Source organism: Bradyrhizobium mercantei (assembly GCF_001982635.1).
GTDB classification, from domain to species: Bacteria; Pseudomonadota; Alphaproteobacteria; order Rhizobiales; family Xanthobacteraceae; genus Bradyrhizobium; species Bradyrhizobium mercantei.
Genome location: NZ_MKFI01000006.1, coordinates 284889 through 515574, shown reverse-complemented (window position 1 = coordinate 515574; position 230686 = coordinate 284889). Strand labels below are relative to the sequence as shown.

General features: G+C 65.5%; 193 protein-coding genes, 1 tRNA gene, 1 other RNA gene and 1 riboswitch (2 of these 196 only partly in view). Of the genes, 78 read left to right on the top strand and 117 right to left on the bottom strand.

Going from position 1 to position 230686, the window contains the following annotated elements:
• The 9 genes from BI327_RS29065 to BI327_RS29020 all read right to left on the bottom strand — a co-directional run.
• Positions 1 to 177, bottom strand: the 5' end (the start) of a protein-coding gene (locus BI327_RS29065) for a S9 family peptidase (RefSeq protein WP_076864683.1). The gene continues 1929 nt to the left of window position 1, outside the view; only the first 177 of its 2106 coding nucleotides appear in the window; its start codon is at positions 175 to 177; its stop codon lies beyond the left edge, outside the window.
• 165 nt (positions 178 to 342) lie between these two features.
• Positions 343 to 2064 (bottom strand): ABC transporter permease, encoded by a 1722-nt coding sequence (locus BI327_RS29060; RefSeq protein WP_076864682.1) that lies wholly within the window; start codon positions 2062 to 2064, stop codon positions 343 to 345.
• Between the two features lie 136 nt (positions 2065 to 2200).
• Positions 2201 to 3265 carry a substrate-binding domain-containing protein gene (locus tag BI327_RS29055; RefSeq protein WP_076864681.1) on the bottom strand — a complete coding sequence of 355 codons (1065 nt, stop codon included), beginning with the start codon at positions 3263 to 3265 and terminating at the stop codon, positions 2201 to 2203.
• 22 nt (positions 3266 to 3287) lie between these two features.
• On the bottom strand, positions 3288 to 4340 hold the full coding sequence (locus BI327_RS29050) for an ABC transporter ATP-binding protein (RefSeq protein WP_245334977.1): 1053 nt from the start codon (positions 4338 to 4340) through the stop codon (positions 3288 to 3290).
• A gap of 295 nt (positions 4341 to 4635) precedes the next feature.
• Complete coding sequence (locus tag BI327_RS29045) at positions 4636 to 4971, bottom strand: GIY-YIG nuclease family protein (RefSeq protein WP_076864855.1); 336 nt, start codon at positions 4969 to 4971, stop codon at positions 4636 to 4638.
• 266 nt (positions 4972 to 5237) lie between these two features.
• A complete protein-coding gene (locus BI327_RS29040; protein WP_076864679.1) occupies positions 5238 to 6422 on the bottom strand; it encodes a pyridoxal-phosphate-dependent aminotransferase family protein in 1185 nt (394 codons plus the stop codon).
• Between the two features lie 131 nt (positions 6423 to 6553).
• Positions 6554 to 7324, bottom strand: a complete 771-nt coding sequence (locus tag BI327_RS29035; RefSeq protein WP_245334976.1) for an LssY C-terminal domain-containing protein — start codon at positions 7322 to 7324, stop codon at positions 6554 to 6556.
• 96 nt (positions 7325 to 7420) lie between these two features.
• Positions 7421 to 8146 (bottom strand): thermonuclease family protein, encoded by a 726-nt coding sequence (locus tag BI327_RS29030; protein ID WP_076864854.1) that lies wholly within the window; start codon positions 8144 to 8146, stop codon positions 7421 to 7423.
• A 344-nt stretch (positions 8147 to 8490) separates the two neighbouring features.
• The gene (locus tag BI327_RS29020; RefSeq protein WP_076864676.1) at positions 8491 to 10218 is read right to left on the bottom strand and encodes a hypothetical protein; all 1728 of its coding nucleotides are present in this window, start codon (positions 10216 to 10218) and stop codon (positions 8491 to 8493) included.
• 359 nt (positions 10219 to 10577) lie between these two features.
• On the opposite strand from BI327_RS29020, the gene BI327_RS29015 reads away from it, so the two are divergent.
• Positions 10578 to 11429 carry a caspase family protein gene (locus tag BI327_RS29015; RefSeq protein ID WP_076864675.1) on the top strand — a complete coding sequence of 284 codons (852 nt, stop codon included), beginning with the start codon at positions 10578 to 10580 and terminating at the stop codon, positions 11427 to 11429.
• A gap of 382 nt (positions 11430 to 11811) precedes the next feature.
• On the opposite strand, the gene BI327_RS29010 is transcribed toward BI327_RS29015, so the two are convergent.
• The 7 genes from BI327_RS29010 to BI327_RS28980 all read right to left on the bottom strand — a co-directional run bounded on the left by BI327_RS29010 (position 11812) and on the right by BI327_RS28980 (position 23516).
• A complete protein-coding gene (locus BI327_RS29010) occupies positions 11812 to 15339 on the bottom strand; it encodes an Ig-like domain repeat protein (protein WP_159450493.1) in 3528 nt (1175 codons plus the stop codon).
• A 307-nt stretch (positions 15340 to 15646) separates the two neighbouring features.
• Entirely contained in the window at positions 15647 to 16525 is an 879-nt protein-coding gene (locus BI327_RS29005) for an efflux RND transporter periplasmic adaptor subunit (RefSeq protein ID WP_076864853.1), read from the bottom strand.
• A gap of 7 nt (positions 16526 to 16532) precedes the next feature.
• Positions 16533 to 17429, bottom strand: coding sequence for an alpha/beta fold hydrolase (locus BI327_RS29000; RefSeq protein WP_159450492.1), 897 nt, complete (start codon positions 17427 to 17429; stop codon positions 16533 to 16535).
• 415 nt (positions 17430 to 17844) lie between these two features.
• Positions 17845 to 18099 carry a hypothetical protein gene (locus BI327_RS28995; RefSeq protein WP_394329891.1) on the bottom strand — a complete coding sequence of 85 codons (255 nt, stop codon included), beginning with the start codon at positions 18097 to 18099 and terminating at the stop codon, positions 17845 to 17847.
• 164 nt (positions 18100 to 18263) lie between these two features.
• Positions 18264 to 18473 (bottom strand): cold-shock protein, encoded by a 210-nt coding sequence (locus BI327_RS28990; protein WP_018269429.1) that lies wholly within the window; start codon positions 18471 to 18473, stop codon positions 18264 to 18266.
• A 231-nt stretch (positions 18474 to 18704) separates the two neighbouring features.
• Positions 18705 to 21140 (bottom strand): adenylate/guanylate cyclase domain-containing protein, encoded by a 2436-nt coding sequence (locus BI327_RS28985; protein WP_076864672.1) that lies wholly within the window; start codon positions 21138 to 21140, stop codon positions 18705 to 18707.
• Positions 21141 to 21458: 318 nt separating this feature from the next.
• On the bottom strand, positions 21459 to 23516 hold the full coding sequence (locus BI327_RS28980; protein WP_076864671.1) for an AsmA family protein: 2058 nt from the start codon (positions 23514 to 23516) through the stop codon (positions 21459 to 21461).
• A gap of 212 nt (positions 23517 to 23728) precedes the next feature.
• On the opposite strand from BI327_RS28980, the gene BI327_RS28975 reads away from it, so the two are divergent.
• On the top strand, positions 23729 to 24403 hold the full coding sequence (locus BI327_RS28975; RefSeq protein WP_076864670.1) for a Crp/Fnr family transcriptional regulator: 675 nt from the start codon (positions 23729 to 23731) through the stop codon (positions 24401 to 24403).
• A 416-nt stretch (positions 24404 to 24819) separates the two neighbouring features.
• Positions 24820 to 25455 (top strand): pyridoxamine 5'-phosphate oxidase family protein, encoded by a 636-nt coding sequence (locus BI327_RS28970; RefSeq protein WP_076864669.1) that lies wholly within the window; start codon positions 24820 to 24822, stop codon positions 25453 to 25455.
• 8 nt (positions 25456 to 25463) lie between these two features.
• Here the strand turns inward: BI327_RS28970 and BI327_RS28965 are convergent, their stop codons facing one another.
• From BI327_RS28965 to BI327_RS28945, 5 genes are all read right to left on the bottom strand, one after another.
• Complete coding sequence (locus BI327_RS28965; protein ID WP_076864668.1) at positions 25464 to 25871, bottom strand: nuclear transport factor 2 family protein; 408 nt, start codon at positions 25869 to 25871, stop codon at positions 25464 to 25466.
• Positions 25872 to 25960: 89 nt separating this feature from the next.
• A complete protein-coding gene (locus BI327_RS28960) occupies positions 25961 to 29113 on the bottom strand; it encodes an efflux RND transporter permease subunit (protein WP_076864667.1) in 3153 nt (1050 codons plus the stop codon).
• Positions 29114 to 29125: 12 nt separating this feature from the next.
• Complete coding sequence (locus tag BI327_RS28955; protein ID WP_076864666.1) at positions 29126 to 30043, bottom strand: efflux RND transporter periplasmic adaptor subunit; 918 nt, start codon at positions 30041 to 30043, stop codon at positions 29126 to 29128.
• A 260-nt stretch (positions 30044 to 30303) separates the two neighbouring features.
• On the bottom strand, positions 30304 to 30957 hold the full coding sequence (locus tag BI327_RS28950) for an OmpA family protein (protein ID WP_076864665.1): 654 nt from the start codon (positions 30955 to 30957) through the stop codon (positions 30304 to 30306).
• 134 nt (positions 30958 to 31091) lie between these two features.
• Positions 31092 to 32639, bottom strand: coding sequence for a caspase family protein (locus BI327_RS28945; RefSeq protein ID WP_076864664.1), 1548 nt, complete (start codon positions 32637 to 32639; stop codon positions 31092 to 31094).
• Positions 32640 to 33010: 371 nt separating this feature from the next.
• Here BI327_RS28945 and BI327_RS28940 point away from each other — a divergent pair, with 371 nt between their 5' ends.
• Together BI327_RS28940 and BI327_RS28935 are read left to right on the top strand one after the other, a co-directional pair.
• Positions 33011 to 33817, top strand: coding sequence for an N-acyl homoserine lactonase family protein (locus tag BI327_RS28940; protein ID WP_050631102.1), 807 nt, complete (start codon positions 33011 to 33013; stop codon positions 33815 to 33817).
• Positions 33775 to 34761, top strand: coding sequence for an NAD(P)-dependent oxidoreductase (locus BI327_RS28935; RefSeq protein ID WP_283807820.1), 987 nt, complete (start codon positions 33775 to 33777; stop codon positions 34759 to 34761). The genes BI327_RS28940 and BI327_RS28935 overlap by 43 nt, the downstream gene beginning before the upstream one ends.
• Before the next feature lie 299 nt (positions 34762 to 35060).
• Here BI327_RS28935 and BI327_RS28930 read toward each other — a convergent pair whose 3' ends face one another.
• Complete coding sequence (locus BI327_RS28930) at positions 35061 to 35621, bottom strand: MarR family winged helix-turn-helix transcriptional regulator (RefSeq protein ID WP_076864662.1); 561 nt, start codon at positions 35619 to 35621, stop codon at positions 35061 to 35063.
• Between the two features lie 165 nt (positions 35622 to 35786).
• Between BI327_RS28930 and BI327_RS28925 the strand changes: the two genes are divergently transcribed.
• The 5 genes from BI327_RS28925 to fahA all read left to right on the top strand — a co-directional run bounded on the left by BI327_RS28925 (position 35787) and on the right by fahA (position 41362).
• Positions 35787 to 37415 carry an FAD-dependent oxidoreductase gene (locus tag BI327_RS28925; RefSeq protein WP_076864661.1) on the top strand — a complete coding sequence of 543 codons (1629 nt, stop codon included), beginning with the start codon at positions 35787 to 35789 and terminating at the stop codon, positions 37413 to 37415.
• 9 nt (positions 37416 to 37424) lie between these two features.
• Positions 37425 to 37652, top strand: a complete 228-nt coding sequence (locus tag BI327_RS28920; RefSeq protein ID WP_050425419.1) for a DUF2783 domain-containing protein — start codon at positions 37425 to 37427, stop codon at positions 37650 to 37652.
• A gap of 28 nt (positions 37653 to 37680) precedes the next feature.
• A complete protein-coding gene (locus BI327_RS28915) occupies positions 37681 to 38634 on the top strand; it encodes an MBL fold metallo-hydrolase (RefSeq protein WP_074129956.1) in 954 nt (317 codons plus the stop codon).
• Between the two features lie 2 nt (positions 38635 to 38636).
• A complete protein-coding gene (hmgA, locus tag BI327_RS28910; protein WP_076864660.1) occupies positions 38637 to 39983 on the top strand; it encodes a homogentisate 1,2-dioxygenase in 1347 nt (448 codons plus the stop codon).
• 107 nt (positions 39984 to 40090) lie between these two features.
• Positions 40091 to 41362, top strand: coding sequence for a fumarylacetoacetase (gene fahA / locus BI327_RS28905; RefSeq protein ID WP_076864851.1), 1272 nt, complete (start codon positions 40091 to 40093; stop codon positions 41360 to 41362).
• Between the two features lie 137 nt (positions 41363 to 41499).
• On the opposite strand, the gene BI327_RS28900 is transcribed toward fahA, so the two are convergent.
• A complete protein-coding gene (locus BI327_RS28900) occupies positions 41500 to 41811 on the bottom strand; it encodes a DUF1272 domain-containing protein (RefSeq protein WP_076864659.1) in 312 nt (103 codons plus the stop codon).
• A 295-nt stretch (positions 41812 to 42106) separates the two neighbouring features.
• Positions 42107 to 42583: an Lrp/AsnC family transcriptional regulator gene (locus BI327_RS28895; protein WP_076864658.1), complete on the bottom strand. Its 477-nt coding sequence runs from the start codon at positions 42581 to 42583 to the stop codon at positions 42107 to 42109.
• Between the two features lie 123 nt (positions 42584 to 42706).
• Between BI327_RS28895 and hppD the strand changes: the two genes are divergently transcribed.
• Positions 42707 to 43825 carry a 4-hydroxyphenylpyruvate dioxygenase gene (gene hppD, locus BI327_RS28890; RefSeq protein WP_076864657.1) on the top strand — a complete coding sequence of 373 codons (1119 nt, stop codon included), beginning with the start codon at positions 42707 to 42709 and terminating at the stop codon, positions 43823 to 43825.
• Positions 43826 to 43955: 130 nt separating this feature from the next.
• Here the strand turns inward: hppD and BI327_RS28885 are convergent, their stop codons facing one another.
• The 4 genes from BI327_RS28885 to BI327_RS28870 form a co-directional block, all read right to left on the bottom strand.
• A complete protein-coding gene (locus BI327_RS28885; protein ID WP_076864656.1) occupies positions 43956 to 45071 on the bottom strand; it encodes a CaiB/BaiF CoA transferase family protein in 1116 nt (371 codons plus the stop codon).
• Positions 45072 to 45384: 313 nt separating this feature from the next.
• A complete protein-coding gene (locus tag BI327_RS28880) occupies positions 45385 to 46185 on the bottom strand; it encodes an FAD binding domain-containing protein (RefSeq protein WP_076864655.1) in 801 nt (266 codons plus the stop codon).
• A 13-nt stretch (positions 46186 to 46198) separates the two neighbouring features.
• Positions 46199 to 48538 (bottom strand): xanthine dehydrogenase family protein molybdopterin-binding subunit, encoded by a 2340-nt coding sequence (locus BI327_RS28875; protein ID WP_076864654.1) that lies wholly within the window; start codon positions 48536 to 48538, stop codon positions 46199 to 46201.
• 90 nt (positions 48539 to 48628) lie between these two features.
• Positions 48629 to 49114, bottom strand: a complete 486-nt coding sequence (locus tag BI327_RS28870) for a (2Fe-2S)-binding protein (RefSeq protein ID WP_076864653.1) — start codon at positions 49112 to 49114, stop codon at positions 48629 to 48631.
• A 403-nt stretch (positions 49115 to 49517) separates the two neighbouring features.
• Between BI327_RS28870 and BI327_RS28860 the strand changes: the two genes are divergently transcribed.
• The 4 genes from BI327_RS28860 (at position 49518) to BI327_RS28845 (ending at position 54012) form a co-directional block, all read left to right on the top strand.
• Complete coding sequence (locus BI327_RS28860; protein ID WP_076864652.1) at positions 49518 to 51233, top strand: PQQ-dependent methanol/ethanol family dehydrogenase; 1716 nt, start codon at positions 49518 to 49520, stop codon at positions 51231 to 51233.
• A 28-nt stretch (positions 51234 to 51261) separates the two neighbouring features.
• Positions 51262 to 52446, top strand: a complete 1185-nt coding sequence (locus tag BI327_RS28855; RefSeq protein ID WP_347337684.1) for a c-type cytochrome — start codon at positions 51262 to 51264, stop codon at positions 52444 to 52446.
• Between the two features lie 24 nt (positions 52447 to 52470).
• Positions 52471 to 53151, top strand: coding sequence for a response regulator (locus tag BI327_RS28850; protein WP_076864650.1), 681 nt, complete (start codon positions 52471 to 52473; stop codon positions 53149 to 53151).
• 120 nt (positions 53152 to 53271) lie between these two features.
• On the top strand, positions 53272 to 54012 hold the full coding sequence (locus BI327_RS28845; RefSeq protein WP_076864649.1) for a LuxR C-terminal-related transcriptional regulator: 741 nt from the start codon (positions 53272 to 53274) through the stop codon (positions 54010 to 54012).
• Here the strand turns inward: BI327_RS28845 and BI327_RS28840 are convergent.
• Positions 54007 to 55380 carry an ATP-binding response regulator gene (locus tag BI327_RS28840; protein WP_076864648.1) on the bottom strand — a complete coding sequence of 458 codons (1374 nt, stop codon included), beginning with the start codon at positions 55378 to 55380 and terminating at the stop codon, positions 54007 to 54009. The two genes, BI327_RS28845 and BI327_RS28840, sit on opposite strands and share 6 nt — an antisense overlap.
• Positions 55377 to 56549 carry an FIST N-terminal domain-containing protein gene (locus tag BI327_RS28835; RefSeq protein ID WP_076864647.1) on the bottom strand — a complete coding sequence of 391 codons (1173 nt, stop codon included), beginning with the start codon at positions 56547 to 56549 and terminating at the stop codon, positions 55377 to 55379. The genes BI327_RS28840 and BI327_RS28835 overlap by 4 nt, the downstream gene beginning before the upstream one ends.
• 465 nt (positions 56550 to 57014) lie before the next feature.
• Here BI327_RS28835 and BI327_RS28830 point away from each other — a divergent pair, with 465 nt between their 5' ends.
• The 5 genes from BI327_RS28830 to BI327_RS28810 all read left to right on the top strand — a co-directional run bounded on the left by BI327_RS28830 (position 57015) and on the right by BI327_RS28810 (position 63946).
• On the top strand, positions 57015 to 59048 hold the full coding sequence (locus BI327_RS28830) for a methyl-accepting chemotaxis protein (protein ID WP_076864646.1): 2034 nt from the start codon (positions 57015 to 57017) through the stop codon (positions 59046 to 59048).
• Between the two features lie 352 nt (positions 59049 to 59400).
• On the top strand, positions 59401 to 60843 hold the full coding sequence (locus BI327_RS28825) for an MFS transporter (RefSeq protein WP_089025632.1): 1443 nt from the start codon (positions 59401 to 59403) through the stop codon (positions 60841 to 60843).
• A 27-nt stretch (positions 60844 to 60870) separates the two neighbouring features.
• On the top strand, positions 60871 to 61677 hold the full coding sequence (otsB, locus tag BI327_RS28820; RefSeq protein WP_089025631.1) for a trehalose-phosphatase: 807 nt from the start codon (positions 60871 to 60873) through the stop codon (positions 61675 to 61677).
• A gap of 214 nt (positions 61678 to 61891) precedes the next feature.
• Entirely contained in the window at positions 61892 to 63343 is a 1452-nt protein-coding gene (locus tag BI327_RS28815; protein WP_076864643.1) for a trehalose-6-phosphate synthase, read from the top strand.
• A gap of 513 nt (positions 63344 to 63856) precedes the next feature.
• Positions 63857 to 63946 (top strand) — tRNA-Ser (locus tag BI327_RS28810).
• A gap of 178 nt (positions 63947 to 64124) precedes the next feature.
• Here the strand turns inward: BI327_RS28810 and BI327_RS28805 are convergent.
• The 4 genes from BI327_RS28805 to BI327_RS28790 form a co-directional block, all read right to left on the bottom strand.
• The gene (locus tag BI327_RS28805) at positions 64125 to 65801 is read right to left on the bottom strand and encodes an alkaline phosphatase family protein (RefSeq protein ID WP_083742248.1); all 1677 of its coding nucleotides are present in this window, start codon (positions 65799 to 65801) and stop codon (positions 64125 to 64127) included.
• A 238-nt stretch (positions 65802 to 66039) separates the two neighbouring features.
• The gene (locus tag BI327_RS28800; RefSeq protein ID WP_159450491.1) at positions 66040 to 66882 is read right to left on the bottom strand and encodes an alpha/beta fold hydrolase; all 843 of its coding nucleotides are present in this window, start codon (positions 66880 to 66882) and stop codon (positions 66040 to 66042) included.
• On the bottom strand, positions 66872 to 67270 hold the full coding sequence (locus tag BI327_RS28795; RefSeq protein ID WP_206685368.1) for a carboxymuconolactone decarboxylase family protein: 399 nt from the start codon (positions 67268 to 67270) through the stop codon (positions 66872 to 66874). Before BI327_RS28795 ends, BI327_RS28800 begins: the two co-directional genes overlap by 11 nt.
• A gap of 80 nt (positions 67271 to 67350) precedes the next feature.
• Positions 67351 to 68493, bottom strand: a complete 1143-nt coding sequence (locus BI327_RS28790; protein WP_076864640.1) for an FAD-dependent monooxygenase — start codon at positions 68491 to 68493, stop codon at positions 67351 to 67353.
• Positions 68494 to 68806: 313 nt separating this feature from the next.
• Here BI327_RS28790 and BI327_RS28785 point away from each other — a divergent pair, with 313 nt between their 5' ends.
• The 10 genes from BI327_RS28785 to BI327_RS28740 all read left to right on the top strand — a co-directional run bounded on the left by BI327_RS28785 (position 68807) and on the right by BI327_RS28740 (position 76896).
• Positions 68807 to 70123, top strand: a complete 1317-nt coding sequence (locus tag BI327_RS28785) for a dicarboxylate/amino acid:cation symporter (RefSeq protein WP_083742246.1) — start codon at positions 68807 to 68809, stop codon at positions 70121 to 70123.
• Between the two features lie 24 nt (positions 70124 to 70147).
• Positions 70148 to 71077, top strand: a complete 930-nt coding sequence (locus BI327_RS28780; protein WP_083742245.1) for a LysR substrate-binding domain-containing protein — start codon at positions 70148 to 70150, stop codon at positions 71075 to 71077.
• 46 nt (positions 71078 to 71123) lie between these two features.
• Complete coding sequence (locus tag BI327_RS28775; RefSeq protein ID WP_076864848.1) at positions 71124 to 72101, top strand: tripartite tricarboxylate transporter substrate-binding protein; 978 nt, start codon at positions 71124 to 71126, stop codon at positions 72099 to 72101.
• Between the two features lie 192 nt (positions 72102 to 72293).
• The gene (pstS, locus tag BI327_RS28770; protein WP_076864638.1) at positions 72294 to 73304 is read left to right on the top strand and encodes a phosphate ABC transporter substrate-binding protein PstS; all 1011 of its coding nucleotides are present in this window, start codon (positions 72294 to 72296) and stop codon (positions 73302 to 73304) included.
• 257 nt (positions 73305 to 73561) lie between these two features.
• Complete coding sequence (locus BI327_RS28765) at positions 73562 to 74278, top strand: TetR/AcrR family transcriptional regulator (RefSeq protein ID WP_245334967.1); 717 nt, start codon at positions 73562 to 73564, stop codon at positions 74276 to 74278.
• 80 nt (positions 74279 to 74358) lie between these two features.
• A complete protein-coding gene (locus BI327_RS28760) occupies positions 74359 to 74604 on the top strand; it encodes a hypothetical protein (protein WP_076864637.1) in 246 nt (81 codons plus the stop codon).
• Positions 74605 to 74773: 169 nt separating this feature from the next.
• A complete protein-coding gene (gene minC / locus BI327_RS28755) occupies positions 74774 to 75484 on the top strand; it encodes a septum site-determining protein MinC (RefSeq protein WP_076864636.1) in 711 nt (236 codons plus the stop codon).
• Positions 75485 to 75509: 25 nt separating this feature from the next.
• On the top strand, positions 75510 to 76325 hold the full coding sequence (gene minD, locus BI327_RS28750) for a septum site-determining protein MinD (RefSeq protein WP_076864635.1): 816 nt from the start codon (positions 75510 to 75512) through the stop codon (positions 76323 to 76325).
• The gene (minE, locus tag BI327_RS28745) at positions 76325 to 76603 is read left to right on the top strand and encodes a cell division topological specificity factor MinE (protein WP_026192121.1); all 279 of its coding nucleotides are present in this window, start codon (positions 76325 to 76327) and stop codon (positions 76601 to 76603) included. Before minD ends, minE begins: the two co-directional genes overlap by 1 nt.
• Positions 76600 to 76896: a hypothetical protein gene (locus BI327_RS28740; protein WP_076864634.1), complete on the top strand. Its 297-nt coding sequence runs from the start codon at positions 76600 to 76602 to the stop codon at positions 76894 to 76896. Before minE ends, BI327_RS28740 begins: the two co-directional genes overlap by 4 nt.
• A 156-nt stretch (positions 76897 to 77052) precedes the next feature.
• On the opposite strand, the gene BI327_RS28735 is transcribed toward BI327_RS28740, so the two are convergent.
• Positions 77053 to 77856, bottom strand: a complete 804-nt coding sequence (locus BI327_RS28735; RefSeq protein WP_076864633.1) for an NAD-dependent protein deacetylase — start codon at positions 77854 to 77856, stop codon at positions 77053 to 77055.
• 112 nt (positions 77857 to 77968) lie between these two features.
• On the opposite strand from BI327_RS28735, the gene BI327_RS28730 reads away from it, so the two are divergent.
• Positions 77969 to 78349 (top strand): c-type cytochrome, encoded by a 381-nt coding sequence (locus BI327_RS28730; protein WP_076864632.1) that lies wholly within the window; start codon positions 77969 to 77971, stop codon positions 78347 to 78349.
• A gap of 20 nt (positions 78350 to 78369) precedes the next feature.
• On the opposite strand, the gene BI327_RS28725 is transcribed toward BI327_RS28730, so the two are convergent.
• The 3 genes from BI327_RS28725 to BI327_RS28715 all read right to left on the bottom strand — a co-directional run bounded on the left by BI327_RS28725 (position 78370) and on the right by BI327_RS28715 (position 81754).
• On the bottom strand, positions 78370 to 79542 hold the full coding sequence (locus BI327_RS28725) for a LysM peptidoglycan-binding domain-containing protein (protein ID WP_076864631.1): 1173 nt from the start codon (positions 79540 to 79542) through the stop codon (positions 78370 to 78372).
• 140 nt (positions 79543 to 79682) lie between these two features.
• The gene (locus BI327_RS28720) at positions 79683 to 80357 is read right to left on the bottom strand and encodes a hypothetical protein (protein WP_076864630.1); all 675 of its coding nucleotides are present in this window, start codon (positions 80355 to 80357) and stop codon (positions 79683 to 79685) included.
• On the bottom strand, positions 80354 to 81754 hold the full coding sequence (locus tag BI327_RS28715; RefSeq protein ID WP_076864629.1) for a selenium-binding protein SBP56-related protein: 1401 nt from the start codon (positions 81752 to 81754) through the stop codon (positions 80354 to 80356). Before BI327_RS28715 ends, BI327_RS28720 begins: the two co-directional genes overlap by 4 nt.
• Before the next feature lie 333 nt (positions 81755 to 82087).
• On the opposite strand from BI327_RS28715, the gene BI327_RS28710 reads away from it, so the two are divergent.
• Positions 82088 to 83653 (top strand): serine hydrolase domain-containing protein, encoded by a 1566-nt coding sequence (locus BI327_RS28710; RefSeq protein WP_076864628.1) that lies wholly within the window; start codon positions 82088 to 82090, stop codon positions 83651 to 83653.
• Between the two features lie 63 nt (positions 83654 to 83716).
• On the opposite strand, the gene BI327_RS28705 is transcribed toward BI327_RS28710, so the two are convergent.
• Entirely contained in the window at positions 83717 to 84181 is a 465-nt protein-coding gene (locus tag BI327_RS28705) for an Lrp/AsnC family transcriptional regulator (RefSeq protein WP_076864627.1), read from the bottom strand.
• Positions 84182 to 84341: 160 nt separating this feature from the next.
• Here BI327_RS28705 and BI327_RS28700 point away from each other — a divergent pair, with 160 nt between their 5' ends.
• Both BI327_RS28700 and BI327_RS28695 read left to right on the top strand, forming a co-directional pair.
• Positions 84342 to 85355 (top strand): 1-aminocyclopropane-1-carboxylate deaminase, encoded by a 1014-nt coding sequence (locus tag BI327_RS28700; RefSeq protein WP_076864846.1) that lies wholly within the window; start codon positions 84342 to 84344, stop codon positions 85353 to 85355.
• A 330-nt stretch (positions 85356 to 85685) separates the two neighbouring features.
• Positions 85686 to 85931: a hypothetical protein gene (locus tag BI327_RS28695; protein ID WP_245334975.1), complete on the top strand. Its 246-nt coding sequence runs from the start codon at positions 85686 to 85688 to the stop codon at positions 85929 to 85931.
• 303 nt (positions 85932 to 86234) lie between these two features.
• Here the strand turns inward: BI327_RS28695 and BI327_RS28690 are convergent, their stop codons facing one another.
• The 4 genes from BI327_RS28690 to recQ form a co-directional block, all read right to left on the bottom strand.
• Positions 86235 to 87176, bottom strand: coding sequence for a metallophosphoesterase (locus tag BI327_RS28690; protein ID WP_076864626.1), 942 nt, complete (start codon positions 87174 to 87176; stop codon positions 86235 to 86237).
• Positions 87177 to 87258: 82 nt separating this feature from the next.
• Positions 87259 to 89007: a flavin-containing monooxygenase gene (locus BI327_RS28685; protein WP_076864625.1), complete on the bottom strand. Its 1749-nt coding sequence runs from the start codon at positions 89005 to 89007 to the stop codon at positions 87259 to 87261.
• A 160-nt stretch (positions 89008 to 89167) separates the two neighbouring features.
• A complete protein-coding gene (locus BI327_RS28680; RefSeq protein ID WP_076864624.1) occupies positions 89168 to 90391 on the bottom strand; it encodes an MFS transporter in 1224 nt (407 codons plus the stop codon).
• Positions 90392 to 90465: 74 nt separating this feature from the next.
• Positions 90466 to 92334, bottom strand: a complete 1869-nt coding sequence (gene recQ / locus BI327_RS28675) for a DNA helicase RecQ (RefSeq protein WP_076864623.1) — start codon at positions 92332 to 92334, stop codon at positions 90466 to 90468.
• 110 nt (positions 92335 to 92444) lie between these two features.
• Here recQ and BI327_RS28670 point away from each other — a divergent pair, with 110 nt between their 5' ends.
• The 3 genes from BI327_RS28670 to BI327_RS28660 are packed head-to-tail and all read left to right on the top strand — an operon-like array spanning position 92445 to position 96498.
• The gene (locus BI327_RS28670) at positions 92445 to 93788 is read left to right on the top strand and encodes a cytochrome c (RefSeq protein ID WP_076864622.1); all 1344 of its coding nucleotides are present in this window, start codon (positions 92445 to 92447) and stop codon (positions 93786 to 93788) included.
• Positions 93785 to 94276 (top strand): (2Fe-2S)-binding protein, encoded by a 492-nt coding sequence (locus BI327_RS28665; protein WP_076864621.1) that lies wholly within the window; start codon positions 93785 to 93787, stop codon positions 94274 to 94276. The genes BI327_RS28670 and BI327_RS28665 overlap by 4 nt, the downstream gene beginning before the upstream one ends.
• Positions 94273 to 96498 carry a xanthine dehydrogenase family protein molybdopterin-binding subunit gene (locus BI327_RS28660; RefSeq protein WP_076864620.1) on the top strand — a complete coding sequence of 742 codons (2226 nt, stop codon included), beginning with the start codon at positions 94273 to 94275 and terminating at the stop codon, positions 96496 to 96498. Before BI327_RS28665 ends, BI327_RS28660 begins: the two co-directional genes overlap by 4 nt.
• Positions 96499 to 96505: 7 nt before the next feature.
• Here BI327_RS28660 and BI327_RS28655 read toward each other — a convergent pair whose 3' ends face one another.
• A complete protein-coding gene (locus tag BI327_RS28655) occupies positions 96506 to 97726 on the bottom strand; it encodes a DUF2235 domain-containing protein (RefSeq protein ID WP_076864619.1) in 1221 nt (406 codons plus the stop codon).
• Positions 97727 to 98049: 323 nt separating this feature from the next.
• On the opposite strand from BI327_RS28655, the gene BI327_RS28650 reads away from it, so the two are divergent.
• Positions 98050 to 98577 carry a hypothetical protein gene (locus BI327_RS28650; RefSeq protein ID WP_245334965.1) on the top strand — a complete coding sequence of 176 codons (528 nt, stop codon included), beginning with the start codon at positions 98050 to 98052 and terminating at the stop codon, positions 98575 to 98577.
• A gap of 16 nt (positions 98578 to 98593) precedes the next feature.
• On the opposite strand, the gene BI327_RS28645 is transcribed toward BI327_RS28650, so the two are convergent.
• The 10 genes from BI327_RS28645 to BI327_RS28600 form a co-directional block, all read right to left on the bottom strand.
• Complete coding sequence (locus BI327_RS28645) at positions 98594 to 99970, bottom strand: vWA domain-containing protein (RefSeq protein ID WP_076864618.1); 1377 nt, start codon at positions 99968 to 99970, stop codon at positions 98594 to 98596.
• Positions 99971 to 100074: 104 nt separating this feature from the next.
• Positions 100075 to 101022, bottom strand: a complete 948-nt coding sequence (locus tag BI327_RS28640) for an AAA family ATPase (RefSeq protein ID WP_076864843.1) — start codon at positions 101020 to 101022, stop codon at positions 100075 to 100077.
• A 150-nt stretch (positions 101023 to 101172) separates the two neighbouring features.
• Complete coding sequence (locus BI327_RS28635) at positions 101173 to 101484, bottom strand: hypothetical protein (protein ID WP_076864617.1); 312 nt, start codon at positions 101482 to 101484, stop codon at positions 101173 to 101175.
• Positions 101485 to 101650: 166 nt separating this feature from the next.
• Positions 101651 to 102283: an HAD-IA family hydrolase gene (locus tag BI327_RS28630; RefSeq protein ID WP_076864616.1), complete on the bottom strand. Its 633-nt coding sequence runs from the start codon at positions 102281 to 102283 to the stop codon at positions 101651 to 101653.
• A gap of 155 nt (positions 102284 to 102438) precedes the next feature.
• Entirely contained in the window at positions 102439 to 103125 is a 687-nt protein-coding gene (locus BI327_RS28625) for a methyltransferase family protein (protein ID WP_076864615.1), read from the bottom strand.
• 101 nt (positions 103126 to 103226) lie between these two features.
• Positions 103227 to 103568: a hypothetical protein gene (locus tag BI327_RS28620; RefSeq protein WP_143271706.1), complete on the bottom strand. Its 342-nt coding sequence runs from the start codon at positions 103566 to 103568 to the stop codon at positions 103227 to 103229.
• A 36-nt stretch (positions 103569 to 103604) separates the two neighbouring features.
• Positions 103605 to 103784 carry a hypothetical protein gene (locus BI327_RS28615; RefSeq protein ID WP_076864613.1) on the bottom strand — a complete coding sequence of 60 codons (180 nt, stop codon included), beginning with the start codon at positions 103782 to 103784 and terminating at the stop codon, positions 103605 to 103607.
• Between the two features lie 56 nt (positions 103785 to 103840).
• Positions 103841 to 104035 carry a hypothetical protein gene (locus tag BI327_RS28610; protein ID WP_076864612.1) on the bottom strand — a complete coding sequence of 65 codons (195 nt, stop codon included), beginning with the start codon at positions 104033 to 104035 and terminating at the stop codon, positions 103841 to 103843.
• A gap of 175 nt (positions 104036 to 104210) precedes the next feature.
• Positions 104211 to 106664 carry a S8 family serine peptidase gene (locus BI327_RS28605; RefSeq protein ID WP_076864611.1) on the bottom strand — a complete coding sequence of 818 codons (2454 nt, stop codon included), beginning with the start codon at positions 106662 to 106664 and terminating at the stop codon, positions 104211 to 104213.
• Positions 106665 to 107007: 343 nt separating this feature from the next.
• Positions 107008 to 107682, bottom strand: coding sequence for a LuxR C-terminal-related transcriptional regulator (locus tag BI327_RS28600; protein ID WP_076864610.1), 675 nt, complete (start codon positions 107680 to 107682; stop codon positions 107008 to 107010).
• Positions 107683 to 108121: 439 nt separating this feature from the next.
• Here BI327_RS28600 and BI327_RS28595 point away from each other — a divergent pair, with 439 nt between their 5' ends.
• A complete protein-coding gene (locus BI327_RS28595; protein ID WP_076864609.1) occupies positions 108122 to 108883 on the top strand; it encodes a S1 family peptidase in 762 nt (253 codons plus the stop codon).
• Between the two features lie 100 nt (positions 108884 to 108983).
• On the opposite strand, the gene BI327_RS28590 is transcribed toward BI327_RS28595, so the two are convergent.
• From BI327_RS28590 to BI327_RS28580, 3 genes are all read right to left on the bottom strand, one after another.
• On the bottom strand, positions 108984 to 111206 hold the full coding sequence (locus BI327_RS28590) for an acetate--CoA ligase family protein (protein WP_076864608.1): 2223 nt from the start codon (positions 111204 to 111206) through the stop codon (positions 108984 to 108986).
• 166 nt (positions 111207 to 111372) lie between these two features.
• On the bottom strand, positions 111373 to 111942 hold the full coding sequence (locus BI327_RS28585) for a class GN sortase (protein WP_076864842.1): 570 nt from the start codon (positions 111940 to 111942) through the stop codon (positions 111373 to 111375).
• A 197-nt stretch (positions 111943 to 112139) separates the two neighbouring features.
• Positions 112140 to 114359, bottom strand: a complete 2220-nt coding sequence (locus BI327_RS28580; RefSeq protein WP_394329893.1) for a marine proteobacterial sortase target protein — start codon at positions 114357 to 114359, stop codon at positions 112140 to 112142.
• Between the two features lie 253 nt (positions 114360 to 114612).
• On the opposite strand from BI327_RS28580, the gene BI327_RS28575 reads away from it, so the two are divergent.
• Positions 114613 to 115377, top strand: a complete 765-nt coding sequence (locus tag BI327_RS28575) for a helix-turn-helix domain-containing protein (RefSeq protein WP_076864606.1) — start codon at positions 114613 to 114615, stop codon at positions 115375 to 115377.
• Between the two features lie 243 nt (positions 115378 to 115620).
• Here the strand turns inward: BI327_RS28575 and BI327_RS28570 are convergent, their stop codons facing one another.
• Together BI327_RS28570 and BI327_RS28565 are read right to left on the bottom strand one after the other, a co-directional pair.
• Complete coding sequence (locus BI327_RS28570; RefSeq protein ID WP_076864605.1) at positions 115621 to 116841, bottom strand: ABC transporter substrate-binding protein; 1221 nt, start codon at positions 116839 to 116841, stop codon at positions 115621 to 115623.
• A gap of 127 nt (positions 116842 to 116968) precedes the next feature.
• A complete protein-coding gene (locus BI327_RS28565) occupies positions 116969 to 118510 on the bottom strand; it encodes an acyl-CoA synthetase (protein ID WP_076864604.1) in 1542 nt (513 codons plus the stop codon).
• Positions 118511 to 118725: 215 nt separating this feature from the next.
• Between BI327_RS28565 and BI327_RS28560 the strand changes: the two genes are divergently transcribed.
• The 4 genes from BI327_RS28560 (at position 118726) to BI327_RS28545 (ending at position 122777) form a co-directional block, all read left to right on the top strand.
• On the top strand, positions 118726 to 119862 hold the full coding sequence (locus tag BI327_RS28560; protein WP_076864603.1) for an acyl-CoA dehydrogenase family protein: 1137 nt from the start codon (positions 118726 to 118728) through the stop codon (positions 119860 to 119862).
• A 151-nt stretch (positions 119863 to 120013) separates the two neighbouring features.
• Complete coding sequence (locus tag BI327_RS28555; RefSeq protein ID WP_076864841.1) at positions 120014 to 121180, top strand: acyl-CoA dehydrogenase family protein; 1167 nt, start codon at positions 120014 to 120016, stop codon at positions 121178 to 121180.
• Positions 121180 to 121836 (top strand): glutathione S-transferase family protein, encoded by a 657-nt coding sequence (locus BI327_RS28550; RefSeq protein ID WP_076864602.1) that lies wholly within the window; start codon positions 121180 to 121182, stop codon positions 121834 to 121836. Before BI327_RS28555 ends, BI327_RS28550 begins: the two co-directional genes overlap by 1 nt.
• 116 nt (positions 121837 to 121952) lie before the next feature.
• Positions 121953 to 122777, top strand: a complete 825-nt coding sequence (locus BI327_RS28545) for a helix-turn-helix domain-containing protein (RefSeq protein ID WP_076864601.1) — start codon at positions 121953 to 121955, stop codon at positions 122775 to 122777.
• A gap of 165 nt (positions 122778 to 122942) precedes the next feature.
• Here the strand turns inward: BI327_RS28545 and BI327_RS28540 are convergent, their stop codons facing one another.
• The gene (locus tag BI327_RS28540) at positions 122943 to 124166 is read right to left on the bottom strand and encodes an ABC transporter substrate-binding protein (RefSeq protein ID WP_076864600.1); all 1224 of its coding nucleotides are present in this window, start codon (positions 124164 to 124166) and stop codon (positions 122943 to 122945) included.
• Between the two features lie 213 nt (positions 124167 to 124379).
• On the opposite strand from BI327_RS28540, the gene BI327_RS28535 reads away from it, so the two are divergent.
• The 4 genes from BI327_RS28535 (at position 124380) to BI327_RS28520 (ending at position 130552) form a co-directional block, all read left to right on the top strand.
• A complete protein-coding gene (locus BI327_RS28535; RefSeq protein WP_076864599.1) occupies positions 124380 to 125246 on the top strand; it encodes a BKACE family enzyme in 867 nt (288 codons plus the stop codon).
• 115 nt (positions 125247 to 125361) lie between these two features.
• Positions 125362 to 126960: an AMP-binding protein gene (locus tag BI327_RS28530; RefSeq protein WP_076864598.1), complete on the top strand. Its 1599-nt coding sequence runs from the start codon at positions 125362 to 125364 to the stop codon at positions 126958 to 126960.
• Positions 126960 to 128576, top strand: coding sequence for an acyl-CoA carboxylase subunit beta (locus BI327_RS28525; RefSeq protein WP_076864597.1), 1617 nt, complete (start codon positions 126960 to 126962; stop codon positions 128574 to 128576). Before BI327_RS28530 ends, BI327_RS28525 begins: the two co-directional genes overlap by 1 nt.
• Positions 128573 to 130552 carry an acetyl/propionyl/methylcrotonyl-CoA carboxylase subunit alpha gene (locus BI327_RS28520; protein ID WP_076864596.1) on the top strand — a complete coding sequence of 660 codons (1980 nt, stop codon included), beginning with the start codon at positions 128573 to 128575 and terminating at the stop codon, positions 130550 to 130552. The genes BI327_RS28525 and BI327_RS28520 overlap by 4 nt, the downstream gene beginning before the upstream one ends.
• 171 nt (positions 130553 to 130723) lie before the next feature.
• Here BI327_RS28520 and BI327_RS28515 read toward each other — a convergent pair whose 3' ends face one another.
• From BI327_RS28515 to BI327_RS28475, 9 genes are all read right to left on the bottom strand, one after another.
• On the bottom strand, positions 130724 to 131716 hold the full coding sequence (locus BI327_RS28515; RefSeq protein WP_076864840.1) for an ABC transporter ATP-binding protein: 993 nt from the start codon (positions 131714 to 131716) through the stop codon (positions 130724 to 130726).
• Positions 131713 to 132726 (bottom strand): ABC transporter ATP-binding protein, encoded by a 1014-nt coding sequence (locus BI327_RS28510; RefSeq protein ID WP_076864595.1) that lies wholly within the window; start codon positions 132724 to 132726, stop codon positions 131713 to 131715. The genes BI327_RS28515 and BI327_RS28510 overlap by 4 nt, the downstream gene beginning before the upstream one ends.
• The gene (locus BI327_RS28505; protein WP_076864594.1) at positions 132726 to 133619 is read right to left on the bottom strand and encodes an ABC transporter permease; all 894 of its coding nucleotides are present in this window, start codon (positions 133617 to 133619) and stop codon (positions 132726 to 132728) included. The genes BI327_RS28510 and BI327_RS28505 overlap by 1 nt, the downstream gene beginning before the upstream one ends.
• Before the next feature lie 3 nt (positions 133620 to 133622).
• A complete protein-coding gene (locus BI327_RS28500; protein WP_076864593.1) occupies positions 133623 to 134570 on the bottom strand; it encodes an ABC transporter permease in 948 nt (315 codons plus the stop codon).
• Between the two features lie 85 nt (positions 134571 to 134655).
• Positions 134656 to 136251 (bottom strand): ABC transporter substrate-binding protein, encoded by a 1596-nt coding sequence (locus BI327_RS28495; protein WP_076864592.1) that lies wholly within the window; start codon positions 136249 to 136251, stop codon positions 134656 to 134658.
• Positions 136252 to 136694: 443 nt separating this feature from the next.
• Positions 136695 to 137582: a TauD/TfdA dioxygenase family protein gene (locus tag BI327_RS28490; protein WP_076864591.1), complete on the bottom strand. Its 888-nt coding sequence runs from the start codon at positions 137580 to 137582 to the stop codon at positions 136695 to 136697.
• Positions 137583 to 137661: 79 nt separating this feature from the next.
• Positions 137662 to 138360 (bottom strand): DUF2270 domain-containing protein, encoded by a 699-nt coding sequence (locus BI327_RS28485; RefSeq protein ID WP_394329890.1) that lies wholly within the window; start codon positions 138358 to 138360, stop codon positions 137662 to 137664.
• 93 nt (positions 138361 to 138453) lie between these two features.
• Positions 138454 to 140004 (bottom strand): AMP-binding protein, encoded by a 1551-nt coding sequence (locus BI327_RS28480; protein ID WP_076864589.1) that lies wholly within the window; start codon positions 140002 to 140004, stop codon positions 138454 to 138456.
• Between the two features lie 39 nt (positions 140005 to 140043).
• Positions 140044 to 141198: an iron-containing alcohol dehydrogenase gene (locus BI327_RS28475; protein WP_076864588.1), complete on the bottom strand. Its 1155-nt coding sequence runs from the start codon at positions 141196 to 141198 to the stop codon at positions 140044 to 140046.
• Positions 141199 to 142061: 863 nt separating this feature from the next.
• On the opposite strand from BI327_RS28475, the gene BI327_RS28470 reads away from it, so the two are divergent.
• A complete protein-coding gene (locus BI327_RS28470) occupies positions 142062 to 142418 on the top strand; it encodes a DUF6916 family protein (protein WP_245334964.1) in 357 nt (118 codons plus the stop codon).
• On the opposite strand, the gene BI327_RS28465 is transcribed toward BI327_RS28470, so the two are convergent.
• From BI327_RS28465 to BI327_RS28445, 5 genes are all read right to left on the bottom strand, one after another.
• Positions 142400 to 142957, bottom strand: coding sequence for a GNAT family N-acetyltransferase (locus BI327_RS28465; protein WP_245334963.1), 558 nt, complete (start codon positions 142955 to 142957; stop codon positions 142400 to 142402). The two genes, BI327_RS28470 and BI327_RS28465, sit on opposite strands and share 19 nt — an antisense overlap.
• Before the next feature lie 7 nt (positions 142958 to 142964).
• Complete coding sequence (locus BI327_RS28460) at positions 142965 to 143498, bottom strand: phage tail protein (protein WP_076864586.1); 534 nt, start codon at positions 143496 to 143498, stop codon at positions 142965 to 142967.
• A gap of 12 nt (positions 143499 to 143510) precedes the next feature.
• Entirely contained in the window at positions 143511 to 144035 is a 525-nt protein-coding gene (locus tag BI327_RS28455; RefSeq protein ID WP_076864585.1) for a phage tail protein, read from the bottom strand.
• Between the two features lie 12 nt (positions 144036 to 144047).
• On the bottom strand, positions 144048 to 144548 hold the full coding sequence (locus BI327_RS28450; RefSeq protein ID WP_076864584.1) for a phage tail protein: 501 nt from the start codon (positions 144546 to 144548) through the stop codon (positions 144048 to 144050).
• Positions 144549 to 144814: 266 nt separating this feature from the next.
• A complete protein-coding gene (locus tag BI327_RS28445; RefSeq protein WP_076864583.1) occupies positions 144815 to 152650 on the bottom strand; it encodes a cadherin domain-containing protein in 7836 nt (2611 codons plus the stop codon).
• An 800-nt stretch (positions 152651 to 153450) separates the two neighbouring features.
• On the opposite strand from BI327_RS28445, the gene BI327_RS28440 reads away from it, so the two are divergent.
• The 3 genes from BI327_RS28440 to BI327_RS28430 all read left to right on the top strand — a co-directional run bounded on the left by BI327_RS28440 (position 153451) and on the right by BI327_RS28430 (position 159404).
• Complete coding sequence (locus BI327_RS28440) at positions 153451 to 154740, top strand: efflux RND transporter periplasmic adaptor subunit (RefSeq protein ID WP_076864838.1); 1290 nt, start codon at positions 153451 to 153453, stop codon at positions 154738 to 154740.
• Positions 154737 to 157907, top strand: coding sequence for an efflux RND transporter permease subunit (locus BI327_RS28435; RefSeq protein WP_076864582.1), 3171 nt, complete (start codon positions 154737 to 154739; stop codon positions 157905 to 157907). Before BI327_RS28440 ends, BI327_RS28435 begins: the two co-directional genes overlap by 4 nt.
• A gap of 306 nt (positions 157908 to 158213) precedes the next feature.
• Entirely contained in the window at positions 158214 to 159404 is a 1191-nt protein-coding gene (locus BI327_RS28430) for an ABC transporter substrate-binding protein (protein WP_076864581.1), read from the top strand.
• A gap of 156 nt (positions 159405 to 159560) precedes the next feature.
• Here the strand turns inward: BI327_RS28430 and BI327_RS28425 are convergent, their stop codons facing one another.
• The 5 genes from BI327_RS28425 to BI327_RS28405 all read right to left on the bottom strand — a co-directional run bounded on the left by BI327_RS28425 (position 159561) and on the right by BI327_RS28405 (position 165042).
• A complete protein-coding gene (locus BI327_RS28425) occupies positions 159561 to 159950 on the bottom strand; it encodes an MAPEG family protein (protein ID WP_076864580.1) in 390 nt (129 codons plus the stop codon).
• Positions 159951 to 160058: 108 nt separating this feature from the next.
• The gene (locus tag BI327_RS28420) at positions 160059 to 161144 is read right to left on the bottom strand and encodes a lipocalin-like domain-containing protein (RefSeq protein ID WP_076864579.1); all 1086 of its coding nucleotides are present in this window, start codon (positions 161142 to 161144) and stop codon (positions 160059 to 160061) included.
• Positions 161134 to 163593 carry an ABC transporter permease gene (locus BI327_RS28415; RefSeq protein WP_076864578.1) on the bottom strand — a complete coding sequence of 820 codons (2460 nt, stop codon included), beginning with the start codon at positions 163591 to 163593 and terminating at the stop codon, positions 161134 to 161136. Before BI327_RS28415 ends, BI327_RS28420 begins: the two co-directional genes overlap by 11 nt.
• Positions 163590 to 164243: an ABC transporter ATP-binding protein gene (locus tag BI327_RS28410; RefSeq protein WP_076864577.1), complete on the bottom strand. Its 654-nt coding sequence runs from the start codon at positions 164241 to 164243 to the stop codon at positions 163590 to 163592. Before BI327_RS28410 ends, BI327_RS28415 begins: the two co-directional genes overlap by 4 nt.
• A gap of 40 nt (positions 164244 to 164283) precedes the next feature.
• Positions 164284 to 165042 carry a class I SAM-dependent methyltransferase gene (locus BI327_RS28405; protein WP_076864576.1) on the bottom strand — a complete coding sequence of 253 codons (759 nt, stop codon included), beginning with the start codon at positions 165040 to 165042 and terminating at the stop codon, positions 164284 to 164286.
• Positions 165043 to 165265: 223 nt separating this feature from the next.
• Between BI327_RS28405 and BI327_RS28400 the strand changes: the two genes are divergently transcribed.
• Positions 165266 to 166579, top strand: a complete 1314-nt coding sequence (locus BI327_RS28400; protein WP_076864575.1) for an MFS transporter — start codon at positions 165266 to 165268, stop codon at positions 166577 to 166579.
• A gap of 187 nt (positions 166580 to 166766) precedes the next feature.
• Here BI327_RS28400 and BI327_RS28395 read toward each other — a convergent pair whose 3' ends face one another.
• Positions 166767 to 168485: an N-acyl-D-amino-acid deacylase family protein gene (locus tag BI327_RS28395; RefSeq protein WP_076864574.1), complete on the bottom strand. Its 1719-nt coding sequence runs from the start codon at positions 168483 to 168485 to the stop codon at positions 166767 to 166769.
• Between the two features lie 158 nt (positions 168486 to 168643).
• Entirely contained in the window at positions 168644 to 170464 is a 1821-nt protein-coding gene (locus BI327_RS28390) for a chloride channel protein (RefSeq protein ID WP_076864573.1), read from the bottom strand.
• Between the two features lie 78 nt (positions 170465 to 170542).
• Here BI327_RS28390 and BI327_RS28385 point away from each other — a divergent pair, with 78 nt between their 5' ends.
• Together BI327_RS28385 and BI327_RS28380 are read left to right on the top strand one after the other, a co-directional pair.
• On the top strand, positions 170543 to 171019 hold the full coding sequence (locus BI327_RS28385) for a MarR family winged helix-turn-helix transcriptional regulator (RefSeq protein WP_076864572.1): 477 nt from the start codon (positions 170543 to 170545) through the stop codon (positions 171017 to 171019).
• A 210-nt stretch (positions 171020 to 171229) separates the two neighbouring features.
• Positions 171230 to 172798, top strand: coding sequence for a CYTH and CHAD domain-containing protein (locus BI327_RS28380; RefSeq protein ID WP_076864571.1), 1569 nt, complete (start codon positions 171230 to 171232; stop codon positions 172796 to 172798).
• A gap of 72 nt (positions 172799 to 172870) precedes the next feature.
• Here the strand turns inward: BI327_RS28380 and BI327_RS41925 are convergent, their stop codons facing one another.
• Both BI327_RS41925 and BI327_RS28375 read right to left on the bottom strand, forming a co-directional pair.
• A complete protein-coding gene (locus tag BI327_RS41925) occupies positions 172871 to 173059 on the bottom strand; it encodes a hypothetical protein (RefSeq protein WP_143271705.1) in 189 nt (62 codons plus the stop codon).
• Between the two features lie 142 nt (positions 173060 to 173201).
• Positions 173202 to 174434, bottom strand: coding sequence for an MFS transporter (locus BI327_RS28375; RefSeq protein ID WP_076864570.1), 1233 nt, complete (start codon positions 174432 to 174434; stop codon positions 173202 to 173204).
• 172 nt (positions 174435 to 174606) lie between these two features.
• Between BI327_RS28375 and BI327_RS28370 the strand changes: the two genes are divergently transcribed.
• Entirely contained in the window at positions 174607 to 175896 is a 1290-nt protein-coding gene (locus BI327_RS28370; protein ID WP_076864569.1) for a hypothetical protein, read from the top strand.
• 115 nt (positions 175897 to 176011) lie between these two features.
• Here BI327_RS28370 and BI327_RS42800 read toward each other — a convergent pair whose 3' ends face one another.
• Positions 176012 to 176182: a hypothetical protein gene (locus BI327_RS42800; RefSeq protein ID WP_089025610.1), complete on the bottom strand. Its 171-nt coding sequence runs from the start codon at positions 176180 to 176182 to the stop codon at positions 176012 to 176014.
• A gap of 164 nt (positions 176183 to 176346) precedes the next feature.
• Positions 176347 to 178545 carry a TonB-dependent receptor gene (locus tag BI327_RS28365; RefSeq protein ID WP_394329889.1) on the bottom strand — a complete coding sequence of 733 codons (2199 nt, stop codon included), beginning with the start codon at positions 178543 to 178545 and terminating at the stop codon, positions 176347 to 176349.
• 168 nt (positions 178546 to 178713) lie between these two features.
• A riboswitch (cobalamin riboswitch) is annotated at positions 178714 to 178911 on the bottom strand.
• Positions 178912 to 179023: 112 nt separating this feature from the next.
• Here BI327_RS28365 and BI327_RS28360 point away from each other — a divergent pair.
• Genes BI327_RS28360 through BI327_RS28350 form a run of 3 tightly spaced genes read left to right on the top strand, consistent with a single transcriptional unit; the run spans position 179024 to position 181667 of the window.
• Positions 179024 to 180067 (top strand): FecCD family ABC transporter permease, encoded by a 1044-nt coding sequence (locus tag BI327_RS28360; protein ID WP_076864567.1) that lies wholly within the window; start codon positions 179024 to 179026, stop codon positions 180065 to 180067.
• Entirely contained in the window at positions 180064 to 180837 is a 774-nt protein-coding gene (locus tag BI327_RS28355) for an ABC transporter ATP-binding protein (RefSeq protein WP_076864566.1), read from the top strand. Before BI327_RS28360 ends, BI327_RS28355 begins: the two co-directional genes overlap by 4 nt.
• A 2-nt stretch (positions 180838 to 180839) precedes the next feature.
• Entirely contained in the window at positions 180840 to 181667 is an 828-nt protein-coding gene (locus tag BI327_RS28350) for an ABC transporter substrate-binding protein (RefSeq protein ID WP_076864837.1), read from the top strand.
• Between the two features lie 187 nt (positions 181668 to 181854).
• Here the strand turns inward: BI327_RS28350 and BI327_RS28345 are convergent, their stop codons facing one another.
• From BI327_RS28345 to soxX, 9 genes are all read right to left on the bottom strand, one after another.
• Positions 181855 to 182895, bottom strand: coding sequence for an MBL fold metallo-hydrolase (locus BI327_RS28345; RefSeq protein WP_076864565.1), 1041 nt, complete (start codon positions 182893 to 182895; stop codon positions 181855 to 181857).
• Positions 182896 to 183200: 305 nt separating this feature from the next.
• Positions 183201 to 183644, bottom strand: a complete 444-nt coding sequence (locus BI327_RS28340) for a DsrE family protein (RefSeq protein ID WP_076864564.1) — start codon at positions 183642 to 183644, stop codon at positions 183201 to 183203.
• Positions 183645 to 183774: 130 nt separating this feature from the next.
• Positions 183775 to 184224, bottom strand: a complete 450-nt coding sequence (locus BI327_RS28335; RefSeq protein ID WP_083742244.1) for a DsrE family protein — start codon at positions 184222 to 184224, stop codon at positions 183775 to 183777.
• Positions 184221 to 185969: a thiosulfohydrolase SoxB gene (gene soxB / locus BI327_RS28330; RefSeq protein ID WP_076864562.1), complete on the bottom strand. Its 1749-nt coding sequence runs from the start codon at positions 185967 to 185969 to the stop codon at positions 184221 to 184223. Before soxB ends, BI327_RS28335 begins: the two co-directional genes overlap by 4 nt.
• A 34-nt stretch (positions 185970 to 186003) precedes the next feature.
• On the bottom strand, positions 186004 to 186318 hold the full coding sequence (locus BI327_RS28325) for a hypothetical protein (protein ID WP_076864561.1): 315 nt from the start codon (positions 186316 to 186318) through the stop codon (positions 186004 to 186006).
• Complete coding sequence (soxA, locus tag BI327_RS28320; RefSeq protein ID WP_076864560.1) at positions 186315 to 187172, bottom strand: sulfur oxidation c-type cytochrome SoxA; 858 nt, start codon at positions 187170 to 187172, stop codon at positions 186315 to 186317. Before soxA ends, BI327_RS28325 begins: the two co-directional genes overlap by 4 nt.
• Positions 187169 to 187480 carry a thiosulfate oxidation carrier complex protein SoxZ gene (gene soxZ / locus BI327_RS28315; protein ID WP_016848045.1) on the bottom strand — a complete coding sequence of 104 codons (312 nt, stop codon included), beginning with the start codon at positions 187478 to 187480 and terminating at the stop codon, positions 187169 to 187171. The genes soxA and soxZ overlap by 4 nt, the downstream gene beginning before the upstream one ends.
• A 27-nt stretch (positions 187481 to 187507) precedes the next feature.
• Positions 187508 to 188002, bottom strand: a complete 495-nt coding sequence (gene soxY / locus BI327_RS28310) for a thiosulfate oxidation carrier protein SoxY (protein ID WP_076864559.1) — start codon at positions 188000 to 188002, stop codon at positions 187508 to 187510.
• A gap of 31 nt (positions 188003 to 188033) precedes the next feature.
• Positions 188034 to 188324, bottom strand: a complete 291-nt coding sequence (gene soxX / locus BI327_RS28305) for a sulfur oxidation c-type cytochrome SoxX (protein WP_076864836.1) — start codon at positions 188322 to 188324, stop codon at positions 188034 to 188036.
• A gap of 264 nt (positions 188325 to 188588) precedes the next feature.
• On the opposite strand from soxX, the gene BI327_RS28300 reads away from it, so the two are divergent.
• Positions 188589 to 189263: a DUF938 domain-containing protein gene (locus BI327_RS28300; protein WP_076864558.1), complete on the top strand. Its 675-nt coding sequence runs from the start codon at positions 188589 to 188591 to the stop codon at positions 189261 to 189263.
• 6 nt (positions 189264 to 189269) lie between these two features.
• Here the strand turns inward: BI327_RS28300 and BI327_RS28295 are convergent, their stop codons facing one another.
• A complete protein-coding gene (locus tag BI327_RS28295; protein ID WP_076864557.1) occupies positions 189270 to 191339 on the bottom strand; it encodes a prolyl oligopeptidase family serine peptidase in 2070 nt (689 codons plus the stop codon).
• A 97-nt stretch (positions 191340 to 191436) separates the two neighbouring features.
• Entirely contained in the window at positions 191437 to 192309 is an 873-nt protein-coding gene (locus tag BI327_RS28290; RefSeq protein WP_083742243.1) for a protein-L-isoaspartate O-methyltransferase family protein, read from the bottom strand.
• Between the two features lie 78 nt (positions 192310 to 192387).
• Between BI327_RS28290 and BI327_RS28285 the strand changes: the two genes are divergently transcribed.
• The 3 genes from BI327_RS28285 to BI327_RS28275 all read left to right on the top strand — a co-directional run bounded on the left by BI327_RS28285 (position 192388) and on the right by BI327_RS28275 (position 195793).
• Positions 192388 to 192885, top strand: coding sequence for a type II toxin-antitoxin system HicB family antitoxin (locus tag BI327_RS28285; protein ID WP_076864555.1), 498 nt, complete (start codon positions 192388 to 192390; stop codon positions 192883 to 192885).
• A gap of 251 nt (positions 192886 to 193136) precedes the next feature.
• Positions 193137 to 194381 carry an MFS transporter gene (locus BI327_RS28280; RefSeq protein ID WP_076864554.1) on the top strand — a complete coding sequence of 415 codons (1245 nt, stop codon included), beginning with the start codon at positions 193137 to 193139 and terminating at the stop codon, positions 194379 to 194381.
• Positions 194382 to 194578: 197 nt separating this feature from the next.
• Positions 194579 to 195793: an MFS transporter gene (locus tag BI327_RS28275; protein ID WP_076864553.1), complete on the top strand. Its 1215-nt coding sequence runs from the start codon at positions 194579 to 194581 to the stop codon at positions 195791 to 195793.
• A 69-nt stretch (positions 195794 to 195862) separates the two neighbouring features.
• Here BI327_RS28275 and BI327_RS28270 read toward each other — a convergent pair whose 3' ends face one another.
• On the bottom strand, positions 195863 to 196300 hold the full coding sequence (locus BI327_RS28270; protein WP_076864552.1) for a helix-turn-helix domain-containing protein: 438 nt from the start codon (positions 196298 to 196300) through the stop codon (positions 195863 to 195865).
• A 98-nt stretch (positions 196301 to 196398) separates the two neighbouring features.
• Here BI327_RS28270 and BI327_RS28265 point away from each other — a divergent pair, with 98 nt between their 5' ends.
• On the top strand, positions 196399 to 197262 hold the full coding sequence (locus tag BI327_RS28265; protein WP_076864835.1) for a class I SAM-dependent methyltransferase: 864 nt from the start codon (positions 196399 to 196401) through the stop codon (positions 197260 to 197262).
• Positions 197255 to 197755, top strand: a complete 501-nt coding sequence (locus BI327_RS28260; protein ID WP_076864551.1) for a DUF2938 domain-containing protein — start codon at positions 197255 to 197257, stop codon at positions 197753 to 197755. Before BI327_RS28265 ends, BI327_RS28260 begins: the two co-directional genes overlap by 8 nt.
• A gap of 85 nt (positions 197756 to 197840) precedes the next feature.
• Here the strand turns inward: BI327_RS28260 and BI327_RS28255 are convergent, their stop codons facing one another.
• A complete protein-coding gene (locus BI327_RS28255; RefSeq protein WP_076864550.1) occupies positions 197841 to 198362 on the bottom strand; it encodes a VOC family protein in 522 nt (173 codons plus the stop codon).
• 135 nt (positions 198363 to 198497) lie between these two features.
• Positions 198498 to 199043 (bottom strand): carboxymuconolactone decarboxylase family protein, encoded by a 546-nt coding sequence (locus tag BI327_RS28250; protein WP_074130966.1) that lies wholly within the window; start codon positions 199041 to 199043, stop codon positions 198498 to 198500.
• Between the two features lie 168 nt (positions 199044 to 199211).
• Between BI327_RS28250 and BI327_RS28245 the strand changes: the two genes are divergently transcribed.
• Together BI327_RS28245 and BI327_RS28240 are read left to right on the top strand one after the other, a co-directional pair.
• Complete coding sequence (locus tag BI327_RS28245; RefSeq protein WP_076864549.1) at positions 199212 to 200396, top strand: acyl-CoA dehydrogenase family protein; 1185 nt, start codon at positions 199212 to 199214, stop codon at positions 200394 to 200396.
• A 176-nt stretch (positions 200397 to 200572) separates the two neighbouring features.
• On the top strand, positions 200573 to 201712 hold the full coding sequence (locus BI327_RS28240; protein WP_076864548.1) for an acyl-CoA dehydrogenase family protein: 1140 nt from the start codon (positions 200573 to 200575) through the stop codon (positions 201710 to 201712).
• A gap of 179 nt (positions 201713 to 201891) precedes the next feature.
• On the opposite strand, the gene BI327_RS28235 is transcribed toward BI327_RS28240, so the two are convergent.
• From BI327_RS28235 to BI327_RS28200, 9 genes are all read right to left on the bottom strand, one after another.
• A complete protein-coding gene (locus tag BI327_RS28235) occupies positions 201892 to 202929 on the bottom strand; it encodes an amino acid ABC transporter substrate-binding protein (RefSeq protein ID WP_076864547.1) in 1038 nt (345 codons plus the stop codon).
• Between the two features lie 66 nt (positions 202930 to 202995).
• The gene (locus BI327_RS28230) at positions 202996 to 203589 is read right to left on the bottom strand and encodes a L,D-transpeptidase (RefSeq protein ID WP_076864546.1); all 594 of its coding nucleotides are present in this window, start codon (positions 203587 to 203589) and stop codon (positions 202996 to 202998) included.
• Between the two features lie 170 nt (positions 203590 to 203759).
• Positions 203760 to 203888: a DUF2474 domain-containing protein gene (locus BI327_RS41365; RefSeq protein WP_089025609.1), complete on the bottom strand. Its 129-nt coding sequence runs from the start codon at positions 203886 to 203888 to the stop codon at positions 203760 to 203762.
• Positions 203888 to 204889 carry a cytochrome d ubiquinol oxidase subunit II gene (gene cydB, locus BI327_RS28225; protein WP_076864545.1) on the bottom strand — a complete coding sequence of 334 codons (1002 nt, stop codon included), beginning with the start codon at positions 204887 to 204889 and terminating at the stop codon, positions 203888 to 203890. The genes BI327_RS41365 and cydB overlap by 1 nt, the downstream gene beginning before the upstream one ends.
• Positions 204886 to 206295 (bottom strand): cytochrome ubiquinol oxidase subunit I, encoded by a 1410-nt coding sequence (locus BI327_RS28220; protein ID WP_076864544.1) that lies wholly within the window; start codon positions 206293 to 206295, stop codon positions 204886 to 204888. Before BI327_RS28220 ends, cydB begins: the two co-directional genes overlap by 4 nt.
• Before the next feature lie 118 nt (positions 206296 to 206413).
• Positions 206414 to 206992, bottom strand: a complete 579-nt coding sequence (locus tag BI327_RS28215; RefSeq protein ID WP_076864543.1) for a thioredoxin family protein — start codon at positions 206990 to 206992, stop codon at positions 206414 to 206416.
• 18 nt (positions 206993 to 207010) lie between these two features.
• Positions 207011 to 207706: a cytochrome c biogenesis CcdA family protein gene (locus tag BI327_RS28210; protein WP_076864542.1), complete on the bottom strand. Its 696-nt coding sequence runs from the start codon at positions 207704 to 207706 to the stop codon at positions 207011 to 207013.
• Between the two features lie 413 nt (positions 207707 to 208119).
• On the bottom strand, positions 208120 to 208731 hold the full coding sequence (locus BI327_RS28205; RefSeq protein ID WP_076864541.1) for a sigma-70 family RNA polymerase sigma factor: 612 nt from the start codon (positions 208729 to 208731) through the stop codon (positions 208120 to 208122).
• Between the two features lie 234 nt (positions 208732 to 208965).
• Positions 208966 to 210033 (bottom strand): acyltransferase family protein, encoded by a 1068-nt coding sequence (locus BI327_RS28200; protein WP_076864540.1) that lies wholly within the window; start codon positions 210031 to 210033, stop codon positions 208966 to 208968.
• A 205-nt stretch (positions 210034 to 210238) separates the two neighbouring features.
• Between BI327_RS28200 and hrpB the strand changes: the two genes are divergently transcribed.
• From hrpB to BI327_RS28180, 4 genes are all read left to right on the top strand, one after another.
• Entirely contained in the window at positions 210239 to 212707 is a 2469-nt protein-coding gene (gene hrpB / locus BI327_RS28195; RefSeq protein WP_076864539.1) for an ATP-dependent helicase HrpB, read from the top strand.
• A 276-nt stretch (positions 212708 to 212983) separates the two neighbouring features.
• Positions 212984 to 214450, top strand: a complete 1467-nt coding sequence (locus BI327_RS28190) for an NCS1 family nucleobase:cation symporter-1 (protein WP_089025608.1) — start codon at positions 212984 to 212986, stop codon at positions 214448 to 214450.
• 280 nt (positions 214451 to 214730) lie between these two features.
• The gene (locus BI327_RS28185; protein ID WP_089025607.1) at positions 214731 to 215243 is read left to right on the top strand and encodes a TIGR02281 family clan AA aspartic protease; all 513 of its coding nucleotides are present in this window, start codon (positions 214731 to 214733) and stop codon (positions 215241 to 215243) included.
• 153 nt (positions 215244 to 215396) lie between these two features.
• Positions 215397 to 216896 (top strand): phosphomannomutase/phosphoglucomutase, encoded by a 1500-nt coding sequence (locus BI327_RS28180; RefSeq protein ID WP_076864538.1) that lies wholly within the window; start codon positions 215397 to 215399, stop codon positions 216894 to 216896.
• Between the two features lie 157 nt (positions 216897 to 217053).
• Here the strand turns inward: BI327_RS28180 and BI327_RS28175 are convergent, their stop codons facing one another.
• From BI327_RS28175 to BI327_RS28150, 6 genes are all read right to left on the bottom strand, one after another.
• On the bottom strand, positions 217054 to 218520 hold the full coding sequence (locus BI327_RS28175) for a methyl-accepting chemotaxis protein (RefSeq protein ID WP_076864537.1): 1467 nt from the start codon (positions 218518 to 218520) through the stop codon (positions 217054 to 217056).
• A complete protein-coding gene (locus BI327_RS28170) occupies positions 218501 to 218812 on the bottom strand; it encodes a hypothetical protein (RefSeq protein WP_245334961.1) in 312 nt (103 codons plus the stop codon). Before BI327_RS28170 ends, BI327_RS28175 begins: the two co-directional genes overlap by 20 nt.
• Positions 218813 to 218972: 160 nt before the next feature.
• Complete coding sequence (locus BI327_RS28165) at positions 218973 to 219473, bottom strand: Lrp/AsnC family transcriptional regulator (protein ID WP_076864535.1); 501 nt, start codon at positions 219471 to 219473, stop codon at positions 218973 to 218975.
• Between the two features lie 76 nt (positions 219474 to 219549).
• Positions 219550 to 220497 (bottom strand): sugar kinase, encoded by a 948-nt coding sequence (locus BI327_RS28160; protein WP_076864534.1) that lies wholly within the window; start codon positions 220495 to 220497, stop codon positions 219550 to 219552.
• 79 nt (positions 220498 to 220576) lie between these two features.
• Positions 220577 to 221527 carry an NAD(+) diphosphatase gene (gene nudC, locus BI327_RS28155; protein WP_076864533.1) on the bottom strand — a complete coding sequence of 317 codons (951 nt, stop codon included), beginning with the start codon at positions 221525 to 221527 and terminating at the stop codon, positions 220577 to 220579.
• Positions 221528 to 221533: 6 nt separating this feature from the next.
• Positions 221534 to 221953 (bottom strand): HIT domain-containing protein, encoded by a 420-nt coding sequence (locus tag BI327_RS28150; protein ID WP_028335945.1) that lies wholly within the window; start codon positions 221951 to 221953, stop codon positions 221534 to 221536.
• A gap of 111 nt (positions 221954 to 222064) precedes the next feature.
• Between BI327_RS28150 and ffs the strand changes: the two genes are divergently transcribed.
• From ffs to BI327_RS28125, 5 genes are all read left to right on the top strand, one after another.
• An RNA gene (gene ffs, locus BI327_RS28145) (signal recognition particle sRNA small type) lies at positions 222065 to 222161 on the top strand.
• A 113-nt stretch (positions 222162 to 222274) separates the two neighbouring features.
• Positions 222275 to 224116: a DNA polymerase III subunit gamma/tau gene (locus BI327_RS28140; protein ID WP_076864532.1), complete on the top strand. Its 1842-nt coding sequence runs from the start codon at positions 222275 to 222277 to the stop codon at positions 224114 to 224116.
• 21 nt (positions 224117 to 224137) lie between these two features.
• Positions 224138 to 224458, top strand: a complete 321-nt coding sequence (locus tag BI327_RS28135; RefSeq protein WP_076864531.1) for a YbaB/EbfC family nucleoid-associated protein — start codon at positions 224138 to 224140, stop codon at positions 224456 to 224458.
• A gap of 1 nt (position 224459) precedes the next feature.
• Positions 224460 to 225065: a recombination mediator RecR gene (recR, locus tag BI327_RS28130; protein ID WP_076864530.1), complete on the top strand. Its 606-nt coding sequence runs from the start codon at positions 224460 to 224462 to the stop codon at positions 225063 to 225065.
• 146 nt (positions 225066 to 225211) lie between these two features.
• Positions 225212 to 225640 (top strand): hypothetical protein, encoded by a 429-nt coding sequence (locus BI327_RS28125; RefSeq protein WP_167386912.1) that lies wholly within the window; start codon positions 225212 to 225214, stop codon positions 225638 to 225640.
• Between the two features lie 265 nt (positions 225641 to 225905).
• On the opposite strand, the gene BI327_RS28120 is transcribed toward BI327_RS28125, so the two are convergent.
• From BI327_RS28120 to BI327_RS28110, 3 genes are all read right to left on the bottom strand, one after another.
• A complete protein-coding gene (locus tag BI327_RS28120; RefSeq protein WP_076864529.1) occupies positions 225906 to 227279 on the bottom strand; it encodes an AmpG family muropeptide MFS transporter in 1374 nt (457 codons plus the stop codon).
• A 227-nt stretch (positions 227280 to 227506) separates the two neighbouring features.
• Positions 227507 to 227812 carry a GIY-YIG nuclease family protein gene (locus BI327_RS28115; RefSeq protein ID WP_076864528.1) on the bottom strand — a complete coding sequence of 102 codons (306 nt, stop codon included), beginning with the start codon at positions 227810 to 227812 and terminating at the stop codon, positions 227507 to 227509.
• A gap of 94 nt (positions 227813 to 227906) precedes the next feature.
• Positions 227907 to 229115 carry a DNA recombination protein RmuC gene (locus BI327_RS28110; protein ID WP_076864527.1) on the bottom strand — a complete coding sequence of 403 codons (1209 nt, stop codon included), beginning with the start codon at positions 229113 to 229115 and terminating at the stop codon, positions 227907 to 227909.
• 170 nt (positions 229116 to 229285) lie between these two features.
• Here BI327_RS28110 and def point away from each other — a divergent pair, with 170 nt between their 5' ends.
• Both def and fmt read left to right on the top strand, forming a co-directional pair.
• Complete coding sequence (def, locus tag BI327_RS28105) at positions 229286 to 229813, top strand: peptide deformylase (RefSeq protein WP_076864526.1); 528 nt, start codon at positions 229286 to 229288, stop codon at positions 229811 to 229813.
• A 133-nt stretch (positions 229814 to 229946) separates the two neighbouring features.
• A protein-coding gene (gene fmt, locus BI327_RS28100) for a methionyl-tRNA formyltransferase (RefSeq protein WP_076864525.1) crosses the window boundary here: on the top strand, positions 229947 to 230686 show its 5' portion. 196 nt of this gene lie beyond the right edge of the window; only the first 740 of its 936 coding nucleotides appear in the window; its start codon is at positions 229947 to 229949; its stop codon lies beyond the right edge, outside the window.

Below are 230686 nucleotides of genomic sequence, written 5' to 3'. Positions count from 1 at the left end.
TTCGGCCTCGAGATAGCTCCGGATATCGGGATCGAGGATCGAGGGATCGCGCAGCACCTCCTGCCATTTCGGATCCTTGATCCACGCATAGTCGTCGGTCACCGTGATGCCGTGGGTGGTGAAGGAATGCGGCCGGCGCGGCGCAACGGGGGGCGTTGTCTTGGTGGATTGGGTCACACGATCCTCATGGTGCGGGGTTCCGCTTTATATCGGGATGAATGTGGCGATTGCCAGATGGCGCCGTGGTTTCCCCCGTCATTGCGAGGAGCGGAGCGACGAAGCAATCCATTCTATCCCCCGGCGGAGCAATGGATTGCTTCGCTGCGCTCGCAATGACGAGGCTTACCCGTTCCTCAACTTCGCGCCCGCATTGCCGCCGGACATCGGGATCTGGTTCACGGCCAGCACGACGGCGAAGGTGATCACCAGCATGGCGATGCCGAGCACCGCGATCGCGGCGAGGTCGCCGCCCTCGTTGAGATCGTAGATCAAGACCGACAGCACCTTGGTCTGCGAGGTGAACAGCACGATCGCCGCCGACAGTTCCCGCATCACGCCGATGAAGATGAAGCACCAGGTCGCGATCACGCCGGTGCGCAGCAAGGGTGCTGTGATCTGGCGCAGCGCCTGCAATCGCGTCGCGCCGAGAATGCGGCTCGCCTCCTCGAGCTCGGGATGGATGGTCGCGAACGCTGCCTGCAATTGCTGATAGGCCGAGGGCAGATTGATGGTGAGGAACGCCAGCAACAGGATCCACAACGTGCCGTAGAGCACGAAGGGCGGCCGCGTGTAGCTCAGGAACAGGCCGACGCCGAGCACGATGCCGGGAACGGCGACCGGCGCGGTGGCGAGGAAGCCGAGCACGCGATGACCCGCGATCACCTTGCGCGTCGTGACATAGGCGATGACGAGCGCGAGAATGGTGCCGATGGTTGCGGTCGCGGTGCCGAGGATCACGGTGTTCTTCAGCGCCAGTTGCGTCGACGACAGCTCGGTGAAGACGAAGACGATGTTGTGCAGCGTCGCCGTCGACGGCGTCACCAGCGTGGTTGCGTTGGGCGAGAACGCGGCGTTGAGCAGCGCCAGATAAGGCAGGAACACCGGGTTGAGCAGCACCAAAAGGCAGAAGCCGAGCGCAGCCCAGCGCCAGCCGCGCAACTCGACCCGGCGCGGCGCGCCATATTTGCCGCCGATCACCGAATAGCCGCGGCGGCCGAGCAGCGCCTTCTGGCCCTGCAGCAGCAGGATCGTCAGCACCAGCAGCGGCACCGCCGCTGCGGCCGCGAGCTCGAGCTTCGGCGGATACTGGAACAGGCTCCAGATCTTGGTCGTCATGGTGTGGAAGCCCGCCGGCAGCGCCAGGATCGCGGGCGAGCCGAACAGCGTCATCGCCTGCAGGAAGGCGATCAAGGCGCCTGCGACCAGTGCGGGCAGCGCGAGCGGAATCGTCACCCGCCGCGCCGTGGTCCAGGCGTTGCCGCCGAGGATGGCGGAGGCGTCCTCGAGCTCGCCCGGCATGGTGTCGAGCGCATTGGCCACCAGCACGAACACGAACGGAAACGTGTAGCAGGAGATCACGAAGATGATCCCGGTCATCGAATAGATGTTGAACAGCGCATCCGCATCATCACCCGCGAACAGCCGGTAGAGCTGGTTCAACAACCCCGAATTCGGCGCCGCCAGCAGTTCCCAGGCCACCGCGCCGAGGAACGGCGGCGTCACGAACGAGGCGGTCACCAGTGCGCGGATGGTCTGCCGGCCCGGCATGTCGGTGCGCGACACCAGCCAGCTGATCGGCGCCGCGACGATGCAGCAGATCAGCGCCGACGTGGTCGCGATGATCGCCGTCGTCAGCAGCGGATCGAGGAAATCGGGATTGCTGAACAGCGTGACGAAGTTTTGCAGCGTCGGATGGCGGCTTTTGTCGGTGAAGGCAAACACCGCAAGCCACGACAGCGGCAGCAGGATCAGCAGCACGAGCACGGCCGCGAACAGCCACAGCACGGGACGTGTCCAGTCGATGCGGGGTTTTGCGGTGGAGGAGGAGGTTGTGGTCGTTGTCATGTGCCGAACCTTCCTTCCTCATTCCGGGGCGCGCGTGGCGCGAGCCCGGAATCCATACTCACGATCGTGGTTATGGATTCCGGGCCTGCGCCAAGAGGAGCATTCCGGAATGACGATGGTTGAGAGGGTCGCATCCTCACACCCGAAACAGCCGCGCATAGCGCGTCTTGATCTCTTCGGTCATCGCCTCCACCCCCGCCGGATCCTCCTTCATCAGCTTGATGTCGGCGAGCTTGCGCCGGCCGGCCTTCGGCTGCACCTGGGCGTGCACCGAATATTGCCCGGTGAAGTCGACGAAGAACTGCTGGGTCTGGCGGGTGTGCAGCCAGGCCTGGAACAGCTTTGCGGCGTTCGGATGCGGAGCTGTGGCGAAGATGCCTGTGGGACCCGAGATCGTCGGCGTGCCCTCGGTCGGATAGACCGGTTCGACCGGCTGGCCGGCTTCCTTCAACAGCACGATGCCGTATTCATTGCCGTCGGCCATCACGGCGCGCTCGCCGAGCGAGAGCTTCTTCGGCGGATCGGTCGAGGACTGCACCTGCATCACGCGCTGCTTCGAAAGCTTCTCGAGATACGGCCAGCCGAGCTCGCGCACGATCTGGAACGTCGTGGTCATGATGGTGCCGCTATAGGCCGGATGGCCCTTCACCATCTTGCCCGCCCATTTCGGGTCGAGCAGGTCGGCAAAGCTCTTTGGCGCATCCTCCGCCTTCACCAGGTTGGTGTTGTAGGCGATCGACGACAGCCACAGCCGCGTGGTCACGGCCATGCCGTCCGGGTCGCGGTAATTGTCGGGGAAATATTTGGCGACGTCCTCGGGCACGAACGGCATCAGCCAGCCGCTCTTCTTCCAGGGAATGAAGTGCGAGGCATCGGCGCTGTTGACGACATCAGCGGCATGAATGTTGGAATCGAATTCCTGCGCCACGCGCTGGAACAGCCGTTCCGAGCCGGAGCGCTCGATCTGCACCGTGATGCCGGGATAGGCGGCCTCGAACGCCTTGCCGAGCTTTTCGCCGACCGGCAGGTCCATCGACGAATAGAACACCAGCTTGCCTTCCCTGGTCGCGGCCGCGACCAGGTCGGGCGTGATGGCGACCGGCGCGGGGGCCGCGGCGCGCGTCGGCGAAGCGAACACCGTGCCGACAGTAAGCGCCGCCGAGGCCTTCAGGACATCGCGTCTGGAAATCGTCGTCCGCATCGCGTCCCTCCGTTTCTTGTTGTTATCGGCTGAGTGCCCGGCAGTGTGCGGGCGGCAGGGTCAGCCAGACCTCGCGACCCTTCTCGACCGCGGTCTCGGTCGGCGTGGTGACGCGCAACGACGTGCCGTCTGATGTTTCCACCATGTAGTCGCGGTTCATGCCGAGATAGACCTGCCGGGTCACGATGGCTTTCAGCGTGTTCTGCGCCGTGGCGGGGGCTTCGGTCGAGAGCTGGATCTCGTGCTGGCGGATCGCGATCGGCGCGCTCTGGCCGGCCGCGAGTTTTGCGCCGACCACCGCGAGCGTCGCGCCGGCAAACTCCACGTGTTCCGCGTCGCGCGCGGTGCCCTTGATCACATTGGCGGCGCCGATGAAGCGCGCGACGAATTCGGATTCCGGCCGCGCATAGATGTCTTCGGGGCTGCCGAGCTGGTCGATCTTGCCGGCATTCATGACCGCGATCAGGTCGGCGGTCGTCATCGCCTCGGACTGGTCGTGGGTGACGTAGACGGTGGTGTAGCGATATTCGTCATGCAGGCGGCGGATCTCGAACCGCATCTCCTCGCGCAGATTGGCGTCGAGGTTGGACAGCGGCTCGTCGAGCAGCAGCGTCTCGGGGCCGACGATCAGCGCGCGGGCCAGCGCGACGCGCTGCTGCTGGCCGCCGGAGAGTTCGCCCGGATAGCGCTGCGCCAGCGGTTCCAGCTTGGTCGTCGCCAGGATCGCGGCGAGCTTCTTGGCGATGCTGTCGCGATCCATCTTGCGCAGGCGCAGGCCGTAGACGATGTTCTCGGCCACCGTCATATGCGGCCACAGCGCGTAGCTTTGGAAGATCATCGACATGTTGCGCTGCTCGGGCGGCAGCGTGCGCGCCCTCGACGACACCACGCGCTCGCCGACGCGGATCTCGCCGTCGGATGGCTCGAGGAAGCCTGCGATCAGCCGCAGCGTCGTGGTCTTGCCGCAGCCGGACGGCCCGAGCAGGCAGACCAGCTGGCCATGGTCGATCGTGAGCGAAACATCATCAACCGCGACAAACGATCCAAACCGCTTGACCAGGCCGCGCAACTCCACCGATGCCAAGCGATCCCTCCATTTTGTTGTTCGCAGGGATCAGGGCCCGGCTGTTGCCGGCAGTAAAGCGGAAAATGATGACGGCGAAAAGTGGACGCGCCTTCTCAAAAAGTCGTGGCTGGTCTTCGTTCCGCATCGCGCGGCCGTTGCCCGTCATCCTGAGGTGCGAGCCTTGCGGCGCAATTGCGCCGCTGGGCGAGCCTCGAAGGATGCACAGCCCGGCCATTTCTGAGTCCAGAGTGCTTGTGGCCACAGCAGGGCCGTCGATCCTTCGAGGCTCGCAAGAGCTCGCACCTCAGGATGACGGGGAGGGATCATCGACCGTGGGTCTAGCTCGTGGTGCGCCACCGCGACGACGCGCGAACCGGCTGACGGTTTCCCAGTCCGATTTGATGAGTGCTTCTTTCGTCGCCCGGCTCCAGCCCTTGATCTGCCGCTCGGCCGCGATGCCGTCAGTAATGCGATCGAAATACTCTGACCAGACGAGAACGACCGGTCGGCGATTATGAGTGTATCCTGGGAACGCACCCGCGTTGTGCTGCGCGATGCGCGGTGCAAGATCATCACCCGTCGCACTACCGACATAGAACGAGTCGTCGGCGCAGCGAAGCATGTAGATGTAAATGCCCATCGCGATTATTCCGCGCGTGCAACGCGGATCGATCATGAAGCAAACTTTGCCGCGGCCAATGGGCGAGTCTTCGCGGACGTTGAGTCATTCCGCGAACCCATGTCCCGTCATCCTGAGGTGCGAGCGGAGCGAGCCTCGAAGGATCGACGGCCCGGATATCTCCGCGCGTCCCCGTTGGCGCGCCGCAATAGTGTGGCCGTGCATCCTTCGAGGCTCGCAAGAGCTCGCACCTCAGGATGACGGGTTTCCCACCGCGGCCTAGCCCGTCACGCCTTCACGTTCTCGCCGAGCCACTGGATGGCGGCGTCGGCGCCGGCCTTGCCGTGCGGGATGTTCAGCGCGGTCAGCGCGACCTCGATGACGCCGAGCGTGCCGAGGATCATCGGCGCGTTGACGTGCCCCATATGCGCGATGCGGAATGCCTGGCCCTGCAGATCGCCGATGCCGGTGCCGAGCACCACGCCGCATTTCTCCTTGGCGTAGCGCTGGATCGCGGCGGGGTCGGCACCCATCGCGGTCACGGTCGTGACCGTGTTGGAGCGCTCGGCGGGCTCGGCGATGTTGAAGCCGAGCACCTGGCCCTCGCCCCACACCGCAACGGCGCGGCGCACCGCTTCGCCGAGCAGGCGATGCCGTTCGAAGGCGTTTTCCAGGCCTTCGGCGTGCAGCATGTTGATCGCCTCGCGCAGCGCGAACAGCAGATGCACCGGCGCGGTGCCGGCATATTTGCGGTAGTGCTCGCTTCCCTCGCGCTCGGTCCAATCCCAATACGGCGTGCGCAGATCGGCCTTCTTGTGCGCGTCCCAGGCGCGGTCGTTGGCGGCGACGAAGCCGAGGCCGGGCGGCGTCATCAGGCCCTTCTGCGAGCCGCTCATTGCGACGTCGACATACCATTTGTCCATTTCGAACGGCATGCAGCCGAGCGAGGCGACAGTGTCGACCATGAACAACGCAGGATGGCCGGCGGCCTTGATCGCTCTGCCGATCGCCTCGATGTCGTTATAGGCGCCCGATGCGGTGTCGACCTGCACGGCGAGGATCGCCTTGATGGTGTGGTCCTTGTCGCGGCGCAGCCGCTCCTCGACCTCGGCCGGACGGATCGCGCGGCGCCAGTCGCCCTTCAGCACCTCGACGTCGGCGCCCATTGCGGCCGCAGCCATGCCCCAGCCGATCGCGAAGCGCCCGCTCTCCAGCACCAGCACCTTGTCGCCGCGCGACAGCACGTTGGAGAGCGTCGCTTCCCAAGCGCCGTGGCCGTTGGAGATGTAGATGTAGGATTTGCCCTGGGTGGCGAACAGCTTTGACAGATCGCGCAGCAGGCTTTCGGTCAGTTCGACCATCTCGCTGGAGTAGATGTCGAGCGCCGGGCGGTGCATCGCCTGCAGCACCTGATCAGGCATCGTGGTGGGCCCGGGGATGGCCAGAAATTCCCGGCCCGCGCGAACGGTCATCGTCCTGTTCCTTTTGGATAAAGCGCGCAAATCATGCGTGTGAGGGGTCAAGCGATGAGGATATTCCATCGCAACCAGGATTGCGAGCCGGACGGAGCAATCCAGCGTTTCCAAAAGCGCGGGGCACTCCCCTATTTGCCGATCGCCTCGACGACCGCGTGCCAGATCTGGTCCTTGAATTCGGTCGCGGCGGGGCTTGGGATTTGCGCGACGGCGCCGTGGTTCTTGGCGCAGGCCTCGACCAGCCGCAGCACCCAGATTTCGCCGTCGGTGTAATAGAGATCGCCGCCGCCATTGCGGCCGTCGAAGGTCGGGCCGATGCCGGTGACCTGGTATTTCGCGGTGACCATGCCGGCGGATTCGAGGTCGGTGGCGAGCAGCGTGCGTTCGGCGTCGAGGTCGGGGGCGATATGATGCGTCACCGCGCCGGTGTAATGGCTGACGCCGACGCTGCGATCGAGCGTCGCGGCGCCAAGCCACACCGGGCGCTTCTCCTGGCCCTGGTCGAGCACCCGCCAGAACCGGACATGGTTGCGGCGATCCGCGCTCGATCCGACCGGACGCTCGAAGGCGAGGTCTTCGCGGCGGTCGAGATAGAACAGATTGCTGACCGGCGCATCCCTGTACGGACGATCGAGCAGCACGGAGCCGACGATCTCGATCGAGGATTTCAGCGTGACCGGATCGGCCGGATACCAGCCGGCCTCGTGCATCGCACAGACCACGTCCTTGGTGTCGCCGATCAGCCCGACATTCATGGGATCGCCGGGAATGCCCTGCGCGGTGCGGGTCACCATCGGCAGGTTGGCGAGGCCCTTCTGGTGCTCGTAATGGGTCCACAGCGCCGGCAGCACCAGATAGGCCGCGATCAGATAGACGGCCAGGACGAACAGCAGCAGCATCTGCGCTTGCCTGAGGCGGCTGCGCCGGCGCGCTGCGGGCGGGTTGGTCTCGAGATCGGTCACGGCACACGCTTTCGGATCAATGCGTCGCGCGCCTCAGCGCCGCGTCTCGCGGCAGCCGGCGGCCTCGGCTTCCTCGACCGAGCAGAACCAGCGCGTGCCCTTCGAGATCTTCATCTCGATCCGCGCATACCAGCGACTGGTCGGTTGGTGAAAGATGCATTCGCCGGAGCGGTTGACGTTGCCCTTGATGGTGCAATCGGGCGAAGGCGCCACCGGGCCTGAGGCGGACGCGAGCAGGATCGAGTGGGCACTCTCGGGCACCTTCACCGCGCCGAGCACGGCGGTCTTCTTGTTGCGCACGCGCCAGTCCCATGGCGCGATGAACGCGCCCTGCCACATCCCGGCTTTTGCCTCACGCGCGGCTTTTTCGTCCGCCTCGTAGTCGTGCGAGATGCGGGTGTAGGCCAGTGCCCAGCCGCTCGCGACCATCCACTTCTGGATGTCTTCGCCGTCGACCTCGCAGCGCGCAATGGTGCGGCCGCGGCGATCGACCGAGCGGGCGTGGCAGCTCCAGCTCTTGTTGCCGGCATGCTTGATCAACTCGTCGCGCGCGGCGACACCGCAGGTCCAGCGCTCACCCTTGGTATTGAGGCAGAGCTGGTCGGTCGACGGCGCGTCGATTCCGCCGAGCCGGATCTTGACGCTGCCGATCATCAGCTGGTCGCCGTCGCGGATCTTCGGCACGCCGGTGATGTCGGCGGCCATCGCCAGCGTCGGCAGCGACAGCAGCAGGCCAGCGGTGAGCAGCGTCTTGAACATCGGCATTCCCGGCCAGGTTCTTGTCGTTCGAAGGACTTGAGTCTCAGTGCCCAAGGATTGTGCGGGCAATTGGGCAACCGTGCCAGTGGTGTTGTGTTTCCGCCAGTTTCAACTTCGCGTCATCCCCCACAACGGCCATCCTCCCCTGGAGGGGGCGAGACGAGCGAAGCTCGCTCTGGGATCGGGTCGCATGAAGCGCAGCGCAATGCGAACCGAGGTGGGGTGAAAGTCTCTCCACGCAAGCAGGTGCCCGTGTTGAGAGATCACCCCACCCCGCATCGCATCTTGCTTCGCGCGATGCGATACGACCCTCCCCCTCCAGGGGAGGGTGGAGTGCTATGCGATTACACCGCTGCCATTCGTCGCTTCGCCAGCGCAAGCGCCATTAGCACGAACGCCGACGTCACCTCGGGGCCGCCGACCAAAATGCGCGTCGGCGTCTTCATCTTATTCCATTCATAGGCCTTGTAGGGGCCCTTGCGGCCGCCCTCGCCGAGCCCCTGCACGATGCAGTGCAGCGCCGGTGTGAAGCTCGCGACCTCGGCGCCGAGATGCGCCAGCGCCATCAGAGCCAGCGCGGCGTCGAACGGGTTCATCTCATGGGTGATCAACTCGGTCTGCACATAGCCGAGCACACGGGCGCGGATCAGCGCGAACACGTTGCCGGGATCGATCACGCGCTGCGCCGCCAGCGGCAGCGCGATGAAGGCGGCATAGCAGCGGCCGAAATAGGCCGAATAGAGCTCCGGCAGATAATAGATATGCGAGCGCGGATTCCTGAACGCGCCGCTTTCGACCAACCTCTTCTGGAAGGCGATGATGCGATGCACCGTCTCCAGCCGCTGCGGCGTCTCGATGATCTGCCAGCGGGCGAGGTTGCGGAACGAGACCTCGAGGATGTCGAGGTTCAGTGTCGGATCGAGGTCGTTGCCGTAGGGCCGCTCGCCTTCGAGATTGTCGATCCAGGTGACGACGCCGCCCTCATAGTCGATGTTGTCGTTCAGCGGCACGGTGACAACAGGCTCGTTGGCGCCCGCCCGCACCTGGTAGCCGCGGTAGAAATCCAAGAGCGGCTGCTTGAGGATCGGATCGTCGGAGCCGGCCTGCGTCGCGGCCGAGAACGAGCACGCCGTGGTGTCGCAGTCGGGCACGTAGATGCCGAAGCCCAGGTCCTGCTTGATCTGGGCGAAGAAGCGCGAGAAGCGCGGATGCCGGCCCGGCGCCAGCGCGGTGATCACCTTGACGTTGGAGCCGTCATGCGACGGCACTTCCTCGGCGCTGGTCTTGAGACAGAAGTCCACCATATCAGCGATCGCGCGCCGTGCGGCGCCTGCCTGATCCGGTGACGCCAGCCCGGTCTCGGCATAGCTGAGCAGCGCCTCGATGAAGAACGCGTCGTAATAGGCCGAGCGGTGGCGGATCTGCACCGGCTCCCACATCGGCTCGGCGATGCCGCGCCATGGCGGGTTGATCAGCGCGCGCGCGGGCGAATGCGCGATGAAGATCCGCGCCAGGCTGAAAAGAAGCGTCGAGTTCTTGTAGCCGCGGGCGTTCAGCCCGGTCAGCGCCATCAGCATCTCGCGCCCGCCCATGTCGGGGTCGCCGATCAAGTTGAACGCGGCATAGGTCGGGATGAAGCCGTTCTTGCCGAACGAGCCGAGCAGATGGGCGCCGGTCGTGCGGATCACGCGGTCGATCTCGGCCATCGCGGGCGGGCGGGCCGGCGCGGTCGCGGCCGGCGGGGCCGGGTGGCGCACGCCGATGCCGTCCATCAGGTCAGCCACCGGAGCGCCGATCGCGGCCCAGTCTGGGGCTTCGACGTCGCGCGCCTGGATCAGCGCCGCGCGCAGGCCGGCCAGGCGGTCGGGGTCGTTGAGCGCGGGCAGGCCGGTGCGGCGGAGCAGCGCGCGCAGCGGCGGATTGCCGAGCGCGGTCCGGTAGAACTTTCCGAGATGGGCATCGCCGCCGCGATAGGCCTGCAAAACAGGGTCACAGACGTCGTAAAGAGATGGGCCGTCCTTTTTGGCGCTCAGCGCCCGGCACACCGCGCCAGCGATCTCGTGAAGGCCCATGAATCCCTTTCTCACGGAACCGGTTAACGCCGCCACCCGACGGTGTTTCCTCCAGCTCCGCCCCAAACCCGCAAGCCTTTGGAAAGCTACATGAATCCGTATAAAACACAAATGTGACCGAGATCACGTAACGGGATCTTAACGGCGTCAATGGCCTGTGCCGGGCGGCAGCATGCAGCAAACCGGGTTGCCCCGGCGGGCCGTCCGGGTTAAGGGAGTGTTTGTTGCGGCGCCGCAAATTGAGATCAATTCAACGGCTCACACACCTCAACCCCATTAAACCTGACCGCTTCTGACGCGACTAACTGGCGCGATTTCGTTCGAGCGCCATCGGGATAGAGATTGGGACTAGGAACGTTATGAACCTTAGGCAGCTTCAGATTTCCCGTCGCACCATCGCCGTCTGCGTGGCGGTGGCCGGCACGGTGTCGCTGGCGATCGGTGCCCATGCCGCGCTCAACAAGCGCACGCTCGATGTCGCCAAGGGGAGCGACAAGGTCGCCCCCGCTGAGCTGACCGGCAGCATTCCGGCCGGCACTTCCCGTCTCGCGCTGATCATCGGCAACGGCCACTACCCGGACGCCGCCGCGCCGCTGGCCCAGCCGATCAACGATGCCCGCACTTTGTCGACCGCGCTGCGCCGCGAGGGCTTTGACGTCGACGTGGTCGAGGATGCGACCAAGGACGACATGTTCCGCGCCGTCGAGCGCATGAAGGCCAAGATCCGCCCCGACACCGTCGTGATGCTGTTCTTCGGCGGCTATGGCGTGCAGGTCGGTCGTGAAAGCTACATGATCCCGGTCGATGCCACGATCTGGAAGGAAGCCGACGTCAAGCGCACCGGCGTCAGCGTCGAGTCCGTGCTCGATGCGATGAAGGAGCGCGGCGCCAAGGCCAAGCTCGTGGTGCTCGACGCCTCGCGCCGCAATCCCTATGAGCGCCGCTTCCGCGCCTTCTCGCACGGCCTCGCGCCGATCAGCCCGCCGGAGAACACCATCGTGCTGAGCTCGGCGACGCCGGGCAAGGTCGCCGACGACAGCAAGGGTACGAACAGCGTCCTGGTCTCCGAGCTGCTCAACAACCTCAACGCCCAGGCCGGCGCCGAAACCGCCTTCAACAAGACCCGCGTCGCGATCTCCCGCGCGAGCGAAGGCGAACAGGTGCCGAGCGTGTCGTCGTCACTGCTGGAAGACATCAAGCTCGGCGGCTGAGGCCGGGCTGCGCGGGCTTAGGCCGCGCATTCATCCTATAATCTCGAGCACGCTGTGTGGAGAGAACCCCTCTCCCCAACCCTCCCCCGCAAGGGGGGAGGGAGCCTGTCGTGCGTGCTCACCTCACATTGCGCGGCGGCACCTGTCGTATTCAACATTGACTGCTTGCAGAGGTTGGTCGCACCCGCCGTGATGGAGCCACCGGCGGATGGGTTCCCTCCCCCCTTGCGGGGGAGGGTTAGGGAGAGGGGTGCCCCTTGCTCCGCCGCGAGACGCATCGCGTAGCGATGCTCGAAGGTGTTTCGCGTCCGCGCTCGCGCCCAGCGGCCGCATCGGATCACCCTCGCGCAGCAGCGCGCCGCATCCGCAACTCCAACGTCGCCTATTGCGCGCCGAACGGCACCGAGGCGCGCACCCGATAGGTCCACAGCGCGAACTGGCCGCCGATGCCGCCGCGCTCGGCGCCGAGCGCTACCTGCGCGCCATCACCAAACCGCGCCGCGATGCCCGCAGTGGCGCGCGCCGACCAGCCGTCGAGCACGAACTGTGTCGGCACCGCCGGCGCTGCGATCGGCGCAGCTGCGTTGTCCCGGTTGAAATAGTAGTCGCCGTAGAGCCCGGCATAGGGTGCGAATTCTGCGGTCGGTGACCACGCGATGGGATAGGCGACCTTGACGCCGCCGCTGGCGCGGCCGGTGGCGAAATCGCGCGCGGTCTGCAGCGTGCCGAGGCTGTCGGTATACGCGTTCTCGTGCTCCCACAGTGCATAGACCCGCGCCGATGGCTCGATCATGAAGCCGTAGGCACGGTAGTTGCCGGTCACGCCACCCGAAGCCAGCCAGCGCTCGCCGCCGAAATTGCCGGTCGCAGTGCCGGCGGAACCGTCATAGCCGATCCCGGAATAGGTCACGGCGGCATCGAAGCGGATATCGTGCGAGATCATCCAGCCGAGATAGCTGCCGATCGTCCAGCCGTCGCCCTTCAGCCGGCCCTGCAGCGCATCGGAGCGGAAGTCGAAATTCTCGTAACCGCCGAGCACGCCGAGCAGGAAGTTCGGCGTGATCTTCCTGCTGATGCCGGCGAGCACATTGACCTGATTGCCCCACAGCATGGTCTGGCCCGGCAGCACGCCCACGCCGCCGACACCGCTGGTGCCCCAGCGATCAAGCGTTGCACCATGCACTTCGGCCCAGGCGTACCAGTCGCGCGGCTCGACTTGGCGCGGCGCCTTCACCGCCTTGGTGGTGAGCGCGGCGAAAGCGTCGTCGATCCGCTGCGGAGAGTTGCGCGCATAGGCCTGCGCATTCGCGCCGCTGCCTTGCGCGATGCCCGTGCTGGTACCCGTGCCCGTCGGCTGCTCCGGCGCGGCTTCGGGATCGGCGGCGAAGTTGAAGCGGATGCCGGAAGCATTCGGCTGCGCGAAGCTGCCGCCATCAGAAAATGCTTCCGATATCGCCGAATTGACCGCGCCCGAGATCGCCTGCCCCGAATTCTGCGCCGCCACCGGCGCCGCCAGCACCTGCATGGCACGCAGTTTCAAGCTGTCGGCCGGCGTGTTGACGGCCTGGATCACCGGCGGCGCGGTGCTCGCCGCGAAGCTCGCACTGCCGCCATAGCTCGCGGTGATGGTGTGGCTGCCGAGTGTCAGCGCAGACGACGTGAAGGTGGCGACCCCCGCGCCCGAGAGCGCGATCGTGCCGAGCACGCTGCCGCCGTCCTTGAACGTCACGGTGCCGCCCGGGGTGCCGCCGGAACTGGTCGCCGTCGCGGTGAAGGTCACGGCCTGGCCGACCTGGCTCGGATTCTGCGACGAGGCCAGCGTCAGCGTGGTCGGATTGAGGTTGATGGTCTCGACGAGCGGCACTGTGCTCCGGCCGAACGCCGCGTCGCCGCTGTAGGACGCCATCACCGTGAAGCTGCCGGCGGCCGCGAAGCTGTGGTTCAGCGTCACAGTGCCCGCACCCAGCGTGCCGGTCGCGCTGGTGCCGTCACCGAAATTGAACGTCACCGTGCCGGTCGGCGTGCCGCCGCTGCCGTTGACCGTGGCGGTGAAGCCGATCGCTTGTCCGGCATTGCCCGGATTGGCCGAGGATGACAGCGTGATCGTGGTCGCGGTGACGCCGACCTGTTCACTCAAAGTGGCCGAGCTCGCGCCGAATGTGGTGTTGCCGCCATAGGAGGCGGTCACGGTGAAGCTGCCGGAGGCCGCAAAGCTGTGGCTCAGCGTCACCGTGCCTGCGGCCAGCGTGCCCGTCGCGGTGGTGCTGTCGCCGAAATTGAAGGTCACGGTACCGGTCGGCGTGCCGCCCGAGCCGCTGACATGGGCGGTGAAGCTGATCGCCTGCCCGACATTGCCGGGATTGGCCGAGGGCGTCAGTGTCGTCGTGGTCGCGGCGACGCTGATCCCCTCGGTGATCGTGGCCGAGCTTGCCGAGAAGCTCGGGTCGCCGCCGTAGGAGGCGGTTACGGTGAAGTTGCCGGCGGCCGCAAAAGTGTGGCTGGCGGTCGCTGTGCCGGCGGCCAGCGTCGCCGTCGTGCTGCTGCCGTCGCCGAAATTGAAGGTCACCGTGCCGGTCGGCGTGCCGCCCGAGCCGCTGACATGGGCGGTGAAGCTGATCGCCTGTCCGACATTGCCGGGATTGGCCGAGGGGGTCAGCGTCGTGGTCGATGCGGGCAGTGTCACCGTTTGCTGGACGTTGCCGCTCGTGCTCGCCTGGAAGCCGCTGGTTGCAGTGTAACTGGCCGTGGCCAGGAAGCTGCCGGCAGACGTGTAGGCGTGGTTGATCGTGGCGACGCCGCCCGACAACGTCGCCGTTCCGCTCCCGCCGTCGCCGAAATTGAAGGTCACCGTGCCGGTCGGCGTGCCGCCGGTGGACGCAGTCACGGTAGCGGTGAAGGTGACCGGCTGCCCGATCGTGCTCTGCGGGGTCGACGCCGTCAGCCCCGTGGTCGTCGCGGCCGGGTTGACCGTCTCGGTGCTGGAGCCCGCACTGCTCGCGGCGAAGCCCGTGGTGCCGCTATAGCTCACGTTGAGGGTGAAGACGCCGCTGGTCGTATAGACATGGTTGGCGGCCGCATGGCCGTTCGAGACGGTGACGTTGACGATGGTGCCGTCACCGAAATCGAACGCCACGGTGCCGCCGTTCGGGCTGTCAGCCATGCTAGTGACGTTGGCGCTCAAAGTGAAGGTCTGTCCGGCAAAGATGGGATCGGCTGAACGCGACGGAGTCACGCTTGTCGGCGCTTGCACCGATTGCGTGGTGGTCGCCGTGAACGGGTTGTAATTACTGTCGCCGTTGTAGGTACCGGTGATGGTGTAGGCGCCGCCCGTGGCATAGGTGTGGGTTCCGCTCGAGCTGAGGCTGACGGTCTGCGTGCTTCCGTCACCATAATCGAGCGTCATCGTGCCGGTGGGTTGCGGACCACCGGCGACCGGGGCGACGATGAAGGCGACGTTGACCGGTTGCGCCGGCGTGCTCGGATTGGGCACCTGGATGAAGGTGATCCCGCCGACGGTGCCCTTGGTAATGGTCACCGAGGCAGTGCCGCTGCTCGGGTTGGAGCCGACATCGCTAACGTAGGAGGCGGTGACCGTGTAGTTGCCGGCAGCGGAATACTGGTGAGTCGTGACCGCGGGCGCGCCGCTCGTCACCAGCTGGGAGCTGGTCGGGGAACCATCGCCGAAATCGAAGGTGATGGTTCCGGTCGCCGTCGAAACGCTATCGGTGGCCACAGCGGTGAACGCCACGGCCTCGCCGAGCGCGGCGGATTGGGCGGGTGGCGAGACCGTGGTCGTGCTGCTGGCGGCGAGGCCCGGCGAGACAACGCCGAGCAGCACGAGCGTCGCGAGCAGCATCGAGGCCGCCAGGGTGCGCAACGACCGCCCACACCATTGCCGCCAACCGGGCACCAGCGAACTCCTGGCCGCAAATCCGCAGGTGTCCGACCCCATTGGGGCACCCCGTGATCGGCAAATGCACTGTCAAAACAACGCGAAACCCACGTGTGAGGGACGAGGGCAGCCGCACCGCCCACGCCGCTCACATGCGGCAACCTGCCGCAGTCAGGACGCCGCGGCAAACGCTTTCGCACAGTAGCGCGCAGATTGCCGTCTAGCTGTGTTGCTACCGCCACAAGCGCCGCGCCGTGATGCACGGCGCGCGGGCGCACTCACCTTCCTTGTGGCGACGCGCCGTTTGGTCGTGGCGTGATTTGCGCTACTTCGCGTCGGCGCTGGCACCGACCGGCCGCACCGGATCGCCCTCGCGCAGCAGTGCGCCGGCGCGGGCGACGACGATGTCGCCTTCCTGGATGCCGTCGCGGATCTCGACCTGGCCGGCCGACATCAATCCGGTCTCCACCCGCCGCGTCTCGACGCGGCCGCCGCGCACCACCTGCACCACGGTGCCGGCGGTGGAATAGAGGATCGCGGTCAGCGGCACCGCGACGCCGCAGCTCTGCCCGGTCTTGATCTGGGCGCGCCCGCTCGAATTCACCAGCAGCCGCTTGTTGGCGCCGATGCCGATGAACACCTGGCCGAGCTGGCTGTTCGGCTCGACCGTCGGCGCGATCCGCCGCACCTTGCCGTCGAGGTCGCCGGCGCCGAGGATCGTCAGGCGCGCGGTCTGCTCGGTCTTCAGCTTGGCGATGTCGCGGGTCGGCACCATGCCGACCAGATCGTATTCGCTCTTGGTGATGATCGAGAACAGCGCGTCCTTGCCCGATGCCGGGCTGCCGACGATCGCTGCCGACGCCGAGATCGTGCCTGCCACCGGCGCGGTGACGTTGCTCACATTGCTGCCGTCGGTCAGCTTCGCCAGCACCTGCCCGGCGGTGACGGTGTCGCCGGGATCGGCCATCACCTCCGCCACCTTCAGGCCAAAGCGGTCGGGCCGGATCTGCTGCTCGTCGCGCGGCAGCACGATGCCCGAGACCTCGACGATATTGCCGAAGCAGTACTTCGAGGCCTTCAGCACTGTCACCGCCGCGCCCTTCGGCGCAGCGTCCGCCTCGCCCGCGGCGAACGCAGGAGAAGCCGCGAGCAGAAGTAGCGCGGAGGCGGCGAGCGCCGAGGCGTGCATGCGGGGCAAAATCATCGGCAAACTATTCCCAAAATGAGGGCCTCCTGAATACCAGATGCCGCCTGGCCGAGCCAGCCGGCTGCGCCGCCTCGGCCGCATCCGCATTGGCCGCCAGCTCCAGCTTGGCCAGTTCCTCGGCGCGCCAGATGTGCCGCAAGATCTCAGGATTGACGCGCTCGGCATGCGTCACCGGCAGCATGTGGCCGGCGGCCGGCAGATGCCGCAGCTCGGCGCCATCAATGATCGCGGCGAGCTTGGCGACAATGCGCTGCGTCACATAGGGCGACAGCCCGCCCGACATCACAAGCGTCGGCAACTTCAGCGCGCGGGCGGCGGCCGCGACGCCGTCGAGATCTAGCGCGGCGTTGAAATCATACGGCAGCTTGTCGGCCTGCTCGATCATCCGCAGCCGCCCGCTCGGCGAGAACTGCTCGCGCGGCCCGGAGCCGGCCCAGAACGCGGTGAACGCCTCGATCGCCTCCATCGCGGCGCCGTCGAAAATATCCTGCGATATCACCCGCGCGATCCGCGCGAAGCGCTCGTACAGCCGCGCGTCGGCAGGCGTGTCGCGCAGCAACGTCGGCAGCACCGGCTCGATCAGCGTCAAACTCCGAACGCGCGACGCATGGGCCGATGCAGTTGCGAGCCGAAACGCGATCGCTCCGCCATAGGAATGCCCGATCAGATGGATCGGCCCGGTGGCCTTGGCGAGCCAGGGCTCGAGCCGCGCAATCTCGCCATCCAGCGTCCGCGGCCAGTCGCGCCCGCAGGCCGCCACGCCATAGCCGGAAATATCCGGCGCCATGAAGGGAGTGCCGCCGAGCGCGGCCGCAAGCTTCGTCCATTGCCGTCCCGACCCCAGCGAGCAGTGCAACGCCACCACCGACGCCGCAGCCGGCGTTCCGTCCAATCCCGTCATCAAACCCATCCTGCGTGTTCTTGTTGTCGTGCAGGCGCGCGTTCGCACGCGCCCGTCATGACGCGAGCGAGGCGGGGGATGGGTTATTCCTCGGAGGGGTGCGGGAGGTCGTGATCGTGATTGCAGCGCCAATCAGATTCACTCGATGGTGATTTGGGGCTCGAATGAGTTCGCGGAAACGAAAGCGAGCGGCGCAGCAGCTGGAGTTTCGTGTTGCAAATGTGAATCAGAAACGCGGCCGCATATTCGCTGTCGTCCTGGCGGAGGCCAGGACCCATCACCCCGAATGGTGGTTGTGGCGCGAGGCTGGGGCCGCGATCCCGCTCATCACGGATAGCGGTGGTTATGGGTCCCGGCCTGCGCCGGGACGACGTGGGGAGGATGTCGCTTACTCTGCCGCGAGCGCGGCAGCCCGTCAGCGCACGATCCGCTTCACGCGGCGCGCGGGCTTTGGCTTGGCGGTCGTCGGTGTCTCCGCCTCCGTCGCGGCACCGGCATCGCGGGCTTCGCGGAGTGCGCGCAATCGTTCCATGTTCTGGCGCACGGCAATTGCCTCGCGCTCGACATCGGCCATTGCGCGCGCGCCCTCTTCGGCCGCAAGCCGCAGGCGTTCGGCGCGCGCCAGGCTTTCGGGGGTGGGAACGGGCGGCGTTCGGGTGGCCATGGTCATCCTTGCTTCAAATGCACCAAGGCCCGCTCAACCTGTTCAGATCGAGCGGGCCTGGCAGTCACTCCAGTACATCCGTGGAATGACGCCGCGGCATGGGTGCACTATCATCCGGAAAGCCTGAACCGGCTATCCTTTGGGACCAACGCGCAGCGTTGGTCCGCGACTTAGACGATCTGAAGGTTCTCGGCGCTGGTCTTGCCGCGCATCTTGTCGGTCTTCAGCTCGAACGAAACCTTCTGGCCCTCAGCGAGGCCCGACAAACCGGCGCGCTCGACCGCGCTGATGTGAACGAACACATCCTTGCTGCCATCGCTCGGCTCGATGAAACCAAAGCCCTTCTGGCCGTTGAACCACTTCACAGTACCTGTCGGCATTCTCTTCTCCAAAACGCGCCTATGCGCATGTGTTGCGCAGAATTGCGCACCATCGATTGAACTCACGATGTCTTTGGAGGAGGGCCGTTCTGACCATTCAACAAGGCACAACGGCTAATCGAATGCCGCAAATATACACACTTTCCGCGCGAATGCAAGGTTTTGCGGTAACGGGTTCCGCTCGCAGCCGCCGTCAGCCTCGCCTCGCAATGACGCGTGGAGCGAGCAGCGTCACTCCGCCGCCGCCTCCGCCGATGGCTCGCCCTTCCAGCTCAGGATCTCCGCGGCCAGGATCGGATGGTTGAATCCCTTCACCACGAGGTCGTCGATGGCGCGGCCTTCGACGCAAGCTTCGACCATGCCGTAGACGCGGCGGCTCACCACGATCTGGTTGGGCTTGGCCTCGCCGCACAGGCGGGAGGCGAGGTTGGTGACGCTGCCGATCGCGGCGTATTCAAGCCGCTGCTCGAAGCCGACCTGGCCGAGCGTGGCATAGCCGAGCGCGATGCCGATGCCGAAACCCAAACTATGCCCGCGATTGCGCCACTTCTCGGTCAGCGGGCCGACCGTGTCGCGCATCTCCACCGCCATCTTCACGGCGCGCGCGGTGTGGTCGGCGAGCTGGATCGGCGCGTTGAACAGGATCATCACGCCGTCGCCGGCATATTTGTCGAGCGTGCCTTCATATTTGAAGATCAGCTTGCCGAGCGCTGCGTGATATTCGCGCAGCACGTTCATCGCCTCCTCGGGCTCGGTCGCCTCGGTGAAGGCCGTAAAGCCGCGCAGATCGCAGAACACCACGGTGACCTCGCGGCGGTGGCTCTCGAGCAGGCCCTCGGGATTGTCCGACGAAGCGATCAGCTGCGCCACCTGCGGCGCCAGGAAGCGCTCGAGCTTGCGGATGCGCTCGATCTCGCCGAGCTGGGTCTCGACCCGCGCCTCCAGCGACTTGTTCCAGTCCTTCAGCGCCTCGGTCTGCTCGCGCAGCTTGTCGGCCTGCTCGCGCACGGTGCTGTTGGCCCGTTCCAGCGCGTGGCTCTTCTGGTCCACTTCGGTGAACAGCCGCGCATTGCGCATCGCCAGCACCGCCTGGTGCGCAAAGGTCTTCATCAAGCCGATCAGGCCCGCAGGGAAATCGCCGGCAACCTTGCGCAGCACCACCAGCGCGCCGAGCACGCCCTGCTGATCGACCAGCGGCACGATGAGCACCGAGTGGAAGCCGGCGCCGACCACGACATCGCGCAGGGGATGATCGGGCTGATCTGTAAGGTCGGGGAACGCCAGCGGCTCACCTTTCGCCGCGGCCTCGCCGAGCGGGCTGTGATCGGCGTCGATCGCGCGATGACCCCCGTCAGCCGCGCTCTTGATGCCGATCGATTGCGTCAGGTTGAAAGCGCGCTGCGCGGCGTCATAGCCATAGATCAGCACGGCGTCGGCATGGGTGATCTCGAGCGCGCGGGCGGCGACCGTCGGCAGCACGGCGTTGAGGTCGAGCGAGGACGCCACCGCGCGGCCGACCTCCTCCAGCACCTTCAGCTCGTTGATCGATTGCGCGAGGTCGCGGGTGCGCTCCTTCACCTTCCATTCGAGATCGGAGTAAGTCTCGGCCAGCTGCCCCGCCATGCTGTTGAACTGGCCGGCGAGCTCCTCAAGTTCGTCCGCGGTCTTCACCTCGATGCGATGGCCGAAGTCGCCGGCCCCTAGCCGCCGCGCGCCGGCGCGAAGGGCGGTGATCGGCACCAGCATCCGCCGTGCCAGGATCGTGCCGGCGATGATCGCGACCACGAGGCCGAGCGCGATCAACAGCGCGATGCGCACCAGCTGGTCGCGGATCGGCGACAGCGCCTGCGCGGTCGGCTGCTCATAGAACACGTGCCAGCCGAGGTTTGGTGCCGATGCCGCCGTGGTCAGCACTGCGTTGCCGTCGACATCCTTGCCGGACGCGACCGGCTTGCCGCTCGGCGACAGCACGGCCGCGACCTGCGGCAGCGCGGCGAGATCCTTGCCGATCTCCGGTCCCTTCGACGAGCTCGCCAGCACCCGGCCCTTGGCGTCGACGACATAGGCATAGGCGAGGCGGCCGACCTGGGAATCGCCGAAATAGTCGGTGAGGAAGCGCAGGTCGATCTCGGCCACGGTGACGCCGGCATTGAAGCCGGAATGCTGCTCGCCGATCGACATATAGGGCCGCTCGTCGCGGAAATACGCCGGCGCGTAGGCGGTGCCGCGGCTGACGGTCTCGATGAAGCGGAGGTCGCGGGAGAGGTCGGTGTTGGAGTTCACTGTGACGGTCTGGCGCGACAGCCGCAGCAACTCGCGGCCCTGGCCGTCGATCAGCGTGAGCTGGCTCACCGCCGGCACCTGGCCGAGCAGCTGGGCGTAGTCGGCGCGGCGCAGCTCGATGGTGTTGGAGGAGGCGCGGGTCACCCAGGAGATCTGGCGCTCGAGGTCGGAGATCGACTGCTCGATGCGCTTGGCGGTGGCGTCCGCCTTCTCGCTCATCGCGTCAGTGAGCGTGCTCTTGATGCCGCGATAGCTGATCCAGGTCTCGAGCGCGCCGTTGACCGCCAGCACGAACACGACAAGGCCGACCAGCGCGAGGACGTATTTGGCGAACAGGCCGCCGCGCAGGAACCAGTTCTTGCCCTTGTCCGTAGCCCCGTTCATTCAGCCTCGTCCGTCCCCTCCAATCCCGTCGGGTGCGCCGCATTATGTGCTGCTGTTTAGCACGGATCGGCAGGGCAAGGCTGGTCCCGCGGGCCGCATGGTTACCGCCGGATAGGAGGTTTTGAGTTGGAAGGGCGAACCGTCAGCGGAAGCGGAGTAAGCGGCACACTCTCTCCACGTCGTCCTGGCGAAAGCCAGGACCCATAACCACCGCCATCCCATGATGAGCGGGATCGCGGCCCCAGCGCGGCGCCATAGCCACCATTCGGGGTAATGGGTCCTGGCTTTCGCCAGGACGACAGCGAGTATGCGGAAATATCAGCGCTTGAACAGCTCGCGCAGCACGTCGTTCATCGCGGGGCTGTCGTGCTGCTCGGCGGTGTCGGCCGGCGGAGGAGCGGGTGGCGAGGCCTGGTCGGCGGCGGGCGGCGCGTTTGCCTCGGGCCTGGCGAGGCTGCGACTCGGGCGGGAGGCGTTGCCCTGGTTCAGGGTGGAGAGGCCCTGCTGCAGCAGGTTCCCGATGGTGTCGCCGAGCTGCCCGCCGAGCGGGTTGCTCTGGCCGGCCGCGCCCGGAGCCTGGCCGGTGCCGGGCTGCGGTGCGGTTCCACCGCCCTGCACGCCGTTGAGGAGATTGCTCAGTCCGTTGAGGCCCTGGCTCAGGCCATTCGCCCCGAACAGGCCCTTGCCCATCTCCTTGAGCTTGGCATAGGCGGCCTCGGGATTGTCGAGGATGCCCTGCATCTCGGGATAGATCCGCGGGGCCACCCAGGGACCCTCGAGCATCACGGGGATGCCGAGCCCGACCGGATTGCCGGCGCGGCCCTGGCCTTCGGTGGTCATCACGAGCTGCGGCTCGACGCGGAACCCGATCTGGCGGGTGTTGAGATCGATGGTGCCGACCCCGGTCATCTTCACCAGCGGCCCGATCAAATTGAGATCGGTGGTGACGGCCTGGCCCTTGTCGACCTTGAACGAGGCCGAGAGCTGGCTGAGATCAGTCGACAGCTCCTGGCTCTGCTGCCAGCCCGACAAGGTGCTGGTGGTGAGGTTGCGGATCATCTGCGCGACGTTGAGGCCGAGGATCTTGCCGTTCTGGAACACGACGAAGGCGGTGCCGCCGAGATTGCCGACGATGGCGCGCTCGCTGGTGCCCTGCGAGGTCAGCGCGATCTTCGCCTGCATCCTGCCGTCGAGCTTGTCGAACTCGGCGAGGCTCTTCAGCACCGGCAGCGCGCGCACGCCGGCGAGATCGAGCCGCAGCACGTAGGCTGGAGTGGCAGTCCGCGCGTCGATGGTGACGTCGGCATTGGCGGTGCCCTCATAGGCGCCGAGATTGGCGAGCTTGCCCTTCAGCACGCCGCTGTCGATGGACGCATCGATCGCAGCCTGCGCAAAGCCGCCGTCGCCGATCACGAGCTCCGCCGCCGAGATACGCGCCTGCGCATCGACATAGTTGAGCCCTTTGAGATCGATCGACGCGTTGCTCCAGCTGTTGGTGCCCAATGGCTGCGTGGTGTCGGGCTGTCCCGGCGTGGTCGCGATCGAGATGCGCTGGAAGTCGAGATCGAGCTTCACCAGCGGCTTGTTGCTGGCGAAGTCGACCGAGGCCCAGCCGGTGAAGCCGCCGTCACCGAGCGTGCCGGACACGCCGTTGAACATCATCACCGTGCCGTTCAAGCGCAGCTCGGCATTGGCCTTGATCGCGGCAGGCAACAGGCTGGGGGCATCGATGGTGAATTCGGCCGGCACGTTCTGACGTTCGAGGGATGCTTGCGGCGCGGTCGCACGGATTTCGAACTTCAGCGGCTTGTCGCCCGTTCGCGCGTCACCGGTGACGACGATCTTGCGGTCGTCGCCGACCGTCGCATCGACATTAAGCGCCTCGATCCGGTTCTCGACCCGGTCGCGCACATTGGCGAACACGATGGTGCCGCCGCTGACGCCGACATGCCGGATCGTGATGCCGCCATTGTCGGATGCGGACGACTTCGCCGGCGGATTGTGGTCGCGGGTGCGCTCACGCTGCAGCGGCAGATTGATCAGCGGCTTGACGATCACGAGGTCGGTGATATCGGGTCGGCCCGACCACAGGCTCGACAGCGTCATTTCGGCTTCGACGCTGCTGGCGGCAAAGCGGTTGTTGGCCTCGCGCTCCCGCGGATCCTGCAACACGACGTCACTGAGCGTCAGGTTGACCGTCGGCCACAGGCCAATCCTGGCGCCGCCATTGATGGTGAGCTTGTAGCCGGTCTCACGCTCGACCCGCTCGGTGATCGCGGATGTCAGGTAGGAGGACGGGATTCCAACCGCGGCCACCAGCGCGATGATCACGATCACGACAGCGATGGCGGCCCCGGCGAATTTCAGTGCTCTCATATCGTCGTTCCAGGCCGGGCAAGCAGGGTTCCACCGCGGAAAGACACGGTCGATCGCACGAGATTATCCCGCAAACGGGACCTCGCTCCAATGACCGGAAAAATAATCCGTTACCAGCATGAACTTATGTGACCTCTCACACACTCTTATGTGGGTGATTTTGCTAACCGGGCGTCAGGGGACCGCTCGGATGGATTTGGAAGGCAAATAAAATGAGCAAACAGGCCGAATTTGCGGTCATTCTGAAGATGAACCCGATGTTCGCCGATCTCGGTGCGGACGAGTTGCAGCGGCTTGCCGGCCTCTGCCACACCCAGCAACTCGCCAACGGCGAGGTGCTGTTCCAGAAAGGCGATCCCGGCGATGCCCTGTTTGGGGTCCGCCGCGGCCAGATGCGGATCGAAACCGGAGCCTCCGACGGCAGCCGGCTCACACTGAACTTCATGGGGCCTGGCGATCTGTTCGGCGAAGTCGCCGTGCTCGACGGTCAGGATCGCACCGCGGATGCCACTGCGGGCGAGCCGACCGAATTGTTCGTCTTGCGCCGGGAGGATTTCCTCGGCTTCCTCGAGCGCGAGCCGAAGGTCGCGGTCAGGCTGATTGCATTGCTGTGCCAGCGCATCCGCTGGCAGAGCGAGCGAATGGAAGAATCCGTGCTGCAGCCGTTGCCGGTGCGCCTCGCACGCCGGCTGTGCGCGCTGGCCGAGGATTTCGGTTCAGAGGTGCACATCTCGCAGGAACAGCTCGGCATCTTCGTCGGCGCCGCGCGCGAGAGCGTCAACCGGCAACTGCAGACCTGGCGCAAGGACGGCATCGTCGACCTGCAACGCGGGCGGATCATGTTGCACAATATGTCAAAGCTGACGGCGGTCGCGCGCAACGACTAGAGCGTTGTCGAGCGAAGTCGCGTCAAACGAGAAGCTGGATGATTGCCTGCAACGCGCGCGAGAAACCGATCCTCTCGCGCGCGTTTTTTGCGAATGTTGACGTACTCCTGCCTAAAAGACTTGCTTGCATGACGAGGCCGGTATCGCTTTCATCGGCCCGCCGGTCCTTGGGGTGACACCCAGCCTTGCTGGCCTCACGCCATCCACCTGCAAACCCCTGCGGTCTTTCCCGTTGACCGCAGGGGTTTTGCATTTCGCGTCTGCGCGACGCAAATCCGCCTGCCTCAATCGGCCCCGGAGCCGAGCTTGCGCTTGAATATCGCGGCGAAAGCGCCGGCGGATGCGCGCTTCTGCGGTCTGGACTATGCTGTTCCCGCACTCTACTTCGGTGCGGGAATGGAAACGGGAGGTTCCTCATGGACAACCAGGGCGCGGGCGGCAAGCCGCCGGTCAAATCGCAGGAGGATCTCCGCGGCCATTTCGGGCAAGTGAGCCCGCTTGCCGAGAAGAAGGTCCTCCACCATCTCGACAAGTTCTGCCGCGACTTCATTGCGCTGTCGCCGTTCCTGGTGATCGCCTCCAGCGACGGCAAGGGCCATGCCGACGCCAGTCCGCGCGGCGACGCGCCGGGCTTCGTTTCGGTGATCGACGACAAGACGCTGCTGATCCCGGACCGTCGCGGCAACAACCGCGTCGATACGTTCGGCAATATCATCGCCTCGCCCGGGATCGGGCTGATCTTCATGGTGCCCGGCATCAACGAGACGCTGCGCGTCAACGGGCGGGCCGAGATCTCGCAGGAGCCGGACCTTCTGACGCCGCTGACCGTGCAGAACGTCACGCCGATCATCGGCCTCAAGGTGCATGTCGACGAAACCTATTTCCATTGCGGCAAGGCGCTGATGCGCTCGAAGCTGTGGAATCCCGCCGCGCAGGTCGAGCGCCAGAGCTTTCCGACGCTCGGCCGGATCATCGCCGAGCAGACCGCCGCGGTGGAGGTCGAGGTCGCCGAGAAGGCGATGGAAGAGGCCTATCGCACGAGGCTCTACTGACTGGAGCGCTAGGGCGACGTTATGTGCTTCAAGAGCGCCGTATCGGCGAACTCGACGAGCTCGGCGATCTTGCCATTTTCGAACCTGAAGAGATCGAGCACATCCGTGGTGAAGGTGATCTTCTTCGGAATGAAGTAAACGGTGATGGTCGAATGCACGGCAGCCCGATCGCCGTCGACGAGAAAGCTCGTGATCTTGCGATCCATGAACTCGAAGGCCGTGATGAACTGCGCCAGCGCCTGCGTGATATTTGCATGCCCCTCAACGGCGCCCGTCAAATGAAGGGCCTTCTTGTCACCGACCAGTTCGAAGCTCGAATTGGGACCAAATGTGTCCATCAATGAATCAATGTCACCCTTGCCGCGAGCGGTGTAGGCCTGAGTGACCAAGCGCTGCATTGTTTCACGATCTGTCATAGGGAGCCCTCCTCTCCGTCTGAAAGTCCGGCACTCTACCACGCCGCGAGTGCGGTTGGCGCACAACTTTCAGCAGGGGGCTGCGGGGCTTACTCCGCGGCGGGCGAGATCATGCTGGGCGGGCCGCCCTGCCGCTTGGTCTCGTCGGTCTTGTTCTCGCTCGGGGTCAGCTCGTGGTCGGCATGCGAGACCACGAGCCGCTTGCCGAAGCGCCAGATCAGGTTGCCGATATCGTCCATCACCATGAACATCGCCGGCACGAACACCAGCGACAGCACGGTCGAGAAGATCAGGCCGCCGATCACCGCGAGCGCCATCGGCGAGCGGAATTCGCCGCCGGCGCCGAACGCCAGCGCTGACGGCATCATGCCGGCTGCCATCGCGATCGTGGTCATCACGATCGGACGGGCGCGCTTCATGCCGGCGTCGATCATCGCCTCCTCGCGCGCCTTGCCGTCGCGGATCGCCTCCACCGCGAACTCCACCAGCATGATGGCGTTCTTGGTGACGATGCCCATCAGCATCAGGATGCCGATCCACACCGGCGTGGTGAGCTGCTTGCCGGTCAGGAGCAGCGCGCCGATCGCGCCGCCGATCGAGAGCGGCAGCGAGAACAGGATGGTGATCGGCTGCAGGAAGGTGCCGAACAGCAGCACCAGCACGGCATAGACCATCATCAGGCCGGCGGTGATCGCGGTGGCGAAGCCGTCGGACAGCTCGGCGAGGCTCTCGGCGTCGCCGGACGGGCTGACCTTCACGCCCTTCGGCAGGCTCTTCATGACCGGCAGGTCGTAGATCAGCTTGGTGGCGTCGCCGAGCGCGGCATTGCCGACCAGGTCGGCGGCGACGGTGGCCTGCCGCTCGCGGTCGTAGCGGTTGATGCTGGTCGGGCCCTGGTCGAGCTGGATGTCGGCCACGACTGACAGCGGTACGCCGCCGCGCTCGCCGCGCTGGCCGAGCGGAACCCGCAGCTGCTGCAACATCTGCAGGTCGCTGCGCGCATTGTCCTCGAGCTGGACGCGGATCGGCACCTGGCGGTCGCCGGCGTCGAACTTGGCGAGCGCCGGGCCGACATCGCCGATGGTGGCGACGCGGATGGTCTGCGACAGGCTCTCGGTCGAGACGCCGAGCCGTGCCGCGAGCTCGGCGCGCGGACGGATGCGCAGCTCGGGCCGGTCGAGCGCGGTCTCCGAGATCACGTTGGCGATGATCGGGATCCGCTTCATCTGCGTCGCCAGCTCGCTGGCGACGTTGTTGACGATGTTGCTGTCGGTGCCGGTCACCACCAGCGAGATGGCACGCAGGCCGTTCTCGTCGAGGAACCAGAACCTGATGTCAGGGACGTTATCGAGGTCCTTGCCGATCGACAGTTCGAGCTCGCGCTGGGTGATCTTGCGGTCAGCCTTCGGCGTATAGTTGATGATCAGCGCGGCGCGGCGCACCTCCTGGATGCCCGGCGGCACGCGGCCGCCGTCGACGAACACGCTCTTCACCTCGGGCCGCTTGCGCAAGCGCGCCACGATCTCCTCGGTGACCTTCTCGGTGTAGGCGAGCTGCGAACCGGGCGGCAGCTCCATCGCGAGCAGCGAGCGCGCGGTATCCTGCGCGGGCAGGAAGCCCTGCGGCAGCAGCGTGATGCTCCAGATCGACGCGGCGAAGATCGCAAAGCCGATCAGCACGGTGATGAAATAGTGCTTCACCGACCAGGTGACGAGGCTGTGATAGGTGCGCAGGATGCGGCCGGGCGGCGGGTCGTCGTGGTCATGATGCTTGAGAAAATAGGCGGCCAGCATCGGCGTCACGAAGCGCGCGGCGAGCAGCGAGAAGAACACCTGCACCGATACGGTGATGCCGAACTGCTTGAAGAACTGTCCGGCGATCCCCGACATGAAGCTCGCGGGAGCAAAGATCGCGATGATGGTGAGCGAGATCGCGATCACCGCAAGGCCGATCTCGTCGGCGGCTTCGAGCGCCGCGCGATAGGGCGTCTTGCCCATCCGCATGTGGCGGACGATGTTCTCGATCTCGACGATGGCGTCGTCGACCAGGATGCCGGTCGACAGCGTGATGGCGAGGAAGGAGACCAGGTTGAGCGAGAAGCCGAGCAGGTCCATCGCCCAGAATGCCGGGAAGATCGACAGCGGCAACGAGACCGCCGCGATGATCGTGGCGCGCATGTCGCGCAGGAACAGCAGCACGATGATGACGGCGAGGATCGCGCCCTCGAACAGGGTCGAGATCGCGGCCTCGTAATTGCCCTTGGTGAATTCGACCGAGGTGTCGATCAGCTTGAGGTCGACGTCGGGGTAGGCGACCTTCAGGGCGTCGATCCGCTTCTGCACCGCGGCCGCGACCACGACGTCGCTGGCGCCCTTGGAGCGCTTGATGCCGAGCGCCACCACCGGCTCGCCGTTGAAGCGGGCGAAGGTGCGCCGGTCGGCGATGGTGTCGGTGACGGTGCCGAGATCGTCGAGCCGGATCTCGCCGCCGCCGAACAGCGGAATCATGGTTCCGGCAAGCTCGTTCAGCGTCTTGGCGCCGGCCAGCGTGCGGATCGCCTGGTCGTTCTTGCCGATCTCGGCGCGGCCGCCGGCGACATCGACATTGGTGCCGCGCAGGATCTGGCTGACATTGACCGCGGTGAGCCCTACCGCCTGCAGCTTGTCGGGATCGAGCGAGACCAGGATCTCGCGCTCGACGCCGCCGATGCGCTCGACCTGGGCGACGCCGCGCACGCCCTGCAATGCGCGCTTGACCACGTCGTCGACAAAATATGACAGCTGCTCCGGCGTCTTGCCGGGCGAGATCGCAGCATAAGTGACAATCGGCAGGCCGATCACGTCGACGCGCTGGATCAATGGCTCGGTGACGTTCTGCGGCAGGTTGGCGCGCACGCGCGTCACCGCGTCCTTGACGTCGTTGAGCGCGCGGTCGGTGTTGGTCTCCAGCGCGAACTGGATCGTGGTCACCGACAGGCCGTCGGTGATCGAGGACGAGATGTGGCGCACGCCCTCGACGCCGGAGACGCCGTCTTCGATCGTCTTGGTGACCTGCGATTCAAGTTCCGACGGCGCTGCGCCGAACTGCGAGACCGCGACCGAGATCACCGGAATGTCGGCGCTCGGCAGCCGGGTCACCGCGAGCTTGGTGAAGGAGACCCAGCCCAGCACGAGCAGGATGATGGAGAAGACGATCGAGGGAAGCGGGTTCCGGATCGACCATGCCGAGATGTTCAAAGCCATTGATGTGCCCGGTTACCGTGATCGCGTGCGATCGAGTTCGTCGGCGAACATGGTCTTGATCTGGTCGCCGTCATGCAGCGAGGTGCCAGCATCGGCCACGACGATTTCGCCGACGTCGAGGCCTTCAAGGATTTCGGTCGAGGTGTCGGAGGTCAGCCCGACGCGCACCTTGCGGGTCTCGACCGTGTTGCCCTTCACGACCTGCAAGGTCAGGCGGTCGATCGCGGTGCGCGGCACCGCGACGCCGCAGGAGCGCTTGGCGTCGATATTGGCGCGCGCGAACATGCCGACCTTCAGCGTCGGATTGTTGTTGATGGTGATGCGGACGTGCCCGAGCTGGGTGGTGCGGTCGATCTGCGGCGAGATCTGGCGCACCTTGCCGACCATGTCGGGCGCATCGTCGCGGCTGATCCGCACATTGGCGCCGGGATTGAGCTTCAGGAGCTGGAAGCCCGGCACCTCGGCGTCGAGCTCGATCTCGTTGCCGATCGAGATCTTGAACATCGGAGGCGCCTGCGGCGAGGCCGGCGCGCCGGGCGCGGTGCGTACCTCGGTGATCAGGCCCGCCGCCGGCGCACGCAGCACGATCGGCTTGGCATTGGCCTGGGCGGCCTGCTGCGGCGGCGGGGTGAGCCGCGCCAGTTCCTGGTTCTCGGTGACAATATCGCCCTCGCGGACCAGCACGTCGGTGACTTTAGAGCCCTCCTGGTCGACATTCACCTGCGCCTCGCGGCGCGGCACGATGAAGCCGGTGACGCGGACCATGTCGGAGAAGCAGGCATTGGTCGATTTCGTCACCACGACCAGCGCCTGGCCAGGCGTCTCCTTCTCCTCCGGATGGGAGCGGTGCTCGAACGCGTAATAGGCGATGGCCAGCGCGAGGAAGACCACCGTGCCGAGCGCAGGCTTGAGGTATTGGGAAAAATTCATCGCCGGATCAATCCAGAACTTGCCGCGTATCGACAGGGGTTGTCTTGGGCGCTCGTCGAAGTCTCATCACGCTCGCCATCATAGTCCTTGAACATGCGCAAGGCCGGGGTCCATTGTTCCGGATCATGCCCTGACGTCATGTGAGGCGGGTCACCTGAGGGTCGCTTCGGACCTCGGGCCCAAAAGCAAATGCGCCCCGCCGGGGTGCGGGACGCATTGTAGCCTCAAAAAGCCGGCACGCCACGCCCAACGCTGCGCGATCATTTGGACGCGGTGGCCTTATTTTCCACGTTCACGACCTGCACGCGCCGGTTGACGTCCGCCATCGGGTGGCTCGGGTCCTTCAGCTTGCTCTTGCCATAGCCGACGGTGACGAGATCGGTGCCGTTGATGCCGTATTTGTCGACCAGATAGCGCTTGATGGCGTCGGCGCGGCGCTCCGAGAGGCCCTGATTATAGTCCTCACCGCCGGCCGCGTCAGTGTGGCCGGCGACCACGAAGGTTGAGCCCTTCAGATCCTGGTTGGTCAGGGCGCGGCCGAGCGCCTGCACCGAGGGCAGCGACTTCGCGCTGATGTCGGCGGAATTGTAGTCGAAGTTGATCTCGAGATCGATCTTCGGCTTGTCCTGCACGATGGTCGCGATTTCCTCGCGCTCCGCCGAGGACAGCGAGCGGGTGGCGCGGCCGCGGACGCTCTGCACGAACTTGGCCTGGTCGGCATTCAGCCCGGGCGAGGTGGTCTGCGGGCCGACCGAGAGGCCGCGGGTCAGCGGCTTCTTGTCGGGTGTCAGCGCCCTGATGATCTGGTCCTCGGTGACGTCGTCACCGGCGCGGGCAGCCGCCATGCCCAGCGACAGCGCGGCGCCGACGGTCATGATGGAAAGGATCGCGGCCTTCGCCGACGGCTTGAACATTTCGGTCCCTCCTGCGCGGGCTTGCGCGGTTCCATGCAACTCTTCAGATTGCTGGCATCGACCCGGCACGCACCCTCTGATTAGTCGCGCAATTCCAGCCGCGGTTCGAGGCCAGGACGGCCTCGATCGATTTGTCACTGCACGCCGTAGTCGGTGAATTCCTTGACGATATTCGGATCCATCGCCTTGGCGTTGGCGATGTCGAGATCGCCTTCCGCGACCGCGCCGTTGCGCTTCTTGGCGAGGCCGCGCCCGTACAGCGACGAGGTCAGCCGCGGGTTGATCTTCAGCGCGGCGTCGAAATCGGCGATGGCGTTCTTGTTCTGCCCGCCCTTCAGGTTCATCAGCCCGCGGCTGTCGAGCGCATCGACGAAATTCGGGCGCAGCCGCAGCGCCTCGTTGCAGTCCTTCAGCGCCGCCTGCAGGTCGCCGATCACGGTGCGGACCCAGCAGCGGTTGTTGTAGGCCTCGACATCCTTCGGGTTCAGCCGCAGCGAATTGGTGAAGTCCTTCACCGCGAGGTCGTAGGCGCCCTTGCTGGCGTAGACCTGGCCGCGGCGATACAGCGCAGCCGCGTCATCGGGGTTCTTGTCCAGTTTCTCGCTCAGGCTCTTGATCGTCGGATCATCGGCGAGCACGGGCGAATTGCTTGGCGCTGGCGTGGGCTGGATCACGACCGGTGGCGGAGGCGCGGGCGGCGGCAGCGCGACCTCGGGCGTCTTTGGCGGGGGCGGCGGTGAGGCCGGTGCTGCCGCAACGGGCGGCTTCGGCTGCGCCGGTGCTGGAGTCGGCGCTGTTGCGGCCGGCGGCGTCGGCGTTGCCGCGGGCGGGGCTGGCGGAGCCGGCGGCGGCGTAACCGGCGGTGCCGCTGCCACCTCGGGCGACGGCGATGCGGGCGACGGTCCGCCCGTGCCGCCTGGAGCGGCCGCACCGCCCGGAATGAACGAGAAATCCTCGGCCAGGGACGACGAGATCCACGGCACCTGTTCCTGCCGCGACGCCCGGGTGACGCCGACGCGGGTCCGGTTCAGCGTCTCCTCCGCCATCAGGTCGGGGGTGCGGATCTCCTTCAAAAGTTCCCGCACGAACAGGCTGTGGTCGCTGCCATTGTCAGAGACGACGGACGACAGCGCCGCCGAATACATCACCAGCGTTCCGTTGGGTGCGATGACCGGGGCAAGCCCCGCCGAGAAGCTGCGGAAACGGCGTTCGAACGGGTTGCGCCTGCTGGCATCGATCAGGGCGATCTTCACTCCGGCGCCGCGGCTGTTGATCTCGCCGAGCACGTTCTCGAGGCTAAAGCCGTCGCGGCGAACGTCGGCCTCGGCCCAGATCTGCGCATCGATCGGGATCATGTAGCTCTGCCGGTTCGACTGGATGCCGTAACCCGAGAAGAAGATCAGCGCGACCGAGCCCGGCTTGATCTTGCCGTAGAGCCGGTCGAAGGCGCGGCGCATGCCGTCGCCGGTCAGGTTCTCGCCGACCTCGACGGTGAAGCCGTCGCGCTTGAGCTCGTCGGCGACGTCACGTGCGTCGTTGATCGGCTCCTTCAGCGGCGCGTCGGCGTCCGGATATTTGGCATTGCCGATGACCAACGCGAAACGGTCGCCGGCGGCGAAGGACAGGGTTGGCGCCGCGATTGAAAAAATCAGCGTGGCGAGCAAGGCAAGGCGGATTTTCATAATCGCAGCAAATCCAGATCGCGGCATTCCAATGAAATGGCGCCGCTTCCAGCCTGCGCCCCGGGGACCTTACTCTAGCGAAAATCCATTATCAAACCACGGCCAAACTCCCGTCAACGGCTTGCGGCAGCATCGTTTGTCGAGATGACGATCACGAGACCGCAGTGCAACAGCATGCGGTCATGGCGGCCATCGCCGTCGCGACATGGTGCCGGTTCCTGCGAGCCGATAATGTGATTGCACTCACAGAGCCCTTGCTGCCCTGTCATGCGCTCGTCGCACGCCGCGCGGTTTGACCTTTGCGGGCGGCGATGGCTTGGTGTCCGGGACGGCAAGCCATTCCAACAAGACTGTAAACAAGAGCGAAACCGATGGGAAACGCCTACGAAATCTATGCCCTGCGCTATGCGACGATGTCGCCGCGCACGCCCCACCTCAACTTCCTGGTCCCCGATCCGCACGACACCACGGCGCAGGATCTGGATTATTTCGTCTGGCTGATCCGCGGCCACGGCCGTGACATCCTGGTCGACACCGGCTTCAACGCCGAGGAGGCCAAGGCGCGCGCCCGCAAGCTGACGCTCAATCCGGTCGATGCGCTGGCGGGCTTCGGCGTCAGCGCCGATGCGATCCGCGACGTCATCGTCACCCATCTGCATTACGACCACGCCGGCAATCTGGATCGCTTTCCGAACGCCAAATTCCATCTGCAGGAACGCGAGATGAGCTACGCGACCGGCCGCTGCATGTGCAACGGCATGCTGCGCCATCCGTTCTCCATCGAACACGTCACGCAGATGGTCCGCCATGTGTATGGCGAGCGCGTCACCTTCCATTCCGGCGACGGCGAGATCGCGCCGGGCGTCACCGTGCATCGGGTCGGCGGCCATTCCGACGGCCTCCAGGTGGTGCGGGTCGAGACCGCGCGCGGCCCGGTTGTGCTGGCGTCGGACGCCGCGCATTACTATGCGAACCTGCACAAGAAGAGCCCGTTCCCGATCGTCTACAATGTCGGCGACATGGCGCAGGGCTGGGAGACCGTCGAGCGGCTTGCCGGTCATCCCGACCGCTTCATCCCCGGTCACGATCCGATCGTCAGCGAGATCTATCCGCGCGCCAGCGACAAGGTCGATGCATTCGCGCTGCATCTGGCGCCGTCGCGATCGTTCGCGAAATAGCCTCGCCGATCGGGCGCGGCGCATCCGCAACACGTCAAGAAACGTCAAGAAGAAGTAGCGATATGACTGACTATAAGACTCTCGGCTTCATCGGCCTCGGCGTGATGGGTGAGCCGATTTGCCGCAACCTGGTCAAGAAGAGCGGCAAGCGCGTCGTCGTGTTCGACCTCGCGGCCGAGCCGCTCGAGCGCCTGCGCGCCGACGGCGCCGAGGTGGCCTCCTCGGTGGCGGACGTCATCAAGCAGAGCGACGTGCTGTTCCTCTGCCTGCCGAGCGCCAAGCATGTGCGTGCCGTGTTCGAAGGCGACGGCATTTTGAGGAATGCGAGGAGCGGCCAAATCGTGGTCGACCTCGGCACGTCCTCGGTGAGCCAGACCCGCGATTTCGCCGGACAATTGCAGGCCAGGGGCGCGGCCTGGGCCGACGCGCCGATCGCGCGCACGCGGCAGGCGGCGCAGGACGGCACGCTCAGCGTGATGGTCGGCGCGGTGCCTGCACTCTATGCCGCGATCGAACCGCTGATCCGCTGCTTTGCCACCGACGTCACCAATTGCGGCGACGTCGGCGCCGGTCAGGTGACAAAAATCCTCAACAACATGGTGCTGTTCGAGACCGTGAATGCGCTGGCTGAGGCGGTCGCGGTGGCGAAGCACAATGGCGTCGATCCAAAATTGCTGCTGGAGACGCTGTCGAAGGGCTCAGCCGACAGCTTTGCGCTGCGTAACCACGGCATGAAGGCGATCGTGCCGGGCGTGTTTCCGGAGCGCGCCTTCTCGACCGAATATGCGCTGAAGGATTTGTCCTACGCACTGGAACTCGCCGCCGACGCCGGCATCAGGATCCGCGGCGCTGAGCTGATCGGCACGGTGCTGCAGGAGGCGATCGACAAGGGATCGAAGGATAATTATTTCCCGGTCATCGCGAAGCATATCGAGGGAGCGTGACGGCTCCGTCATTGCGAGGAGCGCAGCGACGAAGCAATCCATCGGTCCGCATGCTTGCATGCATGGATTGCTTCGCTTCGCTCGCAATGACGGTGGAGGGACTGCGCGCAAAATTCCATCACCGTCACCCTGAGGAGCGCGCACTTGCGCGCGTCTCGAAGGGTCGACGGCCACCAGCCGGGCCGTGCATCCTTCGAGACGCGCGGAGCCTGTCATCGGGCCGCGCTTGGCGCGGACCCGTTGGCGCTCCTCCAGCGACAAGGCGAAGCCTTTGCGCGGGGATGACGGGTTGAGTGGCCCTAATACACGTCCTTGGCGTCGGCCTCTTCGCTGGTCTGCACCAGCTCGAGGCTGCTTTCGACCTTGCCGAGCAGGCGGCCGAGGTCGCGGCGTTCCTGCGCGGAGAGGCAGGACAGGATCTCCTGCTCCTTGCGCAGCAGGCGCGGGATCAGCTCTTCGTACAGTGCCTGGCCCTTTTTGGTCAGTTGCAGGCGGAATTCGCGGCGGTCGTCGGCGTTCTCGACGCGCTCGACGATCTCGCGCTCCATCAAGGCCGATACCGCGCGGCTGATGGTCGATTTATGCGTGCGGGTGCAGTGTGCGATGTATTGCGCGCTGCAGGGATCGCTGCGGAAGCCGAGTGTTGCGAGCACGCGCCATTCCGGAATGTCGAGGCCGTAGCGCGCCTGATATTCGCTCGACAGCGCCGAGGACACCTCGGCCGCCAGCCGGTTCAGGCGGAACGGCATGAAATGAAAGAGATCGAGGCGCTTCTTCGCCGCCGCGGCATCGTCGCGCGGGTCCGCTTCCACGGCGCTGCGCGGCCGCGCTGGAGGCTGGCTTGCAGAGGTCCTGGCCAAAAATTCCTCCAAATTGAGTTGACGTCGGGCCCGACTGGGAGTTTAAGATAGTTGCAAGTGAGACTAATTTAGCAAGGTCGCGGCCGGCTCGCAAGGTGCCCGTCGCAAACCAGTCACACAAGCCGCAGCGACAAGCCGGCTCGAGGGAACATCCAGGGTCACCCAATGGCATCAGCCCATACGGCACAGGCCAAAACCCAGTTCGGCTATCGCCGTCACCCCGACCAGGAGCGGTCGGGCGCCAATATCGCGGAGCACCCGGTCGTCGTGGTCGGCGCCGGACCCGTGGGGCTGTCGCTGGCGATCGACCTCGCGCAGCGCGGCCAGCGCGTGGTGCTGCTCGACGACGCCGACCGGATCGGCGAAGGCTCGCGCGCGATCTGCTTCTCCAAACGCTCGCTGGAGTTCTGGGATCGCCTCGGCGTCGGTGACCGCATGGTCGAGAAGGGTGTGGTGTGGAGCGTCGGCAAGATTTTCCATGGGGCCTCGCAGCTCTACCAGTTCAACCTGCTTCCCGAGGAAGGCCACAAGCGGCCCGCTTTCATCAATCTGCAGCAGTTCTACGCCGAGGCCTATCTGGTCGATCGGGTCGAACAGCTGCCTGACATCGACCTGCGCTGGCGCAACAAGGTGATCGCGCTGGAGAGCCGCAACGACGGCGTCGCGCTGACCATTGCGACGCCTGAAGGCTCCTACCAGGTGTATGCATCGTTTGTCGTGGCCTGCGACGGCGCCCGCTCGTCGCTCCGGCAGATGGTCGGCGCGGAGTTCGCAGGCCAGGTGTTCGAGGATCAGTTCCTGATCGCCGACGTCAAGATGACGGCGGCATTCCCGACCGAGCGCTGGTTCTGGTTCGATCCGCCGTTCCATGCCGGACGCTCGGCGCTGCTGCACAGGCAGCCCGACGACATCTGGCGGATCGACCTCCAGCTCAATCCTGATGCCGATCCGGTGGCCGAGAAGCAGCCCGAAAACGTGCGGCCGCGGATCGAGCGCATGCTCGGGCACGACAAGTTCGAGTTCGAGTGGATCTCGCTGTACAAGTTCCAGTGCCGCCGGATGGCCAAGTTCATCCACGGCCGGGTGATCTTCGCCGGCGATTCCGCGCACCAGGTGTCGCCGTTCGGCGCGCGTGGCGCCAATTCCGGGTTAGAGGATGCCGAGAATCTGGCGTGGAAGCTCGACCGCGTGCTGCGCCGGGCCTCGCCCGAAGGCTTGCTGGAGAGTTACCACATCGAGCGCAGCGCCGCGGCGGACGAGAACATCCGCGAGTCGACCCGCTCGACCGATTTCATGGCGCCGGTGACGAAGCAGGAGGCGCGGCTGCGCCAGGCGGTGCTGTCGCTCGCGAAGGATACCGAGTTCGGCAAGCGCATGGTCAATGGCGGCCGGCTGTCGGTGCCGTCGGTCTACGACACGCCGCTGTCGAGCGGCGATCGCGATAGCTGGCGCGGCGGCCCGCGGCCGGGCGCCTCGATGCTGGATGCGCCGGTGACCGAGCCGGGCGGTGGTTCCAGCTATCTGACTGAGGTTTTCATCAGGCAGGGAACGCGGTTCACGCTGCTGGAGTTTGGCAATGGCGCGGCCGCTGATGTGCCCGAAGGCGTCGGCAGCATTCGCCTCGGCGGCGAGGGCGGGCTGGTCGACGCGCAGGGCCTTGCCGGCAAGCGCTACGACGCCGAGCCCGGCACCGCCTATCTGCTGCGGCCGGATGGTTATGTCGCGGCGCGCTTCCGCAACGCCACGCGGCCGGCACTCGATGCGGCGCTGGCGCGCGCATCAGGCCTGAACTGAGGAGCAGTCATGGCGCTGTCGACCAGTTCGAACTTCGCAAAGCCCGATGACGCCTTCCGTGCCATCGTCGAGGCGCATCGGGGCCTCACCGACGCGCAGAGCGCCGATCTCGATGCCGCGCTGGTGCTGGTGCTCGCCAACCACATCGGCGACCTCGACGTGCTGCGCGAGGCGATCGCGCTGGCGAAGCGGCGGACGCTCGACGCGAGCCAGCAGCAACAGCAGCAACAACAATAGCACTGAGCAAACGGACAGGATTGAACTGATGGCCAAAGGTTTCGCATCGACCACGGATCTCGCGGAGAAGAAGGTCACCTTCTCCGAGATCGGCACCGATCTCTACGCCTTCACCGCCGAAGGCGATCCCAACACCGCCGTGATCGTCGGCGACGACGGCTGCCTGGTGTTCGACGCGCAGGCGACGCCTGCGATGGCCAACAAGGTGATCGAGCGGGTCAAGACCGTTACCGACAAGCCGATCAAATATGTCGTGCTGTCGCACTATCACGCCGTGCGCGTGCTCGGCGCCTCCGCCTATCACGCGCAGGGCATCGTCGCCTCGCAGGAGACCTATCGCCTGATCGAGGAGCGCGGCCAGCAGGATTGGGATTCCGAATATGGCCGCTTCCCGCGCCTGTTCCAGGATGCCGCGAGCATCCCCGGCCTGACCTGGCCGACGCTGACCTTCGAAGGCGAGATGTCGATCTATCTCGGCAAGCGCGAGGTGCGGCTGATGCAGCTCGGCGCCGGCCATACCTCGGGCGATATCGTCGCCTGGGTGCCGGATGCCGAGGTGATGTTCTCCGGCGATCTCATCGAGTACCACTCGGCCTGCTATTGCGGCGATGCGCATTTGCGCGAATGGCCGATGACCCTGAACGAGATCCGCGCCTTCAATCCGAAGGCGATCGCGCCGGGCCGCGGCGATGCGCTGAAGGGTCTCGAGACCGGCCGCGATGCGATCGCGATGACCCGGGATTTCGTCACCACGCTCTACGGCGCCGCCGAATCGTCGGTCGCCAAGGGCCGCTCCTTGAAGGAATCGATGGCGGCGACGCGCGAGGTGATGGATCCGAAGTTCTCGAAGTTCGCGATCTACGAACACTGCCTGCCGTTCAACGTGTCGCGCGCTTATGACGAGGCGTCCGGGATCGACGATCCCGTGATCTGGACCGACAAGCGCGACCAGGAAATGTGGGCCGCCCTGCAAGGAGGATAGTGATGAACATCAATACCTCGCCTGATCAGATCGTTCGCAGCTCGGGGCAAGTCACGCCGGGCTACATGTCCGGCTTCGGCAACAGCTTTGAGACCGAGGCGTTGCCCGGCGCGCTGCCGATGGGGCGCAACTCGCCGCAGCGCTGCGCCTATGGGCTCTATGCCGAGCAATTGTCCGGCTCGCCGTTCACGGCGCCGCGCGGCACCAATGAGCGCTCCTGGCTCTACCGCATCCGCCCATCGGTGCGGCATTCCGGCCGCTTCGCCAAGGCCGATGCCGGACTGTGGCGCACCGCGCCGTGCCACGAATACGACATGCCGATCGCGCAACTGCGCTGGGACCCGGCGCCGATCCCGAAGGAGGACATGACGTTCCTTCAGGGCGTGCAGACCATGACCACGGCGGGCGATGCCAACACCCAGGCCGGCATGGCGGCGCACGTCTATCTCATCACCAAATCGATGGTCGATCAGCATTTCTACAATGCCGACGGCGAGATGATGTTCGTGCTGCAGCAGGGCAATCTGCGGCTCGTCACCGAGTTCGGCCGCATCGATGCCGAGCCGGGTGAGATCGTGGTGATCCCGCGCGGCGTCAAATTCCGCGTCGAGATTCCGAATGGACCGGCGCGCGGCTATCTCTGCGAGAATTACGGCGGCGCCTTCACGCTGCCGGAGCGTGGCCCGATCGGCGCCAATTGCCTGGCCAATTCGCGCGACTTCCTGACGCCGGTGGCTGCCTACGAGGACAAGGACACGCCGACCGAGCTCTACGTGAAGTGGGGTGGCTCGCTGTTCAAGACGCAGCTCGCCCATTCGCCGATCGACGTGGTCGCCTGGCACGGCAACTACGCGCCCTACAAATACGATCTGCGCACCTTCTCGCCGGTCGGCGCGATCGCCTTCGATCATCCGGATCCCTCGATCTTCACGGTGCTGACCTCGCCGTCGGAGACCGCCGGCACCGCGAATATCGACTTCGTGATCTTCCCGGAGCGCTGGATGGTGGCCGACAACACCTTCCGTCCGCCGTGGTACCACATGAACATCATGTCGGAGTTCATGGGCCTGATTTACGGCGTCTACGACGCCAAGCCGCAAGGCTTCGTGCCGGGCGGCATCAGCCTGCACAACTGCATGCTGCCGCACGGCCCCGATCGCGAAGCCTTCGAGCACGCCAGCAATGGCGAGCTGAAGCCGGTGAAGCTGACCGGCACCATGGCCTTCATGTTCGAGACCCGATTTCCCCAGCGCGTGACGCAGCACGCCGCGACGTCAGCGACGCTGCAAGATGACTACTCGGATTGCTGGAAGGGTCTCGAGAAGAAGTTCGACCCGAACAAGCCGTAACTTGTGTTGCTCGTCATCGCCGGGCTTGACCCGGCGATCCATCGCGCATTCCGAAGATGGATGCCCGGGTCAAGCCCGGGCATGACGGCTTCTTGATTGGAGAGACCATGCCCCATCCCAACGACCCCAAACTCCGCTCCTTCATCGACGTCACCCCCACCTCCGACTTCCCGATCCAAAACCTGCCCTACGGCGTGTTTTCGTCGAAGGACGGGCTCGCGCCGCGCGTCGGCGTTGCGATCGGCGATTATGTGCTCGACCTCTGGGAGCTCGAGCAGGATTCGCGGCTCGATGTCGGGCCGCTCGGCGTGTTCTCGCAGCCGTCGCTCAATGCCTTCATGGCGCTCGGGCCGAAGGTCTGGTCGGCGACGCGGGCGCGGATCAGCGAGCTGTTGCGCTCCGATCATCCGGAGCTGCGCGACAACAGGGAATTGCGGGCGCGGGCGCTGGTGCCGATGGCCGACGTCAAGCTGTACATGCCGTTTGCCGTCTCGGGCTACACCGATTTCTATTCCTCGAAGGAGCACGCCACCAATGTCGGCGTCATGTTCCGCGGCAAGGACAATGCGCTGCAACCGAACTGGCTGCACATGCCGATCGGTTACAACGGCCGCGCCTCGACCGTGGTGGTGTCAGGCACCAAGGTCAAGCGGCCGCGCGGGCAATTGAAGCCGCCGACCGCCGAGGTGCCGAGCTTCGGCCCGTGCAAGCGGCTCGACTTCGAGCTCGAGATGGGGGTCGTCGTTGGACAGGCATCTGCGATGGGCGAGATGCTCACCGAGCAGCAGGCCGAGGAGATGATCTTCGGCTTCGTCATCCTCAACGACTGGAGCGCGCGCGACATCCAGCAGTGGGAATATGTGCCGCTCGGCCCGTTCCAGGCCAAGGCGTTCGCAACCTCGATCAGCCCGTGGGTGGTGACGCGCGACGCGCTCGAGCCGTTCCGGATGCCGGGCCCGAAGCAAGAGCCGGAGCCGCTGGCCTACCTGAAGCAGGCGCAGCCGAACAATTACGACATGCAGCTCGACGTCGCGCTGCGCGCGGGTGCGATGAACGCGGCGAAGACGATCTGCAGCACCAACTTCAAATACATGTACTGGTCGTCGGTGCAGCAGCTCGTACATCATGCCTCGAGCGGCTGCGCGATGAATGTCGGCGATCTCTTGGGGTCCGGCACGATCTCCGGTCCGGAAAAGCACCAGCGCGGCAGCTTGCTCGAAATCAGCTGGAACGGCACCGAGCCGGTCGAACTCGCCAGCGGCGTGACGCGCTCGTTCCTCGAAAACGGTGACTCGCTGGTCATGCGCGGCTGGTGCCAGGGCGACGGTTATCGCGTCGGCTTCGGCGAGGTCGAAGGCACCATCGTCGCGGCGGAGTGACGCATCCGTCATTGCGAGCGAAGCGAAGCAATCCATCGATCCGCGTACGACGACGGATGGATTGCTTCGTCGCGGAGCCTGTCATCCGGCCGGCCGGAGGTCGGACCGGGTGGCTCCTCGCAATGACGAAACAGAAGTTACCGCTCCTCGGGCCTGATATCCCTCAGCCGCGCGGTATGCGCCGCGCAGTCCTCAACGCTGTATTTCAGATGCACCCGCTTGTCCGACGGCGGCTGGTTGACCGTGCATACCCCCGGCCGCCACGGTTTTGCCGGGCGGATCGGCCGCGGCGCAAAGCCGCCGCCGCAGTTCGGGCAGACATTGCCGAGCTTGGTCTCGGCGCAATCCGCACAGAACGTGCATTCATAGGAGCAGATCCGCGCGTCGACAGCGCTCGGTGGCAGGTCCTTGTCGCAATATTCGCAGTTCGGTCGCAGCTGCAGCGCCATGGTCGTTCCTCAGTTTCTCGATGGATGCCGCGCACTCGGTGCACCTCTCCCCTTGTGGGAGAGGTCGGATCACATCGCAAGATGTGATCCGGGTGAGGGGTTGCGGTCTCTCCGTGCAGGATGCTCTGCGGAGAGAACCCCTCACCCCAACCTCGAGAGCGAGCTCCGCTCGCCTCGGACTTCCACAAGGGGAGAGGGAGCCCACTGCCGATGTCGCGGCATCGAACCAATTCATGCAAATGATCGCAAATCGGACCGGGAAAGCGAATGGCGTATTTCCCTCGATTTGCGCCAGTCAGCTCTGCAGCGCCTTCAGCGGCAGCTTGGTGCTCTCCTTGAGGCGGTCGAGCACGATCGAGGAGCGCACATGGGCCACGCTCTGGTGCGGCATCAGCACATTGTTGACGATGTCGGACAGGCTCTTGAGGTCGCGCAGCATCACCTTGAGCACGTAATCGGCGTCGCCGGTCAGCGCGTAGGCCTCCTGGATGTCGTCGACCCGGTTGACCAGCTCGCGAAACCGCTTGGCGTTGTCGGGCGAGTGGGTGGCCAGCGTGATGTGGATGAAGGCGATCAGGCCGAAGCCGAGCGCCTCGCCGGCGAGGTCGGCGTGGTAGCCCGCGATCACCTTCTCCTCCTCCAGCCGCATCCGCCGCCGCGAGCATTGCGAGGCCGACAGCCCGACGAGATCAGCCAATTGCTGGTTGGTCAGCCGGCCGTCGTCCTGCAGCGCGGCGAGCATTTTGAGGTCGAAGGCGTCAACTTCTGGCATGCGTCAAATGTCCATTTCATGCACGGATCGTGCGCAATACTAGCAAAATGAGCCTCATTTTGCACGCACGTTGCGCAGCAGGTGACGGAAACTGATCTCCAGACAAATCAGGGAGTTACCGCCATGGGTCCGTTTCCGCACGATGCGCCGCCGGCTGAAATCAGCACCGAGAACCCGATGGGCACCGACGGCTTCGAGTTCGTCGAATACGCCCATCCCAATCCGGCCGAGCTGCACGCGCTGTTCAAGCTGATGGGCTTTGTCGCGGTCGCCCGCCACCGGACCAAGGCGATCACGGTCTATCGCCAGGGTGACATCAACTATCTCGTCAACGAGGAACCCGGCAGCCACGGCTTCAACTTCGTCGCCGCGCACGGCCCCTGCGCGCCGTCAATGGCGTTCCGGGTGGTCGATGCCAAGCACGCCTATGAGCGCGCGATCGCGCTCGGCGCGGAGCCGGCGGATGTGTCGTCCGCGGAGAAGACGCTCGACGTCCCCGCGATCAAGGGCATCGGCGGCAGCCTGCTCTATTTCGTCGACCGCTATGGCGCCAAGGGCTCGGCCTATGATGCCGAGTTCGAGTGGTTAGGGGCCGCCAACCCGCGTCCGGCGGGCTCCGGGCTGTATTACGTCGATCACCTCACCCACAACGTCCATCGCGGCCGCATGGATGTCTGGACCGGGTTCTACGCAAAGCTGTTCAACTTCCGCCAGATCCGCTTCTTCGACATCGAGGGCCGCGCGTCCGGCCTGTTCTCGCGCGCGCTGACCAGCCCGGACGGCAAGATCCGGATTCCGATCAACGAGGACGCCGGCGATTCCGGGCAGATCGAGGAATATCTCAACGTCTATCACGGCGAGGGCATCCAGCACATCGCCTGCGGCGCGCGCGATATCCACGCGACGGTCGAAAGGCTGCGCGCGGACGGCCTGCCGTTCATGCCGTCACCGCCCGACACCTATTTCGAGCGGATCGACGCCCGCCTGCCGCAGCATGGCGAGGACGTCGCGCGGCTCCAGACCAACGGCATCCTGATCGACGGCGAGGGCGTGGTCGACGGCGGCCAGACCAAGGTGCTGCTGCAGATCTTCTCGGCGAATGCGATCGGGCCGATCTTCTTCGAGTTCATCCAGCGCAAGGGTGACGACGGCTTCGGCGAAGGCAACTTCAAGGCGCTGTTCGAATCGATCGAGGAAGACCAGATCCGCCGCGGCGTGCTGAAGGTCGATCACGCGGCTTAGCTGCCGGGTACGCCGGGTAGCGACCGCGCCGTATTTTTTCGTCAGTGCGAGCGAAGCGAAGCAATCCATCTCACCGCCTGCGGAGACATGGATTGCTTCGTCGCTTCGCTCCTCGCAATGACGGCGAAGGCTACTTTGCTGCCGCCTTCCACTCAGCCGTCACATCCCCGATGCTCGCCAGCTCCGGCTCGCGGATCGCCGACGGCGTGCGCGAGAAGCGCGGCGCGGGCGCGGGCTGGGTGACGCCGTGGCGTTCGACGAATACCTGGCGCGCCGCCATGTGCGGATGCTTCGGAGCTTCCTCCATGGTCAGGATCGGTGCGAAGCAGATGTCGGTGCCTTCCATGATCGTGCACCAGTCGGCGCGCGACTTGCTCTTGAACACCTTTTCCAGCTTCGCCTTCAGCGCCGGCCAGGCTTTGCGGTCCATCTGCGCGTCGAAGTCGGCGTCGGTCAGGTCGGCATACTTGCGCAGCAGCGCATAGAACTGCGGCTCGATCGAGCCGATCGAGATGAAATTGCCGCAGGAGCACTCGTAGACGCCGTAGAAATGCGCGCCGCCGTCGAGGAAATTCTGGTCGCGGCCGCCGCTCCAGCGGCCCTGCGCGGCCATGTCGTAGAACATCGACATCAGCGAGGCCGCGCCGTCGCACATCGCGGTATCGACCACCTGGCCCTTGCCGGACTTCTGTGCTTCCAATAGCGCAGCGAGCACGCCGACCACGAGGTAGAGCGCGCCGCCGCCGAAATCGCCGACCAGATTGAGCGGCGGCACCGGTTTCTCCTTGGTGCCGATCGCAGCCAGCGCGCCGGTGATCGAGATGTAGTTGATGTCGTGGCCGGCGGCATTCGCCAGCGGGCCTTCCTGGCCCCAGCCGGTCATGCGGCCGTAGACCAGCTTGGGATTGCGCCCGAGCACGACGTCGGGGCCGAGGCCGAGGCGCTCCATCACGCCGGGGCGAAAGCCTTCGATCAGCGCGTCGGCGTGGCCGAGCAGGTCGAGCACTTCAGCGATGGCCGCCTTGTTCTTGAGGTCGAGCTCGATCACCTTGCGGCCGCGGGTGGCCACCGCCTTCAGATTCTTGCCCGCGCCGACCCGATCGAGGGTGATCACTTCGGCGCCCATGTCCGCGAGCAGCATGCAGGCGAACGGGCCGGGACCGATCCCGGCGAATTCGACGATGCGGAAGCCGGCGAGCGGGCCCGAGGTGCGAGCGGCGGTGTGGGAGGCGGGCTTGTCGAGCACGTTATGGTTCCGTTGTTGCTGTGAGGGAAGGTCGTCGAAGGGTTTGTCCGCGGTGGTCCGGCGCACCAGGCGTCACTCCGGGCCGCTGCCGTCAAAAGGGCAGTCCGGCGGTTGGGTGCCGTGGCAATTGGTGCTGCCGAATGTCATGAGTCCTCTCCCCGGCCGTCCGTCTGACGGTATTTTTAATTAGCTGATTAGCTAAATTCTCTCGCCTAATGGGGGATGTGGCAAGCCCTTTCGGCTGGAATGCCAGCAAAACGCGAACGGCGCGCATCGCTGCGCGCCGTCTGCATAGGTTCAGGAGGGATAGCGGCTAGCCGGCCGCCGTCACCGCCCGCTGTCCCATCACCTTCACCAGGTTGGCGCGGTAATCCGCCGAGCCGTGGATGTCGGCGAGCAGGCCGCTCGCCGGGATGGTCACGCTGTCGAGCGCCGAGGCCGCCCAGTTCGCCTTCAGCGCCTGCTCGATCGGCGCCACCCGCATGACGCCGCTCTGCGACGCACCGGTTGCCGCGACGCGGACGTCGCCCGACTTGGTCTTGGCGACGAACACGCCAGTCAGCGCGAAGCGCGAGGCCGGGTGCCGCATCTTGGCGTAGCCGGCCTTGGCCGGCACCGGGAACGACACCGCGGTGATGATCTCGCCATCCTCGAGCGCCGTCGTGAACAGGCCCTTGAAGAAGTCTTCCGCCGCGATCGAGCGCGTGTTGGTCTTGACCGTCGCGCCGAGCGCCAGCACCGCCGCCGGATAATCCGCCGCCGGGTCGTTGTTGGCGAGCGAACCGCCGATCGTGCCGCGATAGCGCACGGCAGGATCGCCGATCATCGACGCCAGATTGGCGAGCGCCGGGATCGCCTTCTGCACGGCGTCGCTTTGCGCCACGTCGTAATGCGGCGTGGCGGCCTTGATGGTGACGGTGTCGCCCGACACCTCGATGCCGATCAGCTCCTGTAGCTTGGAGAGGTCGATCACATCGGACGGCGCGGCGAGACGCTGCTTCATCACCGGGAGCAGGGTCTGTCCGCCGGCGAGGAATTTTGATTCCGCGCCTTTGGCGAAGGTTGCGGCGGCGTCAGCGACCGAGGAGGCGCGGTGATAGTTGGTCTCGTACATGGCTCTTCCTCCCTCAACCGTGAATGGCGTGCCAGACGCGATCGGGCGTCGCAGGCATTTCCAGCTTGTTGTTGCCGATGGCGTCCGTGATCGCGTTGATCACGGCAGCAGAGGCGCCGATCGCGCCGGCCTCGCCGCAGCCCTTGACGCCGAGCGGGTTGCCCGGACACAGCGTCGTGGTGTGGGAGAGCTGGAACGACGGCAGGTCGTCGGCCCTTGGCATGGAGTAGTCCATGAAGGACGCGGTCACGAGCTGACCGGTGCCGTCATAGACCGCGCCTTCGAGCAGTGCCTGACCGATGCCCTGGGCGAGGCCGCCATGAACCTGGCCCTCGACAATCATCGGGTTGATCAGCCGACCGAAGTCGTCCGCCGCGACGAAGTTGACGAAGGAGGTCTTGCCGGTGCCGGGATCGACCTCGAGCTCGCAGATATAGGCGCCGGCCGGGAAGGTGAAGTTGGTCGGGTCGTAGAACGCCGTCTCCTTCAACCCGGGCTCCATGCCTTCAGGCAGGTTGTGCGCGGTGTAGGCGGCGAGCGCGACCATCGGCAGCGCGATCGACTTGTCGGTGCCGGTGACCTTGAACTCGCCGTTCTCGATCACGATGTCGCTCTCGGATGCCTCGAGCGCATGCGCCGCGATCTTCTTGGCCTTGGCCTCGACCTTCTCCATCGCCTTCACGATCGCCGTGCCGCCGACCGCGAGCGAACGCGAGCCGTAGGTGCCCATGCCGAACTGCACCTTGTCGGTATCGCCATGGACGATCGAGACCTGGCTGATCGGCACGCCGAGCCGCTCGGCGATGATCTGGCAGAACGTCGTTTCGTGGCCCTGGCCGTGGCTGTGCGAGCCGGTAAGCACCTCGATGGTGCCGACCGGGTTGACGCGGATCTCCGCTGACTCCCACAGGCCGACGCCGGCGCCGAGACTGCCGACCGCCTTCGACGGCGCGATGCCGCAGGCCTCGATGTAGCAGGAGAAGCCGATGCCGCGCAGCTTGCCGTCGGCTTTCGCCTTGGCCTTGCGAGCCGGGAAGCCGGCATAGTCGATCGCCTTCATCGCGGCGTCGATCGAGGCGTGGAAGTCACCGACGTCATACGCCATGATGACCGGCGTCTGATACGGGAACGCGGTGATGAAGTTCTTCTTGCGCAGCTCGGCCGGATCGACCTTCAACTGCCGCGCCGCCGACTCCATCATCCGCTCGACGAGGTAGCTTGCCTCCGGTCGGCCGGCGCCGCGATAGGCGTCGACCGGCGTGGTGTTGGTGTAGACGCCGATCACCTCGGCATAGATCGCCGGGATCACATACTGGCCCGACAGCAGCGTCGCATAGAGATAGGTCGGCACCGCCGAGGAGAACAGCGACATATAGGCGCCGAAATTGGCGTGGGTCTTCACCCGCAGGCCGAGGATCTTGTTGTCCTTGTCGAACGCCATCTCCGCCTTCGAGACATGGTCGCGGCCATGCGCGTCGGTCAGGAAGGCTTCCGTGCGGTCGCCGGTCCACTTCACCGGACGATTGACCTTCTTGGAGGCCCACAGCGCCACCATCTCTTCCGGATAGATGTAGATCTTGGAACCGAAGCCGCCGCCGACGTCGGGCGCGATCACGCGCAGCTTGTGCTCGGGCGCGATGTTGTAGAACGCCGACAGCACGAGGCGGGCGACGTGCGGGTTCTGCGACGTGGTGTAGAGCGTGTAGTGCTCTTCGGCCTGGTCGTAATGCGCGATCGCCGCGCGCGGCTCCATCGCATTCGGCACCAGGCGGTTGTTGGTGAGATCGAGCGTCACCACGTTGGCTGCCTTGCTGAACGCATCCTTGACCGCGGCTTCGTCGCCGATGTGCCAGTCATAGACGATATTGCCGGGGGCTTCGGGATGCAGCTGCGGCGCGCCCGGCTTGATCGCGGCCTTGATGTCGGCCGCCGCGGGGAGTTCTTCATAATCGACGACGACGGCTTCCGCCGCGTCCTTGGCCTGGTTCTTGGTCTCGGCGATCACGACCGCGACCGCCTGTCCGACGAAGCGCACGGTCTCCGGCGCCATCGCCGGCCACGCGCCCATTTTCATCGGCGAACCGTCCTTCGAGGTGATCGCCCAGCCGCAGATCAGATTGCCGACCTTGTCATCGACGATCTGCTGTCCGGTCAGCACCGCGATCACGCCGGGCATCTTCATGGCCTCGGCTGAATCGATGCCCTTGACCTTGGCATGTGCATGCGGGCTGCGGATGAAGTGAGCGTAGCTCATGCCGACCATTTTGACGTCGTCGACGTAACGTCCTTGTCCGGTGATGAACCGGCGATCTTCCTTGCGCACGACACGTGCGCCAATTCCTTCAACACCCATTGTCTAGTCCTCCCGACCGGAGATTCGATTTGCCGCCGTTTCCATCGAGATCGGCGGTGATGAGCTTGATCGTATGCGTTGCGTGGCGCGCTATTCGGCGGCCTGCGCGACCTTCATGCGGCCGGCGGCATCGAGCACCGCCTTGACGATGTTGTGGTAGCCGGTGCAGCGGCAGATGTTGCCTTCGAGCTCCTGGCGCACCGTTTCCTCGTCGAGCTTGCCGCCGTGACGATGCACGATATCGACCGCGGACATGATCATGCCGGGGGTGCAATAGCCGCACTGCAGGCCGTGATTGTCGCGGAACGCCGCCTGCATCGGGTGCAGTTCGTCGCCCTTGGCGAGGCCTTCGATCGTGGTGACGTTGGAGCCCGCGGCCTGGCCGGCCAGCATGGTGCAGGATTTGACCGCCCGTCCATCGACATGGACGACGCAGGCGCCGCACTGGCTGGTATCGCAGCCGACATGGGTGCCGGTGAGGTTCAGGTTTTCGCGCAACAGGTGCACGAGGAGGGTTCGGTCCTCAACGTCGACCGAGACCGCCTTGCCGTTTACCGTCAGTTTGACTGTAGACACGCGTTTCTCCCAATAGCTTCGTTATGGGCCCAGTAGACCACGCTTCATGGGGGTCGTAACCGCGATCAAAGTCGTAGTCGCGGCCCCGTCACGAAGGCGCCGGGCAGTGCCTGCGATCCTAGCAGGCAGCCGTTCAAGGGGCAATTTGCAAGCTGCTTTCGGCGCGCTCCGGCGCGATGAAATGACCCGGCGGCGCAAGCGATTTTCGGCAGTCGCATCGCGCTTGCGGCGCATCAAAACCGCCGCCGCGGACGCTACTACCTTCCGCCTATAACGACGCAAAAGCGTTGCTGTCATTTTCACCGCCGACGCAGCGACGAAGATCGCTGGTTCACGAAATTGGGTCGAGAGACGCGCGCGCGATGCATCCATCGCGGCAACGAAACCATATTGGAGGAAGCCAATGAAGCTGAGGAGCGGGATTTTCTTTGCCGGCGTGTCGCTGGTCGCCATCGTCATGGCAGGCATTGGTGCGTCGAAAGCCAATGACTCCGTCGCGAAGGCGGTGTCCGATCCGAACGGATGGGCGATCGCCGGCCACGATTACGGCAACACGCGCTTCAGCCCGTTGAAGCAGATCAATTCCGAGAACGCCGGCAAGCTGCAGCTGGTCTATTCGCTGTCGCTGGCCTCGCTGCGCTCCAACGAATCGTCGCCGGTCGTGATCGGCAAGAACCTCTATGTGTCGACGTCGTGGGGTCCGAAATACGTCTATGCGATCGATGCCGCGACCGGCGCGCGCAAATGGACGTGGCAGCCGGACATTCCGGATGACGTGCTTCAGTATGCCTGCTGCGACGTCAACAATCGCGGCGTATCCTATGCCGACGGCAAGATCTTCGTCGGCCGGCTCGACGGCAAGCTGACCGCGCTCGACGCCGAAACCGGCAAGGAGCTCTGGACCTCGACCGTCGTCGACTACAAGCAGGGCTCGGTCATCACCTCGCCGCCGCTCGTCGTTCGCGACAAGGTGATCACCGGCTTCGGCGGCGGCGAATACGGCGTCCGCGGCTCGTTGCAGGCGTTCTCGCTCAAGGACGGCAAGCTGCTGTGGCAGACCTACACGGTGCCGGCGCCGGGCGAGCCCGGCAGCGACACCTGGAAGGGCGACACCGGGCTGCATGGCGGCGGCGCCGCCTGGCTGGTCGGCTCCTACGATGCCAAGACCGACACGGTCTACTGGGGTACCAGCAATCCGGGACCGTGGAATACCGCGGTGCGCTCCACCGGCGACGGCAATTTCGGCAAGCTGACCAACCTCTACACCGCCTCGACGCTGGCGATCGATCCCAACACCGGCAAGATCAAGTGGCACATCCAGGGCACGCCGGCCGACGCCTGGGACTATGACGGCGTCAACGAACTGCTGCTCGCCGACCTCAAGATCAAGGGCGCCGAGACGCCGGTCCTGATGAAGGCGGACCGCAACGGCTTCTTCTTCGTGGCCAACCGCGAGACCGGCAAGCTGATCTCGGCCGAGAAATACGTCTTCGCCAACTGGGCCAAGAAGTGGGACATCAACACGATGCGGGCGGAAGAGGATCCGGACAAGCGTCCCGGCCCCGGCCACCCCGCCAAGGACATCTGCCCGAACCTGATCGGCGGCAAGAACTGGCAGCCGATGTCGTTCAACCCTGGGACCGGCCTCGTCTACATCCCGAGCAACAACGTCTGCATGGACTGGTCGGTCTCCGACGTGAACTACAAGCGCGGCGTGTTCTATCTCGGCGCCGAATTCCCGACCAAGCCGGGCCCCGGCGGTTTCCTCGGCGAGCTCGTGGCCTGGGATCCCGTGGCCAACAAGAAGGTGTGGAGCATCAAGGAAGACCTGCCCTTCAACGGCGGCACGCTGACCACCGGCGGCAATCTGGTGTTTTCAGGCAATCTGCATGGCGACTTCCGCGCCATCGACGCCAAGAACGGCAAGGTGCTGTGGAGCAAGAACCTCGGCAGCGGCATCGGCGCGGGTCCGGTGACCTATTCGGTCGACGGCAAGCAGTATGTCGCGATCGTGGTCGGACGTACCGCGGCGCTGCCGGCCTTCCTCGGTGACATCGGCAAGAAGATGGTTGCTGCGGCGCCCGAAGGCGGCTCGCTGTTCGTGTTCGCCCTGCAGTAACGATCCTCACGAGGAGGCAGCATTGTCCGTGTCCCGTATCAACTCGAATGAAGTGCCCAGCTCCGCGCGCCGCGTGGAGTTGGGAAAGGCGATCCGGACCGTGCTGCTCTCCGCCACGCTGCTCGCGCCGGCCGTCTCGGCCGGCGCGGACGACGCAAAACTGCCGCTGCGGCTCTGCGCCGATCCGACCAACCTGCCGTTCTCGAGCGACGAACCGGGCAAGCCCGGCCTCTATCTCGAGATCGGCCAGGCGGTGGCCGAGAAGCTCGGCCGCACCGTGAGCACCAATTGGTACAAATCCTATTTCGGTAAGCGCACCGTGCGGGAGACGCTGCTGAGCAAGCAGTGCGATGCCATGGTCGGCCTGCCCTTGATCGAGGATTTCATGGGGCCGGCGGTGATCTTCTCGAAGCCGATCGCCCATGAGGGTTACGCGCTGGTCGGCGCCAGGAATCGCAAGCTCGCCGGCATCGACGATCTCAGGGGATTGCGGGTTGCGGTGCAATATCAGTCGACGCCGCAGAACCTGCTGGCGATGCGTGACGATATCCAGAAGGTCACCGTGCTCAGCCCGGAGGAGGGCATGACGGCCCTCGAGCAGGGCAAGGTCGACATCGCGTTCATCTGGGCGCCGGTGGCGGGTTGGCTCAACAAGACCAGCTACGGCGACAAGTACCAGATCGTATCGACCGAGGGCGACGGCCTGCTCTGGGCGACCGCGATCGGCTTCGCCAAGGCGTCGAGCGCGCTGCGCGATGAGGTCGACGGCGTGCTGCCGTCGCTCGGGCCGGACATTGCCGCGCTGTTTGCCAAATACGGCGTGCCGAACGGCGCCCCGGTGAAATTCGGCCAGGCGACCATCTCGTCCGTCGGGGCAAGCGAACCGGTCACGGTCGGGCAGGCGGCCGCGGCCGACAAGCCGGTCCAGACCGCCGCCGCTACCACCGGGGATGCCAAGGCGGGGCGGGAAGTGTTCAACGGAACCTGCGCCCATTGCCACGGCCCGGACGCGGTGCAGGCCGAGCGAAAGATCGATCTCAGGCTGCTAAAGAAGCGCTATGCTGACGATATGGAATCGACTTTCTGGAAGACGGTCCATGACGGGCGGCCGGCCAAGGGCATGCCGGCCTGGAAGGACGTCTTCAGCGACGACGAGCTCAGAAACGTATATGCCTATCTGCAGAGCGTGCAGGACACCGGCGGGTCGAACTAGCCGAATAGCAGTGCGAGGGTCCTCATGATGGGGTTCCTGATCATCGACGATCACCCCCTGTTCGGGGAGGCGCTTGGCAACGCCATCCGCATCTCGCATCCCGACGCCCGGATCTATGAGGCGACCTCGATCAAGGGGGCGCTCGGCATCCTAGCCAGCGAACCGAACATCGATCTCGCGCTGCTCGACCTGCTGCTGCCCGACGTGGTCGGCTTCTCCGGCTTCCAGAAGATCCGGGATCGATATCCGCGGCTGCCGATCGCCATCGTCTCCAGTGAAGAGGACAAGCATACCATCCGCGAGGCACTGGAAATGGGCGCGGTCGGCTATCTGCCGAAATCGACCTCGCTCGGCGAGCTGTCGCAGGCGATCGCCCGGGTGCTGAGCGGATCGGTCTCGGCGCCGCGGGATTTCGTCGCGGCCGGCGCACTGGACCAGTCCGAGACCGCGCGGACGCTGCGCGAGCGGATCCAGAAGCTGACGCCGCAGCAGATTCGCGTGCTGCATCTGATCATCCGCGGCCTGCAGAACCGCGAGATCGCCTCCGAACTCAAGCTCGCGGAATCCACTGTGAAGGCGCATGTCACCGAGATCCTGCGCAAGCTGAAGCTGTTCAGCCGCAACAAGGCGATCATCGAGCTCGGCAAGATTCCGCTTCCGGTCCTCGAGACCAGCGCGGGCGCGAAGGTGGAAAAGGCGCCTTAAGGCTTGCCGCGCTGTGAGGCGAACGCATCCGGGATGCTACCTATAGGCTGCGGGTCAGCTTTGAGATAACGTCGTGCGCATCATGGCTGTCACGAGCATCCGAGGGAGGACGGCGCAGCATTGACCACGACCGCGCCCCCGGCGGACCAGCCGCCTCTCGATAGAGCGGGTACGCCTCGACTGCTGATCGTCGAGGATCACCCGCTATTCCGCGCCGCCCTGATCGGCGTGATCGGGGCCGAGTTTCCCGATGCCGAGGTGTTGCAGGCGACCTCGATCGACGGCGCGCTTGACGTGATCGCCTCCCGCGACGGGCTCGATCTGATCCTGCTCGATCTGTCGATGCCGGGAACCACGGGCCTGCTCGGTGCCTACCGGGTGCGCGCCGCCGCGCCGCGCAGTGCGCTGGTGATCGTGTCGGCACATGACGATTCCCGGATCGTCGGCGGCGCGATCTCGCTCGGCATCTCCGGCTATATCCCGAAGTCGACGCCGAAGGTCGAGCTGGCGCGGCTGCTCCGCGGCATCCTCGAAGGCGCGGTGTGCCTGCCGACGCGCTTCCGTGATACCGCCGCCGCACGGAAGGCGCAGGCCGAGACCAAGCAGCTGATTCAGCAGCTCGGCCAGTTCACCGCGCAGCAGCTTCGCGTGCTCGACATGATCTGCCACGGTTTGCAGAACAAGCACATCGCCTATGAGCTCGATATCTCGGTCACCACCGTGAAGGTGCATGTCTCGGAGATCCTGCGCAAGCTCGGCGTGCGCAGCCGGACCGAGGCCATCATCGCGCTGTCGAAGCTCGATTTCGGCAAGCAGGACCATGCGCCGGTGACGGCCTCGTCGCACAACGCTGAATCATAGCCGCGCGCCGGACTGCTCCGCCGCCAGCAGGAACGACAGCAGCGAGCGCATCTCGGCCGGCTTGATCGGCTTCTTCAGCAGTTCATGGCCGAACGCCGAGACGTCGGAGGCGGCCTTGGCCGAGTAGTCGGCGGTCACGATGATCGCCGGGACCTTGGCGTTGATCTCGCCGCGGATCACGTCGACGGCCTGGATGCCGGTCTCGCCATTGTCGAGATGCAGGTCGGCGATGATGGCGTCGGGAATGCCGTCCAGCGCATGGATGCGCTCGAGCGCCTCGGTCTTGGAGATCGTCACCGCGACGTCGCAGCCCCATTTCTCCAGCAGATGGGCGAGCCCCTCGGCGCTCGACAGATCGTTCTCGATCAGCAGGATCTTGGCGCCCTCCATGCCGCCATAGCGATAGTCGACGCTGGCCTGCTCGCGCACCGGGATCGCGACCGGATCGAGCGTGCGCGGCACGGTGACCGAGAACACCGAGCCCTTGCCGGCGTGGGAATTCAGCCTGATGTCATGGCCGAGCAAATCGGCAAACCGGCGCACGATGGAAAGGCCGAGCCCGATGCCGGCCTTGTCGCCGGCGCTGGTCTCGCCGCGCTGGAATTCGACGAAGATCGCCTCGCGCTGCGCTTCAGGGATGCCCGGCCCGGTGTCGTGCACCTCGATGCAGACGTCGTCGCCCCTGAGGCGGCAGCCCATCAGCACGCTGCCGCGCTGGGTGTAGCGCAGTGCATTGGCCACGAGGTTCTGCAGGATCCGGCGCAGCATCAGCGGATCGGAGCGTACCACCGCGGACGAGGGCATGATCCGGAAGCCGAGATTGCGCTTGGCGGCGGTCGCGACAAATTCCTGCTCCAGCGCCTCGAACAGCGCGGCGATCGCGACCGGACCGAACTCGGGCCGCAGCACGCCGGCATCGAGCTTCGAGATGTCGAGCAGCGTGCGCAGCATGTCTTCCAGCGTCGCCAGCGAGCGGTCGATCTGATCGGTCAGCGCGACGCTCTTGGGCTCGGCGGCCATTTCGGCCAGTGCGGACAGCGTCAATCGTGCCGCATTCAGCGGCTGCAGCAGGTCGTGGGTCACCGAAACCAGCACCGATGATTTCAGCGAGCTTGCCGCCTCGGCCTGCTGCTTGGCCTGCAGCAGGCGCCCGTTGGTCTTCTCCAGCGATTGCAGCGCCTGCTTGAGCTGCTGGGTGCGGTCGCGCACCTGCTGGTCCAGCGCGATGGCGGTCTCGAACAGCGAAAAGGCGTTGAGCTGCTGGTCGGTCGACCGTTCGACGCGCGACATCAGCGCGGCGTTGATCTTGCGCAGCTTCTCGGCTTCGCGTTCGAGGGCTGCAATGCGCGTGGTCTTGCTGTCGGTCATTGCGGCGCGATCGCCCGCTTGCCGATGGCGATGCCGGTCAGCGTCTGGTTGACATGCATCGAGCGATACTGCTCGCCATAGGTCTGAAAGCCAATCACTTTGTTGCGGCGGTAGAGCTCCGACATCTCGCGCGACAGCTGGCGCTGCTCGACATCGAGCCGGCGCAGCACGCATTCGAAGCCGATGAACATCGAGACCTCGCCGAGATCCTCGGTCAGCTCCTTGAGCAGGCGGCTGGTCACGTCGATCGGATCGCGCTCGCGCGCCACCGTCAGCACCATGCCCTCGTCGATGGCGCAGAAGAATTGCAGCGATCCGTCCGGATTGGTGCGCTGGATCGACCGCGCGTAATAGGCGCCGCCGACCCGGACCAGCACCGGATGCGCGGCAAAGGAGAACAGTTCGAGCTTGCTGTCGCTGAGACCGACGGCGCGGGAATATTCCAGCGCCGCCGGCTCGGCATTCAGTTCCTTGACGATGCGGTGCTCGGTGTCGGCCTCGGTCACCACCATCTTGGTCGAGGTCGGCTCGAAATGGTCGCACTTGAAGGTGCGGAACGGCAGCCGGGTCCGGATCAGGATCAGCACGGCGGCATCGCTATGGGCCTTGCCGTCATGGAAGACCCAGGACTTCTCGAACCGCAACCCGTCGCCGGCGGAGCCGCCGACCACCGGGATGTCGCCGAGCGAGGCGTAGATCGCCGACATGATGGTCTCCTCACGCTGGCACATGCCGTCGATGAAGAGCAGCCCGAAGGACTCGTCGGTGTGGTCGCAATGCTCGGTGCGTTGCGCGAATTCGTGCTGCAACTCGGTGCAGATCGAGCGGCCGTGGTCGACCCGGAATGTCGAGACGTCGAACAGCGGCCGCGCCGCGATGACGAAATCGGCCGCGACAAATCCCATCGCGACCACGCTGTCCTCGTCCCAGCCGGCCGGCGACAATTCGCCGGCCGTGGTGCAGCCGAAGATCGCAACGTCGGGCATCCGCCTCGACAGTTCGGCAATGAACGCTTGCGGATCGTAGAACGGCGACACGAACACCACGAGCATGGCGAGCTCGGTCGCCGCCAATTGGCGCGCGATCTCGTCGGCCGCCTCCCGCGGCCCGTCGGTCTTTGCCTGCACCACGACAATGCTGTCGGTGGCGCTGCCGTTCTGCTTCGCCAAAGGCGTCCTCCCTGACCAGAATTTTTTGCTCTTCTTGGCGCGGCCGGTCGCGACAGCGCGGGTCTCAAGGGCATACGGGGCCTGCCGCGATCGGTTGCGGCCGGGCCCGTCTTTATATTCTAGGTCGTGAGGGGGAATGTCATGGGCCGGCCGACATCGCCGGCAGCCAGGCTCGCCGCGAGCGCCAACGGCGCCGATCGACGCGATGACATGGGACACCTCCCGATGTGTTCTCCCGGCCCGGGCAGGGACAGGCTTGATCGGTTCTAAACTATCGGGCCGGACCCGCGCGTCAATCACCTTGCCCACCCCCTTGGGCCGACCAAGGTAGTACCGGGGCCGAACCGGCGCGGCTGCTGCACATTTACCGGGCCTTATTGATTCTGCCTTAATTTTGCCCGCCGGGGACTGGGGCGGGTTGCCGCCGGACCCCGCGTGGTTTTCAGAATGAAGACGGGGGTTGGAATGCCGGGACTGAAGCGATCGTCGTCGATCAGGCTCCCCACCCTCAGATTCCGCGCCAAGATCATGCTCGGCTTTGCCGTCACGCTGGCGCTGTCGGCAGCCACCATGGGCTTTGCCTATATGGGCTTCGAGCGGGTCTCCACCGGCGTCGGCTCCTATCGCCAGAGCGTCGCGGAAGCCGATCTCGCCCGCAACATCGATCGCGAACTGATCTCCTACCGCTCGCTGGCGCGCTATTACGTCGCGACCGGCAAGGAGGACGATGCCAAGGCCGCGCTCGCCGCCGAGGCCAGCCTGAAGGACGCCATCACGGCGTCGATGAAGGGCACCACCAATCCGGCCCGGCTCAATCAGATCACCAAGCTCGAGCGCGAATTCCGCGCCTTCACCAAGATCTTTGCCGAGATTGTCAGGCTCAAGAACGACAGCGCCCAGACTGCGCAGAACCAGCTCGTCCGCAGCGCAACCTCGATGCGCTACAAGCTGGACGACCTGCCGAGCAACGCCGATGACACCGAGCTGGAGTCGATCCAGTTCGGCGCCAAGAAGCTGGCGGACCAGCTCCAGTCGATCACCGGGGCCGTCACCACCTTCGTCGTCAATGGCGACAAGACGGTCGCCGCCAGCGCGCTGGCCCGGCTCAAATTCGCCGAGAATCTGCTGAAGGCGATCACGTCGAAGAACGATCGGATCGTTCAAGGTGTGAAGGACATCAATGCGCTGCTGTCCGAATACCGCGCAGCGCTTGCCAAGCTGATCGAGAATGCGAAGGCGATCGACGAATTGACCGTCGAGATGACGGAATCCGCCGCTGCCATCAGCCAGGGCGCGGCGGCCATGAAGTCCGATCTGCTCGCCGACCAGAAGCGGCTTGAAGAAGAATCGCACACCATGATCGGCGACACCGAGCAGCTGATCCTGATGCTCGCCGCCGGCAGTTTCGTGCTCGGTCTGGTCTGGGCGTTCCTGCTCGGCAAGGGCATTTCGCGGCCGATCGCGGCGATGTGCGCGGCGATGCGCGAGCTCGCCGCGGGCAATTTCGACGTCGTGCTGCCGGGCCTCGGCCGTCGCGACGAGCTCGGCGAGATGGCCGGCGCCGTGGAAGAGTTCAAGGTCCAGGCAGTCGCCAAGGCCGAGCGCGATGCCGCGACCCAGGAAGCGCAGAACAAGGCGAGCGCGACCGCGCGGCGCGCCGAGCTCATTCGTTTTGCCGACGAGTTCGAATCCGCGGTCGGCTCGATTGTCTCCAACGTGTCGGCGTCGGCCGTGCAGCTCGAATCCGCGGCCGGCACGCTGACCCGGACCGCAGAGACCACGCAGAACCTGTCGAGCCAGGTTGCCGGCGCCTCAGAAGAGGCCTCCAGCAACATGCAGTCGGTCGCTTCCGCGACCGAGGAATTGTCCGCGTCCGTCGACGAGATCGGCCGTCGCGCCAAGGAATCCAGCCAGATCGCCGATTCCGCCGTACGCCAGGCCGAGCAGACCGATGCGCGGATCGGCAAGCTCTCGCGCGCCGCGCAGGAGATCGGCGACGTCGTCAAGCTGATCACTGCGATCGCCGAGCAGACCAATCTTTTGGCGCTGAACGCCACCATCGAGGCCGCGCGTGCCGGTGATGCCGGCCGCGGCTTTGCGGTGGTCGCCGCCGAGGTGAAGTCGCTGGCAAGCCAGACCGCCAAGGCCACCGACGAGATCTCCACCCACATCTCGGGCATGCAGGCCGCAACGCAGGAATCGGTCGCCGCGATCAAGGAGATCGGCGGCACGATCGGCCAGATCTCCGGCATCGCGACCAATATCGCGAGCTCGGTCGAGCAGCAGAGCGCGGCGACGCAGGAGATTGCCCGCAGCGTGCAGAACGTCGCGCAGGGCACCCAGGAAGCCGCCTCCAGCGTCACGCAGGTCAACCGCGGCGCGACCGAGACGGGCGCTGCTTCCGAAGAGGTGCTGAACTCGGCCCGCTCGCTGTCGGTCGAGAGCTCGCGGCTGCGCGAGGAGCTCGACCGCTTCATGGCGAACATCCGCGCGGCGTAACGAACGCGTCGGTCTATCCATCGTCGTCCCGGCGCAGGCCGGGACCCATAGCCACCGCTGTTCGTCGGTGTAGGGACAACGCGCCGCGTGCCCTTTTCCGATGGCCGCGGCGTATGGGTCCTGGCTTTCGCCAGGACGACGACGGAGCCCAGAGCGCCGTGATCGCGATTCCCATGCCGCATTGCGGGAACCCCTGCTAGCCTGCGGCGTTGATGTCCCGTGGCGGGCACACAGTTTGCCGCAATCCTGGGAAAGAGAACCTTGGAACCCAACGTTCCGAGGCTTTTCTCATTGGTCCATTCTGATGACGCTGCAGCGGACACAGTTGAACTCTGCGACCACGCACGAGGACATGGCTCCAGCCATGCCGGGTGACGACCGCATCATCGAGACCTCGATCCCGCTCCGGCTCGACAACCTCGGCTGGAGCGGCTTTCACACCCGCGTCGTGCTGGCGCTCGGCATCACCTGGATCCTCGACGGGCTCGAAGTGACGCTCGCCGGCGCGTTGTCGGGCGCGCTGAAGGAGAGCCCGACGATGAGCTTCTCCAATGCCGATGTCGGGCTTGCCAGCAGCGCCTATCTCGCCGGCGCCGTGCTCGGCGCGCTCGGCTTCGGCTGGCTCACCGACCGGATCGGACGCAAGAAGCTGTTCTTCATCACGCTCGCGGTTTATCTGTCGGCGACGGCCGCGACCGCGCTGTCGTGGAATGTCGCGAGCTATGCGCTGTTTCGCTTCCTCACCGGCGCCGGCATCGGCGGCGAATACACCGCGATCAATTCGACCATCCAGGAGCTGGTGCCGGCGCGCTATCGCGGCTGGACCGATCTCGTCATCAACGGCAGCTTCTGGATTGGTGCTGCGATCGGCGCGCTGAGCGCGATCATCCTGCTCGATCCCGCGTTCCTTGCGCCGGACCATGGCTGGCGGATCGCTTATTTCACCGGCGCGGTGCTCGGCCTTGTCGTGCTCCTGATGCGGATGTGGATTCCGGAAAGTCCGCGCTGGCTGATGATCCACGGCCGCCCGGACGAGGCGCACAAGATCGTCGCCGGTATCGAGACCTCCGTGCTCGGCCGCGAACAGGCGAGCGAGGATTTCGACAAGATCAGGCTGCGGATGCGCGATCACACGCCGCTGCGCGAGGTCGCGGTGACGCTGTTCTCCACCTACCGGCAGCGTTCGCTGGTCGGGCTGACGCTGATGGCGGCGCAGGCCTTCTTCTACAATGCGATCTTCTTCACCTTCGCGCTGATCCTGACCGATTTCTTCGGCATCGCCGCCAGCAATGTCGGCTGGTACATCCTGCCCTTTGCCGCCGGCAACTTCCTCGGGCCGCTGCTGCTCGGCCGCCTGTTCGATACGCTGGGCCGCCGCACCATGATCGCGCTGACCTACGGCGTGTCGGGTGTGCTGCTGGCGCTGTCCGGCTATCTGTTCTCGATCGGCGTGCTCAGTGCGCAGACCCAGACCATTGCCTGGATGGTGATCTTCTTCTTCGCCTCGCCCGCGGCGAGCGCCGCCTATCTCACCGTCAGCGAGACCTTTCCGCTGGAGGTCCGCGCGCTCGCGATCGCGGTGTTCTACGCCGTTGGCACCGGCATCGGCGGCGTGATCGGACCGGCGCTGTTCGGCGTGTTGATCGACACCGGATCACGCAACAGCGTCTTCGCCGGCTACCTGTTGGGGTCGGCACTCATGTTGGTCGCCGCAGCCGTCGCATGGCGCTATGCCGTCGCGGCCGAGCGAAAATCGCTCGAATCCGTCGCGCGACCATTGGCATTTGTGGAGTAGACTATGACGAAGCATGATGTGGCCGAAATGCCCCTGGATGATGACATCGCACCTGACGCCAGGATTGACAGCGTGCCGGCGCCGGCATCGCTGATTCCGCCGCTCGAGCGCACCGCCGTGCTGCTCGATATCGACGGCACGTTGCTGGATTTCGCGCCGACCCCGCGCGAGGTCTGGGTGCCGCCGGAATTGGCGACGACGCTGAAGCAATTGCATGAGCGCACCGGCGGCGCGCTGGCGCTGGTCTCTGGCCGCTCGCTCAACGACATCGATCTGATCTTCGCGCCGGAGATGTTTCCCGCGATCGGCGGCCATGGCGCCGAGATGCGGTTGCAGCCGGACAGCGAGGCGGTCGCCGCGCATGCGCCGCCGCTCGACAAGGAATTGAAGCGCCGGCTCGCCGCGATCGCAAAGCTCAGCCCCGGTATTCTGCTCGAGGACAAGGGCTATTCGCTGGCGCTGCACTATCGGCTGGCGCCGGCCGCAGAGAAGGCGATCTATGAAGCGGTGTCGCTGATCCGCGCCGAGCTGCCGAATGCGCCGATCGAGGTGCTGCCGGGCAAGAGCGTCTGCGAGATCAAGCATTCCGGCTTCACCAAGGCGACGGGTGTGCTCGAGCTGATGACACATGATCCGTTCAGAGGACGCCGCCCGTTCTTCATCGGCGACGACGTCACCGACGAGACGGTGTTCGCGATCATGCCCGATTTCGACGGTCTCGCATTCTCGGTCGGTCGTCGCGCGACCGGCGTCGCCGGACATTTCGGCGGACCGAGCGATGTACGCGAATTCCTCGCGCGTCTGCTCGATGATAGGGACGCGAATCTGTCCTAACCAAATCACGTCGCTATGCACGTCGCGCGTCGTATCAAGGAATGCGGTTGTTTTGCGTCGTCGCATGCAGCTCGCGTGCATTTTTCTTTTCGCGAGTTCCCGCGAGTTCCGTGCGCGTTTGTCAGAATTTGGTTTCAATTGGGAGATTGTTTGATCCGGAACCATCTTGATGAATGGTTGTTAATACGCGAGTTGACCAACAGGAGGGGACCTGGTGAACCTCGTCGTCGTATCGAACCGCGTTTCGCGCGGAAAACCCAATGAACCCATGACGGGGGGGCTGGCAGCGGCATTATTGCCGGTAGTGGAAAAGACAGGGGCAATATGGGTTGGTTCCAGCGGACGTGTCCGCGACGGGAACACAAAGGAACCTTTCGCAGAAGTCGAAGCTCTCGGTGCGGGCGCGCTGGCGATGCTCGATCTGCCGGCCGCGCATTACGGCGGATATTACGAGGGCTTTGCCAATTCGGCGCTGTGGCCCGCGATGCATTCGCGCGCCGATCTGATTCGTGCGTCGCATGAGGACTACACCAGCTATCGCGAAGTGAACGCGTTCATGGCACGGGCGCTGCTGCGCTTCCGCAAGCCAGATTCCGTGTTCTGGATCCAGGATTACCATTTCCTCGCGCTCGGCGCCGAGCTGCGCGACCTCGGCGTCACGCAGCCGATCGGCTTCTTCCTGCACACGCCGTGGCCGGCGCGCGCGGTGATCGCGGGCGTGCCCAATCATCGCGAACTGATCGAGGCGATGCTGTCCTACGATCTGATCGGCTTCCAGACCGACGAGGACTGCGAGAACTTCCTGAGCTACGTGCAGAACGACCTCGCATTCCAGGTGCGTGACGGCGTGATCAATTCGCCGTTCGGCCGGACCCGCGCCGCGGTGTTCCCGATCGGCATCGATCCCGGCAAGTTCGCGCAGCAGGCGACCAAGGCGATGACGCATCCCGACGTGACGCGGCTGCGGCGCAGCCTCAACGGCGAGAAGCTCGCGATCGGCGTCGACCGGCTCGACTATTCCAAGGGGCTGGTCAACCGCATCAAGGCGTTCGACAAGATGTGGACGCTGCACCCGGCGCTGAAACGCTCGGTGTCGCTGCTGCAGATCGCGACGCCCTCGCGTGGCGCGATCGAGGCCTATGGCAATCTCGCGAGCGAGGTGGCGAAGCTCGTCACCGACGTCAACGGCGTGCATGGCGAGGTGGACTGGACCCCGATCCGCTACCTCAACAAGGGCTTTGGCCAGGGCGTGCTCGCCGGCCTCTATCGCACCGCGCAGGTCGGCGTGGTGACGCCGCTGCAGGACGGCATGAACCTCGTCGCCAAGGAATATGTCGCCGCCCAGAACCCGGCCGACCCCGGCGTGCTGGTGCTGTCGAAGTTCGCCGGTGCGGCGAACGAGCTCGACGCCGCGCTCTTGGTCAATCCGCACGATATCGACGGCATGGCGCGCACCTTGGCGACGGCGCTCGCGATGCCGCTGACCGAGCGGCGGATGCGCTGGGAAGCGATGATGGACAAGCTCAACAGCGGCACCATCCAGCAATGGTTCGCCGACTTCATCGAGGCGCTGCAGGATACGCACAATGCGGCCACCGCGGCGCTGCCGGAGCCACCGACCCTGTGGCCGCGCCGCACGGCGGATTTTGCCGCGCGATATCACTGAGCGAACATAGAGCTTGCGGGATGGGCGCGTCATGTCGCCCATCCCGTGCTCTGTCGTCCCTGCGAGAGCAGGGACCCATAACCACAGGGCGTTGTCGTTGCGAGGGCTGTGGCTCCAGCGGCATGAATCAATTCGCACTCGCGGTTATGGGGCCGGCTCAAGGCCGGGACGACAGCGAGAATGCGGAGCCGCCTGCGGGTCACATCCGTATTCTCGCGACATGATCTGTCCGAGCCTTGCTTCTCATTCCGCCTCTCCCGAAGCAGAGGGCGCAGGGAGGGCCGGGTGCCGATCGCACCCATGACGAAGGCAATGGATCGGCTGCATACATTGATTTGCGCCGGTCGCCGACCCGCCACCGGCAAAAAATCGCGCGCGGTGACCCACAGCGGCGCCGCGCACGGCCTCCACGGCCGCCAATTTACCCAATATTTTCAATCAATTGGGGAAATTTCGCACTCCGGCGCCGCGCCCCTTGCAAAATCCGGCTCAGCCCTTCAAGAGAGGCCTCCCGGAGAGATGGCCGAGTGGCTTAAGGCGCACGCTTGGAAAGCGTGTGTGCGGGAAACCGTACCGTGGGTTCGAATCCCACTCTCTCCGCCATCCCAGCGCTTTCTCGTTTGTCGGCTGCAGCCTTCTTCGTGGCGCGCTGGTCGCGTGCGCGCACATCAACGGCAAAGCAGCATCGGCGCCCGTGCTCGGGGCGCCGATGGGGTGGCCGTTCGGCCGGTCCGGTCAGGCTGTGCCGGTGCACGCCGTCCGGTGTGCTGCGCCGCGGGAGTCAGAACCGCTCTGCGCCTTCATTGAGCTTCAGCACCTCGACACCCTCTTCACGAACCGCCTGGAGACTGCGCGGATCGAGGTCGAGCGCGCGGAGGATGGTCGGCGCGATCTGGGTGGTGAAGGTCTCGTCCTCGACGACCTGCGCATGCTTGATGCGCGGCGAGGAGAGCAGCAGCAGGACGTTGCGATCGTCCTTGGAGAAGCCGCCATGCTCGGCGAGCTTGCTGCCGCCGGTGCAGATCACGCCATGATCGGTGATGGCGATGAAGTCCGGCACCCGGCTGTTGTGGAACGGATCCTCGTAGAGCTTGGTCAGCTCGTCGCGGTCGAGCAGCTTCTGGATATGCAGATCGGCAGCGTGCGCCAGGATGTAGGCCTTGGCATCGGCATAATAGGGATTGCCGGTCGCCGGGTTGGTCGCCTGCTGCAATTCCGGCGACAGCCAGACCAGCGCCTCGTCATCGCAGATCTCGAAGCCGTTGGCACCGAAACCCGGCGCCTTGCTGTACAGCGCATCCGAGATCGCGACGCGATCCCCGAGGTTGATCGGCGACTGGCCATGCTTGGCGCTGACGATGATCAGCGTCGAGTCGTAGAGGTTCTGCGCCTTGAGCTCGTTGACGAACTTGCCGAGCGCGTCGTCTACGAACTGGAATTGCAGCGTGAGCGCATTGCCGGGCGTCGCCTTGGCGTCGGCATAGCCGCCGACCAGCGATTTGTCGCTATCGGCATTGCCGGCCTTGGCGAGCTTCTGGCCGACGCTGACCGCCTGGAAGTTCATGCCGAAGATCGCCGGCACGGGCTGACGCTGGCTGCGCGTGCCGTTGTAGCCGTCGATCCAGTTCAGCACCGCCTTCACTTTCAGCGAGTCGTATGAGCGGACGCCGGTATAGCTCGTGGTGTAGTCGTCGCCGGGCTTCGCGCCGGCATCGATCGTGTCCTGCGAATTGATCTCCGGCGCGAACAGCTCGTCGAGGCCGTTGCCCGACGGGCCCGCCAGATCCTCGTAGGCGGGATGCTTGTCGGACCAGGCCGTGCGCATTCCGGCCTGCTTGATGACCTCGAAGATCGTGTTGGTGCGCACGTAGTCGTGCGGATAGACCGGGACGCACTGGCCGTTCACCAGCTTGCGCTGCATGTGATCGGGATCGAGCTGGGTGTAGACCTGCCCGAGCGTGCCGCCGGCGGTGTAATCGGCGACCAGTCCGCTCGAGTAATTGTAGCTCTTGTCGAGCGCTTCGAAGTTGGTGAGCTCGGTGCCCGCCGGGCTTACGCAACCGGGGTCGTTGAGACCCTGGCTGGTGTAGAAGGCCTTGGCCGGATATTCGGTGCGATCGTAGCTGTCGTCATAGAACAGACCGCCGCCCTTCGGCGTGGCGCCGGTGACCTGCGCGAGCATGCCCGGATAGCTGTCGGATGGCGCGGTGGTATAGGCGTTCGGATAAACCACGCCCTTGCCGGTGAGCTGGGCGAAGTTGCCGCCGGGGCGGCTCTCGACCCAGCGCTTCAGATCGACGGCGTGCATGCCGTCGACGCTGATCAGCAGAACATGCTTGTAGCCATGGCGCTGCGAATGCCCGTTGTCGTCATCCGCGTGCGCGGCTGCGACGCCGCAAGCCAGCATGGCTGCCGCGATCGCGGCAGTCGACAGGAAATAGTCACGAAATCCACTCATGGGTTCGCCCCTCTCTATGTCCGGTAAGGATTTGGAATCGCCTGCGCTGGCCGCGACAACTTGTCGCGGTCAGTTGACGGAGGGATGACGCTTTGTTGCGGGTTCGATGACTGTGGTGCGACTGACGATGTGGGGCGGTGCACATCGCGACAGGGCGGCGTCGTGCGATCGCATCTAATTGCGTGTGATCGTGCAGTTCACCGCCGCCAAGTTGCGCTTGGCGGCGGAATGACAAGCGTCACGCGAGGTCGCACAGGTGCCGCTCGATCTCGGCGTCGACCTCGTCGGGATGATCGACCTGGGGCAGATGCCCGGCATCGGGAATGATTGCCAGTCGACAGTCGAGCATGGCCGCGAGCTCGGTCATCGGCTGCACCAGCAGCTGGTCGTTTGCGCCGACGATCATGGTCAGCGGCACTTGCAGCTGCGTCACGCCATCGAGATAGGCGAGGCCCTGGATCGCGCGCGCCGAGCCGATGAAGCCTTCGGGATCGGTCTCGTTGATGCAATCGAGCAGCGCCGCGTTGATTGCAGGCTGCGCTGCGAGGAAGGCGGGCCCGAGCCAGCGTTCGGCGGTCGGTGCTGCCAGCGGCGCGATGCCGCGCTCACGCACCAGCGCGATGCGGTCGTCCCAGGCAGCGGCGAAGGGCGGTGGCGCGTCGGCCCTTGCGGCGATCACGCCGAGGCTGAGCAGGCGGTCGGGATGGCGCACGCCGAGGCCGAACGCCGTCATGCCGCCCTGGGAGACGCCGATCACGTGCGAGCGCGCGATCCCGAAATGATCGAGCACGGCGATCGCGTCCGCCACCAGATCGTCCATCGTGTAGGGACCGCGCGGCGCCGCGGATTGTCCGTGGCCCCGGCTGTCGAGCGCGAGCACGCGATAGCCGCGCGCGGCAAGCGCGAGGGCCTCGCGATGCCAGATCGCGCTGCTGGTCAGGATCGAATGGCAGAGCAGCACGGGCACGCCATGCTCGGGGCCGCCGATGCGGACGCTGAGCCGCGCGGCCTTGCCCGGCACATCGTGCCGGAGAAAGCCCTGCCATGCGGCGGTTGCGATCGGAGCCACCTCAGTCGACAAGGCCCATCTCCGCGAACACGTCCTTGGCGATGCGGAAGCTGTCGAGGCCCGCGGGCATGCCGCAATAGACCGCGATCTGCAAAAACACCTCGCGCAGTTCGGACTTGCTCAGGCCGTTGTTGAGCGCGCCGCGGATGTGCACCTTGAGCTCGTGCGGCCTGTTCAGCGCCGCGATCATGCCGAGGTTGAGCAGGCTGCGGCTGCGCTTGTCGAGGTCCGGGCGATTCCAGATCTCGTCCCAGCAATACTCGGTCGCGAGCTTCTGGATCGGCCAGTTGAAATCGTCGGCCGCCTTCAGCGATCGCTCGACATAGGCGTCGCCGAGCACGGTACGGCGGGTTTGCAGGCCGCGTTCGAACTTCTCGCCGCGGGGATTTGCGTCGGTCATCGTCTTCTCCATTTCAATAGTGCTTCTTGTTTGAGCATGGCCTTTTCGGAAAACCGCTTCACACTTTTCCGGGTCATGCTCTAGGCCAGCGCCGGCTCGGCGAGCGGCGTGGTCCAGGCGTCGTAGCCGTAGACCCAGTCCGGATCGGTCGGGTTCTTGAGCCAGGTGTTGGTCCGCGAGCTTGCCTGCACGCGCGAGGTCCTGGGCTTGCGCGTCGCCTCGAAGCGGCGGAAGGCCTCAGCGACGCCGTCGCGATCGATATCCTTCAGGCACCGCGACAGCACCGCCGCATCCTCGATCGCCATCGCCGCGCCCTGCGCCATGTAAGGCGTCATCGGATGACAGGCGTCGCCGAGCAGCGTGATGTTGCCGTCGCTCCAGCGCGGCAGCGGATCGCGGTCGACCAGTGCCCATTTGTGCACCGACGGACAGGCCTCGAGCACCTTGCAGACCTGCGGATGGAAGCCCTCGAACGCCTTGCGCAACTCACGCACGTCGCCGGTCGCCGACCAGGATTCCACGGTGAAGCCGGGCTCCGGCTGGCTGGTGACGAAGTAGACTTCGCTGCGGTCGGGCTTGACGTAATAGATGACGATGTGGCGATCCGGTCCCCACCATTTGGTGCAGTCGTCGATCGGGTAGCCGTTGAGCAGCGAAGCCGGGAACACGGTGCGATAAGCGATGCGGCCGGTGAAGTTCGGCTCGTCGCGGCCGAACAGCCGCTCCTTGACGAAGGAATGCACGCCGTCGGCGGCCACCACCGCGTCGACCGTCGTGCTGTGTCCGTTGGCGAAGCTCAGCGTCACCGCGCGGTCCGCGCGCTGCTCGATCGCGGTCAGCTTGTGATCGAGGCGGATGAGGTTATCAGGCACGGCGCTGGCGAGCGCCGCATGCAGGTCGCCGCGATGTCCCAGCAGGTAAGGCGCGCCATAGCGCTCCTCGGCGGACGGGCCGAACACCATGTCGAAGCGCACCTCGCCGGTGTCGTATTCCTTGTTGTTCCAGGACCGCGGATAGAAGGCCTCGCGGCGCAGCACCGGCTCGAGATCCCACGCCCGCATCACCTTCATGGCGTTGCAGCCGATCTGGATGCCGGCACCGAGCCGCGTGAAGCGCTGGGCCTGTTCGTACACCGTTACATCGATCCCTGCGCGGCTCAGCGCCGCGGCGGAGGCCAGCCCGCCCATGCCGGCGCCGATCACCGCCACCGAAAGTCTGCTCATTGTCGTTCCTCACAGCTTGCGCCGGTTGACGGACCGGCTCCTGTGCCTTTGTCGGTCAAAGCGGGAAGCGCCCGCAAACGAGTAATGCTGACGGAGCGTGAGGTGGGCTCACGCGGCTGGCCCACACCTGCGATGCCGCCGCTTCGTCGCTGCTGCGCTTGTCGCCAGCCTGTGAGCTGAGGTCACGCTGCCTGAGCTTAACTCGTTTGCGCTTTGCGCCATCGCCCGCCAACGTCCCGCCGCTGCTGCATCGATGCGTCTGCCGACGATGCCTCCTGCGCAGCCAACATAATACTCCCGAGGATCGACGCCCATGTCCACCATCACCAATGACGGTGCCGCCCGTCTCGACGTTGCCGCAGCGCCCTGGCATGCGCGTCTCTATGTCCAGGTGCTGATCGGCATCGCGCTTGGCGCGCTGGTCGGCTATCTCTGGCCGGATGCCGGCGCGGCGCTGAAGCCGCTCGGCGACGCCTTGATCAAGATGATCAAGATGGCGATCGCGCCGATCGTCTTCCTCACCGTGGTGCACGGCATCGCGAGCCTTGGCGACATGCGCAAGGCTGGGCGGATCGGCATCAAGACGCTTGTCTATTTCGAGATCGCAACGACCGCGGCGCTGATCATCGGCCTTGTCGTCATCAATCTGGCGCGCCCCGGGATCGGCATGCACGTCTCGCCGGCCTCGCTGGATTCCCGCCTCGTCGCCTCCTATGTCACCCAGTCGCACGAGCAGACCGTGGTCGGCTTCCTGATGAACGTGATTCCGTCGACCGTGGGCGGCGCCTTCACCAGCGGCGACACGTTGCAAGTGCTGTTCTTCGCCGTGCTGTTCGGCATCGCCCTGCAACGCTATGGCGAGAACGGCAGGCCGGTGTTGAACGCGATCGAGAAGCTGTCAAAGATCCTGTTCATCCTGATCGGCATGATCATGCGGATCGCACCGATCGGCGCATTCGGCGCCATGGCCTTCACCATCGGCAAATACGGCGTCGGCTCGATCGTCGCGCTGTCGCATTTCATGCTGGTGTTCTACCTCACTTGCGTGCTGTTCGTGATCGTCGGGCTCGGCATCGTGGCGCGCCTCGCCGGCTTCAGCATCTTCAAGCTGATCCGGTATCTGCGCGAAGAGCTGCTGCTGGTGCTGGGCCTGTCGGGTTCGGAATCGGTGATGCCGCGCTTCATCGACAAGATGAAGGCCGCCGGCTGCGCCGAATCGACCGTCGGCCTCGTGATCCCGACCGGCTACACTTTCAATCTCGACGGCACCTGCATCTACCTCACCATGGCGAGCGTGTTCCTCGCCCAGGCCACCGACACGCCGATGTCGCTGATGCAGCAGATCGGGCTCGTGGTGGTCTGCCTGCTGACCTCGAAGGGCGCGGCCGCCGTGCCGGGCAGCGGCTTCATCGTGCTCGCCGCGACGCTGGGCTCGATCGGCCATGTACCGGTGGCGAGCATCGCGCTGCTGCTCGGCATCGACCGCTTCATGTCGGAAGCGCGCGCACTGACCAACTTCATCGGCACGGCGGTGGCGACCGTGGTGGTGGCGCGCTGGGAAGGCGACCTCGACCGCGCGCAATTCGTCCGTGCCCTCGACAATCCGGACGCCCCCACGCTATCCTCCTGACGCATCCGGAGACGCGACACGATCATGAGAAAGTTGCCACCGCTCAACGCGGTGCGAACATTCGAGGCGGCCGCACGGCATGTGAGCTTCACCAAGGCCGCTGAAGAGCTGCTGGTGACCCACGGCGCCGTCAGCCGCCAGGTCGCGCTTCTCGAGGACTGGTTCGGCGTCAAGCTGTTCCGCCGTGCGCCCTCGCAACTGACGCTGACCGCGGCCGGGCAGATCTATTATCGCGAGGTCACGGCGATCCTCGATCGCCTCGCGCTCGCCTCGATGGACATGAAGGCCTACGGATCGCCGTCGGTGCTGCGCGTCAGCGCGCCGCCGACATTCGCGATGCGCTGGCTGATCCGCCGCATCTCGTCGTTCCAGCGCATGCGCGCCGATGTCGAGCTGCGGCTATTAACCTCGATCGGGCCGCTCAACGTCAACGACCGCTCGTTCGACGTCGCGATCCGCGGCAATGTCGGCGAGCCCGTGGGCTGGATGTCGCAGCACTTCATGACCGAGCTGATCGCGCCGGTCTGCCATGTCGACCTGTTGAAGCGCGGACGGCTCGCCACCCCGGATGACCTGCGGCACCACACGCTGATCACCTATCTGACCGAGCCCTATGACTGGCCGCGCTGGCTGGCGCAGGCCGGCGGCGAGATGAGCGCGGATCAGGAGACGTTGCGGTTCGAGCAGATGTTTTTTGCGTTGCAGGCGACCATCGAGCGGATCGGCATCGGGCTGTTTCCGCTGTTTCTGGTGATCGACGAGCTGATGGCGGGCCAGCTCTGCCTGCCGTTCGGCGACCTCGGCCTGCGCAAGCGTGAATACCGCTCGTTCTATCTCGCCGACAATGAAAGCGCCGGCGCCATCGCCGACTTCACCGCATGGCTCGCCGACGCCGGCCGCGAGACCGAGCAATTCATGCTGGACTGGGCCACGTCGAAGGGCTGGAGCTTCTAGATCAGCGGCTCCATGAGGCCGCATCAGGGGAACGCAGATGTCCAACATGTCTCGCCGGCCATTCCTGCAACTTGCGCTCGGCGCGGCGGCGCTGCCGCTTGCATCGCGCGGCGCGCGTACCGAGACCATGGCGCGCCCGATCACCATGATCGTGCCGTTCGCCGCCGGCGGGCCGACCGATGTGTTGGCGCGGATCCTCGCCGAATACATGCGCAGCACGGTCGGCCATCCCGTCATCATCGAGAATGTCACGGGCGCTTCCGGCACCGTCGCCGGGCTGCGTGCCTCGCGCGCGACGCCCGACGGCTCCACGATCACGATCGGGCATTGGGGCACGCATTGCCTCAACGGCGCGATCTATCAGCTACAATATGACGTGCGCGAATTCGCGCCGATCGCACTGATCGCCAGCGGGCCGCAGCTCATCATCGGCCGGCCCGATCTGCCGGCGAAGAACCTGAAAGAGCTGATCGCCTGGCTCAAGGCCAATGGCGACAAGGCGACGGCGGGCACCGCGGGTCCGGGTTCGGGCGCGCACGTCGCCGGCGTGTTCTTCCAGCAGCTGACGGAGACCAACTTCTCCTTCGTGCCGTATCGCGGCGCCGGTCCCGCGCTGAACGATCTGATGGCCGGGCATATCGACATCATGTTCGATCAGGCTTCCAACTCGCTGCCGCAGGTGAAGAGCGGCACCGTGAAGGCATTTGCGGTCACGGCGCCGTCGCGGCTTGCATCGGCATCCGATATTCCGACCGTCGATGAGGCCGGATTGCCGGGTCTTTGTATCGCCTATTGGCACGGCATCTGGGCGCCGAAGGGCACGGCGGCCGATATCGTGTCTGGGCTGTCGAAGGCGGTGATGGCTGCGCTTGCGGAACCCGCCGTCCGGCAACGCTTCGCCGAACTCGGGCAGGAGATTCCGCCGCCCGAAAAACAAAGCCCCGCTGCGCTGCGCGACCATCAGGCTGCCGAGATCGAGAAATGGTGGCCGATCGTCAAGTCGGCCAACATCAAGGCGGAATAGGTACCGCTGCGACGCTCCAGCATGCGTGAGCGGGCTGCGAATGGCAGGATCCCTGCCGTTTTCGGACTTTCGATGTAGGCCGAAGGTTAGGCGCTGCTGTCATCCCATCGTCACCGGCGTTCGAAAAAACGTTGCCGCTGCTAACGAGAGCATTTTGCGCGCGAGACCTTTCGCGTTTCCACGGAGATCAGCATGAAATTCGTCAAGACAATCGTCGCCGCCGGTCTGGTCGCCATGGCGACGCCGGCTTTCGCAACCGACATCACCGGTGCCGGTTCGACCTTTATCTTCCCCGTCCTGTCGAAGTGGGCCGATGCCTACAAGAAGGATTCGGGCAGCGGCGTGAACTACCAGTCGATTGGTTCGGGTGCCGGCATCAAGCAGATCGAAGCCAACACCGTGACCTTCGGCGCGACCGACGCGCCGCTGAAGTCCGACCAGTTGCAGAAGGACGGACTTGCGCAGTGGCCGATGATCATGGGCGCGATCGTTCCGGTGGTGAACCTCGACGGCGTGAAGGCCGGCGATCTGGTGCTCGACGGTCCGACGCTTGCCAACATCTTCCTCGGCAAGATCACCAAGTGGGATGATGCCGCGATCAAGAAGCTCAACCCGAAGGCCAAGCTGCCGTCGGAAGCGATCTCGGTCGTGCATCGCGCCGACGGTTCGGGAACGACCTTCAACTTCACCGACTATCTGAGCAAGGTCAGCCCGGACTGGAAGAGCAAGATCGGTTCCGGCACTGCCGTCGAGTGGCCGGTTGGCGTCGGCGCCAAGGGCAACGAAGGTGTCGCCGGCAACATCGCGCAGGCCAAGAACTCGATCGGTTACGTCGAGTATGCCTATGCCAAGCAGAACAAGCTGACCTACACCGCGCTGATCAACAAGTCCGGCAAGACCGTGCAGCCGACCAACGACGCGTTCCAGGCTGCCGCGTCGAACGCCGACTGGACCAACGCGCCCGGCTACTACCTGATCCTGACCGACCAGCCGGGTGACAAGTCCTGGCCGATCGTCGCTTCGACGTTCATCCTGTTGCACAAGGATGCGACCGACAAGGCGGCCTCGAAGGAAGCGCTGAAGTTCTTCAAGTTCGCTTTCGACAAGGGTGCCAAGAGCGCCGAAGAGCTCGACTACATCCCGATGCCCGACAGCGTCGTGAAGCAGATCGAGAAGACCTGGGCTGCCGAGGTCAAGAGCTGAGCCGTTCCTTTCAAGCACGCGCAATCGCAGGAGCCGGCGTCGATCGACGCCGGCTCTTTTGTTTGGGCTTGCGCACCTGCTGCCGTCGAGCGTTCGGGCGACAGTGGAGTGAAGGTCCTGCCGGAGCGTAACACGCTCCAAATCGAACTTAGCCTTTTGATCTGAAAGGCATTTTTCGTCGAAATTTCTCCGCCCTTGCTCCCCTTGAACGGTGCATCCGAAGGTTTATATGTACTATTGAACATATAGAGGCAGCGATGATCGATACGAGCAAGGTGGCGACCGCACCGGTCTCCCGGCCCAGGGGACGCCGCAGCAAGGACATGCCGGACGGCCGCCAGGCGCTGCTGATCGCGGCGACCGAGGCCTTCGCCAACCAGGGATTTGACGGCGCCGACCTGCGCAGCGTCGCCGCGGCGGCGGGCGTCGCGCCGAATCTCGTGCGCGTCCATTTCGGCAACAAGGCCGCGCTGTGGGAGGCTTGCCTCGACCGCATCGTGGTGCTCGCGCTGCCGGTGATGGCCGAGGTGCATGCGATCGCGACCGACACGAACCGGCCGCTCGGCGAGCGGCTGCGCGATCTCATCGTCACGGTCGCCACCTTCTACGTCGCGCATCCGCAGGTGAGGAACTTCGTCGTTCGCCACGGCGCCGAGGCGCCCGAGCGCTCGACGCGGGTGACCGAAAAACTGCTGCGTCCGGCCTATGAGAGCGCGCGCGACCTTCTGGAGGCCGGCATCGCGGCGGGCATCATCCGCAGCAGCCATCCGGCGCTGTTCTTCGCGTTGCTCAATGCGGCCCTCAACCAGCCGCCTGCCTTTCCGATGCTGCTCGGCCGCCTCGCGCCCGAGATCGATCCCGCAACGGCGTGGAGCGAGCTGCTCGACACCACGGTCGCAACGTTTCTGCACCTTCCGCCATCGCAAGCCGGCGCCGAGCGCGCGGCCAACGACGGCCGCAAGCCCACGTCGTGACGTCAGTCACGACCAATACGTCAACCGTCGTGACATCCAGTCTCGACCAACCCTTCAACCTGCCAGTGAGAGAGTGATCCATGAAACTTCGTCTTGCCCTCGTCCTTCTCGGTGCAACCATCGCGCCCGCTTTGGCCCAGTCCGGCCCGAACGAATCGATGCAGCGCCAGGCCTGCATGGGCGATGCGATGCGGCTGTGCGGCGCCTACATCCCGGATCGCGGCCGGATCAGGGATTGCATGGCCGCCCAGGTCGAGCAGCTCAGCCCGTCCTGCCGCGCCGTGTTCGATGCATCGGTGCAGGCCGAACGGTCACCGCGGCGTTGACCCGCGCCGCTGGCGCCTGGGCCTTGCATCCGAGCAACGCTTTGCAGCCCGCGACGGCTGCCGGAGGATCAGCCGTCCCAAATCAGTGAAAACCCTGACGCCTGTTAACCTTCGGTTAACCATGCGGGCCGATTGTTAACCATTCGACAAGACAACCGAGTCAGGGGCGATGGACGCAACTCAACAGGTCGCACGTCAGCAGGTCCGCATGCGCGGCCGTTCCTATGTCGCGTTCGTTTTCTCGCCGGTCGTGCCTGTGGTGTCCTGGCTGGCCGAGATCGACGCGACGCTGGCGAAGTCGCCGGGCTTCTTCACTGGCAAGCCCATCGTGCTCGACCTCTCGGCCGTCGATCTCAGCCAGGCCGCGATCGCCCATCTGATCGGCAGCCTCGCCGAACGCAACATCCGCATCCTCGGCATCGAGGGCGTCGACGAATCGAAGCTCGGCGCCAACATGCCGCCGCTGCTGACCGGCGGCCGCGCTTGCGCGATCACCCATGTCGAGCCGAAGGCGCCGCCGCCGAAGGACAAAGACAAGGACAAGACCAAGCTGCCGTCGCTGCTGCTGGAGAGCCCGGTCCGTTCCGGCCAGTCGATCGTGTTCGCCGAGGGCGACGTCACCGTGCTCGGCTCGGTCGGCTCCGGCGCCGAGATCGTCGCCGGCGGCTCGATCCATGTCTACGGCACGCTGCGCGGCCGCGCCATGGCCGGCATCAACGGCAATTCGCAGGCCCGCATCTTCTGCCAGAAGATCGAGGCCGAACTGCTCGCCATCGACGGCTACTACCAGACCGCAGATGACATCGCCGACAGCTTGCGCAACCGGCCCGCCCAGGCGTGGCTCGAGGGCGAAATGCTGCGCATCACACCATTGAACTGACCGACTGACTACAAGGAGAGAGAGAATGGCCAAGGTATTGGTCGTGACGTCTGGGAAGGGCGGGGTCGGCAAGACGACCTCAACCGCCGCGCTTGGCGCGGCGCTTGCGCAAATGGGCCAGAACGTCGTCGTCATCGACTTCGATGTCGGCCTGCGCAACCTCGATCTGGTGATGGGCGCGGAGCGGCGCGTGGTGTTCGACCTCATCAATGTGGTGCAGGGCGTCGCCAAGCTGCCGCAGGCCCTGATCCGCGACAAGCGGCTGGAGAACCTCTGGCTGCTGCCGGCGTCGCAGACCCGCGACAAGGACGCGCTGACCGAAGAGGGCGTCAAGCGCGTGATCGCCGACCTCAAGACCAAGTTCGACTGGATCCTGTGCGACAGCCCGGCCGGCATCGAACGCGGCGCGACGCTCGCGATGCGCTACGCCGACGAGGCCATCATCGTCACCAATCCGGAAGTCTCGTCGGTGCGCGATTCCGACCGCATCATCGGCATGCTGGACTCCAAGACGGTCCGCGCCGAGCGCGGCGAGCGGGTCGAGAAGCACCTCCTGGTCACCCGCTATGACGCCGGCCGCGCCGCGCGCGGCGAGATGCTGTCGATCGACGATATCCTGGAAATCCTGGCGACGCCGCTGCTCGGCATCGTCCCGGAAAGCCAGGACGTGCTGCGCGCCTCCAATGTCGGCTGCCCGGTCACGCTGAACGCTGCAAGCAGCGCACCGGCGCGGGCCTATACCGACGCGGTGCGGCGCCTGATGGGGGAGCAGGTCGAGATGACCGTGCCGGTCCAGCGCAAGGGGCTGATGGACCGGCTGCTGCGACGGAGGGCGGCATGATGAACGTAATGCGGCTGTTCGGTGGCCGCGCTGCATCGGCGCCCGTCGCGCGGGAGCGGTTGCAGATCCTGCTTTCGCACGAGCGCGGCCGGACCGGTGCGCCCGATCTCCTGGAGACGCTCCGCTCGGAAATCCTGAGCGTGGTGTCCAAGCATATCGATGTCGATCCCGACAAGGTCGTGGTCCGGATGGACCGCGGCAAGTTCGTCTCGATGCTCGAGGTCGACATCGAGGTTCCCAACGGCGTGCAACGATCAAAGATGGTAGCGGCCACATGACGGCAGACAGCGACAGTCACATCGCCTGGCAACGCGCGCAGCTGAAGCGGCTGCGCGCGGCACTGAAGCAAATCGAGGTCGATCAGCTCGGCAAGGCCAATTGCGGCCGCGCCACGCAGATGACGATCGACGAATTGCAGCGCAAGATCGGAGAATCCGGCCGCTGCATCGCCGAGTACGAGCGCCGCACCCGCCGCCCGCTGGCGACGGATCTCGGCAGCCTCGCCAGCGTCAGCTGGACGCACTGGAACGCCAATCTGCCGATGGCCAAGTCACCGCGCCATCGCGCGTAGTGCGATAACTCTATCCGTCGTCATTGCGAGCCAACGGGTCGCGCGAACGCGCGCCCGATGACAGGCTCCGCGAAGCAATCCATCCCTCCGCATATGCGGAACGATGGATTGCTTCGTCGCTGTCGCTCCTCGCAATGACGTGGAGGCAGCAGCGGTCTACAGCAGAAACGCCAGCGCCGTCTCGCAACTATCCTCGACCTTGAGCGAGAGCAGGTCGTCGGCGCGGGTGCGGCCGAGATTGACGGCGGCGATCGGCAGGCCGCGCTGCTCCGCCATGCGGACGAAGCGAAAGCCGGAATAGACCATCAGCGAGGAGCCGACGACGAGCAGCGCGTCGGCCTGCTCGAGATGCGCCTGCGCTGACGCAACGGTGTCGCGCGGCACGTTCTCGCCGAAGAACACCACATCGGGTTTCAGCACGCCGCCGCAGGCCTCGCAGGCCGGCACCACGAAGGATGAAAAATCCTGCTCGAGATCGGCGTCGCCGTCCGGCGCGTCGGCGGCATCGAGCGCAATCCAGGCCGGGTTCAGCCGCGCCAGCTCGCCCTGGAACTGTTCGCGCGGCATCGTCGCGCCGCAGCCGAGGCAACGCACCACGTCGAGCCGGCCGTGCAGGTCGATGACGCGCTGGCTGCCCGCGGCCTGGTGCAGGCGGTCGACATTCTGGGTCAGCAGCAGTTCGCAGCGGCCTTGCTGTTCGAGCTTGGCCAGCGCGCGATGCGCACCGTTCGGCGCGGCCCGGCCGAACCGCCGCCAGCCGACCATGCTGCGCGCCCAATAGCGCTGCCGCGTCGCCGCCTCGCCCAAAAACGCCTGGATCGTCACCGGTCGCGTCCGCTTCCAGTTGCCGTCGGTGTCGCGATAATCGGGAATGCCCGAATTGGTGCTGCAGCCGGCCCCGGTCAGGACAAACAGGCGTTGGTGCCGATCGATGAAATCCTGCAAGGCGGGGTGATGCATGGCAGCACATCTAGTGCGGCGCGCGCGTCTGCGCCAGATGTGGGGCCCGTCGTGGGAGGACCTTTCACGCCGCCTCTGCGTTGACGGCATGGCACTTCCGACGGAGTGATCGATGCGACCAAGATTTATTGTCCTCCTATGCGGATTGGCGTCCCTGCCGCTCTCGCCGTCCTACGGCCAGGACGCGGGCGTATCGGGCGAGCAGGCATTCAACAATTCCTGCCGCACCTGCCACACCGTCAAGGATGGCGACAACCGCGCCGGCCCCAACCTGCATGACATCATCGGCCGCAAGGCCGGATCGGTTGCGAACTTTCCCTATTCTCAGGCGATGAAATCATCCGACATCGTCTGGGATGAGCGCACATTGCTGCACTTCATCGAGGATCCCGAAGCCGTGGTGTCGGGCAACGGCATGAAGCCGTATACCGGCGTGCGCTCGGCGGAGGATCGCGCCAGGATCGTGGCGTTCCTGAAATCCCCGGGCAAGTGACCGTTGGCGGAAGGCCGGCCTCACCGTGCCGGCACGACGAAGACCTGGCCGGGATAGATCAAATTGGGATTGCGGATCTGCTGCTGGTTTGCCCGATAGATCACCGCGTAGCGTTGTCCGGCGCCGAATGCGCGCTGGCTGATTCGCCACAGGCTGTCGCCGCGCGCCACCGTGGTCGTCGTGATCTTCGGCACGATCACGGCGGAAGGTGAACTCGCATCAGACGTGGTAGGGGCAGTCGCCGCCGCAAGTTGCGGTGTGGTCACACCGGCACTACCGGACGACGCGGCCGATGCCGGAATCGATGCGGTCGTCGTCGTGTCCGGAACGTTGAACGGCACCTCGGCGCGCGCGCGGACCTTGCCGGAGCCGGGGTCGACGTCGTCAAGCCGGACGCGATAATCGCCGGCCGCCACGCCCTTGTTGATCGTGACCGAGAGGTGCCCCGCCGCATCGGCGGTGGCGGAGGTGATCAAACTGTCGTTGAGATAGAGCCTGACGGTCGCGCCGGGAGGTGCCTGACCGCTGACATGCAGCTTGCCGCCCGGTTCGGTCTCGACCGCCGCGACAACAACCTTCCCGGCGGCCGGCGCCGCGGCCGCAGGTTGCGACAGCACCTTGACCGGCTTGTCCGGCGCCATCAGCGCCACCATCGGCCGCTCCCTTGCCGCAGCCTCGAGCGCCACCGCGACGCTCTGTTTGGAGGTCACCTGCTTGCCGTCACGCGTGATGCGCAAAGTGAGGTCATAGTTTCCCGGCGGAAGCGGGCGCGGGACCATGACGAACTGGCCGGATTTGTCCGCCACGGCGCGATCGTGCACCTCGCCATTGCGCAGCAATTCCACCGTCGCGCCCGGCAGCGCGCGGCCGGCGACGACCGTCTCGCCGGTCGGCTCGATGTTGACGACGTCGAACTCCGGCACGGCGTCGCCGCCCGATGCCGGCGCCGCCCCGAGCGCGTCGGCCAGGGCCGCGGTGTCGGTTTGCGCTGTGGCCAGCGCAGTCTTGTCCCGATTCGTGTCTTGCGCTTGCGCGGGGGCCGGCTTCGACGGCGCCGCCGCCATCAAGGGCGTGTTCGCGCCCAGGATCTGCTGGGTCTGGCGGATGCCGAACACGAACGCCGCCGTGCCGCCGGCGGCAAGCGCCAGCAACGGTATGGCAAGTCTCATCGCCGTGACATTCATGATTGTCACCTGCGGATGAATGTCCCCGCGCGTCCGCGCGCGACCCTGCGACCCCTTGGGGATTCCGGGAGAGATTGCGCCGATCTGCGCCCGCCATCAAGTCGGATGAAAGGATTACTTCGCTCGGGCAGCCCGGCTGACCCAACGGCTCAGCGCCACTCCGCGACATTGATGGCAAGCGCCGCAGCGCCGACGAGAATGAGGCTGACTGCCCAGACCGCCTCCAGATTGAACCAGCTCCGCGCGACGAATTTGACGCCGAGATAGCGATAGACCAGCCATGCCAGCAGGCCGCCGGCAGCGAGCATGGCGGCGGTGTGGACCAGCGCAACCAAAAGCGCCATCGCAAGATTCTGGCCGATCACGCGCTCCGCGGCCGTGTGGCCATCATGCGCCGATGATGTCGCGCAGAGGCCGAGATAGATCGGCAGCAGCATCAGGCCTGCGCCATGGGCAATCGCCACCGCGAACGACCACAGCGCCAGCCTGGCCGGCGGTATCCGCGCCAGAACGCGCGGATGACGGCGATCAACCAGACGCATGAGGCCGAAGCCGATGATGATGATGGCAGCCGTGATCTGGATCGGGCGCTGCCATTCCGCCAGCGCGATCAACAGCGCAAACGGCAGCAGCACCAGTAGCATCGCCGCGAGGTGGCCCGTCGACAGCGGCAGCAGCGCGCCGAGCACGGCGCGCGGGGATTTGTCCATCAGGCCCGCGGACACCGCGAGCGGCCAGCCCATGCCCGGATTGATGCCGTGATAGAGGCCGCTTGCGATGATCGCGAGCCACAACCAGATCGCCGTCGGATCGACCTCACTCATACCGACGGATAGCAGAACGAATCCGTCGAGCAGTCACCGCCCTCGAGGCGGATCTGATGCGGGCGATAGCCCTCGGGGAAGTCGACGAAATAGTCCTTGGCAAGCTCCAGCCCGCCGTTGGCGCCGACATTGGCCATCACCTCGGCGCCCGGCATGCCGTCGGGATAGAACTGGTCGTCCCAGGTCGAATAGAGCGAGTTGGTCCAGTACACCCGCTTGCCGTCGCGGCTGATCTCGACCATCTGCGGGCCGCCGGCGAACGCCTTGCCGCTCGGATGCGGCGTGCGGCGCGCGATGCCGCCGATATGCACCGAACCCGCAAGCTTCGGCTTCCTCGGATCGCGCACGTCGTATTGGCGCATCTCGCCGGTACCCCAGCAGGAGACGTAGAGGAAGCGGTCGTCCATCGACAGGTCGATGTCGGTGACCAGCGGCGGCACCGCGCCGAAGCCCTGCAACAGCGGCGGCAGCTTCTCCTTCGGCGCCGGCTCGGGCGGGATCGTCGCGGTCTTCTCGGCCTGGAATTTTCCGCCCTCGCGCCACCAGGTCCAGATCGAGGCCTCGAGGTTGGTGGTGTCGACGACGACGCCGACGAAGCCGTATTCGCGGACCGGATCGTGCGCGGGCCTGACCTCGAGCGCCATCTGGTGATTGGCGCCGAGGTCGATGGTCTGCACGTTGCGCCGCGCGCGCAAATCCCAGAAGTGCAGCCGGTGACCGTATTTGTTCGACAGCAGGTCCTCGGCGACGATGCCGTTCTCGAATTGCGGCGGCAGCGCCCATTCGCTCGACACCATGTAGTCGCGCGGCAGATTCCACCAGAAATCATAGTGCAGCGTCTGCGGCCCGCGGTCGATCTCCCAGCGGCCGAGCACGTCGAAGGTCTCGCAATCCATGATGAAGATGCCGGGCGGGCCTTGCGTGCCGTCCTTGCCGCCACCGCCGAGGGTGGAGACATAGATGCCGTCCGGCCCGCAATGAATGGTGTGCGGCCGCGAGTAGCCGGTCTTCTTGAACACTTCCTCCGGCTCGATGATCTTGTGGATCTTGGCCTCGAGCGGCGAGGGCTTGGTGTCGATGATGTAGATGCGCGACGACCGCAGGCCGGGGATAATGAGATAGCGCCGCTCGATGAAGGCGTGCCCAGTGAGCGGAGACAATGCGGAGGAGCAGGCGTTCCAGCCGAAGTGATGGAACTCGTCGCCCTTGTTCGGCATCGTCACGGTGTGAACGATCTTGCCGTAGGTCTTCGAGCCCGGCTTGACGTCGATCACCGCGAGCGCATCGGGCTTCTTGAAGTCGGGACTGAGCAGCAGCGTGTAGGCGAACTGCTCCGGCGGCGCCTCCATCGCGAGCTTGGGCGAGGCGTGAAACGTGGGGTCGGGTCGCATCGTCATGACGTTCTCCCGGTTATGTCGGCTTGTTACCAACGTCGGGCCGCTCGCAGCGTTGCAACGGTCTGTACGGGGCGGCCTGGCTCTCCGCTGGACGCGAGGTTGGCTGCGGACAGCTTACGGCATCGCACGCCTCCCGGAAACACGCGCCCATCCACCCGGGCTGTGACGTTCTGCCACGAATTCGTGAGCCGTATCACACTTGGAATTGCCAATCGCCTGGCTCTCGCCGCGTCGGCATCCGATGTCCGCAAGTTGTGAAACAGGATCGCTGCCGCTCGTGATATATGCCTTGATATATGTCTTGCGCGAGTGGATCACTGGCAGGGGCGGAATATGCAGGCAGTTGGTCGCGTCGTCGGGCTTTCGTCACAGATCGGGGCTGCGGCGGTTGGCGCGCTCTTCCTGCTCACATGGGCTTATTCCGGTGCGGCCAATGCGCAAGCCGCCGAGCCGGTCTGGCCGACGGCTCAATGGGAAACCTCGACGCCGGAGCAGCAGGGCATGGATTCGGCTGTCCTGGCCAAGCTGGTGACCACCGGCACCACGCGCAGCTTCGACAGCCTGCTGGTGACGCGCCATGGCCGCGTCGTGCTCGACGTGAATTACGCGCCCTTCACCGCGGACATGCCGCACGCGATCAACTCCTCCACCAAGGCGATGGTCTCGACGCTGCTGGCGATCGCCTACAAGGATGGTCTGCTGGATCGTCTCGATCATCCGATGCTGGATTTCTTTTCCGATCGCAGCATCGCCAATATCGACGAGCGCAAGAAGGCCATCACGGTCCAGCACCTGCTCAACATGACGTCGGGCCTCGACTGGGACGAGGGGTTTGAAGGCGGCCGGGAGCAGTCGCTGCGCGACATGGGAAAGAGCGCGGACTGGGTCCAGTTCATTCTCGACCGCCCGATGGCGCATGCGCCGGGCGAGGTGTTCTATTACAACAGCGGTGGCTCGCATTTGTTGTCCGCGATCGTAAGCAAGGTCACCGGCAAGAGCACCGCCGACTATGCCCAGGAGCGGCTGTTCGGCCCGCTCGGCATCACGCAGCCGTTCTGGCGGCGCGATCCGCAAAGGCTTTCGATCGGCGGATTCGGGCTGATGATGCGGCCCCGCGACATGGCGAAGATCGGCTATCTCTATCTGCGCAACGGTGAGTGGGCGGGCAAGCAGTTGCTGCCGGCGGATTTCCTCGATGCCGTCAACCATGCCACCGTGAACATGAATGCCCGATTTGATCCGCGGCTGCGCTATGCCAACCAGTTCTGGACCATTCCGGACAAGCACATCTTTATGACGGTCGGCTATCATTGTCAGGTGATCATGGTCCTGCCGGAGCGCGATATCGTTGCGGTGATGACGGCGAGCAATTTCTGCCCATTCGGCAGGTTGGCCGACGAGATTTCCGGCGCCGTCAAATCCGACCAGGCCCTGCCGGCCGATCCGGCCGCGGCCGAGCAATTGGCAAAGGCGATCGCCGACGTCGCCACGGAGAAGCCGACCCAGGTTGGTGCGACGCCCGCGATCGCATCCACGATCTCGGGCCGGACCTACAAATTCCCCGACAACAACCTCGGCATCAAGACGCTGACGCTGTTCCTTGCCGATGAGAACCCGCGCTACGTCGTGGAGACCAACGCCGGCGATCCTGCACGGCGTCACTTCGACGGACCGATCGGTCTCGACGGCCTCTCACGCAAGAGCTCCCCCACCTTCCTCGGTATTCGCGCCGTCAAGGGCGCGTGGCAGGACGAGCGGACCCTTGTCGTCGATCTGCAATATGTCGGGCTCGGCGACGCCTGGACCTGGACGCTGACCTACGATGGCGACACGGTCGCGCTGCACGGCAAGGCGAGGGATGGGCGCGAGGGATCGGCGGAAGGCGCGGCGGGCGGCTAAAGCGATCCTTTCAGCATTGAAGAGATGCTGCGCGACGCGCGGCACTCGCTCGCCGGCGTCTCTTCAAAACTCCAGCGCCGCGTTGTCCACCACCTCCTTCATCACGAAGAAGGTGCGGGTCTGCCGCACGCCGGGCAGCGCGATCAGCTGGTCGCCATGGATGCGCTTGAAGTCGTCGACGTCGCCGGCGCGGATCTTGAGGAAATAGTCGAAGTCGCCGGCGACGAGGTGGCAGTCGAGCACGCATTTGAGTTTCGCCACCGCCTGCTCGAAGCTCGCAAAGCTCTCCGGCGTCGAGCGGTCGAGCACCACGCCGACCATGACCAGCGTGCCCTTGCCGAGCTTGCGCGGCGCCACCATGGCGCGGACACAGCTGACATAACCCTCGTCGAACAGCGCCTGGGTCCGCCGATGGCAGGTGGCGGGGCTGACGCCGACCTGATCGGCCAGCTCGGCATTACTGAGCCGGCCGTTCTTTTGCAGCAATCTCAACATCTTGAGGTCGATGCGGTCGAGCCGGGCGGACATGGAAGAATCTCTCACTATTATTCGATTTGGTGAGAGGAAATATATCATTTTGGCCAAATCCAGCAATCTTCGATAATTACGGGGCCCGAGTTAGAGAGCACCTTTCGCACCCGGGGTGATAGGTCTGGCCGCCGTTCAGGACACCAACGAGGACGCCGGCATGCTGGAAAAATTCGCGCGCTATCCGCTCACCTTCGGGCCGACCGCCATCGAGAAGCTCGATCGGCTGTCAAAGCATCTCGGCGGCAAGGTCGAGCTCTATGCCAAGCGCGAGGATTGCAATTCCGGGCTTGCCTATGGCGGCAACAAGCTGCGCAAGCTCGAATACATCATCCCCGACGCGATCGCCTCCAACGCCGACACGCTGGTCTCGATCGGCGGCGTGCAATCGAACCACACCCGCATGGTTGCAGCGGTCGCGGCCAAGATCGGCATGAAGTGCCGGCTGGTGCAGGAAAGCTGGGTGCCGCATGAGGACGCGGTCTACGACCGCGTCGGCAACATCCTGCTCTCGCGCGTGATGGGCGCCGACGTGCGCCTGGTCGACGAAGGTTTCGACATCGGCATCCGCAAGAGCTGGGAGCAGGCGATCGAGGAGGTCAAGGCTTCGGGCGGCAAGCCTTACGCGATTCCGGCCGGCGCCTCCGTGCACAAATTTGGCGGGCTCGGCTATGTCGGCTTCGCCGAAGAGGTACGCGCGCAGGAGCGTCAGCTCGGCGTCAAGTTCGACTACATCATCGTCTGCACGGTGACCGGCTCGACCCATGCCGGCATGCTGGTCGGTTTCGCTGCCGACGGGCGCGCGCGCAACGTGATCGGTATCGACGGTTCGTTCACGCCGGCGCAAACCAAGGCGCAGGTGCTGTCGATCGCGCAGAACACCGCTGAGCTGGTCGAGCTCGGCCGCGACATCGTCGAGGATGATGTCGTGTTGATCGAGGACTACGCCTATCCTGCCTACGGCGTGCCGTCGGAGGAGACCAAGGAGGCGATCCGCCTCAGCGCGCGGCTCGAGGGCATGATCACCGACCCCGTCTATGAGGGCAAATCGATGCAGGGCATGATCGATCTGGTGCAGAAGGGCTATTTCCCGGCCGGATCGAAGGTGCTCTACGCCCATCTCGGCGGCGCGCCGGCGCTCAACGGTTACGCCTACGCGTTCCGCAACGGGTAAGGCTGTTCCCGCTTCGTAGCCCGGATGAAGCGAAGCGAACTCCGGGCTACGCTGCTGCATACCTCCCTTTGAAAAGGGGAGGTCGCTTTGCTCGCCAGAGCCAAGCGGGTGGGGATCCGCTTTCGCCGCTTGCAGCATCGCCTGTGGCTTGACCCCCATCCCGACCTTCCCCCTTTCAGGGGGTAGGAGAAGACAACTCCCTCCCCGGGCAGGACCACCGGATCGAGCTGCGTGCCATCCGGGCTGCGTTCCATTTCCCGAGTAAGGTCAGCGTCAGGTTCTCCCGATATCCTGTCCCGGCCGGGAAAGTCGGGAGACCTTCGCGTGAGGATGATGAATGCGGCCGGCCGGGCCATCGCCGCGCTCGGCGTTGGCATCGTCGCCGTGGGGCACTGGTTCTGGACTTACCAGGGCCAGGGCGCTGTGCCGCGCGCCCGCCTGCTGGCGATGAATCACGCGGTCGAGCTCTACGCCGGCATCTTCCTGATCGGCGTCGGCGTGCATGCCCTCGCGTCCTGGTACTGGTTCAGCGATCCCAATCCGCCGACGCAATCCTCGGTCGGAGAGCCGCAGTAGCATCCGCCTTCGCGGCCGACCGCCGAGTGGCGTGATTCGCTGAAGCGTGAGACGCCGGAGATCGCCAAGGACGCGCGCGGCTACACGCTCCTGATCGTTTGCACGGTGAACGAACAAAGCGCGGGCGCGAAGAAGCCGGGAAATTGACACTCCCGCTACTCTCTCTCTCTTCGTCCTTACGGCAGAGCGATCGCGTATGGCGAACGTCCATATGATTTTACCGGCGAAAGTCCCGCCGGCTCCTTTGCATGGGGTTGTTTTCGATATTTTTGGTAATGCGCGCCTGCGACGGCAACTCACCCGCTATCCCGGCCGCCGCAGCGTATGCACCGTGATCTCGGCCGGGCAGTTCAGCCGCACCGGCGCGAGGCTGGTGCCGGCGCCGGTTGATGTGTAGCCGGCGAGCGTCTGGAAGCGCCAGGCGCCGTTGCCCATCCGGCGCGGCAGCCGTGCTTCCAGCTTGATCGCGATGCCGCCGGGCAGGCAGAGCTGGCCGCCATGGGTATGGCCGCTCAGCATCAGGTCGAAGCCGGCCGCGTCAGCCGCGCGATAGGATTCCGGCGTATGCGCCAGCAGGATCGCGAACGCGTCGCGCGGGATCGCCGCGGCAGCCTTCGCAATGTCGTCGGTGCGATAGAAATGCGCGTCGTCGATCCCGGCGAGATGGATCGTCGCGCCATCGCGCATGATCGGCTCCTGTTCGTTGAACAGCATCCTGATGCCCATCGCCTCCAGCGCCGGCGTCATGCGGATGCTGTCGTGATTGCCGAGGATGCCGTAGAGCGGCTGCTTGATCCGCGCGCAGACATCCCTCATCAGCGCGAGGCTGGTCTCGAACGGGCCGAACGTCCTGCCGCGATAATCGCCGGTCAGGACGCAGATGTCGCAGGCGAGGTAACGCACGATGTCGGCCAGATGCCGCATCGCGCCCTGGCTGATGTCGGCGTGGAGATCGCTGAGGTGAAGGATGGTGAAGCCGTCGAAAGCTGCCGGCAGCCGCGCCGACGTCACCAGATTGCGCCGCACCTCGACCCGGTCGGCATTGCGCCGCGCCCGGCCATAGAGGCCGGTCAGCTTGAGCGCGGTCGTGACGATCCCCGGCGCCAGGCGCCAGTTCTCGACATTGAACACCAGCGTGCCCTGGCCGATCAGCTGCCTCTCATGCGCGGCCTCGATGCCAAGCCGGCGCACGACATGGTCTGCGCCGATCCGTTCGACCAATCCCTGCAACGCCGTGTCGGTCATCGTCCCCCGTGCGGCCCGCGAGGCGAAACGCGGGCCAGCGTGACACTATCACGGGCGATCCAGTGCGGGATACCGCTGCGGCTCAGACCACAGGAACCCGCCTGGCAGCGACCGCGGCCGGCGAGATCACCTCGATGTCGAGCGGCACCTGCCAGCGCTCGGTGAAGCGCACCTGCGGCGGCGCGTTGCCGTTGCGCCCGCCCTGCAGCACGAAGCCGTCATAGCCGGAGTTCATCACCTCATTGCACTTCTGCACATAGATCGGGAAGCCGCCGATATAGGGCATGAACACACGGGGCCGGCCCGGGATGTTGGCGCCGACATACCAGGAGCTGCAGGTCGAGCGCAGCGAGACCGTGGAGACGTCGTTGACATGGGCGACCCAGGCGTCCTCGTCGTCGCGGACCGCCTCGATCGTGCCGGCACCGATGTCGCGCATGTGACTGATGCAATCCGCCAGCCAATCGACATGCTGCTCGATCGCCTGGATCATGCTCGCGAGCACCGATGGGCTGCCGGGCCCTGTGATCATGAACAGGTTCGGAAACCCTTCCGAGGCGAGGCCGAGATAGGCGCGCGGGCCGGCGCGCCATTTTTCGGCGAGCGTCTGCCCGCCGCGGCCGGTGATCGCGATCTTGTCGAACGAGCCGGTCATGGCGGCGAAGCCGGTGGCGGAGACGATCGCATCGAATCTGTATTCGGTGCCGCCGACCACGATGCCATCGGTGGTGAAGCGCTCGATCGGCGTCGTCGACACGTCGACCAGTTTCACATGCGGCAGATTGTAGGTTTCGAAATAATTGGTGTCGACGCAGAGCCGCTTGCAGCCGAACACGTTCTGCGGGCACAGCAGTTCTGCCGTCGCCGGATCCTTGACGATGCCGCGGATCTTCTCACGCGCGAAGTCGGCGATGGTGTCGTTGGCCGCCTTCTCGAACAAGAGGTCGCCGAACGCGCCGAGGAAAGGCAGGCCGCCGCGCTGCCAGGCCTCCTCATACAGCCGCTCGCGCTCGTCCTCGCTCGCCTGCAACGCAGGCTGGGCGTTGAACTGGAAATAGAAGCCGGTCGGGCGCGCGCGGGCCTTGGCACGCAGCTCCGGATAATGCGCCTTGGCTTCCTTGAGGTACTCGGCCGATAGCTGCTCGTTCCACGCCGGCACCGACCAGGTCGCGGTGCGCTGGAACACGGTGAGCTCGGAAGCCTGCTGCGCGATGATCGGGATCGACTGGATCGCCGACGAGCCGGTGCCGATCACGCCGACGCGCTGGCCGGTGAAGTCGACACCCTGATGCGGCCATTCGCCGGTGTGATAGATCGGCCCGCGGAAATCTTCCATGCCGGTGAAAGCCGGGCGGTTCGGCGCCGACAGGCAGCCGACCGCCATGATGCAGAATTTCGCGGTGACCTTGTCGCCGCGGTCGGTCTCGATCAGCCAGTTGCCTGCCTGCTCGTCGAAGGTCGCCGCGGTGACGCGGGTGTCGAACACGATCTGGCTGCGCAGATCGAAGCGATCGGCGACGTGATTGGCGTAGGCGAGAATTTCGGGCTGCGGAGAATATTTCTCCGACCAGCTCCAATCCTGATCGAGTTCCTCGGAGAACGAGAAGGAATATTGCAGGCTCTCGACGTCGCAGCGCGCGCCGGGATAGCGATTCCAGTACCAGGTGCCGCCGACACCGCCGCCGGCCTCATAGACCCGCGCGGTGAAGCCGAGCCCGCGCAGCCGATGCAGCATGTACATGCCGGCGAAGCCCGCACCGATCACCACGGCATCGAACGTTCCAGTTTCGGCAGGGCGCGCAGTTGTGCGCGCGGTGCTCTCCTGAGCCATGGCCCGTCTCTTCCCTATATCGTTGTCTTGTCCGCGCCTCGTTGGACGCATTGGGCAAAAGATTAGGGCGAGCGCGGTGCAGCCCGCAAGCACGTGCGTTGCCGGGCCGGGTATGGCTCCTATGCTGCGGCGCTGATCGCAGCGGTATTCGAGCGCGGGCTTATTCCAGCCGTTCCACCTTACGCAATGATGGGAACAATCTCATCCAGAGCAGCGCCACCGCAACCGTGCCGATGCCGCCGATCAGGGCGGCCGGCACCGTGCCGAACAGCGCGGCGGTGATGCCGCTTTCGAACTCGCCGAGCTGGTTGGAGGCGTTGACGAACAGATAGTTCACGGCGCCGACGCGGCCGCGCATCTCGTCCGGCGTCGCGAGCTGCACCAGCGAGACGCGGATCACGACGCTGATCGTGTCGGCAGCACCCATCGCCGCGAGCGCCAGCGTCGACAGCCAGATTTCCTTCGACAACGCGAACACGCAGGTCGCAACGCCGAACGCGATCACGCCCTGGAACATGCGAACGCCGATATGCTTGGTGATCGGATGCCGCGCCAGCACGGCGGTCATGACCAGCGCGCCGACCGCGGGAGCCGCGCGCATCACGCCGAGCGCCCAGGGGCCGGCTTGCAGGATGTCGCGCGCATAGATCGGCAGCAGCGCGCTGGCGCCGCCGAGCAGCACCGCGAACAGATCGAGCGAGATGGTGCCGAGGATCGCCGGATTGTCGCGGACGAATTTCACGCCGGCGAACAACTGACCGAGCGATGGCGGATCCGGCTCGGCCGCCGGCCGCTCCAGCCGGATCGCACCGGCGAGGAGGGCAGCGAGCAGCCAGAACGCCGTCATCACGGCATAGGGGACCACCGGAGAGATCGCGTAGGCGAAGCCGCCGATCGCGGGGCCGGCGACGACCGAGACCTGCCAGGCACCGGTCGACAGCGCGGTGGCGCGTTGCAGATGGCCTTCCGGCGCCACGGCCGGCAGCAGCGCCGAGGCGGCCGGATCGCCGAATGCGCTGGCGACACCGAACGCAACCAGCACCGTGAAGATCTCGGGCACCGTCAGGTCGCCGGCAAAACTGCGCCATCCGAGATAGCCGGCCCCGAGCCCCTGAATGATCTGGCAGACCTGCACGACGCGGCGGCGATCGTAGCGATCGGCGGCGTGGCCGGCGATGAACACCAGCAGCGCGCTGGGAATGAACTGCACCAGCCCGACCAGGCCGAGATAGACCGCACTGCCGGTCAGCGCATAGACCTGCCAGCCGATCGCAACGGTCGCGATCTGGTAGGCGAATTCGGAGAAGCCGCGCGACGCCACGAACAGCAATAGCGGCGGATGGCGGAACAGGTCGGCGGATGCGGCCTCAGGTTGTGCAGACATGCGTCACCGATGGCCGAGCGTGTGATCGCAGTCAATAGATGCAGTCTGGATGCACTTTAAAGTTGGCGTGATTCTCAGCCGTCGTTTGACTTGACGATGCGGATCAGCTCCTCGCCGTAATGCTCGAGCTTCTTGTCGCCGATCCCGGCGATGTTGCGCAGGTCGCTGAGCGTGTCCGGCCGCATCGCGGCGATGCCGTCGATGGTGGAATCGTGCAGCACGACATAGGCCGGCACGCCGCGTTGTCGCGCTACATCCGAACGCCAGGCGCGTAACGCCGCATGCAGTGCAGGGCTGGCGACGCCGCCCGGGCTGTCGGCTGCGGGCACAAGCTCGCCGCGGCGCGACTTGCTGCGCACCGCGCGGTTGCGCGCGCCTTCCGGCTGTTCGCGCAACATCACCGCGGTCTCGCCTTTCAGCACGCCGCGCGCGCTGTCCGTCAGCTTCAGCGCGCCAAAGGCGTCGCTGTCGGCGCGCAGGTGGCCCATCGCCACCAGCTGGCGCAGCACCGCGCGCCATTGCTTCTCATTGAGCTCGCGGCCGATGCCGAACACCGACAATTGGTCGTGGTTGAACTGCTTGACCCGCTCGGTCAGCCGCCCGACCAGGACGTCGATCAGGTGCATGGCGCCAAAGCGTTGCCCGGTGCGATAGACGCAGGACAAGAGCTTCTGCGCGAGCACCTTGCCGTCGCGGACCCGCGGCGGCGTCAGGCAGTTGTCGCAATTGCCGCAGCTTTCGTCGCTGCGGGTCTCGCCGAAATAGCCGAGCAGGCGCTGCCGCCGGCAATGCACCGTTTCAGCCAACGCCACCAGCGCATCGAGCTTGCCGATCGAGACGCGCTTGAAGGCGTCGGAGCCGGTCGATTCATCGATCATGCGGCGCTGCTGCACGATGTCGGAGAGGCCATAGGCCATCCACGCCGCCGACGGCTTGCCGTCGCGGCCGGCGCGGCCGGTCTCCTGGTAATAGGCCTCTATGCTCTTCGGCAGATCGAGATGCGCGACGAAGCGCACGTCGGGCTTGTCGATGCCCATGCCGAACGCGATCGTGGCGACGATCACGATGCCGTCCTCGTTGAGGAAGCGGTCCTGATGCCGGGCGCGCACGCTGGCGTCGAGGCCGGCATGATACGGCAACGCGGCAATGCCGGCCTCGCTGAGCGCCGCCGCGACGTCCTCGACCTTGGCGCGCGACAGGCAATAGACCACGCCGGCGTCGCCGGCATGCCGCTCCCTGATGAAGTTCTTCAGCTGCGTGGTGGCGTTCTGCTTGTCGACGATTTCGTAGCGGATGTTGGGGCGATCGAAGCTCGCGACGAACTCCGGCGCGTCGGTGAGTTGGAGCCGCTCGGCGATCTCCTTCCGTGTCAGCGCGTCAGCGGTCGCGGTCAGCGCGATGCGCGGCACCTTGGGGAAGCGCTCGGCGAGCGCCGACAGGCCGATATATTCCGGGCGGAAGTCGTGGCCCCATTGCGAGACGCAGTGCGCCTCGTCAATCGCAAACAGCGCGATCTGCGCCTGACTGAGCAGATTGAGGCAGCGCGGCGTCAGCAGCCGTTCCGGCGCGACGTAAAGCAGGTCGAGATCGCCGGCGAGCAGCCGCCGCTCGACCTCGGAGGCTTCGTCATAGGACAGCGTCGAATTCAGCACCGCGGCGTTGACGCCGGCCTCGGTGAGGCCCGCGACCTGGTCGCGCATCAATGCGATCAGCGGTGACACCACGATGCCGCAACCGTCGCGCAGCAGCGCCGGCAGCTGGTAGCACAGCGACTTGCCGCCGCCGGTCGGCATCAGCACCAGGCAATTGCCGCCATCGGTGACGTGGCGGATGATCTTTTCCTGCGCGCCGCGGAAGCCCGACAGGCCGAACACGGAACTGAGCACGGATCGCGCGTCGCGAGGCGGAGCGGATGCGCGATCGAGGGCGGGCTGGGCGGTCATGATCCCTTGATCGGTCCTGGGGTCAACAGGCGGTGATCGACGTCTTCTGGCCGAACGATACCGGAACGAAACGTGTTAATACACGTCCCAACAACAAACTCAATTCAGGCATGCCCGGTCAGCTGCGGATCATCACAGGCATTGCCGCGATCGTGCTGGTCGCGGGCGTGGCAGCAGGCTATGCGGTGGCCTGGCGGCCGCAGATTGCGGCCATTGCGCCGCCGCGGCCCGATACGTTCGACCCTGATATCGTCAAGCGCGGCCGCGATCTGGCTTCGATCGGCAATTGCAACACCTGCCACACCGTGCAGGGCGGCGCGAATTATGCCGGCGGGCTTCCGGTTCCCACCCCGTTCGGCACCATCTTCTCGTCGAACATCACGCCCGATGCCGAAACCGGCATCGGGGGCTGGCCGGAGGAGGCGTTTGTCCGTGCGATGCGCGCGGGCGTCAGCCGCGCCGGCCGGCATCTCTACCCGACCTTTCCCTACGACCATTTCACCAATGTCTCCGACGCGGACGACCGGGCGCTCTATGCGTTCCTGATGACGCGGCAGCCGGTGCACGCGTCGGCGCCGGCGAATCAGCTGTCGTTTCCGCTCAACTATCGACCGCTGATTGCCGGATGGAAGCTGCTGTATTTTCGCAGCGGCGACGTGCCTTCCGACGCAGCGAAGGGCGCCGAATGGAACCGCGGCGCCTATCTGGTCGAGGGGCTCGCGCATTGCGGTGCCTGCCACACCCCGCGCAACGCGCTCGGCGCCGAGCGGGTGAATGCGCAGTTCGCCGGCGGCGACGTCGATAATTGGCATGCCTACGCACTGAACGACACTTCGCGCGCCCCGGTGCGGTGGACCGCCGATGCGCTGTACGCCTATCTGCGCCACGGCTGGCATGCCGATCACGGCACCGCTCGCGGACCGATGGCTGAGGTGGTCGGCAATCTGGCCTCGGTGCCCGACAGCGACGTGCGCGCCATCGCCATGTACATGGCCGATATCTCGGGCGCGCCGGCGCCGGATCGCAAGCCGCCCGCCGATGCGGTGACGCCATCGACCTCGGCCGACGCAACGCAGCCCAACGCCGCAGGTGCCGCGATCTATGCCGCAGCCTGCGCAGCCTGCCATGAGGGTAACCGCGCGCTGCCCTATGGCGGCGTCAACCTCGCGCTCAGCACGGCGATCGCAAGCCCCGATCCGCGTAATCTTCTCAACATTGTGCTGTCGGGCGTCACCGCCGTCGACGGCGAGCGCAGCCCGATCATGCCGGGCTTCGCCGCCAGCATCGACGATGCGCAGATGGTTGCGCTGGCGAACTATTTGCGCGCCCGGTTCGGCAAGCGACCGGCGTGGAACGATCTCGACAAGGCCGTGCGCAACGCACGCACGGTGCAGGCTGCGTCGCTCGCGGTGCGCGACGCATCTACCGAATCCACACAGCGAGGCAAGCCATGACGACATTGAAGGTCAATGGCCGGGATCATCAGGTCGATGCCGATCCGGATACGCCGCTGCTCTACGTGCTGCGCAACGATGTCGCGCTCAACGCCGCCAAGTTCGGCTGCGGGCTCGGGCAATGCGGCTCCTGCACCGTGATCGTCGACGGCAAGGCGGTGCTGTCCTGCGTCACGCCGCTGCTGCTCGTCGAGGGCAAGCAGGTGACGACGCTGGAAGGGCTCGGCACCGTGGCCGCGCCGGCGCCGATCCAGCGCGCCTTCATGGAGGAGCAGGCCGCCCAGTGCGGTTACTGCATCGCCGGGATGATGATGCGCGCGCAGGCGCTCTTGATGCGCAACCCGAAGCCATCGGATGCGCAAATCCGCGCCGAGCTGGAGCCGCATCTCTGCCGCTGCGGCACCCATATGCGCATCCTCCGCGCGGTGCATCGTGCCGCCCGGCTGATGGATACCGCCGATGCCGCAAGCGACAGGAGCGTCCGATGACCGCGCCGGTGGTTCTCGATCGCCGCAGCGTGCTGGCCGGTGGCGGCGCGCTGATCGTGAGCTTCTCGCTGCGTCACGCAGTGGCGCAGGAGCGGAAGGCCTCGCAAGGACCGGAGCTGCCGGGCAGCCTCGCGAAAACGCCCAATCTGGATTCCTGGATCCGGATCGATGCCGACGGCCAGATCACGGCCTTTACGGGCAAGGCCGAACTCGGCCAGGGATTCCGGACCGCGTTCCAGCAGATCGCGGCCGAGCAGCTCGATATTCCCTTCGATGCGCTGAAGGTGATCACCGCCGATACCAAGCTCACGGCGAACGAGGGTTACACCTCCGGCAGCCATTCGATGCAGGACAGCGGCACCGCGATCCTGCACGCCGCGGCGCAGGCGCGCGCGCTGCTGGTGGCGGAGGCAGCGAAGCGCTTCGCCTTGCCGCCTGACGAGTTGCGGACCGAGAATGCGGCCGTCGTCGCGCCCGATGGCCGGCGCCTGACCTATGGCGAGCTCGTCGCTTCGGATGTGCTGCATGTCCAGGCGCAGCCGACATCGAACCTGAAGGATCCGGCGAGCTTCAAGGTGATGGGCCAGCCGGTCCCGCGCGTCGACATTCCGGCCAAGGTCACCGGCGGCGCGGCCTATGTGCAGGACATGCGGTTGCCCGGCATGGTGCATGCGCGCGTGGTGCGCCCGCCGAGCTATGGCGCGCAGCTTGCGGAATGCGATACGGCGGCGATCGAGAAAATGCCCGGCGTGATCGGAATCGTGCGCGACGGCAATTTCCTCGCCGTGGTCGCCGAGAAGGAATTCGGGGCGGTCAAGGCCATGCACGCGCTGGCCGCCGCGGCAAAGTGGCGGGAGAGTGCGAAACTGCCGAACCAGCACGATCTCGCAAGCGTGCTGACCGCGCTGCCGTCGCAGGATTTTGCGATCTTCCAGCGCAGTGATCCCACGGTGAGCGGCGCACGATCGCTCGAAGCCACCTATACGCGGCCCTACCAGTCGCACGGCTCGATCGGGCCGTCCTGCGCGGTCGCGCAGTTCGTCGATGGCGCAATGACGGTGTGGACGCACACCCAAGGTGTCTATCCGGACCGGCAGTCGATCGCCGAGATGCTCGGCATGCCGCAAGCGAGCGTCCGCCTGATCCATGTCGAAGGCTCCGGCTGCTACGGCCATAACGGCGCCGACGATGCTGCGGCCGACGCGGCGCTGATTGCCCGTGCGCTTCCCGGGCGACCGGTCCGGGTGCAGTGGATGCGCGAGCAGGAGCACGGCTGGGAGCCCTATGGTCCCGCCATGGTGACCAGGCTGAGCGCGTCACTGGACGGCAATGGCAAGATCGCCGACTGGAATTTTGCGGTGTGGAGCAACACCCATTCGATGCGGCCGGGCGGCGCCGGCTCGCTGCTCGCGGCCCAGCACATTGCGCGGTCGTTCGCGGTGCCCGCGCCAAAGCCGTTGCCGCTGCCGGAGGGCGGCGGCGATCGCAACGCGATCCCGATCTACAATTTCCCGAACGCGCATGTGATGCATCACTTCATCCCTGCGATGCCGCTGCGGATTTCCGCGATGCGCGCGCTCGGCGCCTATCACAACGTGTTCTCGATCGAGAGCTTCATGGATGAACTGGCGGATCTCGCCGGCGACGATCCGGTCGCGTTTCGCCTCAAACATCTCGACGATGTGCGCGGCCGCGCGGTGGTCGAGAAGGCTGCGCAGGAATTCGGCTGGACGCGCGGGCAAAAGCCGCCGCAGAATCGCGGCTACGGCTTTGCGTTCGCGCGCTACAAGAACCTCGCCGCCTATTGCGCCATAGCGTCCGAGGTGGAGGTCGATCGCGAGACCGGCCGGGCCCGGCTGGTGCGCGCGGTCGCCGCCGTCGATGCCGGCCAGGTCGTCAATCCCGATGGCATCACCAACCAGATCGAGGGCGCGATCGTGCAGTCGACCAGCTGGACGCTGTATGAAAGCGTCTCGTTCGATGATGTGAGGATCACCAGCATCGACTGGCAGACCTATCCGATCCTGCGCTTCAATGCGGTGCCCGACAGCATCGCCGTCCATATCATCAACCGCCCGGGCCAGCCGTTCCTCGGCAGCGGCGAGACCGGGCAGGGCCCGGCCGCGGCGTCGCTTGCCAATGCCATCGCGCGCGCAACCGGCAAACGGCTGCGCAACCTGCCGCTCAGCCGCAAGCGGATCAAGGACGCGATCGACGCGTAAATCTCTATCAGACCGTCGGCGCGGGCGGTGCCGGAGGTGTCGGCATCGGCTCGACGTTGTAGGTCTTCGGCATGTTGATCGGCTTGTAGCTCGAATCCTTCTCCATCCGCTCCATCACTGAGGCATGGATGGTCGCGCCGTCCGGGATGGGCCGCGGCTCGCCGCGCGGCAGGTAGAAGCCGAGGAAGGATTTTCGCTCCGGCCATTCCTTCCATCTGTCGCTCTTCGGAATCCATTCCAGGATTTCCCAGGCGGCGGTCAGCGAATTGTGCAGCGGCGCCGTCGCACTCGGCGGCACATATTCATGCTTGTGCGGTGGCAACGGCATTCCCCAGGCGAGATGGTCGATCAGCGCCTGGTCCACTTGCAATCCAGCGGCCTTGGCCTGCTCGAGCATCCAGATCAGCGGAAACTTCGACGGCCCGCTCTGGTCCTCCGGATAGCCGCCGCCGATGTCGGAATGCACACCGGCGAACCAGACCTGGCGGATGTCCTGGTCGACGGCGGTCGACGGATCGAACGGATCGGAGCGGAATTTCTGCGGCTCGATCCAGCGGTTGAGGCGGAACATGCGCCTGCGCTCGTCGATCGAGATCGCCTGGCGGAAGCGCCTGACGCTGGAATTGGTGCGGGTGAACAGCAGCGTCTGCAGGTCGAACAGGAAATTGTCCTGCCGCGGCACGATGATCGAGGCCACGGTGTCCCAGACCCCGACGAACGCGATGTCGATGTTGCGGCCGCCGGCGATCTGGCTGAAATGCCAGGCTTCCTTCAGCGGCGCGTCGTCGAACGTGCCGTCGGATTTCTGGGCATCAGCGCTCGCCTTCTTGTAGGTCGAGAACGCGTAGCCGGCGAGGTCGAGCTGGTCGACCGGCAACAGGCCGATCACATGGACGAAGGCCGCCAGCACGCGCACGGTGTAGGCGCCGCGGCTGAAGCCGAACATCCAGACCCGGTCGCCCGGCTCCCAGAGCCGACACAGAAACCGGTAGGCGTCGAGCGTGTCCTTGTCGAGACCGGCGCCGAAGGCGAGGCCAAACAGGCCTCGTACCTCCTGCTTGAAGCGGCCCCAGCTGTTCTGCAGGCCGATGGTGCCGAGGCCCGGATGATAGTAGATGCGCTGCCGGTCATCCTTGTCGGCGACGCGAAACAGCTTCAACACGTTGGAAATATTGGCGCCGATCTCGTTGCCGGTACCGTCGCACAGAATCACAATATCCTTCGGCATCCGTTGCCCCTGCGGTCGCCGTGAAAATTCGTCGCCTCTATGTACGGCAGAACACGGGGGCGATTCAATCTCCAATTGAAGACGGTTCTGTGTACGCGGTATGAACGCCGGCCGTGCAGAGCAGCAGGTGCATGCGGCCTGGATAAGTGCTGGGGAGCGATCCCAGAATTCAATTGCCGCGGTTTGGAAAAGGTGGGAATCTGCTCGCCAATCATTGCTGTGTTGCGTTGCTATCTTTCCCTTTCGGGGATTTCACCGGTGCGCGCGATCATCATGCCTGCGGGTTTCCGCGGCCGCCTCAGATTGGACAGGAACGGATCGGCATGAGCCATCAAGCTCTCGTGACGATTATTCTCGCGGGACTGGTGGTGGGTGCGTTCGGACTGTTCCGGTGGGTCGGCAGCTATTCGGATCGGGTCTTTGCCAGCCGATTCCGCACCCGCTTTCCGGAGAAGACGCTGAGCTATAGCGGCGAGCAGTTCGGTGAGCTGGTGCAGTCCGATCTTCGGATGAAGTATGTCTTCCCGATCCTGTTCCCGCTCGATCTCATCGTCATGCTGGCGCTGGCGGGGGCGATGGGTGCGGCGTCATCGCATTGGCTCAACCAGATCTATCCGTCCGCGGCGTGGCTCGGCCTCGTCGTGCCGGCGGTGTATCTGCTCAGCGACCTGATCGAGGATTGCCTGCTGGGATGGCTGCTGTTGCGTGGCGATCCGCTTGCGGCGGCGCGATCCGTCTCGATCCTGAAGGCGATCACGACGATCAAGCTGGTCAGCGTCTCCGCATCGATTGCGCTGACATTGATCGCGCTCGCCGGATGGCTGGTCCACAGCGAATCGCTCGCGATCTAGACCCCTGCCGGGTAGTCTATTGATACGTCGCCACGATGTCGGAGACCGCGCGCTCGAGCTGCTGGGCGGTCGCGCATTGCCGCACCACGGTGCAGAAGGTCGCGTAGCGCGGCATCTCGGAATCGCCGAAGCCCCAGACCATACGGCCTTCGGGGTTGAGCCACACCAGCCGCTTGGAACGCTCGCCGATGCGGCGCAGGATGTCGGCGCGCGGATCGAGATTGTTGCTGCGGGCGTCGCCGAGCACGATCACCGTGGTCTGCGGCGTGATCGCGCTCATCCAATTGTCCTCGAAATCGGCGAAGGAATTGCCGTAGTCGGAGGAGCCGAAGCCGACCTTGGACATGATCTCCTTCATCGCCTCTTCCGGCGAGTTCGATTCCAGGATGTCGCTGACCTCGATCAGATGGCCCGAGAAGGCGAAGGAGCGGACGTCGTCGACGACCTCGTGCAGGCTGTGGATCAGGAGCAGGAAGAAGTCCGAGACGCGGGCGACCGAACCCGAGACGTCGCACAGCGCCACGATCTTCGGCCGGTCGCGGTGCTTGCGCTTCCAGGCGGTGAGGAACGGCACGCCGCCCCAGGCCGCGTTGCGGCGCAGCGTGCGGCGGACGTCGAGATGGCCGCGGCGCTGGCGCTTGCGCGGCTTGGAATAGCGCTCGCGCAGCCGCCGCGCGATCTGGCGGATCAGCGCGCGCATCTGCTCGACCTGCCGCGGCTCGATCCGCGCCAGCGGTGCGTTGCGCAGGATCTCGTTGCGTAAATTCTCCGCTTCCTCGCGGCCGTAGAGCAGCAGCGCCTGCGAGACCGCGTCGCGAACGGTGCCGCGCAGGCCGTTGAGCGCCTCCTGCAGCCGCTCGGCAAGCGCCGGATTGCGCGTGGTCTGCTCGTCGATATCGTCGCGCAGCCGCTGGATGCCCATCGCGTCGAGGATACGGGTCTGGAAGATGCCGCGCTGGGTGAAGTAGCGGATGTCCGGCAGCGAGGCGGCGCCGGAGGCGTTCGCGATCGCCGTCGAAATCGCCGAGCGATCCTGCGACAGCAGCATCTGCCCCAGCGGCCCGATATTCTCGTTGGCGGCGCCGCCTGCGGTGTCGCCGTGCTCATCGGCCGACGGGTTGGCGCCGGATTCGCTATCGTCGTCGCTCTTGTTCTGCTCGGCGCTCTCCTGCTGCGGCTCGGGCTGGCTGAAGAACAGGTCGAAGCATTCGCCGAGCGCGCGCTTCTCGTCCTGGGTCTTGGCAAGCGTCAGCAGGAAGGTGTCACGCAGCACATCGCGATCGGCAAAACCGACCTGCGCGACCGCCCGCATCGCGTCGATGCTTTCGGCGGGCGAGACCCGGACCCCGGCTCCCCGCGCCGCACGAAAGAAGCGATGCAGGTTCTCGCGCATGTTCTAAAGCGCGATGAGATTGGATTGAATTGTCATCGCGCTTTCGCTCCCTCTTTGAGCATGATCTTTTCGGAAAACCGCTTCACACTTTTCCGGATCATGCTCTAGCTAAAAACGCCCTGGCGCGACGCCTTGGCGATGAAGGACGAGATCTGCGGCGTCGCGGCCTCGATGTCGGCCTCGTATTTCAGCAGCACGTTGAGCGTGTCCTTGACGATCTCGTGGTCGAGCTCGTTGGCTTGCAGCAGCACCAGCACGCGCGCCCAGTCGATCGCCTCGCTGACCGAGGGCAGCTTCTTCAGATCCAGCGAGCGGATCTCGTGGATGAAGCCGACCATCTGCTTGCGCAGGTTCTGCGAGATGCCGGGCACCCGGCTCTCGACGATGCGCTCCTCCAGCTTCTGCTCGGGGAAGCCGATATGCAGATGCAGGCAGCGCCGCTTCAGGGCATCGCCGAGGTCGCGCTCGCTGTTCGAGGTCAGGATCACGGTCGGCGGCGCCACCGCGGAGACGGTGCCGAGCTCGGGGATCGTGACCTGGAAGTCGGAGAGGATCTCCAAGAGCAGCGATTCGAATTCGGCGTCCGACTTGTCGATCTCGTCGATCAAGAGCACGCAGCCCGCGGGCTGCTCCAGCGCCTGCAACAGCGGCCGCGGCTCGACGAACTCCTTGGAGAAGAACACGTCGCCGAAGGTGTGCAGCTGGTCGAGCGCGGCGGCCAGCGTCTGCGCGCCGCCGAGCACCTCGCCGAGCTTGTCCTTCAGGATCTGGGTGTAGAGCAGCTGCTTGGCGTATTTCCACTCATACAGCGCCTTGGCCTCGTCGAGGCCCTCGTAGCATTGCAGGCGGATCATCTTCATGCCGCGCCAGGCGGCGATCGCCTTCGCCAGCTCGGTCTTGCCGACGCCGGCGGGGCCTTCGACCAGGATCGGCTTCTCGATCTGCTGCGACAGATAGACCGCGGTCGCGATCTGCCGGCTCGCAATATAGCCCTGTGCGGCGAGGCCGCTCTCCACGGCCTCGATCGAGGCGGTGGGCCTGGTGTCAGCCACGAGGATCAGCTCCGAATTTGCCTTGAACTCGGACCTGTTCTGCGCCCGTTGCGGGCAAAGCACAAGGCTCGTTTGGCCCGCAAGGGCATGGGGTTAGCGCATGGTTCCGGGGTATTCCGCCGAGCGCAATACCCCGGAAGCCACCCGTCGCTAGCCCGCGCAGCTCTTCACGAATTCCTTGCGCTGCGGGCCGACGATCTTCTGATCGATCGCCTGCTTCAGGCAGTCGAGATGCGCCTGCGCCATGCAGAGCTGCATCTGGTCGTGCCGGTCCTGACCCTTCAGAGCCTTCGCCGCGCTCTGGCATGCCGCGCGTTTCGCACCGGGTACCGGCGCCGCGGCCGAGCTGCTCTCTTGCGCGGGAGCTGCCGCCGGCGCGGGAGCTGGCGTTGATTGCGCGAGCGCTGCGGCCGAGACCAGCAGCGAGCCGGCCGAGACAAGGGCGACGACGAGACGTTTCATGGATGTGCCTCCGCAAGCATGCGCCGCAACGTGGAGCGGTTTCCGGGCGGTCATGCTCAGACCAGAACGGGATCACGATGCGATTTGAGGATCGCCCGTGATCCAGGGGAGGCCGACAATTAGAAGCCGGCGCCTGAATGCGGCGTGAATAGGCGCGGTATCAGCTTCACCTCAGCGTGAGGCCGGTCGCCGCCTCGAGCTCGGAGATCGCCTGTGCGGCATTCGCGACCTTGATCGTGGTCATGCCCATCTCGCGCGCCGGCTTCAGATTGACGCCGAGATCGTCGAGATAGACGCAGTTGTTCGGGTTCACCTGCAACGTCTCCACCATCATCCGGTAGATGCGCGGATCGGGCTTGCGCAGGCCGATCTTGGCGGACTCGATGACGTGATCGAACAGCGCCATCACCTCGGCGACATAAAGCGTGCGTCCGCTATGGCTGCCGATTGCGTTCGACGGCAGGTTGTTGGTGATGCAGCCGGTCTTGAACTTCGCCTCGATGCGCTTCAGCGCCTCGACCATTTCCGGCCGCAGGTCGCCGGAGAGCAGCGGCAGCACGTCCTTGCCGCGCACCTCGGCGCCGAGCGCCTTCGATTCCGTGGCGAACAGCGCGTCGAACGCGTCGATGCCGATCTCGGCGCGCTCGAACTTGGCCCAGGCGTTTTCGAGATGGTTGGCAGCGTTGGTGCGGCGGATGATGTCGATCGGCAGGCCACGCTCGGTCTCATAGCGTGCGAATGCCTCGAACGGCGAGGTGGTCAAGACGCCGCCGAAATCCCAGATCACTGCCTCGATCATCGATGTCCTGCCCGTTGCAAAGCGGCGGCTTCGCCTCGGGTCTTCAGGCCCTTCGGCAGGAAGACGGGGAAACGCGCGTCCAGACTTCTTTATTGGAATTGCCGCCGATCAGGCAAGCCGCCAGATTGCGGCAAAATCCGCCACGTGGAACGAACTCACCACACCATCGGCACCAGGCGATAGCGCACGCGCGCGAGATAATCGGCATAGCCTTCGAGTTCGGCGGTCAGCATCCGCTCCTCCATCATCGAGCGCAGGCCGAGCAGCGCCGCCATGACCGGCACGATGGTGAGGCCATACCAGGATCCGAGCAGCAGCGGCGTGCCGATATAGGTCAACAGGCCGCTGGTATAGATCGGATGCCGCACACAGGCGTAGGGCCCGGTGGTCACCACGGTATGCCCGCGCTCGCGCTGGATCTTGACGACCGGCGCGGCGTAGCTGTTTTCCCGGTAGGTCCGGTAGACGATGTAGAACGACGCCGCGATCATGACAGCGCCGGCGCATTGCAGCCAGAAGGGGACGAGCGATGTCTGGTAGCAGACCGCGTCGAGCGCCATCAGCGGCAGCCATGTCAGCCACAATGGCGGCATGATCGAGGTGATGTTGCGGTCCCACCCGACCTGGCCGCGCAACGTGCGCCGCTCCGCCAGCAATCCAGGATCATGCCTGGCGAGCCAGGCCTCGGTGATCAGGCCGCCGATTGTGATCTCGAGCAGGAATACCCAGCCGCCGGCCCATCGCATCGTGCCGGCCGCGAGGAACAGGAGCGTTCCGAGGCCCACGCATGTGAGGGCGGCGCCGCGCAGATTGGTGCGAGGATGATTGCCGTTCTCGTTCATGTCTCTCTCCGGCGAACGGCAACGGCCGCGCCGCGGGAAACGGGCGGGCCGTTGCATGCCTGGGCGGCGGGATCGAAGTGACGTTCAGCGTGCGAAGCCGGTCACGATCGCCGGGTCCAGTTTCGCGCCTGTCCGGAATAGACCTTGCTCGGCAGCGCGCGCGCTGCGGGATCGAGCAGGATCTTCATCGCGGTGTTGAGGCGCTCCTCCGAATGCGGCGAGCCGTCGTGGCGCATCTGCTGCGGGGCCCCGGGGCCCTGCGGCGGCGCCATATAGGCCGACGTCGTCGGCGGGGCGGGCGTGGTGGCAATCTTCGGGCGGGCGACAAGTGCTGCCTCCATCGGGCGCCGGGCCGCGACGATGCTTGACGCGGCGGATGGCGCTCCCGCGGGCGGCGGAGAGGCGGCGCTGTCGGATCCGGATTTGCGGGGCGGTCTTGCCATGGCATCGGCTCCATAGGTTCGGTGATGACGACGATTTCAGGATTTGTCTTCGTCGGATGTGGTGCGTTTGGCGATGATCGGGTTGCGATCGCTGATCGCGGCGAGCAGCGAGGCGTGACTCACGACTGATCCCACGACGATCTTTCCGGAGGGCTCGATCCGGCGACCGTTCTGCTGCTGTTGCTGCGGGCTTCGGGCGGTGGATTTCTGCATCATGGCGGCCTCCTTGAGGATGGGTGGGGCCCGACAGCGCCGGGCCCCGAGTTTGGCGATCAGATGCCGAGGACGCCGCTGAGGGCGGGGATCGCCACCTTTGCGATCCCGCCGAGGATGTCGCCCCAACCCTGCGGGTTGACCGACCCGTTGGTCGCCACTTCGGCAATCCGCTTCGGACCGCGCTCGATGCCCTCACACTGGATCGGGCTACGCACGCTGCCGAAGGTCTCAAAGTCGTTCCTTGCGTACATGTTCAGCTCCTTCTTTCGGTTTGAATTGACGGCAACTACGGGAGGTGGTCACCCGACCGAGGTCGCCGTCGCTGGACGTCGCCCAGGGGATCGCTCATCGCGTCGATCCCCTGGACCACGTGACGCTCATTCGCGCCACGTTCTGATCTCCTCCGGACGCAGAGGAGCAATTGCCTCAATAGACCTGCCACTGCCGCAGCGGCCCGACCGCCACCGGCACCACGTCGCTCACGTCGATCGTGTACTGATAGACTTCGCGGGCCTGGGTCAGGACCTGCGTCGGGTTGAAGAAGCGGTAGGTGACGTCGTGGCAAATCGATTCGGGGCGGCAGATCACGCTCTGGTCGACTTCGACTGTGTCGAGCCGCAGGCCCTTCTTGGCGACGTCGGTGAAGATCTTCCGCGTGTTGTAGGCATTCATCGCGGAATAGTTCAGCGCGCGATCCTGCGGCGAGAGCCCGACATTGCGGAACTCGTTGTAGATCCGCTCGAGGAAGCCCTCGGCCCCGGCGGGCCAGGTGTCGGGATCCGGTCCGAACAGCGTATAGAGATCCCACTGATAGAAGCCGCGCCAATCGGTGACCAGCGTCGGAACGACGGTGCCGTTGAGCAGCTTGGTGGTGTCGTTGCTGTCGACCCAGCCGGCCATCGAGACTCGCGCAACGCCGCCGCGCGGCGGGAATGCCGGCGGGTTTATCGGTCGTGCATCGGCGTCGGCGGCGGCCGCCGTTGCCGTCACGACGGTGCGGGTCGTCGCGGGATCGTCGTGCGAGACTTCCTGGTGCCACAGCGCCAGGATCAGCGCGGCGAAGAACCCGAGACCGAACACATCGAGCGGCTTGATCGCGTAGATCGGGATCGAGTCGATCGTCATCGTCCAGGTGATGGCGTCGGCGTCCGGGAAGTTGCTGCCAACGCCCGGGGGCGTCGCTGCCTCGCCTTCGGCCTGGTTCAAGAGATAGCGCGCCATGATCGCCGGATTGTACGGCGCCGAGGTATCGCCGGAGCGGTCGCGCTCCGGTCCGAACACCGGATCGCCGCGTCCGATCAGGCTGTCGCGCCAGTTGGCGATCGCCTGTACGAAGTAGTCGAGGCGGGCTTCCTTGCCGAAATCGTAGAACAGCCTGCCGATCGGGAATGCGAGCTGACCAGAGGCCTCGGGCGTCGCGCCCTGCGGACGGAGGCCGCCGCCGCAGCCGCAGCTCTTCTCGCTGGTTCGCACCGCGGGGGCTTCGAACATCGGCAGCGCCTGGGGCATTGCGACCGGCAACGCATTGCTCGGCATCAGCGCGGGCATCTGCTGCGGCTGCAGCCAGGTTTGCGGCATCATGCCGGCCGCCGGCATTGCCATCTGCGGCATCATCATCTGTGGCATCATCATCTGCGGTGCCGGCATCCACACCATGTCGCCGCCTGGATGAGGTGCGTGATAGGGATAAGGCGCGGGTGCCGCGATCGGCGCGGCGACGGCGCCGTGATCAATCGGCGCGGCCATGGCCGCAGGTGCCGCCGCTGTGACAGGTTGCGCCTCGCTTGGCATGATCCCGGCGCTGCTGCGCAGGACCGAGCCGTCGGGCCCGAATATGCGCGGAGCCGATGGTGCAGACATTGCTGATAGATCTCCCATGGAACCCTCTCTGGTTGCAGTTGGCTGAGTGGCGGATGCTGGTGGGACGAAAGGGCGCGCGGACACTCCCCAGAAGCGGGGAGACGCGGCCGTGGCACCCGACGGCATGACGGCGTCCGCCTGCTCGCCAAGCAGGGCGGCGACAGCCGCGGGAATATCGAGCCGTCCGGCAAGGCAGCGCGAGGTGCTGTCGTCGTTGCGGCAAGGCACCGCGCTTTCCAGCAGTGCAGCACGAACGGCTTGCGGATCGGCCTTGCGTCCGTTCTGGCGCAGGCATGAGAGCAGCAGCGCGACGACGCCGGTGACGATCGGCGCGGCGAAGCTCGTTCCGGACCGCAGGCTGACGTGGCGGACCGGCGAGGCGCCGGCGATGTTCTCGCCCGGCGCGAGGATGCCGTTCTCGAGATAGGCGTCGCCGAAATTGCTGAAAGGCAAGGGATTGCCGGCGAGATCGCACGCGCCGACCGCCAGCACCGAAGCGAGGCTGCCGGGCACCTGGACGCAGCGGCAGCCGTCATTGCCGGCGGCGGCGACGATCAGCTTGCCGGCGCGTTCGCAGGCACGGACCGCGTCGAGGAGAATGCGATCGGCCTGTCCCGTCGCGGATTGCTGGCCGCTGCTGATATTGATGATGTCGGCGCCCACGGCCAGCGCCTGGTTGATCGCGAGCGCCAATGTGCTTTGCGAGGACGGCTCGATCTGCCCTGCGGCATTCTCGCGATAGATCGAGAATACCGTCGCGCTGCAATTCGGCGCGACGCCGAGCACCGGGCCGCCGGGCGTGCCCATCAGCACGCTCGTGACATGGGTGCCGTGCTCGGACTGGATCGTCGGCGAAGACGGCGTGACGAACTGGCCGCCCATGGCGACGCGGGCCTGTCTGAGCGAGGGATGCTTGAGATCGACAGGGCCGTCGATGATCGCGATCTTCACCGCGGGGTCGCCACCCGACGTTCTCTGCCACAGGGCAGCCAGACCAGCGATGTCGGCAACTGGATTCATGAAATCGGTCCTGACCGATCTGCTGCGAATTCGTGCAGCCGATCCTTCGCAATGTGCGTTCGCGCAGCGAGCGAAAGAACGGCCCGTCGTTGCGTTGGTGCTGTTGTGGCAGCTGCGACGCGAACGGACTATTCACCGCGGTGGATCAGAAAGGATCGAGCCGATGATGCGGATCGACCGATCCATCGGGTCGATCTCGTGTTGCGAAAGATCGACCAAAGGATTTAGTCGACATCGATCTCACGGCGCGTTACGCCCGCATAGGTGCAAAGGATCCGCGGCATCTCCGCGCCGGCGCACGGCGCACCGTGACCAGCCACACGCGGAATTCAGAATGTCGGGATCAGTCGAGCTCGCGGCGCCGATCCTGTGCCGGCGCGGATGATGCGATCCACGGCGCTTCGCGCACCCGCCGCATCGCCTGCGCCCGGCGCGGCAGGCCGAGCTTCTGCAGCACGTGATGGACGTGATGCTTGACGGTCGCAAGACTGAGATTGAGATCGCGCGCGATCTCCTTGTTCGAAAGGCCCTGCCCGATGAGCTTGAGGACCTCGCTTTCGCGGCGCGTCAGTCCCTGGTCCGCATCGATCGTATCCGTCTGACGCTCCATGCAAAACAGCGCGCGCAGCAGTCCGCCGGAAATCTCGGCGCTGCAGGCGAGCCGTCCCGATGCGACGTCCGATAGGGCACGGCAGAGCTCATCGAAGCTGGCATTCCGGGAAATATAGCCGCTGAACCCGGCCCGGCCGCAGCGAACCACGTCGCGCCGGTCCTCGTTGAGGCCGAGCGCCACCAGGGCGATCTCGGCATGCTCGCTCGCGATCACGCGCACCTCGTCGAGATCGATGCCCTGTGTGACGTCGATCAGGATGACGTCCACACTGCCGGCCTCGAGGGCCGCGCGCAGGCCGGCCAGATCGGAGACGGCCGCTTCAACCGCAAACTCGGCGTGGTTCTGGAAACTCGAGGTAAGCCCCTCGCTGAACAGCCTGATCGGCGTGACGACCGCGATCCTCATATTATCCTCGAAACTCAACAAAATGGCGGATGGAAAACCGTCAGGTGGTCGACGGCACCGGCATCCAGAAAGTCATGAAGGTAAGTATGCGGTATGCTGCCAGAGGTTGTATTATTCTCGGGCCGAAAGTAAGGCGTTGATGCGCGTCGGATCAAGAGATGCAGTTCACATTAGCGCGTCATCGCGGATCGCGCAGCCAATGATTTGATGTGTTGCATATCGCGACATCACTGCGATGCGGAGCGCGTGTGCACGATAGCGATGGATGAAATCCGGGGGCGACTTCAACGCCGTAGTGATCGACGCCTAGATATTTAGACAATTGACGCCTGCCGGGCTGGATGCTCTGTACAGCGTTGCGTGCTCTCCATGGCACGTGAGAGCGACGCAATGTCGCGCCGCATGTGTGTTCAATAGAAATGCAGATCAACGGGAATCCATGACGAGCTTGCTTCGAGCGACAGCCTTTCTGTCCCTGTTGATGGCAACGCCGGCGTTGGCCATCGTCGGCGGTGGCGCGCCGTCGACCGACGGCGTTGCGCGCTCCGTCGTCACCATCGTCGGCTCACGCGGCAACTTCTGCACCGGCGCGTTGATCGCGCCAAGGGTGGTGCTGACCGCGGCGCATTGCGTGCAACCCGGTGCCGACTACAAGATCGTCGAGTATGGCGCGGACCGGCAACCGAAGCTGCAGGACGTCAGGACGGTCGCGATCCATCCCGGCTTCCGGATGCAGGCGATGACCAACCATGTCGCGACCGCCGATGTCGCGCTGCTGCAGCTCGCGTTACCGGCCGCGGGCAAGGCGCCGGCCGCACTCGGCATGCCCACCATTCCGATCCAGGTCGGCGGCCGCTTCACCATCGCAGGTGTCGGCGTCACCGTGCGCGGCGACGGCAAGAGCGGCGGCAGCATCCGCGTCGCCGGCCTGGTCGCGAGCGGCAAGCCCGGCACGCTGCAGATCCGTCTCGTCGATCCGATCGGACAGGGTGCGCGCGAAGGGCTCGGCGCCTGCACCGGCGATTCCGGCGCGCCGGTGTTCGAGGACAAGCAAAGCGGGCCCGTCATCGTCGGCGTCGTGAGCTGGTCCACCGGCCCGAACGGCACGGCCGGCTGCGGCGGCATCACCGGCGTGACGCCGCTGACGCTCTATCGTGACTGGGTGATGCAGACCGCGCGGCAGTGGGGCGCGAGCTTCTGACAACGGCCGTCATTGCCGGGCTTGACCCGGCAATCCATCCGGAAACGACTTGCTTCTTTTGATGGATGCGCGGGTCAAGCCCGCGCATGACGATCGAAGCCTAATGCCCCGCGGCCTTGTTCGCGGCGGCGTTGTTCAGCACGATCAGGCCGTCGACGGCGACGCCGAGCTTGCTGTTGATCAGGAACGGGTTGACGTCGATCGAGGCGATGCGGCCATCGGCGTCGGCCATCAGGTTGGAGAGCCCGACCAGCGCCTTTACCGCCGACGGCTCGTGCAGCGCCGGCTTGCCGCGATAGCCCTTCATCTTGACGCCGGCCTTGGTCTTGGCAATCAGCTCCTTCGCCTCGGCGGCATCGAGCGGCGCGCCGGCCAGCGCGACGTCCTTCATCAATTCGATATCGACGCCGCCGGTGCCGAACAGCACCACGGGGCCCATTTCGGCATCGAGCGAGGCGCCGACCACGAGCTCGAGGTCGGCCTTGACCTGCTGCGCGATCAGGATGCCCTCGAGCTTCGGCTTGCCCTTCAGCTTCTTCACCCGCGCGGTGATGTCGTTGAATGCCTTCTTCACCTCGGCGGCGTTGGCGAGGTTCAGCACCACGCCGCCGATATCCGACTTGTGCAGGATGTCGGGGCTGACCACTTTGGCGACCACCGGAAAGCCGATCTGCTTGGCGATCTTCACGGCCTCGGCCGCGGTCTGCGCGACCTCTTCCTTGGAGATCGGGATGCCATAGGCCTTGAGCAGCTTCTTCGAGGCGACCTCGTCGAGCGCGGCGGCGCCGTTGGCGGCTTTCAGTGTCTTCTCCAGCACGGCGCGCGCCGATGCCGTCGAGCTCGACGCGATATCGGGCACCTCCTTGCGCAGACCGGCATATTCGATCAGGGACTTGATCGCGCCGACCGCGCGGTCGAGCCCTTGCATGACCGCGATGTTGGGCAGCGACTTGCGCAGCCCCTTGGTAAATTCGGTGAAGCCGATCGACATCGCGCTGATATAGATCACAGGCTTGTGGGCTAGGCCCGCCATTTCGTCGACGATGCGCAGATTGCGCTCGCGCAGCTCGTGCGGCGCCTTCGGCAGCTCGGCGTCGATGATGACGATGTCGGTGTCGGGATCGTCGATCATGATCTCGATCGACTTCATGTAGACAGTGGGATCCACCACCGCGGCAAAGCCGGCGTCGAGCGGGTTGCCGACGATGCTGCCGGGCCCGAGCATCTTTGCGAGCTGCTCCGATGCGTTCGGGCTCAGCGGCGCGAAATTCAGGCCGGCGGAATAGAACGCGTCGATCAAGAGGCCGCGCTTGCCACCCGACAGCGACACCGCCGCCAAGCGGTTGCCCTTCGGCGGATCGGCATGGACGAAGCACTCGGTGGTTTCGATCAGTTCATCCAGCCCGCGCACCCGGATCACGCCCTCGCGGGTCGAGATCGCGTCGAATGTCTCGATCGAGCCGGCGAGCGCGCCGGTATGCGCCATCGCGGCGGCGCGGCCGCCTTCGGAGGCGCCGAGCTTGAGCGCGATCACCGGCTTGCCGGCGGCGCGCGCCGCCTTGCAGGCCTCGCGGAACACTTTGGTATTCCTGACGCCCTCGAGATAGACCACGATGACGCGGATGCTCGGATCGGCGGCGAAATAGCTCATCAGGTCCGGGGTCTCGAGCCCGGATTCATTGCCGGTCGTGACCATGTAGCCGACGCCGACGCCGCGATCCTCCAGCGCCTGCCGGATCGCCATCACGATCGCGCCGGATTGGCCGGCGATCGCCACCGCGCCCTGCTCCATGGTGACGATGCGGTCGTCGATATTGGTGAACAGGTTCTCGCCGGCGCTGAGATTGCCGAGGCAGTTCGGACCGGTGACCGCCAGCCCGGTCTCCTTGATCGCCTGCTTCAGCTCGACCGCGAGCCGCTGGCTCTCTTCATCCTGCAGCTCGCTGAAGCCGGAGGTGACGATGGTCGCCGAGCGTGCGCCGGCCGCGGCCGCGTCGCGGATCACCTGCACGGCGAATCGCGCCGGCACCAGCACCAGCACGTGGTCGGCCTTCTCGGGAAGGCTGGCGAAATCCTTGTAGCAGGTGACGCCCCAGATCGCCTCGCGCTTGGCGTTGATGGGATACAGGCCGCCGGCATAGCCGTACTTGACCAGATTGTTCCAGATCCGTTCGGCGTAGTTACCGGGCTTGTCGGTGGCGCCGACCAGCACGATGTTGCGCGGGTGCAGCATCGCATGGATGCTCTTGACGATGTCGCTGGCGTCAGCGGGCGGCGCCCATTTGTGGGACGCATGAGACGCGGTGCTTGCGTAAGCTTCCATGGAGCCTGCCCTTATCCTTGTTGTCATTGTTTCCTCTGGGCCACGGTGCTTCACCGCAGGACCCGATTTTTCATTGTTTTTATGGCTGAGGAAAGGGGGTAGCAACTCACACTGACGCAAGTCAGGGCGTCGCGCGCGATATCCCGGCAGACGAAATTGACGCGGATCAGGAACCCGATTCGATCAGGATCGCGTGCAACAGATAACGTTCGGGCCCCGATGTCAGTGCGTCGAACGGCCAGCAGGTCGACAGCACCAGTTCGTATTGATCCGTGACGGGATCGATGCCGGATTGATCGAAGCGGACGACCGCGCTGCGGTCGGCGAGGTAGCGAAACATCTTGCCGTCGCTTCGCGTGACGTCGATCTCGTCGCCGATTGTGACATCTCTGAGAAAGCGGAAATGGGTGTCGCGATGCGCGGAATAGACCGCGACGCCGCGCTGCCCGGCATCGACGCTCTGCTCGACATGGCCGGGGCCGAACGCCAGTGCCTGGCCGCTGCTGCCGGCGAGTACGATCGCGGAGGCATGCAGGCGCTTCACCTCGATCCGGGCCACCGGCCAGGTATCGGCCCAGCGCCACGGCTTCACCGGTTGGCCGGTCGCGATGCTCTGGGCGAAGGCGCGCTCCAGCAGCACCTGCGCAAGCAACGCCTTGGCATGGATATAGGCACCCTGGCCGAACAGGATCAGGCCGATGAGGGCGAAGGCGAGCGGGAGGATGAAGCGGCGCATGTTCGGCAACCTCGTCATTGCGAGGAGCGAAGCGACGAAGCAATCCATCTTTCCTCGAATGGTGACATGGATTGCTTCGCTTCGCTCGCAATGACGCTGGAGGAAAACTGCGCGCGCGGCCCCTGGGGGACGGGTGGGAAGGCCGCGCGCGCTCTTGAAGGAGGAGGTCGGGGGGCACCTCCTCCTTTCATCCGACGTCATTGGGGCGACGTCTGACGACGGTTGAACACCAGAAGGAGAAGGCTGACCGTGAGCAGGATCACACCGGCGATCATCTTCAGTTCGGCATCGGTTGCGGTCTTCGGCAGCTGGATGGTGCCTGGACCTTGAGTGGCGACCGGTGACCTCTTCAGCGCAGCGAGCTGCACCTTGCCGTCGCCGGCTTCTGCGCGACGCTCGCCCGGTACGGCCGGCAGGCTCGGACGCTCGCCGAACACTTTTGCGAAATCCCAGCCGGCCGGCAGGTTGAGCGGTAGCTCAGAGAGCTTCAGCGGCTCGCCTTCGGGACGGCTCGGGGTCTTGTCGACCGCAACGAGGCTGGTCAGCCGCGTGACGAGCTGATGCTCCAGTGCCAGCGCAAGGATGGTCTTGTCGGCGTCGTCCGGGCTCGCCTGGCGCGTAGTGCGCGCGACCTCAGCATCCGCGATCTTGCGGCGCGCCCACAGCTTCGACAGGCCCTTGCCTTCAGCGGCATTCGCCAGCGGCAGCGTCACGCTCCACGGGCGATCGCCGATGCGGCCCTTGATCTCGACCGATCCGGCCAGCTTGTCGAGCTTCGCGGCCAGCACCAGCGGCTCGTCGCGATAGACGTCGGGCAACGCGGACGGCGTGAGGTCCGCGGTTGCCTCGGAGAACTTCGCGGAGAGATTGGTCACCGCGGGATTCTCCAGCTTGGCGAACAGGCCGCGCATGCGCTCCTCGACCTGCTCGACCGAGCCGATATGGGTGAAGGTGCCGCGGCCGAGCTCGGCGGCGCGCGTCATCAGGTAGGTGTTCGGTGCCGAGCCGATGCCGACCATGAACACCCGCGAGCGGCCGCGCAGCGCGCTGATGGCCTCGAACAATTGCTGCTCGTTGCCGACGGCACCGTCGGTCAGGAACACGACCTGGCGGATGTAATTGGCGTCGTCGCGGTTGGTGTCCGACAGCGCGGCGCGCATCGCCGGCAGCATCTCGGTGCCGCCGCGTGCCTGCAACGCGCTGACGAACGCCGTCGCGTTGCCGATATTGGCGCTGTTGGCCGCGACCGGCGACGGGAACAGCACGTCCATGGTGTCGTCGAACCGGATCACGTTGAAGCGATCGGCCGGCTGCAAACGGCCGAGCGCGTAGATGAGGCTCGCCTTGGCCTGGATCATCGAGGTGCCGCCCATCGAGCCGGAATTGTCGATCACGAAGATCACTTCGCGCGGCAGGGGCTTCTGCTGCGCCTGCTCGACCGATGGCGGGGTGACGAAGGCGAGCAGGTAGTCGGAATTGCCGACATGCTCGCGGAACAGCCCGACCGACGGCGCCTTCTCGGCGGCCGGCTTCCAGGTCAGCTCGAAATCGCGATCGGCCGGCACCGGGCCTTCGGCGAGCTTGACGATGCGCGTGGCGCTGTCCGGGCTATCGATCTTGACCTGGTGGAAATGGCTCTTCACCGAGCCGAGCGGGAAGCCGGCGTTGAGATGCACGGTGATGTTGGTCGGATTGACCGGCGCATTGGTGGCGGGATCGAGCACCTCGGAGGTGATGCGATCGCGGTCCGGCACCGGATCGGTCGTCGTGGCGCCCCAGCCGCTGCCATCGGCGCGGAGGTCGACGCTCTGCACGACGGGGCGCGGATTGTAGCGCGGGCCGACCACCATCGGCACCCGCAGCGAGAACTCGTTGCCGTTCTGCTGCACCGGCTCCTGATATTCGATCTGCACCAGCACGGTTTCGCCGGGACCGATATTGGCGACCGAGTTGGTGAAGATGTTCGGCCGCTCCTGCTCGGTGAGCGCGGCCTTCTGGCCGTTCTGCTTGGCCTGCTCGTAGATCGCGCGGGCCTGCTGCCGCTCCTTGATGTCGCCGACCACGATGCGGTCGCCGACCACCATCTTCAGCGTATCGACCGCGCCGCCCGCCGGCAGCGGATAGACGTAAGTCGCTTCCACCCAGTCCTTGGTCGGGTTGCGGAAGATTTGCGTGACACGGGCGCGGACGGTCGGGCCCGACACCGTGAGGTCGACATCGATGCCGAGCCGCGTGGCATCGGCATAGCCGTCGTCGGTCTTGAACAGCAGCGAGCCGGCGCGCGCATCTGATGGCCGCAGCACCGCCTGTTGCGGCAGCTCGGCCGACCACACCGGATCGAAACTCACAAACAGCGCCGCAAAGCCGATCGCCAGCGCGGCGACGCCTTCCACCAGGAAGAACAGCACGATCCGCATCCTGCGCGACAGGCGGATCTGCGGACTGCTCTCACATGCATCGTAAATCGTCATTTTCGTCACTCCCGAGCGAGTATTTGCTGCTTCGCAATCATGGAGAGCGGCGGTTTTGGCGCGAGCAGAATGATCGGTAATGATTGGCCGCGGTCCGGCGCGGCCCGCCGCCGGCCGAGGCGGGTTTGTGCGGTTTTGTGATGGATTGTCCGGTCTGCTAGAGTTGCGCCGATTCACGGGGAACCCGCGCAGGAACACGATGTCGACGCCCGACAAGCAGCTTTCCGCCGAGCAGAGCCAGCAGGTTGCGGAGACGATCCGCGAGGAAATCGCGCGCCGCCGCATCTCGCGGCAGACACTGGCCGAGCAGGCGAAACTCAGCCTGTCGACGCTGGAGAAGGTGCTCGGCGGCCGCCGCCCGTTCACGCTGGCGACCACCGTGCGGCTGGAGCAGGCGCTTGGTGTGTCCCTGCGCAAGCTGCCGGAGGCGATCACGGTGACGGCACCCGCCAATGGCGGGATCGCGCCTGACAGCCTTGGCTCCTATTCGCGGCGCTCGGTGGCGCGGATCGAGGGCACCTACATCACGGTACGGCCGTCGTTCGGCGAGCAGGGCGCGCTCTATGCCTATCGGACGGAGATCACCTGGGACGAGGCGACGTCATCGCTCGGCTTCCGCGAAGGCGAGCGGCAGGATGCCGACTACACCCAGTATGGCGAAGTCGCGGTGCCCAATGAATCCGGCTTCGTCTATCTCGTGACCAACAGGCACGGCCAGCATCGGGTGATCACGGTGTCGCGTCCGCGCAATTCCGGTGAGATGTACGGCATCATCACCACGCTGCTCGCCGGCCGCGGCTCGCTGCTGACGCCGGTCGCCGCGCCGATCGCATTCCTGCCGATCAAGAACGTGCCCAAGCCCAGCCTTGGCCGGGTGTCGGCCGACGACGCCAACTTCGCCATCTATCGCGAGCATCTGCGCCGCACGATTGACGAGCCGTTCGCGATCTTCCTGCCGGGATAGTCACCGGCTGCGTTGCTGCGCAACTAACTATCTGGTGCTGCTAGTTCCGTCATCCTGAGGTGCGAGCCTCTTCGGCGAGCCTCGAAGGATGCACGGCTCGGCTGGCGGCCGTCGACCCTTCGAGACGCGCTTCGCGCTCCTCAGGGTGACGGTCCGAGAGGGGCGCGTGTTGTCAATCTCCGAAACAACGAAGCCGCCCCGATGGGCGGCTTCGCGATACGTTTGCTCGTGGCGCGCGCGGCTCTAGCCGCCGGTCTCGGCGCTGATGATGTCGCCGAACAGCTCCCACTGGCCGTTCTTGAACTGCATCATCTTGAGCTGCTCGACCGGCGCGAAGTCGGTCGCGCTGGTGTTGATCCGGATGCCGGGGATCAGCGTGTCAGGCGTGAAGTCCTTCAGGCTGGCGGCCTGTTTCATCACGTTCTCGCGCGTCAGGTTGTCGCCTGCCTGCTTCAGCACCTGCACCATGGTCTGCGCCGCGGCGTAGCCATAGACCAAGTTGGCATCGGACAGATTGGCGCCCGGCATGTACTTCTCGGCGAAAGCCATGAACTTCTTCATGCCCTCGTCATTCTTCCATTGCGGATCGGAGGCGTCCTTGAGATAGCCGGCCGACAGCACGCCTTCCGAGGCCTCGAGCCCGGCGGGCTTCATCACCGCGCCGATCGAGATCGAGACGTCGGTCATCACCTGCATCGGCTTCCAGCCGAGCTCGGCGATCTTCTTGATCGCCTGCGCCGCGAATTTCGGCGTCGAGATGTTGACGAACACGTCGGCGCCGGTGTCCTTCAGCTTGACGATGTGGGAATCGATCGACGGCTCCGTGGTCTCGTAGCTTTCCTCGGCGACGATCTTGACGCTCGACTTGTCGAGCACCTCCTTGAGGCCGATCAGGTAGTCCTTGCCGAAATCGTCATTGGCATAGAAGATCGCGACCTTGGCATCGGGCTTGGCCTTCAGGATGTACTTGCCGAAGATCCGCGCCTCGACGCGATAGCTCGGCTGGAAACCCATGGTCCACGGAAAGTCCTTCGGATCGTTCCACTTGCTGGCGCCGGTGGCGAGGAAGAGCTGCGGCACCTTCTTGGCATTGTGATACTTCTGCACCGCGGTCTGGGTCGGCGTGCCCAGCGCGTTGAACACCAGGAACACCTCGTCGCTCTCGATCAGCTTGCGGATCTGCTCCACGGTCTTCGGCGGCGAGTAGCCGTCGTCATAGGAGATCCAGTTGATCTTGCGGCCGTTGATGCCGCCCTGATCGTTGATCATCTTGAAATAGGCTTCCTCGGTCTTGCCGATGACGCCGTAGGCGGAGGCGGGGCCACTATAGGCCTCGACATTGCCGATCTTGATCTCGGTGTCGGAGGCGCCGGTGTCATATTTCTTCTGGGCAAAGGCGGCCTGGGTGGAGAGCAGGCAGAGCGCCGTGGCGGCGGCCAGCAGCGACAGGTTTGTTGTTTTCATAAAGGCAATTTCCTCGAGCTATTTTGGTTGGGGACTCACGCAACGAACCCGCAGCCGGTCCCGGCAGACGGTTGCGGGGTAATTCTTGTCACTGCGAGATCCGGAGCGCGCGACGCGCGCTTCGAGATCACGCCGCGGTATCGGTTGGCTTCGGCTGGCTGAATTGCTGCCGGAGCGTCGGCTTATGAATTTTGCCTGTCGCGTTCCGCGGCAGGGCCTCGATGAACTCGATCAGGCGCGGGCACTTGAACCGCGCCAGATTGGCGTGGCAATGGGCGTGGATCTCGTCCGGCGTCAGCGAATGGCCCGGCTTCACGGCGACCACGGCCATCCCGACCTCGCCCCATTGCTCGTTCGGGATGCCGATCACGGCGGCTTCGGCCACGGCCGCGAGTTGATGCAGTACGCTCTCGACCTCGGCCGGATAGACGTTCTCGCCGCCGGAGATGTACATGTCCTTCCAGCGGTCGACGATGTAGTAGAAGCCTTCCTCGTCGATCCGCGTGGCGTCGCCGGTGTGCAGCCAGCCGTCGGTGAAGGAGGAGGCGTTGGCGTCCGGCCGGTTCCAGTAGCCCGGCGTGATGTTCGGGCCCTTGACCCAGAGCTCGCCGAGCTCGCCGACCGCGGCATCGCTGCCGTCGGGCCGCACGATGCGCACTTCCGTGTGCAGCACCGGCTTGCCGGACGAGCCGGCCTTGCGCGCGGCATCCTCGCGGTCGAGCACCATCACCGCCGGCGAGGTCTCGGTCATGCCGTAGCCCTGTTGCAGCGCGACGCCGCGCGCCTCCCAGGTCTTGAGCAGCGGCACCGGCATCGGCGCGCCGCCGACGCCGCCGATCATCAGGCGGCTGAAATCCGCCGTGGCGAAGGCCGGATGCTGCGCCATGAACTGGTAGATCGCGGGCACGCCGAAGAACACGTTGATGCCTTGCGCGGGATCGCCGATCAGCTTCAGCGCCTCGCCGGGATCGAACGCGCGCATGATCAGCACGGTGCCGCCGGCATGCAGCACCGGGTTAGTGTAGCAATTCAGCCCGCCGGTGTGGAACAGCGGCAGCACTGTCAGCAGCACCGAGGCTGGTGAGATGTAGGCGGGGCCGCCGAGATTGACGCAATTCCAGAACGTCATCCCATGCGTGATGATCGCGCCCTTGGGCTGGCCCGTGGTGCCCGAGGTGTACATGATGGTCGAGATGTCATCGAGCGTGACCTCCTCGAACCGATCGAGCGGCTTCGCCGCCGCGATGCCGGCCTCATAGGCCCCGCCCGGACCGAGCCGCACGGTCGACGCGACGTCGCAGAGCTTTGCGACCGCAAGCGCGGTCTCGGCGAGGTCGTCGTCATGGATCATCACCTTGGGCGCGGCGTCGCCGGTGATGTAGCGCAGTTCAGGGACGGTGAGGCGGGTGTTGAGCGGCAGGAAGATCGCGCCGATCCGGAAGCAGGCGAACTGCACCTCCAGCGCATCTGATGTGTTCAGCGCCAGCACCGCGACGCGGTCGCCATTGGCAACCTTCAGCCCGTCGCGCAGATGGGCGGCGAGCCGCGACACGCGGGCGTCGAGCTCCGCGTAGGTGAAGCGGCGTCCGCTTGCGAGATCGACCAGCGCCATCTTGTCCGGCGTGCGCCGGCGATGATGCGCGATCCAGTCGTAGTAACGAACCGGCACATGTCCCTCCTCTGGAACGGCAGTCTTGCGCCGCCTGTTCCTGGCTCGATTGATGCCATGAATTGGCAGTGGAGGGGGCGTATCGGGATACTGTCTTGCGTTTAGTGGCTGGCAGGTGGCCGGATGGAAACCCGGTCCGCCGGACAGCCACTCGACGCAAGTGAACAGGGAAAAATCCGGACATCGTCGAGCGCGAGAATCAACGGAGCACGCGGATGGCAAACCCGTTCTACACCGCCGAGCACGAGGCCTTTCGCGAGGTGATGCGGCGCTTTGTGGCGAAGGAAATCGAGCCTTATGCCCATCAATGGGACGAGGAGGGCGAGTTTCCGCGCGAGCTCTACGCCAAGGCGTCCGACATCGGGCTGCTCGGCCTCGGTTTCCCCGAGGAATATGGCGGGATCGCCGCCGACCAGTTCATGAGGATCGTGGCCTCGCAGGAGCTGGCGCGCGCCGGCGCCGGCGGCGTCTCCTCGAGCCTGATGAGCCACACCATCGGCTCGCCGCCGATTGCCCGTGCCGCCCGGCCCGAGGTCAAGGCCCGGGTGCTGCCGGAGGTGCTTGCGGGCAGGAAGATCTCCGCGCTGGCGATCACCGAGCCGAGCGGCGGCTCCGATGTCGCAAACCTTCGCACCAAGGCGCGGCGCGACGGCGACCATTATGTCGTTAGCGGCGAGAAAACCTTCATCACCTCGGGGATGCGCGCCGACTATCTGACGGTCGCGGTGCGCACCGGCGGCGAGGGCCCCGGCGGCGTCAGCCTGCTCTTGATCCAGGGCAATACGCCCGGCCTCTCCCGCACCAAGCTGAAGAAGATGGGCTGGTGGGCGTCGGATACCGCGACACTTCATTTCGACGAGTGCCGCGTGCCGGTCGAGAATTTGATCGGCGAGGAAGGGCAGGGCTTCAAGATCATCATGCAGAACTTCAACAGCGAGCGCATGGGCATGGCGGCGAGCTGCACCGCCTATGCGCGGGTCTGCCTCGACGAGGCGATCGCCTACGCCAAGGAGCGCAAGACGTTCGGCAAGCCGATCGCACAGCACCAGGTCATCAGGCACAAGATCGTCGACATGGCGCAGAAGGTCGCGGCCTCGCAGGCGATGCTGGAGATGCTGGCGTGGCGGCTCGGCCAGGGCGAAAGCCCGGTTGCCGAGATCTGCATGATGAAGAACCAGGCGACGCAGACCATGGCGCATTGCGCCTCCGAGGCGGTGCAGATCTTCGGCGGTGCCGGCTTCATGCGCGGCATCAAGGTCGAGCGCATCTACCGCGAGGTCAAGGTCAACGCCATCGGCGGCGGCACCGAGGAGATCATGAAGGATCTCGCATCAAGGCAAATGGGATTGTGACAAACTTGCCCGTCATTCCCCGGTGCGCAATTGCGCACCTGAGGGCTCGCGAAGCCAGAGCCCGGAAACCATCGGGCAGCAGATTCGAGGTTAAATGGATTCCGGGCTCGATGCTTCGCATCGCCGCGGAATGACGAGGACAAAGGGAAACATGCTCTTCACCGCCGACCATGACGAACCCCGCCGGCTCTTGCAAAAATTCATCGCGGCCGAGATCAATCCCCATGTCGACGAATGGGAGAAGGCCGACATCTTCCCGGCGCATGAGCTGTTCAAGAAGCTCGGCGGTCTCGGCTTCCTCGGCCTCAACAAGCCGGTCGAGTTCGGCGGCCAGGGGCTGGACTATTCCTACGCGCTGATGATGGCCGAGGAGCTCGGCGCCATCACCTGCGGCGGCGTGCCGATGGCGATCGGGGTGCAGACCGACATGGCGACGCCGGCGCTGGCGCGGTTCGGCTCGGACGAGGTGCGGCGTGAATTCCTCGTGCCGGCGATCGCGGGCGACCAGGTCGCCTGCATCGGCGTCTCCGAGCCCGGCGCCGGCTCCGACGTCGCCTCGATCAAGACCCATGCGCGCTCCGACGGTGACGACTACGTCATCAACGGCGGCAAGATGTGGATCACCAACGGCACCCAGGCCGACTGGATCTGCCTGCTCGCCAACACCAGCGACGGCCAGGTCCATCGCAACAAGTCGCTGATCTGCGTGCCGATGAAAACCAAGGGTGTCCAAATCGCGCGAAAACTCGACAAGCTCGGCATGCGCTCGTCGGATACCGCGCAGATCTTCTTCGACAATGTCCGGGTGCCGAAGCGCAACCGGATCGGCGAGGAGGGCAAGGGCTTCACCTATCAGATGATCCAGTTCCAGGAGGAGCGGCTGTGGGGCGCGGCGGCCTGCCTGAAGGCGCATGAGTTCATCATCAATGAGACCATCGAGTACACCCGCAACCGCAAGGCGTTCGGCAGCTCAATCCTCGACAACCAGGTGGTGCACTTCAAGCTCGCGGAGATGCAGACCGAGGTCGAGCTGCTGCGCTCGCTGATCTATCGCGCCGGCGAGGCGCTGGTCGCCGGCGAGGACGTGACCCGGCTCGCGACCATGGCGAAATTGAAGGCCGGCCGGCTCGGCCGCGAGCTCACCGATGCCTGCCTGCAATATTGGGGCGGCATGGGCTTCACCAACGAGACGCCGGTCAGCCGGGCCTATCGCGACAGCCGCCTGACCTCGATCGGCGGCGGTGCCGACGAGGTCATGCTCATGGTATTGTGCAAGATGATGGGCACGCTGCCTGGCCTGAAGAAGGGAAACGCCTGATGATCACGCTCTATCACTGCGACGCCGCGCGCTCGTTCCGCCCGCTGTGGATGCTGGAGGAGCTCGGGCTGCCCTATGAGCTGAAGATGCTGCCGTTCCCGCCGCGCGTGTTCGCCAAGGAATATCTCGCCCTCAATCCGCTCGGCACCATCCCGTTCATGGTCGACGGCGACACGAAGATGACGGAGTCCTCCGGCATCTGCCATTATCTCGGCACCAAATACGGTCCGACGCCGCTGATCGTAGGCCCCGACGAGCCGGCCTATGGCGCGTTCCTGAACTGGATGTATTTTTCGGATGCAACGCTGACCTTTCCGCAGACATTGGTGCTCCGCTACAGCCAGCTCGAGCCGGAGGAGCGGCGCAACCCGCAGGTCTCGGGCGATTATGCAAAATGGTTCCTGGGCCGCCTGCGTGCCGTGGAGGCCGCCGCAGGGAAGTCGGAATTCCTCTGCGCGGAACGCTTCACCGCCGCCGACATCGCCAATGGCTATGCGCTCCGGCTCGCCAGCAATATCGGCCTCGCCAAGGACTTCGGGCCGAATGTCGCGGCCTATTGGGCGCGGTTGCAGCAGCGCGAAGGTTACCAGCGCGCGGTGGCGTCGGAGCAGAAAGCCGGGCTGGAACAGAACGTTGCGCCGCGGGCGCGGCCTTGAGCGTGCCGGCGTCGATGTGTCCCGGAATTGATCCAGCGCATCGGTGACAGCTTGCGAATTTGCGCTATGGTAGCTCCGCCGCAGCGGCCTCAAGAGCCGCGCGAGGAGGAACCGCCATGGACGCGATCGTGGACGCGAAGTGCCAGAAATCCGGCCAGCAGCAGTCCGGCCACCGGATGCTGATCACGCCGGAACGGGTGTTCTATGCCGGGCTGCTCGGCCGGCCGCGCGAGCGATGTCCCGGCGCATTCCATGTCTATGTCGCGATCCGCGACGGCTTGCATCTGTCGACCAGCGAAGGCCGCGAGTCCCATGGCGAACTCGCGGTGACGATGCCGAATCTGCGCCACACCATCACCAGCGAATATCGTTCGGCGATTTGCGTGGCGATCGAGCCGGAGAGCGTGCGCGACGGCACGCTGGAGACGGTCGCCCGCCGCCTGCAAGGACCGGACTCGCACCATTTCGCCAATCGCATCCGCTCAGCCTATGCGACGCTGGCCGAGATGCAGCATCGCGACACGATCGCCAATGCCGAGTTCGACACCATGTGCTTCGGCGACGCACTGCCGCAGCGCATGCTCGATCCGCGCGTGGTGCGCGCGATCGGCCGCATCGGGCAGTTCTCCGGCGAGCCGGTGACCGCGGCAGGCTGCGCCACTGATGCCGGGCTGTCGCCGTCGCGCTTCCTGCATCTGTTCAAGGAGGAGACCGGGATCTCGTTCCGCTCCTTCCGCGCCTGGAAGCGCGCGCGGCATCTGCTGCACTTCGCCAACCAGGACATCAACCTCGCGCATCTCGCGCAGGATATCGGCTATCCCGACAGCACTCATTTCAGCCACTCGATCCGCCGTTTCTACGGCCTGAAGCCGCGCGCCATCTTCTCCGGCTCGCGCGATCTCGCGATCTACCGGACGGGGCAAGAGCGCGCGCTGACGTGACCACATACGCAGAACTGCCTCTCCCCTTGTGGGAGAGGCCGGATTGCATCGCCGGATGCAATCCGGGTGAGGGGTGCGGTCTCTCGAGGGACCTGAACCCCTCACCCGGATTTTCCGCTGGCGCGTAAAATCCGACCTCTCCCAGAAGGGAGAGGTGAAGATGGCTCACAAATTCGCGCCCTGAATGACTTCGCCGAAGCGCAGCCATCCCGGCCCTTCGATCCGCTGCAGCTGCAGCTGTTGCAGCGGGTGGTGATTGGTCGGGCTGGTGTTGACCTTGATGCCGGGCAACAGCGTCGGGACATAGACGTCCCTGAGATTGTTCGCCTGCGCCATGATGTTGTCGCGGCTGAAATTGCCCTTGCACTGCTCGAGCACGATCTTGAGCACGTTCGCCACCATATAGGCGTAGAGGTTGTAGCCTTCCTTCGGATTGCCGTCGGGGAAGTATTTTTCCATGAAGGCGAGGAAATCCTTCACACCTTGGTCATTGGCCCAGGCCGGATCGGCAACGTCCTTGATGTAGGCCGATGAGATCGTGCCCTGCGCCTTGTCGAGGCCGACGGGGATGATGGTCGAAGACAGCGACGCAGCGCCGCTGGCGATGAAATGCATCGGCTTCCAGCCGAGCTCGTAGATCTTGCGGATCGACTGCGCGCAGAACTTTGCCGTGGTGCCCGAGATCAGCACGTCGGGGTTGGCGCCGCGCAGCGCAACGATCTGGGAATCGATGGTGGGATCGGTGACCTCGTGCGAGGCCACCACGGCCGATGTCGCGAACCGTTCGCCCAGCACATCCTTGGTGCCGGCGACGAAATCCTTGCCGAGATCGTCGTTCTGGTAGAGCACCGCGAACTTCGCGTCCTTGTGTTGGCTCAGCGCATATTTGACGAACACCTGGGCCTCGGTCCGCGCGCTGGGCGCAAAGCCCATGGTCCACGGATAGGACTTGTAGTCGCCCCATTTGTCGCCATTCACCGACAGGAACAGATGCGGCACCTTCGCCGCGTTGATGTATTTGACGACGGCAGAATTCGGCGCGGTGCCGAGCATGTTGAATAGGAAAGCGACATTGTCGCTCTCGATCAGGCGGCGCACCTGCTCGACCGTCTTCGCCGGATTGAACGCATCGTCGTAATAAATGTACTTGATCTGCCGGCCGGCGATGCCGCCCTGCTCGTTCAGCATCTTGAAATAGGCTTCCTGGCAGCGCGCTTGGACGCCGAGCGCGGACACCGGGCCGCTGAGCGACGTGGTGCTGCCGATCCTGATCTCGGTCGCGGTGACGCCTGGCGTGTCGTCGGCAAGCGAGGGCCGGAGACCTGCGACAGCGGCAAGTCCCGCGCCTGCCGCGCCGGTGAGCCATGAGCGCCGGTTGATCGAGATCATGACGTCCTCCCCGTGATGCCGGCTTGTTGCGCCGCTTCTGCTTGGCCCGAAGCCTACGCGTCACGTGGGCAGGGCGTCTTGTGTTAACCGGCTGGCGACGAATTGCGGCGTGATCGCATTCACTTAGCCAGTCAACGCAAGATGGCGCGAAGACAAATTTCTCATCATGGGAACATCAGCAGCGCAGGTGCGCTGCAAAGCGGACAACAGACCATGAGCGACAAGGCCGTCATCACCTGCGCGCTGAACGGCGTGCTTACCGACCCGAAGCAGCACAACGTTCCGGTGACGCCGGAAGAGATGGCGCGCGAGGCCAAGGCGGCGTTCAACGCCGGCGCCAGCGTCATGCACATCCATCTGCGTCAGCAGGAGCCGAACAAGGGCCATTTGCCGTCATGGGACGTCGGCGTCAGCAAGGAGATCCAGCAGGCGATCCGCGAGGCCTGCCCCGGCGTGATCATCAACCACACCACCGGCACTTCGGGCCCCAACTACCAGGGCGCGCTCGACTGCGTGCGCGAGACCAGGCCCGAGATCGCGGCCTGCAACGCCGGTTCGCTGAATTACCTGAAGGTGAAGGCCGACAACACCTGGGCCTGGCCGCCGATGATGTTCGATAACGCGGTCGAGAAGGTGCAGGACTATCTCGACGTGATGAAGGTGGCCGGCACCATCCCCGAGTTCGAGTGCTTCGATGTCGGCATCGTGCGCTGCGTCGGGATGTACCGGCAGACCGGCATGTATTCCGGGCCGCTCGAATACAATTTGGTCATGGGCGTCGCCTCGGGCATGCCGGCCGATCCGGAGCTGTTGCCGATCCTCTTGAAGTTGAAGGTGCCGGAAGCGCATTGGCAGGTCACCGCGATCGGCCGTGCCGAGATCTGGCCGCTGCACCAGCGCGCCGCCGATCTCGGCGGCCATCTGCGCAGCGGGTTGGAGGATACGTTCTATCTCGACGACGGCACCAAGGTGACGTCGAACGGCCAGCTCGTCGAAGGCCTTGCCGCCTGTGCGCGGCGCGCCGGCCGCGAGATCGCGAGCCCGGCCGAGGCGCGGCAGATCTTTGGGACGAGACACTAGGTCACGCCAGCCGTCATTGCGAGCGTAGCGAAGCAATCCATCTTGCCACTCGAAGACAGAGCGGATTGCTTCGTCGCTTCGCTCCTCGCAATGACGGCTGAGAGGAGAGCCAGACATGGACAATCTCGCAGCAACCGGCGGCGTCACGGGCCCCGGCCGCATCGGACGGGTCGCAATCGGCGACCTGCTGAAGCGCGCCGCGCGGCGGTTTCCCGATCGCGTCGCGCTGACCGACGGTAAGCGGCAAGTCACCTTCACCGAGCTCGAGCGCGACGCCAATCGCTTCGCCAATCATTTGGTGCAGCGCGGGCTGAAGCCGGGCGAGAAGATCTCGACCATCTGCAACAACTCCGTCGAGTTCGTCAAAGCGCTGTTCGGCATCCATCGCGCCGGCCTGGTCTGGGTGCCGATCAACACCATGCTCGGGCCGTCCGACATGGACTACATTCTCGGTCATGCCGAGGTCCGCTTTGCCATCATCGACGACAATCTCCATGCCCAGGCCGATCGGCGCGCCGCGCTGGAAGCGCGTGGCATGGAGATGATCGCGATCGACCTGACCGGCAACGCCGGCAAGACCGGCTTGCAGGAGTTCAACGGGCTCCTGAATGGGCAGTCCGACATCGAACCCGACATCGAGATCAACGATCGCGATCTCGCGATGATCATCTACACGTCGGGCACGACGTCGCGGCCGAAAGGCGCGATGCATTGCCATCTCGCCGTCGTCATGGCCGTGATGAGCAACTGCATCGAGATGCAGCTGTCGCGCGCTGACGGGATCACCGGCCAGTTTCCGCTGTTCCACTGCGCCGGCCATGTGCTGCTGCTCAGCTATCTCTCGGTCGGCGGCCGGATGGCGCTGATGCGCGGCTTCGATCCGGTGGTCTGCATGGAGGCGATCGTCCGCGACAAGCTCACGGTGTTCGTCGGCCTGTCGCTGATGTACCAGGCGATCCTCGATCATCCGCGCCGACGCGACTACGATCTGTCGGGCCTGCGCTGCTGTATCTACACCATGGCGCCGATGGGCAAGCCGCTGCTCGAACGCGCCATCGCCGACCTCTGTCCGAACTTCGTGCTGTCGAGCGGCCAGACCGAGATGTATCCGGCGACGACGATGTCGCGGCCCGAAGTGCAGCTCGACCGCTTCGGCAATTACTGGGGTGAATCGCTCATCGTCAACGAGACCGCGATCATGGATGACAATGGCAACCTTTTGCCGCGCGGCGAGATCGGCGAGCTGGTGCATCGCGGGCCCAACGTGATGATGGGCTACTACAAGGACCCGAAGTCGACCGAGGAGGCCCGCAAGTTCGGCTGGCACCATACCGGCGATCTCGCCCTGATCGATGCCAATGGTGAGGTGCTGTTCCTCGACCGCAAGAAGGACATGATCAAGTCGGGCGGCGAGAACGTCGCATCCGTCAAGATCGAGGAGACGCTGCTGGCGCACCCCGCGGTGCAGAACGCCGCCGTGGTCGGCCTGCCGCATCCGCAATGGGGTGAGGCGGTCTCCGCCTTCGTCAAGCTGAAGCCCGGCGCGGTGGCCGACGAGGCCGGGATCGAGGCGCATTGCAGAAGGCATCTCGGAGGCTTCCAGGTGCCGAAGCTGGTGCGTATCCTCGAGGAGATGCCGATGACCGCGACCGGCAAGCTGCGCAAGGTCGAGCTGCGACAGCAATTCAGTGGGCATTTTGTGGAGCGCGCCTAGTGGCCATCATCGAGAACACGATTTCCACCGGCAGCGCCGGCTTTCAGGGCAATCGCGACGGCATGCTCGCGCTGATCGCCCGGATGCGGGGGCTTGAGGAGCGGACGCGCGCGGCGTCGGCCGCGGCAAAGGACCGCTTCCACAAGCGCGGACAACTCTTGCCGCGCGAGCGCGTCGCGCTGGTGCTCGATTCCGGCTCGCCGTTCCTCGAACTGTCGACGCTCGCCGGCTACATGTTCGATGTGCCGGACGCGGACAAGAGCGTGCCCGGCGGCGGCCTGGTTGCCGGCATCGGCTTCGTCTCCGGCATCCGCTGCATGGTCAGCGCCAATGATGCCGGCATCGATGCTGGCGCGCTGCAACCCTACGGCCTCGACAAGACGCTGCGGGTTCAGGAGCTCGCGCTGGAAAACAAGCTGCCCTATGTGCAGCTCGTCGAAAGCGCCGGCGCCAATCTGCTGCGCTACCGGGTCGAGGATTTTGTGCGCGGCGGCAACATCTTCCGCAACCTGGCGCGGCTGTCGGCGGCGGGGCTTCCCGTCGTCACGGTGACGCACGGCTCCTCGACCGCGGGCGGTGCGTACCAGACCGGGCTTTCCGACTACATCGTGATGGTGCGCGGCCGCACCCGCGCCTTCCTCGCCGGGCCGCCGCTGCTCAAGGCTGCGACCGGCGAGATCGCGACCGAGGAAGAGCTCGGCGGCGCCGAGATGCACACCCAAATCTCCGGCCTCGGCGATTATCTCGCCGAGGACGACCGCGATGCGCTGCGCATCGCACGCGAGATCATGGCCAAGCTGCCCTGGGATCGGCCGATATCCGAACCAGCCGCGTTCAAGCCGCCGCGCTATGACGCCGAGGAGCTGCTCGGCATCATGCCGATGGATCACAAGCGGCCGGTCGACATGCGCCAGGCGATCGCGCGCTTCATCGATGATTCCGACTTCACCGAGTTCGGCGCCAATTACGGCCCGGCGACGGTCTGCGGTCATGCCCGCATCGAAGGACAGGCGATCGGCATCATCACCAACAACGGCCCGCTCGATGTGCCTGGTGCCAACAAGGCGACGCATTTCATCCAGGCCTGCTGCCAGTCGCGCACGCCGATCCTCTATATGAACAACACCACCGGCTACATGGTGGGCAAGGCCTATGAAGAGGCCGGCATGATCAAGCACGGCTCCAAGATGATCCAGGCGGTGACCTCGGCGACGGTGCCGCAGATCACGCTGTATTGCGGGGCCTCGTTCGGCGCCGGCAATTACGGTATGTGCGGCCGCGGCTTCCATCCGCGCTTCTGCTTCTCCTGGCCGAACGCCAAGACGGCCGTAATGGGCGGCGAGCAGGCCGCCGAAACCATGGCGATCGTCACCGAAGCTGCCGCGGCGCGGCGCGGCAAGCCGATCGAGAAGGAGAAGCTCGAGGCGATGAAGGCGCAGATTACGGGCGTATTCGACGGCCAGATGGATGTGTTCTCGACCAGCGCCCGCGTGCTCGACGACGGCGTGATCGATCCGCGCGATACGCGCACGGTGCTGTCGGAGGTGCTTGCGATCTGCCGCGAGGCCGAGGCGCGCACCCCGCAGCGCATGCAGTTCTCGGTGGCGCGGCCATGAGCGGTACCACCGTGAAGCGGACGCCGTTCTTCAAGATACTGGTCGCCAACCGCGGTGAGATCGCGCTGCGCATCATGAGTACCGCGCGGCGGCTCGGCTATGGCGTCGTCGCGGTCTATTCGGATGCCGATCGCGACGCGCTGCATGTGCGCGCGGCCGACCAGGCGGTGCGGATCGGCGAGGCGCTGCCGGCGCAATCCTATCTGAAGATCGACGCGATCATCGCAGCTGCCAAGGCAAGCGGCGCCGGTGCGGTGCATCCCGGCTACGGCTTCCTCGCCGAGAACGAGGATTTTGCGCAAGCCTGCCGCGATGCAGGGCTGGTGTTCATCGGCCCGTCGCCGGAAGCGATCCTGGCGATGGGCAACAAGGCCGGCGCCAAGGACATCATGCAGAGGGCCGGCGTGCCCTGTGTGCCCGGCTATCAGGGGGCCGACCAGAGCGATGCCGTGATGCTGGCTGAAGCCAAGGCGATCGGCTTCCCCGTGATGATCAAGGCGGTCGCAGGTGGCGGCGGCCGCGGCATGCGACTGGTCGCGGACGCCGCGGCGTTTCCCGATGCGCTGCGCAGCGCGCGCTCGGAGGCGCAGGGCGCGTTCGGCGATCCCACCGTCATCCTCGAACGCGCGATCGTCGATCCGCGCCACATCGAGATCCAGGTGTTTGGCGACCGCCATGGCAACGCGATCCATCTCGGCGAGCGCGACTGCTCGGTGCAGCGGCGGCACCAGAAGCTGATCGAGGAGGCGCCGTCGCCGGCGGTGACGCTGGAGCTGCGCGCGCGTATGGGCGCGGTCGCGGTGCAGGCCGTCAAGGCGATCGGCTACGAGGGTGCCGGCACGCTCGAATTCCTGCTCGATCGCGCCGGCAATTTCTACTTCATGGAGATGAACACGCGGCTTCAGGTCGAGCATCCCGTCACCGAGGCGATCACCGGGCTCGATCTGGTCGAATTGCAGCTTCGTGTCGCCCGCGGCGAGCCGCTTGGCGTGAAGCAGGAGGACATCAACTTCTCCGGTCATGCGATCGAGGTGCGGCTCTGCTCAGAGGATGCCGGGCACGACTTCATGCCGCAATCCGGCACCATGGCGCGGTGGCAGATGCCTGACGGCGTCCGCGTCGAGCACGCACTCAAGTCCGGCTCGGAGATTCCGCCGTTCTATGATTCGATGATCGCCAAGGTCATCAGCCATGGCACCACCCGCGACGAGGCGCGCGGCAAGCTGATCTCTGCCCTGGAGCAGGTGACGGCGTTCGGCGTCACCACCAATCAGGGCTTTCTGATCGACTGTCTGCGCCATCCGGTCTTCGCCAAGGGCGAGGCGACCACGGCCTTCATCGGCAACAACCGCGATGTCTTGCTGGCGCCGCGGCCGGATCGCGGCAGCGACCTCGCGCTCGCGGCGCTGCTGCTCTATGTCACCAACCCGCACGCGCCGCCATGGCAGCGCGGCCGGTCGCTGGCGGCGACGTTCCCGCTCGGCTTGCGGATCGATCTCGGTTACGGCGTGCAGGAGATCGAGATCGTCCGCGAGCGCGACGGCAGCTATTTCGCGACCCGCAATGGCGATCGCTTCAACTTCGTGATCGACGAGCTCGATCAGGACAGCATCCGCTTCCACCACGACGGTGTGATGGAGCAGGCCAGATTCCTGCGCGATGCCGACCGCCTCCATATTTTGCACCGCGGCGTCACGCTGTCGGCGCGCGATCTCACGCTCGCGCCGCCCGAGAGCGCGTCAGCCGCCGGCGGTGACGGCAAGGTCCGCGCCGCCATGAACGGCCGGGTCGTCGCGGTGCTGGTGAAGGCCGGCGACAAGGTCGCGGCGGGGCAGCCGGTGATGACGCTGGAGGCGATGAAGATGGAGCACGTCCACACCGCCGGCGTCGCGGGCACGGTGTCGGCGATCGACGTCGCCGAGGGCGAGCAGGTGACGACGGGCAAGATCGTGGTCGAGATCGAGGCGGCCGCGTAGATCGAGGCCGCCGCATAAACACTGTCGTCCCGGCCTGGTGCGCAATTGCGCACAGGGGCCGGGGCCCATAACCACCGATCTACCTTGCTGAAGCGCGCTGGAGCTACAGCGGCGCGCAACAATGAGCAACGGTGGTTATGGGTCCCTGCTTTCGCAGGGACGACAGCGGAGTTACTCGCTCCGCCCCGTCCCGTCATTCAGCCAGCACGCGACCTGATGCGCCGTACCAGCCGCCTGCAACATCGGGCGTTCGGTCTTGCAGCGATCGATCGCGTAGGGGCAGCGGGTGTGGAAGGCGCAGCCGGAGGGCGGATTGATCGGGCTCGGCACGTCGCCGTCGATCAAGGGCGCAGTGCGCTTCGCCTTGGGGTCGGCGATCGGCACCGAGGCCAGCAGCGCCTGCGTATAGGGATGCCGCGGATTGGCGAACAGCTCGTGCTTGTCGGCGATCTCGACAATGCGGCCGAGATACATCACGGCGACGCGGTGGCTGATATGGGCGACGACGGCGAGGTCGTGCGCGATGAAGAGGTAGGAGAAATTCTGCTTGCGCTGCAGGTCGATCAAGAGATTGATCACCTGCGCCTGGATCGAGACGTCGAGCGCGGAGACCGGCTCGTCGCAGACGATCAGCCGCGGCCCGAGCGAGAGCGCACGCGCAATGCAGATGCGCTGGCGCTGGCCGCCGGAGAACTGATGCGGAAAGTTCTTCATCTGGTCGGGCCGCAGGCCGACTTGCTGGAACAGTTCCGCGACCCGCTCCTGCTTCTTCGCGCCGGTCGCGATGCCGTGCACGGTCAGCGGCTCGCCGACGATGTCGCCGGCGGTCATGCGCGGGTTGAGCGAGGCGAACGGGTCCTGGAACACGATCTGCATCGAGCGGCGGTAGGGCCGCAGCGCGGTCTTGCTGAGCGGCGCGATGTCCTCGCCGTCGAGCTTGATCGCGCCGCTGGTCGGCTCGACCAGCCGCAGCACGGTGCGCGCCACCGTCGACTTGCCGCAGCCGGATTCGCCGACCAGTCCGAGCGTCTCGCCGGCGCCGAGCGCGAAGCTGACGCCGTCGACTGCGTGCACGGTGCCGACCTGCCGGCGCAGCACGCCGCCGCGCACCGCGTAGTGCTTGACGAGATCGGTGACTTCGAGGAGCGGACGCTGTTCGGTCATGACGCCTCCGCCATCTCGCCGGCGCGCCAGCATGCCGCCCAGTGATTGCTCTTGACCTCGTCGAGCGGCGGATATTCCTGGCGGCAGCGGTCGATCGCGAGCTTGCAGCGCGGCGCGAAGGCGCAGCCGGGCGGCAGCCTGGTCAGCGACGGCACCATGCCGGGGATTTCGACCAGCCGCACATCGGCTTTCGCGTCGGGCGAGGGCACCGCGGGGATCGAAGCCATCAGGCCTCTGGTGTAGGGATGCAGCGGCGTCTCGAACAGGGACTCAACGGTCGCCTCCTCGACCTTCTTGCCGGCGTACATCACGATCACGCGCTGCGCGGTCTGCGCCACGACGCCGAGGTCATGGGTGATCAGGATCAGCCCGGTGCCGAGTCGCTGTTGCAGGTCGACGATCAGCGCCAGGATCTGCGCCTGGATGGTGACGTCGAGCGCCGTGGTCGGCTCGTCGGCGATCAAGAGCGCCGGCCGGCAGGCCAGCGCCATCGCGATCATGGCGCGCTGCCGCATGCCGCCGGAGAGCTGATGCGGATATTCCTGGGCGCGCCGCTCCGGCTCGGGGATGCGCACCAGCCGCAGCATGTCGACGGCCTGTTTCCACGCCTCCTTGCTGCTGACCTTCTGATGCAGCCGCACAGCCTCGATGATCTGGTCGCCGATCCGCATCACCGGATTGAGCGAGGTCATCGGCTCCTGGAAGATCATCGAGATGCGGTTGCCCCTGATGCTGCGCATCGCGGCATCGTCGAGCTTCAGCAAGTCGGTGCCCTCGAGCGTCACCGAGCCGCCGACGATGCGGCCGGGCGGATCGGGCACCAGGCGCATGATCGAGAGCGCACTGACGCTCTTGCCGCAGCCGGATTCGCCGACGATCGCCAAGGTCTCGCCGCGGCGGACCGAGAACGAGACATCGTCGACCGCGCGGAACAGGCCGGAATTGGTGAAGAACACCGTTTGCAGGTTCTTCACGTCGAGAACCGTCTCTGCCGGAATAGCCTCGCTCATCAGCCGCGCTGCCTCGGATCGAGGATGTCGCGCAGTGCGTCGCCGAACAGATTGGTGCCGAACACCGCGAGGCTGATCGCAATGCCGGGGAAGATCACCAGCCACGGCGCGGTGCGGACATATTCGGCGGCGGATTCCGACAGCATACGGCCCCATGATGGGTAAGGTTCGGGAATGCCGAGGCCGAGGAACGACAGTGACGCCTCGGTCAGGATGGTCGAGCCGAGTTGCGCGGTCGCAAGCACGATCAGCGGTGCGATGGTGTTCGGCAGCACGTGGCGCAGCGCGATCCGCATCTCGCTCATGCCGATCGATTTGGCGGCTTCCACGAACGGCTGCTCGCGCAGCGCCAGCGTGTTGGCCCGGATCACGCGCGCAACGGTCGGGATCAAGGGAATCGCAATCGCGAGGATCACGTTCGGCAGCGAAGGGCCGAGCGCTGCCGTCATCACGAGCGCGAGCACCAGCAGCGGCAGCGACTGCAGGATGTCGGTCACCCGCTGGAACACGAGGTCGACCCAGCCGGAGAGATAGCCGGAGGCAAGGCCCACGATCACGCCGAGCGTGGCGCCGAGTGTCGTGGAGCCGATGCCGACCGCAAGCGAGATCCGCGCGCCGTGGATGATGCGGCTCCAGACGTCGCGGCCGAAGGAATCCGTGCCGAACCAATGCAGCATCGAGGGCGGTGCCAAGCGGTGCGCGGAATCGACGGTAAGCGGATCGTAACGGCTGATCAGATCGGCAAAGATCGCAGTCAGCACGAACAGCAGCATGATGATGAGGCCGACCGTGCCGAGCACATGGCGCTGCGCGAGGAACGCCAGCCGCCCCCAGCCGCCGGTGGCGTTGGCCCCGGCGCGTCGCAATTCGCTGTCGAAATTGATCGTCGCCATCGGTTAGTCTCCGAACCGGATGCGCGGGTCGATTGCCGCATACAGCATGTCGACGATGAAATTCACGACCACGACGACGACCGCGATGAACATCACGAGGTTCTGCACGATCGGATAATCGCGCCAGCGCAGCGCCTCGACCAGGAAGCGGGCGATGCCGGGGATGTTGAACACGGTCTCGGTCACGATCAGTCCGCCGATCAGGAACGCGGCCTCGATGCCGATCACGGTGATGACAGGCAACACCGCGTTCTTCAGCGCGTGGCGATAGTTCACGGAGGCTTCGGATGCGCCCTTGGCGCGCGCGGTGCGGATGTAATCCTGGCGCAGGATCTCCAGCATCGAGGAGCGGGTGATGCGCATGGTCAGCGCCGCGCTGCGGAAGCCGACCGCCATCGCCGGTACCGCATAGATGGTCAGCGCCTCGAGCCAGGTCTTCGGGTTCGGATTGAAGATAGGCATGGTGCTGAACAGTGAGACCGAGGCCATCAGGATCAACAGGCCGAGCCAGAACGACGGCAGCGACAGGCCGCTGAGGCTGACGACGCGCAGCGCATAGTCGAGCTTGGAGCCCTGGTGCACGGCGCTGATCACGCCGAGCGGAATGCCGATCGAGGCGGAGAACAGCAGCGCCAGCCCCGCGAGCCGCGCGGTGATCGGAATCCGCGGCAGGATCTCCTCCAGCGCCGGCTTCTCCGAGACGTAGGAATAGCCGAGATCGCCGTGCAGCAGGCCGCCGATCCAGTGCAGGTACTGGATCACGATCGGCTGGCTCAACCCGAGCTCGCGCTCGAGATTGGCCTTGTCGGCGGGATCGACGAAGCCCGCGGCGTCGAACAGGATGTCGACGATGTTGCCGGGCACCACGCGCAGCAGCACGAAGATGATGACCGAGATCCCGAACAGGGTCACGAGCATCAGGAACAGCCGCCGCACGATATAGGCAAACACCCTGGCTCTCTCCCCTGTCCGTGCTTTCTTTTGACGCGTTTTCTTTACGCGAACCGGTATCCACTTCGCTCGAAAACGCTATGCGCTACTTGTCCAGCCAGACGTCTTCGTAACGATAGCCGTTATAGGAGCTGTTGGACATGATCGTGACATTCTTTACGTAAGGCTTCCAGCAGGTGCCGGTCCGGGCATGGAAGATGATCGGACGCGCGACGTCTTCCTGCAGCTTCTTGTCGATCTCCCAGACCAGCTTCTTGCGCTTGTCGAGGTTGGTCTCCTCCGACTGCTGGTCGAACAGCTTCTCGATGTCCTTGTTGCAGTAGTTGGTGTAGTTGCGCTCCGAGCCGCAGGCATAGTTCTCGTAGAACGACTGGTCGGGCTCGTCGACGGCGTTGCCGGTGAGGTTGAGGCCGAGCGAATAGTCCTTGCGCGCGATCTTGGGGAACCATTGCGCGGTATCGACGACGTCGAGCTCGGCGTCGATATAGATGCTCTTGATCTGGTCGATCAGGATGATCGCGGGATCGCGGTAGACCGCGATGTTGCGGGTCGACACCTTGATGTGCAGATGCTTGTCCGGGCCATAGCCCGCCTTCTGCATCAGCTTGCGCGCTTCCTCGCGGTTCTTCTCGATGTCGGGGCCGTAGCCGGGAATCTGCTCAAGCATGTCCTTCGGCATCGCCCACAGGCCGTCAGGCGCAGGCTCCATGGTGCCGCCGATATCGCCCTGGCCCTCGAACATGATCTGGATGAAGGCCTTGCGGTCGAGCGCCAGCGCCAGCGCGCGGCGGACGTCGAGATTGTCGAACGGCGGCGCGGTTGAATTGATGATGATGTTGGTGGAGACGTTGTTCGGTTCCACCACGCAGATCGCTGTCGGGTCCTGCGACTTGACGTCCTTGAGCAGCGGGATCGAAACCTCGGTCGGGAAGGTCATGTCGAACTTGCCCGAGACGAATCCGAGGATCGCCGTCGAGCGGTTCGGGATGATGGTGAACTCGATACCGTCGAGATAGGGCAGGCCCTTCTTGAAGTAGTCGGGGTTCTTGGTGAGCTTGATCGACTCGTTGGCCTTGAACTCGACGAATTTGAACGGGCCGGTACCGATGGGCTTGGTGCGCATCTCCGCCGGCGACACGTGGCAGGGATAGATCGGCGAATAGCCCGAGGCGAGCAGCGACAGCAGCGCCGGCTGCGGCCGCTTCAGCTTGAACGATGCTTCGTAATCGCCGTTGGTGGTAACCTCGTCGACCTGTTCGTACCAGGACTTGCGCGGGTTCTGCCGGAACTTCTGCTGCGACTTGCCCATCAGCATGTCGAAGGTGCATTTGACGTCGGCCGCGGTGAACGGCTTGCCGTCGTGCCACTTCACGTCCTTGCGCAGCTTGAAGGTCAGCGTTTTGTTGTCGCCGCTCCAGGCCCAGCTTTCCGCAAGCTCGGGCCGGATCGTGCTGGCGCTGTTCTGCGCGATGTGCTGATCGAAAATGACGAGATTGTTGAAGATCGGCATGAACGGCACGTTCAGCGAATAAGTCGCGCCCTCGTGGATCGAGGCGCTGCCGGGGCTGTCGCGATGATAGATCCTGAAGATGCCGCCCGGTTTCGGCTCGGCTGCGCGTGACACGTCGCTGATGGCCAGCACAGACAACACCGCGACGGCCAGCGCTTGCACGCTCCGCATGGTCCCCTCCCACATTTCGGTCTCAAAGGCCGATTGGCATCGACGATACCACGGTGAGGCTGTCGGGCAACCAGCGAGGGTCGCGAAGGGATTGGCAATTCGGATGACACCAGTGCATTAAAATTTCCACGGACCGGGAATAATGCCTGTGATGGCGGGGAACTCCGGTTGGTTTGCTATGCAGTGGCGAATTTCCTTTTCATTTTACTCGATCGCATCGATCGGCACGACCTGAGCCCGATCGCAATCAGCGACAGTATGTCGCCGATGCTCGCTAGGCCGCGTTGAAGTCCGTCCCGTCCTCCTGAGGAGCGCGGAACGCGCGTCTCGAAGGATGCACGGCCCGGAGCCGGTGGCCGATTCATCCTTCGAGGCTCGCTGCGCTCGCACCTCCAGCGACAACGGCTCCGCCGTTGCGCGGGGATGGCGGCGAAGCATTTGTTTCACTGCGCCGCCTGCGGTGAAGGCAGGTGCATGTTGGCGACGCCGTCGGATTCGGTCGCCGAGATCGTGGTGCGGATCATCAGGCGGCCCTCATGCGCCGGCCACGGGCGGCCGCGATGCATGGTGGCGCGGTTGTCCCACATCACGACGTCGCCCTGCTTCCATTGGTGCAGATAACTGACGCCGGGCGCGGTTGCGGCTTCGGTCAGCTGCTCGATCAGCGCCTTGCCGGCATCGGCAGCCATGCCCTCGACGCCATAGGCATGCGAGGCGAGATACAGCGCGCCACGGCCGTTGACGGGATTGCGCCAGACCATGCGCCAGCACACCGGCGGCAGCGCGTCGGTTTCCTCCGTTGTCGCAAGACCGGCCGCCACCTTGCTGCGCGAATGCGCATAGGAGTGCCAGGCGAACGAGTTCTCGAGCCGCTTCGCCATATCCTTGTCGAGCCGCTCGAAGGCAAGCCGCATCGAGACGAATTCGGTCTCGCCGCCATGTTCGGGGATGATGCGCGCGGAAAGGATCGAAGTCAGCGCCGGCACGCGCTTGAAGGAGGAGTCGGTGTGCCAGAGCTGGTTCGCCCTGGCGCGCAACTGCTGGCGATGGTCGGATGGAACCACCTTGCCGTCGGGTCCGAAGGTCGAGAGGATCACGAAATGCGAGCCGGTGCCCATCGAGCCGACTTTGGTCGTCTCGGGCGGACCGAAGCGGCGCGAGAAGGCGAGCTGGATGTCGTCACTGACCTCCTGGCCGCGGAACACCAGCACCGAATGTTCCTCAAATGCCGCGCGCACCTTCGCATAGGCGGTATCGCTGGCGGCGACGTCTGACAGCGTGACGCCGCGCAGTTCGGCGCCGAACCCTTCGCGCAGTGGGATCACGTCCATTGGCAGGTCCTCCCTGATTTTTCTTGTTGAGGCGAGGTTAGGGGAAAAGCCCGTCACCGGCAACGCAACCCGCGGCATCTCACCCCATCGCGATCAGATCGTGCCGCGCGCGCCGGTCGGCGACCTCCATGCGCTGCGTGACGAAGGCGAACAGCGCCCAGCTGGAATGGAAGGCGACGCCGGCCAGAATCACGATGGTTCCGGGAATCGGCCCGATCGAGGCGCGGTCCCAGATCGCGCTCATATCGGTGAGCGGCAGCGGATGGATCGCGAGCTTGCCGTAATAGGCGATGGCCTGGATCGCGAAGATCCAGCCATAGGTCCGGCGCAGCCGCCGGCCGACCGCGCGGGCAAAGCTGATGTGGTAGCTGGGGCGGCGGTAATCGTTGGCCAGCAGCTCGGTCCAGGCCGCATTCGGCGATGGGTCTTCGCCGCGGATCATCGGCGCGTAGAAATCGGTTTCGAGCAACCGGGCGCGGGCGCGCCAGACGTTGAAGTAGCGGTAGCGGCGCGCCTCGAACAGCAGGAATACGGTGACGAGCAGGCCAACCAGCACCATCGGCAGCGGCGATGCGTCCGCGTTGCTGTAGGTCGCCGACAGTGCGATCCCGGTGGTGACAACCGCCCAGTTGGTCGAGCTGTCGAGGCGGGTGCGCCAGACCGTGCTGCGATAGACCTCGCCGCGATAGAGGTGGGCGAGCGCACCGATTTCGGCGGCGGTGAATTCGAGCCTGCCGGCCTGTGCCGGCTCCGGCTCGCGCGGCTGGGGCGACGGCATGGCGGCCTCCGGCGAAGCTGGCTTGCGATTGCAGAGCATAACGCCAAATCCGCGCAGCGGGCGAGTCCGTTGCGGCCCGCTGCACCGCCGGCCTCACACGATCCGCGAGGTCTTGTTGCCCCAATAGCGGTCGCGCAGCAGGCGCTTGTAGAGCTTTCCGGTCGGCAGCCGCGGCAGCTCGGCCTCGAAATCCACCGAGCGCGGCACCTTCTGGCGCGACAGCGAGCTGGCGCAGAAGGCGATCAGCTCCTCGGCAAGCTCCGGCCCTGCCGCGATGCCGTCGGCCGGCTGCACCACCGCCTTCACCTCCTCGCCGAGATCGGGGTTGGGCACGCCGAACACCGCGGCGTCGGCGACCTTGGGATGGGTGATCAGCAGGTTCTCGCATTCCTGCGGATAGATGTTCACGCCGCCCGAGATGATCATGAAGGTGGCGCGATCGGTGAGGTAGAGGAAGTTGTCGTCGTCGACATAGCCGACGTCGCCGACCGTGCTCATGCTGCCGTCGGCCGAGCGCGCTTCGGTGGTCTTGGCGGGGTCGTTGAAATATTCGAATGGCGTGGCGGTCTTGAACCACACGGTGCCGGGCGTGCCTTTCGGGCAGGGCTGCATGTTTTCGTCGAGGATATGCAGATCGCCCAGCAGGACCTTGCCGACGGTGCCGCGATGGGCGAGCCACTCCGCGCTGTTGCAGGCGGTGAAGCCGAGCCCCTCGGTCGCGCCGTAATATTCGTGGATGATCGGGCCCCACCATTTGATCATGTCGTCCTTGACCAGCGCCGGGCAGGGCGCGGCGGCATGGATCGCGATCTCGAGCGTCGACAGATCGTAGCGGCTGCGCACCTCCTCCGGCAGCTTCAGCAGGCGCGAGAACATGGTCGGCACCAGCTGGCTGTGGGTGATGCCCCATTTTTGCACCAGCTCGAGATAGCGCTCGGGATCGAAGCTCTCCATGATGACCACGGTGCCGCCCATCCGGATGGTGAGATTGACCGCGGCCTGCGGCGCTGAATGATAGAGCGGTGCCGGCGAGAGGTAGACCATGCCCTCACGGTAGTGCCAGAGCCTGGTCAGGAAATCGAACAGCGGCAGGTTCTCCGACGGCGGCTGCTCGGGCAGCGGCCGCACGATCCCCTTTGGCCGGCCGGTTGTGCCGGAGGAATAGAGCATCGCGGTGCCGGCATATTCGTCCGCGATCGGTGTGGCCGGCAGGCCGGCAGTCGCCTGTCGCAGCCCGACGATACGCTCGCTCTCGCCGTCGCCGTCGACCACGATGCAGAGCTCGACCTGCGGACATTCCTTCAGCGCCTCGCGCGCAATGTCGAGCTTCAGCTTCGAGGTGATCAGGATCCGCGACTGGCTGTTGGTCAGGATGTAGGCGAGCTCGCCCGCGGTGAGGTAGGAATTGACGCAGGTGAAATAGAGCCCCGCGCGCTCGCCGGCGCCGCAGGCCTCGAGGTAGCGATTGTTGTTCTCCATGAAGATCGAGTAATGGTCGAGCCGCCGCAGGCCCTGCTTGCGGAACAAATGCGCGAGGCGGTTGCTGCGCGCCTCGAGCTCGCGATAGGTGACGATCTCTCCCGTCCCGGCCATGATGAAGGCGGGTTGCAGCGGGCGCAAATGAGCATGCTTGCCGGTATACATTGAGTTTTACTTCCCCCTCACTCGCGGCTCGCTTTTGTTCTAGGCCGCCATCAGCAGAATCTCGCGAACCTCTGACGGACTATCGATCTTGCGCGGATTGCGCGGCACCCAGGGCGTGCGCATCGCACCCGCCGCGATGCGGTCGAAATGTTCGGGACCGACCTGCACCTCCTTCAGGCTGCGCGGCATGCCGAGGTCGCGGATGAAGCGGTCGAGCACGTCGCCGGCGTCCTCGCCCGCGTGACCCATCGCGGCCGCGACCAGCGCCTGGCGGTCGGCATTGTCGCGCTTGTTCCAGCGCATCACTGCGGGCAGCATCACGCATGAGGTGTAGCCGTGCGGCACGTCGAACTCGGCGCCGAGCACGTAGCCGATGCCGTGGCTCGCGCCCATCGGTACGCCCGACGCCAGCGGGCCGGTCGAGAGCCAGGTGCCGATCTGGCAATCCATCCGTGCCGAAATGTCCTTCGGATCCGCCTTCACCCGCGGCAGGCCCGCCGCCAGCATCTCCAGCCCCTTGATTGCCTGCGCGTCGCCATAAGGATGCGCCTCGCGCGAGCAGATGCCCTCGACGCAATGGTCGACGGCGCGGATGCCGGTCGACAGGAACAGCCAGTCCGGCGTGTGCACCGACAGCTCCGGATCGAGGATGGTGGCGCGCGGCATCACCAGCGGATGGCGCAGCATCTCCTTCTGCCGCTTGGCCTCGTTGGTGACTCCCGCGATCGAGGAGAACTCGCCGCCGGCGATCGTGGTCGGCACGCTGATCTGGCGCACGCTCGGCGGCTTCATCGCAGGCGAGACCCCGCCACGGGTGCGGATCTCATCGATGCCGTCGGATGTGGTGACATTGTTGGCGAGGCAAAGCTGCACCGCCTTGGCGCCGTCGGTGATCGAGCCGCCGCCGATCGTGACGATCAGGTCGGCCTTTGCATCACGCGCCTGTTCCGTCGCCGCGATGACCGCGGCGCGCGGCGTGTGCGCCGGCATCCTGTCGAAGGTTCCGACACAGCGTGGCCCGAGCGCCTGGCGGACCTTCTCGATCTCGTCGGTTTCGCGGTTCAACGTGCCGGAGACCATCAGGAAGGCGCGCTGCGCGCCCAACCGGTCCAGTTGCTCGACGATGGCCTCACGGGCGGGCCGTCCGAACACGACCTCGTCCATGGCGCCGAAGATGACACGGCCTCGATGCACGCGCTCGTCCTCCCTCAAATTGGTCCGCCTTGCCGGCGGTGCTTTGCGGAGAGGTTAGCGGAGGAAATCGGGGCCGTCATCAGTCCTCGGGCCGGTGGTTTGGTACGGTTCGTTCCGCCCATTCCGCTGTCGTCCCTGCGAAAGCAGGTGATCCAGTATTCCAGAGACAGTCGTTGTTGAGCCGATGGGCCGCGGCGTACTGGATCGCCCGGTCAAGCCGGGCGATGACGGATGGATATAGCTTTGCATTCTCGCGGCGCGATGCGTCCGAGTCTTGCGTTTACTTGCCCTCCTCCGAAACAGAGGGCGCAGGGAAAGCCGGGTGCCGATCGCACCCATGGGCCCCGTGCAAAAGGTAGAAAGCACGGGGGTAGGACCACAGGTGTAACCGGAAACAACCCGGCTTTCCCTGCGCGATGGGCTACGGCTTACTTCGTGCTCTCCCCGGCGAGACTTGGCTTGTTTGTCACCGTCTCCGCAACGCGCACCGCGCAATTCGAGAGACACCTACCATGAGGGCGTCAGGACCACACGACTTCACCGTCCGCTGCGTGAGCACTCGTCAGTTGCGCACTCAGCGTCCACCGCATCTCGACCCGCGTTCGTGACGACCGCGAAGCGCCCCTCGTGTCGGGCGAGACTTCGGATTTATAGCATTGAGTTTATTTTCTGATAAAGAGAAATATTTTTGATTCGGGGACTTGCGCCGTCGGGCAACTCAGTGGCAGGGGCAACCAGTCTCCGCTCGTCATTCCCCGGTGCGCAATTGCGCACCTGAGGGCGCGCCACTTGGCGCGAGCCCGGAATGACGCGGAAGGGTGCAGCCCCGGAATGACGGCGGGAGTGGGCGTCCGGCAGAAACCTTGACCGCATCGCCGCAGCGTGTGTTACACGTCGAAAGCAACAGGGGCGTGCGCATGACATCCACCGTCGATCTCGCGAAGCTGCATATTGATGACTTCACGCCGCACCGGGATGCGGTGTTCGAGATGCAGGCGGCCGATAACGTCGTGGCGCTGAGGCTCGTCAAGGTCGAGCCCGCCGGCAACAGCGGCCGGCCGGGCGGCGCGTTCTCGCTGCTGTTCGCGGGGCCGACGGGCGCGTGGCTGCCGCAGGCGATCTATCCGGTGCGGCATCCGGCGCTCGGCGTGATGGAGATCTTCATGGTGCCGGTTGGCCCGCTTGGCGACGGCAACGGCTATCAGGCGATCTTCACCTGACGGTCGGCTTCTCCTGACGCGCGCCAGCGCATCAGGTCGTAGACGCCCTTGTCTTCCTCGGTGACGAAGCCTAGCCGGCGGTAGAGGCGCATCGCCGGATTGAGCTTCTCGACATGGATCGAGACGTCCTTGCCGGCAGCGGCCGCCTCATCCATCGCATCGCGCAGCAGCGCTTCGCCGTAACCTTTACCGCGGTACGCCGGCATGAAGGCGACGTCGATGATGCGGTGCTGGGTCGGCCAGCGCTCGATGTAGAAGCGGCCGATGTCCTCATCCCCGCGCGCGATCACCAGCCAGTCGGCGTTCGGATAGTACCGTTGGTAATGCGCGTGCTGGGCGCGGAATTGCTGATCGAGAAAGGCGGCCTTGTCCGCCTCGCTCCACGGCACCGGCGCCAGCTCCTCGGCGCGCGTCGAGGCGTAGAGCCGGCCGAGGAACGGCAGATCGGCCTCCGACAGGCGGCGAAGGCGGCAGCCGGATTCCGCCGCGCGCGCCCAGCCGAACGCAGGCGCATCAGCTAAAGTAGCGTGGGGCGTCAAAGCAGCCTCAGCTCCGCGGCGGGTACACACCCTGCAGCGCAATGCAGAAATTCAAAGTGAGGTATGGCTGCATGTTGTTGTGCGCGAGGTTGCCGCCCGTCATGCCGATCATGGCGGCGTTCATCTGGACCAGGGTCGGCGTCGGGTTCCCGGGCACATAGGCGGAGGCGCTTCTCGACTTGCCCAGGATGCGGGTCGGGCTCGGCACCGCGACGTCGGCGACATCCTGCGTACCGACGTTCACGGGATGGTTGTGAAGCGGCATTTCGCTTTGCAGCAGCGTCACCGAGGGAGAGCCGGTGGTCTCTCCGAGGTCATACAGCGATAGCCCAGGCCCCTGTCCGGGTGCCAGCGGCGCATTGCCCTGCATGTTGGGCAGCGCGAAGTTCGACTTGCCATCACCGCCATAGGTGGTGCCGAGCAGCGAGAACAGCGCCGTATTCTGCGAGAGCGGCAGGATCTGACCTGCGCAGAAGGCCCAGCCCTTGGGAGCGAAATTGAACGGAAATATGCGGATCTCGGCGACGAAAGGGTCGGCCATGTTGTCGCGCTCCTAGGTCTGGGTCGGGTAAATGCCGAACAGCGAAATGATAAAGCCGACGCAGAGCAGCGGCTGCAAATTCTCGTGTGGCTGGTTGCCGCCCGTGTTCGTCAGCATTCCGCTTGCCATCGGACCATCGGGCGGCTGGCCGTCGATATACATGGCGATCGTGCCGGTCACCTGATCGAGAACATTACCTTGCGGGTTCGTTCCGGTGCCGGTCTGCGTCGAAGCGATGAAGGCGTGGGAATGCTGCGGGATCGTCTGCGTCGTGAGTGTTACGGTCTCGACGCCGCCCGCTTCCCCGATGTTGTAGGTCGTGCCGCTGCTAGCAGTGCCCATATGAATTGGCAGACGGCCACGCAGATCGGGGACTGCGAAGGTCACCTGGCCGTCGCCGCCATAAGTGGTGCCGATCAGATTGTACAGCGTTTCGTACTCGGAAATTGCCAACTGGCTGCCATCACAGAAATTCCATCCCGCCGGGGCAAAATTGCCGCCGAACATACGGATTTCGCCTACATAAGGTTGTGCCATCGGCGCTTCTCGTCAGGTCTGCGAGGGGAAAATGCCCTGGAGGGCAATGCTGAAATTGATCGTCAGGAACGGTTGCATGTTCTGATGGGCCTGGCTGCCGCCGGCAATGCCCACGGTCAAGGGATTGAGCGTGGTGACGTTGGCCGTCGACGTGCTGTAGCCGTTGTTGAAGCCGCCGAGATAGGCGCCCGCATTGATCGGTTGGGTCCCGTTGCTGTTGGCGGCATTGGCCAAATGATTGTGCTGTGGCATCTCGTTGATGACGAGCGTGTGGGCCTCCTCGCCGGCGCGCTGGCCGAGCGGGTAGCCGGCGCCCATGCTGATCGGCACCCGGCCCCGCAGGTCGGGCAGGGCAAAATTGGTTTGACCGTTCCCGCCATAGGTCGTGCCCAGCAACGAGAACAGCGGCTGATTCTGATTGATAGGCATCAACTGACCGTTGCAGAAGGCCCAGCCCTTGGGTGGAAAGTTGAACGACATCATTCGGATTTCGGAAAGAAACGGATCGGCCATCGGTCCTCCGCGAATACGTCCTAAGATTTGTGAAAAATGCGAGACAATGATGTCTACGTCGACAACGTCTGCACGATAGCGTGTTTTACGCCAAGTGCAACCTCAACGATTGTTTGATCTCTGCGATTTTTGTTCGAGCGCGCGATGCATTTGCGTCGTTGTCGCGAGCGAATGTTGCATTGCTGTGATCGATGCGAATGTTCGCGGCCGCGGCGCGCCTGCCGGGTTTTGCCGGCAGGCGTTGTTCTGGACGCGGTGACGCTCGATCACACGATCAGATCGTGATGGACCTGGATATGATTGTCGACCACCGCTCCGCCCATGGCGGCGAGTTGCGTCTCGTGACCCGTCCACCAGGGCGCGGCGTTGGATTGCCCGCTGAACAGATCGGACGGCGTCTGGGCATTCTGCGCAAACGACGCGAAGTAGTCGGAGTGGGTCAGGATGGCGGGAGCCGTGTTCGCCGTCTGCTGGCCGGCGAACGTATCGGTCTGCGTGAACACGAAGTTCTGTTGTGTGTGACCGGCGGTCGCCGTCGTGCCGTTGGCCTGCGCCACGTCGGCCGCGCCGGGCAGCTTCCGCTCGCCGTCGGAGAGGCCGATATACATCAGGTCGTGGACGTCGGCCGGCGAGCTGGAGTCGGGGAGGCCGAGCACGTGTCCCAGTTCATGGACCACGGCGGTCAAGAGGTCGAGATGACCCGCGGCCGCCGTCGACGAACTGGTCAGGAGATCGGTGCCGGACGCGTTGAGGGCCTGTGTGAACTCGAAATTGTCCCCCGGAGTCGGATCGATGAACCAGCCGTGGCCGGCAGCGTCGCTATCGATCGTGATGTGACCGGCGCTTTCCAGGCCGACGACCTGACCTGCGAGGTCCGCGACGCTGAAGGTGACGGCTTGCAGCGCGGCGAGTTGGGTCCCGCTGATGCCCGCGGCCGCCCATTGATGGATCGCCACCGACACAACCGAGTCGAGCTGGCTCTGGGTCAGGTGGGTTTCACCCGGGGTCGCGACAGCGGCCTGCACACCGCCGTCCTCGGCGAGCAGTGGCGATGCGCCGAAGCCGTTGGTGCTGCCCGCCGCGACGCTGATTGACGGCGCCGTGGTGACCGTATTGTGCGACAGGACATAGCTCGAAATCGCGGCGGTATCGGTCGCGCCGCCGCCGTAGGACGAACCGTCGCCCGCGTGCAGGCCGACGGTCGTGTTGAAGCGATCGCGCAGCCGAATATCGGTGCCGCCATTCGCGCCCGAACCGAGGAACTGATTTTCCTGGGCACCGGTGCCGCCGAGCGTCAGCGAGACGCTCTGCGCGTCGGCGGGGGTGCCAATCGTGCCGGCATTCAGCTCGAAGCCATGATTGCCGAACGCGCCCGGGTTGGACGCCGTGTTGCCCATCACGATCGCGGTCAAAAGGGCGTTGCCGCCGTCGACCGCATCACCAGTCTGCAAGTAGATGCCGTCGTCGTTGTACTGGTACAGATGGTTATTGGTGATCGTGACGCTGGAATTGGCGCCACCCATCGTGACGAAGCCGATATCGCTGCCCTGGGCCGAGCCGCTGTTCGCAACGCCGGCGACGCCGATCGTGTTGGAATCGATCGTGCCTGTAAACGAACTTGCTCCCGATCCGGTGCTGATGCCGAGCGCGGTGCCGAGGGCATCGCGCATGGTGTTGTTCGAGATGTTGAAGGTCAGGTTGGCGTGATCGCCCGCCCCGCCGGAGCTGATCGTGATGCCACCGCCGCCCGAGACGATGTTCTGGTTGTTGTTGGAGAAGCTGTTGCCCAGCGCCGGGGTCGCGCCACCCAGCACGAGGTCCGAGCTGACGCCGCCGTGGAGATCGAGCTGGAACAGGTCACCGCGCGCCGAGGTGAAACTGTTGCCCTGGATGGTCGCGTTGAACGTGCCGTCGGTGGCCTGGAACACCAGGGCGTCGCCCGACTGGTTGCCCGCTGCCGTATTGGTGGCGAAGGTCGAGCCCGTGATGGTGATGCGGTTGAGGGTCTGACCACCGTTGTTGAAGACATGGAACGCGTCGAGCGCTGCGCCCGTGAAGGTCGAGTTGGTCACCGACGCCGTGCCGGACAGGCCGGTGAAGTAGACGTCGCCTTCGCCGATGCCGCCGACATTGGTACCGTTGGTCCCGGTCACCGTTGTGTTGCCGATCGTGAAGCCGGTGACGTTGGTGCCGACGATGCCGTAGTTCTGGAAGTCGTGCATCGCCAGATAGGAGAGCTCAACATCCTTGGTGTTGTTCAGGTAGATGCCGCTGCCCTGCGTCGTGCTGCCGTCGGCGCCGGTCTTGTTGGCGATGGTGCCGCCGCTGCCCGCGGTCGAGCCGTCGCCGGTGACATGCAACCCGCCATTGCCGGCGGCGGTGCCGGTGTTCGACAGGATGATGCCGTTGTTGGAGCCGCCGTTCGACGTGATGCTCTTGAAGGTGAGGTTGCTCGAGCCGATCTGGGTGTTCTCGACGTCGAGCGCGGTGCCGGTCGACGTGGTCAGCGCGTTGTTGCTGCCGGTGACATTGACCGTGCCGCCGCCGGTGGCGCTGAACGCGGTCGACGCGCCGGTCGACAGGTTCATGCCGCCGGTGAAGTTGATCGTCGCGCCGGTATTGCTGGTCAGCCCGATGCCGGTGCCGCCGTTGCTGCTGATCGCGCCGGTGAAGCTCTGCGTCCCGCCGGTCATGCTGGCCACCGAGACGGTGGATCCGGTGTTGTCGCTGATCGTGCCGTCGTAGGCGAAATTCAGCGAGCCGGAGCTCAGCGAGACGTCGGAGCCGGACGAATTCGAGATCGCACCGCCATGGGCGTGGAAGGTGCCGCTGGCGCCGTTGATCACGATGCCGTTGGTGCCGCCGCTCGAGGTGACGGACGAGAAGTCCATGTTCAGCGCGTTGCCAGAGCCGGTGATGCTGACCGCACCGCCGGTGCCGGTGTTGTTGATCACGCCGGATTTGATATTGTCGATCGTGGCAGTGCCGACATTGGCGCCCGACAGCGCGAAGGTCGAGCTCGAGCCGAAATCGACGCCCTGGATGTTGTTGTTGCTGCCGAGGATGACGCCGCCGTCGATCACGGCATTGGCGCCGCTCGCCGACACCAGCGTCACCGTGCCGGCGCCGCCGTCGGGCACGGTGAGGCCGGCGCTCTGGCTGATCAGCTGTTCGCCGTTCTCGAGCTGAAGGCCACCGGCCGGGGCGGTGTAGTGGCCGGACGAGGATTCGAGGAAGATGGTGTCGCCCGCGCCGTCGACGCCGCCGGCGCCGTTGAAGTGCGAGAGATTGTTGAAGGGATTTTCCGAGGAGCCGTCGCCGTCGGTGGCCGCATCGGCGTTGACGTACCAGACCTTGGGCGCGGCGACGTTGATGGTCACCGTTCCGGTGCCGATGCCGGGGCCGGAGGCGCCGGCATTCTGGTCCGAGACGTGGTAGGTGAAGGTGTCGGTCCCGGTGTAGCCGACCGCGGGCTTGTAGACGAAGTCGCCATCAGACTGGATCGTGACCGTGCCGTGCGCGGTTGCGAAAGTGCCGGCCTGGACGACCAGCGGACCCGGGCCGTCGACATCGGTTGCGCCGCTGAGCAGGCTGCCGCTGATGAGCTTGAAGGGACCCGTGGTCGACGGTGCGCCGTCGGCCGGATCGTTGACGACGAGATCGGTATTGCCGGTCGCGCTGTTGGCGCCGTTGAACGTGACGTTGGTAACGACCGGCGCGTCGTTGGCACCGTTCACCGTGACGTGCAGCGTCGCATTCGATGTGGCGCCCTGGTCGCCATGCAGCGTGTAGGGAACGTCGAACGTGGCGGTCTCGCCGTCCTGCATTTTCTGGAAATCGGCGCCGAGATTGACCACGACCTGGTTCGAGGCGTTGACGCTGACGCTGATGTCGCTGAGGTCGATGCCCTCGCCCGAAGGCGCCACCAGGTTCGCGACCGCGCCCACCGTGACATTGTTCGGCGCGCCGTGATCGGCATCGAGCGTGTCATTGGTGAGAACTGTGAATGCGTGACCCGATTGGTCCTCGGTCATGCTGCCGCTGTCGTCGACCGCCACCGGCAGGTCGTCGACGCCGTTGACGGTGACCGTGAGGTTGGCAGTCGAAGTCTCGCCGGCGTCGCCGGTCAGCGTGTAGGGCACGATGACGGTGGCGTGCTCGCCGACCGCAAGCTGCTGGAACGCCGCGTTGTTCAGCGTCACCTGCACCTGGTTGTTGACGATCGACGCGGTGGCGTCGCTGTTGGCGAAGGTCTCGCCGGCCGGGCCGGTGACGGTGATGCCGCCGCTCAGCGAGATCGTGTTCGCCGCGGTGGAATCAGGGTCCTTGGTGTCGTTGGCGATCACGTTGAACGAGGTCGGCGCGGCGTCCTCGGTCATCGTGCCGGTGTCGGCCACCGCCTGCGGCAGGTCGTCGGCGCCGTGGATCGTGATGGTCAGCGTTGCGGTGTCCTGCAGCCCGCCGGTGTCCGCGATCGTGTAGTTGAACACGTCGGTCAGCGTGTCCGCCGACGTATGCAGGCCCTGCACCGCCGCGTCGGTCTGGTTGATGGAATAGGTGTAGGAGCCGTCGGCATTGAGCGTCAGCGTGCCGTGGAGGCCGACCAGTGCCAAGCCGACCGTTCCCGTTCCCGTCGATCCGCCTTCGGGCCCGGTATGGACGGCGACCACCTTCAGCGCGGACGAGGCGTCCTGCGTGTCGGTGTCCTGCACGGCGCCGGCCGCGCCGGTGCCGAGGATCACGTTGCCGGACGGATTGGTCCCGGGCACCGTATTGTTGAGGCCGCCGGCCTCGGTCGCCGACACCGCATCGTCGTTGGCGACGGGCGGCGTGTTCTGGATGACGTTGATGGTGAAGGTCTGCTGGCTGGTGTCCGTGCCGTCGCTGGCCTGAACCGTGACGTCGTAGCTCGGGCTGGCAGGGTTGTAGGGGATCTTGGTGGAATCGGCGACGGTCACCTGGCCGGTCGAGGGATCGACGGCGAAGCCACCATTGGAGGTGTCGGTGACGATCGTATAGGTGACCGCCGGTCCGTTGACGTCCACGGACGACGCGGTGAGGCCGGTATAGCTGCCGACCGGCGCGTTCTGGGACACCTGGTTCACGGCGCCGTCGCTGTCGACCGGGGTCGAGGGCGCAACATCGGTGACGGCGATGGTGAAGGTCTGCGAGCTGGTGCCGCCCGCTCCGTCGTCGGCCTGCGCCGTGATGGTGTAGGCGTGGCCGGGGCCGGAGGTCTCGTAGTCGATCTTGGTGGGATCGGCGACGGTGATGACGCCGGTGTTCGGATCGATGGCGAAGCCGTGAGCATCGCCGGTCAGCGACCAGGTGACGGGCGGGCCGTTGACGTCGATCGAGCTCGCGGTGACGCCGACGGTGGTGCCGATTGCCGCGCCTTCGACGACCGTGTTGGCGCTGAGGTCGGTATCGACCGGCGTCGACGGCGGAGCGTCGGTCACCGCGATGGTGAAGCTTTGCGAGCTGGTGCCGCCGGCGCCGTCGCTGGCCTGCGCGATCACCGTATAGGAATGGGTCGGGCCGCTGCTCTCGTAATTGAGCTTGGTGGGATCGACGACGGTGATGACCCCGGTATTGGCGTCGATGCCGAAGCCGCCGAGCGAGCTGTCGCCGGTCAGCGACCAGGTGACGGCCGAGCCGCCGGGGTCGGTCGCGAGCGCGGTGACGCCAACCGTGGTGCCGATGGCCGCGCCTTCGACGACGGTGTTGGCGGTGACATCGTTGTCGATCGGGGTCGACGGCGGGGCGTTGGTGACGTCGATGGTGAAGGCCTGCGTGCTCGCCAGCGTGCCGTCGCTGGCCTGCGCGGTGATGGTGTAGGCGTGGCCCGGGCCGGAGCTCTCGTAATCGATCTGGCTCGGATCGGCGACGGTGACGACGCCGGTCGTGGCATTGATGGTGAAGCCGTGACTGTCGCCGACCAGCGACCAGGTCACGGCCGGGCCGTTGACGTCGGTCGATGACGCGGTGATGCCGACCGTGCTGCCCGCAGCCGCGCCTTCGACGACAGTGTTGATGGCCACGTCGGTGTCGACGGGGGTGGAGGGGGCGACGTCGGTGACCGCGATGGTGAAGGTCTGCGAGCTGGCTTGCAGGCCGTCGCTGGCCTGTGCGGTCACCGTGTAGGAATGGCCGGGGCCGCTGGTCTCGTAGTCGATCTTGGTCGGGTCGGCGACGCTGATGACGCCGGTGGTGGAGTTGATCGTGAAGCCGCCGACCGAGGTGTCGCCGATCAGTGTCCAGGTGACAGGCGGGCCGTTGACGTCGGTTGACGACGCGGTGATGCCGACCGTGGTGCCGGCGGCCGCGCCTTCCACGACGGCATTGACGGTGGAGTCGGTGTCGACCGGCGCCGACGGCGGAGCGTCGTTGACGGCGATGGTGAAGCTCTGCGTGCTGGTGCCGCCCGCACCGTCGCTGGCCTGCGCGGTCACCGTGTAGGAATGGGTCGGGCCGCTGCCCTCGTAGTCGATCTTCGTGGGGTCGGCGACGGTGATGACGCCGGTATTGGGATCGATGCCGAAGCCGCCGAGCGAGCTGTCGGAGGTCAGCGACCAGATCACGGCCGGACCGTTGACGTCGGTCGACGACGCGGTAATGCCGACGGCGGTGCCGGCGGCCGCGCCTTCGACGACGCTGTTGGCGGCGGCGTTGACGTCGACCGGCGTCGACGGCGCGACGTCGGTGACGCCGATCGTGAAGGTCTGCGTGCTCGTCAGCGTGCCGTCGCTGGCCTGCGCCGTGATGGTGTAGGCATGGCCCGGTCCGGAGGTTTCATAATCGATCTTGGTGGGGTCGGCGACGCTGATGACACCGGTCGCGGCATTGATGGTGAAGCCGTGAGCATCGCCAATCAGTGAATAGGTGACGGGGCCGCCATTGATGTCGGTCGAATGCGCGGTGACGCCGACGACGGTGCCGATGGCCGCGCCTTCGACCACCGAATTGGTGGTGGCGTCGGTGTCGGTGGGCGCCGACGGCGGCGCGTCGGTGACGCCGATGGTGAAGGTCTGCGACGTCGTCGTCGCGCCGCTCGTTGCGTGCACGGTGATGGTGTAGGCGTGGCCCGGCGCGCTCTCGTAGTCGAGCTTGGTCGGATCGGCCACCGAGACGACGCCGGTGTTGGGATCGATCTTGAAGCCGCCGACCGAGGTGTCGCCGGCCAGCGAGTAGGTGGTCGGGGGACCGTTCGGATCGACCGCCGAGGCGGTGATGCCGACCAGCGTGTTGGCGGCGGCGCCCTCGACGACGCTGTTGGCGGCGGGATTGGCGTCGACCGGCGTCGAGATCGGAACGTCGTTGACGTTGATGGTGAAGCTCTGCGAGCTGACGCCGCCATGGCCGTCGCTGGCCTGCACGGTGATGCTGTAGGCGTGGCCCGGCGCGGATTCGAAATCGACCTTGGTGGAATCGGCAACGGTCACGACGCCGGTGGTGGGGTCGATCTTGAAGCCGCCGTTGGAGGAATCCGATGTCAGCGAATAGGTGACGCCGGGACCGTTGACGTCGGCCGACGATGCGGTGATGCCGACCAGGGTGTTGACCGCGGCGCCTTCGTTGACGGCATTGGCGGCGGCGTTGCTGTCGGTCGGCGTCGAGGGCGGCGCATTGCTCACCGCGATGGTGAAGGTCTGCGACGAGACGAAGATGCCGTCGGTCGCCTGCACATTGACGACGTAGCTGCCGCCGGAGCTCTCGAAGTCGACCTTGGCGGGATTGGCAACCGACACCACGCCGGTATTCGGGTCGACCTTGAAGCCGCCATTGGAAGAATCGGACACTAGCGAATAGGTGACCGGAAGTCCGATCAGGCTGTCGGCATGCGCCGTGAGGCCGACCGAGGTATTGGCGGCGGCGCCTTCAACCACGGTATTGGCGCCGGAATTGGTATCGGTCGGCGGCGACAGGAAGCCCGGGATCGGCGGCCACAGCGTGCCGGGAGGGCAGCCGAGGTAGAGATATTGCAGACCATACGTGTCAGCGAACGACTGAGCCGCCGGATCGAGGATGATATGACCGGTCGGATCGAGATGAAGTTCGGGGCGGGTTAAACCACCGATTGTATAAGCAGGTATGGTCGTCATGAGCACTCCTGCGACCGGCGTGGAAGCCGATCAATAATTAGAATTGTTGGGTATGATCAGGTGTGAAGCGGTTCACACGTTGAAGTTGACACCCTGCGACCTGAGATCGCACCGGGTCGTCCGCAATTCGAGAAAGCCGCGATGTCCGCGGCGCCTTGTCAGCAGCAAGATCAAATGCGCTTGCCATTTACGTAGTCGCTTTCACTCACTCACGCCGCGACTGAAACCCAATGAATGTTCGAGAAATATGCGGCGGCCAAAAAATTTTACGGTTTGGCAACCATGACCGTATTGGCGATATTTCCGAGTGTCAATGTGTGTCCGGATGACAATCGCAGTGTTAACCTTGATTCTGCCCAGTGCAGCGGGAGGTAGAGTGCAGCAACCCGGCTGGTTTTCGCGATCTGCAACTCGACGGTTTCTTCGCCGAAAGTAGCATCGGACGTTGTGTGACGAATCTGTGAAGTGAATTCGCCCTGTAATTGATTCAAGTGATTCGTCTGTGATCTTGCTCCGTCGAAAGGCCAGCCAAACTGTCCCTTTTCGTCGTCACGGCTTCGCGAATGCGTCGTAAGGCTTTCAGACTACAAAACTATTTGCTTGATCCGGCCGCCATCTTGAACAGACTGGGTGGCGGCTACATCTGTGACGTCCGCTGCCGCGACATCACGGCGGTGCACCCGCGATGAATCACTGCAATTTCAATTGCGACTTTCGTAGCCCTGCTTGGTCGGCGTGCGTCGTAGTTTTTGGGGGAGAGGGAATTGAGTTCGATTGACAGAACGGAGCGTCCGGCTTCGATCACCAGCGTCGAGCGTCATTCGCTTCGCCGCCATGCCTCGCTCGGCCCTTGGCGCGTCCTCGCGCCGATCGGGCTATTGGCCGCGCTGACGCTCGGCGGCTGCGGCGAGAAGAGCGCGCAATCGCAGGCCGCGCCGCCGGCGCCGCCCGTGACGGTCGCGCAGCCGGTCAAGCGCACCGTCACCGACTGGGACGAATTCACCGGCCGCTTCGAGGCGATCGAGGAGGTTCAGGTCCGTGCCCGCGTCGGCGGCTTCGTCAACAGTGTCGAGTTCAAGGATGGTGCGATCGTCCACGCCGGCGACCTGCTTTACATCATCGACCCGCGGCCGTTCGAGGCGGTGGTGCTGCAGGCCGAGGGCCAGCTCGCCGACGCGCGCGCCAAGGGCGAGCTTGCCAAGCGTGACCTCGAGCGCGGGCTGAACCTGGTGCAGACCAGCGCGGTCTCGGAGCAGGTGGTCGACCAGCGCCGCCAGGCGTTGCAGGCGGCGCGCGCCGCCGAGACGCAGGCCGAGGGCACGCTGAAGGCCGCGCAGCTCAACGTCGAGTTCACCCACGTGCTGGCGCCGATCACCGGCCGCGTCAGCCGGCATCTGGTGACGCCGGGCAATCTGGTGCAGGGCAGTGAGGGCGGTGCGACGCTCCTGACCTCGATCGTCTCGCTCGACCCGATCTACATCTATTTCGACGTCGACGAGTCGACCTATCAGCGCAACAGCAAGCTGTGGTTCGAGGGCAGACGGCCGAGCTCGCGCGACACCGCCAATCCGGTGCAGGTGGCGCTGACCGGCGAGACCAAGCCTTCGCATGAAGGCAAGATGGACTTCCTCGACAACCGCCTCGACGTCTCCACCGCGACCCTGCGCAGCCGCGCCGTGATCCCGAACCACGATCTTTCGATCCTGCCCGGCCAGTTCGGCCGGGTCCGTATCATCGGCTCCTCGCCCTATGAGGCGCTGCTGATCCCGGACAGCGCCATCGCCACCGACCAGTCGCGCAAGATCGTGTTCGTGGTCAAGGACGACAACACGGTGGAAGCCAGGGCAGTCACGCTCGGGCCGCTCGATGAGGGCCTGCGCGTGATCCGCGAAGGCCTCAAGCCGGAGGACCATGTGATCGTCGACGGGCTGCAACGCGCCCGCGTCGGCGCCAAGGTAACGCCGAAGATGGCGCAGGCCCCGGCAGGCGATAAAGCTCCGGCGGATGCCAAGCCAGCGGCAGGCGATAAGCCCGCCGCAGGCGACAAGCCCGCGGAAGCTGCCAAGCCGGCGGCAGGTGCGAAGCCATGAATCTCGGCAGGCTTTCCATCAACCAGCCCATTCTCGCGATGGTGCTGTCGATCGTGCTGCTGATTGTCGGCGCGATCGCCTATCCGACGCTGCCGGTCTCGGAATATCCGCAAGTGGTGCCGCCGACTGTCGTCGTCACCACGCAATATCCGGGCGCCTCGGCGCAGACCGTGTCCGACACCGTCGCCGCTCCGATCGAGCAGGAGATCAACGGCGTCGAGGACATGCTGTATCTCTACAGCCAGGCGACCTCGAACGGCCAGCTCACCATCACCGCGACCTTCAAGCTCGGCACCGACCTCGACAAGGCCCAGGTGCTGGTGCAGAACCGCGTCGCGATCGCGCAGCCCCGACTGCCCGAAGAGGTGCAGCGCAACGGCGTGACCACGCGCAAGAACTCGCCCGACATCCTGATGGTCGTGTTCATGCTGTCGCCCGACGACACGTTCGACCAGCTCTATATTTCCAACTATGCGCTGCTCCAGGTCCGTGACCAGCTGCTGCGGCTCGACGGCGTCGGTGACATCCAGATGTTCGGCGCCCGCGATTATTCGATGCGGCTGTGGCTCGATCCGGACAGGATCGCCAATCTCGGCCTGACCTCGGGCGAAGTGCTGGCGGCGATCCGGGCGCAGAACCTGCAGATTGCCGGCGGCCAGATCGCCGAGCCGCCGATCGCCGATCGCGCATTCCAGCCCAACCTCGTCTTCACCGGCCGCCTCAAGGACATCAGGCAGTTCGAGGACATCGTGGTGAAGGCCGGTTCCGACGGCCGCACCGTGCGCCTGCGTGACGTCGCGCGCGTCGAACTCGGTGCGCTGTCCTATGCCACCAACAGCTTCCTGCTGCGCAAATCCGCCGTCGCGCTGCTGGTGACGCAGCGGCCCGGATCGAACGCGCTCGCCACCGCCAAGAGTATCTCCGACGCGATGGAGCGGATGAAGGCGAGCTTCCCGAAGGGGCTCGACTACAATATCGGCTACAACCCGACCGAATTCATCGCCCAGTCGGTGCATGAGCTGATCAAGACCATCTACGAGGCGATGGCGCTGGTCGTCATCGTGGTGCTGGTGTTCCTGCAGGGCTGGCGGCCTGCGATCATCCCGATCATCGCGATCCCGGTGTCGCTGGTCGGCACCTTCGCGGTGATGGCCGCGCTCGGCTTCTCGATCAACAATCTGACCTTGTTCGGCCTCGTGCTCGCAGTCGGCATCGTGGTCGACGACGCCATCGTGGTGGTCGAGAATGTCGAGCGGCATCTCGAGCACGGCATGTCCAGGCGCGACGCCGCGCTCAAGACCATGGAGGAGGTCGGCGGCGCGTTGGTCTCGATCGCGCTGGTGCTGTGCGCGGTGTTCGTGCCGACCGCGTTCCTCGGCGGCATCTCCGGACAGTTCTTCCAGCAATTCGCCGTGACGATCGCGGTCGCGACCGCGATCTCCTGCTTCTGCTCGCTGACGCTGTCGCCGGCGTTGGCCTCGCAGATCCTGGTGCCGCATGAGGAGAAGCGTCCGCCGGCACGCTGGAACATCATCGCGCGCGGCTGGGACAGCTTCACCGCGCTGTTCAACCGCGTGTTCGACCGGCTGGCCCACGGCTATGCTGGTGTGGCCGACTTCGTGATCCGGCACACGGTCGTGATGGTCGTGATCTACCTTGCGCTGATCGGCAGCGCCGGCTGGCTGCTTGCGACCACCTCGCAGGGCTTCATCCCGGCGCAGGATCGCGGTTACGTCATCATCTCGGCGCAGCTGCCGGGCGCCGCGTCGCTGGCGCGGACCACGGCCGTGGTGCGCGAGATCGAGCGGATTGCGCTCGATACGCCCGGCATCGTTCGGGTCGCGGCGTTCGCCGGCTTCTCCGGCGCGACGCGCACCCAGGCAGGCAATGCCGCGGCGCTGTTCCCGGTGTTCGACGAGCCGGAGGCGCGGCTGAAGAAGGGGCTGACGGCGACCGCGATCACGGCCGACCTGCGCAAGCGGCTGTCGGTGATCCAGGGCGCCTTCATCATCGTCATTCCGCCGCCGGCCGTGCCCGGCATCGGCACCGGTGGCGGCTTCACCATCCGCGTCCAGGATCGACAGGGGCGTGGACCGGAACTGCTGGCAGCCGCAACCGACGAGCTGGTGCAGGCCGCCCGCAAGTCGCCGAGCCTGACCTCGGTGTTCTCGCCGTACTCGGCGAACACGCCGCAGCTGTTCGTCGACATCGATCGCGTCAAGGCGCAGAAGCTCGGGGTGCCGATCGCCAACATTAACGATACGATCCAGACCTATTTCGGCTCGACCTACGTCAACGACTTCAACCTGTTCGGCCGCACCTATCACGTCACCGCGCAGGCAGACCTGCCGTTCCGTAAAGACACCCCCGATCTGTCGCGACTGCGCACCCGCAACGCCGCCGGCGACATGGTGATGCTCGGCAGCATCGTGGACTTCAAGGACGTCTCGGGACCCGACCGGGTCGCGCGTTACAATCTCTACTCGGCGTCCGAACTTCAGGGTGAGCCCGCGCCGGGCGTCAGCTCGACGACGGCGCTCAACACCATCAAGAAGCTCGCCGACGAAACCTTGCCCAGCGGCTTCTCGTTCGAATGGACCGATCTGTCCTATCAGCAGGTGACCGGTGGCAATGCCGGCATCTACGTGTTCCCGATCTGCGTGCTGTTCGTCTATCTCGTGCTCGCCGCGCAATATGGCAGCTGGACACTGCCGTTCGCGGTGATCCTGATCGTGCCGATGTGCCTGTTCGCGGCGACGATCGGCGTGCGCATCATGGGCCAGGACGTCAACATCCTGACCCAGATCGGCTTCGTGGTGCTGGTAGGACTGGCCGCCAAGAACGCGATCCTGATCGTCGAGTTCGCGCGCGACATCGAGCTCGAGGGCCGGCCGCGGCTGGAGGCGGTGATCGAGGCCTGCCGGCTGCGCCTGCGGCCGATCCTGATGACGTCGTTCGCCTTCATCCTCGGCGTGCTGCCGCTGGTGGTGTCGACCGGCTCGGGCTCGGAGATGCGTCAGGCGGTAGGCGTCGCCGTGTTCTTCGGCATGCTCGGCGTCACCCTGTTCGGCCTGGTCTTCACGCCGATCTTCTACATGGTGGTGCGCAACCTCGCGGAAGGAAAGAACGAGGGCAAGCCGAAGGAACCGGCGGCCGTGGCGGGGTAGTGGCGACCGGCATTCCGCGGCGGTTGCTCTTTCTCCGTCATCCTGAGGAGCCTGCGAAGCAGGCGTCTCGAAGGATGCACGGCCCACCAGCCGGGCCGTCGACCCTTCGAGACGCGCGTTCCGCGCTCCTCCAGCGACAAAGGCGAAGCCTTTGCGCGGGGGTGACGGGGAGCTATAAGCGCGCGCCGACGTCGAGCCCATACTTTTGGCTGATCGGACAAAGACGGAAATCGATGGGCAGGCGCGGGGTTATAAAATAATGTCGCGCCGATTTTTCCTGATAGAAACTGCTGGGAGAGCATAAAGATGAAGTCGGGATTTTTGGCCGCCGTCGCGGCGTGCAGCCTGATGCTTGCGGCGCCGGCGATGGCCCAGGGCGTCAAGATCGGCATCCTGAACGATCAGTCGGGCGTCTACGCGGACTACGGCGGAAAGTACTCGGTCGAAGCCGCCAGGATGGCGATCGAGGATTTCGGCGGCGAGGTGCTCGGCCAGAAGATCGAGATGATCACCGCCGACCATCAGAACAAGCCGGACCTTGCGACCGCGATTGCCCGTCGCTGGTACGACACCGAGGGCGTCGACATGATCACCGAGCTGACGACGTCTTCGGTCGCGCTCGCGGTGCAGGAACTGTCCAACGAGAAGAAGAAGATCGACATCGTCGTGGGTGCAGCGACCTCGCGCATCACCGGCGATGCCTGCACGCCCTACGGCTTCCATTGGGCGTTTGACACCCGCGCACTCGCCGTCGGCACCGGCAGCGCGCTGGTGCACGCCGGCGGCGATACCTGGTTCTTCCTGACCGCCGACTATGCCTTCGGCTATGCGCTGGAAAAGGACACCAGCGAAATCGTGAAAGAGAGTGGCGGTAAGGTATTGGGCTCGGTTCGCGTGCCGCTCAACTCGTCGGACTTCTCCTCTTTCCTGCTGCAGGCGCAGAGCTCGAAGGCCAAGGTCATCGGGCTCGCCAATGCCGGTCTCGACACGGTCAATTCGATCAAGCAGGCGGCCGAATTCGGTATCGTGAAGGGCGGTCAGAAGCTCGCCGGCCTGCTCATGGTCCTTTCGGACGTGCATGGTCTCGGACTTGAGACCGCACAGGGGCTGGTCCTGACCGAGGGCTTCTACTGGGATCGCGATGACAAGACGCGCGCCTTCTCCGAGCGCTTCTTCAAGCGCACGGGCCGCATGCCGAACATGATCCAGGCGGGCACCTATTCAGCGACGCTGAGCTATCTGAAAGCGGTGAAGGCCGCCGGCACCAAGGACTCCGACACGGTGACGAAGAAGCTGAAGGAGCTGCCGGTCGACGACGCCTTCGCGCAGGGCAAGGTGCTCGCGAACGGCCGCATGGTGCACGACATGTATCTGTTCGAGGTCAAGAAGCCCTCGGAGTCGAAGAAGCCGTGGGACTATTACAAGCAGCTCGCCGTGGTGCCCGGCGACAAGGCCTTCTTCACCGCCAAGGAAAGCGGCTGCCCGCTGACCAAGTAAACGGTGGTGTCGTCCTGGCGAAAGCCAGGACCCATTACCCCGGCTGGATGTTGTTGCGCCACGCTGTGGCCGTCAGATGGCCCATAACCACGCCCTGTGGTTATGGGTCCTGGCTTTCGCCAGGACGACGTTGGTGGTTGTGGCGGCGTCTCGGCCTCAATGCACCAGCCGCCACACCGCGCCGCCGATCGCGCCGGCCCACAAGATGATGGCGGCCGTCGCCTGGATGCCAAAACCTCGGCTGCGTTTCGCCACCGCCTCGCGATAACCGATGAAGTAGACGATGCGGCCGACGACCCAGATCGCGCCGATGACTGCGGCCGCGGCGTCGCCGATATAGATCGCGAACAGCCAGAGCGACGGCAGGAAGATCGGCATCCACTCCAGCGTGTTCATCTGGATGCGGAAGATGCGCTCGAAATCCGGATTGCCTGAAATCGCCGGCAGCTTGATGCCGTAGGCGACGCGGGCGCGCGCGACCTGGGTGGTGGTGAAGAAATAGAACGCGACCGCAAGGCAGGTGACGATGGCTGTGTAATGGTACATGTCCGGCGTTTCCTCTCATTCCATTGGCCCCGATGTCATGACGCGGCAGCGCCGCCCGGTGTGACAAGCAGGACCTATTCTTGGCGGCGCCGATCTTCTGTCGGCGTTTCAGTATCCGGTCATCTCAAGATAGCCTAACCCGGCGTGGCTGCCTGAAAAGCGGATCGGGCCTTCCCAATAGGGGAAGCTGGTTCCCATCCAGCTCTTGGGATTGAGCGGCGTGGTCTCGATGGCAAGGCCGCGCGCGGGCAGGTTCACGCGCCACGATGTCGGCAGCTTGCGGCCGCCGATCTCGCTGCTTGTGATCGGCGTGATGCTGTTGCCGGCGGCTGCGATCTCGGCCGAGCGGCCGTCCGGCGTGATCCAGTTGCCGAACAGGTTCTCGCGGCCGTCCTTCTGGCGCAGCCGGTACAGCATCAGCTTCTCGTCGCCGGGCAGATGCAATGAGAACCAGTCCCAACCGGTCTGGTCAGCGGCCAGCGGCTGGCTGCTCCATTCGCGATCCATCCAGGCCATGCCGGTGACGTCGACCGGTTTGTTGTCGATCACGATGCGGCCGGAAGCCTGGTAGAACGGCTGGCTGTAATAATAGGAGGCCTGTCCGCGATCCGATTTGCGGCTGTAGCCGTGGTCGCCTTGCAGCACCAGCGGATGCTCGGCATCGAGGCGAAGTGCGGTTGAGAAGTCGGCGGCGGAGGCCTTGAGCTCGAGCGGCGCGACGCGCTGCGGATCAAAGGCATCGAGCCCGCGGATCTCCCAGGCATCGATCCAGGCACGGAACGGCACGGCCTCGACACCGGCCTGGCCGATGCCGCCGCGCGCAAACGTCTCGCCGAAGCGATGCGTGGCGGCGCTGGTCACCGCCGCGTGGCCCATCCAGAGCTGCTGGTTGGCCCAGCCCTCGGCCGGCCCGCCCGGCTTGATGGCCTGGCGGAACAGCGTCCATTGTGCGCCATAGGCTGCACCGCTCGTGTCGGACAGGTTCGCCGTCACATACCACCATTCAATCCGGAACTCGGGATGCGGCCCGTGATCGGCGGGGAATGCGAATGGCTTGCCCGGCGTGACGGCGGCAAAGCCTTCAGCCGTCTCGCCAAGCCCGGCAAAGCCCTGCGCGAACGACTTGCGGCCCATTGCGAGCGCCAACGCGCCGCCTGCGAAGGCGCGGCGCGTGATCGTGCGGCTAGCGTTCATTGACGAAGGTCCGGATCAGGGTGGCCGGCTGCATGCGGGCCAGTCTAGCAACCGGCAGCGCTGCGGCACAGAGCGCGGCCGCCATCGCCACCGCGAGCAGCTCGATCAGTTGCAGCGGAAAGACCTGGAACGGTAGCCGCCAGCCGAACGCCTTGACGTTGACGATCGCAAGCAGGCACCACGCCACCAAAAGGCCGAGCGGCAGCGCGAACAGCGCGGTGATCAGCGCCACCGCCATGGTCTTCAACAGTTCGAGCGCCGCGAGCCGCCGCCGCGTCAGGCCGATCGCCCACAGCGGCGCGAGCTGCGGCAGCCGCGAATTGGCGAGCGTGAGCAGGCTGGTCAGCAGCGCGATGCCGGCGACGCCGAGGGTGAAGGCGTTGAGCGCCGCGGTCACCGAGAAGGTGCGATTGAACACCCGCTTGGATTCCCGTTTCATCGTCGCCTGGTCGGCAATGTTGCGGTCGTCGAGGCCGAATTTTTCCTGCAACGCCGCGATCAGCGCCGGGATGCGATCGGGCGCGACGCGGAGCCCGAGCCGGGTCTGCGGTGTCTGCGGGAAGCGGCGCGTCAGCGCGGCGAAGTTGACCGCGATCTGGCCCTTGGGGTTGCCGTAATCGGCATAGATGCCGACGATCTCGAGCGGCCAGCTGCCGCCGGGGGCAGGCACCTCGATGTGATCGCCGATGGCGAGCTTCATCCGCCGCGACAGTTGCTCGCTGACCAGACACGTGTCGCCCGGGCGCAGCCTGACCCAGGCATTCGCGGTGCTCTCGAGCAACGGCCAATTGTCGCGATAGGTGGTGTGGTCGGGCAGGCCGAGCACCTCGATCGGCGCGCCGCCGAGCTGGGTGTCGGCGCGGCCGCCGGGCAGGATAGCATCAACCTCCGGCCGGTCGCGCAGCCAGGCCTTGATCTCCTTTGCCTGCGTGTCGCTGGCGGCGCTGATGTAGATGTCGGCGGCGAGGCGGCCGTCGAGCCAGACCAGGAAAGTGCGGCTGAAACTCTCCACCATGGTGCCGACCCCGACATTGACGGCGAGCGCGAGCAGCAGCGCCATCAGCGCCAGCGACAGCCCCGACAGCTGCTGGCGGCTGTCGGCCCAGAACCAGATGCCGACCGGCGCCCGCGCGCTGCGCTGGCCGATCGCGAGCGCGATCTGCAGCACCATCGGCAGAATCAATGCCGCGCCGAGCATCAGGGCGGCCAGCACCGCAAAGCCCGCGATCAGGGAATCGCCGAATTGGATGAGCACTGCTGCGACCGCAAACACCGCGAGCGCCGTCGCGCTCTGGAAGATCAGCCAGCGGCGCTGCGCGTGCTGCCAGGCCTGCGGCTGCGCCGTGGCCAGCACCGGCATCCGGATCGCCTTGGCGAGGCTCGCGGCGGCCGCGGCGAGCGCGCCGAGGATGCTGATCGCGATGCCGGCGAACCACCAGACGGGTTTGAGCGAAAGCTGGCCGGGAATCTGCGCGCCATAGAGCCCGCGCAGCGAGGCCGCGACGTCGGGCAGCAAGGCTGCCGCGATGAAATAGCCGCAGACCAGCCCGATCAGGCCCGCGACCAGCGCCAGCGACACCAGCTCGATCACAAGCACGGTGTTGAGCATCCGCGCCGAGACCCCGCAGGCGCGCAGCGTGCGCAGCATCGGCAGACGCTGTTCGAAGGCGAGCCCGATTGCGGAGTTGACGATGAACAGCCCGACGAAGAACGACAGCAGGCCGAATGCGGTGAGGTTGAGATGGAAACTGTCGGTCAGCCGTTCGAGGTCGCTCTCGGCGCTCGGCTCGACCAGACGGAGTTTTTCACCGGCAACGCTTTCAAGCGTTGCGTGCGGCGCTTTGGATTTGCCGACCAGCAGGCGCGACACCTGACCGGGCATCTTCAAAATGTCTTGCGCGATGCCGATATCGACCACCAGCGCGCCGGGCGCGAGCTCCGCCTGCAGGCGCAGCGGCGGCAGGCTCGTGCCGTTGGCCTGCGGCCGCTCGCCTTCCCTGAGGCCGAGGTCGCGCAGCGTCTCGCCCGCCACCAGCATTTCGCCCGGCGGCGTGACGAAGGATTGCAGGCTGCCGCGTCCGACCGCCGGCGCGTTGCCGACCTCGGAGGGCAGCGTCACCGGCTCGACGCCGAGCAGGCGGAAGCTGCGCCCGTCGATCTGGACGCGGCCCTCCAGCATCGGCGACACCGGCCAGCCGGCGCGGCGCAGATCGACGAACAGCTGTTGCGGGAAGGTCGCGCTGTCTTTGCTGACGAGAACAGCGGTGCGCGAGCCGCCGAAGGTTGCGGCGGCGCGGTCATAGGCGATGCGCGCCTGCTGGTTCAGCGCCTGCACGCCGCTCCACAGCGCGGTCGCCGAGATCAGCCCGATCAGCAGCGTCGCGAGCTGCATCGGATGCCGCCGCCAGTGGCTGAGCAGCACCGCGAGGATCCATAGCGGGCGCCTCACGCAATGACTCCAGCATGCAGGTTGACCTGGCGGTCGAGCGTCGCGGCGAGCCGGGCGCTGTGGGTGACCATCAGGAAACCGCAGCCGGTGCGAACAACCAGATCGCGCGCGAGACGCAGCACCTCGTCGGCGGTGTCCTCGTCGAGATTGCCGGTCGGCTCGTCGGCGAGCAGCAACAGCGGCTTCGGCGCCAGCGCGCGGCCGATCGCGACGCGCTGCTGCTGGCCGCCGGACAATTGCTCGGGATAGCGCCTGAGGAAATTCTTGAGGCCGAGGCGCTCGACCAGCTCGTCGAGCCAGGCCGCATCGTGCCGGCCGGCGATGCGCGACTGGAACACCAGATTGTCCGCGACCGTCAGGCTCGGGATCAAATTGAACTGCTGGAAGACGAGGCCGAGCCGGTCGCGGCGCAGCTCGGCGCGGCCGGCATCGTTGAGGCGGGAGACGACGCTGTCGGCGAGGGCGATCTCGCCGCTGTCGGCGGCATCCAGCCCCGCGATCAGATGCAGCAGCGTGCTCTTGCCGCTGCCGGATTCACCGGTCAGCGCCACGCTCTCGCCGGTTGCAACGGCAAGGTCGACGCCGCGCAGCACCGCGACGTCTTCACCAGCAGAGCGGTAACTCTTGGTCAGGCCGGTGACGCGAAGCACCGCGGCGGTCTGGTCAGATGAAGCGATGGCCGTGCCTCATTCAAGGCTTCTGGTATTTCAGGACGAACTCGTCGATCGGCACCGGCGCCTTGAAGACGGGAATGTCCTTGGGGTCCTCGGCATGATGCAGGAAATCGCCCTCCGCGACCAGCTTGAAACCGGCGGCCTCGATCTCCTGCTTCAGGGTGCTCTCCTCGATCCGGTGCAGCGTCTTGGCGACATTGGTGCCGTCGCCCGGCTTGGCCGAGTGGTCGGCGATGACGAGGAAGCCGCCCGGCTTGAGCGCGGCGAACATCTTCTTGTTCATCGCGGCGCGATCGACCGGCAGATAGGTGATGTCGTGGTAGAAAAAGAAGAAGGTGATCATGTCGAGGTCCTTGACCTCGGGCGGGATCGGGTCGTCATAGTCCCGCACCACATGGACCACGTTCTTCATCGCCGGCGATTTCGCGCGGGTGTCGAACTTGTCCTTGACGAAGCGCTCGAGCACGGTCGCCGAATCCTGCGCGTAGACCTTGCCCGACGGGGCGACGGTGCGCGCCAGCAATTCGGTGCTGTAGCCGGCGCTCGCCGCCATGTCGAGGATGGTCATGCCGGGCTTGACGCCGGCGAAGGCGAGCATCTTGGCCGGCTGGCGGCGCTGGTCGACCTGGCGATCCGCATCGCTGCGGTCGGGTGCGGCGACGATCGCGGCATAGTCGGGACTGGCGGCGTCTTCTGCGCGGGCAGAAGGCACGGCGAGCAGCGTGGCGGTCGCGAGCGCAGCGCAGGCGGCCGCGCGAAGCATCAATCTGTTCATGAAATAACCCCGGGCTTTTTTCATTGCGCAGAACATAGCAGCGCCTCCATGACAGATCACCGCTCCGCGGCCGCGACGACGCGATCGTGATCGGCCGTGACAACCGCGCCGGGCGGTGCGACCCCGGGAAAATGCGTTGTTGCGTTGCACGGCGAGGCGTGGCTAGCATCGCCAATTGGGGCCGATTTTACGAAGCCAAAAACGAAACGACGGGGAGCCGGACATGACGACGCAAACGACGCCGAGGGCGGCGAAAGATACACCCAAGGGCGCCTGGCAAATCACCTTCCTTCTGTTCCTGTTCATGGTGGTGAACTTTGCGGACAAGATCGTGGTTGGGCTGGCCGGCGTGCCGATCAGGAAGGAAATGGGTCTCACGCCGGAGCAGTTCGGCGATCTCGGCTCGTCCTTCTTTTACCTGTTTTCGATCTCGGCGATCGTGGTCGGCTTCATCGTCAACCGCGTTGATACGCGCTGGGTGTTGCTGATCCTCGCGGTGATCTGGTCGCTGGCGCAATTTCCGATGGTCGGCACCGTGAGCCTCACGACGCTGATGATCTGCCGCATCATCCTCGGGGCCGGCGAGGGACCGGCCTTTTCGGTCGCCGCGCACGCGATCTACAAGTGGTTTCCGGACGAGAAGCGTACGCTGCCGACCGCGATCCTGTCGCAGGGCTCGGCGTTTGGCGTGATCCTCGCGGTGCCTGCGCTGAACTGGATCATCGTCAATCACAGCTGGCATCACGCCTTCGGCGCGCTCGGCATCGTCGGCCTGATCTGGACCGTTGCCTGGTTCGCGCTCGGCAAGGAAGGGCCGCTGGTCTCGACGACGGCCGTCGCCGCCGACGAGCCGCGGATTCCTTACCTGAAGCTGTTGACCTCGCGGACCTTCGTCGGCTGCGTCATCGCGACCTTCGGCGCCTATTGGGCGCTGTCGCTCGGGCTGACCTGGTTCACGTCCTTCATCATCGAGGGGCTCGGCTTCTCGCAGCAGCAGGCCGGCTTCGTCTCGATCCTGCCCTGGATCTTCGGCGCGACGATCGTGATCCTGACCGGCTGGATCTCGCAGCTGATGCTGGCGCGCGGCTTCACGACCCGCGGCGCGCGCGGCGTGCTCGGCTCGGTGCCGCTGATCATCGGCGGCTGCATCCTCGCGACGCTGCCCTATGTGCCGCCGGGCGGGCTGATGATCGCGGCATTGGTGATCGGCTCCGGCCTGTGCGGCTCGATCTATGTGGTGTGCCCGCCGATGCTCGGCGAGTTCACGCCGGTATCGCAGCGCGGCGCGATCATCGCGATCTACGGTGCGCTGTACACGATCTCGGGCATCCTGGCGCCGATGGTGATGGGCAATGTGATCCAGCACGCCGCCACGCCGATGGCCGGCTACATGTCCGGCTTCACCATCAACGCCGCGATCATGGCCGGCTCCGGCCTGCTCGGCTTGCTGCTGCTATGGCCGAACACCGAGCGCGCGCGGCTGACCGGGCAGCCGCAGCCGGACAGCACGATTCGGGGTGCCGTGTCGTCGACGTGAGGTAGCTCGTTTGATCCTCCCCTGGAGGGGGAGGGTCGACGCGAATGAAATGAGCGGCGGGGTGGGGTGGTCTCTCCATGCGGGCACTGCCCGTGTTGAGAGATCACCCCACCCCGTCTCACATTTCGCTGCGCTCAATGTGATCCGACCCTCCCCCTCCAGGGGAGGGTGCGTCGCTGCTTCTATCTCAGTTCAATCCCCGCGCACCGCGCACCAGCCGGCCCGGGCGTGCGCCGGTGGCCTTCCCGTCGCGCTGGGTCACGACGCCCGAGACGATGGTGGCGTCGTAGCCGTCGACCTGTTGCAGCAGGCGGCGGCCGCCGACCGGGAGGTCGTAGTGCACCTTCGGCGGATGCAGATGCAGCCGGTCGTAATCGATCACGTTGATGTCGGCCTTGAAGCCCGCTGCGATCACGCCGCGATCGTGCAGACCGACCGACAGCGCGGTCTTGCGCGACTGTGCCGCGATCACGAACGGGATCGAGAGTTTTTCGCCGCGGCTGCGGTCGCGGGTCCAGTGCGTCAGCAGATAGGTCGGGAAGCTGGCGTCGCAGATGATGCCGCAATGCGCGCCGCCGTCGGACAGTCCGGGCACGGCGCTCGGCTCGCGCAGCATCTCGTGCACGGCATCGAGATTGCCGTCGGCGTAATTCAGGAACGGCACATAGAGCATGCCGCGGCCGTCGTCGGTCAGCATCGCGTCATAGGCGAGCTCTTCCGGCTGCCGGCCCTGGCGGCGCGCCTGCGGGCCGAGCGCGTTTTCCGGCGGCTGTTCATAGTCCGGCGGATTGCCCAGAAGGTACATCTTGTCGTAGTTCGGCCGGAAGAACAGCGGATCGTCGGTCGCGGTTGCGCTCTCGCTCAGGATCGCGGCGCGCACCTCGGGCCGGCGCAGGTGCTTCAGCCGCTCGGCCAGCGGCAATTTCGCGATCTCGCGATAGCTCGGATGGGTCTGGAACGGGTTGCGCGACAATTCGAGCCCGAGCAGCAAACCGACCGGCCGCGCCGCGATCTGGGTCGTGATCGACAGGCCGCGCGCGGCGGCTTCATTGATGGTGTCCATGGTCTGCCGCCAGCGCCGCGGCGCCTTGTCGGCCTGCGCGACCGAGAACGAGATCGGGCATTTGGTGTTCTCGGCGACCCGCAGCATCATCGGAAGGTCTTCGTGCACGGTGCTCTGGTCGAGCACGAATTGCAGCACGCTGCGGCCGACGCCGTGCATCGCGCCGGCGATCGCGGTCAATTCGTCTTCACCCGCCTTCAGCGTCGGCGTGTAGTCACCGGTCGAGGTGCGGTGATTGAGCGTGCGCGAGGTCGAGAAGCCGAGCGCACCCGCGCGCACGGCATCGCCGGCGAGCGCCGCCATCGCCTTGTTGTCTTCCACCGTTGCCGGATCGCGGCGCGCGCCGCGCTCACCCATCACATAAACCCGCAGCGCGGCATGCGGCAGCTGCGCGCCGATGTCCATATCGAAGCTGCGCTTCGACAGCCACTCCATGTAGTCGGGGAAGCTCTCCCACACCCAGGGAATGCCGGCGCTTAGCACCGGCTCCGGAATGTCCTCGACGCCCTCCATCAGCTGGATCAGCCTGTTGTGGTCGCTCGGCCGGCACGGCGCGAAGCCGACGCCGCAATTGCCCATGATCGCGGTCGTGACGCCGTTCTGCGACGACGGGGTGATGTCCTGGCTCCAGGTCACCTGGCCGTCGTAATGGGTGTGGACGTCGACGAAGCCGGGCGCCACCAGTCTGCCGCGCGCGTCGATCTCTTCCTTGCCTTTCGCTGCGACCTTGCCGACTTCGGTGATCTTGCCGCCGGAGATCGCGACATCGGCTTCATAGAGGTCGCCGCCCTTGCCGTCGGCAATGGCGCCGCCGCGGATCACGAGGTCTGGGGTCGAGGTCATGGCATTTCATCCCGAGGCTGTTCTTGGTTGACGGCATCATGGGTGAGCCCTTGATGCTGTCAACCAGCGCCGATGAAGCTCTGGGATGCACTGGCAGTTCTGCGCTTTGGCGTTGCCGCCCGGCGGAAATTTGTTCCGCTGGGCAACACGTCGCGGATCTACCGCGCGCCGAAGAAAGCTGTCTTCTGGGTTTCTTCGGCCTGCAACCTGGCGCGCACGCGCATCAGGTCCTTCCAGCCGATATAGCCGACGAGGCGCTGATCTTCGCGCGAGATCACAGGCAGATGCGAGATGTTCACCTGCATCAGGCGATCGGCGAGCCGGTCGAGATATTCGTCGGGATAGGCGACGGTGATCTTGCTCCCCGTCAGCAACTGGCCGAGCGTGGCGGTGCGGTGCTTGCCGGCGCGGCGCCAGCGCAGCACGGACGGAGGGTCGATGACGCCCAGCACGTGATGGTTGGCGTCGACGACAGGGAAGCTCGGGTGAGTGGTCTTCGGGTTGGTCAGGAAGGCTGCCGCGCCGTGCAGCGTCATGGTGTCCGCGACGCTCTCGACCGCCTTGGTCATGACGTCGCGCACGCGTGTCAGTGCGAAGGGATCGACGCGGTACTCGCGCACCAGATGGTGGCCGCGCCGCGCCACCTTCTCGGTCAGGATCGAGCGCCGCATCAAGAGCACCGTGACGCCATGCGCGCTGCAACAGGCCGCGATCAGCGGCAGCAGCACATGGGTGTTGCCGGTGAGCTCGACCGCGAAGAAGGTCGCGGTCAGCGGTGAGCGCATCGTGCCGCCCATCGTCGCCGCCATCGCCAGCAGCGCCCAGAAGCCGGGGCTCGCGGCCGGCAAATAGCCGCTCAGTGCCGTGCCCATCGCGCCGCCCATGATCAAGAGCGGCGCCAGCACGCCGCCCGACGTGCCGGAGCCGAGCGCGACCGACCAGATCACGGCCTTCACCACGAGCAGCAGCAGCGCGGCCTTCAGCACCACGTCGCCTTGCAGCATGGACGCAAGGTTGTCGTAGCCGACGCCGAGTGCCTGCGGCTCGATCAGCCCGCCGAGACCCACGACCAGGCCGCCGATCAGCGGCCACCACATCCAGTGGATCGGCAATTTGAGGAACAGGTCCTCGAAGCCGTAAACCAGCTGCGTGAGCACGCCCGACAGCAGTCCGGAGAGGATTCCGATCAGCATCCAGGCGCCGAGCTGGAGCACCGAGATCTCGACGCCGCCGGTGAATGGAAACAGCGGCGCGGGCATATGCAGGAAGGTGCGCCCGACCGCGGCCACGACGGCTGCGACAGTGACTGGAATGAAGCTGCGCGGCGTCCATTCGAACAGCAGCAGTTCGACCGCGAGCATGATTGCGGCAATCGGCGTTCCGAACACGGTGGTCATCCCTGCGGCGGCGCCGGCCACCAGCAGGGTCTTGCGCTCGTTGTCGGTGACCGGGAGCATCTGCGCGATCAGCGAGCCGATCGCGCCGCCGGTCATGATGATCGGACCCTCGGCGCCGAACGGGCCGCCGGTGCCGATCGACACCGCCGACGACAATGGCTTGAGGATCGCGACCTTGGGGTCGAGCCGGGAACGGCCGAGCAGGATGGCCTCGATCGCTTCCGGGATGCCGTGCCCGCGGATCTTCTCGCTGCCGAAGCGTGCCATCAACCCGATGATCAGCGAGCCTGCGACCGGCACCAGCACGGTCCAGAGGCCAAGCGGCGAATCCTGTAATTTCAGGTCGGCGAAGCTGAACCGGCCGAAATAGGCGATGTTGGTGGCGAGCTTGATCAGCTCCAGCAGCCCCGCGCCCGCCAGCACGCCGGCGGCGGAGACGAACACGGCAATGGCCGAGATCACCACGACGCGCGGATCGGTCGTGAAGTCACTCAGAAGATGACTGGCCTTGTCGCCGATCTTGGTACTGGTCTTGGTACTGGCGTTGGCGGCGGCGTTCGATTTGGTGGAAATGACGCTCATTGGTGGCGTAAGGCTCGGGGTGAAGTGAACGGGCGCGTCATATCGTATTGCGATATAATTACAAGCGGGAGAGATCGAATGGCAGCGATGAAGAGACCCTCGAAATCGCCGGCCAAACCCCCGGCCAAGGCCCGGAACAAGGCCCGCAAGCGGGTTCCCAGCCAGGCGGATTACGAGGCGCTGTCGCAATTTCGCTATCTGATCCGCCGATTTCTGGAATTCAGTCAGGATGCCGCGAAAGCCGAGGGCCTGACGCCCCGGCAGCATCAGGCCCTGCTCGCGATCAGGGGGTATCCGGGCGGTGGCCCGGTTGCGGTCGGTGATCTGGCCGAGCGGCTGCGGCTTCGTCATCACACCACGGTCGAGCTGGTCGACCGGCTCTCCGAGGCCGGGCTGGTCGAACGTGTGCTCGATCCCGTCGACCAGCGGCGGGTGCTCTTGAAACTAACCCGCCTTGCGGCCGATCGTCTCGCCGAACTGTCGGCGGTTCATCTCGATGAGCTGTCGCGGATCGAGCCGCTGTTGAAGCAGGTGCTGTCGCGCCGAACGGGATGAATGCGTTGCGCGCATCGCGTCGCGCGCGGAAATCGGGCGTTCCTCGCCCTTGGCTGGCGGCGCGCGGTCACATGCAACCTAGTCGTGCTAAACTGAATACAATTCGCGGCTAATGCACGATGCAATACAAGGGATACGGCTTGTCTTTGTCATGAAATCTTCATAAACCATACCGGGGGCGTTACCATTGAAATTGAGCGGCAGCCGGTCGTGATCGATGCGAGCAATGCCTTTGCCGTTGGGCATGGCGATCAGGCGGAAATCGAGCTCAAGCTGCTTGCGCCGCAAGGCAGCCTCGAAAAACTGCGCGAGGTTCCCTGCATCGTGCAGCATGCGCGCAATCGCGGCGCATTTCACCGGCTGGAAACGGTCTATTACGACACCGCGGAACGCCTGCTGTTTCGGCATGGCATGTCGCTGCGCGTGCGCCGCAGCGGCAAGAACTTCATCCAGACGCTGAAGCTTCCACCCAACAGCGCGCAGCCTCTGATGCGACGCCAATGGGAGATGCCGGTTGAGGGCATCACCCCGGATCTGGCGCGTTTTCCCGCCGACGAGGTCGGCGATCCCGTGGCGACGCTGAGCAACGACGCGCTGGTGCCGGTTTTCGCGACAAAAGTGCGCCGGCACGCGCGGCAGCTCGATCTGCCCGATGCGTCGGTCGAAATCGTTTTCGACGAGGGGACGATCGAGGCCGATGCGCGCCAGGAGGTGTTGTCGGAAATCGAGATTGAACTGAAGAGCGGCAATGCCGGCGTCCTGTTCGATCTCGGAACGCAGTTGCTCGATGCTGCGCCGCTGCAGATTGGCACGCGCAGCAAGGCGGAACGCGGCTACGCGCTCGCGTTCGATGTCGCGCCATCGGCGGCGAAAGCCGAGTCGTCGGGCATCACCGCGGACCTTGTGGTCGATGACGTCATCGCAAGGCTGGTCGGCTCCTGCTGGCATCATCTTCTGAAAAATCATGCGGTGGCCGAGCAGGGGACCGACCCCGAAGGCGTGCACCAGATGCGGGTCGCCTTGCGGCGCTTGCGGACGATCTGCGTGCTGTTCCGGCGCGACATTCCATCGCCGGCGTTTCTGGCGGTCGACAGCGAAGCAAAATGGCTGATGCGGCAACTCGGCAAGGCCCGCGATTGGGACGTGTTCGCCGAATCGACGATCGCACGCCTGGTCAGCGCGGTTCCGGATATCGATCTCGATGGTCTCCGCCAGGCGGTCGAACAGCAGCGGAAGTCGAGCTACGGCACCCTGCAAAGCGTGCTGGCCGATCCCCGTTGCAGCCGCTTCCTGCTCTCGCTCGGCCATTTGGTGGAACGCCGCGGCTGGCGCAACGAGATCGACAGCGAAGCGCTGGCCGTGCTGTCGCAGCCGATGCCGGTGCTGGCCGATCAAATTCTGGACCGGTTGCATCGCAAGACGTTGAAACGTGGCGCGCATTTCCGGCGGCTCGATATCCACGCCCAGCATAATCTCCGGATCAATCTCAAGAAGTTGCGCTATGCAGCGGAGTTCTTCCTGCCGCTTTATGCCGCCCACGCGCCAGCGAAGCGCTACGTGAAGCGGCTTGCCAGGCTGCAGACCAGCCTCGGGCGGGTGTGCGACATCGGCAGCACGCGCGTGCTGCTCCACACCGTCGCGCAGGACGACCAGCCTGCGCTTCATCTCGGCATCGGCGCGATGGCCGGCTGGCTGGCCCGCGATCAGATTGCGGTGGCGAAAACGCTGCGCAAGAGCTGGCGGCGGTTCAAGACGACGCCGGCGTTCTGGGGCCGGTGAGTTTGGTCGCGGCAATCGTCCGCCGCGCCTCCTGTGGAGGTTAGGTCGGTGCGCGGTTAGCCTGGCGCGCCATCAAGGCGTCGGAGGCCGAACTTCGTCGTCGGGCAAGGCGGGCTCCGACGACGCGTCTGCTCCAGCGCTGTCCAAAGCTGTTTCCTGAACAATCGGAATATGCGGCACGCTGCTGACTATGGCCGGGTTGTCGTCGGCGGCGTGGCTCATGAGCGTTTCAAGAAACAGGAAAAATTTCTCAGAAAGCACAATAACCTCCCCCGGTTCGGAAGAGTCGAAATAAAGCTAGTGCTTCCGGGTGGCAGGCGCCAGTTGCCGGTCGCGAAATCCCGTCAACAAACGGCGATTGCCGGCAACTCGCCGGTCGGAGCGATCCCTACGCGGGTGCGCCTTACCTGGGCTGCGGCTGGATCGTAGCCTCGGACGCCTGCGGCTTGCGCTCGGTGACCAGTGCGAGCAGCACGGTCAGCACCATGAAGACCACCGAGGCGCCGAACACCCAGTGCGGCATGTGCTGGTCCATGATCCAGCCGAACAGCAGCGGGCTGACGATGCCGCCGAAGTTGAAGCCGGTGGAGACGATGCCGAAGGCGCGGCCGGCGGCACCGGGAGGTGCGGCATTGCGCACCATCATGTCGCGGGACGGCGCGATCACGCCGCCGAGGAAGCCGGCCAGCCCCATCGCGAGCGTGAGCACCACCGGCGGCAGATCCATCAGCGCGATCAGCAGCACCAGCACGGCATTGACCGCAAAGCAGGCCGCGGCGAGCTGGCTGTGGCGATGGGTCCAGTCGGCGAGATAGCCGCCGGCGAGCACGCCCGCGGCGCTGGCGCCGAGGAACGCGGTCAGCGCGATGTTGGCGGTCGAGAACGATGCGCCGTAGCCGCCCATCAGCGCGACTACGCCGAAATTGTTGATGCCGGAGGTCGACAGGCTGAGCAGCGTGAAGAAGGCGGTCAGCACCATCAGCGCCGGCGTGATCACGCTGGCCTTCGCCGCCGCGTCGTCCTTCGGCTTGTTCTTGTTGGCGCCGGCATCGGGGATGCCGAGCACGATCAGGAACAGCGCCACCAGCGGGCCGACCGCGCCGGCGACGATCAGCGCGCCGAGGCCGCCGATCGAGGCGACGAGGGCTGCCATGATCGCAGGCGCCACCGCGCCGCCGAGGAAACCGGCAAAGGTGTGGATCGAGAAGGCGCGGCCCATCCGCGCCTCGTCCATATGGGCCGAGAGGATCGCGTAGTCGGCCGGATGATAGACGCTGTTGGCGAGGCCGAGCAGCACGGCGCAGACGATCAGCGAGGCGTAGCTCAGATGCAGGCCGAGCCCGATCAGCGCGCAGCCGCCGACGGTCAGCCCGATCAAGAGGATCTTGCGCGCCCCTATATGGTCGGCGAGGTAGCCGATCGGCGCCTGGGTCAGCCCGGAGACCACCGCGAACACCGTCAGCGCGAAACCGAGCTCGACATAGCCGACGCCGAGCTGCTGCTTCAGGAACGGGAACAGCATCGGCAGCACGAAGATATGGAAATGGCTGACCCAATGGGCGACCGAAATCCCCGTCAGCGTGCGCAGCGCGCTGTCGGCTTTCGCTTGCTGCGGTGCGGCCAGAATGTCGACCATGTCTCTGACAATCCACTTTTTTCAAAGCCCGGCAGGGCGGCGTGAAAATAGAGGCTGGCCGCTAATTGTCCATGAACGCAGGCGCATGGCTGCCCCCGGCGCGGGCGTGCCGGATCGACACATGCGGCATTAAAGGCGGCGACAAAGGGGGGCGCTGCGGTGATGATCGGCCATGATCGACGCCAAAAAGCCGCTCCGGGTGCTGGTGTCGGAGGGCTCCAGCACCTCCGGCCGCGAGGCGATCACGATCCTGGGGCTGGCCGGCCATCACGTCGAGGTCTGCGATCCTTCGCGCTGGTGCCTCGCGCGCTATTCCCGCTTTGTCCGCAAATATCACCATTGTCCGCCGCTGCGATCGGATCCGGCGGGTTTCCTGCGCTTCGTCGAGCGCCTGTTGGCGTCGCAGCAATTCGACGTGCTGCTGCCGACCCATGAGCAGGGCTTCCTGTTCGCGCGCGCCGCGGCGCGGCTGACATCCCACAGCGGTCTGGCGCTGCCGGATTTCGCGAGCTATCGCGCCGTGCACAGCAAGGCCGGCTTCAGCCGGCTGCTCGACCAGCTCGGCCTGCCGCAGCCGCCGACCCGGATCGTGCGCTCGGCCGAGGAGCTGCGCGACGGCCTGCGGTTTCCATCGGTGGTCAAGACATCGGTCGGCACCGCGAGCCGCGGCATCTGGTTCGTGCGCGATGCCGGCGATCTCAATCGCGCGCTCTACGATCTCGAATCCGCCGGCGATTTTGCCGGCGAAGTGCTGGCGCAGGATCTCATCACCGGCACGGTCGAGAAGGCGCAGTCGGTGTTCTGCCGCGGCACGCTGATTGGCTTCCACGCCTACCGTCAGATCGCGGCCGGCGTCGGCGGCGGCGAGGCGATCAAGGAGAGCGTGAGCCGGCCGGCGATCCGCGCCTGTCTCGAGACCATCGGCGCGCATCTTCGCTGGCACGGCGCGCTCTCGGTCGACGTCATCATGCCGCTCGACAGCGCGACGCCGCTGCTGATCGACTGCAACCCGCGGCTGGTCGAGCCGATGAACGCCTACCAGTCGAGCACCGATCTGGTCGATCTGCTGCTGCGGGTCTCGCTCGGCGAGACGCCGGCGCCGCTGGCCGAAAGTCGCGCCGGGGTGCGGACGCATCTTGCGATGCAGGCGCTGCTCGGCAGCGCGTCGCGCGACGGCTCGCGGCGCGATTTGATCCGGGAATGCGGCCGCATCGCCGCGGGCGAAGGTCTCTATCGGGGCAGCGCGGAGGAATTGACACCGGTCCGGCTCGATTGGCTCAGCGCCGTGCCGCTCGCGATGACGACCGTGCTGCTGCTGGCATCGCCGCCGATCGCCGCATCGCTGGCCCGCGGCGGCTTCGGCGCGCATCTGCTCGATCGCGCGAGCATCAGGATGATCGAGGGCGCAGATTTTATTCCCGATCCCTCAGCACGTCGTCCCGGCGAAGGCCGGGACCCATAACCACGAATGGTCATTGGCGAGCGATGGCGAAATGACGAGTCCCATTCACAACATCCGCCGCGGCGTATGGGTCCTGGCTTTCGCCGGGACGACGGGGATGGATTTCGCTTAACGCCTACAGCGGCTCGTCGTCATTGCCGTAGCGGTCGAGCTTCGGCGTGGCGATGTCGCCGTCCTCGTAATAGTCATCGTCCTGCGCTGCGGGCGGCGGAGGCTTCGTCGCCTTGTCGTCGGCCTTGTCCTTGGTCTTGTCGCCGCCCTTGCTCGTCTTTCCGGCCTTGGCCATGCGTTTCCCCTGCGCGGGTCAAATTCAGCTGCCGGAATTCTACTCCAGTTCCCGGGTGGTTGGAACGCGAGCAATCGGTGCGGCGGGATCACCCGCCGCCCGCCCTTTGCTTGAGCATGATGCAAAACCGGTCCCCACTTTCCGGATCATGGTCGGATCATGCTCTAAAACGTCGCGCCGGCCTTGACCATGTAGGTGCGGCCGGGCAGCGGATAGGCCGAGAAACGGCCTTCCGTGAACGTGCTCGCGATGGCGTAGTCGTAGTAGAGCGCGTTGAACAGGTTGTTGACGCTGAGCGACCAGAAGAAGCGGTCGACCTGCCCGCTCAGCTTGATATCGGCGGTGGCGTTGCCCGGAATCCGGCTCTGGGTATTGGCCTGGTCGTTGTCCATGATCCGCGAGCTCCAGGCCCGCACCGTGGCGTCGAACACCAGATAGTTCTGCCAGATATTCCAGGTCACGCCGAGATTGCCGGTATAGCGCGACACCAGCGGCACGTCGTTGCCGGCCCAGATGCCCTCGCGGAACACGGCGCGGGTGATCGCCATGCCGCCGCGCAAGGTGACGGTGTCGCTGACCTTGAGCGAGGCGCTGGTCTCGGAGCCATAGCGGCGGGTCGGGTCGAGGTTGGTGTTGTAGAACAGCACCGGGTTGAAATGGATCTCGTTCTCCAGATCCATCAGGTAGACGCTGGTCTGCACCTGGAAGCGATTGGTCTTGACCCGGAAGCCGCCCTCGACGTCCTGCGAGGTTTGGGTCTTGAGCTGGAAGGTCTGCGGGATCGGGGCGAAGGTCACCGGATCGAATGACGGCCCCGACGCGACGCGCTCGTCGACATCGGGCGTGCGGAACGCGCGCGCGGCGCGGCCGAAAACCGAAAATGTGTCGGTGAACCGATGCTCGACGCCGACATGCAGCGCGTATTGCGTCTCGTTGCTGTCGAGCGGCGCGGCCTGCGCGTCGAATGCGAATGGCGCATTCGGGTCGTAGCGATCGCGCGCCGAGACGCTGGTGTTCTGGACGCGCGCGCCGTAGGAGAAGTCGGTGGTCGGCAGCAGGCCCAGCGTATGCTGCCAGTAGCCGGCGACGCTCTGCTGCTCGATATTGTAGATGTGGTAGGGGTCGACGCCCTGATAGGCGCCGCGCGCCTCGCGGAATGTCGAATCGTAATAGTCGATGCCGGTCAGGATCGTCGACGGCATCCCGAGCACCACATTCTTGACGCTCAGCCGCGGTGTCAGCGACCAGGTCTGCAGCGCGGCGTCGTTGTAGGTCGAGGCGAAGCTGATGGTCGGCACCGTGCCGAAGAAGCCGCTCTGCGTCTCGCGCTGCCGCCAGCCGCCGTCGACGATGAGGTCGACGCCGTTGATCAGCGTCTTGGTGAAGCCGGCGGTGACGCTGGCCGTCTGCTGGTTGGCATAGTCGAACGGCGTTGCGGCGCCGCGGCGATCGGTGAGCAGTTCGTTGACGCCGATCGACGGATCGACCAGCCGCCCGCCGGGCAGCCCGAGCTTCTGGTCGCTGCCGGTGACGGTCAAGAAGGCGGTGAGATCAGGCGTGGTGTAGTTGACGTTGCCGACCGCGTTGCGCTGGTCGAGCGCATTGTTGACGCGGTAGCCGTCGGACTTGATGCCGTTGCCGTAGAACGAGGTGGACCACGGCCCCGCATTGAGCGCCGCAGAGACCGCGGCCATCCGGGTGTTGAACGAACCGAATCCGGCCTCGGCTCTGATCGTGGCGGGTGGGCCGCCGGCGCCGGTCTTGGTGATGATGTTGACCACGCCGCCGACTGCGTTGTCGCCGTAGAGCACCGCGCCGCTGTTGCCGCGGGTGATCTCGATGCGTTCGATCGAATCGAGCGGGATGGTAGTCAGGTCGAAGCCGGCCTTGTCGACGTCGTTGAGGCGGCGGCCGTTGAGCAGGAACAGCGTGTTGTCGGTCGCGAATGCACCGAAGCCGCGCAGGTCGACCATGGTCTTGGCGCCATTCGGGCCGCCATAGGGGGTTTGCAATTGCACGCCCGGCACCTGCGCAAGGATCTCGGGCAGCGACTGCACCGGCGCATGCGCGATGTCGTCAGCGGTGATCACGGCCGAGGAGGTGCCGACGATGCCGGCGAACTGGCGCCCGCCGCCGGTTCCTGTGACCGGTGCGGTCCCCGTCGCGCTCGATCCGGCCCCGCTGCCCGTGTTGCTGCCCTGCGCGGTGCCCGGCGCCGGGCGGCGCGGCGCCGGCGCGTCGTCAGCGGCCGGCTTGGCCCGCGTAAAATTCTGGTCGCTCGGTTTGGTGACTTCGATCGCCGGCAGCTGATCGGGAGCGGGCGCCTGCTGCGCCCGTGCGCTTGAGATGATGATAGCCGGCATGATCATCGTCGACGCGAGCAGAAGCGCGCGGCGCCGCCGATGAGTAGGGAAGGAGAACATAGGCGAGACCTCGGTAACGTCGGTGGCACGTCACCGCGAACCAGTCTCACCATGTGCTTGCAGCATCAGGTGAAGCTCATGCCTGTACTCCCCGACCGGCATCATCGCGTGTGACCACGGCTGACGGCAGGTCTCCTGGCTCGCGGGTCGTTACCCTTCGTCGCCTTCCCAGGACCGAGATTCCCAGTGGCATCTGACGAAGGATTCACCGCATACAGTTGCGGGGGCAGCCGCGGCGTTGGGGAAGTTTCCCCGTACCGCATTCCCTTTTCATCTCATGAAAGAACCGTCATGTTCATCTAGGGTTCGGCCAGGCCGCAAAGTCAATCCGGCGGACGTCGGGCGATGGCCGCACGGCCCCGGTTTTTGTCGAGTGTCGCTTGTCTGCCACGGCGATCGCTGTAAGAGCATGGATCCAATGAGCGTGCAGGATTTTGCCTTGGCGGCCGAGGTCGCGGCGCGGCGGCGGTGGGGCGCCACCGCGGCGCTGCTCGCGCTCGTGGTGCTGCTGTGCGTGCTCTCGCTCGGCATCGGGCCGGTACGGCTGTCGCCGCTTGCGGTGATCGAGGCGCTGTTCGGTGGCGGCAGCGACGTGGCGCAGGTGATCGTGCGCGAGATCCGCCTGCCGCGCACCATCCTGGCGTTCGCGATCGGCGGCATTCTCGGGCTGTCGGGCGCGGCGCTGCAAGGGCTGCTACGCAATCCGCTGGCCTCGCCGTCGCTGTTCGGCGCGCCGCAATCGGCGGCATTCGGCGCGGTGCTGGTGATCGCGCTGGGCCTCGCCGATGTGCGCTCCTACGCGCTGCCGGTGGTCGCGATCATCGCCGCGTTCGGCTCGGTGTTCGCGTTGCTCGCGATCGCCGGCCGCAACGCCGGGCTGCTGATCCTGATCCTCGCCGGGCTTGCGATCTCGAGCTTCGCGGGAGCTGCGACCGCGCTGGTGATGAACCTCTCCAGCAATCCCTTCGTGGTGCTCGAGATCGCGTTCTGGCTGCTCGGCTCGCTGGAGGATCGCAGCTTCCAGCACGTCGCGCTGGCGCTGCCCTTCATCATCGTGGGCGGGGCCATCCTGCTGAGCCAGGCCAGCGCCTTCCGCGCGCTGACACTCGGCGAGGAGGCGGCGCAGAGCCTCGGCGTCGATGTCGGACGGTTACGGCTCTACGTCATCACGGGCGTGGCGCTCGGGGTCGGCGGCGCGGTCGCGGTGACCGGCACGATCGGCTTCATCGGCCTGGTCGCGCCGCATCTGATGCGTCCCCCGATCGGTCACGATCCGGCGCGGCTCCTGGTGCCGAGCGCGCTCACCGGCTCCGCGCTGCTGCTCGCGGCCGATATCGCGGTGCGCATCATCCCCTCGACCTCGGACATCAAGGTCGGCGTGCTGACCTCGATCATCGGCGTGCCGTTCTTCCTCTATCTGATCATGCGCGAACGCCGGGCGCTCGGTGGAGGCGTGGCATGACGCTGCTCTCCGCGGCCGCGCTCAACGTCTCGCTCGGCAGCCGCAAGGTGCTGCACGATGTCTCGCTGTCGCTGGCAGCCGGCCATCTGGTCGCGCTGGTCGGGCCGAACGGCGCCGGCAAGACCACGCTGCTGCGCGCGCTGGCCGGGCTGATTCCCTCCGATGGTGACATCAGGATCGGCGGCGACGCGCTGGCGTCGCTGCCGTTGCGCGAGCGCGCGAAACGCTTCGCGTATCTGCCGCAGGGACACATGGTGCACTGGCCGCTGCCGGCGCGCGACATCGTGGCACTCGGCCGCTATCCGCATGGCGCGACCGATCCGGCGCGGTTGTCGCCCAGGGATATGGAGGCGGTGCTGCGGGCGATGCAGGCGGTCGACGTCACGGAATTCAGCGATCGCCGCGTCACCGAGCTGTCCGGCGGCGAGCGCAGCCGCGTCGCGCTGGCCCGGGTGCTCGCGGTCGAGGCGCCCGTGATCCTCGCCGACGAGCCGACCGCCTCGCTCGATCCGCGCCACCAGATCGACGTGATGCAGAAGCTGCGCAACGTCGCCGACACCGGCGTGCTTGTCGTCGTGGTGACGCATGATCTCGGGCTCGCCGCCCGCTTTGCGGATCACGTGCTGGTGCTGTCGGAGGGGCGGCTGGCGGCACAGGGTGCGCCTGATGAGGCGCTGTCGGAAGCCGTTCTTGCCAGCGTATTCCGGGTCAGCGCCTACCGCGCCGAATTCCAGCGCGAGGCCGTCATCGTGCCGTGGGCGGACGTCTGATGATGCGGCGTCTCGCAGCTCTGGCAGCGGCCGCATGGATGTCGTGTGGCGCCGCGTCCGCCGCCGGCCCCCGCATCGTCTCGATGAATGTCTGCAGCGACCAGCTCGTGCTGTCGCTCGCCGACCGCGACCAGATCATCGGCCTCAGCCGCTTTTCGCGCGATGCCTGGCAATCCTGGGCCGCCGACAAGGCGCGAAACTATCCGCGCCTGTCGGGCGAGGCCGAAGATGTGCTGCTGCTCAAGCCGGACCTTGTCGTGGTCAGCCTGTTCGACAAGCGCGCGACCCGCGATCTGCTGAAGGCCAAGGGGCTGCACCTCGTCGAATTCACGGTGCCGCGGACGCTGGACGAGGTGAAGGACCAGATCCGCGCGATGGGTGACGTGCTGCAGCATCCGGATCGCGCCGAGGCGGAGATCGCGCGCCTCGATGCGGCCGTTGCGCGGGCGCGCGATCTGGCGGACGTGCATCATTATCGCGTATTGCCGCTGGAGCGGCGCGGCTTCGTGCCGGGAGACAGCAGCCTGATCAGCTCGCTGCTGGCTGCGACCGGTCTCTCCAACGCGGCGAGCGAACTCGGCGTCGGCGCAGGCGGATTCGCCTCGTTGGAAGCAATCGTAAAACTGCGGCCGGATTTCATCCTGGTGTCGGAGGCCGGCGATCGCGCCGAGGATGACGGCCGCGCCTTCCTGCTGCATCCGGCGCTGGAGCGCTTCTATCCGGAAGGCAAGCGCATCGTGCTGCCGGAGCGGCTCACCGTGTGCGGCGGCGTGATGCTGGCGGATGCGCTGGACCGGTTGACGGAAGAGCTGAAAAGGGTGACGCGGTAGTGGATACGCCGTGCGGTCTCAGACCGTCATCCTGAGGTGCGAGCGGAGCGAGCCTCGAAGGATGCACGGCCTGGATGTTTCCAAATACTTGCGGATGAAGTGTGGCCGTCGCCCTTCGAGGCTCGCTCCGCTCGCACCTCAGGGTGACGGCGAGATACTTTATGCGTGTCGGCGAACGGTTAACCGATCATCCCATCACCACCGGCCCGCCCGCCTTCTTCCAGGCGTCGATGCCGCCTTCGATATGGGCGGTGTTCGCCAGCCCGGCTTTCTTCGCGGCAGCCACCGCCATCGCCGAGCGCTCGCCGAAGGCGCAGAAGAACACCACGCGGCGGCCGGTCGCAGCCGCGACCTCGCGCAGCATGCCGCCGGGCTGCAAGGTGGCGCAGATCCCGGGATAGGGCGCGTGCATGGCGCCGGCGAGCGTGCCGTGCTTGGCGCGTTCACCGCTCTCGCGCAAATCGACCAGCAGGATATCGGGCCGGCCGAGGCTCGCGATGGCGTCGCGCGCGTTGAGCGAGAGGCCTTCCTTGGCGAGCTCGTCCTGGTGCAGGCCGACATGCATGTTGGCGGGCAGCACGACGTCCATCAGCTTCGGGTTCGGCAGATTGAGATTGTTCATCAGCTCGACATAGTCGTCGATCGACTTCACCTGCAGCCGCGGATTGTAGCGTTTCTCCTCGCCGATGGTGGAGACGGTGTCGCCCTTGTAGTCATGCGCCGGGAATACCATGGTCTCCTCGGGCAGCTTCAGCAGCCGGTTGAAGATCGAATCGTACTGCGCCCGCGCGCTGCCGTTCTGGAAATCGGTGCGGCCGGTGCCGCGGATCAACAGCGTGTCGCCGGTGAACACGCGGTCGCCCATCAGATAGCTATAGGAATCGTCGGTGTGGCCGGGCGTGTACATCGCCTCGAGGCAGAGCCCTTCGATCGTCACTCTGTCGCCGTCGGACACGCGCATCGACACCACGTCGGCCTTGCTCTGCTCGCCCATGATGGTGATGCACTGGGTGCGGTCGCGTAGCTCGCCGAGGCCGGTGACGTGATCGGCGTGCAGATGGGTGTCGACGGCTTTCACCAGGCGGAGGTCGAGTTCCTGCAGCAGCTTGCAGTAGCGGTCGGCCTTCTCCAGCACCGGGTCGAGGATCAGCGCCTCGCCGCCGGCGCGGCTGGCGAGCAGGTAGCTGTAGGTGCCGGACACGCTGTCGAACAGCTGGCGAAAGATCATGGCGGCTTACCTATTCTCCGGGTCGAGTCGTGGGAGAGGATATTATTCCATAGATGGGGTGCATTCAAAGCAAATCCATCCCCGTGCGACTCCGAATCCGTCACCCCGACCCGTCCCCGTCACCCTGAGGAGGCTGCGTAGCAGCCGTCTCGAAGGGTGAATGGCCCGTGTCTTTGACGATGGCGACGCGGAGAAATCGGGGCCGTCCATCCTTCGAGACGCCGCTGCGCGGCTCCTCCAGCGACAAAGGCGAAGCCTTTGCGCGGGGATGACGGGATGTGCTTCGAGATCGTGGCAGGACAGACCTAAGGCCTCACGTAACTCCAGCCCTGCTCCTGCAGCTCCATCAGATGCACCACGCCCGATGGTACGATGGTGGCATCGGGGACGACGGAGATGGCGTGGCCCTCGGCCTTTTCCATGCCCTGCCTGGTGTTGTTGCAGGCGGAGAACTGGATCTTGCCCGGGAAGACGTAATCCTTGAGCCGCTTGATGCGGTCCTGCACCGGTGAGGTGTCGCTGCGCAGCATGTTCAGGCCGGGGCCGTAGGTGACGACGTCGATCTCCACGTCCTCGTTCCTGGCGCGGTAATATTCGATCACGTTGGTCGCGTTGTTGAGCGCGAGATTCATGATCTGCGGGTCGTTCTGGTCGACCTGGATCGCGATGTGGTGCGGCTTATCGGCGGCGAGTGCGCTCGTAGTTAACGCAAGCGAAAGCAGCGCGGCAGTGGCGAGACGGCGAAGCATGGGAGAGTCTCTCAATGTGACCGCCGCTCTTACCTCGTCATTGCGAGGAGCGAAGCGACGAAGCAATCCATTCTATCCCTGCGGCGAAACATGGATTGCTTCGCTTCGCTCGCAATGACGGTAGGGGCAGTTACGGCCGAACCAGCGTGTAGCCGTTCTCGGTGAGAAGTAAAATCTGTGCGACGCCGACCTGCACGGGGGTGGCGGCTGTGATGTAGTCCGGCCGCTTGCCGGTGTCGCGTTCGATCGTGTCGACGGTGTTGAGGCAGATGTCGACCCGCGCGCCCTGCGCCACCAGGCTCTCGACCAGCTTGCGGTTCGGGTTGTCGGGCCTCAGCAGCTCGATCCCCGGGCCGAAGGCGACGATCTCGACCGCGACCTTGTCGGGGTCGTAATGCTTCATCAGATTGTTGGCGACGCTGATCACGAGGCTCTGCTTCTTCGGGTCGCTGTCGGAGAGCTGCAGCACGACCTTGTGCTCGGCGAACGGCTTGTCCTGCAACGGCGCGAGCTGGGCGCGGGCGAGCGGCGTCGCGAGCGCGGCAAGACCGAGCGCAGCAAACAGCACGCGCCGCATCACCCGTGCCTCGCAATACCCGGATTGTCGTCGACGCCTTTCAGCGTGACGGCGGGCTCGTCGCGGTTCGGCGGCCGGCTGGAGCGCAGGTGATTTGCGACGACATCCCAGACCGGCGGGCCGCTCTGCTGGTTGACCGAGGCCCAGCCCGCGACCTTGTAGTGCTTGCCGGCCTCGAGATGCTTGCCGTTGCCGAGCTTCAGCTCGGAAATGCGCTTGCCGACGCTCTCGCCCGGCGTGCAGGTGTAGGCGAGGCCGCCGACGCGGACCATGTCGCCGCCCTGCTGATAATAGGGATCGGTGTTGAACAAATTGTCGCAGACGTCTTCCAGCACGTCCTTGATCTGGCTGCCGGTCATCTTCGCGACGTAGGTCTCGGGATAGGTGATCGCGGTTTCCGACAGCACGTCTTCCATGGTCAGCGGCTGGCCGGCCAGCGTGGTGAGGCCCCAGCGGAATCCGGGCGACAGCGCGATCTCGGCGTTTAGCTCGTTCAGCAGCGCGTCGCAGATCAATTGATCGACGGTGCCGGAGAAATTGCCGCGGCGGTAGAGCAGGCGGTCGGCCGTGCCGAGCTTGTCGCCCCACTCGTCGGCATGCGGATCGCGCATCTTGTCGATCAGCGCCTGCATCGCAGGATCGGGCTTCAGCAGCTCGGCGAAAACAGGCAGCAGGCGGTAGCGGATGTTGGCGACCTTGCCCTTGGCGAGATCGAGATCGAGCACGCCGATGAACTTGCCGTTGGAGCCGGCATTGGTGACCAGCGTGACGCCGCCGGCATTGGTCACGGTGATCGGGATCGGGATCGCATCATGGGTGTGGCCGCCCAAAATGACGTCGATGCCGGTGACGCGGCTGGCGAGCTTGAGGTCGACATCCATGCCGTTATGCGACAGCAGGATCACCGCCTCGACCTTGTCGTTGTTGCGATGGCCGTCGACGAGCCTTTGCAGTTCCTCGTCGCGGATGCCGAAGGTCCAGTCCGGCGTATAGCGCTTCGGATGGGCGATCGGCACGTAGGGGAAGGCCTGGCCGATGATCGCGACACGGTGGCCGCCGATCTCCTTGATCGTGGACGGCTTGAAGACGCGGCCCGAGGCCGGATCGAACGCCTTGGCGTCGTTGAACGCGGCTTCCTCGGTCAGGAATACGTTCTGTGCCAAAAACTCGCCCTTGAAGCGGGAGAGATTGTCGCGCAGCACCTGCTCGCCATAGGTGAATTCCCAATGCCCGGTCATCGCCTCGATGCCGAGCAGATTGGCCGCCTCGACCATATCGGCGCCGTTCATCGCGCTGGCGAGCGCCGAGCCCTGCCAGAGGTCGCCGCCGTCGAGCAGGATCGCGCGCTTCTCGCCGACATCGGCACGCAGCTTGTCGACCAGCGTCTTCAGATGGGCAAAGCCGCCGAGCCGGCCGAAGCGGATCGCCGCCTTCTCGAACTCTACGCAGGTGAAGGCATAGGCGTCGGCGCTGTCCGGCCGGATGCCGAAGCGGTCGAGGAACGCCTTGCCGACCAGATGCGGCGGCTGACCGGCCATCGCGCCGACGCCGAGATTGACGCCGGGCTCACGGAAGAACACCGGCTTCAGCTGCGCATGGGTGTCGGTCATGTGCAGGATGCGGGCGTTGCCGAAGCGTTCGAGGTCGTAGACGCTCGCGGTATCGGCGCCGCGCGCGAGGCGGGGCAGGCCGGCCGTCAGCGTCACGGCGGCCGAAGCTCTCAGGAAATCCCGGCGGCGGATGATCATCACTCTCTCCGCGCGGCCCCTGGCCTGCGCGCCTTTAACGAACTTCCATGTCCTTCCAGCGTTCCTTTTCGCTGGTGGCCTGGAAGATCGATGCCTTTGCCAGCGCCTCGGCCTCCTTGGCCTGGGCGACTGCGGTGTCGAAATCACCAGCATCTCCGGCCTTTTTTGCGGCCGATAGCGTCGAGGCCGTGGTGGTCCACTGGTTGCGCAGGGCTCCGGCTTCCTTGTTGGCGGCTTCAGCCGCGGCATAGGCCGCCTTGTAGTCGGCCTCGGAGGCGGCAAGCGCTGTGCTTGCGGTCGCGAGCAGCAGGGCCGATGCGGCGAAGATGGCTCTGATGGCCCCGCTCATGGCCGCGCTCCTGGGCCTGAAATCGGCAGGCCATTGCTGACATAGGACAAATAATATTCGAGGTTACGGTACTCGTCGTCCTGCGGATTGAGCGGCACGCCGCGGATCTGGCTGTTGCAGGTGGTGAAGCGGCGGCTGGTGGTGCCCATACCGCTCCATTCCGAACGGTAGATCGGCATCGCGTTCAGGATGCCGAGCGCCGGTGCCAGCACCTCGGCGCGAATCCGCTCGCCCGGGCTCTGGATGTGGCAGGTCGCGCAGGAGAAATTGAGCTGGCCGCGGCGGGTGTAGAAATACTCCTTGCCCTTCTGATAGGCCTGAAGCGCGCGCGGATCGTTCGGGATCTGGATGTCCATCGGCTTGCCGCGCGAGGTGAACGCCATGTAGGCGGTCAGCGCCGCCATGTCGTCCTTCACATAGGAGAACGGCGCCTCGCCATTGGCCTCGCGGCAGCGGTTGAGCGCGAGCTCGAGGGTGACGACCTTGCCTTCCTTCTCGTCGAAATAGGGGTAGTTCTGGCGGATGCCGATGCCCTTGTTCGGGAAGCAGTCGGCATAGGTCTTGCCGTTCTTGAACGGCGTCGTGAACATTTCCTTGCCGGCTTCGAGCGAGAACTCGTAGGGCGGAAATTGCTCCTTTTCTTCCCACTGCTTGTGCAGGTCCTCATTCATCGAATACGGACCGTTGACGAAATCCTCGAGCTTCAGCTTGGGGAATTTGCTGGTGAAGAATTTCTGGAACGCGGCCTTGTCGGCCGCGGGATCGACGCTGTCGGCCGCGCGCGCCGGCCCGCACGCCAGCATGCCGAGCGCGAACGTGGCAATTGCTGCGCGGATTGCGAGGCGCCGCGTCATTGAATCTTCGCCGTGGTGGTGTCGGTCGCGCCCTTGTTGTCGACCCAGCTGACCTTCAGATCGTCGCCCTTCTTGCCGCCCTTGAAGGCGAACTTGACGTAGGGATCCTTGGAGACGCCGCCGCCCCAGTCGGCGACGAACACCGGCTTGCCGTCATACTCGAAGGTGAGCTGCTGGATGAAATGCGGCGGAATGATCTCGCCCTTGGCGTCCTTGACGAAGCCGGAATCCATCGGATGCTGGATCAGCGCCTGCACCTCGGTGGTGTCGCCGTTTGAGGTGGCGCGCACGCGAATGCTCGATGCCATCGGTTTGCTTCCTTATCGTTTGCGCGTTCAGCCGCCGCAGCCGCCGACGGTGACCTTGATTTCCTTTTTGGCGCTGTAGAGCTTGCCGCCGGCCTCGACGATCACGGTGACGTTGCTGGTCTTGGCCATCTTGATGCGGTTGGCGACGCTCGGCACGGTGCCGGCCGGGATCTTGTACGAGGCGACCAGCGAGATCGGGTTCTCGCTGACCAGAAACGAGATCGTGGTGACGTCGGGAAGCGTCGTGGTGGCGGAGATCGGCACCACCGCGCCGTTCTCGGCGATTTCAGGCGCGTCCATCTTGATCTTGTCCGAGGGCTCGGCGGTCTTGCCGTAGAGCGCCTTGATCGCGTCGGCCTCGTTCTTCTGCTTGAACGCCTCTTCCGGATATTTGTCGTTGGCGGCGGCGAGCGCCTGCGGCACGTCGAACGGAATGACCCCGAGGCCGATCAGCGCGGCGACGCCCGCGCACTTCAGCACCAGGCGGCGCGTCGTCGAAAATTCGCTGGTCGTGATGTTCATCGAAAAAATCTCCTCACGCGACGTCGCGGCGTCACAGCGTTTGCAGGAAGTCCACCACCGCGTTGATTTCCTTCTCGCTCAAGATCCGGTTTCGTCCGAACGGCGGCATCACGGTCTGCGGGTTGCGCTTGGTCTCGTCGGTCACGATCGCAACCAGCTCGTCGCGGCTGTATTTCGCCTTCAGCCCGGTCAATTCGGGGCCGATCGTGCCGGGCAGGTCGCCACCCTTGATGACATGGCAGGTTAGGCAATTACCCTTGCCGCGGTCGAACGCGAGCTTCTGGCCCTCGGCGGCGGATTGGGCCTGCGCGGGCGCGGCCATGGCGGTACCCGCCAGCAGCGCCAGAACGAAGGCTGGCTTGGTGAAAGTGGCGATCAAGGACGTTTCCCGGGCTTCAATCTCGATGATCCCATCGCAATATAAAGAGTGGAAAGCACAAAGGCCATCGGCTGGCAACTCGGAGAATAGGCGCGTTGCGACGGGGTTAATGGAAGCGTGGTGGTCCGGAACGGGAGTGATCTCCCGCGCCTTCCGCCTGTCATGTTTGTGCGGTTGAGATGCGATTGGACCTTGAGGAGAAGCGGCGTGGCGGAGTTCGTGGTGGAGTTCGGCAAGGACGGCAGCCCGGTCGAGGCGGACGGGCGGCTCGACGCGGCGGCGTTCCACCGCAATCACCAGCCGATCTGGGCGGTCCTGAAGAATTACCTCTCAGGCCGGTCCGGTGAGGTGCTCGAAGCCGGCAGTGGCACCGGTCAGCACGTCGTCTATTTCGCCGGCCAGACGCCGGATATCATCTGGTGGCCGAGCGACCTTCATGCCGCGCACCTGCGCAGCATCGAGGCCTGGCGCGCGCATGCCGCCCTTGCCAACATCCAGCCGCCGCAGCCGATCGATCTGTCCGATCCGGCCTGGTCGCCGGCGCCATCGGACGGCAAAGGTCCGGACAAACTGCTCGCGATCTTCTGCGCCAACGTGATCCACATCGCGCCGTGGCGCGTCGCCGAGGGCCTGTTCGCCGGCGCCGCGCGGCATCTGCGCGCCGACGGCCGGCTGTTCCTCTACGGCCCGTTCAAGCGCGGCGGCAAGCACACCGCGCTCAGCAATGCCGTGTTCGACACCTCGCTGCGCGAGCGCGACGCCGAATGGGGCGTGCGCGACATCGCCGATCTCGAGACGCTCGCGGAGCGTGTTGGCCTGAAGCTTGACGGCAGCTTCGAGATGCCGGCCAACAACATGATCCTGATGTTCGTGCGGAAGTAGCTGCGCTCACGAATTGCCGTCGATCCAGCCGATCTTCTCCCTCAGGAAGGTGTGGCCGAGCGCGATGAAGGTCGCGCGTTCCTGGTTGTCCTTGCCGAAGCCGTGACCTCCGGCGGCCGCCTCATAGAGATAGGCCTCGTACCCCATCGCCTGCAGCTTGGCGGTCATCTTGCGGGCATGGCCAGGATGCACGCGATCGTCGCGCTTCGTGGTCGCGATCAGGATCGGCGGATAATGCTGTCCCGGCTTCGCTGCATGATAGGCCGAATAGGTCTTGAGCCAGTCCCATTCCTCCGGCTTGTCGGGATCGCCGTATTCCGCGATCCAGCTCGCGCCGGCCAACAGCCTGGTGTAGCGGCGCATGTCGATCAGCGGAATCGTGCAGAACAGGGCGCCGAACCGTTCCGGATAGCGGGTCAGCATATTGGTGATCAGGATGCCGCCATTCGAGCCGCCTTCCGCGGCGATGCGGCCCGGCCGGGTGACGCCGCGCCGGACAAGATCGGCGGCGACCGCAGCGAAATCGTCGTGCGACAGCCGCTTGCCGGCATGGCGGCCGGCATCGTGCCAGCGCGTGCCGAACTCGCCGCCGCCGCGGATGTTGGCCTGCACCGTGGTGCCGCCGCGCTCCAGCCACAGCTTGCCGAGCGCCGAACTGTAATACGGCTTCACGGCAAGGCCGAAGCCGCCATACGCGGTCATATAGACCGGAGCATCGCCGGTTTCGGTGGTGGGACCGACCTGCACATAGGGGATTCGCTCGCCATCGACCGAGACGGCCTCGTGCTGTGTGATGACGAGACCGTCGGCGGAAAAGGTTTTCGGAGCCTGCTTCAGCAGCGTCGGGCTTCCGACTTGCTCGATCAACATCAGCGAGGGCGGCGTCAGCGGATCCTGGATGTTGGCCAGCATGTCTCCGTTGCTCTCGGCCTCATGGACGTCAAAGCGCCAGGCGTCGACAACGCCGATCTCGGGAAGTCCTTGCAGCCGCTGGTGCGCCCAGCCGTCCGCCGCAGGTGTGCAGATTTCGAACACCGGCCGCAGGTCGTCGAGAATCGACAGGATCAGCCGGTCGGCGGTCCACAAGAACCCCTGCAGCGCGCGACGCGCACCCGGTTCGAAGATGACAGTGAAGCGGCGGTCGCCGGCGAGAAACGCCGACAGCGAAATGCCGATCACGCTGTCCGCCGCATAGGTCGTCCCGGCCACCGTCCATGCCGAACGCAGTTTCACCGCGAGCCAATCCCGCTGCGCCTCGAGCCAGATGTCGGTGGGCAGATCGAGCCTGGTTCTGCCACCGGTCGCGTCACCGAGCCAGACATGCAGGTTGAAGAAATCGATTCGATCGGTGAACCAGAAGCGAGGAAGCGGTCCGGTCCGGTCGCCGCCGCAGTACACGGCCATATGATCGGCGGGGGCGTCGAAGACCACCGGCGCCTGCTCGACCGGCTCACCACGGCGCCACAGCCGTACGGTTCGCGCGTAACCGGAGGACGTGGCCATGCCCTCGCCGAGCGCGCTCGACAGCAGCAGCGTATCGGCATCGGCCCATTCCGCACCGCTCTTTGCTTCCGGCAGCACGAATCCGTCGGCAACGAAGCGCTTCGCCTCCAGATCGAACTCGCGCAGCATGGCGGCGTCGCTGCCGCCACGCGACAGGCCGACGATAGCACGTGATGCCGCCTCGGGAGGCGCGTGCGTCCAGCTCAGCAGCCAGTCCTTGCCTTCGTCGGCTGCAAGCCTGTCGACATCCAGCAGGATGTCCCATTCGGGATGTGGTTTGCGAAATTCCTCGAGGGTCGTTCGTCGCCACAGGCCGCGCGGATTCTTCGCGTCCTTCCACACATTGTAGAGCAGCCCGCCGCGGCGCGTGACATAGGGGATATTGTCCGGGCGGTCATAGATCGCCGCCAGTTCATCACGATCGGCTGCGAATCGCGCGCCGCCGAATTTTTCCAGCGTCAGCCGGCTCTGCCGCTCGACGAACTCCAGCGCGTGCTTCCCCTCGATATCCTCCAGCCACAGATAGGGATCATCGTCGGGGGCAGCGAGAGTGGGCCTTTCGTCTGAGGACACAGCACTGGCTCCATCAGGTCTGGTGACGGTTCCTTGATTTACGCGGGCACTCGCCTCCTGTCTATTGTGGGGCCCGCGGGAGGACGCCACGTGCGGATCAACTGTAGGCGAGGCACCACCCATCCCCGCGCAGCCAGCAACGCTCTTCGGGAATCCCGGCGTCCCGGGTGAGCCGCGTCACCTTCTGCCAGCCGCCGCGGGCGAAGGCTTCGGCCAGCGCCTTTTCCGACGTCTCGTCGCGGCCGCCGTCGCAGGGAATGATCGCGACCGGTGATATCCAGTCGGCGTGATACTCTGCGCCCTCGCGTCGGACCCGGAATACAGCGCCGGAGCGCGCCACCTGCTCCGGCGCGCCGCCCTTGAATCCTTCGTCGGATGTCAGCGGCAGGATCAGGCGGCCGCCATCGGCGAGGCCGTCGAGCCATCGCGCGGCAGGCCGGGTGCAGCCGGCGTTGACGTAGATCACATCGGCTGGATCGAACGAGACCAGCGTGCCGTCGCCTTCGATGATCTCGACATTGGCGTAGGCTCTGAGATTGGCGCGGGCGCGCGCCGCAAGGTCCGGGTCGTATTCGACGCCGGTCACGCGGCCGGACGGTCCGACCAGATGAGCGAGAATTGCCGTGTAGTAGCCGGTGCCCGTGCCGATATGCACGACGTGCTCGCCACGGGCAGGCGCGGCCTGGTGCATGAGATGCGCGTGCAGCGACGGCTGGCCGTTGTTGAGGCGCCGCTCGGGCCGCAAGGCGATGAGATCGTTGGTGTAGAGATAGACCGGATCGGCATCGGGCGTCGGCACGTAATCGCGGGTCCACCATCGCAGCATCATCCACGGTCCCGGGCCGACGAAGTCCTCGCGCGGAATGGCGGCAAAGGCCTCCATCAGCCGCGCGTTGACGACATTGGCGGCGGCCAGGATCTGCTTGGCATAGGCCGCGCGGACGATGCGGAGTTCGGCTTGCGGGTCCATTGCCGCACGCTCCTGCTTGTTGTGTGATTTGACACACCGAGGTGTGTGAAATAGCATACTCGGACGACGGAGGCCAGAATGAAGAGACGGCTTTATCCCGCCGTGCTGGAGCGCGGTCCGCGCGGCGCGTTCGGGGCGTGGTTTCCGGATTTCCCCGGCTGCGTCGCCGGCGGCAAGTCGCAGGAAGCGGCGATCGAGCGTGCCGAGCACGCGCTGGCGCAGGCGGTCGACGGCTGGGTCGAGCAGGGCCATGCGCTGCCGGAGCCGACGCCGATCGAACGGATCGTGCCGCCCAAGGGCTCCGACGTCGCCGCCTTCTTCATGGTCGGCGTCGATCCGCCGGATCCATCCGAGCGCGTCAATGTCTACTTGCCGAAAAGCCTGATCACACGGATCGACAAGCGCGCCGCCGAGCTCGGCATGAGCCGCTCGAGCTTCTTCGGCTTCGCGAGCTCGCTCGCGCTGGAATGGCCGGGCGGCTATCCGCGCGGCGCCCCGATCGCGCCGCGCTCCAAGGTGCACAAGACCGGCGCGCTGCGCGCCGAGAAGCGGCCGGGCAAGAAGCCGGTGCGGTAAAGCGATTGCACCCTCGCGTCATTCCGGGGCGCGCCTCTTGGCGCGAGCCCGGAATCCATTGCTCCGCACGCTCCGTGGATGAATGGATTCCGGGCTCTCGCTTCGCGAGCCCCGGAATGACGGAGTGGGCCATCCCCTCGTGCGCCTCCCGCATGGCCTTCGTCCGTTTGCGCCGGTTGATCGGCCGCTACCCGCTCTCCATAGTGCCGGCGATTGGAGGCTCCCGCCGGGGCTTCAGGGCGGGAAGGCCGATGATCGACGTGACAGCTGCGGATGAGGCGAGCGACGACGCGCGGGCGCGCAGCAATGTGTGGCGGCTCGCGGCGGCGCAGGCGCTGACCGGGGCCAATTCGGCGGTGATCTTCGCCACCGGCTCGATCGTCGGCGCGACGCTGGCGCCTGACATCTCGCTCGCGACGGTGCCGCTCTCGATGTATGTGCTCGGCCTTGCCGCCGGCACGCTGCCGACCGGCGCGATCTCGCGCGCCTATGGAAGACGCGTCGCCTTCATCGTCGGCACCTTCTGCGGCACGCTGACCGGCGCGCTCGGCGCCTTCGCGATCCTGCATTCGTCGTTCTGGCTGTTCTGCGGCGCGACCTTCCTCGGCGGGCTCTACGGCGCCGTCGCGCAGTCCTACCGCTTCGCCGCGGCCGATGGCGCCAGCGTCGCGTTCCGGCCCAAGGCGGTGTCCTGGGTGATGGCCGGCGGCGTGTTCGCCGGCGTGCTCGGGCCGCAGCTCGTGCAATGGACCATGGACATCTGGCCGCCCTATCTGTTCGCGTTCTCCTTCGTGATGCAGGCGCTGGTCGCGCTGGTGGCGATGGCGGTGCTCTCGGGCGTCGACGCGCCGAAGCCCGCGGCGGCGGACCTGCATGGCGGCCGTCCCTTGCTCGAGATCGCAAAACAGCCGCGCTTCATTGCCGCCGCGCTGTGCGGCGTGATCGCCTATCCGATGATGAACCTGGTGATGACCTCGGCGCCGCTCGCGATGAAGATGTGCGGGCTGTCGGTCAGCGATTCCAATTTCGGCATCCAGTGGCACATCGTGGCGATGTACGGCCCGAGCTTCTTCACCGGCTCGCTGATCGCGCGGTTCGGCGCGCCGGTAATCGTTGCGCTCGGGCTGGCGCTGGAGGCGGTCGCGGCGATGATCGGACTGTCGGGCATCACGGCGCCGCACTTCTGGGCGACGCTGTTCGTGCTCGGGATCGGCTGGAATTTTGCGTTCGTCGGCGCCTCCGCGCTGGTGCTGGAAACCCACCGGCCGCAGGAGCGCAACAAGGTGCAGGCGTTCAACGATTTCCTGGTGTTCGGCATGATGGCGATCGGCTCATTCTCGTCGGGCCAGCTGCTCGCGCATTACGGCTGGAATGCCGTCAACTGGGTGGTGTTCCCGCCGGTGCTGCTCGGGCTTGCCGTGCTGTCGTTCGTGTCATTCGCCAAGCGGCGCGCGAAATTGCGCGCGGTGGAAGAAATCCCGGACCCAAGCATCTAAAGCTTTGTCTTAAGCATGATCTCCGCGCAAACGCTTCGCGTTTGTCGCGAGGGAAAACCGCTTCGCACTTTTCCGGATCATGCTGCTGCCATGTGCTGACACTTCGATCGGCCTCGAAATGACCGGCTTGCACGGCTTCCCACATCATGAGAACGGATTAAACCCGGTCATGACGATGTCGGAAGCAAGAGCAAGAAATGGACGCATCCTCACCCACGCTGCCTGACGAATCCTCGCTCGGTTACGAGGGCTGGCGCATCGTCGTCGTCTGCTTCCTGCTTGCGACCTTCGGCTGGGGCCTGGGCTTCTACGGGCAGAGCGTCTATGTCGCCGAGCTGCACAAGCTGCACGGCTGGCCGGCGTCGCTGATCTCGTCGGGCACGACCTTCTTCTATCTGTTCGGTGCCGCGCTGGTCGCCTTCGTCAGCGAGGCGATCAAGGCGTTCGGCGCGCGCCTCTGCCTGATCGCGGGCACCTTCGCGATGGCGATCGCGGCGGTTGCGATCGGCGAGGTGCGCGAGCCGTGGCAGCTCTATCTCGCCGACGCGCTGCTGGCGTTCGGCTGGGCCGGCACCAGCCTCGGCATCATCACCAACACGCTCGGCCTCTGGTTCGACAAGAAGCGCGGCATGGCGATCAGCCTGGCGCTGAACGGCGCGAGCTTCGGCGGCATCGTCGGCGTGCCGCTACTGGTGGCCGGGATCGGCGCGTTCGGCTTCTCCGGCGCGATGATCGCGGCTGCCGTCCTGCTCGTCGTGGTGATGGTGCCTGTCATCCTGATCTTTGTCGGGCGGCCGCCGGCGCATCTGCACGCGGTGACGTCGGCGGCGGCCGACGCGCCGTCGCCAACGCAAGTGCGCGCCAATGCGCTGCGCGACATCCGCTTCCTCTCGGTCTCGATTGCGTTTGCACTGGTGCTGTTCGCCCAGGTCGGCTTCATCGTCCACCTGATCGCCTATCTCGACCAGGTGATCGGCCGCGAGCGCGCCACGGTGGCGATGGCGCTGTTGACCGCGATGGCCGTGGTCGGCCGCGTCTCCTTCTCCTTCGTGATCGACCAGCTCAACCAGAGGCTGGCGTCGGCGCTGTCCTTTGCCAGCCAGGCGATCGCGCTCGCCCTCATCATCAACGTGCACAATGACGTGGTGCAGATCGCGGCCTGCGCGCTGTTCGGCTTCTCGGTCGGCAATCTGATCACGCTGCCGGCGCTGATCGTGCAGCGCGAATTCGACCCGCGCGCGTTCGGCGTGCTGGTCAGCCTGATCACCGCGATCAACCAGATCACCTATGCGTTCGGTCCCGGCGTGATCGGGCTGCTGCACGATCTCTCCGGCAGCTACACGCTGCCGTTCTACGGCTGCATTGCCCTCGAATTGATCGCGGCGGTGACGATCATGACGAAGGGGAAGTAGCCCGGATGAGCGAAGCGATATCCGGGGCCGCGCCCGGGACCATCCCGGATGTCGCTGCGCTCATCCGGGCTACAATTTGCGTCGTGACTTCTTCGTCGTCTTCGGCGTCTCCATCTTGCCGGCCGCCGCGACCCGCAGCAGGCGGCGGAAGGTCGGGCATTCCATATGGCTCGGCGCCGGGCACACCGCGGCATGGCGCAGGCCGTCACGCATCGCGTTGAGCCTGCGAATGGTGCGGTCCAGTTCGTCGGCCTTGGCCGAGAGCATCTTCCGGTCGATGCGCGGCTTGCCGTCGGGCGCGAACATCCTTGCGATCTCGTCGAGCGAGAAGCCGGATGCGCGCCCGAGCGCGATCAGCGCCAGCCGGTCCAGCACGCCCGGATCGAACAGGCGGCGCAGCCCGCGCCGTCCATGCGAGGCGATCAGCCCCTTCTCCTCGTAGAAGCGCAAGGTCGAGGCGGGTACGCCCGACAGTTCCGCCACCTCCGCAATGTCGACGTCTCGCATGGCCCTTGACCTCAAGTTCACTTGAACTGGCAGTGTGCCGCCAACGGCTTGCGCAAGGCAAGCATCAAGGCAACAGACCAGGCAAGAAGGACGAGATCATGAGTACCGCATCGCAGGCCGAAGACGAGCAGGTCAAACTCTGGAATGGCGCCGCGGGACGGGCCTGGGTCGAGACCCGCGACGTGCTCGAGGCGATGTTCAGGCCGCTCGAGGAGCTGCTTGTTCGCGCGGTGTCCGATGCCGGGGCTCGCGATGTGCTCGACATCGGCTGCGGCACCGGCGCCACGACGTTCGCCGTCGCTCGTGCGCTCGGCCCGCAGGGACATTGCACCGGCATCGACATCTCCGCCCCGATGATCACAGCAGCCCGCGCCCGCGCCGAGCGGGAAGGGCGGCCGGCCAGCTTCGTCTGCGCCGATGCGCAGACCTATCCGTTCGCGCCGGCGAGTTTCGACATGATCATCTCGCGCCTCGGCGTGATGTTCTTCGCCGATCCGGTGCAGGCGTTCGCCAATTTGCGCCGCGCGGCCCGGCCGGGTGCTGCGCTCCGCCTCGTCGTCTGGCGCAGTGCGGCCGAGAATCCCTTCATGACGACGGCGGAGCGGGCGGCGAAGCCGCTGCTCCCGGATCTTCCCGCGCGGCGTCCCGATGGGCCGGGGCAGTTCGGCTTCGCGGACCGGGCGCGGGTCGCGCGCATCCTGGAAGACAGCGGCTGGGGCGCGATCGCGATCGAGCCGGTCGATATCGCCCTGAGCTTTCCGGCAACAGAGTTGACCCGCTACGTCGGCCGGCTCGGGCCGGTCGGCGTGATGCTGCAGGGGATGGAGGAGCCGCGTCGTACGCAGGTAATCGAGACCGTGCGCGGTGCTTTCGCTCGCTACGTCCACGGAACCGAGATTTGCTTCTCCGCCGCCTGCTGGGTGGTCGCCGCGCGTTCGCCGGCCGAGACCGCCCATGGCTGACGCGATGGAGTTTGCGGTGAGCGCGGTGCTGATCGGGACCGGTGCGACCATCGTGATGGACATCTGGGGGATGGTCCGCAAGCGCCTGCTCGGCATCCCGTCGCTGGACTATGCCCTGGTCGGACGCTGGCTCGGCCATCTCGCATCCGGGCGGCTGCGCCACGACCGCATCGCCGCGTCGCCGCAGGTTGCGGGCGAACGGGTCGTCGGATGGGCCGCGCATTATCTGATCGGCATCGGCTTTGCCGGCGTGCTGCTTGCGCTCTTCGGCCTCGACTGGGCGCGGCAGCCGACCATCGGACCGGCCTTGCTGGTCGGGATCGGCAGTGTGGCCGCACCGTTCCTGGTGCTGCAGCCCGCGATGGGCGCGGGCATCGCCGCGAGCCGGACGTCCCATCCATGGACCGCGCGGCTGCAGAGCCTGGTCACCCATACCGTGTTCGGCGTCGGGCTCTATGCTTCGGGTGCGATCATCAGCCTGTCAGGGCACTAACCGGTAGCCCGGATGAGCGAAGCGATATCCGGGATCGCTCCTTCGGCCCGCACCAGAGCCCCGGATGTCGCTTTGCTCATCCGGGCTACAGCACTTCATCCGCGTTACGGAATTGCGCCACCCGCTGCTTCAGCAAATCCTCCAGGTCCAGCCGTCGCGTGAACATCGCGAGCTTGCCGTCGGCGCTGCGCGGCCATTCGGCCTCGGGGCGGTCCCAATAGAGCTCGACGCCGTTCTCGTCGGGGTCGCGCAAATAGAGCGCCTGGCTGACGCCGTGGTCGCTGGCGCCGTCGAGCTGGCTGCCGGCCGACAGCACCCGATGCAGCGCGTCGGCGAGCGCCGGTCGGGTTGGGTAGAGGATGGCGGTGTGAAACAGGCCGGTGGTGCCGGGCGGCGGCGGATGTCCGCCCTTGCTCTCCCAGGTGTTGAGGCCGATGTGGTGGTGATAGCCGCCGGCCGAGATGAACGCCGCGTCCGTCCCCAACCGCTGCTGCAACTCGAAGCCGAGCACGCCGCAATAGAAGCCGAGCGCGCGGTCGAGGTCGGCGACCTTCAGATGGACATGCCCGATCCGCGTGCCCGCGATGATGGGGGGATTTTCCGGCATGACCTGGCTCCGTTGGCATCAATGCCGTGCCATCAGGGGCAAGGCTTCTCCTCCTGATATAGTCCGGATTTGCCGGGGCCGGAGCGATCCATCCGGAAACGCAGTGTTTCCGGATGACGCCATGGCCGGCCGGGTCTAGCAGAGCTCCGACAGCTCGCCGCCGGGCAGCTGGAACTCGAACGTGTTCAGCGTCATCGACACCATGGTGTAGTAGCCGCAGAGGCCGATCACCTCGACCAGGCCGCGCTGGCTCAAAACCTCGACCGCCTCGTCATACAGTCCCTTCGGCAGGCCGTGACCTTCATGCAGCGCCTTGGCGACGTCGTAGATCACCCTGGCCTTCGGATCGTCGAAGGTCGGCGTCCGGCGCACGCGAATGTCCTCGATGATCTTCGGGTCGAGGCCGCCCTTCAGCGCGAGCCGCTTGTGGGCATACCATTCGTAATGCGCGGTCCAGTGCCGCGCGGTGACGAGGATCGCGATCTCCGACAGCTTTGGCGGAAAGATCGTGTCGAAGCGCAAGACCTCGCCGAGCCGGGTGGCATGCCGCGCCATCTCCGGGCTGTTCAGCCAGGCCATCATCGGCGCTGGTGGCGCGCCGCGCTTGCCGGCGATTGACTCGTCGTAGGTTTCTTTCTGGGCGGCGTTCATTTCGCTAGGCGAAAGCAGCTTCAGCCGCATGTCCGTTTCCTCTTGTTTTTCAATCGTTACCCCATCTCGGCGATACACCCGATCGCGCAAGGTGAGTAGCGACGCCAGAGCATGGCGCGGCCGCGAGGCATATTGAATTCGGCGGCTGCGTAGGTCTAAGGTCGAATCCAATTCGTCGAATTTGACTGGAAACGCACCATGGCTGACCTTGAGAAATTCCGCGCCGAGACCCGCGCCTGGCTGGAGCAGAACTGCCCCGCGGAGATGCGCAAGCCAATGACCTCGGATGGCGACACCTTCTGGGGTGGCCGCAACGCGAAATTCTCGTCGGACGCGCAGCGCGTCTGGTTCGAGCGGATGCGCGACAAGGGCTGGACCGTGCCGCATTGGCCGAAGGAATATGGCGGCGGCAGCCTCGACGGCGAGGAAGCGAAGATCGTGCGCCAGGAGATGGCGGCGATCGGCGCGCGCCAGCCGCTGACCTCGTTCGGCATCTCGATGCTCGGACCGGCGCTGCTGAAATACGGTACCGAGGAGCAGAAGAAGGAGCATCTGCCCAAGATCACCGCGGGCCTGATCCGCTGGTGCCAGGGCTATTCCGAGCCGAACGCCGGCTCCGACCTCGCCTCGCTGCAGACCCGCGCGGTCGGCGACGGCGACGACTACATCATCAACGGCCAGAAGATCTGGACGTCCTACGCCAACTATGCCGATTGGATCTTCTGCCTGGTACGCACCGATCCGGCCGCCAAGAAGCACGACGGCATCAGCTTCATCCTGTTCGACATGACCTCGAAGGGCGTGTCCACAAAACCGATCCTCTTGATCTCCGGCTATTCGCCGTTCTGCGAAACCTTCTTCGACAACGTTCGCGTGCCGAAATCGCATGTCGTGGGCACCGTCAATCGCGGCTGGGATGTCGCGAAATATCTCTTGCAGCACGAGCGTGCGATGATCTCGGGCATGGGTGAGCGCGGCGTCGGCCGTCCGCTCGGCCAGATCGCGGCCGACTCGGTCGGCGCGGACGCCCAAGGGCGGCTCGACGATGCGCAGCTGCGCAGCCAGATCGCGAGCTTCGAGGTCGACGAGGCGGCGCTCGCCGCGGCTGCCGAGCGCGCGGTCGATCTCGCCAAGGCCGGGCAATCGCATCCGGCGTTCTCGTCGGCAATGAAATATTACGGCACCGAGCTCAACAAGCGCCGCTACGAGATCCTGATGTCGGCCGGCGGCATCGACGCGTTGGAGTGGGAAAGCGACCGCTCCCGGGGCGGCGCCCGTCCGCGTGCCTGGCTGCGCACCAAGGCCAACTCGATCGAGGGCGGCACCTCGGAGGTGATGCTCGGCATCGTCGCCAAGCGGATCCTCGATCTGCCGGGCGCGTGAGGCTTTCCGCCGTCATGGCCGGGCTTGACCCGGCCATCCACGTCTTTGTCGCGACTGGCACAAGACGTGGATGCCCGGCACATCTGGCGCGAAGACGCACTTCGCGCTTTAGGCCGGGCATGACGTTACCTTGAAATTCGATTGAACGAACAACATCAGATTTATCGGATCCATCCATGGCCCTCGTCCTCACCGAAGAACAATCCATGCTGCGCGACAGTGCGCGCGGTCTCATCAGCGACAAGGCGCCGGTGGCGCATCTGCGCGGCCTGCGCGATGCCAAGGACACCACCGGCTTCTCGCGCGAGCTCTGGACAACCTTTGCCGAGATGGGCTTCTCCGGCCTCCTGGTGCCGGACCAGTTCGGCGGCAGCGGGCTCGGCTGCGTCGAAGCCGGCATCGTCATGGAGGAGATCGGCCGCACCTTGATGCCGTCGCCGTTCCTCGCGACCTCGGTGCTCGCAGCCTCGGCGCTGTCGCGCGGCGGCAGCGAGGCGCAGAAGGCGCAGCATCTGCCGAAGATCGCCGACGGCTCGCTGCTCGCGGCGCTCGCGATCGACGAGGGTGCAAAGCATCGCCCGCTGCAGACCAAGTTGCAGGCTGTGCGCTCCGGCAATGGCTTCAAGCTGTCGGGCGACAAGGCCTTCGTGGTCGATGGCCACACCGCCGACCTGCTGATCGTCGCCGCGCGCACGGCCGGCAGCGCCGGTGACAAGAATGGGCTGACGCTGTTCCTGGTCGATCCCAAGGCCAAGGGACTCGCGGTCGAGCGCACCGCGATGGTCGATTCGCACAACGCGGCGCGCATCGTGTTCGACAATGTCGAGGTCAACGCCGACAGCGTGCTCGGCGAGGTCGATCAGGGTTTTGGGCTGCTCGAGGGCGTGCTCAATATCGGCCGCGGCGCGATCGCCTCCGAAATGGTCGGTCTCTCCGACGATGTGTTCGGCCGCACCGTGACCTACCTCAAGGAGCGCAAGCAGTTCGGCAAGGCGATCGGCGAATTCCAGGCGCTGCAGCACCGTGCCGCCCAGCTCTACATCGATATCGAGATCACCCGCGCCGCCGTGCTCAAGGCGTTGCAGGCGCTCGATACTGATATCGAGAAGGCCGCCACCGCGGTCTCGGTGGCGAAAGCGCGCGCCGGCACCACGGCGACATCAGCCGTGCAGGAGGGCGTGCAGATGCATGGCGGCATGGGCATGACCGACCAGTTCGACATCGGCTTCTTCATGAAGCGCGCCCGCGTCTGCCAGGAGCTGTTCGGCGACAGCAATTTCCACACCGATCGGCTGGCGAGCGGCAAGGGCTACTGAGGGGCGTCGTCCCTCTCGACACAACGCACTGTCATCGCCCGGCTCGACCGGGCGATCCAGTATTCCAGAGACAGTGGTGCTTGAGCGGAGAAGCTGCGGCGTACTGGATCACCCGCTTTCGCTTTCGCGGGTGATGACTGCTGAGGATGCGGTAGCGGCTGTGGCCTAGCTACGCGCCGTTACCGGATCGGCGGCGCGTACTGGACGCCGCCGGCGTTCCAGAGCTGGTTCATGCCGCGCGGGATCTTCAGCTTGGAATCGGCGCCGACGTTGCGGTCGTAGACCTCGCCGTAATTGCCGACATGGCGGATGATGCGCACCGCCCAGTCCTTGGTCAGGCCGAGATCCTCGCCATAGGAGCCCTCGGTGCCGACCAGCCGCATCACTTCCGGCTTCTTCGACTTCAGCGCCTCGTCGATGTTCTTCGAGGTGATGCCGAGCTCCTCGGCGTTGATCATGGCGTAGAGCGTCCACTTCACGATCATCATCCAGTCGTCGTCGCGCTGCCGGACCACCGGCGCCAGCGGCTCCTTGGAGATGATGTCGGCCAGGATCACGTGATCGTTCGGCTTGGACAGGTTGAGCCGCAGCGCATAGAGCTGCGAGGCGTCCGAGGTCAGCGTGTCGCACTGGCCAGAGTCATAGGCCTTCACCACGTCGTCGAGCTTGTCGAACTTCATCTCCGTGTACTTCATGTTGTTGGCACGGAAATAGTCGGCGAGGTTGAGCTGCGTCGTGGTGTTGGCCTGCACGCAGACCTTGCTGCCGTTCAGGTCGAGCGCGGAATCGATGTTGCGCGCGCGCGGGATCATGAAGCCCTGGCCGTCATAATAGGCGACCGCCGGGAAATAGAGATCGTAATTGACCTCACGCGCCATGCTCCAGGTGGAGTTGCGCGACAGGATGTCGACCTTGCGGTTCTGCAGCTCCTTGAAGCGCTCGCTGGCGTCGAGCGGAACGAACTTCGCCTTCGACGGATCGTCGAAGATCGCCGAGGCCACCGCGCGGCAGAAATCGACGTCGAAGCCGGTCCAGTTGCCCTTGTCGTCCGGGATCGAGAAGCCCGGCAGGCCCTTGTTGACGCCGCACAGCACATCGCCGCGGCGGACGGTGCGCTTCAGCGTGCGGGTGTCGTAGCGCTCATAGGTGATGGCGGCGGCCGCAACCAGCGCGGCGACCGCGAGCCCGATCGTCAGGCCGCCTCGAAATGTACGCATGGGTTCTCTCTCGCGAATGATCGGGGAAAATCAGGTCGGATATCGAAGGCGGGTAGAGCGTAGAGATCAGAGTTCGGGCTTCTGCCGGATGATCACCTTGGTGCCGACCGGAACGCGGCTGTAGAGGTCGGCGACGTCGGCATTGACCAGGCGGAAGCAGCCGGAGGAGATCGCGGTGCCGATGGTGTCGGGCCGGTTGGTGCCGTGGATGCGGTAGACCGTGGTGCCCAAATACATCGCGCGGGCGCCGAGCGGATTGCCCGGTCCGCCCGCCATGAAGCGCGGCAGATAGGGCTGGCGGGCGATCATTTCCGGCGGCGGCACCCAGTCCGGCCACTCGGCCTTGCGGGTGATGGTCACCAGCCCCTGCCACTGGAAGCCGTCGCGGCCGACGCCGATGCCGTAGCGGAGCGCACGGCCGTTGCCTTGCACGAGATAGAGATGGCGTTCGGCGGTGGAGACGATGATGGTGCCCGGCGCCTCATTGGTCCGATAGTATACGACTTGCTTCTGCCACTCCGGGTCGAGCTGGTAGCTGTCGTCGGCGATCAGGCCGGGCTCGTCGGCATCCGGGCGGCTCTGGGCGAAGCCTTGCGACGTCGACAGCACGAGCGCACCCGCGCCGATCAACATCCAGACCAGGTGACGAAGTTTCGTCATGCAAAGCTCTCCTTGTTGGCGCGCGGCCAAATGGTTGCTCCACCTCAAATCGCGGCAACATCAAATCTCAGCGGCAGCTTGATGGCAAGTTTAGGGCGGGCGTCACACTATATCACTGTAATGCTTCTGTTTTTTGTCATTGAGGTCGAACGAGTGCGGCACCGGCGGCCTTATTTCGGCGCGATCCAGAGTCGCAAGGCGAACGAGACCAGCGCCACCGTGCCGACGCCGCCGAGCCAGAGCACTGCAAACCACAGCAGGCGCTGGCCGAGCGGCCGCTGATTCGGATCGGGTCGCATCAATGGTATCCGTGGCCGGGGCGCACCTTGCCGCGGAACACCCAATAGGCCCAGGCGGTGTAGCCGAGGATCAGCGGCACCAGGATCGAGACCCCGACCAACATGAAGATCTGGCTGTTGGCCGGCGCCGCCGCCTGCCAGATCGTGATGCTCTGCGGCACGATGTAGGGATACACGCTGATGCCGAGCCCGGCATAGGACAGCGCGAACAGCGCAAGCGTCAGGAAGAACGGCTGGTGGTCGTTCTTGTTGCCGAGCGCGCGCAGCAGGAGCGCGGTGACGGCGGCGACCGCGATCGGCACCGGCGCGGTCAGGATGATGTTGGGCCAGGCGAACCAGCGCTGGGTGTACTGCACCGCCAGGAACGGCGTTGCGATGCTGACGGCGCCGATCGCGCACAGCATTGCGATCAACAAGATCCAGCACAGATGATAGGCGCGGTCGCGCAATTCGCCTTCGGTCTTCATCACCAGCCAGGTTGCACCCAAGAGCGCGTAGCCGATCACCAGCGCAATGCCGGTCAGGACGCTGAACGGCGTCAGCCAATCCCACCAGCCGCCGGCATAGTGGCGTCCGTCGACATGGATGCCCTGCAGGATGGCGCCGAGCGCGATGCCCTGCGCCAGCGTCGCCACCAGCGAGCCGCCGGCGAAGGCGAGATCCCATTTGTTGCGCGCCTTCTGGGTCCGCCAGCGGAATTCGAAGGCGACGCCGCGGAACACGAGGCCGAGCAGCATCGCGATCATGGGCGTGTAGAGCGCCGGCATCAGCACCGCATAGGCCAGCGGAAACGCCGCCATCATGCCGCCGCCGCCGAGCACCAGCCAGGTCTCGTTGCCGTCCCACACCGGCGCCACCGTGTTCATGATGACGTCGCGATCGGTCTTCTGCGGAAACAGCGGAAACAGGATGCCGAGGCCGAGATCGAAGCCGTCCATCACGACATAGACGAACACGGCAAAGGCGATGATGAAGGCCCAGATGATGGCGAGATCGATCATCGCGCGGCCTCCACGGCTGCAGCACCCGCGGCCGGCGTGATGCCGGCGGCGCGGGCGGGGAGATCCTTGGTCGGGCCCTGCTCGCCGGGATGCGGCGGCTGCGCCATCAGGCGCAGGATGTAGATCACGCCCGCGGTGAACACGGCGAAATAGACGATGATGAACGCGATCAATGACGAGCCCACCGCGGGCGCCGCCAGCGGCGACGCCGAGTCAACTGTACGCAGCAGCCCGTAGACGGTGAACGGCTGCCGCCCGGTCTCGGTGGTGATCCAGCCCGCGAGCACCGCGATGAAGCCGGCCGGGCCCATCAGCACCGCGAAGCGATGCAGCAGCGGCGTCTGATACAACATTCCGCGCCAGCGCATCACGAGGCTGAACAGGCCGAGCCCGAGGATCAGGAAGCCGAGCCCGACCATGATGCGGAACGACCAGAAGGTGATCGGCACCGGCGGCCAGTTCTCGCGCGGCACGGTGTCGAGGCCGGCGAGCGGCGCATCGAGCGAATGCTTCAGGATCAGCGACGACAGCTTCGGCACCTCGATCGCGTATTTGACCTTGGCATCACGCATGTCGGGCCAGCCGAACAGGATCAGCGGTGCGCCGTCCTTGTGGCTCTGGAAGTGGCCTTCCATCGCCATCACCTTGGCCGGCTGGTGCTCCAGCGTGTTGAGGCCGTGCTGGTCGCCGGCGAGGATCTGGATCGGCGCCACCAGCGTCGCCATCCACATCGCCATCGAGAACATCACGCGCGGCCCCGCGAGATGCTGGTCGCGCAGCAGGTGCCAGGCGCCGACCGCGCCGACCACCAGCGAGGTGGTGAGGTACGCCGCCAGCACCATGTGCACCAGGCGATAGGGGAACGAGGGATTGAAGATCAGCTTGAACCAGTCGGCCGCGACGAACTGGCCGTCGGCATTGACGGCATGGCCGGTCGGCGTCTGCATCCAGGAATTGGCCGACAGGATCCAGAACGCCGAGATCAGCGTGCCGATCGCGACCATCAGCGTCGCCACGAAATGCAGCCTCGGGCCGACGCGTTCGAGCCCGAACAGCATCACGCCGAGGAAGCCTGCCTCGAGGAAGAACGCGGTCAAGACCTCATAGGCCATCAACGGGCCGATCACCGGCCCAGTCTTGTCGGCAAAGGACGACCAGTTGGTGCCGAACTGGTAGGACATCACGATGCCCGAGACCACGCCCATGCCGAACGCGACCGCGAAGATCTTCAGCCAGTAATTGAACAGGTTGATGAAGACTTCGCGCTTGGTGATGAGCCAGAGCGCTTCCAGCACCGCGAGATAGCTCGCAAGCCCGATCGAGAATGCGGGAAACACGATGTGGAACGACATCGTGAAAGCGAATTGCGCGCGGGCGAGTACGACCGCATCCCAGCCTTCGAACATGATCCACCACCTGCCGTCGACCTGACGTTGGACCTTACCACGCCGGGGATGACGACAATACAGGGCGGATTGTCTAGGGGACATCATGCGGTTGGAGGCAACCGCATGATGCAATGCACTAGCTGCTCGCGTTGAGCAGCCGCGCGACGGTGCGGTCGATCTCGTCGTACTGCCCTTCGCCGGCGTGCTGGAAGACGATCTTGCCGTTCTGGTCGATGATGTATTGCGCCGGCCAATACTGGTTGCCGTAGGCGTTCCAGGTCTGCGAATTGTTGTCCTGCGCCACCGGATAGAGGATGCCGTGCCGCTTCAGCGCCGCCTGCACGTTGGAGGCCGAATGCTCGAACGGGAATTCCGGCGTGTGCACCCCGATCACGACGAGGCCGCGATCCCGGTACTTTGAATAAAGTTGGGTGACGTGCGGCAGCGTGTTGACGCAGTTGACGCAGCCATAGGTCCAGAAATCCACCAGCACGACCTTGCCGCGCAGATCGGCGAGCTTCAGCGGCTGCGAGTTGAACCAGTTGCTGATCCCTGTGAATTCGGGCGCGGCCTGGCTCTGCTGGGTCGTCATGGCGACCGCTCGCGGCACCGGCTGCGCCGGCGCGTCGGATTCGGTGCAGAGACCGGGAATGACGGCGCCGCCGAGGCCCAGGCCCGCCACCAGCGTGGATACAGCAATCAAGCGCAGCGACATCGATATCTCCTCATGAGCTCACAGGCCGATCTGGCCGTTGGGATAGAACTGGGTCAGCCACGCCACGATCAGCGTGTCGTATTGCAAATAGGACAGCGCGGCGAAGCCGATGATCACGACGCCGAAGCCCTGCTGCAGGCGCGGTGCGATCCGCGCCATGCTGCGCACGCGGGTGGTCACGGCCTGCCCGCCATAGGCAATCGCAAGCATCGGGATCGCCGCGCCGATCGCGTAAGTGATGAGCTGCAGGCTCGCCCACGCGGTATCCTTCGAGGTCGCGACGATGGTCAGGATCGAGCCGAGCACGGGACCGGCGCACGGCGTCCAGACGAGGCCGAGCGTTGAGCCGAGCACGAAGCCGCCGAACAGGCTCGGCGACGGCGTAGCCTGTCCGACGCTGTTGGCAGCGCCGGTCAGCCGGATCGAAAGCCACTCGAACGGCGCCGGCCAGATCATCAACAGGCCGAAGCCCGCGAGCAATACAGCCGCGCCCGTCCGCAGCAGGTTGGGATCGAAATCGAAGGCGCGCGTGATCGCGCTCAGCAGCAATGCCACCGCAGAGAATGACATCACGAAGCCGAGCGCGATCATCGCGGGCCGCGCCTTGCCGGTCTGGCCTATCGATACCCCAAGCAGGATCGGCAGCATCGGCAGGGTGCAAGGCGCAGCGACGGTGGCGACACCGGCAAGCAGGGCAAGGGCAAGGCTGAGCATCGTCGTCCGTCCATCAGAAAGTCCCGGCGCGCCAGAGGGCCGTGCCGGGTACGCCTGATGTTCTTCGCGAGCGCGGTCTGGCCGTTACGGCGCCGCCGCCGCAGGCGCCGTCACGTCTGTGTGAGACGAGGCGGATCCGATCTCACGACGCCGCGCCAAAAACAGAGCGACCCGGCTGGGGGGCATCCCGGCCGGGTCGTTGGAGGTTACTTGGGAGGTTAGAGCTAGGAAGGTATCGAAACTCGGTCAGTGAATTGGGTTGGGGTTGCGTCGTTGGATATGGGTATAGAGATCGCGTTTTTCCGGGTGATGTCGTCGATTGTTTCAATTGTTTCGTCGCCTGACTTTTTCGGCTTCGTGGACAATTGCCCGGACCGCTTGATCTCCATTTAAATAGTTGAAAACGCTTCCATTTATGCCGCGACGCTGTCGACGCCGGCACCCCGCAGGAGGTCGGCGAGCTGCTTGCGGGCGTAGAACATGCGGGTCTTCACCGTGCTCTGCGGGATCCCGATGATCTGGCCGGCCTCCTCGACCGACTTCTCATGGTAGTAGACCAGATTGATGATCTCGCGGTGGGCCGGCGACAGCTTGGCCACGCAGGCGCGCAGGATCTCGCTGGTGGTGGCGCGATCGAGCGAGGTTTCCGGCGTGTCGGCGCCGTCCGCGATCTCCAGCACGTCGTCCTGGTCGATGTCCTCATGCTTGCGCTGGCGCAGCGCGGTCAGCGCCTTGAAGCGGGCGATCGACAGCAGCCAGGTCGAGACCTGCGAGCGGCCCTCGAACTGGGCCGCGGTGCGCCAGACGTCCAGGAACACCTGGCTGACCAGGTCCTCGGCCATCGTGGTGTCGCGCACCATGCGGAGCACGAAGCGGTAAACCCGGACGTTGTGGCGGGCATAAAGCGTGTGCATCGAGGTGCGGTTATTCTTGGCGATACGCGCGAGCAGCATTTCATCCGAGGTCGCGCGAGCAGCGTCGATTTGCTTCGCGGCTGCAGCGTTGATGGCGATGACGTTCGGCATGACAGGCTCCCAGTTCGCCGTTTGGCGGCGGTTCGTTGGGAGAAAGCTAGTTACCGCCCGTTTCCGGATGTCTGCGCGAAAAGCGGAAAATGGTTTCGTGACCGGGAGAATTGTTTCGTCGCCGGCGGGACGACGAAACATTCGGGACCAAAAAGCCAATAATTTCAAAGCTTGGAAAATTCGAACGGCCGGAATCGGCTCCGCGGGAACGAATCCGCATCATGACTTTTGGCACTATTCGGCCGCCTGCAAGGAGGTCGCTGCCTTTTTCGGGGCAATCCAGAACGCGGCGGGCCGTTCGAACAGGAAATTGGCCCGAACCGCCAGCGCCAGTCGCCAGATCAGGACTGAACCGGCGACGCCGGCCGCGGTCACGATCAGCGAGATCAGGCCGATGTCGGGGATGACGGCGAATTGCAGCAGCAGGATGCGGGTCGCGGCCATCGGCAGGAAGAAGGCGAGGTAGATCACGATCGAATGCTCGCCGCAGAAGCGCAGGAAGCCGAGCCGGTGCGCGCGCGCCAGCAGCGTGCCCGTCACGATGATGGCGGAGGCGCCGGCAAAGCCGAGCACCAGCGAGACAACAGGCCATTCACTGACATCGAGCGCAACCAGGCCGCCATTGATCAGTGCCCAGAGCCCAAGCCCGAGCATGGCAAACGCAGGCCGCGCCCGCGCGCGGTCCGACAGCGCGAACACGTAATCCGCCAGCACATAACCGGTATAGAAGTAGACGAAGCGGGCGCAGAACTCGTCGATCACATACCAGCCGGTCGTGACATGCGCCGATTCCAGCACGGCTGCGATCAGCCAGATCATGAGCGGCGGGACGTTGCGCGTCAGCTTGGTGACGACGAAGAAGATCGGCAGCAGGTAGATGAACCACAGCGTGCCGAACGGCTGGACGAAGGAGGTCAGGTATTGCAGCCCGACCTCGGCCCAGCCCGCCTCGGCGGCCAGCGACGGCGCCTTGAAGCCGAACTGGATCGTCACCCACAGCACGTAGAAATAGGCGAAGTGCATCACCTTGCGGTCGAGATAGGTGCGCCAGTCGCGATTGATCACGACCGACAGGAACAGCCCCGAGATCAGGAAGAAGTCCGGCATCCGGAACGGCTTCGCGAACATCACGACATAATGCATGAAGCCGGTCTGCTCGGCGGCCTTCTCGACCCCCAGCACCGAGTGCATCATCACGACCATGATGATGCAGATGCCCTTGGCATAGTCGACCCAATCGACGCGCGCGCCCGCCGTCCCGGCGGAACGATCTGTCGCTGCGACTGTGCCGTTTGTGGTCATCCTTGTCCCGTTTCGGCGTGATCTGGCCTATCATCGGCCCGATCGGTTGCTTTCTCCTTTATCAGTACAAAGGACGTGCCACCGAACTCGCGTCTTTCCACCGTTCCCAGTGTCAGGCGAATGGTCTAAGAGGCCAGAAGAATCCGAGACGTTGTTAACCATAGGACGCAGGTCGGCCGCGTGCCGTGGCCCGCGATGAGTTTCCTTGCCGCGCCAATTCGATAGCCCGCTGCCGATCGACGCCGTGCTCGATGAGCTCGACCGCACGCTCGATCGCCACAATGCCGCAGTGCTGGTCGCGCCACCCGGCGCCGGCAAGACCACGCGCGTGCCGCTGGCGTTGCTCGATGCGCCCTGGGCCAGGGGCAAGAAGATCATCGTGCTGGAGCCGCGCCGGATTGCCGCGCGCGCCAGTGCTGAACGAATGGCGAAGACGCTTCGTGAGCGTCCCGGGGAGACCGTCGGCTATCGCGTGCGCTTCGGCTCGAAAGTGTCGCGCGCGACGCGGATCGAGGTCGTCACCGAGGGCATCTTCTCGCGCCAGATTCTGGACGATCCCGAACTCAACGGCGTCGCCGCGGTGCTGTTCGACGAATTCCACGAGCGCTCGCTCGATGCCGATCTTGGCCTCGCGCTGGCGCGCGATGCGCAAACCGGCCTGCGCGAGGATCTGCGCATCCTCGTGATGTCGGCAACCCTCGATGGCGCGCGGGTCGCAAAGCTGCTCGGCGATGCACCTGTGGTCGAGAGCGAGGGCCGCGCCTTTCCGGTCGAGACCCGCTATGTCGGCCGCAAGGTCGATGCGCCGGTGGAGCGGCAGATGGCCGAGACGATCGCGGCCGCGCTGCGCGCCGATGCCGGCTCGGTGCTCGCCTTCCTGCCGGGCGCGGCCGAGATCCGCCGCACGCAAACATTTCTGGCCGAGCGCGTGCACGACGCTTCGATCGAGATCGTGCCGCTGTTCGGCGCGCTCGATGCCAGCGTGCAGGATCGCGCCATCGCGCCGGCGCCGAAGGGCACCCGCAAGGTCGTGCTGGCGACCTCGATCGCCGAGACCTCGCTGACCATCGAGGGCGTGCGCATCGTGGTCGATTCCGGTCTCGCGCGGGTGCCGCGCTACGAGCCTGACATCGCGCTGACCCGTCTGGAGACCGTGCGCGCCTCGCGCGCCGCGGTCGATCAGCGGCGCGGCCGCGCCGGCCGTATCGAGCCCGGCGTGTGCTACCGGCTCTGGGACGAGCCGCAGACCGCGTCGCTGCCGGCCTACACCGCGCCCGAGATTCTCTCAGCCGATCTGTCCTCGCTGGTGCTCGATCTCGCGCAATGGGGCGTCGGCGATCCCGCAAGCCTTGCCTTCCTCGATCCGCCGCCGGCGCCCGCGCTGAAGGAAGCGAAATCGCTGCTCGCCGAACTCGGTGCGCTCGATGCCGACGGCCGCATCACCGAGGAGGGCCAGAGCCTGCGCGCGCTGGCGCTGCCGCCGCGGCTGGCGCGCATGATCGTGGATTCTGCGCGCTTCGGCATGGGTGAAGAGGCGGCCGAGATCGCCGCCGTGCTCACCGAACGCGGGCTCGGCGGCGACAGCGTCGATCTCGACGTCAGGCTCGACCAGTTCCGCCGCGACCGCTCGCAGCGGGCATCGAGCGCGCGCAGCATGGCCGCGCGCTGGGCCTCGCAGGTGAAGGCCGCCGCCGGCGAAGCGAAGGATCTTTCCACCGGCGTCATGCTGGCCTTCGCGTTCCCGGATCGCGTCGCGAAGAACCGCGGCAATGGCAGCTTCGTGCTGGCCAATGGCCGCGGCGCGGCGGTCGAGCAGACCGCTGCGCTGGCGCGGCTGCCCACCATCGCGGTCGCCGAACTGACCGGCACAGCGGCGAGCGGACGAATCCTGCTGGCGGCGCCGATCACCCAGGAGGAGATCGAGCAGCGCTTCGCCGACCAGATCGAGACTATGGAGGAGGTGACGTTCGACCGCGGCGCGATGGCGCTGCGCGCGCGCCGCCGCCGTTCGCTGCACGCGATCACGCTGTCGGAGGCGCCGATGCCGCTACAGCCGTCGGCCGAGACCGCGCGCGTGTTCGCCGACGGCCTGATCGCGGCCGGGCTCGACCGGCTGCCCTGGTCGAAACACTCGAAGCAGTGGCGCGACCGCGTCATGTTCCTGCGCAAGGCCGAGGACGAGGGCTGGCCCGATCTGTCGGACACGGCACTTGCCGCGCGTGCCGACGACTGGCTGGTGGGAGCGCTCTACGACAAGACCGCGCTGAAGGACCTGTCCGCCGGCGACCTGGCGGACGCGCTGATGGCGCTGCTGCCGTGGGAGCTGCGGGCGCGGCTCGATCGCGAGGCGCCGACGCATTTCGAGGCGCCGACCGGAACGCAGCTTGCGATCGATTACGAGGCCGAGCAGGGCCCGACCATTGCCGTCAGGTTGCAGGAGCTGTTCGGGCTCAACACCCATCCCTCGATCGCCAAGGGCGCGGTGCCGCTGGTGCTGGAGCTGCTGTCGCCGGCGCAGCGCCCGGTGCAGGTGACGCGCGATCTGCCCGGCTTCTGGCGCGGCAGTTACGCCGCCGTGCGTTCCGACCTGCGCGGCCGCTATCCGCGCCATCCCTGGCCGGAATATCCCGCCAGCGCGATGCCGACAAGGCGCGTGAAACCGCGCGGCACTTGAGGGCTTGTGAATACCTTAGGTGACCCCCGATCAGCACCAAACATTCAGCGTCGTCCCTGCGAAAGCAGGGACCCATAGCCACAGGGTTGGGCCGTTGAAGACCGCTGTGGCCACAGCGTCGCGCAACTATGACCTTTGGTGGTTATGGGTCCCTGCTTTCGCAGGGACGACGGGTCGCAAAGATTCACACCTCTGAGGTCTGGCTCTGGCGAGAGTCTGCAAACGGTGGTTAGATTTGCGCGCCGGGATCACGGGCTCGCACTTGGGGAGACCGCCATGGACTTCAAGAATCTGGAGATCAAGAACGCATCGCCGTCGCTCTACAATGAAGACCTGGCGCCGGCCAGGGAACGCAACTGGGGCGCGTTCAGCATCTTCAACGTCTGGACCTCGGACGTCCACAGCCTGTGGGGCTATTATCTCGCCGCCAGCCTGTTCCTGCTCTGCGGCAGCTTCGTCAACTTCATCCTGGCGATCGGCATCGGCTCGCTGGTGATCTTCGTGCTGATGAGCCTGATCGGCAATGCCGGGGTGAGGACCGGCGTGCCCTATCCGGTGCTGGCGCGGGCCTCGTTCGGCGTGTGGGGCGCCAACATTCCGGCGCTGGTGCGTGCCATCGTCGCCTGCTTCTGGTACGGCGCGCAGACCGCGGCGGCCTCGGGCGCGATCGTCGCGCTCTTGACCCGCATCGACAGCTTCAAGGCGTTCCATCAGTCCAGCCATATGCTCGGCCATTCCACGCTCGAGGTGTTCTGCTTCGTCGTGATCTGGGCGCTGCAGCTTTTGATCATCCAGCGCGGCATGGAAACGGTGCGGCGCTTCCAGGATTGGGCGGGACCTGCGGTGTGGCTGATGATGTTGGTCCTCGCGATCTATCTCTGCATCGCGGCCGGCGGCATCTCGCTCACGGCGCCGATCCCGCAGGACGTGCTGCTGGAAAAGACCAAGGAGGCCGGTGTGCCCGGCGTGCCGGGTTCTTTCCCGGCGCTGTGCGCCGTCGCCGCGACCTGGATCACCTATTTCGCCGCGCTCTATCTCAACTTCTGCGACTTCTCGCGCTATGCGCCCGACGTGCAGGCGCTGCGCAAGGGCAATATCTGGGGCCTGCCGGTCAACCTGATCCTGTTCTCGCTGGTGGCCGGCGTCACCACGATTGCGGCATTCAACGTCTATCACGAGGTGCTGCTGCATCCCGACCAGATCTCGGCCAAGTTCGACAGCTGGTTCCTGGCGCTGCTCGCAGCGGTCACCTTTGCGGTGGCAACCCTCGGCATCAACGTCGTCGCCAATTTCGTCTCGCCGGCGTTCGATTTCTCGAACGTGTTTCCGCGCCATATCGACTTCAAGAAGGGCGGCTACATCGCGGCATTGATCGCGCTGGCGCTGTATCCCTTCGCACCGTGGGAGGGCAGCGCCGCCTCGTTCGTCGGACTGATCGGCGCGACCATGGGGCCGATCTTCGGGATCATGATGGTTGACTATTATCTGATCGCCAAAGGCCGCGTGAACGTGCCGGCGCTGTATCAGGAGGACGGCGAATATCGCTTCCAGAACGGCTGGAACGTCAGCGCCCTGATCGCGGCCGCGATCGGCGCGCTGTTCTCGTCGGTGCTGCCGAACTTCACCTCGATCCTGCCGTCCTGGTGGGCGGTCTATGGCTGGTTCTTCGGGGTCGCGATCGCGGGCGCGGTCTATTACGCACTGCGTGTTGCGATGCCGAGCCCGGTCGCCAAGACTGCCTGAGGGCAAGGTTGGGTCCGCAAGCGGGCTTACCTCTCCCAGGGGAGAGGTGAGCTTCCGCCGCCGCTCCAGATCAAACCTAATCCTCACGCTTAGGGGCCAGCTGGGACCGGCAAATTCCGGCCCCTCGCAGGCGGTCGATATCATTCGGCCGCCAGTCGGGCTCGCATTAACTCTTCGCTCATCCTTTTCGCCAAAATGGCAGGCTCGCGCTGCCGCCCTCGCTCGCGGCGGGGCGACCGGCGTGGTGAAATTGGATGTTCGGTTTTCCGAGTATGGTGTCATGCGTAACCTGATGATTTTCGCGGCCATCCTGATCGGGCTGGGCACCTTCATGGCCCAGATGGCCAGCAGGATGTCGCCCGCCGCCGCGACCACCGCCAAGCAGAGCATCGCCCCCGCCGTCACGGTGGCGCAGGCCAGCGCCCGCACGTTCAGCATTGCGCCCGACCCGCGCGGTCATTTCGCGACCGACGGCCGGATCGACGGCCAGCGCATCAACTTCATGGTCGACACCGGCGCCTCCGTGGTGGCCCTGAACGAGACCTCGGCCGCGCGCTTCGGCCTGCGTCCGGTGCCGGGCGATTACACCTCGCGCGTCACCACTGCCAACGGCACCATCAAGGCCGCGCGTGCCCATATCGCCATGATCGAGATCGGTGGCCTCACCGTGCGCGACGTCGACGCGCTGGTGCTGCCGGACGAGGCGCTGTCGGAAAACCTGCTCGGCCTGTCGTTCCTCTCGAAGCTGAAGCGCTTCGAATACGCCAACGGCAAATTGTTGCTGGAGCAATAAGCCCAGCCCTTTCGGGGTGGCGCGACGACCCGATATCGCCGCCATTTCCGCCGTAATTGTCGGCCACCAGCCGCAGTCTCAGCTTTCGCCCGGCCTGCGCATTCGCTAAAGGCTGCGGCGACGTCTTTCCGTATGTGACCATAAGGCCGATCCATGTTTCCCAAGCCGAAATCCGTGCTGGTCCCGAACACCTATGCCTTCGAATCCGAGCCGATGGTGAAGCCGACCGGGTTTCGCGAATACGACGCGCGCTGGCTGTTCAACAAGGAAATCAACCTGATGGGCGTACAGGCGCTGGGCATGGGGCTCGGCACGCTGATCGCGGAGCTCGGCGTCAGCCGAGAGATCGTCACCGGGCATGATTTCCGCGGCTATTCCGCCTCGATCAAATACGCGCTGATCTCGGGCCTGATGGCGGCGGGCTGCAAGGTGCACGACATCGGGCTCGCGGTGACGCCGATGGCCTATTTCGCGCAGTTCGATCTCGACGTGCCCTGCGTTGCGATGGTCACCGCCTCGCACAACGACAATGGCTGGACCGGCGTGAAGATGGGCGCCAACCGTCCGCTCACCTTCGGCCCCGACGAGATGACGCGGCTGAAGGAGATCGTGCTCAATGCCGCATTCAACAACAGGGCCGGCGGCTCCTACCAGTTTCACGAGAACTATCCGGCGCGCTACATCGCCGATCTCACCAGCCGGCCGAAGCTGAAGCGCAAGCTGAAGGTGGTGGCGGCCTGCGGCAACGGCACCGCGGGCGCGTTCGCGCCGCAGGTACTGGAAGCGATCGGCTGCGAGGTGATCCCGCTCGACACCGAGCTCGATCACACCTTCCCGAAATACAATCCAAATCCGGAAGACATGGAGATGCTGCACGCGATCCGCGATGCGGTGCTTCTGCACAAGGCCGATGTCGGCCTCGGCTTCGACGGCGACGGCGACCGTTGCGGCGTGGTCGACAACACCGGCGAGGAGATCTTCGCCGACAAGGTCGGCGTCATGCTGGCGCGCGACATGTCGGCGATCAACGCCAACGCGCAGTTCGTCGTCGACGTGAAATCGACCGGCCTGTTCGTGACCGATCCGGTGTTGCAGAAGCAGGGCGCCAACACGGTCTACTGGAAGACCGGGCATTCCTACATGAAGCGCCGCACCAATGAATTGGGCGCGCTCGCCGGTTTCGAGAAGTCCGGCCACTTCTTCTTCAACAAGCCGTTCGGCCGCGGCTATGACGACGGCCTGGTGTCGGCGATCGCGATCTGCGAGATGCTCGACCGCGCGCCCGGCAAGTCGATGGCCGATTTGAAGGACGCGCTGCCGAAGACCTGGTCGTCGCCGACCATGTCGCCGCATTGCGCCGACGAGGCCAAGTACGGCGTCGTCGACGCGGTGGTGAAGCACTTCGAGACGCTGCAGCAGAACGGCGGCAAGGTCGCGGGCCAGAACATCCGCGATCTCGTCACCGTCAACGGCGTGCGCGTCACGGTCGAGGATGGCAGCTGGGGCCTGGTGCGGGCATCCTCGAACAAGCCGGAGCTCGTGGTCGTGGTGGAAAGCCCGGTCAGCGAGCAGCGCATGCACGACATGTTCGAGGCGATGGATTCCGTGCTGCGCACCCATCCCGAGGTCGGCGAGTATAATCAGAAGATCTGAGGCGGGGCTCGCCCCAAGCAAACTGTCATCACCCGGCTTGACCGGGTGATCCAGTATTCCAGAGACGGTAGTGATTGAGCCGCGAGGCCGCGGCGTACTGGATCGCCCGGTCGAGCCGGGCGATGACGGCGGAGAGCTTGTTACGACGCGCCTTGCCTCACGCCGCGCGCAGCGAGGCCAGGAAGCGGTCCAGCTCGGTCTTCAGCCATTCCGATTGCGAGGTCAGGCCGTTCGCCGCATCGAGCAATTGCGCGGTCGCGCCGCCGGCCTGTTCGGAGGCGCGGTTGACGTTGAGGATGCCCTTGTTGACGTCGCGGGTGCGATCGGCGGCCTGCTGCAAATTGCTGGAGATCTCGCGGGTCGCCGCGCCCTGCTGATCGACCGCCGCCGCGATCTCGCCGGAGACCTGGTCGATTTCCGCGATGGTGGTGCCGATGGTCCCGATCGCGCTGACGGCTGCGCCGGTCGCGTTCTGGATATCCTGGATCTGCACCGAAATCTCCTCGGTCGCCTTGGCGGTCTGGTTGGCCAGCGCCTTGACCTCGCTCGCGACCACCGCAAAGCCGCGGCCGTGCTCGCCGGCGCGCGCCGCTTCGATGGTCGCGTTCAGGGCGAGCAGATTGGTCTGGCTGGCGATGCTCTGGATCAGCGTCACCACCTCGCCGATCTTCTGCGTGCCGGCGGCAAGACCCTGGACGACGGTGTTGGTGCGGTGTGCCTCGTCGGCAGCCTTGGCGGCGATCCGCGCCGAGCGGGTTACCTGCTCGGCGATGCTGTTGATCGAGGCCGTGAGCTCCTCGGTTGCCGACGCCACGGTTTCCACGTTGGTCGACGCCAGCGTCGATGCGGAGGCGGCGGCGGTGGCCTGGCGGATGGTTTCCGCGTTGCTGCCGTTCATCGTTGCGGAGAGGCCCTGCATCGCGTTCGCCGCCACCGCGACGGCCTCGACGACCTCGCCGATCTTGCGCTCGAAGCCGGCAGCGAGTTCGCGCCGCGCGGCATCACGGTTCTGCTTGGCCCGTTCGGCCTCGATGCGTTCGGCATTGGCGCGCGCCTCGGCGGCACCGGCGGCCTCGGCCTCCGCCGCCTTCTGCGCCGAGGTCTTGAACAACTCGGCCAGCGTGTGCGCGAGCCAGATCAACACGCCGGCTTCGATCAGGAGGATCGCGGCGTGGAGCACGACGCGGCCGAAGTCGGCGCCGCCGGGATAGATCGCAGCCGGCAGGACGAAGTTCAGCGTCAAATGATGCAGGGCGACCGCCACGGTGCCGGCGACGATCGGCCTGTAGTCGCAATAGGCGACCAGGCACGCCAGCGCGGCGAAGAAGTACATGTGCATGTCGACCTGCCAGCGGTGGCCGGCGAACTGGTAGACCAGCATCGACACGCCGGCCATCAGGGCGACGGCAACGATCAGGCGGGTCGAGACGCCGTTGCCCGACATGCGCCACGAGGCCGTAGCAGTCAGCGCCATCGCGACCATGAAGCCCGCCGGGATCAGCCAGTCGGTGTGCAGCGCCATGCCGACGATGACCGCGATCGGAACGTGCAGCCAGAGCACCACGAGCAAGATCTTGCTGGCCGTCTCGCGCAGCGCGGCCATTTCATCGCCTTCGAAGGTCATTCCCAACCCCCAGATCGTCATCCGTCGTGAAGCAGCCGGCGATCGCCTGCGGATCCATGGTCAGCAGGGCGCCGGCCTGGTACAGCCGGCTCAGCCCGCCATTGCGGTCAGGCCGCACCACCAGCAGGGCCGGGATCGCGGTCATCCGAACGATCGACGCATTGGCCGATGCGGCGGCCAGCAGCGCGCGCTCGGCGCGCCACCATGGCGGAAACGCCACGGCCACCACGTCGCTGCCCGCACGCACCTGCAACGACAGCACTGCGATCGCGATCCAGCTCGCAATCAGCAATGCAGCCGCGCCCAGCCATGCGGGCCGTCGTTTCGCTGGGATGATCTCCCCCGGCACCATGGCAGCACAATACCGCCGCTGGCGCTAACTTCGGGTAAATGCCGAACGGGCCGACTACCTTGGGGCGTATCGACTATCGTATGGGGCTGTGCGGCGGCGCTTACGCCGCGGGCACCGGCAGCGCCGTCACCGACTTGATCTTCTCCATCGCGAAGCGCGAGGTGACGTTCTTCAGCGGCACGGCACTGATCAGCTTCTTGTAGAACACGTCATAGGCCTGCATGTCCGCGACCACGACGCGCAGCATGTAGTCGACGTCGCCGGCCATCCGGTAAAATTCCATCACCTCGGGCATGGCGCTGACGGCGTCGGCGAATTTGCGCAGCCAGGCTTCCGAGTGGTCGGCGCTCTCGACCGAGACGAACACCGAAATCCCGAGCCCGATCTTGTTCTGATCGACCAGCGCGACGCGGCGCAGGATCACGCCGTCGGCTTCGAGCCGCTGGATGCGCTTCCAGCACGGCGTCGACGACAGCCCGACCCGGTCGCCGATTTCGGCGACGGAGAGCGAGGCATCCTCCTGCAACACGGTCAGGATCTTGCGATCGATGGCGTCAAGGCGGCGGTTGTTGTCATGAAGCTGAACGGCGACGTCGGTCATAGAAGAAAGTTCCACATGAAGGTTCTATATCCCTCATATAGAGAAGAATCTTCCAAATCAAGCGATTCGTGGCCGGTCAGGCCGGCCGCGCCTCGGCGTGTTCGCCCAAAAACGCTTCAACTTCAGCACGTTGCGGTGCGGCGTAAGCGCCCCCGAAGCGGGTGCATTTCAGCGCTGCGGCGGCCGAGGCGAAGCGCAGCGCCTGCCGGAGCTCCTGCTTTTCGGTGATCGCCAGCGCAAACGCCCCATGGAAGACGTCGCCGGCCCCGAGCGTATCGACGGTATGGACCGGGAAGGCCGGGGTCTCCTCGAGCTCGCCCTGCTCATTGAGCCAGATCGTGCCCATCGGCCCACGGGTGCCGGCGAGGAAGGACGGGGTCAGCTTGGCGAGCTTGTGCAGCGCCTGGCCGTCGTCGGTGACGTCGGCGGTCTCCTGCAGCGGCTCGCTGGAGAACACCAGATGGGAGGAGGCGGTCAGCAGCCCCTCCCGCATCGACATCGCGCGGTCGACGTCGACCACCACCGGAATGCCGCGCCTGACCGCCTCGGCGCACAGCTCGGTGCAGAACGGTGCGCAGCGGCTCTCGGTCAGGATCGCCGCGCAATCCTCCAGCAACAGCTCGGTCGGCGGCAGCTTGACCTTCCAGAGCTCGGGATCGCGGAAGGTGACGATGGTGCGCTCGCCGGTGTCGTCGATCATGATCGCCGAGATCGGCGTGACCAGATCAGGCATGTGGATGAGATGGTTGGTCTCGATGCCTTCCTCGGCCAGCTTGTCGAAGATGTAGCGGCTCGAGGTTTCCCGCGAATCGCCCATCGGGCCGCACATCGAGACGCGGCCGCCCAGCCGGACGATGCCGATCGCGGCGTTCAGCGCATTGCCGCCGCAGATTTCCTCAAAGTGCGTCGCGTTCTCCTTGGAGCCGCGCGCCGGAACGCCGACGCGGAACGTCAGGTCGCGCACCGGCAGGCCGATGCAGAGGATGCGAGGCGGGACTTTCGGGGCGCCGTCTTGAAAATTCATGCGGGGATCCGTCGCAATGGTTCCGTTAACTGCCAGAACTGTGTCCCGATCTAATCGGCAGAACGATGTCCGGTTCCCGCTATTGGTCCAACGGGTTTCGGTGGTGCACCCAGCGGCCGAGCAAATGATGGGCAATCGCGAAGGGATGCGGGCCGGCGAGGCCGTCGGGGTGCTGGCGCTTGAGCATCAGCGTCGCCTCGGCATGGTCGAACCAGCGCGCATCCTCGAGCTCGGTGCGGTCGACCACGATGTCCTCGTTGGTTGCGCGCGCGGTGCAGCCGATCATCAGCGATGACGGGTAGGGCCAGGGCTGCGTCATGTAATAATTGACGTCGGTGCAGCGGATGCCGGACTCCTCGAAGATCTCGCGCCGCACCGCGTCCTCGATGGTCTCGGCGGCTTCGACGAAGCCGGCGAGGCAGGAATACATCCCGGGCATGAACTGCTTCTGCCGTCCGAGCAGCACCCTGTCGCCCGACGTCACCAGCATGATCACGACAGGATCGGTGCGCGGAAAATGCTCAGCCTTGCAGCTCGGGCATTCGCGCTTCCAGCCGCCATCCTTCATTGCGGTGCGCGTGCCGCAGTTCGGACAGAAGCCGTGGCGCTGATGCCAGGTCACCATCGACTTCGCCATCGCAATGGCCGAGAGCTGCTCCGGGGGCACCACGCCCTGCATCGCCATGCCGCGCAATTCGGTGATCGCAACATCGGCGCGTCCGACCAGCTTCTCGGCGGCCTGCGGCGCGATCCCCATGCCGAAGATCGGCGCGGCATCGCGCAAGCCCAGAAAGATCGTGCCGGGATTGGCGCCGTAGCCGCGGGCCTCTTCCAGCGACAGCAGCGCGCGGGCGCCGCCTTTCTCCTGCTTCACGACCAGCGAGTCGCGATAGATCACATAGGCGCGGGCTTCGCGGTGCCCCTCCAGTGCGAACAGTTTTTCGTCGTTGCTGCGCAGATGCGCGGCGCGGTCCAGTACATGGGTGACGAAGGCCGGCTGGCCGAGCGGAAATGAATCGAATGCGGACATTGAATCTCAACCCAACCAGATCTTGCGGCGAAGCGCGCTGATGAAATTCTGCACTTCCTCGGCGTCATGCGCCAGCGGCGGCATCACGCCCCAAACGGGACGCGGCCATGCAGCGTCGCTGGTGCGGCGCGCGATGACGTGGACGTGAAGCTGCGGGACGAGGTTGCCGAGCGCTGCGACATTCAGCTTGTCGCACTTGGTGACCTCTTTGAGGGCCCGCGAGACGCGGGTGATCTCGGTCATCAGCTGCGCCTGCTCGACCTCGTCGAGGTCGATGATCTCGACCGCGCCGTCGCGCCGCGGCACCAGCAGCAGCCAGGGATAATGCGCATCCTTGATGACGAGCACCTTGCACAGCGGCAGGTCGCCGATGTCGATGGTGTCTTTCTTGAGCTGCGAATGCAGCGACCAATTGGAGGCGGGCATGAGGGGCAAATAATGCCTTTATGTGTTCCCAGACAAGTCCCACAAAGCCAGCCTTACAAAGCCGGGTCTGGCCGCTTGCTTTCCGGCGGTTTTGGCCCCAAATAGGGACCGGGAGATTGGCGGTGGACGAGCCACTCGCCAACCGGGTCAGGTCCGGAAGGAAGCAGCCCTAACGAGGTCCGGATCGGGTCGCTCGTCAGTCTCCTACCTGTTTTTTCCGAGCGAATCGCGCTGGAATGGCGGTCTCCGCGCCCGGCGCTTGATTTTCGGCTCTTAATCCGCACGCCGGCTGCAAGAGACCCCTAAGTTGCGGATCGACGCATGAATGACGCTGGCGACCCCTCCCACCCGCCCGACGGCGCAGGCCAAAGCGGCCTTGACCTCGGCGGCGCGCCTGATACCGCCAAGCCGTACCGCGTTCTCGCCCGCAAATACCGTCCCTCCAGCTTCGAGGACCTGATCGGCCAGGAGGCCATGGTGCGCACCGTCTCGAACGCGTTCGAGACCGGGCGGATTCCGCAGGCCTGGATCCTCACCGGCGTTCGCGGGGTCGGCAAGACCACCACCGCGCGCATCCTCGCCCGCGCCCTGAACTACGCCAAGCCGGATGGCTCGGTGACCGGGCCGACCATCCACATGCCCGACCTCGGCGTGCACTGCCAGGCGATCATGGAAAGCCGGCACATGGACGTGCTGGAGATGGACGCCGCGTCCCACACCGGCGTCGACGATGTCCGCCAGATCAATGACAGCGTGCGCTACGCGCCGGCCAGCGCGCGCTACAAGGTCTACATCATCGACGAAGTCCACATGCTGTCGACGGCGGCGTTCAACGCCTTCCTGAAGACGCTGGAGGAGCCGCCGGAGCACGCCAAGTTCGTGTTCGCCACCACCGAGATCCGCAAGGTTCCGATCACGGTGCTGTCGCGTTGCCAGCGCTTCGATCTGCGCCGCGTCGAGGCCGACGTGCTGATGAAGCATCTCGGCAATATCGCGGCCAAGGAAGGCGTCGAGGTCGAGCCCGAGGCGCTCGGCATCATCGCGCGCGCGGCTGAAGGTTCGGTGCGCGATTCGCTGTCGCTGTTCGACCAGGCGATCGCGCATGCCGCCGGCAATGTGAAGGCCGACGCGGTCCGGCAGATGCTCGGCCTCGCCGACCGCACCCGCGTCATCGACCTGTTTGATTCGCTGGCGCGCGGCGATCTCGCCGCCGCGTTCGCCGAATTCCGTGCGCAATATGATGTCGGCGCCGATCCGGTCGTGGTGCTGTCGGATCTTGCCGAGTTCGTCAATTTCATCACCCGCGTGAAGGTGGTGGCGGCGACTGCCGAGAATGTCGCGTTCGGCGAGACCGAGCGGGTGCGCGCACGCGAATTCGCCGTAAAACTGTCGATGCGGGTGCTGTCGCGGATGTGGCAGATGCTGCTCAAGGGCATCGCCGAGGTGCAGACCGCGACGCGCCCGGCGGCTGCTGCCGAGATGGTGCTGGTGCGGATCGCCTATGTCGCCGATCTGCCGACGCCGGATGAGGCGATCCGGATGATCGAGCAGAACGGCGGCGGCGCGGCTCCCGCGACATCAGGCTCCGCCGCATCGTCGCCGTCACGCGGCGCGCCGACATCGGCGATATCAGCCATGCCGTCGGCGCCGGTGCGTGCGCCGCAGGCTGCGCCGCGCGCCGATCTCGCCGCGCGCCCGCAGATGGCAACGCCGGCCGGCAATGCCGCGCCGGCGCTTCGGATCACGAGCTTTCCGCAGTTGATCGCGCTCGCCGGCGAGAAGCGCGACATCATGACCAAGGCCGCGCTGGAAGCCGATGTGCGGCTGGTGCGCATCGAGGACGGCCAGCTCGAGATCGCACTCGAGCCGAAGGCGCAGCGCGCGCTCATCACCGATCTGCCGCGCAAGCTCGAATTCTGGACCGGGCGGCGCTGGACCGTGATCATCTCGAATGAGGCCGGCCAGCCCACGGTGCGCTCGCAGAACGAATTGGCGCGCAGCGAGCATCAGCGCGCCGCGGAAGCCGATCCACGCGTGCAGGAGGTGCTGGCGCGCTTCCCCGGCAGCAAGGTGGTCGAGGTTCGCCGCCTGGCCGCCGAGGTTCCGGTCGCGGATGCGACCGGCGAAGACCCGATTGAAACTTCCGACAGCGACGACGATTGATCCGATCATAGGAACGCACGCATGGCTGATTTTCTCGGCATGATGAAGCAGGCAGCGCAGCTGCAATCCAAGATGCAGGAGATGCAGGAGCAACTCGGCAATGTCGAGGTCGAGGGCATTTCCGGCGGCGGCCTGGTCGCGGTGCGCATGACCGCGAAGATGGAAGTGAAGGGCATCAAGATCGATCCGTCGCTGATGAAGCCGGAGGAGCGCGAGGTGCTCGAGGATCTCCTGGTCACCGCGCATGGCGATGCCCGCCGCAAGGCCGAGGCCGCGATGCAGGAGAAGATGATGGCTCTCACCGGCGGCCTCGGCCTGCCGCCGGGATTTGGTCCGACTTAAAATGGCTTCCAGCGTTGCCGGCCCCGAGATTGAACGCCTGATCCAGCTGCTGGCGCGGCTGCCGGGCTTGGGTCCCCGCTCGGCGCGGCGCGCGGCGCTGCACCTGATCAAGAAGCGCGAAGCGCTGATGACGCCGCTGACCGCGGCGCTGCAGGTCGCGATCGACAAGATCCAGGTCTGCAAGACCTGCGGAAACATCGATACACAAAACCCCTGCACGGTGTGCACCGATCCGCGCCGCGATCCCTCGATCATCGTCGTGGTCGCCGATGTCGCCGATCTCTGGGCGCTGGAACGCGCCAATGCGACCAATGGCCGCTATCACGTGCTCGGCGCAACGCTGTCGCCGCTCGACGGCGTCGGTCCGCAGGATCTCACCATCGATCAGTTGGTGGCGCGCGCGCATGCGCCTGAGGTCACCGAGATCATCCTCGCGTTGAATGCGACCGTCGATGGCCAGACCACCGCGCATTACATCACCGACCTGTTGTCGGAGGCCAATGTGCGGGTGACGCGGCTGGCGCATGGCGTGCCCGTCGGCGGAGAGCTTGATTATCTCGATGAAGGTACGCTATCGGCTGCCATGCGGCAGCGGACGCTGTTCTAGCAAGCGGTCCAGAGCCGGACACGGCTGATTTTGCCAAGCGATCCGTCACAAGTCGAAAAGATCGCGCCGAAACAAAATGATAGGGTGGATGACGATTCGAGGACGGTCATTCACTCTCTGACGAATCAAGTACGGAACTCCTGCAAATGACGACACACCGATTCGGCGTACGCCTGGGCTTTGCGTGTCTCGCGGCAACCTTCGCCGCACCCTGCGCGATCGCGCAGCAGAGCGATGCGCCGCAGAAGCCCGGCAAGATGATCCACGCCGGCGACGTGCTGTCGGGGGAACTCGGTGTCATGAAGGTGCGCGACACCAAGAACCGCGGCAAGCGCGTTGCGACCTACCAGATCACCAGCGAGCCGCGCCGCCTGCCGCCGCCGAACGGTCTCTGCAATCTCGAAACCGGGCCGGAAACCTTCCAGCTGATTCCGACCAACGACGCTCAGGCCGCGCAGCTCAAGAGCCTCTCCGGCAAGGCGATCTCGGTGAAGGTCGACGAGGTCGCCTGCGCCAAGGACGCCGGCGAGATGAGCGAAGCCATCGTCACGAAGTGGAGCGTGGTGGCGAAGTAGGGCGTGCCGCAATTGCGCTGTCATCGCCCGGCTGGATGCGCGGGTGATGCATCGCGTTGTTTGACATCGAATCGACAACCATCCGCATCGTCGTCCTGGCGAAGGCCAGGACCTATTACCCCAACTGTCGGTTATTGCGCGACGCTGAGGCCAGAATCCCTTTCACAACCAGGTGCGGTGGTTATGGGTCCTGGCCTTCGCCAGGACGACGCGGAGAGAGTTCGGGCACCTGCGTGCGACCCGGTAGCGGGTGACGACAGCTGAGCTAAACCCGCACCGGCCCCAGCTCGTCAAAATGCCCGCGCCGTTGCAGCCAGGCGAGCAGGATCAGGCTCGGGATCGCGACCAGCACGCAGATCACGAAGAACATCTGCCAGCCGACCGCCTTGGCGACATAGCCCGCGCCCGACGACAGATAGGTGCGGCCGACCGCCGCCAGCGCCGTCAGCAGCGCGTATTGCGTCGCGGTGTGCAGCGGGTTGCGGCACAGCGCCGAGAGATAGGCGACGAAGATCACGGTGCCGATGGCGCTGGTGAAATTCTCCGCCGTGATCGCCAGCGCCAGCGCCCATTGATCGACCCCGACATGCGCGAGCCAGGAGAACGAGAGGTTGGCGACCGCCTGCAGCACGCCGCCGATCCAGAGGCTCTGCGCGAGCGAATAGCGCCGCGCCACGAAGCCGCCGGCAAAGCCGCCGATCAGGGTGGCGGCAAGTCCGACGCCCTTCACGATCGCCGCGTAATCGACCTTGGAAAAGCCGATGTCGATCACGAACGGCGCGGTCATGGTGCCCGAGAACGCGTCGGTGAATTTGAACAGCACCACGAAGGCGAGCGCCGCGAAGGCGTCCTTGCGGCCGAGAAACTCGGAGAATGCGCCGAGCGCCGCGTGCAGCACGCGTTCGGCCGCGTTCTGCGCGTGCGTCGCCGCCTCCGCGCCTTTTGATTGCGCCGGTTCGGTCGCGGCCAGCGCGGTGACGATGCCGATTACGACCAGCGCCGCCATCACCACATAGCCCCACATCCACGCCGACGGGCGCGCAATTCCGGCGGACTCGAAGCCGCTGACGATGAACAGCGCGCCGGCGGTCGAGACCAGCATGCCGACGCGGTAGGCCGCGACATAGGACGCCATGCCGGCGGCCTGCTCGCTTTCCGGCAGGCTCTCGACGCGGAAGGCGTCGACCACGATATCCTGCGTCGACGAGGCCGCCGCGACCAATAGCGCCGCAAAGGCCGCGAACCATGGCGAGCGCGCCGGATCGGCCATCGCCAGCACCAGGATCGTCGCGATCAGGATCAGCTGCGAGAACAAGAGCCAGCCGCGGCGGCGGCCGAAAACTTGCGTGAACAGCGGCACATGCAGCGCATCGACCAGCGGCGCCCAGAGGAATTTCAGCGTGTAGGGCGTGCCGATCAGCGCGAGCAGCCCGATGGTGCCGAGATCGACCCCGGCCTCCTTCATCCACACCTGCAGCGTCGAGCCCGACAGCGCCAGCGGCAGGCCGGAGGAGAAGCCGAGCAGCAGCACGATCAGCACCCGCGGCTGCAAGTACACGGCGAAGCTATCGCGCCAGGAGGTGGCGGCGGGCTCCTGCGGCTTTGCGGACGCGTCTGACGTCGCTTCAGGTGCTGTCATAAGGTCGTTGGTAGCAGATTCGAGCCGCCAAAAGGTGTCATCGCCCGGCTTGACGTAGACGTACGGGCGTCCAACTGCCGCCTCTGGAATACTGGATCGCCCGGTCGAGCCGGGCGATGACAGCAATTATGTGGCGCGATCTGCTGTCATAGAGAAGTTTGTCCCCTGTTCGCCGCAACAAGACTGTCATCGCCCGGCTTGACCGGGCGATCCAGTATCCCAGAGGCCTATCCGCCGCCCCCGGCGATCTCCGGGTAAAGATCAATCCAGTCCGGATTGTCCTTCTCGATCAGTGAAACCTTCCACGCGCGCGGCCATTTCTTGAGCCGCTTCTCGCGCTTGATGGCGTTTTCAGGATCATCGAATTGCTCGAAATACACCAGCTTCACGACATCGTATTTCTCAGTGAAGCTCTCGATGAGCTTCAGCTTGTGTTCGCCGACACGGCGAATGAGGTCATTTGTCACACCGATATAGAGCGTGCCGCCGATGTGGCTGGCGAGGATGTAGACGTAGTAGCTGCGTGCTCCCAACTGCCGCCTCTGGGATACTGGATCGCCCGGTCGAGCCGGGCGATGACACCGATTGGGTGGCGTGAGCGCGCCAAACAACTTCCAAAGACAACAATCACTCCCCAGCCTGCAGCTTGCGCGGGGCGGGGAACAGCTCGGGTGCGCTGGGCTTGACGAACCGCGGCACTTCGATCGGGGTTTCGGCCTTGCTGAAGTCGAGTTCCTCGATGCGGCCGGCGCGCTTTTCGATCTTGTCGGCGGAGATCAGGATCTGCCGGACGTCCTCATTGACCTGGCCGAAATGGGTCTGCAGCTTGAGTACGCGCTCGCGCAGGCGGCCGAGATCATCACCGAGATGCATCACCTCGTTGCGGATCTGGTCGGCGGCGTCGCGGATGCGGGCGTCCTTCAGGATCTGCTGCATCACCTGGATCGCCAGCATCAGGAGCGAGGGCGACACCAGCACGACGCGGGCGCGATAGGCCTTCTGGATCACGTCGTCGAAGCCGTCATGGATCTCGGCATAGACCGATTCCGACGGCACGAACATCAACGCGGTATCCTGGGTCTCGCCCGGGATCAGATACTTCTCGGCGATGTCGCTGACATGCTTGAGCACGTCGGCGCGCAATCGCTGGCTGGCAAATTTGCGTTCCTCGTCGCTGCGCGCATCGTGCAGCGCGGTCATGGCCTCGAGCGGGAATTTCGCATCGATGCAGAGCGGACGCTGGTCCGGCAGGAACACGACGCAGTCCGGCCGCTTGCCCGTGGTCAGCGTATGCTGGAACTCGAACGAGCCCTTTGGCATGCCGTCCTGGACGATCGCCTCCATCCGCGCCTGGCCGAACGCACCGCGCGACTGCTTGTTGGCGAGCACGTCGCGCAAGGTGGTGACCTGGGTGGTGAGCTCGTTGAGGTTCTTGTGGGCGTGGTCGATGATGCCGAGCCGCTCGTGCAGCGCGCGCAGCGAATCCATCGTGTTGCGGGTCGATTGTTCCATCGACTGGCCGACCCGGTGGGTCACCGAATCCAGCCGCTCGTTGACGGCACGCGCCATCTCGGCCTGGCGGCCGGCCAGCGCCTGCGCCATGGCGTCGACCCGCCCGGAGGATTCGCTCTGGGCGCGCAGCATGTCGGCGAGCCGCTCCTCCAGCTCGTCGGCGCGAATGGCCTGGGCCATCGCGAGTTCCGCACCGCGCCGGCTGGCCCGCGCGATCACCACCGCGATGACAAACAGCAGGATCAGCGCCAGCGCGCCGAGGCCGATCAGCGCGTCGGAGACGCGGAGGGGCAGGTCGCCAATCGTGAGCAGAATCTCGTTCATGCCGCCTGTTGTAGCCGATTCGCCGCCGGGCGCGAACGAAGAGGGAACGCTTATGGTAAATGCTTCCCTGATTTTCTTGGTTAATCCGGCGTAAAGAAACGTGGTTAAGGTTGGCTTACCGGGTTCCTGAGCGCATTGACCGCATCAGGCCCGCAGCTTAAATCGCCGCCATGGCTTTAAGAGAAATCATCATCCTGCCGGACAAGCAGTTGCGGCTGGTGTCGAAACCGATCGAGAAGGTGACGCCGGAGATCCGCAAGCTCGCCGACGACATGCTCGAGACCATGTATGACGCACCCGGCATCGGGCTCGCGGCGATCCAGGTCGCGCAGCCGCTGCGGCTGATCACCATGGACCTCGCCAAGCGCGACGAGAACGGCGAGACCACGCCGCAGCCGCGGGTGTTCATCAATCCCGAGATCATCTCGCATTCGGAAGAGCTGTCGGTCTACGAAGAGGGCTGCTTGTCGATCCCCGAATATTACGAGGAGGTCGAGCGCCCGGCGCGGGTGCGCCTGCGCTTCACCGACCTCGACGGCAAGCTGCACGAGGAGGATGCCGAGGGGCTCTACGCCACCTGCATCCAGCACGAGATCGACCATCTCAACGGCGTGTTGTTCGTGGATTATCTGTCGAAGCTGAAGCGCGACCGCGTCTTCAAGAAATTCGAGAAGGCCGCCAAGCGCGCGGCGGAGTAACGGCGCTCATTCCGCCGTCATGCCCGGGCTCGTCCCGGGCATCCATGTCTTCCTTCTGGGAGACCAAAGACGTGGATGGCCGGGACAAGCCCGGCCATGACGGAGAATTCCAACTCCTTGCGAGCTTTACCGCATGCCTCTCCGCCTGATCTTCATGGGCACGCCCGATTTCGCGGTGCCGACGCTGCTGGAGCTCGTGGCCCATGGCCATGAAGTCGTGGCCGTCTATACCCGCGCGCCGAAGCCCGGCGGGCGGCGCGGCCTGCAATTGCAGCCGACGCCGGTCGAGCAGGAGGCGCGCCGGCTCGGGATTCCCGTGCTGACGCCGAAGACGCTGAAGACGGCCGACGCGCTCGACGAGTTTCGCGCCCATGACGCGGATGCCGCCGTCGTCGTCGCCTATGGCATGATCCTGCCGCAGGCGATTCTCGACGCGCCGAAGCTCGGTTGTTTCAACCTGCATGCCTCGCTGCTGCCACGCTGGCGCGGCGCCGCGCCGATCAACCGCTCCATCATGGCGGGTGATGCCGAAAGCGGCGTGATGGTGATGAAGATGGACGTCGGCCTCGACACCGGCGACGTCGCGATGGCCGAGCGGCTGCCGATCACGGACAGCATGACGGCATCCGATCTGCACGACGCGCTGGCGCCGCTCGGTGCCGATCTGATGGTGCGCGCGATGGGCGGGCTCGAGCGCGGCGGCTTGCAACTGACCGGGCAGAGCGAGGACGGCGTCACCTACGCTGCCAAGATCGAGAAGGCCGAGGCGCGGATCGATTGGACGCAGCCGGCGCATGCGGTGCTGCGGCACATTCACGGGCTCTCGCCGTTCCCCGGCGCCTGGTGCGAACTCGCGGGCGAAGGCGAGCCGGT

What these genes read in the sequence shown, in the direction of transcription:
- cydB (WP_076864545.1), bottom strand. Translation starts at nt 204,889, where the DNA reads ATGATCGATCTCGCCATCATCTGGGCCTTCATCATCGCCTTTGCCGTG.
- BI327_RS29060 (WP_076864682.1), bottom strand. Translation starts at nt 2,064, where the DNA reads ATGACAACGACCACAACCTCCTCCTCCACCGCAAAACCCCGCATCGAC.
- pstS (WP_076864638.1), top strand. Translation starts at nt 72,294, where the DNA reads ATGAAATTCGTCAAGACAATCGTCGCCGCCGGTCTGGTCGCCATGGCG.
- BI327_RS28360 (WP_076864567.1), top strand. Translation starts at nt 179,024, where the DNA reads ATGAGCGTGCAGGATTTTGCCTTGGCGGCCGAGGTCGCGGCGCGGCGG.
- BI327_RS29055 (WP_076864681.1), bottom strand. Translation starts at nt 3,265, where the DNA reads ATGCGGACGACGATTTCCAGACGCGATGTCCTGAAGGCCTCGGCGGCG.
- BI327_RS28185 (WP_089025607.1), top strand. Translation starts at nt 214,731, where the DNA reads ATGCGTAACCTGATGATTTTCGCGGCCATCCTGATCGGGCTGGGCACC.
- recR (WP_076864530.1), top strand. Translation starts at nt 224,460, where the DNA reads ATGGCTTCCAGCGTTGCCGGCCCCGAGATTGAACGCCTGATCCAGCTG.
- BI327_RS29000 (WP_159450492.1), bottom strand. Translation starts at nt 17,429, where the DNA reads ATGACGGGATTGGACGGAACGCCGGCTGCGGCGTCGGTGGTGGCGTTG.
- soxY (WP_076864559.1), bottom strand. Translation starts at nt 188,002, where the DNA reads ATGAACATCACGACCAGCGAATTTTCGACGACGCGCCGCCTGGTGCTG.
- BI327_RS28190 (WP_089025608.1), top strand. Translation starts at nt 212,984, where the DNA reads ATGGACTTCAAGAATCTGGAGATCAAGAACGCATCGCCGTCGCTCTAC.
- BI327_RS28735 (WP_076864633.1), bottom strand. Translation starts at nt 77,856, where the DNA reads ATGCATCACCCCGCCTTGCAGGATTTCATCGATCGGCACCAACGCCTG.
- BI327_RS28515 (WP_076864840.1), bottom strand. Translation starts at nt 131,716, where the DNA reads ATGACCGAACAGCGTCCGCTCCTCGAAGTCACCGATCTCGTCAAGCAC.
- BI327_RS28425 (WP_076864580.1), bottom strand. Translation starts at nt 159,950, where the DNA reads ATGTACCATTACACAGCCATCGTCACCTGCCTTGCGGTCGCGTTCTAT.
- BI327_RS28125 (WP_167386912.1), top strand. Translation starts at nt 225,212, where the DNA reads ATGACGACACACCGATTCGGCGTACGCCTGGGCTTTGCGTGTCTCGCG.
- BI327_RS28215 (WP_076864543.1), bottom strand. Translation starts at nt 206,992, where the DNA reads ATGTCGCTGCGCTTGATTGCTGTATCCACGCTGGTGGCGGGCCTGGGC.
- BI327_RS28975 (WP_076864670.1), top strand. Translation starts at nt 23,729, where the DNA reads ATGAGCAAACAGGCCGAATTTGCGGTCATTCTGAAGATGAACCCGATG.
- BI327_RS29015 (WP_076864675.1), top strand. Translation starts at nt 10,578, where the DNA reads ATGAACCTTAGGCAGCTTCAGATTTCCCGTCGCACCATCGCCGTCTGC.
- BI327_RS29045 (WP_076864855.1), bottom strand. Translation starts at nt 4,971, where the DNA reads ATGGGCATTTACATCTACATGCTTCGCTGCGCCGACGACTCGTTCTAT.
- BI327_RS28240 (WP_076864548.1), top strand. Translation starts at nt 200,573, where the DNA reads ATGGCCCTCGTCCTCACCGAAGAACAATCCATGCTGCGCGACAGTGCG.
- BI327_RS28620 (WP_143271706.1), bottom strand. Translation starts at nt 103,568, where the DNA reads ATGGCAAGACCGCCCCGCAAATCCGGATCCGACAGCGCCGCCTCTCCG.
- BI327_RS28790 (WP_076864640.1), bottom strand. Translation starts at nt 68,493, where the DNA reads ATGAGCAGACTTTCGGTGGCGGTGATCGGCGCCGGCATGGGCGGGCTG.
- BI327_RS28970 (WP_076864669.1), top strand. Translation starts at nt 24,820, where the DNA reads ATGGACAACCAGGGCGCGGGCGGCAAGCCGCCGGTCAAATCGCAGGAG.
- BI327_RS28350 (WP_076864837.1), top strand. Translation starts at nt 180,840, where the DNA reads ATGCGGCGTCTCGCAGCTCTGGCAGCGGCCGCATGGATGTCGTGTGGC.
- BI327_RS28610 (WP_076864612.1), bottom strand. Translation starts at nt 104,035, where the DNA reads ATGTACGCAAGGAACGACTTTGAGACCTTCGGCAGCGTGCGTAGCCCG.
- BI327_RS28460 (WP_076864586.1), bottom strand. Translation starts at nt 143,498, where the DNA reads ATGGCCGACCCTTTCGTCGCCGAGATCCGCATATTTCCGTTCAATTTC.
- BI327_RS28875 (WP_076864654.1), bottom strand. Translation starts at nt 48,538, where the DNA reads ATGGGTGTTGAAGGAATTGGCGCACGTGTCGTGCGCAAGGAAGATCGC.
- BI327_RS28235 (WP_076864547.1), bottom strand. Translation starts at nt 202,929, where the DNA reads ATGCGTACATTTCGAGGCGGCCTGACGATCGGGCTCGCGGTCGCCGCG.
- BI327_RS28160 (WP_076864534.1), bottom strand. Translation starts at nt 220,497, where the DNA reads ATGAATTTTCAAGACGGCGCCCCGAAAGTCCCGCCTCGCATCCTCTGC.
- BI327_RS28545 (WP_076864601.1), top strand. Translation starts at nt 121,953, where the DNA reads ATGGACGCGATCGTGGACGCGAAGTGCCAGAAATCCGGCCAGCAGCAG.
- BI327_RS28220 (WP_076864544.1), bottom strand. Translation starts at nt 206,295, where the DNA reads ATGTTCGAAGGCTGGGATGCGGTCGTACTCGCCCGCGCGCAATTCGCT.
- BI327_RS28205 (WP_076864541.1), bottom strand. Translation starts at nt 208,731, where the DNA reads ATGCCGAACGTCATCGCCATCAACGCTGCAGCCGCGAAGCAAATCGAC.
- BI327_RS28825 (WP_089025632.1), top strand. Translation starts at nt 59,401, where the DNA reads ATGGCTCCAGCCATGCCGGGTGACGACCGCATCATCGAGACCTCGATC.
- BI327_RS28555 (WP_076864841.1), top strand. Translation starts at nt 120,014, where the DNA reads ATGCTCTTCACCGCCGACCATGACGAACCCCGCCGGCTCTTGCAAAAA.
- BI327_RS28385 (WP_076864572.1), top strand. Translation starts at nt 170,543, where the DNA reads ATGGCAGCGATGAAGAGACCCTCGAAATCGCCGGCCAAACCCCCGGCC.
- BI327_RS28720 (WP_076864630.1), bottom strand. Translation starts at nt 80,357, where the DNA reads ATGAGTGAGGTCGATCCGACGGCGATCTGGTTGTGGCTCGCGATCATC.
- minE (WP_026192121.1), top strand. Translation starts at nt 76,325, where the DNA reads ATGAACGTAATGCGGCTGTTCGGTGGCCGCGCTGCATCGGCGCCCGTC.
- BI327_RS28980 (WP_076864671.1), bottom strand. Translation starts at nt 23,516, where the DNA reads ATGAGAGCACTGAAATTCGCCGGGGCCGCCATCGCTGTCGTGATCGTG.
- BI327_RS28995 (WP_394329891.1), bottom strand. Translation starts at nt 18,099, where the DNA reads ATGACCATGGCCACCCGAACGCCGCCCGTTCCCACCCCCGAAAGCCTG.
- BI327_RS28695 (WP_245334975.1), top strand. Translation starts at nt 85,686, where the DNA reads ATGATGAATGCGGCCGGCCGGGCCATCGCCGCGCTCGGCGTTGGCATC.
- BI327_RS28730 (WP_076864632.1), top strand. Translation starts at nt 77,969, where the DNA reads ATGCGACCAAGATTTATTGTCCTCCTATGCGGATTGGCGTCCCTGCCG.
- BI327_RS28940 (WP_050631102.1), top strand. Translation starts at nt 33,011, where the DNA reads ATGGGAAACGCCTACGAAATCTATGCCCTGCGCTATGCGACGATGTCG.
- BI327_RS28590 (WP_076864608.1), bottom strand. Translation starts at nt 111,206, where the DNA reads ATGGAAGCTTACGCAAGCACCGCGTCTCATGCGTCCCACAAATGGGCG.
- BI327_RS28135 (WP_076864531.1), top strand. Translation starts at nt 224,138, where the DNA reads ATGGCTGATTTTCTCGGCATGATGAAGCAGGCAGCGCAGCTGCAATCC.
- BI327_RS28290 (WP_083742243.1), bottom strand. Translation starts at nt 192,309, where the DNA reads ATGGACCCGCAAGCCGAACTCCGCATCGTCCGCGCGGCCTATGCCAAG.
- BI327_RS28270 (WP_076864552.1), bottom strand. Translation starts at nt 196,300, where the DNA reads ATGCGAGACGTCGACATTGCGGAGGTGGCGGAACTGTCGGGCGTACCC.
- BI327_RS28985 (WP_076864672.1), bottom strand. Translation starts at nt 21,140, where the DNA reads ATGAACGGGGCTACGGACAAGGGCAAGAACTGGTTCCTGCGCGGCGGC.
- BI327_RS28340 (WP_076864564.1), bottom strand. Translation starts at nt 183,644, where the DNA reads ATGCTTCGCCGTCTCGCCACTGCCGCGCTGCTTTCGCTTGCGTTAACT.
- nudC (WP_076864533.1), bottom strand. Translation starts at nt 221,527, where the DNA reads ATGTCCGCATTCGATTCATTTCCGCTCGGCCAGCCGGCCTTCGTCACC.
- BI327_RS28535 (WP_076864599.1), top strand. Translation starts at nt 124,380, where the DNA reads ATGAGCGACAAGGCCGTCATCACCTGCGCGCTGAACGGCGTGCTTACC.
- BI327_RS28665 (WP_076864621.1), top strand. Translation starts at nt 93,785, where the DNA reads ATGACGACATTGAAGGTCAATGGCCGGGATCATCAGGTCGATGCCGAT.
- BI327_RS28805 (WP_083742248.1), bottom strand. Translation starts at nt 65,801, where the DNA reads ATGAGTGGATTTCGTGACTATTTCCTGTCGACTGCCGCGATCGCGGCA.
- BI327_RS28655 (WP_076864619.1), bottom strand. Translation starts at nt 97,726, where the DNA reads ATGCCGAAGGATATTGTGATTCTGTGCGACGGTACCGGCAACGAGATC.
- BI327_RS28625 (WP_076864615.1), bottom strand. Translation starts at nt 103,125, where the DNA reads ATGAACGAGAACGGCAATCATCCTCGCACCAATCTGCGCGGCGCCGCC.
- otsB (WP_089025631.1), top strand. Translation starts at nt 60,871, where the DNA reads ATGCCCCTGGATGATGACATCGCACCTGACGCCAGGATTGACAGCGTG.
- minC (WP_076864636.1), top strand. Translation starts at nt 74,774, where the DNA reads ATGGACGCAACTCAACAGGTCGCACGTCAGCAGGTCCGCATGCGCGGC.
- BI327_RS42800 (WP_089025610.1), bottom strand. Translation starts at nt 176,182, where the DNA reads ATGGCCAAGGCCGGAAAGACGAGCAAGGGCGGCGACAAGACCAAGGAC.
- BI327_RS28680 (WP_076864624.1), bottom strand. Translation starts at nt 90,391, where the DNA reads ATGTCTGCACAACCTGAGGCCGCATCCGCCGACCTGTTCCGCCATCCG.
- BI327_RS29030 (WP_076864854.1), bottom strand. Translation starts at nt 8,146, where the DNA reads ATGTTCAAGACGCTGCTCACCGCTGGCCTGCTGCTGTCGCTGCCGACG.
- BI327_RS28405 (WP_076864576.1), bottom strand. Translation starts at nt 165,042, where the DNA reads ATGAACAGATTGATGCTTCGCGCGGCCGCCTGCGCTGCGCTCGCGACC.
- soxB (WP_076864562.1), bottom strand. Translation starts at nt 185,969, where the DNA reads ATGATCATCCGCCGCCGGGATTTCCTGAGAGCTTCGGCCGCCGTGACG.
- BI327_RS28400 (WP_076864575.1), top strand. Translation starts at nt 165,266, where the DNA reads ATGACGACGCAAACGACGCCGAGGGCGGCGAAAGATACACCCAAGGGC.
- BI327_RS28615 (WP_076864613.1), bottom strand. Translation starts at nt 103,784, where the DNA reads ATGATGCAGAAATCCACCGCCCGAAGCCCGCAGCAACAGCAGCAGAAC.
- BI327_RS28705 (WP_076864627.1), bottom strand. Translation starts at nt 84,181, where the DNA reads ATGTCCGCCCGGCTCGACCGCATCGACCTCAAGATGTTGAGATTGCTG.
- BI327_RS28110 (WP_076864527.1), bottom strand. Translation starts at nt 229,115, where the DNA reads ATGAACGAGATTCTGCTCACGATTGGCGACCTGCCCCTCCGCGTCTCC.
- BI327_RS28255 (WP_076864550.1), bottom strand. Translation starts at nt 198,362, where the DNA reads ATGCCGGAAAATCCCCCCATCATCGCGGGCACGCGGATCGGGCATGTC.
- BI327_RS28880 (WP_076864655.1), bottom strand. Translation starts at nt 46,185, where the DNA reads ATGTACGAGACCAACTATCACCGCGCCTCCTCGGTCGCTGACGCCGCC.
- BI327_RS28575 (WP_076864606.1), top strand. Translation starts at nt 114,613, where the DNA reads ATGTCGACGCCCGACAAGCAGCTTTCCGCCGAGCAGAGCCAGCAGGTT.
- BI327_RS28285 (WP_076864555.1), top strand. Translation starts at nt 192,388, where the DNA reads ATGAAGAGACGGCTTTATCCCGCCGTGCTGGAGCGCGGTCCGCGCGGC.
- BI327_RS28690 (WP_076864626.1), bottom strand. Translation starts at nt 87,176, where the DNA reads ATGACCGACACGGCGTTGCAGGGATTGGTCGAACGGATCGGCGCAGAC.
- BI327_RS28390 (WP_076864573.1), bottom strand. Translation starts at nt 170,464, where the DNA reads ATGAGCGTCATTTCCACCAAATCGAACGCCGCCGCCAACGCCAGTACC.
- BI327_RS28960 (WP_076864667.1), bottom strand. Translation starts at nt 29,113, where the DNA reads ATGGCTTTGAACATCTCGGCATGGTCGATCCGGAACCCGCTTCCCTCG.
- BI327_RS28275 (WP_076864553.1), top strand. Translation starts at nt 194,579, where the DNA reads ATGGACGCATCCTCACCCACGCTGCCTGACGAATCCTCGCTCGGTTAC.
- BI327_RS28455 (WP_076864585.1), bottom strand. Translation starts at nt 144,035, where the DNA reads ATGGCACAACCTTATGTAGGCGAAATCCGTATGTTCGGCGGCAATTTT.
- BI327_RS28530 (WP_076864598.1), top strand. Translation starts at nt 125,362, where the DNA reads ATGGACAATCTCGCAGCAACCGGCGGCGTCACGGGCCCCGGCCGCATC.
- BI327_RS28365 (WP_394329889.1), bottom strand. Translation starts at nt 178,545, where the DNA reads ATGCCGGCTATCATCATCTCAAGCGCACGGGCGCAGCAGGCGCCCGCT.
- hppD (WP_076864657.1), top strand. Translation starts at nt 42,707, where the DNA reads ATGGGTCCGTTTCCGCACGATGCGCCGCCGGCTGAAATCAGCACCGAG.
- BI327_RS28645 (WP_076864618.1), bottom strand. Translation starts at nt 99,970, where the DNA reads ATGCGCGAGAACCTGCATCGCTTCTTTCGTGCGGCGCGGGGAGCCGGG.
- BI327_RS28230 (WP_076864546.1), bottom strand. Translation starts at nt 203,589, where the DNA reads ATGACGAAACTTCGTCACCTGGTCTGGATGTTGATCGGCGCGGGTGCG.
- BI327_RS28795 (WP_206685368.1), bottom strand. Translation starts at nt 67,270, where the DNA reads ATGACCGACGCAAATCCCCGCGGCGAGAAGTTCGAACGCGGCCTGCAA.
- BI327_RS28450 (WP_076864584.1), bottom strand. Translation starts at nt 144,548, where the DNA reads ATGGCCGATCCGTTTCTTTCCGAAATCCGAATGATGTCGTTCAACTTT.
- BI327_RS28850 (WP_076864650.1), top strand. Translation starts at nt 52,471, where the DNA reads ATGATGGGGTTCCTGATCATCGACGATCACCCCCTGTTCGGGGAGGCG.
- BI327_RS28265 (WP_076864835.1), top strand. Translation starts at nt 196,399, where the DNA reads ATGAGTACCGCATCGCAGGCCGAAGACGAGCAGGTCAAACTCTGGAAT.
- BI327_RS28245 (WP_076864549.1), top strand. Translation starts at nt 199,212, where the DNA reads ATGGCTGACCTTGAGAAATTCCGCGCCGAGACCCGCGCCTGGCTGGAG.
- BI327_RS28180 (WP_076864538.1), top strand. Translation starts at nt 215,397, where the DNA reads ATGTTTCCCAAGCCGAAATCCGTGCTGGTCCCGAACACCTATGCCTTC.
- BI327_RS28895 (WP_076864658.1), bottom strand. Translation starts at nt 42,583, where the DNA reads ATGCCAGAAGTTGACGCCTTCGACCTCAAAATGCTCGCCGCGCTGCAG.
- BI327_RS28435 (WP_076864582.1), top strand. Translation starts at nt 154,737, where the DNA reads ATGAATCTCGGCAGGCTTTCCATCAACCAGCCCATTCTCGCGATGGTG.
- BI327_RS28140 (WP_076864532.1), top strand. Translation starts at nt 222,275, where the DNA reads ATGAATGACGCTGGCGACCCCTCCCACCCGCCCGACGGCGCAGGCCAA.
- soxZ (WP_016848045.1), bottom strand. Translation starts at nt 187,480, where the DNA reads ATGGCATCGAGCATTCGCGTGCGCGCCACCTCAAACGGCGACACCACC.
- BI327_RS28585 (WP_076864842.1), bottom strand. Translation starts at nt 111,942, where the DNA reads ATGCGCCGCTTCATCCTCCCGCTCGCCTTCGCCCTCATCGGCCTGATC.
- BI327_RS28685 (WP_076864625.1), bottom strand. Translation starts at nt 89,007, where the DNA reads ATGGCTCAGGAGAGCACCGCGCGCACAACTGCGCGCCCTGCCGAAACT.
- BI327_RS28355 (WP_076864566.1), top strand. Translation starts at nt 180,064, where the DNA reads ATGACGCTGCTCTCCGCGGCCGCGCTCAACGTCTCGCTCGGCAGCCGC.
- BI327_RS28260 (WP_076864551.1), top strand. Translation starts at nt 197,255, where the DNA reads ATGGCTGACGCGATGGAGTTTGCGGTGAGCGCGGTGCTGATCGGGACC.
- BI327_RS28595 (WP_076864609.1), top strand. Translation starts at nt 108,122, where the DNA reads ATGACGAGCTTGCTTCGAGCGACAGCCTTTCTGTCCCTGTTGATGGCA.
- BI327_RS28485 (WP_394329890.1), bottom strand. Translation starts at nt 138,360, where the DNA reads ATGCCGTCGCCCCAGCCGCGCGAGCCGGAGCCGGCACAGGCCGGCAGG.
- soxX (WP_076864836.1), bottom strand. Translation starts at nt 188,324, where the DNA reads ATGGCCGCGCCCGCGCAGGCCCAATCCGCCGCCGAGGGCCAGAAGCTC.
- BI327_RS28445 (WP_076864583.1), bottom strand. Translation starts at nt 152,650, where the DNA reads ATGACGACCATACCTGCTTATACAATCGGTGGTTTAACCCGCCCCGAA.
- BI327_RS28490 (WP_076864591.1), bottom strand. Translation starts at nt 137,582, where the DNA reads ATGGACGTGATCCCACTGCGCGAAGGGTTCGGCGCCGAACTGCGCGGC.
- BI327_RS28945 (WP_076864664.1), bottom strand. Translation starts at nt 32,639, where the DNA reads ATGAAAATCCGCCTTGCCTTGCTCGCCACGCTGATTTTTTCAATCGCG.
- BI327_RS28700 (WP_076864846.1), top strand. Translation starts at nt 84,342, where the DNA reads ATGCTGGAAAAATTCGCGCGCTATCCGCTCACCTTCGGGCCGACCGCC.
- BI327_RS28915 (WP_074129956.1), top strand. Translation starts at nt 37,681, where the DNA reads ATGGCCAAAGGTTTCGCATCGACCACGGATCTCGCGGAGAAGAAGGTC.
- BI327_RS29040 (WP_076864679.1), bottom strand. Translation starts at nt 6,422, where the DNA reads ATGACCGTTCGCGCGGGCCGGGAATTTCTGGCCATCCCCGGGCCCACC.
- BI327_RS28280 (WP_076864554.1), top strand. Translation starts at nt 193,137, where the DNA reads ATGATCGACGTGACAGCTGCGGATGAGGCGAGCGACGACGCGCGGGCG.
- BI327_RS28990 (WP_018269429.1), bottom strand. Translation starts at nt 18,473, where the DNA reads ATGCCGACAGGTACTGTGAAGTGGTTCAACGGCCAGAAGGGCTTTGGT.
- BI327_RS29035 (WP_245334976.1), bottom strand. Translation starts at nt 7,324, where the DNA reads ATGCTGCTGCTGTTCGTCCTGGCCGTCTATCTGATCGCGGCCTATCTG.
- BI327_RS28540 (WP_076864600.1), bottom strand. Translation starts at nt 124,166, where the DNA reads ATGATCTCGATCAACCGGCGCTCATGGCTCACCGGCGCGGCAGGCGCG.
- BI327_RS28840 (WP_076864648.1), bottom strand. Translation starts at nt 55,380, where the DNA reads ATGACCGACAGCAAGACCACGCGCATTGCAGCCCTCGAACGCGAAGCC.
- BI327_RS28920 (WP_050425419.1), top strand. Translation starts at nt 37,425, where the DNA reads ATGGCGCTGTCGACCAGTTCGAACTTCGCAAAGCCCGATGACGCCTTC.
- hmgA (WP_076864660.1), top strand. Translation starts at nt 38,637, where the DNA reads ATGAACATCAATACCTCGCCTGATCAGATCGTTCGCAGCTCGGGGCAA.
- BI327_RS28650 (WP_245334965.1), top strand. Translation starts at nt 98,050, where the DNA reads ATGAGCCATCAAGCTCTCGTGACGATTATTCTCGCGGGACTGGTGGTG.
- BI327_RS28765 (WP_245334967.1), top strand. Translation starts at nt 73,562, where the DNA reads ATGATCGATACGAGCAAGGTGGCGACCGCACCGGTCTCCCGGCCCAGG.
- BI327_RS28120 (WP_076864529.1), bottom strand. Translation starts at nt 227,279, where the DNA reads ATGACAGCACCTGAAGCGACGTCAGACGCGTCCGCAAAGCCGCAGGAG.
- BI327_RS28420 (WP_076864579.1), bottom strand. Translation starts at nt 161,144, where the DNA reads ATGAACGCTAGCCGCACGATCACGCGCCGCGCCTTCGCAGGCGGCGCG.
- BI327_RS41365 (WP_089025609.1), bottom strand. Translation starts at nt 203,888, where the DNA reads ATGCGACCCGATCCGAATCAGCGGCCGCTCGGCCAGCGCCTGCTGTGG.
- BI327_RS28345 (WP_076864565.1), bottom strand. Translation starts at nt 182,895, where the DNA reads ATGATCTTTCGCCAGCTGTTCGACAGCGTGTCCGGCACCTACAGCTAC.
- minD (WP_076864635.1), top strand. Translation starts at nt 75,510, where the DNA reads ATGGCCAAGGTATTGGTCGTGACGTCTGGGAAGGGCGGGGTCGGCAAG.
- BI327_RS28210 (WP_076864542.1), bottom strand. Translation starts at nt 207,706, where the DNA reads ATGCTCAGCCTTGCCCTTGCCCTGCTTGCCGGTGTCGCCACCGTCGCT.
- BI327_RS28955 (WP_076864666.1), bottom strand. Translation starts at nt 30,043, where the DNA reads ATGAATTTTTCCCAATACCTCAAGCCTGCGCTCGGCACGGTGGTCTTC.
- BI327_RS28325 (WP_076864561.1), bottom strand. Translation starts at nt 186,318, where the DNA reads ATGAGCGGGGCCATCAGAGCCATCTTCGCCGCATCGGCCCTGCTGCTC.
- BI327_RS28950 (WP_076864665.1), bottom strand. Translation starts at nt 30,957, where the DNA reads ATGTTCAAGCCGTCGGCGAAGGCCGCGATCCTTTCCATCATGACCGTC.
- BI327_RS28635 (WP_076864617.1), bottom strand. Translation starts at nt 101,484, where the DNA reads ATGAAACGTCTCGTCGTCGCCCTTGTCTCGGCCGGCTCGCTGCTGGTC.
- BI327_RS28760 (WP_076864637.1), top strand. Translation starts at nt 74,359, where the DNA reads ATGAAACTTCGTCTTGCCCTCGTCCTTCTCGGTGCAACCATCGCGCCC.
- fahA (WP_076864851.1), top strand. Translation starts at nt 40,091, where the DNA reads ATGCCCCATCCCAACGACCCCAAACTCCGCTCCTTCATCGACGTCACC.
- BI327_RS29020 (WP_076864676.1), bottom strand. Translation starts at nt 10,218, where the DNA reads ATGGGCCTTCACGAGATCGCTGGCGCGGTGTGCCGGGCGCTGAGCGCC.
- BI327_RS28375 (WP_076864570.1), bottom strand. Translation starts at nt 174,434, where the DNA reads ATGGTCGACATTCTGGCCGCACCGCAGCAAGCGAAAGCCGACAGCGCG.
- BI327_RS28660 (WP_076864620.1), top strand. Translation starts at nt 94,273, where the DNA reads ATGACCGCGCCGGTGGTTCTCGATCGCCGCAGCGTGCTGGCCGGTGGC.
- BI327_RS28780 (WP_083742245.1), top strand. Translation starts at nt 70,148, where the DNA reads ATGAGAAAGTTGCCACCGCTCAACGCGGTGCGAACATTCGAGGCGGCC.
- BI327_RS28740 (WP_076864634.1), top strand. Translation starts at nt 76,600, where the DNA reads ATGACGGCAGACAGCGACAGTCACATCGCCTGGCAACGCGCGCAGCTG.
- BI327_RS28505 (WP_076864594.1), bottom strand. Translation starts at nt 133,619, where the DNA reads ATGGCGACGATCAATTTCGACAGCGAATTGCGACGCGCCGGGGCCAAC.
- BI327_RS28775 (WP_076864848.1), top strand. Translation starts at nt 71,124, where the DNA reads ATGTCTCGCCGGCCATTCCTGCAACTTGCGCTCGGCGCGGCGGCGCTG.
- BI327_RS28925 (WP_076864661.1), top strand. Translation starts at nt 35,787, where the DNA reads ATGGCATCAGCCCATACGGCACAGGCCAAAACCCAGTTCGGCTATCGC.
- BI327_RS28175 (WP_076864537.1), bottom strand. Translation starts at nt 218,520, where the DNA reads ATGACCTTCGAAGGCGATGAAATGGCCGCGCTGCGCGAGACGGCCAGC.
- BI327_RS28600 (WP_076864610.1), bottom strand. Translation starts at nt 107,682, where the DNA reads ATGAGGATCGCGGTCGTCACGCCGATCAGGCTGTTCAGCGAGGGGCTT.
- BI327_RS28570 (WP_076864605.1), bottom strand. Translation starts at nt 116,841, where the DNA reads ATGAAAACAACAAACCTGTCGCTGCTGGCCGCCGCCACGGCGCTCTGC.
- BI327_RS28605 (WP_076864611.1), bottom strand. Translation starts at nt 106,664, where the DNA reads ATGAATCCAGTTGCCGACATCGCTGGTCTGGCTGCCCTGTGGCAGAGA.
- BI327_RS28900 (WP_076864659.1), bottom strand. Translation starts at nt 41,811, where the DNA reads ATGGCGCTGCAGCTGCGACCGAACTGCGAATATTGCGACAAGGACCTG.
- BI327_RS29005 (WP_076864853.1), bottom strand. Translation starts at nt 16,525, where the DNA reads ATGATTTTGCCCCGCATGCACGCCTCGGCGCTCGCCGCCTCCGCGCTA.
- BI327_RS28200 (WP_076864540.1), bottom strand. Translation starts at nt 210,033, where the DNA reads ATGACCACAAACGGCACAGTCGCAGCGACAGATCGTTCCGCCGGGACG.
- BI327_RS28150 (WP_028335945.1), bottom strand. Translation starts at nt 221,953, where the DNA reads ATGCCCGCCTCCAATTGGTCGCTGCATTCGCAGCTCAAGAAAGACACC.
- BI327_RS28250 (WP_074130966.1), bottom strand. Translation starts at nt 199,043, where the DNA reads ATGCGGCTGAAGCTGCTTTCGCCTAGCGAAATGAACGCCGCCCAGAAA.
- def (WP_076864526.1), top strand. Translation starts at nt 229,286, where the DNA reads ATGGCTTTAAGAGAAATCATCATCCTGCCGGACAAGCAGTTGCGGCTG.
- BI327_RS28785 (WP_083742246.1), top strand. Translation starts at nt 68,807, where the DNA reads ATGTCCACCATCACCAATGACGGTGCCGCCCGTCTCGACGTTGCCGCA.
- BI327_RS28550 (WP_076864602.1), top strand. Translation starts at nt 121,180, where the DNA reads ATGATCACGCTCTATCACTGCGACGCCGCGCGCTCGTTCCGCCCGCTG.
- BI327_RS28165 (WP_076864535.1), bottom strand. Translation starts at nt 219,473, where the DNA reads ATGACCGACGTCGCCGTTCAGCTTCATGACAACAACCGCCGCCTTGAC.
- BI327_RS28830 (WP_076864646.1), top strand. Translation starts at nt 57,015, where the DNA reads ATGCCGGGACTGAAGCGATCGTCGTCGATCAGGCTCCCCACCCTCAGA.
- BI327_RS28560 (WP_076864603.1), top strand. Translation starts at nt 118,726, where the DNA reads ATGGCAAACCCGTTCTACACCGCCGAGCACGAGGCCTTTCGCGAGGTG.
- BI327_RS28495 (WP_076864592.1), bottom strand. Translation starts at nt 136,251, where the DNA reads ATGCGGAGCGTGCAAGCGCTGGCCGTCGCGGTGTTGTCTGTGCTGGCC.
- BI327_RS28670 (WP_076864622.1), top strand. Translation starts at nt 92,445, where the DNA reads ATGCCCGGTCAGCTGCGGATCATCACAGGCATTGCCGCGATCGTGCTG.
- BI327_RS28860 (WP_076864652.1), top strand. Translation starts at nt 49,518, where the DNA reads ATGAAGCTGAGGAGCGGGATTTTCTTTGCCGGCGTGTCGCTGGTCGCC.
- soxA (WP_076864560.1), bottom strand. Translation starts at nt 187,172, where the DNA reads ATGACGCGGCGCCTCGCAATCCGCGCAGCAATTGCCACGTTCGCGCTC.
- BI327_RS28520 (WP_076864596.1), top strand. Translation starts at nt 128,573, where the DNA reads ATGAGCGGTACCACCGTGAAGCGGACGCCGTTCTTCAAGATACTGGTC.
- BI327_RS28630 (WP_076864616.1), bottom strand. Translation starts at nt 102,283, where the DNA reads ATGATCGAGGCAGTGATCTGGGATTTCGGCGGCGTCTTGACCACCTCG.
- BI327_RS28370 (WP_076864569.1), top strand. Translation starts at nt 174,607, where the DNA reads ATGATCGACGCCAAAAAGCCGCTCCGGGTGCTGGTGTCGGAGGGCTCC.
- BI327_RS28580 (WP_394329893.1), bottom strand. Translation starts at nt 114,359, where the DNA reads ATGCGGATCGTGCTGTTCTTCCTGGTGGAAGGCGTCGCCGCGCTGGCG.
- BI327_RS28510 (WP_076864595.1), bottom strand. Translation starts at nt 132,726, where the DNA reads ATGAGCGAGGCTATTCCGGCAGAGACGGTTCTCGACGTGAAGAACCTG.
- recQ (WP_076864623.1), bottom strand. Translation starts at nt 92,334, where the DNA reads ATGACCGCCCAGCCCGCCCTCGATCGCGCATCCGCTCCGCCTCGCGAC.
- BI327_RS28430 (WP_076864581.1), top strand. Translation starts at nt 158,214, where the DNA reads ATGAAGTCGGGATTTTTGGCCGCCGTCGCGGCGTGCAGCCTGATGCTT.
- BI327_RS28965 (WP_076864668.1), bottom strand. Translation starts at nt 25,871, where the DNA reads ATGACAGATCGTGAAACAATGCAGCGCTTGGTCACTCAGGCCTACACC.
- BI327_RS28395 (WP_076864574.1), bottom strand. Translation starts at nt 168,485, where the DNA reads ATGACCTCGACCCCAGACCTCGTGATCCGCGGCGGCGCCATTGCCGAC.
- BI327_RS28480 (WP_076864589.1), bottom strand. Translation starts at nt 140,004, where the DNA reads ATGTATACCGGCAAGCATGCTCATTTGCGCCCGCTGCAACCCGCCTTC.
- BI327_RS28715 (WP_076864629.1), bottom strand. Translation starts at nt 81,754, where the DNA reads ATGACGATGCGACCCGACCCCACGTTTCACGCCTCGCCCAAGCTCGCG.
- BI327_RS28710 (WP_076864628.1), top strand. Translation starts at nt 82,088, where the DNA reads ATGCAGGCAGTTGGTCGCGTCGTCGGGCTTTCGTCACAGATCGGGGCT.